This is a genomic window from Pusillimonas sp. ANT_WB101, from assembly GCF_008369125.1.
GTDB lineage: Bacteria > Pseudomonadota > Gammaproteobacteria > Burkholderiales > Burkholderiaceae_B > Allopusillimonas.
Genome location: NZ_VOAY01000004.1, coordinates 1 through 230,686, shown reverse-complemented (window position 1 = coordinate 230,686; position 230,686 = coordinate 1). Strand labels below are relative to the sequence as shown.

201 protein-coding genes, 4 tRNA genes and 5 pseudogenes (1 of these 210 cut by a window edge) are annotated in these 230,686 nt (G+C 55.2%); 116 read left to right on the top strand and 94 right to left on the bottom strand.

Features of this window, described 5'->3' with window-relative positions; genetic code table 11:
• On the bottom strand, positions 1-460 hold the 5' portion of the coding sequence (locus FQ179_RS17235) for a hypothetical protein (protein WP_149398557.1). The gene continues 71 nt to the left of window position 1, outside the view; the window shows 460 of its 531 coding nt (coding positions 1-460); its start codon is at positions 458-460; the stop codon falls past the left edge of the window.
• Between the two features lie 135 nt (positions 461-595).
• Here FQ179_RS17235 and ettA point away from each other — a divergent pair, with 135 nt between their 5' ends.
• The 3 genes from ettA to FQ179_RS17220 all read left to right on the top strand — a co-directional run bounded on the left by ettA (position 596) and on the right by FQ179_RS17220 (position 3,352).
• Positions 596-2,269 carry an energy-dependent translational throttle protein EttA gene (ettA, locus tag FQ179_RS17230; protein ID WP_149398556.1) on the top strand — a complete coding sequence of 558 codons (1,674 nt, stop codon included), beginning with the start codon at positions 596-598 and terminating at the stop codon, positions 2,267-2,269.
• A gap of 198 nt (positions 2,270-2,467) precedes the next feature.
• Positions 2,468-3,010, top strand: coding sequence for an isochorismatase family protein (locus FQ179_RS17225; protein WP_149398555.1), 543 nt, complete (start codon positions 2,468-2,470; stop codon positions 3,008-3,010).
• Between the two features lie 114 nt (positions 3,011-3,124).
• Positions 3,125-3,352 (top strand): glycine zipper 2TM domain-containing protein, encoded by a 228-nt coding sequence (locus tag FQ179_RS17220; RefSeq protein ID WP_149398554.1) that lies wholly within the window; start codon positions 3,125-3,127, stop codon positions 3,350-3,352.
• A 136-nt stretch (positions 3,353-3,488) separates the two neighbouring features.
• Here FQ179_RS17220 and FQ179_RS17215 read toward each other — a convergent pair whose 3' ends face one another.
• Positions 3,489-4,391 carry a LysR family transcriptional regulator gene (locus FQ179_RS17215; protein ID WP_149398553.1) on the bottom strand — a complete coding sequence of 301 codons (903 nt, stop codon included), beginning with the start codon at positions 4,389-4,391 and terminating at the stop codon, positions 3,489-3,491.
• Between the two features lie 106 nt (positions 4,392-4,497).
• Here FQ179_RS17215 and FQ179_RS17210 point away from each other — a divergent pair, with 106 nt between their 5' ends.
• From FQ179_RS17210 to FQ179_RS22790, 4 genes and pseudogenes are all read left to right on the top strand, one after another.
• Entirely contained in the window at positions 4,498-5,469 is a 972-nt protein-coding gene (locus tag FQ179_RS17210; RefSeq protein WP_149398552.1) for a tripartite tricarboxylate transporter substrate binding protein, read from the top strand.
• Positions 5,470-5,574: 105 nt separating this feature from the next.
• Positions 5,575-6,291 carry a PIG-L deacetylase family protein gene (locus FQ179_RS17205; protein ID WP_149398551.1) on the top strand — a complete coding sequence of 239 codons (717 nt, stop codon included), beginning with the start codon at positions 5,575-5,577 and terminating at the stop codon, positions 6,289-6,291.
• Between the two features lie 52 nt (positions 6,292-6,343).
• The gene (locus FQ179_RS17200; protein WP_149398550.1) at positions 6,344-7,063 is read left to right on the top strand and encodes an RraA family protein; all 720 of its coding nucleotides are present in this window, start codon (positions 6,344-6,346) and stop codon (positions 7,061-7,063) included.
• Positions 7,064-7,258: 195 nt separating this feature from the next.
• A pseudogene (locus FQ179_RS22790) lies at positions 7,259-7,387 on the top strand (type II toxin-antitoxin system RelE/ParE family toxin); the annotation flags it as partial.
• 152 nt (positions 7,388-7,539) lie between these two features.
• Here FQ179_RS22790 and minE read toward each other — a convergent pair.
• The 4 genes from minE to FQ179_RS17180 form a co-directional block, all read right to left on the bottom strand.
• Entirely contained in the window at positions 7,540-7,797 is a 258-nt protein-coding gene (gene minE / locus FQ179_RS17195; protein ID WP_149398549.1) for a cell division topological specificity factor MinE, read from the bottom strand.
• A gap of 2 nt (positions 7,798-7,799) precedes the next feature.
• Positions 7,800-8,615: a septum site-determining protein MinD gene (minD, locus tag FQ179_RS17190; RefSeq protein ID WP_149398548.1), complete on the bottom strand. Its 816-nt coding sequence runs from the start codon at positions 8,613-8,615 to the stop codon at positions 7,800-7,802.
• A gap of 114 nt (positions 8,616-8,729) precedes the next feature.
• On the bottom strand, positions 8,730-9,599 hold the full coding sequence (gene minC / locus FQ179_RS17185; protein ID WP_149398547.1) for a septum site-determining protein MinC: 870 nt from the start codon (positions 9,597-9,599) through the stop codon (positions 8,730-8,732).
• A gap of 40 nt (positions 9,600-9,639) precedes the next feature.
• The gene (locus FQ179_RS17180) at positions 9,640-11,406 is read right to left on the bottom strand and encodes a glutamine--tRNA ligase/YqeY domain fusion protein (RefSeq protein WP_149398546.1); all 1,767 of its coding nucleotides are present in this window, start codon (positions 11,404-11,406) and stop codon (positions 9,640-9,642) included.
• Between the two features lie 128 nt (positions 11,407-11,534).
• On the opposite strand from FQ179_RS17180, the gene FQ179_RS17175 reads away from it, so the two are divergent.
• Both FQ179_RS17175 and FQ179_RS17170 read left to right on the top strand, forming a co-directional pair.
• Positions 11,535-12,875 carry a cytochrome ubiquinol oxidase subunit I gene (locus FQ179_RS17175; RefSeq protein WP_149398545.1) on the top strand — a complete coding sequence of 447 codons (1,341 nt, stop codon included), beginning with the start codon at positions 11,535-11,537 and terminating at the stop codon, positions 12,873-12,875.
• A complete protein-coding gene (locus tag FQ179_RS17170) occupies positions 12,872-13,951 on the top strand; it encodes a cytochrome d ubiquinol oxidase subunit II (protein ID WP_149398544.1) in 1,080 nt (359 codons plus the stop codon). The genes FQ179_RS17175 and FQ179_RS17170 overlap by 4 nt, the downstream gene beginning before the upstream one ends.
• On the opposite strand, the gene FQ179_RS17165 is transcribed toward FQ179_RS17170, so the two are convergent.
• Positions 13,926-15,317, bottom strand: coding sequence for a HAMP domain-containing sensor histidine kinase (locus tag FQ179_RS17165; RefSeq protein WP_188074641.1), 1,392 nt, complete (start codon positions 15,315-15,317; stop codon positions 13,926-13,928). The genes FQ179_RS17170 and FQ179_RS17165 overlap by 26 nt on opposite strands.
• Positions 15,317-16,018 (bottom strand): response regulator, encoded by a 702-nt coding sequence (locus tag FQ179_RS17160; RefSeq protein ID WP_149398543.1) that lies wholly within the window; start codon positions 16,016-16,018, stop codon positions 15,317-15,319. Before FQ179_RS17160 ends, FQ179_RS17165 begins: the two co-directional genes overlap by 1 nt.
• A gap of 108 nt (positions 16,019-16,126) precedes the next feature.
• Here FQ179_RS17160 and FQ179_RS17155 point away from each other — a divergent pair, with 108 nt between their 5' ends.
• From FQ179_RS17155 to recQ, 3 genes are all read left to right on the top strand, one after another.
• A complete protein-coding gene (locus tag FQ179_RS17155) occupies positions 16,127-17,929 on the top strand; it encodes a ClcB-like voltage-gated chloride channel protein (RefSeq protein ID WP_149398542.1) in 1,803 nt (600 codons plus the stop codon).
• A gap of 171 nt (positions 17,930-18,100) precedes the next feature.
• The gene (locus FQ179_RS17150; RefSeq protein ID WP_149398541.1) at positions 18,101-19,213 is read left to right on the top strand and encodes a hypothetical protein; all 1,113 of its coding nucleotides are present in this window, start codon (positions 18,101-18,103) and stop codon (positions 19,211-19,213) included.
• Positions 19,214-19,228: 15 nt separating this feature from the next.
• A complete protein-coding gene (gene recQ, locus FQ179_RS17145; protein ID WP_149398540.1) occupies positions 19,229-21,058 on the top strand; it encodes a DNA helicase RecQ in 1,830 nt (609 codons plus the stop codon).
• 14 nt (positions 21,059-21,072) lie between these two features.
• On the opposite strand, the gene ruvB is transcribed toward recQ, so the two are convergent.
• Positions 21,073-22,140 carry a Holliday junction branch migration DNA helicase RuvB gene (ruvB, locus tag FQ179_RS17140; RefSeq protein WP_149398539.1) on the bottom strand — a complete coding sequence of 356 codons (1,068 nt, stop codon included), beginning with the start codon at positions 22,138-22,140 and terminating at the stop codon, positions 21,073-21,075.
• 555 nt (positions 22,141-22,695) lie between these two features.
• Here ruvB and FQ179_RS17130 point away from each other — a divergent pair.
• Entirely contained in the window at positions 22,696-23,682 is a 987-nt protein-coding gene (locus FQ179_RS17130) for a threo-3-hydroxy-L-aspartate ammonia-lyase (protein WP_149398537.1), read from the top strand.
• A gap of 263 nt (positions 23,683-23,945) precedes the next feature.
• Here FQ179_RS17130 and ruvA read toward each other — a convergent pair whose 3' ends face one another.
• From ruvA to FQ179_RS17100, 6 genes are all read right to left on the bottom strand, one after another.
• On the bottom strand, positions 23,946-24,521 hold the full coding sequence (gene ruvA / locus FQ179_RS17125) for a Holliday junction branch migration protein RuvA (protein WP_149398536.1): 576 nt from the start codon (positions 24,519-24,521) through the stop codon (positions 23,946-23,948).
• 173 nt (positions 24,522-24,694) lie between these two features.
• The gene (gene ruvC, locus FQ179_RS17120; RefSeq protein WP_149398535.1) at positions 24,695-25,240 is read right to left on the bottom strand and encodes a crossover junction endodeoxyribonuclease RuvC; all 546 of its coding nucleotides are present in this window, start codon (positions 25,238-25,240) and stop codon (positions 24,695-24,697) included.
• Positions 25,240-26,832 carry a bifunctional phosphoribosylaminoimidazolecarboxamide formyltransferase/IMP cyclohydrolase gene (gene purH / locus FQ179_RS17115; RefSeq protein WP_149398534.1) on the bottom strand — a complete coding sequence of 531 codons (1,593 nt, stop codon included), beginning with the start codon at positions 26,830-26,832 and terminating at the stop codon, positions 25,240-25,242. Before purH ends, ruvC begins: the two co-directional genes overlap by 1 nt.
• A 27-nt stretch (positions 26,833-26,859) precedes the next feature.
• Positions 26,860-27,099: a helix-turn-helix domain-containing protein gene (locus tag FQ179_RS17110; RefSeq protein WP_149398533.1), complete on the bottom strand. Its 240-nt coding sequence runs from the start codon at positions 27,097-27,099 to the stop codon at positions 26,860-26,862.
• 44 nt (positions 27,100-27,143) lie between these two features.
• The gene (gene dusB / locus FQ179_RS17105; RefSeq protein ID WP_149398532.1) at positions 27,144-28,157 is read right to left on the bottom strand and encodes a tRNA dihydrouridine synthase DusB; all 1,014 of its coding nucleotides are present in this window, start codon (positions 28,155-28,157) and stop codon (positions 27,144-27,146) included.
• Between the two features lie 54 nt (positions 28,158-28,211).
• Positions 28,212-29,369: an FAD-dependent monooxygenase gene (locus tag FQ179_RS17100; RefSeq protein WP_149398531.1), complete on the bottom strand. Its 1,158-nt coding sequence runs from the start codon at positions 29,367-29,369 to the stop codon at positions 28,212-28,214.
• Between the two features lie 90 nt (positions 29,370-29,459).
• On the opposite strand from FQ179_RS17100, the gene FQ179_RS17095 reads away from it, so the two are divergent.
• From FQ179_RS17095 to FQ179_RS17080, 4 genes are all read left to right on the top strand, one after another.
• Complete coding sequence (locus FQ179_RS17095; protein ID WP_149398530.1) at positions 29,460-29,897, top strand: hypothetical protein; 438 nt, start codon at positions 29,460-29,462, stop codon at positions 29,895-29,897.
• Between the two features lie 455 nt (positions 29,898-30,352).
• Positions 30,353-30,691: a hypothetical protein gene (locus FQ179_RS17090; RefSeq protein ID WP_149398529.1), complete on the top strand. Its 339-nt coding sequence runs from the start codon at positions 30,353-30,355 to the stop codon at positions 30,689-30,691.
• A 31-nt stretch (positions 30,692-30,722) separates the two neighbouring features.
• On the top strand, positions 30,723-31,586 hold the full coding sequence (locus tag FQ179_RS17085; RefSeq protein ID WP_149398528.1) for a cytochrome c oxidase assembly protein: 864 nt from the start codon (positions 30,723-30,725) through the stop codon (positions 31,584-31,586).
• Between the two features lie 15 nt (positions 31,587-31,601).
• Entirely contained in the window at positions 31,602-33,107 is a 1,506-nt protein-coding gene (locus FQ179_RS17080) for a M48 family metalloprotease (protein WP_255475043.1), read from the top strand.
• Between the two features lie 120 nt (positions 33,108-33,227).
• On the opposite strand, the gene FQ179_RS17075 is transcribed toward FQ179_RS17080, so the two are convergent.
• From FQ179_RS17075 to FQ179_RS17060, 4 genes are read right to left on the bottom strand one after another with little or no spacing between them, the layout of a single operon-like run.
• A complete protein-coding gene (locus FQ179_RS17075) occupies positions 33,228-34,319 on the bottom strand; it encodes a YheT family hydrolase (RefSeq protein WP_149398527.1) in 1,092 nt (363 codons plus the stop codon).
• 8 nt (positions 34,320-34,327) lie between these two features.
• Complete coding sequence (locus tag FQ179_RS17070; protein WP_149398526.1) at positions 34,328-34,750, bottom strand: nuclear transport factor 2 family protein; 423 nt, start codon at positions 34,748-34,750, stop codon at positions 34,328-34,330.
• A gap of 57 nt (positions 34,751-34,807) precedes the next feature.
• Positions 34,808-35,020 (bottom strand): zinc-finger domain-containing protein, encoded by a 213-nt coding sequence (locus tag FQ179_RS17065; RefSeq protein WP_149398525.1) that lies wholly within the window; start codon positions 35,018-35,020, stop codon positions 34,808-34,810.
• Between the two features lie 47 nt (positions 35,021-35,067).
• Positions 35,068-35,988: a branched-chain amino acid transaminase gene (locus tag FQ179_RS17060; protein ID WP_149398524.1), complete on the bottom strand. Its 921-nt coding sequence runs from the start codon at positions 35,986-35,988 to the stop codon at positions 35,068-35,070.
• 83 nt (positions 35,989-36,071) lie between these two features.
• On the opposite strand from FQ179_RS17060, the gene FQ179_RS17055 reads away from it, so the two are divergent.
• From FQ179_RS17055 to FQ179_RS17045, 3 genes are all read left to right on the top strand, one after another.
• Positions 36,072-36,815, top strand: coding sequence for an AzlC family ABC transporter permease (locus tag FQ179_RS17055; RefSeq protein WP_149398523.1), 744 nt, complete (start codon positions 36,072-36,074; stop codon positions 36,813-36,815).
• Positions 36,812-37,156, top strand: coding sequence for an AzlD domain-containing protein (locus FQ179_RS17050; protein WP_149398522.1), 345 nt, complete (start codon positions 36,812-36,814; stop codon positions 37,154-37,156). Before FQ179_RS17055 ends, FQ179_RS17050 begins: the two co-directional genes overlap by 4 nt.
• A 170-nt stretch (positions 37,157-37,326) precedes the next feature.
• Entirely contained in the window at positions 37,327-38,703 is a 1,377-nt protein-coding gene (locus FQ179_RS17045) for a DEAD/DEAH box helicase (protein WP_149398521.1), read from the top strand.
• Here FQ179_RS17045 and FQ179_RS17040 read toward each other — a convergent pair.
• Entirely contained in the window at positions 38,686-39,072 is a 387-nt protein-coding gene (locus FQ179_RS17040) for a thioredoxin family protein (RefSeq protein ID WP_149398520.1), read from the bottom strand. The two genes, FQ179_RS17045 and FQ179_RS17040, sit on opposite strands and share 18 nt — an antisense overlap.
• Positions 39,073-39,130: 58 nt before the next feature.
• Here FQ179_RS17040 and FQ179_RS17035 point away from each other — a divergent pair, with 58 nt between their 5' ends.
• From FQ179_RS17035 to phaP, 4 genes are all read left to right on the top strand, one after another.
• Positions 39,131-39,925, top strand: a complete 795-nt coding sequence (locus tag FQ179_RS17035) for an EI24 domain-containing protein (RefSeq protein WP_149398519.1) — start codon at positions 39,131-39,133, stop codon at positions 39,923-39,925.
• 24 nt (positions 39,926-39,949) lie between these two features.
• A complete protein-coding gene (locus FQ179_RS17030) occupies positions 39,950-40,756 on the top strand; it encodes a molybdopterin-binding protein (RefSeq protein WP_149398518.1) in 807 nt (268 codons plus the stop codon).
• Positions 40,757-40,825: 69 nt separating this feature from the next.
• Positions 40,826-41,638 carry an IclR family transcriptional regulator gene (locus FQ179_RS17025; protein WP_149398517.1) on the top strand — a complete coding sequence of 271 codons (813 nt, stop codon included), beginning with the start codon at positions 40,826-40,828 and terminating at the stop codon, positions 41,636-41,638.
• A gap of 573 nt (positions 41,639-42,211) precedes the next feature.
• Positions 42,212-42,793 carry a TIGR01841 family phasin gene (gene phaP / locus FQ179_RS17020; RefSeq protein ID WP_149398516.1) on the top strand — a complete coding sequence of 194 codons (582 nt, stop codon included), beginning with the start codon at positions 42,212-42,214 and terminating at the stop codon, positions 42,791-42,793.
• Positions 42,794-43,093: 300 nt separating this feature from the next.
• Here the strand turns inward: phaP and FQ179_RS17015 are convergent, their stop codons facing one another.
• The 5 genes from FQ179_RS17015 to FQ179_RS16995 form a co-directional block, all read right to left on the bottom strand.
• On the bottom strand, positions 43,094-44,131 hold the full coding sequence (locus FQ179_RS17015) for a quinone-dependent dihydroorotate dehydrogenase (protein WP_149398515.1): 1,038 nt from the start codon (positions 44,129-44,131) through the stop codon (positions 43,094-43,096).
• Positions 44,132-44,150: 19 nt separating this feature from the next.
• Entirely contained in the window at positions 44,151-44,879 is a 729-nt protein-coding gene (locus FQ179_RS17010) for an arginyltransferase (protein WP_149398514.1), read from the bottom strand.
• 36 nt (positions 44,880-44,915) lie between these two features.
• Positions 44,916-45,638 (bottom strand): leucyl/phenylalanyl-tRNA--protein transferase, encoded by a 723-nt coding sequence (aat, locus tag FQ179_RS17005; protein ID WP_223146293.1) that lies wholly within the window; start codon positions 45,636-45,638, stop codon positions 44,916-44,918.
• A 42-nt stretch (positions 45,639-45,680) separates the two neighbouring features.
• A complete protein-coding gene (locus tag FQ179_RS17000) occupies positions 45,681-46,268 on the bottom strand; it encodes an NUDIX hydrolase (RefSeq protein WP_149398512.1) in 588 nt (195 codons plus the stop codon).
• A 79-nt stretch (positions 46,269-46,347) separates the two neighbouring features.
• Positions 46,348-46,986: a DUF2946 family protein gene (locus FQ179_RS16995; RefSeq protein WP_149398511.1), complete on the bottom strand. Its 639-nt coding sequence runs from the start codon at positions 46,984-46,986 to the stop codon at positions 46,348-46,350.
• A gap of 401 nt (positions 46,987-47,387) precedes the next feature.
• On the opposite strand from FQ179_RS16995, the gene FQ179_RS16990 reads away from it, so the two are divergent.
• Positions 47,388-49,082: an L-lactate permease gene (locus tag FQ179_RS16990; RefSeq protein WP_149398510.1), complete on the top strand. Its 1,695-nt coding sequence runs from the start codon at positions 47,388-47,390 to the stop codon at positions 49,080-49,082.
• A 480-nt stretch (positions 49,083-49,562) separates the two neighbouring features.
• Here FQ179_RS16990 and FQ179_RS16985 read toward each other — a convergent pair whose 3' ends face one another.
• The 3 genes from FQ179_RS16985 to FQ179_RS16975 form a co-directional block, all read right to left on the bottom strand.
• Positions 49,563-50,303: a FadR/GntR family transcriptional regulator gene (locus FQ179_RS16985; protein ID WP_149398509.1), complete on the bottom strand. Its 741-nt coding sequence runs from the start codon at positions 50,301-50,303 to the stop codon at positions 49,563-49,565.
• A gap of 41 nt (positions 50,304-50,344) precedes the next feature.
• Positions 50,345-50,418 (bottom strand) — tRNA-Cys (locus FQ179_RS16980).
• Between the two features lie 352 nt (positions 50,419-50,770).
• Positions 50,771-51,409 (bottom strand): pseudouridine synthase, encoded by a 639-nt coding sequence (locus tag FQ179_RS16975; protein ID WP_149398508.1) that lies wholly within the window; start codon positions 51,407-51,409, stop codon positions 50,771-50,773.
• Positions 51,410-51,556: 147 nt separating this feature from the next.
• Here FQ179_RS16975 and FQ179_RS16970 point away from each other — a divergent pair, with 147 nt between their 5' ends.
• From FQ179_RS16970 to FQ179_RS16960, 3 genes are all read left to right on the top strand, one after another.
• A complete protein-coding gene (locus FQ179_RS16970; protein WP_149398507.1) occupies positions 51,557-51,874 on the top strand; it encodes a helix-turn-helix transcriptional regulator in 318 nt (105 codons plus the stop codon).
• 61 nt (positions 51,875-51,935) lie between these two features.
• A complete protein-coding gene (locus FQ179_RS16965; RefSeq protein WP_149398506.1) occupies positions 51,936-52,301 on the top strand; it encodes a carboxymuconolactone decarboxylase family protein in 366 nt (121 codons plus the stop codon).
• A 1-nt stretch (position 52,302) separates the two neighbouring features.
• On the top strand, positions 52,303-52,674 hold the full coding sequence (locus FQ179_RS16960) for a DsrE family protein (protein WP_149398505.1): 372 nt from the start codon (positions 52,303-52,305) through the stop codon (positions 52,672-52,674).
• Here FQ179_RS16960 and FQ179_RS16955 read toward each other — a convergent pair.
• Positions 52,660-54,075, bottom strand: coding sequence for an ATP-binding protein (locus FQ179_RS16955; RefSeq protein ID WP_149398504.1), 1,416 nt, complete (start codon positions 54,073-54,075; stop codon positions 52,660-52,662). The two genes, FQ179_RS16960 and FQ179_RS16955, sit on opposite strands and share 15 nt — an antisense overlap.
• On the bottom strand, positions 54,072-54,788 hold the full coding sequence (locus FQ179_RS16950; protein ID WP_149398503.1) for a response regulator transcription factor: 717 nt from the start codon (positions 54,786-54,788) through the stop codon (positions 54,072-54,074). The genes FQ179_RS16955 and FQ179_RS16950 overlap by 4 nt, the downstream gene beginning before the upstream one ends.
• 504 nt (positions 54,789-55,292) lie before the next feature.
• Here FQ179_RS16950 and FQ179_RS16945 point away from each other — a divergent pair.
• The 3 genes from FQ179_RS16945 to FQ179_RS16935 all read left to right on the top strand — a co-directional run bounded on the left by FQ179_RS16945 (position 55,293) and on the right by FQ179_RS16935 (position 61,019).
• A complete protein-coding gene (locus FQ179_RS16945; RefSeq protein WP_149398502.1) occupies positions 55,293-56,102 on the top strand; it encodes a TlpA disulfide reductase family protein in 810 nt (269 codons plus the stop codon).
• 215 nt (positions 56,103-56,317) lie between these two features.
• Entirely contained in the window at positions 56,318-57,478 is a 1,161-nt protein-coding gene (locus FQ179_RS16940; protein WP_149398501.1) for a magnesium transporter CorA family protein, read from the top strand.
• A 106-nt stretch (positions 57,479-57,584) separates the two neighbouring features.
• Entirely contained in the window at positions 57,585-61,019 is a 3,435-nt protein-coding gene (locus tag FQ179_RS16935) for a PAS domain-containing hybrid sensor histidine kinase/response regulator (protein WP_149398500.1), read from the top strand.
• A gap of 51 nt (positions 61,020-61,070) precedes the next feature.
• Here the strand turns inward: FQ179_RS16935 and FQ179_RS16930 are convergent, their stop codons facing one another.
• The 7 genes and pseudogenes from FQ179_RS16930 to bioF all read right to left on the bottom strand — a co-directional run bounded on the left by FQ179_RS16930 (position 61,071) and on the right by bioF (position 69,568).
• Entirely contained in the window at positions 61,071-61,724 is a 654-nt protein-coding gene (locus FQ179_RS16930; RefSeq protein WP_149398499.1) for a response regulator transcription factor, read from the bottom strand.
• Between the two features lie 6 nt (positions 61,725-61,730).
• Entirely contained in the window at positions 61,731-63,686 is a 1,956-nt protein-coding gene (gene acs / locus FQ179_RS16925) for an acetate--CoA ligase (protein WP_149398498.1), read from the bottom strand.
• Positions 63,687-63,827: 141 nt separating this feature from the next.
• A complete protein-coding gene (locus FQ179_RS16920; protein ID WP_149398497.1) occupies positions 63,828-65,489 on the bottom strand; it encodes a cation acetate symporter in 1,662 nt (553 codons plus the stop codon).
• Complete coding sequence (locus tag FQ179_RS16915) at positions 65,486-65,806, bottom strand: DUF485 domain-containing protein (protein ID WP_149398496.1); 321 nt, start codon at positions 65,804-65,806, stop codon at positions 65,486-65,488. The genes FQ179_RS16920 and FQ179_RS16915 overlap by 4 nt, the downstream gene beginning before the upstream one ends.
• A gap of 426 nt (positions 65,807-66,232) precedes the next feature.
• Positions 66,233-67,665: pseudogene (gene bioD, locus FQ179_RS22960) on the bottom strand (dethiobiotin synthase).
• An 18-nt stretch (positions 67,666-67,683) separates the two neighbouring features.
• Positions 67,684-68,373 carry an alpha/beta fold hydrolase gene (locus FQ179_RS16905; protein WP_149398495.1) on the bottom strand — a complete coding sequence of 230 codons (690 nt, stop codon included), beginning with the start codon at positions 68,371-68,373 and terminating at the stop codon, positions 67,684-67,686.
• On the bottom strand, positions 68,366-69,568 hold the full coding sequence (gene bioF / locus FQ179_RS16900) for an 8-amino-7-oxononanoate synthase (RefSeq protein WP_149398494.1): 1,203 nt from the start codon (positions 69,566-69,568) through the stop codon (positions 68,366-68,368). The genes FQ179_RS16905 and bioF overlap by 8 nt, the downstream gene beginning before the upstream one ends.
• Positions 69,569-69,724: 156 nt before the next feature.
• Here bioF and FQ179_RS16895 point away from each other — a divergent pair, with 156 nt between their 5' ends.
• The 5 genes from FQ179_RS16895 (at position 69,725) to FQ179_RS16875 (ending at position 81,579) form a co-directional block, all read left to right on the top strand.
• Entirely contained in the window at positions 69,725-71,002 is a 1,278-nt protein-coding gene (locus tag FQ179_RS16895) for an adenosylmethionine--8-amino-7-oxononanoate transaminase (protein ID WP_149398493.1), read from the top strand.
• 124 nt (positions 71,003-71,126) lie between these two features.
• On the top strand, positions 71,127-71,339 hold the full coding sequence (locus FQ179_RS16890) for a hypothetical protein (protein WP_149398492.1): 213 nt from the start codon (positions 71,127-71,129) through the stop codon (positions 71,337-71,339).
• 41 nt (positions 71,340-71,380) lie between these two features.
• Positions 71,381-72,115, top strand: a complete 735-nt coding sequence (locus FQ179_RS16885; RefSeq protein ID WP_223146287.1) for a VUT family protein — start codon at positions 71,381-71,383, stop codon at positions 72,113-72,115.
• A gap of 53 nt (positions 72,116-72,168) precedes the next feature.
• The gene (locus FQ179_RS16880; RefSeq protein WP_149398491.1) at positions 72,169-72,606 is read left to right on the top strand and encodes a hypothetical protein; all 438 of its coding nucleotides are present in this window, start codon (positions 72,169-72,171) and stop codon (positions 72,604-72,606) included.
• 378 nt (positions 72,607-72,984) lie between these two features.
• Positions 72,985-81,579 (top strand): GH36-type glycosyl hydrolase domain-containing protein, encoded by an 8,595-nt coding sequence (locus FQ179_RS16875; protein WP_149398490.1) that lies wholly within the window; start codon positions 72,985-72,987, stop codon positions 81,577-81,579.
• Positions 81,580-81,582: 3 nt separating this feature from the next.
• On the opposite strand, the gene dhbA is transcribed toward FQ179_RS16875, so the two are convergent.
• The 12 genes from dhbA to FQ179_RS16815 all read right to left on the bottom strand — a co-directional run bounded on the left by dhbA (position 81,583) and on the right by FQ179_RS16815 (position 96,335).
• Positions 81,583-82,368: a 2,3-dihydro-2,3-dihydroxybenzoate dehydrogenase gene (dhbA, locus tag FQ179_RS16870; protein WP_255475040.1), complete on the bottom strand. Its 786-nt coding sequence runs from the start codon at positions 82,366-82,368 to the stop codon at positions 81,583-81,585.
• Positions 82,365-83,033 (bottom strand): isochorismatase family protein, encoded by a 669-nt coding sequence (locus tag FQ179_RS16865; RefSeq protein ID WP_149398488.1) that lies wholly within the window; start codon positions 83,031-83,033, stop codon positions 82,365-82,367. The genes dhbA and FQ179_RS16865 overlap by 4 nt, the downstream gene beginning before the upstream one ends.
• A 69-nt stretch (positions 83,034-83,102) precedes the next feature.
• Positions 83,103-84,503: a YncE family protein gene (locus FQ179_RS16860; RefSeq protein WP_149398487.1), complete on the bottom strand. Its 1,401-nt coding sequence runs from the start codon at positions 84,501-84,503 to the stop codon at positions 83,103-83,105.
• A gap of 111 nt (positions 84,504-84,614) precedes the next feature.
• On the bottom strand, positions 84,615-85,862 hold the full coding sequence (gene entS, locus FQ179_RS16855) for an enterobactin transporter EntS (RefSeq protein WP_149398486.1): 1,248 nt from the start codon (positions 85,860-85,862) through the stop codon (positions 84,615-84,617).
• Positions 85,853-89,845 carry a non-ribosomal peptide synthetase gene (locus FQ179_RS16850; RefSeq protein WP_188074640.1) on the bottom strand — a complete coding sequence of 1,331 codons (3,993 nt, stop codon included), beginning with the start codon at positions 89,843-89,845 and terminating at the stop codon, positions 85,853-85,855. Before FQ179_RS16850 ends, entS begins: the two co-directional genes overlap by 10 nt.
• A gap of 54 nt (positions 89,846-89,899) precedes the next feature.
• Positions 89,900-90,139, bottom strand: coding sequence for a phosphopantetheine-binding protein (locus tag FQ179_RS16845; protein ID WP_149398485.1), 240 nt, complete (start codon positions 90,137-90,139; stop codon positions 89,900-89,902).
• The gene (locus FQ179_RS16840; RefSeq protein WP_149398484.1) at positions 90,136-91,782 is read right to left on the bottom strand and encodes a (2,3-dihydroxybenzoyl)adenylate synthase; all 1,647 of its coding nucleotides are present in this window, start codon (positions 91,780-91,782) and stop codon (positions 90,136-90,138) included. Before FQ179_RS16840 ends, FQ179_RS16845 begins: the two co-directional genes overlap by 4 nt.
• Before the next feature lie 38 nt (positions 91,783-91,820).
• Positions 91,821-92,513 carry a 4'-phosphopantetheinyl transferase superfamily protein gene (locus tag FQ179_RS16835; RefSeq protein ID WP_149398483.1) on the bottom strand — a complete coding sequence of 231 codons (693 nt, stop codon included), beginning with the start codon at positions 92,511-92,513 and terminating at the stop codon, positions 91,821-91,823.
• Positions 92,510-93,340 (bottom strand): alpha/beta hydrolase, encoded by an 831-nt coding sequence (locus FQ179_RS16830; protein ID WP_149398482.1) that lies wholly within the window; start codon positions 93,338-93,340, stop codon positions 92,510-92,512. Before FQ179_RS16830 ends, FQ179_RS16835 begins: the two co-directional genes overlap by 4 nt.
• A gap of 17 nt (positions 93,341-93,357) precedes the next feature.
• Positions 93,358-94,482: an ABC transporter substrate-binding protein gene (locus FQ179_RS16825; protein ID WP_255475039.1), complete on the bottom strand. Its 1,125-nt coding sequence runs from the start codon at positions 94,480-94,482 to the stop codon at positions 93,358-93,360.
• Between the two features lie 9 nt (positions 94,483-94,491).
• The gene (locus FQ179_RS16820; protein ID WP_149398480.1) at positions 94,492-95,277 is read right to left on the bottom strand and encodes an ABC transporter ATP-binding protein; all 786 of its coding nucleotides are present in this window, start codon (positions 95,275-95,277) and stop codon (positions 94,492-94,494) included.
• A 5-nt stretch (positions 95,278-95,282) separates the two neighbouring features.
• Positions 95,283-96,335, bottom strand: a complete 1,053-nt coding sequence (locus FQ179_RS16815) for an iron ABC transporter permease (protein ID WP_149398479.1) — start codon at positions 96,333-96,335, stop codon at positions 95,283-95,285.
• 324 nt (positions 96,336-96,659) lie between these two features.
• Here FQ179_RS16815 and FQ179_RS16810 point away from each other — a divergent pair, with 324 nt between their 5' ends.
• Positions 96,660-97,634, top strand: coding sequence for a tripartite tricarboxylate transporter substrate binding protein (locus FQ179_RS16810; RefSeq protein WP_149398478.1), 975 nt, complete (start codon positions 96,660-96,662; stop codon positions 97,632-97,634).
• 141 nt (positions 97,635-97,775) lie between these two features.
• On the opposite strand, the gene FQ179_RS16805 is transcribed toward FQ179_RS16810, so the two are convergent.
• The 4 genes from FQ179_RS16805 to FQ179_RS16790 all read right to left on the bottom strand — a co-directional run bounded on the left by FQ179_RS16805 (position 97,776) and on the right by FQ179_RS16790 (position 101,624).
• Positions 97,776-98,270: a hypothetical protein gene (locus tag FQ179_RS16805; RefSeq protein ID WP_149398477.1), complete on the bottom strand. Its 495-nt coding sequence runs from the start codon at positions 98,268-98,270 to the stop codon at positions 97,776-97,778.
• Between the two features lie 116 nt (positions 98,271-98,386).
• A complete protein-coding gene (locus FQ179_RS16800; protein ID WP_149398476.1) occupies positions 98,387-99,709 on the bottom strand; it encodes an ATP-binding protein in 1,323 nt (440 codons plus the stop codon).
• Positions 99,706-100,371 carry a response regulator gene (locus tag FQ179_RS16795; protein ID WP_149398475.1) on the bottom strand — a complete coding sequence of 222 codons (666 nt, stop codon included), beginning with the start codon at positions 100,369-100,371 and terminating at the stop codon, positions 99,706-99,708. The genes FQ179_RS16800 and FQ179_RS16795 overlap by 4 nt, the downstream gene beginning before the upstream one ends.
• Positions 100,372-100,400: 29 nt before the next feature.
• Positions 100,401-101,624, bottom strand: coding sequence for an isochorismate synthase (locus tag FQ179_RS16790; RefSeq protein ID WP_149398474.1), 1,224 nt, complete (start codon positions 101,622-101,624; stop codon positions 100,401-100,403).
• A 256-nt stretch (positions 101,625-101,880) separates the two neighbouring features.
• On the opposite strand from FQ179_RS16790, the gene FQ179_RS16785 reads away from it, so the two are divergent.
• Positions 101,881-102,915: a nitronate monooxygenase family protein gene (locus tag FQ179_RS16785; RefSeq protein WP_149398473.1), complete on the top strand. Its 1,035-nt coding sequence runs from the start codon at positions 101,881-101,883 to the stop codon at positions 102,913-102,915.
• 186 nt (positions 102,916-103,101) lie between these two features.
• On the opposite strand, the gene FQ179_RS16780 is transcribed toward FQ179_RS16785, so the two are convergent.
• On the bottom strand, positions 103,102-103,635 hold the full coding sequence (locus FQ179_RS16780) for a PadR family transcriptional regulator (protein WP_149398472.1): 534 nt from the start codon (positions 103,633-103,635) through the stop codon (positions 103,102-103,104).
• A 445-nt stretch (positions 103,636-104,080) separates the two neighbouring features.
• Between FQ179_RS16780 and FQ179_RS16775 the strand changes: the two genes are divergently transcribed.
• From FQ179_RS16775 to FQ179_RS16765, 3 genes are all read left to right on the top strand, one after another.
• On the top strand, positions 104,081-105,205 hold the full coding sequence (locus tag FQ179_RS16775; RefSeq protein ID WP_149398471.1) for an NAD(P)/FAD-dependent oxidoreductase: 1,125 nt from the start codon (positions 104,081-104,083) through the stop codon (positions 105,203-105,205).
• 110 nt (positions 105,206-105,315) lie between these two features.
• The gene (locus FQ179_RS16770; protein ID WP_149398470.1) at positions 105,316-105,657 is read left to right on the top strand and encodes a zinc ribbon domain-containing protein YjdM; all 342 of its coding nucleotides are present in this window, start codon (positions 105,316-105,318) and stop codon (positions 105,655-105,657) included.
• Positions 105,658-105,859: 202 nt separating this feature from the next.
• Positions 105,860-107,188, top strand: coding sequence for an MFS transporter (locus FQ179_RS16765; protein WP_149398469.1), 1,329 nt, complete (start codon positions 105,860-105,862; stop codon positions 107,186-107,188).
• Positions 107,189-107,703: 515 nt separating this feature from the next.
• Here the strand turns inward: FQ179_RS16765 and FQ179_RS16760 are convergent.
• The 3 genes from FQ179_RS16760 to FQ179_RS16750 are packed head-to-tail and all read right to left on the bottom strand — an operon-like array spanning position 107,704 to position 113,241.
• Entirely contained in the window at positions 107,704-108,681 is a 978-nt protein-coding gene (locus FQ179_RS16760) for a tripartite tricarboxylate transporter substrate binding protein (RefSeq protein WP_149398468.1), read from the bottom strand.
• Positions 108,678-110,171 carry an amidase gene (locus tag FQ179_RS16755; protein WP_149398467.1) on the bottom strand — a complete coding sequence of 498 codons (1,494 nt, stop codon included), beginning with the start codon at positions 110,169-110,171 and terminating at the stop codon, positions 108,678-108,680. The genes FQ179_RS16760 and FQ179_RS16755 overlap by 4 nt, the downstream gene beginning before the upstream one ends.
• Before the next feature lie 25 nt (positions 110,172-110,196).
• Positions 110,197-113,241 (bottom strand): FAD-binding and (Fe-S)-binding domain-containing protein, encoded by a 3,045-nt coding sequence (locus FQ179_RS16750; RefSeq protein ID WP_149398784.1) that lies wholly within the window; start codon positions 113,239-113,241, stop codon positions 110,197-110,199.
• A gap of 186 nt (positions 113,242-113,427) precedes the next feature.
• Between FQ179_RS16750 and FQ179_RS16745 the strand changes: the two genes are divergently transcribed.
• The 3 genes from FQ179_RS16745 (at position 113,428) to FQ179_RS16735 (ending at position 117,342) form a co-directional block, all read left to right on the top strand.
• On the top strand, positions 113,428-114,660 hold the full coding sequence (locus FQ179_RS16745) for an alanine--glyoxylate aminotransferase family protein (RefSeq protein WP_149398783.1): 1,233 nt from the start codon (positions 113,428-113,430) through the stop codon (positions 114,658-114,660).
• A gap of 40 nt (positions 114,661-114,700) precedes the next feature.
• Positions 114,701-115,705 (top strand): tripartite tricarboxylate transporter substrate binding protein, encoded by a 1,005-nt coding sequence (locus FQ179_RS16740; RefSeq protein WP_149398466.1) that lies wholly within the window; start codon positions 114,701-114,703, stop codon positions 115,703-115,705.
• 113 nt (positions 115,706-115,818) lie between these two features.
• A complete protein-coding gene (locus FQ179_RS16735; RefSeq protein ID WP_149398465.1) occupies positions 115,819-117,342 on the top strand; it encodes a UxaA family hydrolase in 1,524 nt (507 codons plus the stop codon).
• Positions 117,343-117,371: 29 nt separating this feature from the next.
• On the opposite strand, the gene FQ179_RS16730 is transcribed toward FQ179_RS16735, so the two are convergent.
• Positions 117,372-118,121 (bottom strand): GntR family transcriptional regulator, encoded by a 750-nt coding sequence (locus tag FQ179_RS16730; protein WP_149398464.1) that lies wholly within the window; start codon positions 118,119-118,121, stop codon positions 117,372-117,374.
• A 230-nt stretch (positions 118,122-118,351) separates the two neighbouring features.
• Between FQ179_RS16730 and FQ179_RS16725 the strand changes: the two genes are divergently transcribed.
• Both FQ179_RS16725 and FQ179_RS16720 read left to right on the top strand, forming a co-directional pair.
• Entirely contained in the window at positions 118,352-119,863 is a 1,512-nt protein-coding gene (locus FQ179_RS16725) for a YgcG family protein (RefSeq protein WP_149398463.1), read from the top strand.
• 438 nt (positions 119,864-120,301) lie between these two features.
• Positions 120,302-120,688: a transposase gene (locus tag FQ179_RS16720; RefSeq protein ID WP_149398462.1), complete on the top strand. Its 387-nt coding sequence runs from the start codon at positions 120,302-120,304 to the stop codon at positions 120,686-120,688.
• Between the two features lie 80 nt (positions 120,689-120,768).
• Here the strand turns inward: FQ179_RS16720 and FQ179_RS16715 are convergent, their stop codons facing one another.
• Both FQ179_RS16715 and FQ179_RS16710 read right to left on the bottom strand, forming a co-directional pair.
• Positions 120,769-121,386 carry a hypothetical protein gene (locus FQ179_RS16715; RefSeq protein ID WP_149398461.1) on the bottom strand — a complete coding sequence of 206 codons (618 nt, stop codon included), beginning with the start codon at positions 121,384-121,386 and terminating at the stop codon, positions 120,769-120,771.
• An 81-nt stretch (positions 121,387-121,467) separates the two neighbouring features.
• Positions 121,468-121,543, bottom strand: a tRNA-Gly gene (locus FQ179_RS16710).
• 579 nt (positions 121,544-122,122) lie between these two features.
• Here FQ179_RS16710 and FQ179_RS16705 point away from each other — a divergent pair.
• Together FQ179_RS16705 and FQ179_RS16700 are read left to right on the top strand one after the other, a co-directional pair.
• Positions 122,123-122,482: an HPF/RaiA family ribosome-associated protein gene (locus tag FQ179_RS16705; protein WP_149398460.1), complete on the top strand. Its 360-nt coding sequence runs from the start codon at positions 122,123-122,125 to the stop codon at positions 122,480-122,482.
• Positions 122,483-122,526: 44 nt separating this feature from the next.
• Complete coding sequence (locus FQ179_RS16700) at positions 122,527-123,684, top strand: hypothetical protein (RefSeq protein ID WP_149398459.1); 1,158 nt, start codon at positions 122,527-122,529, stop codon at positions 123,682-123,684.
• Between the two features lie 401 nt (positions 123,685-124,085).
• Here the strand turns inward: FQ179_RS16700 and FQ179_RS16695 are convergent, their stop codons facing one another.
• The 5 genes from FQ179_RS16695 to FQ179_RS16670 form a co-directional block, all read right to left on the bottom strand.
• Complete coding sequence (locus FQ179_RS16695) at positions 124,086-124,688, bottom strand: hypothetical protein (RefSeq protein ID WP_149398458.1); 603 nt, start codon at positions 124,686-124,688, stop codon at positions 124,086-124,088.
• A complete protein-coding gene (locus FQ179_RS16690; RefSeq protein ID WP_149398457.1) occupies positions 124,654-125,211 on the bottom strand; it encodes a hypothetical protein in 558 nt (185 codons plus the stop codon). Before FQ179_RS16690 ends, FQ179_RS16695 begins: the two co-directional genes overlap by 35 nt.
• Before the next feature lie 84 nt (positions 125,212-125,295).
• Entirely contained in the window at positions 125,296-125,868 is a 573-nt protein-coding gene (locus FQ179_RS16685; protein ID WP_149398456.1) for a hypothetical protein, read from the bottom strand.
• A 123-nt stretch (positions 125,869-125,991) separates the two neighbouring features.
• Positions 125,992-126,549 (bottom strand): hypothetical protein, encoded by a 558-nt coding sequence (locus FQ179_RS16680; RefSeq protein WP_149398455.1) that lies wholly within the window; start codon positions 126,547-126,549, stop codon positions 125,992-125,994.
• A 720-nt stretch (positions 126,550-127,269) separates the two neighbouring features.
• Positions 127,270-127,345 (bottom strand) — tRNA-Gly (locus FQ179_RS16670).
• Between the two features lie 312 nt (positions 127,346-127,657).
• Between FQ179_RS16670 and murB the strand changes: the two genes are divergently transcribed.
• Entirely contained in the window at positions 127,658-128,680 is a 1,023-nt protein-coding gene (gene murB, locus FQ179_RS16665; protein WP_149398454.1) for a UDP-N-acetylmuramate dehydrogenase, read from the top strand.
• A 334-nt stretch (positions 128,681-129,014) separates the two neighbouring features.
• Here murB and dapB read toward each other — a convergent pair whose 3' ends face one another.
• The gene (gene dapB, locus FQ179_RS16660; protein ID WP_149398453.1) at positions 129,015-129,806 is read right to left on the bottom strand and encodes a 4-hydroxy-tetrahydrodipicolinate reductase; all 792 of its coding nucleotides are present in this window, start codon (positions 129,804-129,806) and stop codon (positions 129,015-129,017) included.
• Positions 129,807-130,165: 359 nt separating this feature from the next.
• Positions 130,166-130,559, bottom strand: a pseudogene (locus tag FQ179_RS22775) (outer membrane protein assembly factor BamE); the annotation flags it as partial.
• 124 nt (positions 130,560-130,683) lie between these two features.
• Between FQ179_RS22775 and fur the strand changes: the two are divergent.
• Complete coding sequence (gene fur, locus FQ179_RS16650) at positions 130,684-131,133, top strand: ferric iron uptake transcriptional regulator (protein WP_149398451.1); 450 nt, start codon at positions 130,684-130,686, stop codon at positions 131,131-131,133.
• A 20-nt stretch (positions 131,134-131,153) separates the two neighbouring features.
• Here fur and recN read toward each other — a convergent pair whose 3' ends face one another.
• On the bottom strand, positions 131,154-132,806 hold the full coding sequence (gene recN / locus FQ179_RS16645) for a DNA repair protein RecN (protein ID WP_149398450.1): 1,653 nt from the start codon (positions 132,804-132,806) through the stop codon (positions 131,154-131,156).
• Between the two features lie 3 nt (positions 132,807-132,809).
• Positions 132,810-133,709 carry an NAD kinase gene (locus tag FQ179_RS16640; RefSeq protein WP_149398449.1) on the bottom strand — a complete coding sequence of 300 codons (900 nt, stop codon included), beginning with the start codon at positions 133,707-133,709 and terminating at the stop codon, positions 132,810-132,812.
• Positions 133,710-133,829: 120 nt separating this feature from the next.
• Here FQ179_RS16640 and hrcA point away from each other — a divergent pair, with 120 nt between their 5' ends.
• From hrcA to dnaJ, 5 genes are all read left to right on the top strand, one after another.
• Positions 133,830-134,837, top strand: a complete 1,008-nt coding sequence (gene hrcA / locus FQ179_RS16635; protein WP_149398448.1) for a heat-inducible transcriptional repressor HrcA — start codon at positions 133,830-133,832, stop codon at positions 134,835-134,837.
• Entirely contained in the window at positions 134,830-135,882 is a 1,053-nt protein-coding gene (gene hemH, locus FQ179_RS16630) for a ferrochelatase (protein WP_149398447.1), read from the top strand. The genes hrcA and hemH overlap by 8 nt, the downstream gene beginning before the upstream one ends.
• A 167-nt stretch (positions 135,883-136,049) precedes the next feature.
• Positions 136,050-136,655 (top strand): nucleotide exchange factor GrpE, encoded by a 606-nt coding sequence (gene grpE / locus FQ179_RS16625; protein ID WP_149398446.1) that lies wholly within the window; start codon positions 136,050-136,052, stop codon positions 136,653-136,655.
• 107 nt (positions 136,656-136,762) lie between these two features.
• Entirely contained in the window at positions 136,763-138,685 is a 1,923-nt protein-coding gene (gene dnaK / locus FQ179_RS16620; protein WP_149398445.1) for a molecular chaperone DnaK, read from the top strand.
• A 109-nt stretch (positions 138,686-138,794) separates the two neighbouring features.
• Complete coding sequence (dnaJ, locus tag FQ179_RS16615; RefSeq protein ID WP_149398444.1) at positions 138,795-139,931, top strand: molecular chaperone DnaJ; 1,137 nt, start codon at positions 138,795-138,797, stop codon at positions 139,929-139,931.
• Between the two features lie 294 nt (positions 139,932-140,225).
• Here the strand turns inward: dnaJ and FQ179_RS16610 are convergent, their stop codons facing one another.
• From FQ179_RS16610 to FQ179_RS16595, 4 genes are all read right to left on the bottom strand, one after another.
• Positions 140,226-143,303, bottom strand: coding sequence for an insulinase family protein (locus tag FQ179_RS16610; protein ID WP_149398443.1), 3,078 nt, complete (start codon positions 143,301-143,303; stop codon positions 140,226-140,228).
• 212 nt (positions 143,304-143,515) lie between these two features.
• Positions 143,516-144,688, bottom strand: coding sequence for a VWA domain-containing protein (locus FQ179_RS16605; protein ID WP_149398442.1), 1,173 nt, complete (start codon positions 144,686-144,688; stop codon positions 143,516-143,518).
• The gene (locus FQ179_RS16600; RefSeq protein ID WP_149398441.1) at positions 144,678-145,295 is read right to left on the bottom strand and encodes a GNAT family N-acetyltransferase; all 618 of its coding nucleotides are present in this window, start codon (positions 145,293-145,295) and stop codon (positions 144,678-144,680) included. Before FQ179_RS16600 ends, FQ179_RS16605 begins: the two co-directional genes overlap by 11 nt.
• A 70-nt stretch (positions 145,296-145,365) precedes the next feature.
• On the bottom strand, positions 145,366-146,229 hold the full coding sequence (locus FQ179_RS16595; RefSeq protein WP_149398440.1) for a MoxR family ATPase: 864 nt from the start codon (positions 146,227-146,229) through the stop codon (positions 145,366-145,368).
• A gap of 148 nt (positions 146,230-146,377) precedes the next feature.
• Between FQ179_RS16595 and FQ179_RS16590 the strand changes: the two genes are divergently transcribed.
• The gene (locus FQ179_RS16590; protein ID WP_180118732.1) at positions 146,378-146,731 is read left to right on the top strand and encodes a c-type cytochrome; all 354 of its coding nucleotides are present in this window, start codon (positions 146,378-146,380) and stop codon (positions 146,729-146,731) included.
• A 12-nt stretch (positions 146,732-146,743) separates the two neighbouring features.
• Positions 146,744-147,106, top strand: coding sequence for a c-type cytochrome (locus FQ179_RS16585; RefSeq protein ID WP_149398439.1), 363 nt, complete (start codon positions 146,744-146,746; stop codon positions 147,104-147,106).
• A 100-nt stretch (positions 147,107-147,206) separates the two neighbouring features.
• Here the strand turns inward: FQ179_RS16585 and FQ179_RS16580 are convergent, their stop codons facing one another.
• Positions 147,207-147,635, bottom strand: a complete 429-nt coding sequence (locus tag FQ179_RS16580; protein WP_149398438.1) for a DUF1841 family protein — start codon at positions 147,633-147,635, stop codon at positions 147,207-147,209.
• A gap of 235 nt (positions 147,636-147,870) precedes the next feature.
• On the opposite strand from FQ179_RS16580, the gene icd reads away from it, so the two are divergent.
• From icd to FQ179_RS16510, 15 genes are all read left to right on the top strand, one after another.
• Entirely contained in the window at positions 147,871-149,127 is a 1,257-nt protein-coding gene (gene icd, locus FQ179_RS16575) for an NADP-dependent isocitrate dehydrogenase (protein WP_149398437.1), read from the top strand.
• A gap of 441 nt (positions 149,128-149,568) precedes the next feature.
• Positions 149,569-150,678, top strand: coding sequence for a tRNA epoxyqueuosine(34) reductase QueG (gene queG, locus FQ179_RS16570; RefSeq protein WP_149398436.1), 1,110 nt, complete (start codon positions 149,569-149,571; stop codon positions 150,676-150,678).
• A 400-nt stretch (positions 150,679-151,078) separates the two neighbouring features.
• Complete coding sequence (locus tag FQ179_RS16565; RefSeq protein ID WP_149398435.1) at positions 151,079-152,497, top strand: patatin-like phospholipase family protein; 1,419 nt, start codon at positions 151,079-151,081, stop codon at positions 152,495-152,497.
• A gap of 278 nt (positions 152,498-152,775) precedes the next feature.
• Positions 152,776-153,270, top strand: a complete 495-nt coding sequence (locus FQ179_RS16560; RefSeq protein WP_188074638.1) for a histidine kinase dimerization/phospho-acceptor domain-containing protein — start codon at positions 152,776-152,778, stop codon at positions 153,268-153,270.
• 21 nt (positions 153,271-153,291) lie between these two features.
• Positions 153,292-153,798: a sensor histidine kinase gene (locus FQ179_RS16555; RefSeq protein ID WP_149398433.1), complete on the top strand. Its 507-nt coding sequence runs from the start codon at positions 153,292-153,294 to the stop codon at positions 153,796-153,798.
• A complete protein-coding gene (locus tag FQ179_RS16550) occupies positions 153,791-154,411 on the top strand; it encodes a response regulator transcription factor (protein ID WP_149398432.1) in 621 nt (206 codons plus the stop codon). The genes FQ179_RS16555 and FQ179_RS16550 overlap by 8 nt, the downstream gene beginning before the upstream one ends.
• Positions 154,412-154,559: 148 nt before the next feature.
• Complete coding sequence (locus tag FQ179_RS16545; RefSeq protein WP_149398431.1) at positions 154,560-154,937, top strand: response regulator transcription factor; 378 nt, start codon at positions 154,560-154,562, stop codon at positions 154,935-154,937.
• 392 nt (positions 154,938-155,329) lie between these two features.
• Positions 155,330-156,838, top strand: coding sequence for a DUF1254 domain-containing protein (locus tag FQ179_RS16540; protein ID WP_149398430.1), 1,509 nt, complete (start codon positions 155,330-155,332; stop codon positions 156,836-156,838).
• A gap of 135 nt (positions 156,839-156,973) precedes the next feature.
• The gene (locus FQ179_RS16535; RefSeq protein ID WP_223146286.1) at positions 156,974-158,470 is read left to right on the top strand and encodes a DUF1254 domain-containing protein; all 1,497 of its coding nucleotides are present in this window, start codon (positions 156,974-156,976) and stop codon (positions 158,468-158,470) included.
• A 104-nt stretch (positions 158,471-158,574) separates the two neighbouring features.
• Entirely contained in the window at positions 158,575-160,083 is a 1,509-nt protein-coding gene (locus FQ179_RS22490) for a DUF1254 domain-containing protein (protein WP_223146285.1), read from the top strand.
• Between the two features lie 138 nt (positions 160,084-160,221).
• A complete protein-coding gene (locus FQ179_RS22485) occupies positions 160,222-161,694 on the top strand; it encodes a DUF1254 domain-containing protein (RefSeq protein WP_255475038.1) in 1,473 nt (490 codons plus the stop codon).
• Between the two features lie 62 nt (positions 161,695-161,756).
• Positions 161,757-162,833, top strand: a complete 1,077-nt coding sequence (locus tag FQ179_RS16525) for a DUF1254 domain-containing protein (protein WP_255475037.1) — start codon at positions 161,757-161,759, stop codon at positions 162,831-162,833.
• Between the two features lie 118 nt (positions 162,834-162,951).
• Positions 162,952-163,305, top strand: coding sequence for a hypothetical protein (locus FQ179_RS16520; RefSeq protein ID WP_149398429.1), 354 nt, complete (start codon positions 162,952-162,954; stop codon positions 163,303-163,305).
• 544 nt (positions 163,306-163,849) lie between these two features.
• A complete protein-coding gene (locus FQ179_RS16515; protein ID WP_149398428.1) occupies positions 163,850-164,635 on the top strand; it encodes a hypothetical protein in 786 nt (261 codons plus the stop codon).
• Between the two features lie 185 nt (positions 164,636-164,820).
• Positions 164,821-165,714 carry a transporter gene (locus tag FQ179_RS16510; RefSeq protein WP_255475036.1) on the top strand — a complete coding sequence of 298 codons (894 nt, stop codon included), beginning with the start codon at positions 164,821-164,823 and terminating at the stop codon, positions 165,712-165,714.
• 174 nt (positions 165,715-165,888) lie between these two features.
• Here FQ179_RS16510 and FQ179_RS22480 read toward each other — a convergent pair whose 3' ends face one another.
• Both FQ179_RS22480 and FQ179_RS16500 read right to left on the bottom strand, forming a co-directional pair.
• Positions 165,889-166,293: a hypothetical protein gene (locus FQ179_RS22480; protein WP_149398427.1), complete on the bottom strand. Its 405-nt coding sequence runs from the start codon at positions 166,291-166,293 to the stop codon at positions 165,889-165,891.
• The gene (locus FQ179_RS16500; RefSeq protein WP_188074637.1) at positions 166,290-167,000 is read right to left on the bottom strand and encodes a DUF2092 domain-containing protein; all 711 of its coding nucleotides are present in this window, start codon (positions 166,998-167,000) and stop codon (positions 166,290-166,292) included. The genes FQ179_RS22480 and FQ179_RS16500 overlap by 4 nt, the downstream gene beginning before the upstream one ends.
• A gap of 543 nt (positions 167,001-167,543) precedes the next feature.
• On the opposite strand from FQ179_RS16500, the gene FQ179_RS16495 reads away from it, so the two are divergent.
• Positions 167,544-168,107 (top strand): YSC84-related protein, encoded by a 564-nt coding sequence (locus tag FQ179_RS16495; protein WP_149398425.1) that lies wholly within the window; start codon positions 167,544-167,546, stop codon positions 168,105-168,107.
• A 166-nt stretch (positions 168,108-168,273) separates the two neighbouring features.
• Here the strand turns inward: FQ179_RS16495 and FQ179_RS16490 are convergent, their stop codons facing one another.
• Together FQ179_RS16490 and FQ179_RS16485 are read right to left on the bottom strand one after the other, a co-directional pair.
• Positions 168,274-169,854: a DUF1254 domain-containing protein gene (locus tag FQ179_RS16490; protein WP_149398424.1), complete on the bottom strand. Its 1,581-nt coding sequence runs from the start codon at positions 169,852-169,854 to the stop codon at positions 168,274-168,276.
• Positions 169,855-169,928: 74 nt separating this feature from the next.
• Positions 169,929-171,389 (bottom strand): DUF1254 domain-containing protein, encoded by a 1,461-nt coding sequence (locus FQ179_RS16485; protein ID WP_149398423.1) that lies wholly within the window; start codon positions 171,387-171,389, stop codon positions 169,929-169,931.
• Between the two features lie 201 nt (positions 171,390-171,590).
• Between FQ179_RS16485 and FQ179_RS22350 the strand changes: the two genes are divergently transcribed.
• From FQ179_RS22350 to FQ179_RS16475, 3 genes are all read left to right on the top strand, one after another.
• On the top strand, positions 171,591-171,761 hold the full coding sequence (locus FQ179_RS22350; protein WP_188074636.1) for a hypothetical protein: 171 nt from the start codon (positions 171,591-171,593) through the stop codon (positions 171,759-171,761).
• A gap of 281 nt (positions 171,762-172,042) precedes the next feature.
• Positions 172,043-173,665, top strand: coding sequence for an alkaline phosphatase family protein (locus tag FQ179_RS16480; RefSeq protein ID WP_223146284.1), 1,623 nt, complete (start codon positions 172,043-172,045; stop codon positions 173,663-173,665).
• Positions 173,666-173,980: 315 nt separating this feature from the next.
• Positions 173,981-174,316 (top strand): hypothetical protein, encoded by a 336-nt coding sequence (locus tag FQ179_RS16475; protein WP_149398421.1) that lies wholly within the window; start codon positions 173,981-173,983, stop codon positions 174,314-174,316.
• A 573-nt stretch (positions 174,317-174,889) separates the two neighbouring features.
• Here FQ179_RS16475 and FQ179_RS16470 read toward each other — a convergent pair.
• From FQ179_RS16470 to FQ179_RS16460, 3 genes are all read right to left on the bottom strand, one after another.
• Positions 174,890-175,276 (bottom strand): DUF1090 domain-containing protein, encoded by a 387-nt coding sequence (locus FQ179_RS16470; protein ID WP_149398420.1) that lies wholly within the window; start codon positions 175,274-175,276, stop codon positions 174,890-174,892.
• Between the two features lie 197 nt (positions 175,277-175,473).
• Positions 175,474-176,118 (bottom strand): phosphoribosyltransferase, encoded by a 645-nt coding sequence (locus FQ179_RS16465; protein ID WP_255475035.1) that lies wholly within the window; start codon positions 176,116-176,118, stop codon positions 175,474-175,476.
• Between the two features lie 202 nt (positions 176,119-176,320).
• On the bottom strand, positions 176,321-177,571 hold the full coding sequence (locus FQ179_RS16460) for an FAD-dependent oxidoreductase (protein ID WP_149398418.1): 1,251 nt from the start codon (positions 177,569-177,571) through the stop codon (positions 176,321-176,323).
• Positions 177,572-177,736: 165 nt separating this feature from the next.
• Between FQ179_RS16460 and FQ179_RS16455 the strand changes: the two genes are divergently transcribed.
• Positions 177,737-178,351 (top strand): superoxide dismutase, encoded by a 615-nt coding sequence (locus tag FQ179_RS16455; protein ID WP_149398417.1) that lies wholly within the window; start codon positions 177,737-177,739, stop codon positions 178,349-178,351.
• A 257-nt stretch (positions 178,352-178,608) separates the two neighbouring features.
• Here FQ179_RS16455 and FQ179_RS16450 read toward each other — a convergent pair whose 3' ends face one another.
• The 3 genes from FQ179_RS16450 to trxB are packed head-to-tail and all read right to left on the bottom strand — an operon-like array spanning position 178,609 to position 180,752.
• Entirely contained in the window at positions 178,609-178,938 is a 330-nt protein-coding gene (locus tag FQ179_RS16450) for a multidrug efflux SMR transporter (RefSeq protein WP_149398416.1), read from the bottom strand.
• 43 nt (positions 178,939-178,981) lie between these two features.
• Positions 178,982-179,806 (bottom strand): Smr/MutS family protein, encoded by an 825-nt coding sequence (locus FQ179_RS16445; RefSeq protein WP_255475034.1) that lies wholly within the window; start codon positions 179,804-179,806, stop codon positions 178,982-178,984.
• Positions 179,793-180,752 (bottom strand): thioredoxin-disulfide reductase, encoded by a 960-nt coding sequence (gene trxB / locus FQ179_RS16440; RefSeq protein ID WP_149398415.1) that lies wholly within the window; start codon positions 180,750-180,752, stop codon positions 179,793-179,795. Before trxB ends, FQ179_RS16445 begins: the two co-directional genes overlap by 14 nt.
• 44 nt (positions 180,753-180,796) lie before the next feature.
• On the opposite strand from trxB, the gene FQ179_RS16435 reads away from it, so the two are divergent.
• From FQ179_RS16435 to FQ179_RS16410, 5 genes are all read left to right on the top strand, one after another.
• Entirely contained in the window at positions 180,797-183,151 is a 2,355-nt protein-coding gene (locus FQ179_RS16435) for a DNA translocase FtsK (RefSeq protein ID WP_149398414.1), read from the top strand.
• Complete coding sequence (lolA, locus tag FQ179_RS16430) at positions 183,141-183,761, top strand: outer membrane lipoprotein chaperone LolA (RefSeq protein ID WP_149398413.1); 621 nt, start codon at positions 183,141-183,143, stop codon at positions 183,759-183,761. The genes FQ179_RS16435 and lolA overlap by 11 nt, the downstream gene beginning before the upstream one ends.
• A gap of 6 nt (positions 183,762-183,767) precedes the next feature.
• The gene (locus FQ179_RS22770) at positions 183,768-185,453 is read left to right on the top strand and encodes a replication-associated recombination protein A (RefSeq protein WP_255475033.1); all 1,686 of its coding nucleotides are present in this window, start codon (positions 183,768-183,770) and stop codon (positions 185,451-185,453) included.
• A 69-nt stretch (positions 185,454-185,522) separates the two neighbouring features.
• Positions 185,523-186,878 (top strand): serine--tRNA ligase, encoded by a 1,356-nt coding sequence (gene serS / locus FQ179_RS16415; protein WP_149398412.1) that lies wholly within the window; start codon positions 185,523-185,525, stop codon positions 186,876-186,878.
• 195 nt (positions 186,879-187,073) lie between these two features.
• Positions 187,074-187,862, top strand: a complete 789-nt coding sequence (locus tag FQ179_RS16410) for an SDR family oxidoreductase (protein WP_149398411.1) — start codon at positions 187,074-187,076, stop codon at positions 187,860-187,862.
• Positions 187,863-187,993: 131 nt separating this feature from the next.
• Here FQ179_RS16410 and FQ179_RS16405 read toward each other — a convergent pair whose 3' ends face one another.
• Positions 187,994-188,545: a hypothetical protein gene (locus FQ179_RS16405; protein ID WP_149398410.1), complete on the bottom strand. Its 552-nt coding sequence runs from the start codon at positions 188,543-188,545 to the stop codon at positions 187,994-187,996.
• A gap of 152 nt (positions 188,546-188,697) precedes the next feature.
• Positions 188,698-189,339 (bottom strand): carbonic anhydrase, encoded by a 642-nt coding sequence (locus FQ179_RS16400; RefSeq protein ID WP_149398409.1) that lies wholly within the window; start codon positions 189,337-189,339, stop codon positions 188,698-188,700.
• Between the two features lie 341 nt (positions 189,340-189,680).
• Between FQ179_RS16400 and FQ179_RS16395 the strand changes: the two genes are divergently transcribed.
• The 8 genes from FQ179_RS16395 to FQ179_RS16360 all read left to right on the top strand — a co-directional run bounded on the left by FQ179_RS16395 (position 189,681) and on the right by FQ179_RS16360 (position 197,221).
• Positions 189,681-190,907, top strand: coding sequence for an integrase arm-type DNA-binding domain-containing protein (locus tag FQ179_RS16395; RefSeq protein ID WP_149398408.1), 1,227 nt, complete (start codon positions 189,681-189,683; stop codon positions 190,905-190,907).
• A 369-nt stretch (positions 190,908-191,276) separates the two neighbouring features.
• Positions 191,277-191,492: an AlpA family transcriptional regulator gene (locus FQ179_RS16390; RefSeq protein WP_149398407.1), complete on the top strand. Its 216-nt coding sequence runs from the start codon at positions 191,277-191,279 to the stop codon at positions 191,490-191,492.
• A complete protein-coding gene (locus FQ179_RS16385) occupies positions 191,492-191,743 on the top strand; it encodes a hypothetical protein (protein ID WP_149398406.1) in 252 nt (83 codons plus the stop codon). Before FQ179_RS16390 ends, FQ179_RS16385 begins: the two co-directional genes overlap by 1 nt.
• On the top strand, positions 191,740-192,198 hold the full coding sequence (locus tag FQ179_RS16380) for a hypothetical protein (protein ID WP_149398405.1): 459 nt from the start codon (positions 191,740-191,742) through the stop codon (positions 192,196-192,198). Before FQ179_RS16385 ends, FQ179_RS16380 begins: the two co-directional genes overlap by 4 nt.
• On the top strand, positions 192,195-194,711 hold the full coding sequence (locus FQ179_RS16375; protein ID WP_149398404.1) for a DUF5906 domain-containing protein: 2,517 nt from the start codon (positions 192,195-192,197) through the stop codon (positions 194,709-194,711). Before FQ179_RS16380 ends, FQ179_RS16375 begins: the two co-directional genes overlap by 4 nt.
• A 272-nt stretch (positions 194,712-194,983) precedes the next feature.
• On the top strand, positions 194,984-195,373 hold the full coding sequence (locus FQ179_RS16370) for a hypothetical protein (protein WP_149398403.1): 390 nt from the start codon (positions 194,984-194,986) through the stop codon (positions 195,371-195,373).
• 44 nt (positions 195,374-195,417) lie between these two features.
• Positions 195,418-196,410, top strand: coding sequence for a hypothetical protein (locus FQ179_RS16365; protein ID WP_149398402.1), 993 nt, complete (start codon positions 195,418-195,420; stop codon positions 196,408-196,410).
• Positions 196,403-197,221 carry a hypothetical protein gene (locus tag FQ179_RS16360; RefSeq protein WP_149398401.1) on the top strand — a complete coding sequence of 273 codons (819 nt, stop codon included), beginning with the start codon at positions 196,403-196,405 and terminating at the stop codon, positions 197,219-197,221. The genes FQ179_RS16365 and FQ179_RS16360 overlap by 8 nt, the downstream gene beginning before the upstream one ends.
• 93 nt (positions 197,222-197,314) lie before the next feature.
• Here the strand turns inward: FQ179_RS16360 and FQ179_RS16355 are convergent, their stop codons facing one another.
• A complete protein-coding gene (locus tag FQ179_RS16355) occupies positions 197,315-197,689 on the bottom strand; it encodes a hypothetical protein (RefSeq protein WP_149398400.1) in 375 nt (124 codons plus the stop codon).
• A gap of 660 nt (positions 197,690-198,349) precedes the next feature.
• Between FQ179_RS16355 and FQ179_RS16350 the strand changes: the two genes are divergently transcribed.
• The gene (locus tag FQ179_RS16350) at positions 198,350-199,558 is read left to right on the top strand and encodes a hypothetical protein (RefSeq protein ID WP_149398399.1); all 1,209 of its coding nucleotides are present in this window, start codon (positions 198,350-198,352) and stop codon (positions 199,556-199,558) included.
• Positions 199,559-199,807: 249 nt separating this feature from the next.
• On the opposite strand, the gene FQ179_RS16345 is transcribed toward FQ179_RS16350, so the two are convergent.
• A tRNA-Ser gene (locus FQ179_RS16345) sits at positions 199,808-199,897 on the bottom strand.
• Positions 199,898-200,174: 277 nt separating this feature from the next.
• Here FQ179_RS16345 and FQ179_RS16340 point away from each other — a divergent pair.
• Together FQ179_RS16340 and yaaA are read left to right on the top strand one after the other, a co-directional pair.
• Positions 200,175-200,957 carry a 3-hydroxybutyrate dehydrogenase gene (locus FQ179_RS16340; protein ID WP_149398398.1) on the top strand — a complete coding sequence of 261 codons (783 nt, stop codon included), beginning with the start codon at positions 200,175-200,177 and terminating at the stop codon, positions 200,955-200,957.
• A 120-nt stretch (positions 200,958-201,077) separates the two neighbouring features.
• Positions 201,078-201,866 carry a peroxide stress protein YaaA gene (gene yaaA / locus FQ179_RS16335; RefSeq protein ID WP_149398397.1) on the top strand — a complete coding sequence of 263 codons (789 nt, stop codon included), beginning with the start codon at positions 201,078-201,080 and terminating at the stop codon, positions 201,864-201,866.
• Here yaaA and FQ179_RS16330 read toward each other — a convergent pair.
• A complete protein-coding gene (locus FQ179_RS16330; RefSeq protein ID WP_149398396.1) occupies positions 201,857-204,079 on the bottom strand; it encodes an FUSC family membrane protein in 2,223 nt (740 codons plus the stop codon). The genes yaaA and FQ179_RS16330 overlap by 10 nt on opposite strands.
• Positions 204,080-204,194: 115 nt before the next feature.
• Between FQ179_RS16330 and FQ179_RS16325 the strand changes: the two genes are divergently transcribed.
• From FQ179_RS16325 to pssA, 20 genes are all read left to right on the top strand, one after another.
• Positions 204,195-204,962: an SDR family NAD(P)-dependent oxidoreductase gene (locus FQ179_RS16325; RefSeq protein ID WP_149398395.1), complete on the top strand. Its 768-nt coding sequence runs from the start codon at positions 204,195-204,197 to the stop codon at positions 204,960-204,962.
• Between the two features lie 26 nt (positions 204,963-204,988).
• Positions 204,989-206,185 carry an acyl-CoA dehydrogenase family protein gene (locus tag FQ179_RS16320; RefSeq protein WP_149398394.1) on the top strand — a complete coding sequence of 399 codons (1,197 nt, stop codon included), beginning with the start codon at positions 204,989-204,991 and terminating at the stop codon, positions 206,183-206,185.
• 118 nt (positions 206,186-206,303) lie between these two features.
• Positions 206,304-207,344, top strand: coding sequence for a phosphotransferase family protein (locus tag FQ179_RS16315; RefSeq protein WP_149398393.1), 1,041 nt, complete (start codon positions 206,304-206,306; stop codon positions 207,342-207,344).
• A gap of 131 nt (positions 207,345-207,475) precedes the next feature.
• Positions 207,476-207,844: a DUF6285 domain-containing protein gene (locus FQ179_RS16310; RefSeq protein ID WP_149398392.1), complete on the top strand. Its 369-nt coding sequence runs from the start codon at positions 207,476-207,478 to the stop codon at positions 207,842-207,844.
• Between the two features lie 2 nt (positions 207,845-207,846).
• A complete protein-coding gene (locus FQ179_RS16305; RefSeq protein ID WP_149398391.1) occupies positions 207,847-209,472 on the top strand; it encodes an AMP-binding protein in 1,626 nt (541 codons plus the stop codon).
• Between the two features lie 92 nt (positions 209,473-209,564).
• Positions 209,565-210,797 (top strand): ABC transporter substrate-binding protein, encoded by a 1,233-nt coding sequence (locus FQ179_RS16300; protein ID WP_149398390.1) that lies wholly within the window; start codon positions 209,565-209,567, stop codon positions 210,795-210,797.
• A gap of 86 nt (positions 210,798-210,883) precedes the next feature.
• Positions 210,884-211,756 carry a branched-chain amino acid ABC transporter permease gene (locus FQ179_RS16295; RefSeq protein ID WP_149398389.1) on the top strand — a complete coding sequence of 291 codons (873 nt, stop codon included), beginning with the start codon at positions 210,884-210,886 and terminating at the stop codon, positions 211,754-211,756.
• Positions 211,753-212,697, top strand: a complete 945-nt coding sequence (locus FQ179_RS16290; RefSeq protein WP_149398388.1) for a branched-chain amino acid ABC transporter permease — start codon at positions 211,753-211,755, stop codon at positions 212,695-212,697. The genes FQ179_RS16295 and FQ179_RS16290 overlap by 4 nt, the downstream gene beginning before the upstream one ends.
• The gene (locus tag FQ179_RS16285) at positions 212,694-213,464 is read left to right on the top strand and encodes an ABC transporter ATP-binding protein (protein WP_149398387.1); all 771 of its coding nucleotides are present in this window, start codon (positions 212,694-212,696) and stop codon (positions 213,462-213,464) included. Before FQ179_RS16290 ends, FQ179_RS16285 begins: the two co-directional genes overlap by 4 nt.
• The gene (locus FQ179_RS16280; protein WP_149398386.1) at positions 213,461-214,162 is read left to right on the top strand and encodes an ABC transporter ATP-binding protein; all 702 of its coding nucleotides are present in this window, start codon (positions 213,461-213,463) and stop codon (positions 214,160-214,162) included. Before FQ179_RS16285 ends, FQ179_RS16280 begins: the two co-directional genes overlap by 4 nt.
• A gap of 44 nt (positions 214,163-214,206) precedes the next feature.
• Positions 214,207-214,893, top strand: coding sequence for a TetR/AcrR family transcriptional regulator (locus FQ179_RS16275; protein ID WP_149398385.1), 687 nt, complete (start codon positions 214,207-214,209; stop codon positions 214,891-214,893).
• Positions 214,894-215,274: 381 nt separating this feature from the next.
• Entirely contained in the window at positions 215,275-216,999 is a 1,725-nt protein-coding gene (locus FQ179_RS16270) for an acetolactate synthase 3 catalytic subunit (protein ID WP_149398384.1), read from the top strand.
• 10 nt (positions 217,000-217,009) lie between these two features.
• The gene (gene ilvN, locus FQ179_RS16265; RefSeq protein ID WP_137239520.1) at positions 217,010-217,501 is read left to right on the top strand and encodes an acetolactate synthase small subunit; all 492 of its coding nucleotides are present in this window, start codon (positions 217,010-217,012) and stop codon (positions 217,499-217,501) included.
• Positions 217,502-217,602: 101 nt separating this feature from the next.
• The gene (gene ilvC / locus FQ179_RS16260; protein ID WP_149398383.1) at positions 217,603-218,619 is read left to right on the top strand and encodes a ketol-acid reductoisomerase; all 1,017 of its coding nucleotides are present in this window, start codon (positions 217,603-217,605) and stop codon (positions 218,617-218,619) included.
• A 335-nt stretch (positions 218,620-218,954) separates the two neighbouring features.
• Positions 218,955-220,010, top strand: a complete 1,056-nt coding sequence (locus FQ179_RS16255) for a hemin-degrading factor (RefSeq protein WP_149398382.1) — start codon at positions 218,955-218,957, stop codon at positions 220,008-220,010.
• Positions 220,010-220,828 (top strand): hemin ABC transporter substrate-binding protein, encoded by an 819-nt coding sequence (locus tag FQ179_RS16250; RefSeq protein ID WP_149398777.1) that lies wholly within the window; start codon positions 220,010-220,012, stop codon positions 220,826-220,828. The genes FQ179_RS16255 and FQ179_RS16250 overlap by 1 nt, the downstream gene beginning before the upstream one ends.
• Before the next feature lie 18 nt (positions 220,829-220,846).
• Positions 220,847-221,863, top strand: a complete 1,017-nt coding sequence (locus FQ179_RS16245; protein ID WP_149398381.1) for an iron ABC transporter permease — start codon at positions 220,847-220,849, stop codon at positions 221,861-221,863.
• A gap of 4 nt (positions 221,864-221,867) precedes the next feature.
• A complete protein-coding gene (locus FQ179_RS16240; protein ID WP_149398380.1) occupies positions 221,868-222,707 on the top strand; it encodes a heme ABC transporter ATP-binding protein in 840 nt (279 codons plus the stop codon).
• 189 nt (positions 222,708-222,896) lie between these two features.
• Entirely contained in the window at positions 222,897-223,583 is a 687-nt protein-coding gene (locus tag FQ179_RS16235) for a phosphatidylserine decarboxylase (protein ID WP_149398379.1), read from the top strand.
• Positions 223,573-224,493, top strand: a complete 921-nt coding sequence (gene pssA / locus FQ179_RS16230) for a CDP-diacylglycerol--serine O-phosphatidyltransferase (RefSeq protein WP_149398378.1) — start codon at positions 223,573-223,575, stop codon at positions 224,491-224,493. Before FQ179_RS16235 ends, pssA begins: the two co-directional genes overlap by 11 nt.
• On the opposite strand, the gene FQ179_RS16225 is transcribed toward pssA, so the two are convergent.
• The gene (locus FQ179_RS16225) at positions 224,432-224,959 is read right to left on the bottom strand and encodes a hypothetical protein (RefSeq protein ID WP_149398377.1); all 528 of its coding nucleotides are present in this window, start codon (positions 224,957-224,959) and stop codon (positions 224,432-224,434) included. The two genes, pssA and FQ179_RS16225, sit on opposite strands and share 62 nt — an antisense overlap.
• A 673-nt stretch (positions 224,960-225,632) precedes the next feature.
• Between FQ179_RS16225 and rpsO the strand changes: the two genes are divergently transcribed.
• Both rpsO and pnp read left to right on the top strand, forming a co-directional pair.
• The gene (gene rpsO / locus FQ179_RS16220) at positions 225,633-225,902 is read left to right on the top strand and encodes a 30S ribosomal protein S15 (RefSeq protein WP_137239502.1); all 270 of its coding nucleotides are present in this window, start codon (positions 225,633-225,635) and stop codon (positions 225,900-225,902) included.
• Between the two features lie 88 nt (positions 225,903-225,990).
• A complete protein-coding gene (gene pnp, locus FQ179_RS16215; RefSeq protein WP_149398376.1) occupies positions 225,991-228,135 on the top strand; it encodes a polyribonucleotide nucleotidyltransferase in 2,145 nt (714 codons plus the stop codon).
• Between the two features lie 146 nt (positions 228,136-228,281).
• Here the strand turns inward: pnp and FQ179_RS16210 are convergent, their stop codons facing one another.
• The 3 genes and pseudogenes from FQ179_RS16210 to FQ179_RS16200 all read right to left on the bottom strand — a co-directional run bounded on the left by FQ179_RS16210 (position 228,282) and on the right by FQ179_RS16200 (position 229,760).
• Positions 228,282-228,860, bottom strand: a complete 579-nt coding sequence (locus tag FQ179_RS16210; RefSeq protein WP_149398375.1) for a YkgJ family cysteine cluster protein — start codon at positions 228,858-228,860, stop codon at positions 228,282-228,284.
• Between the two features lie 296 nt (positions 228,861-229,156).
• Positions 229,157-229,459: an addiction module antidote protein gene (locus FQ179_RS16205; RefSeq protein ID WP_149398374.1), complete on the bottom strand. Its 303-nt coding sequence runs from the start codon at positions 229,457-229,459 to the stop codon at positions 229,157-229,159.
• Positions 229,460-229,470: 11 nt separating this feature from the next.
• Positions 229,471-229,760 (bottom strand): annotated as a pseudogene (locus FQ179_RS16200) (type II toxin-antitoxin system RelE/ParE family toxin).
• A gap of 420 nt (positions 229,761-230,180) precedes the next feature.
• Here FQ179_RS16200 and FQ179_RS16195 point away from each other — a divergent pair.
• Positions 230,181-230,294, top strand: a pseudogene (locus FQ179_RS16195) (transposase); the annotation flags it as partial.
• An 83-nt stretch (positions 230,295-230,377) separates the two neighbouring features.
• Here the strand turns inward: FQ179_RS16195 and FQ179_RS16190 are convergent.
• Positions 230,378-230,686, bottom strand: a 309-nt coding sequence (locus FQ179_RS16190; protein WP_149398373.1) for an IS3 family transposase, incomplete at its 5' end; no start/stop codon positions are given.

Here is a 230,686-nt window from a genome sequence, read left to right as displayed (position 1 = left end):
CGTCGTCGGCATCATCTTGTTCGTCATCATCATCGTCATCGGGCAGCAGGCCTTCGTCCTGAACGACAAAGGGCAAAATCTCGGCCAGCGTGTCTGTCCAGGCGACTTCCTCGCCCGACTGGTCGACTTTGATGAAGCGGACCGGGTCAAGATCTGAAAGCTGTATGGCCCACAGACACTCGCAATCGTAGACATCACCGTCTTCGATATCCATGCCGCCCTTGTTGCCAAGCAAACGGGCGCCTTTGCCCCCAATTTGCACTACGGTAATGTCTTCTGGGTCTTCTTCGATGTCTAGCGGCACGGCGAAGATTACCCATTCGAAGCCGGTTTCTTCTGCGTCCATAAGTTCGGCCAGCACGGGTTTGCCCATGTAGGCGGAGAGCGCGTCGGCAGTGTTGCCGAGCAGGTCGAGTTCGTCAGAGGTAAATACAAGCGGAGGAAGCTGGCTGTCGGTCATGATTGCGTGCCCGGATGGCCCGAAGGTTAACAATCGGCTATTTTAGTGCATGGTCGCCTGCTCTAGCGCGGTGACCACTGATAACGCCTACAATCAAGCCTTTCATTTCAACGCTTTACTTCTTTTCCGGTGGTCATGGCTCAATACGTATATACGATGAATCGCGTCGGCAAAATTGTGCCCCCAAAGCGGCATATTCTGCGCGACATTTCACTGTCGTTTTTCCCGGGCGCCAAAATCGGCGTGCTCGGCCTTAACGGCTCGGGTAAATCGACGCTGCTCAAGATTATGGCGGGTGTAGACACAGAGATCGAGGGCGAGGCTATTCCTATGGCGGGCCTCAAGATCGGCTATCTGCCCCAGGAGCCGCAGCTCAATCCCGAGCACACGGTGCGTCAGTCGGTCGAAGAAGGTCTGGGCGAGCTGTTCAGCGCCCGCAAGCGCCTTGATGAGGTGTATGCCGCCTATGCCGATCCCGATGCTGATTTTGACAAGCTTGCTGCCGAGCAGGCTGATCTTGAGGCAGTTATTGCGGCGGCGGCCTCCAGTGGCGCTGACGATATCGAGCATCAGATGGAAATTGCTGCCGACGCATTGCGACTTGCGCCTTGGGACGCCATTGTAGGCAAGCTGTCAGGAGGCGAAAAACGGCGCGTGGCGCTTTGCCGCCTGCTGCTCTCCAAGCCTGACATGCTTCTGCTCGACGAACCCACCAACCACCTTGATGCCGAAAGCGTAGAGTGGCTTGAAGTGTTCTTGCGCAAGTTTCCTGGCACTGTGGTTGCGGTTACTCACGATCGGTATTTTCTCGATAACGCCGCTGAATGGATACTCGAACTTGACCGCGGCCACGGCATTCCCTGGAAGGGCAATTACACGTCCTGGCTCGAACAGAAAGATGACCGCCTCAAGCAAGAAGAAGCGTCTGAATCCGCACGCCAGCGCACGATCCAGAAAGAACTTGAGTGGGTGCGACAAAACCCCAAGGGTCGTCAGGCCAAGGCCAAGGCGCGCCTGTCGCGGTTCGAAGAGCTTTCATCACACGAATACCAGAAACGCAACGAAACCCAGGAAATTTTCATTCCGGTGGCCGAGCGGTTGGGTAATGAGGTGGTCGAGTTTGAGAACGTCAGCAAGGGCTATGGCGACCGTCTGCTTATAGACAACCTTAGCTTCAAGGTGCCACCGGGCGCCATTGTCGGCATTATCGGCCCTAACGGCGCCGGTAAATCAACGCTGTTTCGCATGATTGCCGGCCAAGAGCAGCCTGACTCCGGCACGGTAAAAATCGGCCAGACGGTTAAGGTTGCGTTTGTCGATCAGTCGCGCGACTCGTTGCCTGACGACAAAACCGTGTTTGAAACCATTGCCGATGGTGCTGATCTGCTGACGGTTGGCCGTTTCGAAATGCCATCGCGTGCCTACCTGGGTCGCTTCAACTTCAAAGGCGGCGACCAGAACAAAGTTGTGGGCAAGCTGTCGGGGGGTGAGCGTGGGCGTCTGCATCTGGCCAAAACATTGATTACCGGCGGCAATCTGCTGTTGCTTGACGAACCTTCCAACGATCTTGACGTTGAAACGTTAAGGGCACTTGAAGATGCTCTGCTTGAGTTTGCCGGTTGTGTCATGGTTATCAGCCACGACAGATGGTTTCTGGATCGCATTGCCACGCATATACTGGCCTTTGAAGGTGATTCTGAGGTCGTTTTCTTCGATGGTAACTACCAAGAGTACGAAGAAGACAAAAAGCGTCGCCTTGGCGAAGAGGGGGCCAAACCCCGTCGCCTGCGCTACAAGGCGCTTAAGTAACGCAGCAAGACAGCAAAGCTGTAAAGCTATGAAGCAGTAATGCAGTAATGCAGTAATGCAGTAGAGGCAAGCGGCACACGCCGCCGCTTGCCTCATAAGTTCGCTAGCAGACCAGACAGCCATTAAGGTGCGCCCGCCCCCTGCGGTGTATTACACGGGCAGCGCGCTCAGCCCTGAGCGACTGCAAGGAGTCGACACATGCCTATTCTCAGTACCCATAACTCTGTGTTGCTAATTGTTGATATGCAGACGGGCCTGCTCCCGGCAATTCCTGATCATCAGCCTTTGGTAGAGCGTGCCGAGCGTCTTGCGCAGGCGGCAAAATTGCTAAATGTGCCGGTTATTGCCACCGAGCATTACGCCCAGAAAATCGGGCCCACCAGCCCCCTGTTGCAGGCGCACGTGGATCATGTCATTCATAAGACTCATTTTGATGGCACGCGCGAGAAGCATTTTCTTGCCGAGTTTCCACGACGCCGTCCGCGCGTGTTGTTAATTGGCACTGAGGCCCATGTGTGCGTGTTACAAACCGGCCTGGGCCTGGCCCGGCAGGGTTTCTCGCCTGTGCTGGTGGCTGACTGCGCGGGTTCGCGGCGTAACGCTGACCATGCCATGGCTTGCACCCGCTGGAATCAGCATGGTCTTGAACAAGTTACGGCCGAAATGGCCATGTTTGAATGGGTGGATACCCCTGAACACCCCCGTTTTCGTGAGGTACTTGCATTGATCAAAGCCGGGTGAGTGGTGTCTGAAACAACTGTTGCGTACGCTCACAAGCGTATCAACCTTTAGTTTGCGAGATGCGAGAAACATCGAGTAATGTAAAAGCATCATCGTAGCAATTGGAGGTATTAGATGACATTCACCACTCTTGCCAAGCTGAGCGCAACAGGCATACTCGCCGTCGCTATGGCTGGCTGCTCTTCATGGGATTCCATGAGCCATCGTCAGAAAAGCACTGTCACGGGTGCAGGTTTGGGCGGTGTTGCCGGAGCGGTTATAACGGGCGGTGGCGTACTGGGTACAGTAGGTGGTGCTGCTATTGGTGGCGTCATCGGTGATCAGGTAGGCAAACACCGCTGATCACAGCAGCCGTCTGTACGACTGTTCAGGTTGTAAAGTCGGCAATGCGTTAATAGTTGAACACCCCGACGGGAGCTTTCCCGGGCGGGGTGTTTTTGTTTATCGTTAGCCCCACTGTGGTGTGTTGCTAAATTGCCTACCGTTGCGATTGAAACTGTTGGACGTGGCTGAGGAATCGCTCGAGCGCGGGGGTTGAGACGTTTCTGGCTGTTGCCAGCACGATGCCAGACTCTGTTTTGGCATTATGAATTTTTCGGAAAATAACACCTGGCGGCCTGGACGCAGTGTATGTGCTGGGCACGATCGAAATGCCCAGGCCTGCAGCCACCAGCGCGAGCGTCGTGCTGTTTTCACGCACCTGCTGCACAATGCGCGGTGAATATCCCGCCAGTGTCGTAAGCGTTGTGATGTGGTCGAATAGACCGCAGCCTAGCGCTTGCGGGAACAGAATGAAGTCTTCATGGGCAAGGTCGACCATGCGAATTTCCAGCGTGGGATCCGAAAAATTATGGTCGCTGGCCATCGCCAGCATCAACTCATCATTCCAGAGCGGTTCTACCAAAATTGCTGGAGGTGCGCGAAAGTTTAGTGAAGGCCTGAGAAACCCGATATCGATCTGCGCTGCGTCAAGCGCCTGTAATTGTTCCCCAGTGGACAGATGCAGCAGGTCCATTTCCACGGCGGGGTAGGCCTTACGAAAACATTGAATCAAACGTGGGAACTGTTCGAAAATTGGTACAGACGCGGTGAACGCGATACGCAATTTTCCTGCCCGCCCATCCAGTGTTAGTGTGCACTGCTCACGAGCCTCAGCAAACTGCTCCAGGATTGCTGTTGACCTCTCCAGAAATAATTCTCCCGCGACGGTAAGTTTGACTGAACGTCTTGTACGGTCGAATAACTGGACGCCCAGGTCTTCCTCGAGCAGTTTGATTTGCTGGCTCAGAGGGGGCTGACTGATATGCAGCCGCTCGGCAGCTCTGCTGAAGCTGAGCTCTTGGGCGACGGCGACAAAGTAATTGAGCTGCCTGAAATCCATCTCTTAGTCGATTTTCGTATTAATGTGAGAGCCAATTAGTATTGGACCATATAACTGCGGTCGGCCAGAATGTTCTCGTCATAAGTCAATTACTGGAGACAACATAATGAAAACCTTACTATCGCGTACAGCGATTCTGTTGATGGGCAGTGTTCTGGCTATGGGTTCTGCTCTGGCTGCTGATTTTCCTGATCAGCCTATTAATATCGTGGTTCCGTATTCGCCGGGTGGTGGTGTCGATATCGTGACGCGGCTGGTCACCAAGAAAATGGCGCAAGAGCTGGGCCAACCGATAATTGTTGATAATCGTCCGGGTGCAGCGACCAATATCGGCATGGCCTACGTTGCCCGTGCGAAACCGGATGGCTATACACTTTATACCGCATCCAATACCTTTACCACCAACAAGGCACTGTATTCGGATCTCACATTTGACCCTGCCGCTGACTTTACGCCGGTAGGCAAAATAGGTGAGGCTCCTTTAGTTGTCGTGGTAAAAGCCGATTCCAAACTCAAGACATTGAAAGACCTTGTGACTTATGGCCAGCAACATAAGGGCGCACTGACATTTGGTACGGCCGGGGTGGGTAGTTCAGGCCATATGGCGAGCGAACTCCTGTTGCGTGCCGGGCATTTTCAGGCATTGCATGTGCCCTATAAGGGCGGTGCGCCAGCCATCACAGATCTTTTGGGCGGTCGGCTTGATTTCATGTCCATTAACCCGCTTGAGGTAGTTTCGCACATACAGGCAGGTACGTTGCGCGCGTTGGCTGTGCTCAATGAAAAAGGGACGCCTTTGTTGCCCGATCTTAAAACCGCGCAGGCGTTAGGTTTTCCTGATCTCAATGCCACCGTATGGTGGGGCATTGTGACGCCAGCGGGGACGCCAGAGGCCGTGGTGACCCGGCTGAATCAGGCGCTAAATGCGGCGCTGGACGATAAAGAGGTTAAGGACAGTCTGGCTAGGCTCGGCGCCAGCCCATTGCCCGGTACGCCCGTTGATTTCAAAGATTTTCTCGGCAAAGAAACCGCTGAACTCGCTTCAGTGATCAAGGCGGCCAATATAAAGGCCAACTGAATATAGGCCAACTTAGCGTATGACGGGTTCGACTTCCCGGGCGCGTTCCCGGGAGGTTGTGCCGCGCCGAATACCTTCTTTCTCTCGAAGTTGCAGGTCACGAAAATGAGTAAAAAAAATGCGTTGATTATCAGTGCCCACTCTGCCGATTTTGTCTGGCGCGCCGGTGGGACGATTGCTCTGTATGCAGAGCGTGGCTGGAATGTGCATGTTTTGTGTCTGTCTTATGGCGAACGCGGCGAGTCGGCCAAGCTATGGAAACAGCAGGGCATGACCCTGAAACACGCAAAGCACTTGCGCCAGAAAGAGTCACAGCAGGCGGCAGACATACTGGGTGCGACGATTTCATTTATGGATTGCGGTGACTATCCTTTGCGCGTCTCAGACGACATGTTGTTCAAGATTGTTGATGTTTATCGCAGCTTGCAGCCAGAATTTGTCCTGACACATTCATTCAAGGATCCCTATAATTTTGATCATCCTTTGGCCAATCATCTTGCGCTGGAAGCCAGAATTATTGCGCAGGCGCACGGTCACAACCCTGGGGAAACGATTCTTGGCGCCCCTCCCGTGTTTTTATTTGAACCTCATCAACCCGAGCAGTGCGAATGGAAGCCTGAAACCCTTCTTGATATTTCTTCAGTTTGGGAAAGAAAGTACGCTGCCTTCCAGATCATGGGTGCGCAGGAGCATCTGTGGGAGTATTACACGCGCGTTGCCTTGCAGCGTGGTGTACAGGCAGCTCGTAATTCTGGCAGAAAAATAAAATATGCGGAGGCGTATCAGTGTGTCTACCCGCGCGTGACGGACGACCTGCTGTGAAGGCATGCTTGTACATTAACGTGGTGTCTGCACCCCGCTCAAGGAGCAAAGCGTGATTAATCATAATTACCAAAGAGTGACCTCGGCGCAGGTAGCTGTTGCAGCAGGCATACCTGCCTCAATTATTTCAGACGTGTCCGGGCGTCGAGGCGCGCTGGATGGTCGAATCAGAACGATGGTGCCTGGCTCCCGACTCTGCGGCCCGGCTTTAACCGTCGAGGTCAGGCCGGGTGATAACCTGATGATTCATGCTGCGCTCGTGCTTGCGCAAGCCGGTGACGTGCTCGTCATAGACGGCAAGGGTTGCATGACTAGTGCATTGATGGGCGAGCTTATGTGTGCTCACGCTCAAGCCGCTGGAATCGCCGGGGTGGTGATCGATGGTGCGGTGCGCGATGTGGCCGAGCTCAGGGTGGGTGACTTGCCGGTTTTTGCGTGTGGAAGCAGCCCCAATGGGCCTACTCGCGGGTTAGCGGGCCGTATCGGCTATCCAGTCTCTCTCGGAGGCGTGTCGATCACGCCGGGCGATCTGATTCTGGGCGATGATGATGGCGTAGTGGCTTCACCAAGGGAAGGTCTCGATCAGATATTGTCATTGGCATCCCTGAAAATTGCAGCTGAAGCGCAGCGACGTCAAGATATTGATGAAGGCCGCCTGGTGTATGGCTGGCTTGAGGGTGCGCTGAAAGACGTTGGTGCATTGTCGCAACAGGGTAGCCTTAAGGCTTTGGTTTCTGAGTTTTCCGGCTCGCGTGACAGTGCGAGGCACTGAGGTCAGGATGGCACCGTACTGGGTGTGCACGAACGCTGCAATCTCCATTTGGCTCTGTTTGGCGAGCTGATCGTTAAGCGGACTGGTTCTCGGCTATGGCTGATAGCCTATCGTTGCAAGGCGAACACAAGGGCACACTCCTGACATAACTAATAGACTCGCAAAGCGTATCCGTTTCGGGTATCTTTTAAAGAAATGCGAGATATAAATGCCCTGATGCGTCAGAGCTCTGCACGGTGGCAGGCGGGCGAGAAACCGCCCGATGCCGCTTTGTGCAAGGCAGTTTATGAACTGGAAGAGGGTCTGCTTGTTGTGGGCCTAGGCGTTTTATTGGAGGTATGTTGTGGCTACGCGCTGTGATGAGCGTTAGCGCAGACAGGTTCAATTCGGTGCCAAAGTCACCATAAAAACAAAATGCCCGCTTGCGCGGGCATTTTGATTGAGGGTAGAGCAGGCTGGCCCCACCATTGGCACGGCTATCGTTCGAGCTGGGGCATCTCTATCTTTACCTCGAGAATCTCGAGGGAATCTTGCCGGTCGAGGTTGACCTTGATATCGTCCGGGTTGATCTTTACATAGCGCGAGATGACTTCGACCAGTTCTTTCTGAAGCCTTGGAAGATAGTCAGGCGTGATGCCATCACCCCGCTCATTGATCAAGATGAGTTGAAGACGGTCACGGGCGACGCTGGCGGAGGTCTTCTTTTGGCCGCGAAAAAAATCTAGCAAAGACATACTTATTTCCCCCCGAACAGGCGCTTGAACAGCCCGGGTTTTGCGTACTCAATGTAGCGCATGGGCTTTTCTTCGCCCAGATAGCGCGAAATGGCATCCTGGTAGGCCAAGGCCACTTCGCTCTCGCGCAGATGGATGGCGGGAATGCCCTGATTGGACGCCTGCAGCACAGATTCAGACTCGGGAATGACGCCGAGCAGTTTGATGCGCAGGATGTCTTCAATGTCTTTCAGTGACAGCATTTCACCCTCGGCAACGCGTTTGGCGTTATAGCGCGTAAGCAGAAGGAATTCTTTGATGGGTTCGTCGCCCTTTTCGGCGCGACGTGACTTGGCGGCCAGTATTCCCAGAATACGGTCAGAGTCGCGCACCGATGATACTTCGGGGTTGGTTACGACCAGTGCATCATCAGCAAAATAAGAAGCCATGAGTGCACCGGTTTCGATACCGGCGGGCGAGTCGCAGACAATGAACTCGAAGCCCATTTCGCCAAGCTCTTTGAGGGCTTTTTCAACGCCCTCCTTGGTGAGTGCATCTTTGTCTCGCGTTTGTGACGCAGGCAGGATAAACAGATTTTCAAGCTGTTTGTCGCGGATCAGTGCCTGGTTAAGCGTTGCCTCACCCTGAATAACGTTGACGAAGTCGTACACGACACGCCGCTCGCAACCCATGATGAGGTCGAGATTGCGCAGGCCGACGTCAAAGTCAATGACCACGGTTTTGTGGCCACGCATAGCCAACCCTGCAGAAAAACTTGCGCTGGTGGTTGTTTTGCCCACCCCGCCTTTTCCGGAAGTCACCACAACAATTCGCGCCATGACGGTAGAGTTCCTTATTGGTTTAGATAAATCACGTAATCGTAATGCATAACCTAGACGATACCGCCAAGGTTTGCATTAATTTAAAGAATTCTGGCAACAAGATAGATTCTGTTACTTGCCCAGAGCCTTGATATGCATTGCATCATCCTCGTCAAGCTGAATGATGGCCGGCTGGTTTTTCAGTGTATCGTCCAGCCTGGTTTCGATCACCCTGTACACGCCGGCAATGGCCAGAAGTTCAGGGTCAAGCTGGGTGGTGAAGATGCGTGCACGAGTATCACCGCGTGCACCGGCCATCGCCTTGCCGCGCAGAGGCCCGTACACATGGATATTGCCATCGGCAATAACTTCGGCCCCCTGGCTGACAACCCCGATAACGATGAGGTCAGTGTTGCGGGCGTAAATGCGCTGGCCTGAGCGCAGCGGACGATTGATCACCATAGCTGCCGGAGCAATTTCAGGCAGTGACATGTGCTGGAGTGGTTCTGTCGGGCTGTCTCCGGGTGCGTCATCTGGGGCGGGCGAGACGCTAGCCTCTGGGCCTGACACGGGTTTTTTGGGAGCTGCCTGTTTGGGCTTGCTTTGCCCTGCAGGCGGCGGCGCGACTACCGGAACCTCGGAGTCAGGCGCTGGCGTACTTGCAGGCCGTGGCACTGGGTTGGCCAGATCTACAACGGTCAGCCCCGCTTGCTGCGCGGCCTCGAGATTGTCGCCGGTGGCCACCACACCAACAGCATGCAGGTTGTGCGATTGTAAAGCCTGCAGCAGGGCGCTCCAGTTTAAGCGTTGTTCAACCGCAGTGGAATCAATTACAACCGGCTCATGTTCGAAGAAAGTACCTGCGTCACGCATGCGTCGATCAAGTGCTTCGACGAGCGCGTCAGTGTCGTGACTGTTTAGCACGACACGTACGGCATATAGGGTGGCACTTTTAAAATCTAGCGCCGGCTGGCCTTTACGTTTTCTGGTAGATTCGCTCACTGCCTTCTCGTGAATAGATTGTCAGAATATTCCTGCACGCTCATTTTTTTTGTGCCCAGGAGTCTTTAAGCGTTACCGCCCGGTTAAGAACGGGTTTTTGTGCGGTTGAGTCATTGCGATCAGCTACAAAATAGCCAAGACGCTCAAACTGCAACGGCATTTCGTCAGTTGTGGACGTGCCCGGTTCGATCCATGCCTGAATGACCTGACAGGAGTCAGGGTTGAGCGCCAGCAGAAAATCTTTGTCGCCAGTATCGGGGTGGGGCTCGGAAAACAGACGGTCATAAAGCCGGATTTCAGCCTGTACCGCATGGGCCGCACTGACCCAGGTAATGTTGCCTTTGACCTTGACCGAATCTGAACCGGGGGTACCGCTTTTGGTATCGGGCAGGTATTCGGCATGCACCTCGGTGATTTCGCCGTTTTCGTTCTTGACGCAACCTGTGCATCGCACAATGTACCCGTATTTGAGCCTGACCATGTTACCGGGAAAGAGTCTGAAGTATTTTTTGGGCGGCTCTTCTTGGAAATCTTCACGCTCGATCCAGAGTTCGCGCGAAAGTGGGAACTCACGTCGGCCAGCAGCCGGGTCGTGCGGATTGCGCGGCGCATTGCAGAGCTCGGTCTGGCCTTCGGGGTAATTGGTGATAATCAGTTTCAATGGATCTAGAACGGCTACTGAGCGCAGCGCGATCGGATCGAGGTCGTCACGCAGAGCCTGCTCGAGAATGCTGTAGTCAATGCGCGAGTCTGCCTTGGAGACCCCCAGCCGCTCGCAGAACAGTCGAATGGAGGCGGGCGTGTAGCCGCGTCGTCGCAGGCCGGCCAGCGTTGGCATGCGGGGATCGTCCCAACCCTGGACGTGACCTTCGCGCACCAGTTGCAGTAATTTACGCTTGCTGGTCACAACATAGCTGAGATGCAGACGCGCAAACTCGTACTGCCGCGGCAGCGGCTCGGCCAGCTGGCCGAGTTCGACCAGACGGTCGAGTATCCAGTCGTAGAAGGGGCGCTGGTCTTCGAACTCGAGTGTGCAAATACTGTGCGTGATGCGTTCAAGCGCGTCTTCTACGGGGTGTGCCCAGGAATACATGGGGTAAATGCACCAGGCGTCGCCCGTGCGGTGATGCGGTACATGCCGTATGCGGTACATAACCGGATCACGCATATTCATATTGGGCGAACCCATATCGATGCGTGCACGCAGGCACATGCTGCCATCAGGATGTTTGCCGTCGCGCATTTCGCTTAGCAGTCGCAGAGACTCTTGGGCGGGACGATCACGCCAGGGCGAATTGCTGCCTTTTTGGGTGAGCGTGCCCCGATTTGCCCGGATTTCATCGGCGCTTTGCTCGTCGACGTAGGCATAGCCTGCTTGCACCAGGGCCTGGGCGAACGTGAACATGTACTGGAAGTAATCGCTGGCGAAGTAACAATTGTCTTCGTCGCGAAATTTCCAGTCAAAGCCCAGCCACTCGACCATCTCGATGATGGCTTTGACGTACTCGTCTTCTTCTTTTTCAGGGTTGGTGTCATCAAACCGCAGATGGCAGGCACCCTGGTAGTCAGTAGCCAGGCCAAAGTTTAGGCAGATGCTTTTGGCATGGCCTATATGCAGATAACCGTTGGGCTCAGGCGGAAAGCGTGTGCGTATGCGCGCCGTGTCGAGCGGGGCCTGCTCATGGACGGCTGCTGGCCCTGGCTTGCCAGCCCAGCGTTTGTCTTGGTAGCGACCTTGCGCCAGATCGTTGTCGATAATGGTGCGCAGGAAATTGGAGGTTGGAGCTGGAATGGACGAGGTTGTCATAAAAAAACACTAAACAGGAAACACCGGCACAGGAAACACTGGCGAAGTAAGCATTTTGCCATGTTCCCGAAATTTTGCTGCTTGAGCGGGTTTACAAATGGCCAACTCGCTCTAAACTAGCGGACATTATGACGTACTCGACCCTTTGGTTGTCACAAATCCAGTTTTTTTCCAGTCTGGGTTTCATGCTGATGTTTCTTGCGCTGGAGCTCGGGCTTGCCTGGATGCTGGCTTATTTTCGCGTTCGCAGCCTGCTGGCCTCTCCTGCGCCATATATCGGTGCGTATCGATTCTGGGTACGTATTTTCGCCCTGGCCTTCATTCTCAGCTTCGCCGCCAGCCTGCCGGTGCTCATTCAGCTTGGCAGTCTATGGCCTGGTCTAATGGGAAAAATCGGCGATGTAGCTGGGCCACTTCTGGCAGCCGGCATTCTGTCGGTTTTTGTCTTTAAATCATGTTTTCTCGGGGCCATGCTGTTTGGTGAGCGTCGGCTTGTTCCAAAAATGCATGCCCTGGTGGTCTGTATGGTGGCGCTTGGGGCAACAATTATGGCATTTTGGCTGCTGGTGCTGGTGTCGTGGGCCCACGTTCCGGTTGGGGCCGAACTGGTTAATGATTCTTACCGTGTCACTGACTGGCTTAGCGTGGTCTTCAACCCGGCGTTGCCTTGGTACGCGGCGCTTTTTCTGCTGGCCAGTGCGTTGATATCTGCCTTTCTGGTCATGGGGGTAATCGCCGCCCAAGCACTGCGTCGCCCCTGCGACGAAAGCAGCCAGGTCACGTTTCGCTTCGCGGCCAAGGTTGCAGCTGTGTGTGTTGTGCTCCAGGTCTTGGCCGTAGCGGGAGCAGTTCAGGTAACCGCCCACTACCAGCCCGCCAAGGCGGCTGCCACAGCTGCCTACTGGCATAGCGGCGCTGATGCCGACATTGTGCTGTTTGCCTGGCCAGACACTGAACATGCTGTCAATCGCTCGGCCTGGGTATGGCCAGGTACTGGCGATTTCTGGCTAGGTCGCGATGCGCAAGGGCGGTTGCGAGGTCTCGATCAGTTTGGCGGCATGTCGCCGCCGGTGGCAGCCACATTTTGGTCGTTTCGTCTGGCCGGGCTGGTTGGCTTGCTGATGGCGTTGGTGGCCTGGGTAACGCTATGGCGCGCCCGCCGGGTCGGCTACGACGCCAGTGCGCTGTCGCGCGTGTGGCGCCGGGTTTTGGTGGGCATGGGCTGTTCTGGCTGGGCCATGCTGATCGCGGGTCTTGTGTATGTGCTGCTGGGGGCCTACCCTTATGCGGTCAATGGCACCATCACCATTAGCGAGATCGCAGGCGATACCTCATTTGCCGTTCTGGCCCTTTCTTATGCCGCGTATATGTTGTTTTACGGGCTGTTTATTGTTGGGTTTTTCGCCATGCTGCGCCATGTGTCGCGCTATGGGGTAGTGCCAGTGGCCCGACGCAGGGGGCGGGCATGATCGATGCGCTGGCCATGTCTATGGGCTTTGGGGTCGAAGAACCTGATTTCTGGATGCCGCTGGTATTTTTTGCACTGTTTTACGCCATTATTGTTGCGGCAGCGGTGCTCGATGGCTTTGATATCGGAGTGGGGTGTCTGGTTCTTTTTGCGCCGACCAGCTTGCGGCCTCGCATGCTGGGTTTGCTCAGTCCCTGGCGCGATGCCAATGAGTTCTGGCTTTTTCTTGGGCTTGGTCTCTTTTTGGCGGCGTTTCCTGGTGCCTGGGGGCCCGTCATGGGGCAGCTCTACGCGCCGCTCTGCGCGCTGGCACTGGGCACGCTGTTGCGCTCTGTCTGCTTTGAAATGCGCATGCGAGCATCTCAGCCTTTGCAATCACGCTGGCTTATTGGTTTTGCATTGGGCTCGTTGCTGACAGCCTTGTCCCATGGCTTTTTGCTTGGAAAAATCGTGGTGTCGTACCGCGCAGGCGATACTTACGTGGGGTTTTCCACCTTTGTAAGCCTTTGCGCGTTGTCCGCTTACTGCCTGCTCGGTGCGAGCTGGCTCATGATGCGGGTGGGTGGCGAGCTGCGCGCCCGGGCGGCGTCGTGGGGGCGCAGGGCAGTGCGCTGGACGGCTGCTGGCGCCGTAGGTGTGACGGTGGTGCTGGCGTTCGCGAACCCGGGTGTCTTTCTCAAATGGAGCGACGGCCTCGATGGCATGATCGTGATGGCGTTGTGGGCCATACTGCTGGCCAGTTTTGTGACAATCGAGATGTGCCTGCAGCGAGCCATGCACAGCAGTTACCGCAACACGGCACTTCCGTTTACATTGACGGTGCTGGTTTTCATGGTGCTGCTAGGGGGCCTGGGCTACAGCTTTTTCCCCTATCTGGTGCTTGATAACATCACCATCTGGGACGCAGCGGCATCCGTCGAGTCATTGCGACTGGTACTGGCGGCAAGTGTCATCGCACTGCCTGTGGCGTTTATTTTCAATTTATGGGTGTACTGGCACATGTTTGGCCTGTCGATCGCCCCTGAGCCCCCAGCGTTTCATCCGCAGGCACTTACGTCGGCTTCAAAGGAAGCCTGATAACGATCTGCAGTCCTCCAGAAGAGGCCTGCCCCAACGTTAACGTGCCTTGGTGCGCGCGCGCGATGGTGTCTGCCAGCGCGAGGCCCAAGCCGACCGAGCCGGTGCGGGTGCGTGCTTCATCCAGCCTCGAAAAAGGGCGTAGCGCTTCGGCACGACGCTCGGGGCTAATGCCCGGCCCGTGATCAGTCACCGTAATCACAGCAAACCCGTCGCTTTCATCCAGCGTAAGCTCTACAGGCGGGGCTCCGTGGTTTAGTGCATTTGAGATCAGGTTATCGAGCAGTCTTCCCAGAGATAGCGCGTCAGCGTTTACGTGCAGCGCTTGCGCTGGCTGACTGGTGAGGCTGACCGGGCTACCGGCACTTTCCCAGGCCATGACCTGTTCTTCCAGCCAGGCATTAAGAAGCATTGGCGAAAAATGATACGACCCTGGGTCTGAGCCGCGCACAAAGCCGATGAACTGATCCACCATGCGTTGCATGTCCTGCACATCTTTACGCATGCCCTCCTGAAAGGTGGGGTCATTAACCATTTCAATACGCAACCACATGCGTGAGAGCGGGCCTTTCAGGTCGTGCGGCAGCCCCGCGAGCAGTGTGCGCTGCACGGCGCTGTTCTCGGCCAGTGTGTCTTGCATGGCGTTGAAACGCTCAGCCAGTACACGGGTTTCGCGCGGGCCTGACGGGATAACGCGCTGGGGTTGACCTGCGGCGAACTTATCGGCCGCACTGGCCAAACGCGTAAGTGGTCGGGTAATGTGCCATGAAAAGGCGGCGGCCATCAGAAGCAGCAGGCCCATGCCCGTGAGCCATATGACGATTACAGGCGTTCCCACCGGAGGCGCAACGCGGTCAAGCGGAATGACCAGCCATTCACGTTCTGAATTGCTGATGTCGGCATTGGCACCATTATCGGAGAGCAGCGAAATGTATAAACGGGGCTCTGGGCCGCGCGACAATGCAACCCGGGTGTTGCCCTCAAGCCGTTCGTTCAGTTCCTGTACAAACAGACGCAGGCTTTCGCGAATGTCTTTGGTAACCGGAGGTGGGGGCGGTCGGGTGTGATGATGTGGTCGCAGCCCTGAAACGCTTGCGTTTGACGGCAGGCTGCGCGACCAAAGCCGCCACTCATTGCGTGAAGCGTGTTTTACGAAGTCGGCACGCTGCTCGGCTGGGATGGCGGCCAATGAGGCCTGAAGCGTGCGTATGGTCGTTGCTGTCAGCTCGGCGGCTACGTCGGCCGTAAACTTTTTTCGATAGTATGAAACGGTCGTAAAAGTAGCGGCCTGTACCAGCAAAATGGTGCCCAGCGTCAACAGCACCATGCGTGCCGATAGCGAACGAGGCAAAGGTAATCGGCGCATTAAGGTGAAAACCGGTAGCCAACACCCCAAACGGTCTGGATCCAGCGCGGTTGCTTGGGGTCTTCTTCGATGGCGCGGCGCAGACGAAGCACGGCAATGTCGATTGCGCGATCATTGCGTATGCCTTCGTCATCGTCACGGGCCAGTGCCAGCAGCCTTTCGCGAGAAAGCGGTTTGCCCGGGTTGCTGACCAGCGCTTCCAGCAGGTTTACTTCGCCCCCAGTCAGTTTGATGACTTCTGTGTCTTTCATAAGCTGGCGGGTGACCGGGTCGAATACAAAAGGCCCGAACGAAACTGGCTTGTCTTTATTGAGGGCAGAAGCCCCTTTTTTGCGCCTGAGCACGGCCTCAATACGGGCCAGCAGTTCGCGCGGATCAAAAGGTTTGCCCAGGTAATCGTCTGCGCCCGCCTCAAGCCCGATGACGCGGTCTACGGTTTCATCTCGCGCAGTCAGTAAAATAACGGGAATGTCTTCACCTTGCTGACGCAGGCGGCGGCAGGCTTCGGCGCCGTCACCACCGGGCATCATGCGATCCAGCACGATAAGATCGGGCGAATAACGCTGAATGCGCTCGACCAGATCGCCCGCGTCGGCCGCTAGCAAGGTATCGTAATGGTGCCGGTTCAGATAATCTGCCAGCAACTGGCGCAAGGCCGGGTCGTCATCGACGACAAGCACTTTGACAAGAGGTGTTTCCATAGTATGCAGTGTGCCGTGTGTAGCATGGACGCGCAAGCTACTGGAAATGAATTGAAATACATAAATACAGTGCACGATGATGATTTGTTTTTCTGAGCCAGTTTCACCATGATCCAGCGCAGCGTACAGTCTGTAAGAACTCAGCTTGCGGGCTACTCGTGGCTGACCGACATGCCTGCCATGCTTTGCTGGGCAGCGGTGGTAGGCGTGTTTGGCGCGTTTGCCACCATTGCCTTTCACCAGGGTATGGACTTGGTTCAGCACATGGCAACTGGCAAGAGAGGTTCTATTGTCGGCATGATCACCAGCTTGCCCTGGTATGGGCGGCTTCTGCTTCCAGTCGCAGGCGGGGTGATGGCGGGTTTGTTGCTCTGGGCCGCCTCAAAACTGAAAGGCGGCGCCAACGCTGACTACATGGAGGCCGTTGCAATTGGCGATGGCCGCCTGTCAACGCGGCAGGGCTTGCTGCGTTCACTGTCATCCCTTTTTTCAGTGTCATCAGGAGGTTCGTTGGGTCGGGAGGGCGCCATGGTGCACCTGGCGTCGCTGTGTGCGTCGGTGCTTGGCCGTCTTATTTATTTCAGTACAGCGCGATTGCGATTGCTGGTGGCCTGCGGTGCGGCAGCCGGTGTGGCATCGGCCTATGGTGCGCCTTTGGCGGGTGCGCTGTTTGTAGCCGAAATCGTGCTCGGGTCGATGTCAATGCGTTCATCTGGGCCGTTGCTGGTGGCCGCTGCGTCCGCCAACATCGTTATGCGCATGACCGGGCATTACCAGACTACGTACGCCATGACGGATATCCCGCAAATTCCGGGCCTTGAGGTATTGCCTTTTGTTGCCCTGGGCGTGCTGGCCGGTTTTGGTGCGCCTTTGTTCCTGAAATTTATCGACCTTACCCGCCAACTGTTCCGGCGAACCAAGCTGCCGCTGCCCTTACGGTTGGGGTTGGGAGGGGCTCTGGTTGGCGTATTGCTGATGTTCTTGCCCCCGGTTGCCGGCAATGGCTACAGCGTGGTGTACTCGTTCCTGCATACCTCATGGGCCTGGCAGGCTGTTGTTGTCATACTGGTGTGCAAGGTGCTCGCCACGGCCATTACGGTGGGCTCAGGGGCCGTTGGGGGTGTGTTTACGCCCGCCCTGTTTGTGGGTGGGGCTCTGGGCACGCTGTTCGGGCTAATCATGGCGGCGCTGTGGCCAGGTATGCAAGCGCCCGTATACATGTATGCGCTCGTCGGCATGGGCAGCTTTCTGGGCGCGGCCACCAGTGCGCCGTTGATGGCCATATTAATGATTTTTGAAATGACCCTCAGCTACCAGATCGTGTTGCCTTTGATGCTGGCGGCCGTGGTGGCGTATTTTGTATCACGTGCAATGGCCGAGGTGGCAATGTATGACGTTACGGTCGTGCGTGAGCGTGATGCTTTACTGCGTCATCGCCTGCGTTACACCATGATCAGCGATCTGGTACGGCCTGCCGACACGGTTGTGGCCGCCAGTGCCCCGATCAAAGATGCGCTGCAAATGTTTCTTGATTACCCTGTAAGGTATTTGTATGTGGTTGATGACGACAATATTTTCCAGGGTGTCATTGCGCAGCAAGACCTGACCAGTTTATTGTTAAGCCAGAGTGACTTGGGTCAAAAGCGGGCTGGCGATGTGCTGCGTCGTGATGTTGTCAAAACTCTACACGCCAGTATGTCGCTGGATCAGGCCCAAGAGTACTTTGTGCAGTTTCGTGGTGAGCGCTTGCCGGTGGTTACAAACGAAGAGCGTCCGGCGCTTTTGGGTGTGGTATACAAGTCTGCGGTGCTTGAGAAATACAGCGCCCTAAAGCGATCACTCGATGCAAGCGCAGAAGCCATGCTTGATCATCCGCCTGAGCGCAGGTCTCGTTCCTCAGATCAAGAGTAATCAAGGCAACCGCATCATAAGGGCGCAAGGCTCCTTGGCCCACGGTACTGTAGTACCTGGCTACAGGCCGCAGCGCCTCTTGCTTTCCCTCTTTCCAAGCGCGGGCCGCGACTGTAGCGAGCTTCAATTACATTGTTTTTTGTTATGCATTTTTTTCGTCAAGGTTTGTCTATGGTTTTGTTGCTTGCGTTGGCGCTCGCCGCGCCAGTGCGGGCGCAGGCAAACGGTGCAACGCCGCCGCCATGGCGGGCGTTGGGCGGAGTGAGAGCGTACTCGGTACCCGAACGGGCTCCTATAAAAGCCATGCCGCTGGACGGGGCAGAAGACATGTCCGGCAGCAATGCTTCGCCCGATGACGGCGAATTCGACTTGGGGCCGGGCTATGTTCCCAATCGTTATGCATGGCAGGCCAGCAGTCATCCAGAGCCCCGGCGCGCACGTGTTTCCGATACATCCCCAGGCTTGCGCGGGGCTCCGGCCTGGAGGTCGGGCAAAGTCCATAGGCGAGCGCTTGCCGCTGACCGGCCCTGGGCGATGGGCACCAGTTCATGGCAGTACAAGGGAGAGCAGGGCCTGCGAGTTTCTCTGGGAAACCGTGCCATTGCGGCACCCGCATGGGCTCGCGGGGCGAGTCTGGGTGGCATCACCGTGGCCAGGAAAGCAGGGCAAGTCAGCTCCGACGACGTGTGGGCATATTCGGTTTCGCTGGGAGCCATAGACCAAGCGCCCAATATTAAAGAGGGCGATCTCGATTATGGTGAACGTGCGGCCCATGTGCTGTTCAGTTATGGGCTATTACCCGACCTGACCATGGAGTCCCAGCTCGAAGTCGCGCCTCACATGGTCACAACAGGTCTTGGTGGTGAGTATAAAACGCAGTGGGGTGCGTGGACGGCTGGCGTGGCACAAGCCAGCCACAGCCTGTACAAAGGTTGGCGTTATCAGGCCGGTTATGCGGTAGACGTGGCTGAAGATCTTTCCCTGTCGTGGATGAACGAACAGTACTCTGCCGGGTTTGTAGATCTTAGTACCTATTCGGGTGGCCCGGCAGCCGTCGGAGCAAATCGCCACAGATGGTCGGCGACCGTGCCAACCCGGCGCTGGGGCGACATCAGCGGCACGTTTGAGCGGCTCAGCCCCACTTCGGGTGATTCCAGCAGCCTTTTTGGCTTGACCCAGCAGTTCTGGTACAGCCCCAATCTGCGCGTCGGCATCAGCACCCGGCGCGAATTGCGTACCGGAGACTATGATGTAGGGGTCCGGCTTTCTGTGTCGATTTTTTAATTGTTATTTTTGCGCATGCCTTTATCTTCCCTCGAAACCCTGCAGCAAGTATTCGGCTACGAAGCGTTTCGTGGTGAGCAGCAGGCCATTATCGACCATGTTGTCGATGGCGGTGACGCACTGGTACTGATGCCTACCGGGGGCGGCAAGTCACTGTGTTATCAGATACCGGCACTGGTCAGGCCTGGCACTGGCATTGTTATTTCGCCATTGATCGCACTTATGCAGGATCAGGTCGATGCCCTGACCGAGCTGGGCGTACGGGCGGCTTATCTTAATTCGTCGCAAGACTGGCGCGAGGCGCGTGAGGTTGAGCGCGCCTTTGTCGCTGGTGAACTTGATTTGCTGTATGTCGCACCCGAGCGCCTGTTGACTGACCGGTGCATGGACATGCTGTCACAGGGGCGTATCGCGCTGTTTGCCATTGACGAGGCGCATTGTGTGTCGCAATGGGGGCACGATTTCAGGCCCGAGTACCTTGGCCTGTCTGTGTTGCACGAAAAGTGGCCAGGTATTCCGCGGCTGGCGCTTACCGCCACCGCAACGTCCGCCACCCGAAGCGAGATTGCCGAGCGACTCGACCTGAACGGCGCTCCGCACTTTGTAGCCAGCTTTGATCGCCCCAATATCCGTTATCGCATCATTGAAAAAAATGAGGTCCGTCGGCAATTACTGGCATTCATTCAGGCAGAGCACGAGGGCGATTGCGGCATTGTTTATTGTTTGTCGAGGGCACGCGTCGAAGAAACGGCCAACTACCTGTGCGAGCACGGCATCCCGGCATTGCCTTACCATGCTGGTCTCAGCCAGGCAGTGCGCGCTGACAACCAGTCGCGGTTTCTGCGTGAAGAGGGGCGGGTTATGGTGGCCACCATTGCGTTTGGTATGGGGGTTAACAAGCCCGATGTGCGCTTCGTGGCACATATTGACTTGCCCAAGTCTGTCGAAGGGTATTACCAGGAAACGGGTCGTGCTGGGCGTGATAGCCTGCCGGCAACGGCCTGGCTGGCGTATGGTCTGCAAGATGTGGTGCAGCAACGGCGCATGATCAGTGAGTCTGCCGGTGATGAGTCTTTCAAGCGCCGTCTGGGGGCGCAGCTCGATGCCATGTTGGGTTTGTGCGAAACCGTGTCATGCCGGCGGCAGCGGCTGCTGGCTTATTTTGATCAGGCCATACAGCCTTGTGGCAATTGTGATACCTGCCTGGAGCCACCAGAAGCCTGGGACGGAACCGTTGCTGCGCAGAAGATACTTTCGGCAGTCTACCGTCTGTGGCGCGAGCGGGGGCAGCGCTTTGGCGCTGGCCATCTCATTGATATATTGCGCGGCAAGCCCACTGACCGCATCAAAGAATATGGGCATGACACCTTGTCTGTTTTCGGCGTAGGCGCTGACCTGTCTGAAAATGCCTGGCGTGGCGTGTTGCGCCAGTTGCTGGCCAACAGCTTTCTGGCTGTCGACCATGAGGGATACGGAACACTCACGCTTACAGAAAGCAGTCGGGCTGTGCTGAAAGGCGAGCATACGCTCATGCTGCGACGCGAATCAGAAAAAAAATCACGCAGCTCTCGGTCTACAGGCGGGCGTAGCAAAGAATCGGCCGTGCTGCTGCCGCCCGAGGCACAGCAGCGATTTGAGCTTCTGCGTACGTGGCGCGCCGAGGTTGCACGCAACCACGGCGTTCCGGCCTACGTGATCTTTCATGATGCCACGCTGCGTGAAGTGGCCCTTGAAAGCCCCCAAACCCTGGACGATCTTGACGGTATAACTGGAATCGGCGTGCGCAAGCGCGAAGCTTACGGTGAAGAGCTGCTGCGTTGCGTAGCGGGGCTTCCCGTGCTGTAGTGGCGGTGGGTAATTTAAGTGAATAACTCGGGCGTGCCGCCAGGGCCTGCAGGTGGCGTAAGGCCCAGATGGCGCCAGGTGGTCATGGTCGCTACACGGCCCCGCGGGGTGCGCTGCAGATAGCCGTGCTGAATCAGGTAAGGCTCGATCACATCTTCGATAGTGTCGCGCTCTTCGCCAATGGCAGCTGCAAGGCTGTCAACACCTACCGGGCCACCGTCAAATTTGTGAATAATGGCTTCAAGCAGCTTGCGATCCATCAGGTCTAACCCTTGTGGGTCGACCTCAAGCATGGCAAGGGCGGCGTTGGCCACTTGGGCATCTATGTGGCCTTCGGCCCTGACCTCGGCGTAATCACGCACGCGTCTGAGCAGGCGGTTGGCAATGCGAGGCGTACCGCGCGCACGGCGTGCGATTTCAACCGCACCTTCTGGCGAAGTATGTGCATTGAGCAACTTGGCGCTGCGCGTGACGATATGGGTGAGGTCTTCAGCATTGTAGAACTCGAGCCGCGAGACAATGCCAAAACGGTCGCGCAGCGGGTTGGTAAGCATGCCGGCGCGTGTGGTGGCACCCACAAGGGTAAACGGCTGCAGATCGATTTTTACACTGCGAGCTGCCGGCCCTTCACCAATAAGAATATCTATTTGAAAGTCTTCGAGTGCCGGGTAAAGTATTTCTTCGACGACCGGCGACAGGCGGTGGATTTCGTCAATAAACAGCACATCGTTTTTTTCGAGGTTGGTGAGCAGGGCGGCAAGATCGCCCGGACGCTCAAGCACCGGGCCTGAAGTTTGCCGCATCTGCACACCCATTTCGTGCGCCACAATATGGGCAAGCGTGGTTTTACCCAGACCAGGGGGGCCAAAAAGCAGAACATGATCAAGAGACTCCCCACGATTGCGGGCAGCCTGAATGAAAATTTCGAGTTGCTCGCGTACGCGATGCTGGCCGATGTATTCGCTGAGCGATCGCGGACGCAGGGCGCGCTCGATCGACTCTTCATTGGGAGAAGCGCTGTGCGGGGTGACAATGCGCTCTGGGGCCGGAGCGCTGGAGAGCGAGTCAGAATGTATGGCCATGGGGTATGTGCTGAGTATATTTACAGTGCAATGGTAACCGATGCGTAGACGCTGTGCGGACAATCATATGGTGACGCATAATTGCACGGCAAGCAGCAAGCAGCAAGCAGCAAGCAGCAAGCAGCAATTCGCAAGCAACAGGCGACAGCCGACAGCCGACAGGCGACGAGGCGACAGCAGCAATTCGCAAGCAACAGGCGACAGCCGACAGGCGACGAGGCGACAGCAGCACGCGGAAGGCTGCCTGCAAGTAGATAGCAGGCAGTGGGTAGGATTAGATAGCGTCAAATAACGGACAGTGCGCGGCGGGCGGAAAGCAGTAAGTGGTCAACATGCGACGGGTGGCGGGCGATAAGCGGCAAACTGAAAACAAAACACGCAACAAGTTGCGCCCGGCAGGTAACATGTAGCAAGCAATAAGCAATAAGCAATAAGCAATAAGCAATAAGCAATAAGCAACAAGCAATAAGCAACAAGCAACAAGCCGTGATCTACGCCCTGCATGCTCGACGTGTCTTTCCCGTTTATTTCAGAAATCCTCTTTTAAGAATACCCATGACTGCCACTCTCCCTTCTTATGAAGATGTCCTTAAAGCCGCCGCCCGTCTTGAAGGGGTTGCCCATCGCACGCCTGTATTGCGCTCAAGCACGCTGGATACTCGGCTGGGTGCCCAGGTTTTTTTCAAATGTGAAAATTTTCAGCGCATCGGCGCATTTAAGTTTCGCGGTGGTTACAACGCTATTGCTGCATTAAGTGAAGCACAGCGCCGTCGGGGCGTGGTGGCGTTTTCGTCTGGCAATCATGCCCAGGCGGTCGCGCTAGCCGCAAAGCTGCTGGGTGCGCCAGCTACTATTGTTATGCCCGCCGATGCACCGCGCGCCAAGAAAAATGCGACACAAGAATACGGCGCTCGTGTGATCGAGTACGACCGTGCCACGCAAGACCGTGAACAGGTAGCCCGTCAGTTTGTCGAACGTGATGGCCTCAGCCTGATTCCGCCTTTTGACTACGCGGATGTCATTGCCGGGCAGGGCACGGCCGTCAAAGAATTGCTGGAAGAAGCAGGCGGCCTTGATGCACTGTTTGTGCCAGTGGGGGGCGGTGGCCTGATTTCTGGATCGGCCCTGTCGGCCCATGCGATCAGCCCCGATTGCCAGATATTTGGTGTCGAGCCCCAGGCGGGTAATGATGCGCAGCAGTCATTTCGCAGCGGCGCCATCGTGCGTATTGCACAGCCCAGCTCCATTGCCGACGGTGCGCTTACGCAGGCTCTCGGTCAGCTTACCTTTCCGCTCATCCAACGCCATGTCAAAGACATACTCACGGTGACCGATGCCCAGCTTGTACAGGCCATGCAGTTTTTTGCGGAACGCATGAAAATCGTGGTCGAACCCACCGGCTGCCTGGGTGCGGCGGCCGTCATGAATGAAGCCGTGCCGCTGAAAGGCATGAGAGTGGGTGTATTGCTAAGCGGTGGCAATGTTGACCTTGCCAGCTATGGCGCTCAACTCGCGGCAAGTGATCGCCTGCCGCCCACCTGAAAGAGCCTTGTCAGCCTGTGTTGTGGCGCGTAAAGCACGGCGATATCCATGGCGTCAATCTCTCGCGGTAACCAACAACCAGTTGTCGGCCCGATCGGGTTCTGTGGTCTCACAACGTAGCCGTAGCGTGTTGCGGCGTTGTGCTAGCACGGCCCCGTCGCCTAAGAAGCGGGACCCCGCACCTTACAGGCGCGAGAATGAACAGAAGCGAAGTTCCGCACTTTATGCGCACGTCAGTGGCCAGCAACGGGATTTCGCCTCTTTTATGCGCGCGATAGTGACTTGAGCGCCAGCCTGATACCTTCGGCCACCTCGACGTTTTCGGGCAACTTCTTGAGTGCCGCCTGCGACTCGCTGGACGAATACCCTAATGACAAGAGCGCATTCATAATATCGTCGCGTCCGTTGCTCAGCGTGCCAGGCACATGCGGCAGGTCGGCACCCAATTTGCCTCGCAGCTCGAGCAACAAGCGCTCGGCTGTTTTCTTGCCGATGCCGGGAACCCGCGTCAAACGGCCCGTTTCCTGCTGTGTAATGGCAGCGCCCAATTCGTCGACCGTCATGCCCGACAGCACAGAAAGTGCCGTGCGCGCGCCGATGCCGGTAACCTTGATCAGCGCCCGAAAGGCACTACGCTCTTTGGCGGACAGAAACCCGTACAGCGTGTGAGCGTCTTCGCGCACGGCCAGGTGGGTATACAACGTTATGGTTGATCCAGTTTCAGGCAGGTCATACAGCGTGCTCATGGGAACATCAATCTCGTAGCCCACGCCGCCCACGTCTATGCAAACAATAGGCGGTAGTTTTTCAATCAGTTTTCCGGTAATGCGTCCGATCATTTAGATGCTCCACAACTCACCGCCCAATCAGGCCCGGTGATAAAACGCACGCTGCCCTGGGGCTGCTCTGCAAAATTGACGATGCGCCTGACCACACGGTACGTGTTTATAGACGTAACCCTGCGAGGCCGTGTTTTACTGGAGGCCAAGGCTCTCCCGAACTAGGGTGAAGTCTAGCCGATCAAGCGCCCGCCACGCATTCGGCTGTGCGAGCCGGTCGAGAGCTGCCCGGTTTGCTGCAGCCTGGTGGACAGCGGGTGGAAATGCGCGTGACAAATAGCGCAGGCCAGTGCATCGGCCGAGTCGGATGCGGGTACGCCGTTCAGCCCGAGCAAGTGCTGCACCATTTTCTGCACCTGCTCTTTTGCCGCGTGTCCGTTGCCGACTACTGATTTTTTAACCTGTAACGCCGTGTATTCATGTACTTCAAGCAAGCTGTCAGCCAGCGCACATATGGCTGCTCCCCGAGCCTGACCCAGCAAAAGGGTTGAGGATGGGTTTGCGTTGACGAACACCTTCTCAATTACCGACACGTCAGGGCGGGTGGATTGCACGATTTCGCGGATATTGTCGAGAATAACCTTGAGCCGGCCCGCCAGTGGCTGATCAGCAGGCACCACTATGGTGCCGCTGGTGACATACTGCAGCCGTTGGCCCTGGGCATCGATGACCCCAAAGCCGGTGCGGCGCAGGCCCGGATCGATGCCCAGTATCCGCATTAGTGGCGGAAGTGGCGTATGCCGGTGAATACCATGGCAATACCCCGCTCGTTGGCCGCGGCAATTACTTCGTCGTCGCGAATGCTGCCACCCGGTTGCACGACGCAACTTGCGCCCGCATCGACCACCACATCAAGGCCGTCGCGAAACGGGAAGAAAGCGTCAGACGCCACGGCGGAACCTGCCAGCGACAGGCCAGCGTTTTCAGCCTTGATCGAGGCAATACGGGCCGAGTCGATACGGCTCATTTGCCCGGCGCCCACGCCCAGCGTCATGCCGTTGCCGACAAACACGATGGCATTAGACTTAACGTACTTAGCCACGCGCCAGGCAAACCGCAGGTCGAGCATTTGCTGTTCTGTGGGTGCTAACTCGGTTACCACCTTGAAGTCTTCGCTGCCCATCTGATGGATATCGGGATCTTGCACCAGCCAGCCACCACCTACGCGTTTGATGTCGAAGGCATTCTGGGCATTGCCCTGAGGTATTTCGAGTACACGTACGTTCTTCTTGGCGGCAAACACAGCCAACGCCTCGGATGAGTAGCCGGGAGCAAGCAGTACCTCGACAAACTGGTTACTGATGGCCTGAGCTGTGGCTTCGTCGACAGGGCGGTTGAAAGCGATAATGCCACCGAAGGCAGAGGTAGGGTCTGTCTTGAATGCCTGTTGATAGGCGAGCAGGGGTGTATCGCCGATGGCGACGCCGCAGGGGTTGGCATGCTTGACAATTACGCAGGCGCTGCCCTGAAAGCTGCGGGCGCATTCCCATGCCGCATCGGCATCAGCAATGTTGTTATAAGAAAGCTCTTTGCCCTGCAGCTGGCGATAGCTGCCAAGCAAGCCAGGCTTGACTGGCTGGTCTACGTAAAAGGCGGCAGCCTGGTGTGGGTTTTCACCATAACGCAGTTCTTGCTGCTGCTTGACCTGTACCGTAAGCGTGCGCGGCCAGGTTGAGCGGGCAGGCGCTTCGGCTTGAGCAGGCTCGGCGGTGGCCAGGCTGCTGAGATACGCCGCGATGGCACCGTCATAGGCGGCGGTGTGGGCATAGACCTTGGTTGCGAGTTCAAGACGCAGGGCATAGGAAGGCTGACCTGTCGGGCCGTCAATGTCGGCCAGTACGCGTGAGTAATCAGCAGGGTCGATGACGACGGTAACGCCACCAGCAGGGGTTCCATGATTTTTGGCCGCCGCACGCAGCATGGCTGGGCCCCCGATATCGATATTTTCGACGGCGTCGCCAAACGTGCAATCAGGTTTGGCAATGGTTTCGCGAAATGGATACAGGTTGACAACCAGTAGGTCAATAGGAGCAATGCCTTGCTCGTCAAGGGTTGTCATGTGGGTCGGATCATCACGACGGGCCAGCAGGCCACCATGAATTTTTGGGTGCAGCGTTTTGACGCGGCCATCAAGAATTTCTGGTGAACCCGTATGGGTGGCCACTTCTGTGACATCAAGGCCGGCCTCGGCCAGTTGGCGGGCGGTGCCACCTGTTGACAGTAGCCGGACGCCGCGTTGCGCTAGGGCTTGGGCGAACTCGACGATACCGGTTTTATCGGAAACCGAAAGCAGGGCAGTCTGGATTTTCATGGGATAGTGAGTGTTGTGAGGAACAGGTCAGGGCTGGATATTGTGTGTCAGCAGTTTCTTGCGTAAGGTACCGCGCGTAATGCCCAGTATCTCGGCGGCTTTTGATTGATTGCCGTGCGCTTGTTCAAGGGCTATCTGCAGTACCGGTCGTTCGACACAGTTAACGACCATGGCGAGCATGTCGTGAGGCTGAGAGTCGCCCAGATCAGCGAGATATCGCTTTAGCTGGTCGCGTACACATTGTTCCAGGGGGTTGATTTGGCTCATTGGTTTTAAGGCTGTAACGTTCTTGCGTTGGAAGGCTGGGGCTTTCAGGCCGCCCCCGTTCTCATCGGTATGACAGGCATGGTGGGTGGGTGACGGTCAAACCATTGTTCTAGGGCGCGGGTTTGTTCGCGTGTACTGTTTATTTGGTTGATCAGCGGCAAGAAATCTTGCGCGTCCGGCATGCCGGACAAATACCAGCCTATATGCTTGCGGGCAGACCGCACGCCGGTAAATTCGCCGTAAAACCGGTAATGCTCTTCTAGGTGGTCCAACAGAAAAATGCGCAGCTCGCCAAAAGACGGTGAAGGCAAATACGCGCCAGTGGCGAGATAATGACTGATCTCGCGGAATATCCAGGGTCTCCCCTGAGCGGCGCGACCGACCATGACGGCGTCGGCGCCAGTGTAGTCTAGTACATATTTGGCTTTTTCGGGGCTGTCGATATCGCCATTTGCAATAACTGGAATATCAACGGCCTGTTTTACAGCTTTAATGGTGTCGTACTCTGCGTGGCCTTGGTACAGGTCGCAGCGGGTGCGGCCATGCAGCGTAATGGCTGCAATGCCTGTGTCTTGTGCCAGGCGCGCAATGCGCAACGCGTTGCGCGAGGTGTGATCCCACCCTGTACGGGTTTTAAGGGTTACCGGCACATCGCGTGTTGCGCAGGCATCAACGACGCTGCGCAGTATTTCAGCCACGCGCTGCTCATCGCGCAGCAAGGCTGAACCCGACGCTACATTGCATACCTTTTTTACGGGGCAGCCCATATTTATATCGATAATGCAGGCCCCTTTGTCGATATTGAACAGCGCCGCCTCTGCCATCATGGCAGGGTCAGATCCGGCGATTTGTACCGCAATGGGGTCGATCTCGCCGTCGTGGTTTAGCCTGCGTGATGTCTTGACGCTGTCCCAGAGCCTGGGGTTGCTTGCCGCCATTTCAGACACGGCATAACCCGCCCCCAGCGCCTTGCAGAGCTTGCGGTAGGGACGATCGGTAACACCCGCCATGGGTGCGACGAAAACAGGGTTGGGAAGAGACCAGGGGCCGATGCGCATGGGGGGATTTTACCCCCCTCGAACTGAAGACGCAGATCGAGCCGAGCTTGAGCGCTAAATACGCAGGCCTTGCAGCAGTTGCCGCGCTAGTGGTGCGCGTAGCGGCGGCAGTAGATCAAGAGCCAATAAGGCCAGGCCACAGGCATGTTCGATCAAGGGGTTTCCGGTGGCAAAGATTCGCGGAAGAACGTCGGTAACGCCAGCCGTTAACCAGCGGTCGGGGCGCCGGGATTTGGCAAATTGGGCCAGACTGGGCTGCGGGTCAGAACCAGGAAAGGCCAGCCAGGGCGTGAGGGCCTGGCTCAGTTGCGCGGCGTCACGCAGCCCAAGATTGAGTCCTTGTCCTGCGACGGGGTGCAAGGTCTGTGCGGCATTGCCAATGGCCACTGTGCGCGGGTTTATCAGCGATGGGCCTGCGTGCATGCTCAATGGAAATATATGGCGTTCGCCGATACAGCGCAGCGTGCCCAGACGGTTGCCAAACATGGACTGCAGCGCCTGTTCGAATTCGGCTTGCTGCAGTTGCAGCAGACGATTGGCCTCAGCCGGGGGGCTGCACCACACGACACCGTAGATGTCGTCGCCCTGTGGGTGTGGCAGAAACGCCAAGGGACCATGGGCCGTAAAACGCTCGAAAGCCCAGCCTGATCGGGGGCGAGAGGCACGAACCATGGCCAGCAGCGCGTTTTGCCCGTACTGCCGTTCTATGCCTTGCGGACGGGCACCGTCTGATTGCACGGCAAGCGCACTGCGTACCGGCTGGCCATCCAGGATGAACTCAGCGCAACCGATCCCGTGGGAGGGCGAAGGCGAGCCTTCAAGCCGGGTAATGCCGCTGCGTTCCAGTGCCTGGTGCAGGCTGGCCAGTACGGCGTCATACCCCACCACACTTCCCAGCTGCGCAACGCCGAGTTCTTCGTGGCGGATTAGTGTACGACCCAGGCGACCCCGCTGGGATACATGCACGGTCGTAATGTCGGCGGCCGCATCTGGCCACGCTCCCAGGTGTTCCAGCAGGACACGGCTTCCGTGGTTTAGTGCCAGCGTGCGCGGGTCAGCCTCCTGGCAATGGTCTTTGCCGACAGGCGTGAAACGGCGCCCCATTAGCGCAATGCGCTCGGGTCTTTCGGTGCGTAGGGCAAGAAGCAGGGCCAGCGTGCTGCCTACAGGCCCCGCGCCGCTGATGGCGATGTCATAGGGTGGCGTGTTCATGATTGCTTGGGGTTAGGTCAGAGTGACTACAATGCAGGCTTTCCGGTAGTGGGCATGGCTTTGTCGTCATGCTCCAACACGAGGTTCTGCATGACGCAATTTACCACTCCCGCGCGGCCACGACGAAAAGTGACGGCGGCATGGCTGGCCGCCTTGTTTGGCGTGCTGGGTATTCACTGGTGGTATATGGGTCGGCGCCACGCATGGGCAGTCACCCTATTTGGTGTGCTTATGCTGGCGCTCTCACGTTTTTATCCGTTGTGGTGGGACAGCCCGCCATTTCTGATTCTCATCATTCCCATTACCGCAGGGTTCATTGAATCGCTGATCTTTGCCTTGAAACCCGACGCATGGTTCGACGCCCGTTACAACCCCGGTTTGGGTGAAGTGAACCACACGGGTTGGAGTGCGGTGTTTGTAGCCATCTTTTCAACCTTTGTCGGCAGCATGGCGCTTATGTTTGGCATCGCGCTAATTGTCTTGCACGTATATACGGCAATGGGCTGGCTTGAAGGCTTGAATCTTTAGGCGTCAAGTCTGCAGCACGTGTTTGGAAAATTCGTGTTTCAGAAAAGCAAGTGAAGTGTTTGTAAATGATGGCGACACATACATGCGTGGCAATGCCGCAACGCAGGCACTGTCTTTTTTTGAGCGTCATCTCTGATCTTTATCTCCTAGGGTTGTCCCCAGGGGCGTTTAGCCACTACAATGCAGTGTGTTCAATTATAGGAGCTGTGCGGTGAATTCAGACCCCGGCGATAGTTGTCGATCTTGCATCGTCACCACTTTCACCAGGCGCGTGTAAACGTAAGGCTACTCACCCTGTAACAGCCCCTCGTTCCACGCCTGGTTTTTCAAGGGCGTGGAAGTTATCCGAATACGGTCGTATTCAAACTCCCCGTCATTTTCAAAATGAAGTCTGCTCATAAGGCAGATCCGTGCCTCGCCTTTAGCGTCGCGCACCCAAGACAATGGGGGGTTCCATGCGTCTCTTCAATCTTTATCTTCGCCGTGCCGGCGTTCAATCGGCGCCGGCTCTTGTGCCCAGTGCAGTATCGCGCTTTACCGTAGTTTGCCCCCGGCACGCCCTGCCCACTATCAGGCGTCAGATTTACCATGATTTCCAGGCCGCTGGCTTGCGGGTATCGGGTTTACAGGTCGATCACGCCCACCAGCACGACATGGCCCGCGCCTGTGTAACCGTGGCATGTCCTCCAGAAATGCGCGCCGTGCTTATGTCGCGGGCTCGCGAACTCAGTTCGTTTCCGGGCGTACAACAAATTCACTGGGGCGACAAGCGCAAGCAGCATGCATTAAACTAGTTTGGTCTACGGTTTACCGGATCTTGCCCGCATGTTTCTTCTTGATTGGCTAACGCCCTGGGAATTCTCCCCGACACTGGTTGTGGCCTTTATTGTCGGTGGCTGGCTGTTTGTGCGCGGCACGCGTGTGCATCGCGTGGGCAAGGTTCGTCAGGCCATGTTCTGGATCGGCCTGATTTTCCTCTATTTGTCTCTGCACACCCGTGCTGACTATTACGCTGAACGCATGTTTTTCATACATCGCGTTCAGCACTTGGTGCTGCACCATCTTGGCCCGCTGCTGGTCATGGGGGCCTACCCCGGTCAGGTATTGCGTGCCGGCCTCGGCATGCGATGGCGCCAGTATCTGCTGCAGTTCCGGGCTACCGTACCGGGGCGGGCTCTCGAAGCCACACTCACCAATAAATATTTTGTGCCGCTGCTTTTTGTAGTGCTGGTGCTGGGCTTTCTGATTCCCACGGTGCAGTTCTACTCCATGCTCGACTGGCGACTTTATCGTTTAATGAACTGGTCTGTGGTCATCAGCGGGTTTATGTACTGGAACCTCATTCTCGACCGCCGTCCCAGCCCGCCAGCAGCGCTCTCCCCGGGTGGGCGGGTCATATCGCCCGTAATTACCATGGTGCCTCAAATGGTGACGGGCGCCATTATTACCTTTACCGAGCACGATCTGTATCCGGTGTTCGACCTGTGCGGGCGAGCCATTCCGGGTATGACGGCGGTAACCGATCAGGCCATAGGTGGCCTGACCATGTGGGTGTTGGCTGGCTTTGTCGAGGTTTTCGGGCTGCTGTTCGCACTGTCAACGCTTATGCGTCTGTCCGGAAAAGGGCGCCTCCCCGAACGAAAACGCACGCGCCGCGACGGTCGAGCCAAGGTGGCGCCGGTATCTTGAGGTAGCCACGTATCCATGTGCGAGCAAACAGTATTTACGACCCATGTTGCCACCCGGCTTGTCAGCGCCAGCCTGGCCCTGCTCATGTGTTGTGCCGGGCCGGTTCGGGCACAGCCCATGGGCATTCCCAGCATGGGCGTTGCCTCGGCTGCAGAGCTTTCGCCTGAGGTCGAGCGCACGCTGGGCGACGCCATTATGGAGCAGGGTCGGCGTGACCCAACCTATATCACTGACCCAGACGTAAACCAGTATCTCACCAAGCTGGGGCGCAAACTGGCGGCAAATGCGCCGTCGGGCATAGGTCAAACCATTACCGTGTTTGCCGTACGCGATCCGCAGGTCAACGCGTTTGCTTTGCCCGGTGGTTATATCGGTATCAATACCGGGCTTATGGTGACGGCTAAAAACGAATCCGAACTGGCATCTGTTATTGCACATGAAATCGGCCATGTTGGGCAGCGACACATTGCACGTGGCATGACGCAAAGTGCACAGAGCAATCACCTGATGCTGGCGGCGCTCGCGGGTGCTTTGCTGGCGGCATTGTCGGGCAGTGGAGATCTGGCCATGGGGGTTGCTGCCTTCGGGCAGGCGGCAGCCGTTGATCGGCAGCTCGGGTTTTCACGTCAGGCCGAACAAGAGGCAGATCGAGTTGGCTTCGACATGCTCCGCAAAGCGGGGTTTGACCCACAAGGCATGGTGGAAATGTTCAATCAGCTGAGCAACGCATCACGGCTAAACGAAGGCAGGGGCGGTAACGTATACACCAGTACCCACCCGCTAACCCTACAGCGCATGTCTGACATACAAAACCGTTTGCGCGAAATGCCGCCGGTGGCTCACAAAGACTCCAATACATTTTGGTATGTCAGGGCAAAGATGCTGGTGCTTCAGGCTCGGGGTGGGCAAGCGCAGCGCAGTGCCCGCGAATCACTTGAGCGCAGCGCTCAAAGCGCGAAGGGTGTCGAGCAGTCAGCTGCCTGGTACGGCCTGGCCCTTGAGGCCTGGCAAAAAAAAGACGCGACAAGGGCGGGGCAGTTGCTGCAGAAAGCACGCGAAGGCGGGCATGAAGGTCCAGAGATTGCGAGTCTTGGTGTGGCCCTCGCACTCAGTGCGGGCGATGCCGCGCAGGCTTTGCTAGAAGCAGAGGCTGCCTGGCGCAAATGGCCTTCCAGTCAGGGGCTGGCGCTGGCACGGGTTGAAGCCATGCAGAAAGCAGGGCACGATCGTGATGCCGTGGCTTTATTGCAGATACTTGAAAAAAAATGGCCCGATCTGTCTTTGTTGTACAAGTTGCAGGCGCAGTCTTATGAGCGCATAGGCCAGCAGGTAGAGGCTCGGCGCAGTATGTCGGTTTTTTACGAGCTGACGGGTGCGCTGCCAGCAGCCGTCGAGCAGTTGCGCCAGGCTCGAGCCATGACCAAAGACTTCTATACGCAGTCAGAACTGGACGCCCGCATACGTATGCTTAAAGATAGGCTCGAGGCCGACCGGCAATTGCTCGAACGATTCAAGTCTTAATTGGCAAGACCGCCAAGTTAACGCGTCACTGTTGTCCTGTGCGCCAGCGCGCTAGCCATGCCTGCCAGAAGCAACCAACATTAATGCCAATAGCGAACCTGAATCATACATACGCACCCTTCAGGAGCGTGTCTCAAAAAAACGTGCAAGCCTGATTGGTAGCCAGTTGATGTTTGCCGGAAACCGCCCTGTTACAAAACCCACATGGCCGCCTTCTGAAGGTTGGTGCAGCAGCACCGAAGACGAACAGATTTTTGACCCTGGCAATGATGCCTCAGGTACAAACGGGTCGTTGCGTGCATTTAGCAGCAACGTGGGCGTGGCAATGCTATGCAGCAAGGGTTTGCTGGAGGCGCGTGTCCAGTAGTCAAGCGCATTTTTGTAGCCATGCATGGGGGCCGTGTACAGATCGTCGAACTCGTGCAGCGTGCGGGCCTGGTTGATACGGAATATGTCGACATTGCCCGGAAAGCGCTTGGCTTTTTCGCGCACCTTCACCTTCATGGTTTGCAGGAAATGGCGGCAGTAAACCCATTTACCCAACTGCGATTCTGAAAGTTGTCGGCCGCTGGCGACCAGGTCTAGCGGTACCGACACTGCCGCAGCAGCTTCCAGAGCCGGCGAGGCTTCTGCCTGTTCGCCCAGGTATTTGACCAGGGCGTTGCCACCTAATGATACGCCGACGGCATGCCAGTGGGCGTGTGGTACGCGCTGACGCACGGCATCAAGCATAAACCCGATTTCGGCCGAGTCGCCCGAGTGATAGGCGCGGGCCATTCGGTTGGGAAAGCCTGAACAACCCCGAAAATGCGCAATGGCAACCACCCAGCCGCGTGCCCGGAAATGCTGTGCGATGGCCTGGGCATAATGGCTGCGGCTGCTGCCTTCAAGCCCGTGAAACAGGATAAGGGCCGATGCATCTTGTGCTGCTGAAAGTGCCGGCCGGTCTTCGGGTTGCAGCCAGCGGTGGGCGGCAGTATGGCCTAATTGCGGATCAGGTACGCTGGCCTGCCCCCCTGCAAGCTTGTCAGGAAAAAGCCCGGGAGCCGTCCAGTCAATATCGACGAAGTCGCCGTCAGGCGTGTCGATGCGTTCGCGCACAAATGAAATACGATGATAGCGCGCTGTCAGGGCGCCATATATCGTCTGCAGATGGCCTCCGGGAAGCCAGGCAGGGGTGGGACAAGAAGAGGTATCAATCTGCGCAGTCACGAACCGCCCTAATGCAATGTGTCGGGGTGGTCTTGGAGGTCAAACAGGCCAGCCTCCCCCGGTGCGTGCGACGCATGGTGCAATACCATCTTCCAGCCTTTGCGGCCTTTCTGGAATATGTTGGTGACGTAGCAATGCGCTGAGCGCTGGCCTTGCGCGGTGCTGATCTGAATATGCTCAATCAAAACATGCACTGAGGTCATGACGCTAGTAATGATCATGGGCCTCAAGGGTTTGATGTGTACCGGACCGGTGGCAAAAATTTGCTGCCAGGCCGTATGCATGGCGCCGTGGCCCACGGTGCGCATGCCTCCCGGGTGTATACAGACGACGTCTTCATCATCGGCCCATACGCTCATCATCAGCGTAAGATCGGCTTGGCTGAGTGCATCGTAAAAGGCTTGTTCGGCTTCTTGAGGTGTGGTGAACATAGGCGAAGAGTTAGGGCAAGGGGTGCGGGTAACCCGCGTCAGGCCGGTTGCGGCAGGTTAATGCCCGAGTACTTTTTCGCCGTCTTTCAGTTGATACTTGGCGCCGCAATACGGGCACAGTGTCTGGCCTGTTTTGACAACCTCAATGTAGACACGCGGGTGCATGCTCCAGAGCGGGGCGTGCGGACCGGGACAGTACAGCGGCAGATCTTTGGCTTCGACGTAGATGATTTCGTCTTTGGGAACTGAGGGTGATGAAGCACTGCTCATGGGGGATCCTGGAGAAAACGGGATAGGGAAACGGGGTGGGGCAAAGCCTAAACCTTGGTAAGCCAATGATGATACTTGGCGTTTTTGCCATTAACGACATCAAAGAAGGCTTTTTGAATTTTTTCGGTGACTGGCCCACGACTGCCATTGCCAATAATGCGCCCATCGATATCGCGGATGGGCGTAACCTCGGCGGCGGTGCCGGTGAAGAAGGCTTCATCGGCAATATAGAGGTCGTCGCGGGTGAGACGGCGGCTTTGTACGCTGAGGCCCAGGTCGGCCGCCAGCGCGTGTATGGACGCACGCGTGATGCCAGTGAGTGCGCAGGAAATTTCGGGCTCGAACACCACGCCGTCGCGCACAATGAACAGGTTTTCGCCTGAGCCTTCAGCGACGAACCCGCTGGTGTCAAGCAGTATGGCTTCGTCGTAGCCGTGGTCCAGGGCTTCGGCGTTGGCGAGTATGGAGGTGGCGTATGTGCTGGCGACCTTGGCACGCGGCATGGTGGCATTGACGTGCTGTTTGGCAAACGACGAAATTTTGACGCGTATGCCCTGAGCCAAAGCCTCTTCACCCAGATAGGCGCCCCAGGGCCAGGCGGCGATAGCCACGTGCACTTTGGCACCTTTGGGCGATACGCCCATTTTTTCAGAGCCGTAGAACACCAGCGGACGGATGTAGCACGACTCAAGCTTGTTTTGACGTACGACCTCAAGTTGCGCCTGGTTGATCGCGTCTTGGTCGTATGGGATATCGATTTGATAGATATGGCAGGAGCTGAACAAGCGCCGCGTATGATCTTGCAGGCGGAAGATGGCCGTGCCGATGTCTGTGTTATACGCCCGCACACCCTCGAAGACGGAAAGGCCATAATGCAGGGAGTGGGTAAGGACGTGGGTGGTGGCTTCGCGCCACGGCACGAGTTTGCCGTCATACCAGATGATACCGTCGCGGTCAGACATGGACATAGAGCTCTCCCGAAGATGAGGCTTGATTGTACCAAGCGCAGGGACCTTACAATAGCCGCTTTTCTTGAGTGGGTTGTGTAGCGATGCAACTGTCGCGTTTTGTTTCGTGGTGGCCTGATTCTCCCCGGCGTCACAGCTTCGGCCATGGCTTGTCAGATGTACTGACTGCCTTGGTGGCCGTCGGTACCTGGGGCTTTGTCACGGGCATTGCCATGGTGAAGTCCGGGCTGACAGAAAGCATGGCCACCCTAATGACTGTCCTGGTGTACGCCGGCTCTGCGCAACTGACCTCGTTGCCGCTGATCGCCTCGTCTGAGCCATTGTGGCTTATCTTTCTTGCCGCCACAGTCGTCAATGTCCGTTTCATTATTTTCGGAGCGGCATTGCAGCCTTATTTCCGACATATGTCCTGGGGCAAGCGGTTGGGCCTGGGGTATATTTCCAGCGATATTTCGTTTGTGGTGTTTATGGCGCGCTATGGTGATAGCATCGCGCGTGGCACCCGAGAGCAATTGTGGTACTACCTGGGCATTGTTATTCCGGGCTGGTTGACCTGGAATCTGTCGTCAATGCTGGGTATTTACCTGGGCGGTTTCGTGCCCGAGGCCTGGTCACTTGACTTTGCAGCCGTGCTGGCTCTGCTGGCCATCATCATTCCGCTCGTCAAGACGCGACCCATGGTGATGTGTCTGTTGGTAGCGGGTTTTATCGCCTGGGTGGGGCAACCGTTACCGCTGCGGTTGGGGCTGGCGGGCGCAGTCGTTGGTGGGGTTGTTGCAGGCGTGTTTTCTGATTATCTAGTTCATCGTAAACAGAGGTCGGCATGATGGGTGCTTCTGACTACGATCTATATGTACTTGGGGCTATCGGCGTACTTACGCTGTGCAGCGTCATTACACGCACGGTGTACTTTCTGTTTGGCGACCGCGTGACGCTGTCGGATGGCGTACGCAGGGCTTTGCGCTATGCCCCAACGGCGGCGCTTATTGGTATTGTTGTGCCCGAAATCATGCCATGGCAGGCGGGTGTCGGGCCCGAATTCGACATTAGGCTACTTGCCGCTGTGGTGGCGGTGCTTGTGTTTTTGCGTACCCGCAGCACCGTGCTGGTTATTGTGAGTGGCATGGTCGCGCTTTGGGTTTTGCAGATGGTGGTGGGCTTGTTTTAAAATTTAGCAGCCCATTATGTTGCATTTACACAACATAATGGCATAATAAGTGCTGCTACCATCTTGCGAATACGTCATAAATATGTCAGGAAGTGCCTGCGGAGGGTAAAATAACCCGGTTACCCGCGCCACGCGCTGGATACTCCCGCGTTGGCCATAATCCATTTTCAATGACAAATACCATACAAACTCCTACCGATACACCAACTACTACGTTTGCCGACTTTGGCTTGCACCCCAGTATCTTGCAGGCTGTTTCCGAAACCGGCTATACCATTCCTACACCCATTCAGGCCCAGGCCATTCCAAAAGTCATCGACGGGCTCGATGTTATGGGTGCGGCGCAAACCGGAACGGGTAAAACGGCAGCCTTTACGCTTCCCATTTTGCACAGGTTAATGCATTTTGCCAGTGCCAGTGCGTCGCCTGCGCGGCACCCGGTTCGGGCGTTAATACTCACGCCTACCCGCGAACTGGCAGACCAGGTTGCCGAAAGCGTGGCCACCTACAGCAAACACACGCCATTGCGCTCTACGGTTGTGTTTGGTGGTGTTGATATCGGGCCGCAGCGCGATGCATTGCGTCGGGGGTGTGAGGTGTTAATCGCTACGCCAGGTCGTCTTCTTGATCACGTTGAGCAAAAAAACGTCAATTTGAGCCAGGTGGGTATTCTGGTTCTTGACGAAGCAGACCGCATGCTCGACATGGGCTTTATGCCGGATCTTGACCGCATTGTGCGTTTGTTGCCAACAAAGCGCCAGGGCCTGCTGTTCTCGGCCACATTCAGCAACGAGATCCGCAAACTGGGTCGTACGTTGCTCAATAATCCCGTCGAGATCGAAGTCGCCGCACGCAATGCAACCGCCGATACTGTCACGCAAATTGCTTATCCTCTGGCTGGCAGCCAGAAGCGTGCCGCTGTGGTACACCTTGTAAAGTCGCGTGGCTTCAACCAGGTAATTGTGTTTTCAAATACCAAGATCGGTACGGGCCGCCTCGCCCGCGAACTTGTGCGCGATGGCGTAAAAGCCGAGTCCATACACGGCGACAAAAGCCAGCGTGACCGTATGAAAGCGCTTGAGGCCTTCAAGGCCGGTGAGCTCGAAGTGCTGGTTGCCACAGATGTTGCCGCCCGCGGGCTGGACGTGGCGGGTGTGCCATGCGTCATCAATTACGATTTGCCCTACAACGCTGAAGATTACGTGCACCGTATAGGCCGTACGGGCCGTGCCGGAAACTCGGGTGAGGCCATTGCCTTTTTTGCGCCTGAAGAAGAGCGCTACTTGCTCGACATCGAAAAGCTGATCAAAACCACCATACCGCGTGGCAATTTGGTGCTTCCCAGCGTTGCACGCACGCCGCGACCAATTGGCCGCGAGCGTCACCATCAGAGTTCTGGCGCATCAACACAGCCGGCAGATGACTTTTTCTCCCGGCCTTATGTACCATCGGTGCCAGCAGCGGCTGCCGCCGAAACAGCAAGATCCCGGTCTTCCAATGGTAATGGCAAGAAATCAGTGGGCCTTTTACTAGGTGGTGGCCGATAGCAACGCCCTTAGTGGTCCAGGCCCCTGTTCTAAGGCAGGGGCTTTTTCATCAAAACGCTCGATCAGGCGCTCAAGGTGGCTGATGTGTGGCAACATCGCACCAAAAAATACATTGCCTCTCGAGCTCTGCATCAGTATCGTAGGAAAGTTTTCGACGTCCTCGTCATCGAGGAGTTCAGGGCTTTCTTCAATGTCTATCCAGGCAAAGGTGTGTTGTGGCCAGCGCGTGGCCAATGCGTCAAAGGATGGCCGATACTCGGTGCACGACCTGCACCATTGTGCGCAATAGCAAGCCACGATCAGACCACTGCTGGTCTCGAGTCGCGCGAGCAGCGCGTCGGCATTAAATTGCGGATCAAATACTGACATAAAGACAAATACCACCCGGTTTGATTATGATTGCTGTGTTGCATACGAAGGCTAATTGATGAGTGAATCTGAAATCGTCTCTCGAGACCCACGCCATGCCCCCACAGGGGTAGAGGCCGTCATTGTTGCGTTCAAGCGGGCTTTTTTAACCCAGTGCCATCCCAAGATGCTGGGCGCACTGCTGTTGCCCTTCGTCGTCGCCCTGCTTGGGGCCATTATATTGCTTTGGGCATTCTGGTCGCCGCTTACAAACTGGCTTGTTGCTGAAACGGCCAATTGGGACATGGTTAATTACGTTGACCAGTGGTTGGTCGGCATTGGTCTGTTCTCGATAAAAGTTTATATGGTCTCCATCATGGCGGCAGGCATTTTGCTACCCATGTCGGGCATACTTGGCCTCATCATCGCGGCTGTCGTGGTTATGCCGCTGGTACTCAAGCACATAGAAAAACGCGAGTACATCGGGCTCAAGCGCCAGGGGCAAATGCCTACTGCGGTCAGTGGATGGAATGCCATCTGGGTTGGGCTGTTGTTTGTTGTAGGCTGGTTGTTGACCATGCCGCTGTGGCTGGTGCCGCCGCTGGCGGTGCTGCTGCCAATCTTCTGGTGGGCGTTTGCCTTTACCCGCATGCTTAGTGTCGACGCCATCGTTGAGCACGCCAGCAGCGAAGAGCGACGTCTTATCTGGAAGCGCCACAAACGGCAGTTATGGCTTATTGGTGGCGTGCTTGCGCTTATTAATCTTTTCCCGCCAGCGTGGTTGGTGTTGCCGGTATTTTCCGCCCTGGTCTTCGCACATTTCAGCCTCGAAGCTTTGCGCCAGTTGCGCGCGCAACGAGTTATTGATGTCTGATCCCTTCATAGCAGGTTCTGCGATATGAGCTCTACTGATCTCCGCAAAGTGCGGCTAATTATCATCGGCGACGAAATTCTCTCCGGTCGGCGCCAGGACAAGCATTTTTCTACACTGGTGCAGTTGTTGTCCCAGCGCGGCATGCATCTGGGTGGTGCCGAGTTTATCTCCGATGAGCGAGCCACTATCGTGACCACGCTGAAGCGCAGCTTCGCCAGTGGCGATATTGTATTTTCGTGTGGTGGCATAGGTGCCACGCCTGACGATCAAACGCGTCAAGCGGCCGCCGAAGCGCTCGGGCTGCCTCTCGCGCTGCACCCTGATGCAGAGCGCCTCATCGCCGAGCGGTGTGCTGACAGCGCCCGTAAGGGGCAGGGCAGTGCCGACATGTTGTTGCCCGAAAACCAGCAACGCCTGCAAATGGGGGTGTTTCCTGTCGGTGCCGAGATTGTGCCCAACCCTTATAACAAGATTCCCGGCTTTTTTATCAAAGACCATACCTTTATGCCCGGTTTTCCGGTCATGGCCTGGCCCATGATGGAATGGACTCTCGACACCCGCTATGCCAACCAGCACCATCAGGTATCACGTGTAGAGCATTCGTTTCTGGCCTTCAGGCTACCTGAATCCCGCATTACACCAGCACTCGAAGAGCTTGAGCGTCGCTGGCCGGGTGTCAAGGCATTCAGCCTGCCCAGCATGGGCGATGGCGGGCATCCTCACATTGATCTGGGTGTAAAGGGTGAACCCGTTGCTGCCGCCGAGGCCTTGGCGTATTTACGGGAAGAGGTTTTACGGGTTGGTGGGCAGCTAAATCCTCCCGAAAAATAATGCTTGCTAATCCTGTTGAAAATTTCATAATATGGAATTGTTGCGCCGCATCACAATAAGCACAAAACCATGCCACGAACTACTTTACTAAGCGCTACCGCCAACGGGCTCGCGCCCGTTACTGATCTTCACATCACCATTCAGGTGCTTGAGCGCGCTATGCTGCTGCTCGATGTACTAGCCACGCGCCCTGACCCCATGGCTCTGAAAGATCTGGCGGCGGCCACGGGGCTGCACACGTCCACGACACACCGCATACTTAACGATCTGGTTGTGGGCCGTTATGTGGAGCGGGTAGATAGTGGTATGTATCAGCTGGGCATGCGACTGCTCGAACTGGGTTCTTTGGTAAAGGGCCGGCTTAATGTTCGTGAAGTGGCCATTGAGCACATGCGCGAATTGCACAAACTTACCGGCCAAACCGTCAACCTGTCGCTGCAGCAAGGCGACGAAATCGTTTATATCGAGCGCTCCTGGAGCGAGCGGTCGGGCATGCAAGTGGTGCGCGCCATCGGAGGCAGGGCACCTCTGCACCTTACGTCTACCGGTAAGCTTTTTCTGTCGGTGGTAGATCCCCGTCTGGTACGTGCCTACGCTACGCGTACAGGCCTGGCGGGCACGACGCGCAACAGCATCACACAGCTTGATCAACTCGAGCGCGACCTGGCGCTGGTAAGGCGTCACGGCTATTCACGCGATAACGAAGAGCTTGAACTAGGCGTGCGGTGTATTGCAGCGGGGGTCTATGACGACTCCGGCAAGTTGCAGGCCGGTTTGTCGCTTTCTGCTCCTGCCGAGCGTATGCGCGATGAATGGATACCCATATTGCTGCGTACAGCAGCCGCCATTTCCGAATCGCTGGGCTATGAGGCTGAGCAATAGCTATAAGCTAGGGGCAAGTGACTGCTGCATTGCCGCGCTGCCTGAGGGCCATGGGCGATCAATGAGGGCAACTCATTGCTTTAGCTTTTCATCAGATCTACTCGCTGCGTTGCTGCGATATTATTTTTTCATATAGTCCCTGCTGGTGTGTCGCAGCTCCCGGCTCGGGCAGGCATGCGTTTCTAAAATGCGACCTTGATCAGAGTGATCGGCAAGGCCATCGTCTTTTTTGGGCGACTAGCAAAGGCCTGCTATCAGGTAACCCGGTGCAGTGTTAAATACTCATTACAAAATCTTCAAGGCCGGATCACATCAAGCTTATCTGCAGGGTTTCGCCTCAAGCGGGGGGGGGGTTACGCTTGTTGGGTGGTACCAACAGGTATTTATTGCAATGCAGCATTTTTTCTTGACTTCGTTGTTTATTAAGGTAAACTTCTAATTGTGCATTGCAGCATCGAAGGTTTCTCAACACAGTTGTTAGGTGATTTGCTGGGCCTTCTTTATTTTTAAGCTTGAACTCTGTTCAACCATTTTGAATCCGCTTAGATAGCGGTTCCACCATAAGGAAATACCATGAGCGCGATCCCCCAACACGTAGCAGCCAGCCAGAAAGCAGTTCTTGATAACATGCTTGCAGTCCAAGGCACGCTTTTCGCTGGTTTCGAAAAACTTATCGATCTTAACCTCAAGGTCGTGAAAGCCACGCTTGACGAAGTTGCCGAAAAATCGCAGCAAGTCGTTCAGATCAAAGACGCACAAGACGCTGTTGCGTTTACGTCGGGCCTGGTTCAGCCTAACGCTGAAAAATCCTTGGCTTACAGCAAGCACGTTTACGACATTCTGTCGGGTGTGCAGGTTGATCTGTCCAAGCTGACCGAAGGTCAAATCGCCCAGGGCCAGCAGCAGGTTACCGAAGCCATTGATCAAATCGCCAAGAATGCCCCTACCGGCTCCGAAGGTGCTGTTGCACTGATGAAGTCGTCGGTGGCTACTGCCAACAACGCCTATGAGTCAGTCAGCAAGGCTGTACGCCAGGCTTCTGATGCAGCTGAGTCCAACATCAACGCAGCTACTGACGCTACGTTCAAAGCTGCTGCTGACGCCGCTGAAGCTGCTGCCAAAGCTGCTCCACGCGCTGCTGCTCGCAAGGCCTAATTAGGTTTTGTAGTCAGGCCAGTCTTTTTAGGGCTGGTTTGGGTTACAGCTAAAAGCCCACGGTTTATAAAACCGTGGGCTTTTTTGCATGCGCCCAGTATGAACTGACCCTGCAGAGGTGACGAGAAACTAGACACAACGCTACGAGAGAATGTTTAACGTCGTGTCCAGATTAAACCTTCTTCACCCGAGAGGTTGGGTCAGTGTCTAGTTTCTGGGGGTAGTTCGGCATGGGCGCACTTTTGGAGGTGAAAACCCTCCCGTAAGTTGATCGCAGCGAACGAAGTGAAGTGCAAGGCTCTACCTAAGTGCATTAACGCATTGTTGTACCAGTGCCGGGCCTTGATAGATAAGCCCGGTGTAAAGCTGCACGGCATTAGCACCTGCCGCGATTTTCTCCTGAGCCTGGCGGCCCGTGGCTATGCCGCCTACACCGATAATTGGGTAGCCGGCACCAAGTTGTTCGCGCAATCGGCTGATGACGGCCAACGATAGTGCATGAACGGGTGGCCCTGATAGCCCCCCTGCCTCGTTGGCGTAGGGCAGGCCTTGCACCGCGTCGCGAGCCAGCGTGGTATTAGTGGCGATGACGCCATCTATGCCATGCTGGGGCAGCAGGTTGGCGATGACATCAATTTCTTCGGTTGTTAGGTCGGGTGCGATCTTTATGGCCAGGGGTACGCGCCGCCCGTATTGATCTTCGAGCATTTTGCGTTTTTCTTGCAGGGGGGACAGCAATGCTGAAAGTGCGTCTCGTCCCTGGAGATTGCGCAAGTTGGCGGTGTTGGGTGATGAAATATTAACGGTGATGTAATCGGCGTGTGCATATACGCCTTCTAGCCCCAGCAGGTAGTCATCGACAGCATTATCGATCGGGGTGGCAGCATTTTTGCCAATATTGAGGCCGAGAATGCCGCCCTGGCTGCGCCATTGGCTTTTGCGTACATTGGCAATAAAGGCGTCAAGCCCGTGGTTGTTGAAGCCCATGCGGTTGATCAGGCACTGTGCCCGCGGTAGCCTGAACATGCGGGGGCGCGGGTTGCCAGGTTGTGCTTTTGGAGTAACTGTACCGACCTCGACAAAGCCAAAGCCCAGATTACCCAGTGCATCAATGTGCGCGCCGTTTTTATCAAGCCCGGCAGCCAGGCCTACGGGATTACGCAACGATAACCCCATTAGTGTGCAGGGCAGTTGGGGATGGGCGGCCAGCAAGCCGCGGGTCAGGCTGCAGTCGTAGGCTTTTTGCAGAGCTGATAGCGTAAGGTCGTGCGCCTTTTCTGCGTCCATGGAGAACAGCGCGGCGCGGGCCAGCGGATAACTATTAAATAAAAATGACATGCCTGAGGATACGGTAGGTTTAGTTTTTGTCGGCATCTTGCCAGCGGCCGTCATACAGCAATTGATAGGGCTGGAAGCGGGACTTGTACATCATTTTACGGCTTTGCTGTATCCAGTACCCCAGATAGAGCCATGGCAGACCCATGGCACGGCAACGGTCTATCTGCCAGAGTATGCCGTAGGTGCCTAGGCTGCCGGCAGCCTCAGGATCAAAAAAAGTGTACACCGACGACAGACCGGTATCGAGAATATCGACAATGGACACCATTTTTAGCTCGCCGGTGGGCTGACGAAACTCGATCAGGCGTGAGCTGACGCGACTGGTGAGTAAAAACTGCGTGTATTGGGCTCGACTGTCTTCATCCATGCCAGCGCCAGCATGACGTGCATGCTGGTAGTGTTCATAAAGTGCAAAATGTTCGTCATTCCAGTGCAGGGGCAAGTCGCGTGGCACCAGGTCGCTATGGTGGTTCCAGGACTTGCGTTGATTGCGTTTGGGATGAAAACGGGCAACATCAATGCGGACGGGTACGCACGCGTTGCAATGGTCGCAGTGCGGCCGATACGTGAACAGCCCGCTACGCCTGAACCCTTGTTCGACAAGTTTTGAGTACAGCTCGGCGTTAATAAGGTGTGTAGGCGCGGCCACCTGGGAGCGCGCTTCACGGCCCGGAATATAGCTGCAAGGGTAAACAGCCGTGGCATAAAACTGCAAGGTTTGCAGGCCCGGTTCGTTTAGTGTGGTCATGGCAGGCGCTCGGTTGTGCGTGGCTGATACAGCTGATTATGAGGTAGTTTGGCTCAGTGGCGCAAGCTCGCCAGAGTACAACAGCTGACCAGGCTTCCAGTCGGGAGACGGCTGGCTAAGTGCATGGGTAAGTAGCGCAAGAAATTGTCGTCGTGGTATGGGCCCTGCCCCAAGGCTTGCCAAATGCCGGGTCTGTTGCTGGCAGTCGATGTGCCTGATGCCCTGGGCCAACAGAAAACGCGTTAAATAGGCAAGTGCCAGCTTACTGGCATCGCTGACGTGGCTAAACATAGACTCGCCAAAAAAGAAGCGCCCCAGGCAAACGCCATAAAGGCCGCCGGCTAGTTTGCCGTCGATCCAGGTTTCAACACTATGTACGGCTCCCGCCTGATGCCAGGCGTAATAGGCCTGCTGAACATCGAGCGAGATCCAGGTGGCGCGTTGTGTGCCACGCGGGCCTGCGCAGGCCGCAATAACGCCCGGAAACGCCACATCTGTTGTAATGCGTACCCGAGCGTTTAAGGTGAGCTCCGTCTGGGCCATACTTTTTAGTTTTTTTGATAATGACCGCGAGACCTTGAAATGGTCACAGGCCAGCACCATGCGCGGGTCAGGGCTCCACCACAATATTGGGTCACCTTCGTTGTACCAGGGGAAAATGCCCTTGCTATAGGCTTCAGTAAGCCGGGGTACAGACAGGTCTGCGCCCGCCGCCAGAAGCCCTTCGGGCATCGCCAGGCCCGGATCAGGGAAAGGCATATGGTCATCAAGCCAGGTAAGACCAGTCACAACTGCTCCAGACTACTTTGGATACGGATCGGGAATCTCATAATAGCGTATAGGGAATGTGCCCGATTTGCGATCAGCCACGTAATGCTCGAGCGTTGATTTTATGGTGCGAAACGCCAGCTCGTCCCAGGGTATTTCATCTTCTCGAAAAAAACGTGCCTCAAGGCTTTCGGGCCCAGGGTAAAGGTCTTCACTGAGTACGTTGGCAAAGTAAAAAAAGTGCACCTGCTCGGCATGCGGTACATCAATAATCGTATATAAAGGCCCGAGCTCTATTTGTGCGCCTGCTTCTTCCTGGGTTTCGCGCATGGCGCCTTGTGCCGTGGTTTCGCCCAGCTCCATGAAGCCGGCCGGCAGCGTCCATTTGTTGTAGCGCGGCTCGATGGCGCGCCGGCACAGCAGGATTTTGTCGCCCCACACGGGCAGCACCCCCACCACATTGCGGGGGTTTTGGTAATGAACGGCCCCGCAATGCTCGCAGACATCGCGTTCGCGGTTGTCGTCGGGAGGAATAAGCCGGGTAAGCCGTTCTCCGCACTGGCTGCAAAATTGTTGTGCGCGTGGCGCTGGAAAATAAAGTGTTGGGGCGTGCGGTGTCATGTCTGCAGATTTTACTCAAGGCGCCGAGATCATGGTTGTGGGGCAAGACGCAAACAATACGGCATGTCTTGGGCTATGGTTAAGGTTGTGGGTTGCGCTGAAAACCCAGTGTGGCGGCAATGTCTGCGTTTGGGCAGCGTTGCAGCAGGGTTTCGCCAGATTGCGCGTCGCCATGAAAGCTGTTGGTAACGACAAAGGGGCCTGTGGCGTCGGGTGTGCGCTCCAGGCGATCAAGCAGCGAGATATTGTCTTCTGTGATCAGCAAGGTTAATACCGCTTCCAGATCGCGTCCGCTGATCACGCCTGGGCCGTGTTCGGTTTGAGCAAACAGGCTGCCCTCATCGGCAAGCAACCATTGGCGCACATGAGTGACCTGAAGGCCGTTATGGGTAGTTAGCTGCAGCGTGCCTTGCGTGTCGGTGGTGGTATGCAAAATATAGGGGGCCGTGTCGAGCCGCACAAAGACCCTCTGTGGACCATTTTGGAAATACCAGCGGCCTTGCGCGTCACCTTCGTAGTTTTTGTTGATGAAATTGAGAATGGTGTGACTGGAAATGGGCTCACCAGGGCTCGGTAAGAGGCTGCGGTCGGCAAGATGCGCCAGCGCGTCGGCATTGGGGTGCAGACGCCATTTTCCCTGATGGGTTAGCGACAGCCAGCCAAACACATGAGGCACATCGGGCCATCGTGCCATGGCGGCCAGAACTTGTTCATCCACAGATAACCTCTCTTTAGCTCAGTGTATCAAGTATAGAAGAGTTGCCCGGCCGCAAGAAAAAATTGTAGGAAATGGGCTGAAACGGGGTGTGTGAGCAGCATATAAACGGCTTTCAGCTTATGGTAAACCCTAGATTGTTCCCCAAAAGCGGTGTTCTCGTTGACATGAGTTATAGTGCAAATTAATATTTGGTCCGGTTGGTCAGACCATAAAAATCGGGTTGCGCCGTGTTTATCGCGATCAGGTATTTTGCAGGCCAAAGGGTTGTTTTAGATACCCACCGCTATTAAATTCCAGGCATTTCAGTCTGACGTCAATCCCAAGGAGACTTTTTTGAACTGCTCCATATCCAGCAACGGAACCTTCCGTTCCTGCGCGTCCACCTTCATATCGGAGGTGACATGTCTTTAAGTATTCTTGCGCTGCTCGCGTTTTCTCCAATACTGCTGGCCGCTGTTTTGCTGGTTGCACTGCGCTGGCCAGCCTCGCGTGCCATGCCGTTGGTATACCTGCTTTCGGTGCTGGTAGCGCTTTATGCCTGGGACATGAGCCTGAACCGGGTTATTGCCTCCACGCTTCAAGGTCTGATCGTCACTGCGGGTGTGCTGTGGATTATCTACGGTGCCATTCTGGTGCTGAACACGCTCAAGTACTCAGGCGGCATGACGGCCATACGCTCTGGCTTCATCGCGCTTAGCCCTGATCGCCGCATTCAGGCCATCATTATTGCCTGGCTTTTTGGTTGCTTTATTGAAGGCGCCTCGGGCTTTGGTACACCTGCTGCCATTGTTGCGCCGTTATTGGTAGGCCTGGGCTTTCCGGCCATGGCGGCCGTCATGCTGGGCATGATGGTGCAAAGTACGCCGGTATCGTTTGGTGCTGTGGGTACACCGATGATCATCGGTATCAACAGTGGGCTTGATACCGCAAGTATTACCGAGCGTCTGGTTGCGGTGGGTAGCAACTGGCCCGAGTACTTCCGCCTGATCGTATCTGAAGTGGCTATTATTCATGCCATTACAGGCACGATCATGCCCGTGTTAATGGTGCTTATGCTTACCCGGTTCTTTGGTAAAGAAAAGCGCTGGCGCGATGCCTTCCCCGCTATTCCATTCGCTATTTTTGCGGGCTTCTGCTTTACCATTCCTTATATGCTTACGGGTATCATTTTGGGCCCGGAGTTTCCGTCTATGCTGGGCGGTCTGGTCGGCCTGTCGATAGTTACCATCGCGGCAAAAAAAGGTTTTCTTGTACCCAAAACTACTTGGGACTTTGCCGACGCCAAAGACTGGCCTTCCGAGTGGCTGGGTACGGTTGAAATCAAGATTGAAGACATGACTAACCGGGCCATGAGCGGTGTTAGGGCCTGGATGCCTTATGTGCTCGTGGCGTTGCTTCTGATCATCAGCCGCACCGTGCCGGTTGTTGGCAGTGCCATGAAGTCTGTGGTGATCGCATTCAAAAACATCATGGGCGAGGCTGGAGTCAGTGGTGACTTTATGCCGTTGTATCTGCCGGGTGGCATTCTGGTTATTGCCGTGCTGGCTACGTACTTTATCCATCACATGAAGCCACGTGAGCTTGGTGCTGCGTTTTCAGAGTCAACCAAGGTGTTGCTGGGGGCCGGCTTTGTGCTGATCTTTACCATTCCCATGGTGCGTATTCTGATCAACTCGGGTGTTAACGCCAGTGGTCTGGCCAGCATGCCTATTGTCATGGCGCAGTGGATGGCTGATACCGTGGGCCAGGTTTACCCGGCTTTTGCTCCTACCGTAGGTGCGTTGGGTGCGTTCATTGCAGGGTCGAATACTGTCAGCAATATGATGCTCAGTCAGTTCCAGTTTGGTGTGGCCGAACATCTTGCCGTTTCCAGTGCATTGATTGTTGCCGTACAGGCCGTTGGTGCAGCAGCGGGTAATATGGTTGCCATTCATAATGTCGTCGCGGCATCGGCCACGGTAGGCTTTCTGGGTCGCGAAGGTGCAGTGCTGCGCAAAACCATCTGGCCAACGTTGTATTACTTAGTCATTGTGGGTTTGATCGCCATGATTGGGGTGCATGTCTTGGGTATTACTGATCCGCTCATGGCAAAGTAAGTACTATCGGCTTACACAAGAAAAAGACGATCCTGGCGCCATGTGGCTGCCATGGTCTGCTTAAAAAGGCTGGGTTCTTAACACAGAACCCAGCCTTTTTCTCGTTGCGCCCGGTGTTCGCTGCTCCTAAGAGGTTGGGCGCAGCGAACGTATTGAAGCACAATTAAATGAGGGTGACCGAGTGTGGGAAGGAAGCGTCGAGTACAAGCTGCGAGCCGCTGGGCAAGAGTCGGATAGAAAGTGCTGCCAAGCAGGGCGATCAGGCCGATAACCGCGAAGCTCTTGTGATCAAGGCGGCGTGGCTTACACCCGGCCAGTCTGCAAGGTGAGCGGTGTGGTAATCAGGTTTGCAGCCGCATTCCATTCGTGTTGGTAAAGCGAAATCTAAAAAAGAACTCAAAGATAGGCTTGGCAACAGATCAAGAGGGGCTCAGTGCCGCAGGAGGTTGCGGCGCTGATGACGTGAGGCCAATGCGCTGGTTAAATTTGCCCCTGCTGGGCCGCGTTGTGGCGTTGGTACAGGGTGCGCACATAGCCCAGATGAAGCTCCGCAGCCTGGCGAGCGCCTTCGGTATCTCGGTGCATGATGCTGTCGAAAATGGCCTGATGCTGGTCAAGCAACTGTAGCTCGACATTGTGATCGTAGTTGACCAGTCTGTGAGCGCTGCGCATGGATTCTTGCAGCAAGCCGTGCAGGCCATTCATGACATGAATGATGGCAAAGTTGTGTGTAGCCTGGGCGATCGACATATGAAAGCGTGCGTCGAGGCTTGCAATGGTGCCGTGCTCAGGGCGCAGGGTGTGGTCGCGCAGTGCCTCGAATGCCTGACGTATATTGTCAAGATCGCTTTCGGTGGCGCGTTGGGTTGCAAGTTCGGTGGCGCGTGACTCAAGCGCAAGGCGCAGCTCAAGCACGTCAATACAGGCGCTTGGGCGCTGCAACACCAACTCGGTAAGTGGGTTGGACACCATCTGGGTGGTGAGGTTTGCAACAACAAACCCACCGCGACCTTCAGAGGCAATATAGTGGTCGGCTTCTAGTCGCACCAGCGCTTCGCGCAGAGATGCCCGCGAAACACTGAGGCGCGCGGCAAGTTCGCGCTCTGCTGGCAATCGATCACCTGGGCTTAACTCGCCTTTCGCGATAAGCGCCTTGATCTGGTCTGAAACCACGTCGGATAGCCGGACGCGAGTATAGGACTGCACAGGTTCAAACGCCATATGACACGCCTGCCTTGGCTCTGGGGGTACCGCTATAAGTATGGAGGCGCGACTCGGAATCGAACCGGGGTACACGGATTTGCAATCCGCTGCATAACCACTCTGCCATCGCGCCGCAGACAAGAAATATTGGAAAGGGAAGCGCAGCGGCTTCCCTTATTTGGGCTTTGGCCCGAGCAAACTGCCCATCGAGCCAAGAGCATGATTCTACACTATTCCAGCATCGTCTGCTTGCAGATGGATACCTGTGGGTTACGCCAGCGAGGTTCTCTGCAGACAAGGGTTTGTTAAATGCGCTATGCGGATGTCGGCATGAACGGTACAAGACCGAGTTTAGCTGTGGTTGACGGTAAGGCGCGTGCTGCCATGCGGGGAGGCAGCCGGGCGCTTCACGAGGTTGACCGTGCGCATTGCATTGTATGTGTGATGCGCAGGAGCGCGAGCGTGCCGCGCGCAGCAGACGGGGCTTAATCGATTGTTGGAAGTGTTGGCGCCACGTCGCGCCATTGGCCCGGCAATAAACCTGCCAAAGCCCAAGTCCCCACTTGTGCCCGCACAAGCCTTAGGGTTGGCAGACCGACAGCGGCGGTCATGCGTCGCACCTGGCGGTTGCGCCCTTCATGGATCACCAGAGTTATCCATGTGGTGGGAATGCTTTTGCGAAAACGCACGGGTGGGGTACGCGGCCAGAGGTCGGGCGGTGGGATGATCTGGGCCTCACTGGCTGTGGCAAGGCCGTCTTTAAGTATGACGCCGTCGCGCAATTGTTGCAATTGCGTGTTGGATGGCTCGCCTTCTATCTGCACCCAGTAGGTTTTGGCGATTTTGTACTTGGGGTCAGCAATGCGTGCCTGGAGTCGGCCATCATTGGTAAGCAGCAGCAGGCCTTCGCTGTCACGATCCAGCCTTCCGGCAGGGTAGACGTCGGGCACATTGACAAAGTCTTTCAGTGTGGCGCGGCCCTGTTCATCGGAAAATTGCGGCAATACATCGTACGGTTTGTTCAGCACGATGAGTCGTGGCTGCTCAGGTGGGGGCTTGACCGTGCGAGCTGCATGCGGGGTGCCCGGTCGAAGTCGGCGTAGTGGGTAAGCAGGAGCAGGCATGGGGCCGTCCGATAAGGTGGCTAGCGAAACACGCTTGAGCGAAATTGTGGCAGTAATGATGGGAGTTTACAGGTATCAATCTCATTGGCTATCAATATATAAAAATATATACTATAATAATATAAATTGAATGTCGAGTTACCTACTATGAGTCAGGGCCCAACAACACTTTCTCCCGATCAACTGCGCGCACACGCCAGCGAGGCGTGTGCGCTGCTAAAAACACTGGCTAATGAGGATCGTCTTCTGTTGCTGTGCCAGTTAAGCGTGGCACCGCAGAACGTCAGCGAACTTGAGTCTGCGCTGGGTATCCGCCAACCAACACTGTCGCAGCAATTGGCTGTCTTGCGGCAAGAAGGCGTGGTCGCCACCGAAAAGCGCGGCAAGTACGTTTATTACCACTTGGCCAGCGACGAAGTTGTCCAGATCATGCGCACGCTTTGGGGCATTTATTGCGCCCCGTGACTGTCGCCCGTATTTGTTCGTCGCTAACTTTGCTGTTCCCGTCGATGATAAAGGAGTCTCCATGACGACACACTACAAGGATCTAACGCAGGAAGTAAAAGGCAATCTGGCTGCATTGCATAAAACGGTGCCACAAGTTATGAAAGGCTTTGGCGAACTGGGCAAGGCGGCCCTGGCCCCTGGTGCGCTAGACGCTAAAACCAAAGAGCTGATTGCACTTGCGATCGGCGTGGCAGCACGCTGCGACGGTTGTATTGGATTCCACACGCAGGCGTTGGTGCGCCTGGAGGCAACGCGTGAAGAAGTATTTGAAGCGTTAGGCGTTGCTGTTTACATGGGTGGCGGTCCAGCCACGATGTATGCCTCGAACGCCGCTGCGGCATTTGAAGAGTTTTCTGAAGAAACAGCCCTCATTGGAGATCGTTGATATGACACCAACTGATTACGTAACCACCGTATTCGATGGCAAGAGCAACCCAGAGAAAGTTACCGTAACCTTTACCATGGCGCTTAATGCGGTGCTCAAGGGGTATAGCAGCACTGTTATTCTTATGGTCGAGGCCGTTGAACTCGGCAAGCCCGGTGCGATGAAGGGCATGAATATAGGCGCGCCGTTTGAGCCAGTTCAAGACTTGCTCGAAAAGTATCTGGAAAAGGGCGGGCAGGTTGCCATTTGTGGCGCGTGCATGATTCACAATGGCATGAACGCCGAGCAGATGGACCCCAGGTATCCCGTGATCACAGCGCCTGATGTGATTGACCTGTTGATGGGAGCCAAGGGGTCATTACAGGTTACCTGAGCGCCCTTGCGTGAGGTTGCCTGAGACCCCGATAGCGGGCAGGCACATGCTTGCCCGCAGCCCCGGTCTGGCGTCGGAAAACTCTAACCAGCCTTGGTGCAAGGCCATGATGGCCCGTACACTTGCTAAACCTAGGCCGTGGCCAGAAACACTGGCGTCAAGGCGATAAAAGCGGGTGCCCACGCGATCAAATTCAGTGGCGGGTATGCCGGGGCCGTCATCGCTGATGGCAACCCGGGCGCAACCCATATTGTCAACAAACACCCCAATGGTGACGCCAGTGCGGGCATGCTTAAGCCCGTTCTCAATCAGGTTTGCGCAGGCGCTGGCCAGCAGGTCGGCATCGCCAGGCACCCAGATCGGTGCGCATGGCTTGAGCTCCAGGGTTTTTCCCTCTTCTTCTGCCACGGCCGAATACATCTCAAACACATCTTCCACAATGACATCCAGTCGTCGTGAGCGAAACGTCTGACGCCGCACGCCTGCTTCGATTTCGGCAAGCTGCAGCATTTTTCCAAACAGCACGTTCAGTGACTCGATTTCTTCCATTGCGGCGGCAGCTGCCTGGCGCATTTCATCGGGGCTAGTGCCAGGTTGCAATGCCAGGCGAAGGCGACCCGTGACGCGTGTAAGCGGCGTACGCAGGTTATGTGCAATAGTGTCTGAAACATGCCGAACGCCATTCATCAATGCTTCGATTCTGTCGAGCATGGTGTTGATGTCTTGATTAAGCAACGTAAATTCGTCTTCAGCATGTGAAATAGGAATGCGTTGTGACAACTGGCCCGCACTGACCTTTTTCGTAATCTGCCGTATGGTTCCTACCCGGTACTCCAGTTCGCGCCTGAATATATAGGCCCCGAGCATGACGAGTACCATGGCCAGCACAATGGCCGCCGCAATGCCTTGCAGAATGAGGGTAGTAACGTTGTCGATTTCGCTTAGATCTTGCCCCACAAACAATATGGATCCATCAGCCAGGTGATAGGCAATAAAGTGGCCTGGCTGTCGCCGACCGTTTCTGAAGATATCGCCTTGGAAAAGGCCAAGATAAGTAGGCTGTGAAGTAGGGAGCGCGTCGATATTACCGGCCAGCTTGTGGTACTGCGCGTCAACCAGCAAATAAGCTTGGCGTTCTGAGTCGATGCGATCTGAGACGATTAGGTTGATGGCCTTGATCAGGCCTTCGCGCCCCTGATCTTCGTAAACGATTGCCATACGTTGTGCCGTAGCGGTTATCTGCTGATATCGCTGTGTGTGCAATGCGCCCATCACCTGAAAATAAATAAAGGCGAGCAGAATAAGGGTGGTCAGTATCGCCAGCAGGCCGTAGTTAAAGGTTAGCCGAAACGAAATAGAATTCCACAGGCGTGCGTAAATGCGTTTGAGCGGCCTGATCATTGTTGCTGGGTGGGTGTGGGCTGTTCGTCTGGGAGCCGGTCTGAAAGCATATAGCCCGCACCGCGCACTGTGTGGATCATGGGCGTGTCAAAATCACCATCGATTTTGCGACGCAGTCGGCTTACCTGGACGTCAATAACATTAGACTGAGGGTCAAATCGATAATCCCATACGGCTTCCAGCAGCATGGTGCGGGTTACCACGCTGTGTGCATTGAGCATTAGGTGTGTCAAAAGCCTGAATTCGCGTGGCTGCAGCGCAATAACGCGGCCTGCGCGACTGGTCTCTCGGGTAGCCAGATTGGCGGTCAATTCGCCCACACGCAATTCGCGAACATTGTCGTCTGCCTGCGATCGTCTTATGAGCGCCTTCAGGCGGGCTACAAGTTCGGAAAATGAAAATGGCTTGACGAGGTAGTCATCGCCGCCGGCTTCCAGCCCGCTGATGCGATCATCAATGGCTGAGAGTGCACTGAGCACCAGTACAGGGGTTTTTTTGCCCAGAGCGCGCAGGGTTGAAAGAATGGCCAGCCCGTCAATGTCGCCCGGTAGCATGCGGTCAAGAATAATGGCGTCCCAGTTAGACCGCGTGGCGGCATCGAGGCCTGACCTGCCATCATGACAGGCCACGGCGACATGGCCCAGCTCGCGCAGGCCGTTGACGATGTAACGCGCGTTTTCGCGGTCATCTTCGATGATGAGACAGTGCCACATGGTTATGTTCCGGTTTCGCCTGCGTAAGGGCGAGATATAAGCTTGCAGGGCAGTGTGGGCAGCATCGGCAAAGCCGTGAAGCGCCGTCTGCACAGGCGCACGATAACACTCTGGCCCGGCTCTATTTTAAGCTGGCATGCAGGCAATGTACGCTAGTTGCACTAAGGCCGGGTAAATAGCATGCCTGTGGCGGTTGCAGCAAGCGGAGTTGCTCGTAGCTTATCAAGGGAAAATGCCACAGTTCAAAGGTAAACGCCATAGTATCAAAAACGAAAATTTACTCAGATGAAGCGCCTGCACCAAAAGCAGGCATGCGATGACCCACCCTATGGCAATTGTTGGGGGAAGAGCAGGCAGCACCGTAATGGTCAAGTATATTGTCGCGGCACGGCTGGCCCGCGAAGCCCATTCACGGTGGCGTGTTAATGCTATCTTAGTGCCCATTGTTAACTGATTTACCGCTTGGTCCTCCTTAGTGAGTACGTGGTATGCGAGGAGTGGCTGATGAGCCAGGGTGTGTCGTTGGGGCCGTTGTCCCTACCTTTCGGTGTGCTGCTGCTGGTCGTGTCAGCGATTTTGGCCCTGTTGCTCGCTCGCCGCATTGCGGGTAATGCGCGTGCCCAGGTAGAAGGGCTGCTTTACCGTGGCCTGCTGCTGGGGCTGTTTGCGTCCAGGCTGGCGTTTGTGGTGCAGTACTTTGACGCTTATAGCCGCCATCCATTAACCATGCTGGACATTCGCGATGGTGGGTGGCAGCCGTGGGCAGGGCTGGTCGCGGTCTGGGTGTACGTAATGTGGCTGGCCTGGCGAGCCAAACCTCTGCGCAAGGCCATGCTGGCTGGTGTAATGACGTTTACCGTGGTGTGGCTGGCTGGCACCTTGCTGGTCGGTGTTGAGCGGCAACAAGTAAGAACGTTGCCTGCATTTTCGGCGTCCTTAATGGGTGGCGGGCAGGTTGCGCTGCAAAGCTATGCCGGCAAGCCCACGGTCATTAACTTATGGGCCAGCTGGTGCCCGCCGTGCCGACGTGAAATGCCTGTTTTTGAGCAGGTTCAGAAAGAGCGGCCAGAGATCAATATTGTTATGCTCAATCAGGGTGAGTCGGCAGAGCAGGTGCAGCAGTTTCTACAAGCCAATAAACTGGATTTGCGTGAAGTGCTGCTAGACGCAGGAGGTGATGTTGCCAAAAGGTTTGAGCAGCGCGGCCTGCCCGCCACCTTGTTTTTTGACGCCAATGGGCGGCTGATGGATATGCGTCTGGGTGAATTATCGTACGCAACCTTAACGCATCGCATAAACGCCCTTACACCATAAGCTTGCCTTGTTCCCGAGATCAAAATAAAAAACCGCAGGGTTCGGCACCTTGCCGCGATTAATGTCCGAGCTGAAACTGATGTTCGCCGCCAGTCTGTAGGCTGGTCACCAGCCAGGCGTGCAGATTCGGTATTATTATGCAGGCGGCTTTGCCGAACAGTACTATCGTCGTATTGCCCTCAGGCGTGTGCTTTGAGGTTACACGGAGCACCCCGATGAGCGCGTTGCGCGTTTTCCTTATACGTACCAACCAGCCCATGCTTGAGCTGGAAAGCCCGCCTCACGTACCGCCAGAAGATGGTTTTATCTGGCTGGCCGTGGAGCGCGAGCAGGTTCGCCAGCATATGGAAGATCTGCAGGTCACATTGCACCAGTTGACGGGCCTGCGCTTGCTTGATCTGCATGTTTCTGATTTGCTCAATACGCATTTGCCGTCGCGGTTTGATTACACGTCCGGCTATAACCAACTGGTATTCCGGCGTCTTGCCGATGCTGTGCCTGTGTCGGCGCCTACAGGTCAAACGGACGCCAAGGTGCCCAAAGCTAAAATACATGCTGTTGCGCCGCTTGTTACCGGAAAGGCTCAGACCGAGCCGGTGGGCTTTGTAGCATTTGATAGGGTGCTGCTGAGCATACATCCAGATCATTGCACGGTCGTAGATACGTTTGTGCAGCGTCTGAGCCTGCTGGCTCCTGTCAATGACGGGCGCTCCGCAGCGGCGCAGCCAGGTAGTATGTCGCGCCTGCCTCTATCACCCGCCGATCTCATGCTGCGGATAATCAGTCTAATGGTCGATGCCTATCTCGATTTGCGCAAAACCATGAGCCAGCAACTTGATCATTGGCAATACCGCCTGCTGCAGGCAGATACACGATTTGATGACTGGGACAGCCTGCTCAAGGCCAGACAGGCGTTGCACCATCTGGATGATCTTTGTGATGACCAGCATGTAGCGCTCAGCGACTGGATGGACATGCTCGAACAATGGCCAGAGGCTAGTACTGAGCAGGAAAGGCGTGAGCGCGAGTTACTCATGGTGCGTACACGTGATGTGTTGGAGCATATTGAGCGGGTGGTGCATCATATCCGCCAGCTTGAGCGTAATGCCGAGACAGCCGTGCAAATCCATTTCAATATCCAGAGTAACCGAGCCAACGACGTGATGCGTACACTAACTGCCATCACGGCGGTGTTCTTGCCACTTAATCTCATCGCGGGTGTCTTTGGCATGAATTTCGTTGCCATACCCTGGTTGCAATCCCCGTTGGGGTTCTGGGGCACGATGACGGTCATGCTGATGATAGCGGTCGGTCTGCTGCTCTATTTTTCGCGCAAGCAGTATTTTTCAGATGACAAACAAGAGCGTAAACGTTAACAGCAGTCAGATGCCGGGCATGTGTGCAAAAGCCACGGTCTAAAAAGCCGAGGAGTGCGTCCACACATACAGTGATACAGACGATAACAACATAGGGAGACAAGAAATGTTGCCCGGCTGGCTTGTGCTGGTGTCCTTGGTGTATGCCGCATTGCTCTTTGCGGTTGCCTGGGTAGGCGACAGGTATCCTCTATACCCTCAACGACCCTGGCTGCGGCCTGCGGTCTATAGCCTGGCGCTGGCGGTGTATTGTTCGTCATGGACGTTTTACGGCGCCGTGGGTTCGGCCGTGCACTTTGGCATCGGTTATCTGCCTATTTATCTTGGCCCTCTGCTTTTACTGCTGTTTGGCTGGCGCATTATTGAGCGGCTTGCACTGATAGCCCAGTCGCAGAACACAGTATCCATTGCTGACTTTATCGCCTCGCGCTATGGACGTTCACAGCGCCTGGCGGCACTGGTGTCAGTGATCGCCATTGTGGCTGCCATTCCGTATCTGGCTCTTCAGTACAAAGCGGTGGCGATCAGCCTGGGCGTGCTGGGCGGCTCAGGCATGATCTACACCACGTTTGGCGACCCCGCGCTCTATGTGGCGGCACTGATGGCCATATTTTCCATACTGTTCGGAACGCGGCAGGTTGACGCGACCGAACACCGCCCTGGCCTGATGCTGGCCGTGGCGTTTGAGTCGCTGGTCAAGCTTATCGCGCTGGTCGTGGTTGGGCTGTCTGCGGTGCGCTGGTTCTCGGTGTCAGGGTTGAACGTCGTCGGGGCAGCCCAATCGTTAATTGAAAATACGCCACCGGTTGGCTTCGTCAGCCAGACCTTGCTGGCTTTTGCTGCCGTGATCTGCCTGCCGCGGCAATTCCATGTGGCGATTGTTGAGTGCGGCAACGTGGCTGACATACGGCGGGCACGTTGGATGTTTGGTGGTTATCTCATCATCGTGAGTCTGATGGTGCTGCCGATTGCCAGCGCGGGTGTGGCCTTGTTTGGCCGTGGTGGTGATGTCGCAGCTGACAGCTTTGTACTGGCGGTGCCGCTGGTGCAGAATCAGACTACGCTGGCCGTCATGGCCTACATTGGGGGCTTCTCGGCAGCCACAGGCATGGCCATTGTGGTCAGTGTGGCACTGGCTACCATGGTTAGCAATGACTTGGTCATGCCCTTGCTGTTGCGGCGTGGCTGGGGCGGGGCACAGCGTCGTAACGTGGCCTCTCTGGTGCTGTGGATACGACGGGCTGCCATTGTAGGTATAGCGGCCATGGCCTACGGCTATTATCGTGCCAGCGGCTCCGATACGGCGTTGGCTTCGTTTGGCCTTATGGCCTTTGCCGCCGTGGCACAGTTTGGGCCAGGTCTGATCGGGGGCTTGTACTGGCGCGGTGCGAGTCGTAAAGGGGTTGAAGCCGGTATGCTCATCGGCTTTGCCGTGTGGGTTTATACCCTGCTTTTGCCCACCCTCACCGACGCAGGCTGGATGGGCAGCGACTGGCTCACCCAGGGGCTGTTCGGCCTGCAGTGGTTGCGCCCTCACCAGCTGTTTGGCGTCGATGGTTGGGACCCACTCACTCACGGTACCTTCTGGTCATTATTGTTCAATGTGGCGACCATGATGTTGGTGTCGGCACATTGGCGCCCAAGTTTGGGTGAGCGACTGCGCGCGCAGCCTTTTCTCGAACCTTATGCTGCCCGGCGCAGTCTTGACTCTGGCCACTGGCGTGGCAGCTTGCTGGTGAGCGATCTACTGGCCCTGGCGGCGCGTATCGTGGGCGAAAAAACGGCCCGACGGGCATTTGAAGATCGCGCCGCTCAGGCAAATGAGGCGCTGTCAGCAGACTTGCGTGCCGATATGGAATGGGTGCATTTTACCGAACTGCTGCTGGCGGCTGCGATAGGGGCTGCGTCGGCGCGCCTTGTTCTGACCAGCGCCCTCGAAGGGTCGGGTGTCGAGGTGGCAGCTGTCGTGGCCATACTCGATGAGGCCGGACATGAGCTGCGGTTCAATCGCGATATTTTATTGACGACACTCGAGAACATTGATCAGGGCGTCAGTGTGGTGGATGCCGATATGCGACTGGTGGCATGGAACAGTCGTTATCGGCAATTGTTTCAGTATCCCGTCGACATGCTGTATGTGGGCCGCCCTGTTGCGGATTTGATCCGCTTCAATGCTGAGCGGGGCGAGCTCGGTCACATTGAGAGCCTGGATGTTGATAATGAAATCGACAAGCGCATTTCGTATATGCGGGCGGGATCACGCTATGTATATGAACGCCGACTGGGCGCCGATCAGGTTATTGAGCTGCGCGGGCGTCCCCTGCCAGGCGGTGGTTATGTCACCAGTTATACCGATGTCACCGAGTACAAGCGGGTAGAGGGCGAACTGCGCCTTATCAACGAAACACTGGAGCAGCGCGTAACAGCACGTACCCACGAAGCCGAAGTGGCGCAGGAGTCGCGTTCACGCTTTCTTACGGCCATCAGCCATGATGTGCTTCAGCCTATTAATGCAGCGCGCCTGTTCGCCTCGGCCATGAGGGAGACGGTGCAGGCTGATGAACAGCATCATCTGGCCGAGCGCGTGGATACCTCGTTGCGCGCCGCTGAAGAGCTGCTTGACGGGCTGCTGGATGTTTCACGGCTTGATGCCGGAGCATTGCGGCCTGACGTGACCGTGTTTGACGCGTCTGTATTGCTGCAGCAACTGGCTGATCAGTACGCCCCCATGGCTCTTGGCCGTGGACTGGACCTACGCTTGCATGCTCGCCCGGTCTTTGTACGCAGCGACCGCCGTCTGCTCAGGCGGGTTCTGCAGAATTTTCTGGCTAATGCGCTGCGCTATACACGGTCGGGGCGCATTATTCTGTCGGCCCGCAAACGCGGGGATCAGGTCGTTTTGCAGGTTTGGGACACGGGGCCCGGCATTCCGCCCAATCATTTGCAACAGATTTATGAAGAGTTTCACCGTTTTGAGCAGCCCTTTGACTGGGATGGCCGCGGGTTGGGGTTGGGCTTGTCCATATGCCAGAGAATATCCACACTGCTCGGACATACGCTGGGCGCGCGCTCTCAGGTAGGACGGGGCAGTATGTTTTCCATTGCCGTTCCCCGCGCAGAAGCCCCTGCCGTGCTAATGCCTCCGCTTGAGCGGAGCAAGCGGCGAGACGTCTCACTAGACGGGCTGCGTGTTCTGTGTGTTGACAACGATTCAGACATTCTGGCGGGCATGCAGGCTTTGCTGCAACGCTGGCGGGCAGAGGTAATATGCGCGACCACGATAGACGAGGCGCTGGCGCTTATGGCCGAGAACCCGCAGGTTCTATTGGTTGACTACCACCTTCATGACCGTCTGGACGGGCTGGATGGCCTGGACGCTTTGCGGGAACTGGCACCCGGCGTGCCAGGCGCGTTGCTCACCGCCGATGGCAGTGATAGTCTGAAGCAGGCTGCACGTGCTCGAGGGTATCGGGTTTTAACCAAACCAGTTCGGCCGGCTTCCTTACGTGCGTTTCTTGCTGCACACGGCAAACGTTCTTGATGTCAGCGGCCTGCCCGCAGGGCGGGGCGGGATATCAATATGGTTTGCCGCTTAATCCTGGATAGCGGTGTCGTCAGGAATGCCGAGGCGCGAGGCAATAAGCACAGCCTGTGTGCGGTTGGAGGCGCCCAGCTTGCGCATGACGTGTGTCATGTGCGCCTTGATGGTGGCCTCGGAGACATTTAGGTCGTAGGCAATTTGTTTGTTGAGTTGCCCCGAACTGACCATTTGGAGCACCTTGAACTGCTGCGGCGTAAGATCGCGCAGACGGTCGGCGATGGCCATTTCGTCGTCATCGGCGCCGGGGCCGTTTTCAATGCCAACGGGTGCCCACGGAAAACCTTCCAAAATTTGTTGCAAGGCCGCGCCAAGCTGACGGGCATCGGACGATTTTGGAATAAAACCCATGGCGCCATGATCAAGTGCACGGCGCATGATAATGGGTTCTTCATGTGCCGAAATAATGACAATGGGCAGTTGCGGATGCAAAGCCCTCAAGTGGATGAGCGCGCTAAAGCCCCGGGCGCCGGGCATGTCCAGATCCAGCAAGAGCAGGTCGGCGTCGGGATAGCGCTCGACCAGTTGGTACAAACTATCAAACTGGTCGGCTTCATGGATAATTGTCTGCGGAAATGTGCGCGACACCACGCCCCGCAACGCTTCGCGAAACAAGGGGTGGTCATCGGCAATCAGCAGTTCTGTCATGGACGGTTATGAAAAAACATGGCGTTCGGCAAGCAACTGATCAACCACAGATGGGTCGGCCAGCGTGCTGGTGTCACCCAATTGCTCAGGGGCATTCTCTGCAATTTTACGCAAAATACGGCGCATGATTTTGCCCGACCTGGTTTTGGGTAAAGAGGGCGCCCATTGCAGGTGATCGGGTGTAGCAATGGGGCCGATCTCCTTGCGTATGAACGCGACCAGTTCCTTGCGTAATTCTTCGCTGGGCTCTTCGCCGGTTACCAGGGTGACGTACATGTAAATGCCCTGGCCTTTGATCTCGTGCCCAAACCCCACTGCGGCGGCTTCGGCAACCTTGGGGTGCGCCACCAGCGCGCTTTCCAACTCTGCAGTACCAATGCGGTGGCCGCTGACGTTGATGACATCATCGACCCGCCCGGTGATCCAGTAGTACCCGTCGTCATCACGACGGCAACCGTCGCCTGTAAAGTAAGAGCCTGGATACGTGCTGAAGTAGGTTTCGATAAACCGGGCATGATCGCCGTAAAGCGTGCGGGCCTGGCCAGGCCATGAGTCGGTGATGATCAGGTTGCCCTGGCCCGGGCCTTCGATGATCTCGCCATTGCTGTCGACCAGCGCAGGACGAACACCAAAGAAGGGTACGGTCGCTGCACCGGGCTTGGTGTCGATGGCGCCGGGTAGTGGTGCAATAAGAATGCCGCCATTTTCCGTTTGCCACCAGGTGTCTACGATAGGCAGGCGACTATCGCCCACGACGTCGTGATACCAGCGCCATGCTTCGGGGTTAATGGGCTCGCCCACTGTGCCCAGCAGGCGTAATGACTTGCGGGAAGTGGCCTTCACGGGCTCGGCGCCCTCCCGCATGAGTGAGCGAATGGCGGTGGGTGCGGTATAAAAAATGGTGACCTGGTGCCTGTCGACTACGCGCCAGAAGCGCGATACATCAGGGTAGGTTGGCACACCTTCGAAGATGAGGCTTGTGGCGCCATTGAGCAGCGGGCCGTACACAATATAGCTGTGGCCGGTAATCCAGCCTATGTCGGCCGTGCACCAGAACACGTCTTCTTCGCGCAGATCAAACACCGCCTCATGCGTGTAGCCTGCATAAACCAGATAGCCTCCCGTTGTGTGCACCACGCCCTTGGGTTTGCCGGTACTGCCTGAGGTGTACAAAATAAACAGAGGGTCTTCGGCATTCATGCGCTCAGGTTCGCATACGTCAGGCTGGCCTTCCGTAGCTTTATCCAGCCACAGATCACGGCCTTCTTGCATGGGAACTTCCGCGCCGGTGTGACGCAGCACAAAAACGGTTTCTACACAGTCGGTGCCGGGCAATTCAAGCGCCGCATCTACATTGGTCTTCAGCGAAACGGCCCGCCCGCCGCGCATGCCTTCGTCGGCGGTAATGACGACTTTGGCACCGCAGTCGCGGATACGATCGGCCAGCGAAGTTGGCGAAAAACCGCCAAACACCACATTGTGGACGGCTCCAATGCGTGCGCAGGCCAGCAATGCCACGGCAGCGTCCACGACCATGGGCAGATAGACGTTGACGCGGTCGCCCTTGCCTACGCCAGCTGTACGCAGGGCATTGCCAAGGCGGCATACGCGCTGGTGCAGTTCGCGGTATGTGACGCGCTGTGCGGGGGCGTCAGGATTGTCTGATTCCCAGATAATCGCGGCTTTGTCGCCGCGTGCTTCCAGGTGGCGGTCCAGACAATTTACCGAAGCGTTAAGTTCGCCATCTTCATACCAGCGAATGCGGAAATCGTCAGCGGCAAAACTTACGTCACGAATTTGCGTGGGTTCGCGATACCACTCAAGGCGGCTGGCTGCCTTTTTCCAGAAACCTTCGGGGTCTTGCAGAGACTCCTGGTATTGCTGATGGTATTGCTCGGCAGTGATGGTGTTCGGGCCGGCAAAGCCAGTGGGTACTGGGTACAGTTCGCGTGCTTCAGTCATGATGGTTTACCTCGTTTCTGATGTTGCGCCGGCGATGCGTAGGGCGTATCGCTGGCTGGCAGTTGTGTGGATGCTACCCGCTTGCGCGGGGTGCGCTACAGACGGCAGGCGGAGCGAGTTTCGCCTGCACGTCCTGCGCTATCAGTGAGCGACGGCCGTTGTCGCGCCCAGGCCTGTTTCGCTACGCACTCTCAGCGCATCGAAAGCCTGGCGTTCTTTTACCGCTTGCTTGCTATTGTCCAACACTGAGAACAGCCAGATGGCAATAAATGCTAGGGGTATGGAGAAAATGCCTGGGTTGGGGAAGGGTACGATAGATTCTGCAAAACCGAAGACGTCTACCCATACCGTTTTGCTCAGTACAACCCAGATTGTTGCCGAGGCCAGCCCCAGGAAGCCGCCAATGGTAGCACCGCGTGTGGTGCAGCCGCGCCATGCGATCGACAGTACCAACACCGGGAAGTTGGCGCTGGCGGCGATGGCAAAGGCTAGGCCCACCATAAAGGCGACGTTCTGGTTTTCAAAGATAATACCCAGCAAAATGGCCAGCACACCCAGTACGACTGTGGACAAACGTGAAATACGCATTTGCTGTGCTTCGGTGGCCCGGCCTCGTGCAAACACGTTGGCGTACAGGTCATGTGAGATGGCTGCAGCGCCCGCCAGTGCCAGCCCCGATACCACGGCCACAATGGTGGCAAAGGTAACGGCTGCCAGAAAGCCCAGCAGCAGGCTGCCACCCACGGCATTCGACAGGTGTACGGCAACCATGTTGGTGCCGCCGATCAGGCCGTTGATAATGTCTATCGTGCCATCAGGACCCGCCGTGAAATACTCGGGGTGACGCACCAGCAGTGCGACGGCGCCAAAGCCGATGATAAAAGTCAGCAGGTAAAAATAACCAATGAACGAGCTGGCATAAATGACCGACTTGCGGGCTTCCTGTGCATTGGGCACGGTAAAAAAGCGCATCAAAATATGCGGCAGACCTGCTGTGCCGAATGCCAGGCCAATACCCAGTGACAGCGCGTTCAGAGGGTTGCTGCTGACTTGCGAGCCCGGCGCCATAATGCTCAGGCCAGACGGGTGGACCCGTACCGCTTCTGCCAGCATGGCGTCGGGGCTGAACTTGAACAGCGCCAGCACCAAAAATGCCATCAGTGTCGCGCCAAACAGCATGAGCACGGCCTTGATGATCTGCACCCATGTGGTCGCTGTCATGCCGCCAAACGTTACATAAATCATCATCAGCGAACCGACAATAATTACCGCCACGTTGTAATTCAGGCCGAACAGCAGCACGATAAGCTTGCCTGCGCCCACCATTTGAGCGATCAGATACAAAGCAATAATGAGCAGCGAGGCGCTGGCCGCCAGCACGCGCATGGGCGTCTGCGACAGACGATACGACGTTACGTCGGCGAAATTGAAACGGCCCAGGTTGCGCAGGCGTTCAGCGATCAAAAACATAACAACCGGCCAGCCAAACAGGAAGCCGACGGCGTAGATCATGCCGTCAAATCCGCTGACGTACACCATGCCGGCAATGCCTAAAAACGAGGCCGCCGACAGGTAATCGCCGGCGATGGCCAGGCCATTCTGAAAGCCCGTGATGCCGCCGCCAGCCGTGTAAAAGTCAGAAGTAGTGTGCGTGCGGCGCGCAGCCCAGAACGTCAGCACCATGGTGCCCGCGATAAACGTAAGAAACATGGCGATGGCGGGGATGTTTGCCCCGCCAGTCGCTGCCATGGCCGGAGACATGGTCATGGCCATGAGCAGCAGGCTCTTGAGTAGTGTGTTCATGACACTTTCCTCACAATGGTTTTCAGAAGCGGGTCAAACCTTTTGTTGGAAAAGTGCACATACAGGGCCACGAGAATAATGGCGCTGATGGTGATAAAGGTTCCTGTAAGAATGCCAACACTGATGGTTGCGCCAGCCCCGATGGGGCGGGCGAATAACTCGGGGTTAAACGCTAGGGTGAGGATGAAACCTGAGTAAATGACGAGTGTCGTCACGAAAAACGCCAAGCTCACGCGTCCGCGTGTCCTGATCAGTTCTTGGTATTCGGGCAATTGCATAACCGCCTGCACCATGCGGTCATTTTCGCTGGATGGCATGTTTGTCTCCGGTGTTTTTGTTTAACGTATTCCCTTTCAACGTGTGCCAATAACCAACAAGCTGAAGTGTGGTCATTACGGGCTGCGAAGCCTGATTTTTGGACGTTGACGGGGTGTAGACAAATATAGACATGAAGCGTCGCGGCGAACAGACGACTTTGGTCGTAGGCGGCAACCCTCAGGCGGCGGCAGTAATGACTGCTCGTACGTCGATAGTGCGGGCGAAGAGGCCAGAATTAAAAGCGGGCGCGACCATAAAATCGGGGAAATTAACGCCGCTTATGAACCGGCTCGCCTGTGTGCTGACTCAGCTGTGAACTTCAGGTGGCGCTTTGTAACGTCCCTGGGTTGCCCGGTAATGTCACCGAGGAACGGGGCGCAAAGCTGGATACGGAATCAAGATAACTGCAGAAGTGAGCTGGCTGTTCAGGCTGGTTGCTGCATGCATGACGCAAAACTGGGCATCTGTGTAGCCAGATCGTCGACGATTGCGGCGTCGATATGGGGTAGGGCGTCAATTTCGGCCAGTACGGTGGTCTGGCCGAAACGCTCGATGGCTTGGCGATTGCTGGCAGAGCGTGCCCCGCACATGATCACGCCCAGTACGGGTGTCTGGCGCTGACGCAGCGCGTGCAGGCTGAGCAGCGTGTGGTTAATGGTGCCCAGCCCGCTGCGTGCGACCAGCAATACCGGCAGGTTCAGCAAAGCCGGAAGATCGATCATCATAAGGGTTTCATTTATCGGCACGTACAACCCGCCCGCGCCTTCAACCACCAGGGGGGCGCGGGTTAGAGGTAGACGCAGGCCGGATGTGTCGGGCATTGTGTTTTCAAGTAGTCCAGCTGCCCAGGGCGACAGCGCTGCCTGCAGTATGCATGCCGGAGGGTGTAGCTGGTCGGGACGACGTCGGGCCAGCATGGCGACGGTCTCGGTGTCGCCAGGTTCTTGCGCAACCCCTGTTTGCAGCGGTTTCCAGTAGTCGGCATCCCATGCTCGCGCAAGTATTGCCGAGACCAGTGTTTTGCCAATGCCTGTGTCCGTGCCTGCAATGAAAACGCCTTTTGTCATGGTTTTTTCCATATTCCGTAAGCGACCTGGTAAGTGGATGTTGCACCTGATCGGTCAAATTGCTTCAGTACCTGGCGAAGCTGCCGAGTGCTCAGTGGTATGTGCCCCGGTGCTGGCGTCGTTGCGCCTATGTGCTTTAGGTCGCGCAGAAAAGCGAGCCCGTTTTCATGTTGGTATACATACGGCTCGCTGTGTACACCCCCGCACATGTCCGTCAGGTTCGCGCCAATGACGTGGCTGGTGGGGTAAGAAGGTGTGGCGGGTGTTAAGCCCAGGGCTTTGTGCGCAGTGCGCCATTCATGAAAGGTTTCTTGTGCCAGTGTGGCCACGACCAAGTATCCGCCGGGTTTCAACAGCCCGCTGAGCCTAGCTAGGCCGGTATTCAGGTCGGTAAACCATTGCACGGCCAGACTGGAGCACACGAGGTTATAGCCCCCTTCCAGGTTATCGGGGTGCTCGCCGTCGACCACTTGAAAGCGCGCCGTGCCCGGTAGCGCAGGGCCAGACTGTGCAACAGCCAGCATTTGCGGTGAAATATCGGTAATGGTCCAGTCAGCCGTGCGCAGTCGTTGCGCCAGAGCCTGTGTAAGCAGACCTGTGCCGCAGCCGATTTCCAGCACCTTCGGCCGGGTAGGCCGGGGTAGATCTGTAATCATCTGGGCCAGCTGCACGGCGACTTCTCGCTGCACGTGAGCATGCGCGTCATAGTGCTGTGCGGCTGCGCCGAATCGTGTGGCGATCGTGGCAACAGGCGGGCGGCCAGGCGTATGAGTAGGGCGCGGGTTGTTCATGGTCTGTCTTCCATGAAGTCAGTAGAGTCGGTGATGTGGGCCGATCACAGCGGTAACAAACTCATCGATATGACGTGCGCACCATTCAGGATGAGATGCGGGCAGCATGTGGCCGGCTTCGTCGTGCCAGAACACGCGCGCATGGCGTGAACCGGCAAAGCTGGCGCGTGTCATGGCGGGCGAAACAACGGTGTCGCATCGGCCTGCAAGAACCAGTAAGGGCAGAGCGCTTGCTGCTATGGCCTGACGGCCATCAGCATGGCGCAGCAGCTTAAGGTCGTGCAGCAACGGCTCTGGGTGTGGTGACGCGGGTGGCATGTCAAGATCGCAACGTGTCCTGAACGCCTGCACCACGTCGTGGGTATGCGTAGGAAGTCGCGACAGCATGCGGTCTACAAGTCGGTTGGGAACGCCGTCTTCATAGTCGGGCGCAGCGCAGAAACGTGTGAACCCATTGATGGCGACCAGGCCCACGCAATCAGGGGGCAGGTAGCTTAGCGCTTGCAGAAAGCCCAACGAATGGCCTACTACGATGACGGGCCCCTGGTGTTCCGCGTGCCTGGCGTCACCAAAATACCCGGCATCGGACGCAGTCTGGGGCCAGGCAGGCAGGGCCACGCGCAGCGCCGACCACATCGAGCGGTCAAGCGCCCACCCATGGGCGAACAGCAGGGTGGGCCTGGGCGCATCGCTTGGCGGCTTAGTCATGAGAAGCGGTTCTGTTGCCAAGGCCAAGGTGGGAAGACAGCGCGTTAATCAGCCGGTCAAGATCGTCGCGGACATGAAGGGCGCTGAGAGCAATACGTAGCCGACTGGTATTGGGGGGTACGGTGGGCGGCCGGATGGCGCTTGCCAGCATGCCTTCGCGCTCAAGCGCCGATGCCAGGGCCATAGCCTGGCCTGAATCTCCAATGATGGCGGGCACGATATGCGTGGACGAGGCACCGGTGTTCAGGCCCAGCCGTGCCAACCCGGCTCGCAGGTAGCACGCAGAGTCGGCAAGCTGTGCCCGTTCGGCCTGCATGGTGGGAACCAGATCAAGCGCGGCATCGATAGCCCCCAGCACGGTGGGAGGCAGGGCCGTGGTGTAGATAAACCCTGAGCAGGTGTTTAGCAGGTAATCACACAATGCGCGTGACCCGGCCACGTAAGCACCAAAGCTACCCAGCGCCTTGCTGAAAGTGCCCATAGCCAGATCAACGCCGCCCGGCGCCAGCCCCGAAAGTCCCATGCCGTGGGGCCCGAGTACGCCAGTGGCGTGTGCTTCATCGAGGTAGACAAACGCACCATGGCGTTGCGCCAGATGCGCCAGACTGACGACGTCGGTTTGGTCGCCGTCCATGCTAAAGACACTTTCGGTAATGATGAAAGCCGTTTCAGACCGGTTTGCATGCTTGCTCAGCAGGTGTTCAAGATGATCGAGATCGTTGTGGCGAAAGCGGATCTGCCTGGCACCGGCCGCCATGCAGCCATGGTGCAAACTGGCGTGATTGAGCCTGTCGGTGAAAACGCGTGGCTGGCCGTGCTTGCCTGCGGCAGCCAGAATGGCGGGCAAGACGGAAGCATTGGCCTGCCATCCCGATGCAAACAGCAAAGCGGCCTCAGTACCTTTTAAATGTGCCAGCTTGGCCTCTACGCGTTCGTGCAGGGTAAGGTTGCCGCAGACCAGACGGGATGCCTGTGCACCAGCACCGTAGTGGCTGGCCCACTGTTGAGCCCGCTCAATAAGCGCAGGGTGCTGAGACAAGCCCAGGTAATCATTGCTGGAAAAGTTGACCATGCTGCGATCGCCGACCATGATGCGGCCACGGGCTGCCGGCGTGATACTGCGCAGATGGCGGCGAACGTGTAGCTGTTGTGCGCGTTGAAGTTCAGACAGGAAGACGGTATCGAGCTTGGACATGCTTGCTCTATGGTGGCGATGAAAGTGCTGGCGCGAGGTGCTGTGCATTGCCCCGTCAGCAAAAAGGAGGGGTAATTATAATGACACCCATTATGTTTTCTATATGCTCCGCCACTTCAATGCCCTGCAGGGTGGCAGCATTTTTTTCTACTCATCATGAACTCTTCTTCAACACCCGCCTGGTTTACGCAAGGTCTTGGCCATATCTGGCTTCCCTATGCACAAATGAAAACAATGGCAGCGCCGCTGCCGGTCGTTCGCACGTATGGCAGCCGGCTCGTACTTGCCGATGGGCGAGAGCTTGTAGATGGTGTGGCCTCATGGTGGACCGCCTGCCACGGTTACAACCACCCGCGCATTGCCCAGGCATTGAGACAGCAGCTTGATACCCTGCCACACGTCATGTTTGGCGGTCTGGCCCATGAGCCGGCATTTGAGCTGGCCCGTCGGCTGACGGAGTTGTTGGGGCCAGGCCTGGACCGGGTTTTTTACAGTGATTCTGGCTCGGTGGCTGTAGAAGTGGCCATGAAAATGGCGGTGCAATACTGGCTTAATCAGGGCGAACGTGGTCGCAGTCACTTTCTTGTGTTCAAGGGCGGCTATCATGGCGATACGTTTGGCACCATGGCGGTGTGTGATCCAGAGGAAGGCATGCATACCTTGTTTCAAGGTTTGCTGGCGCAGCATCACTGCGCTGACCTGCCGCGTGACGACGACTCTTTTGCCGGGCTTGACGCGTTTCTTGCGCAAAACAGCCACCAGTTTGCAGGCATACTGGTCGAACCTCTGGTGCAGGGGGCCGGTGGCATGCTGTTGCATGAACCCCAGGTGTTGCGTCGTTTGCGCACTCTGGCTGATCGGTATCAGTTGCCTCTGATTTTTGATGAGATCTTTACCGGCTTCGGGCGCACCGGCTCCATGTTTGCCTTTGAACAGGCGGGTGTGCGGCCTGACATCATCACGCTTTCCAAGGCGTTGACGGGCGGAACACTGCCATTGGCCGCCACGGTGGCCAGCAGTCATATTTTTAATGCCTTCTGGTCTGACGACACTGCTCATGCCTTGATGCATGGGCCTACGTTTATGGCAAACGCGATGGCGTGTACGACGGCACTGGCATCGCTCGACTTGTTCGAAGCCGAGCCCCGCCTTGAACAGGCCGCTGCCGTGTCGCGCGCTCTGGTGGCAGGGCTGGCGCCCTGCAAAGATCTCGATTGGGTGCGAGACGTAAGGGTGCTGGGCGCCATTGGGGTGGTAGAACTGAAGCAGCTTGCAGACAAAGAACGGTTGCGGCAGCGATTTGTTCAGGCCGGCGTGTGGGTTCGCCCCTTTGGTACAACGGTTTATCTGACGCCCGCGCTCAATATCAGCATTGAAGATCTGCACACCCTGACTGAGGCAGTGGTGGGTGTTTTGCGTGCAGAGCGCCCGTAATTTTGTTGTTCAAATCAGACAATTCTGCCGGTTAAATTAAGCCCTAGGGTAAACCCTAGCCTTTATCTAGGGTTTACCCTATAATGGATACATTGATAACGAATTCAGCAAAAAGGGTTCTGAGATGGCAAACATTGCATACGACAAATTAGCTGCGGTTGGTGGCGCTTCCGTCGGCATGGTAACGCCTGGGGCCGTTGTAAATCCAGTTGGTAGCCGCCTTGCACACATGGCGAAGGCCTTTGTGGTGGCGGTTAACAAAACTGACCGCGCTGCGGCACGCTATATGGGCGAGCTGGCGCTGGCTCGCAACGGCTCGCGTTACTCGCACGCGTAATTAATCGCAACACCGCGCTGCCCACATGGGCGGCGTAGCGTTTGAAGGCTCCCTTTCTGGGGGCCTTTTCTTTTTCAACCTCATGTCTTAAAGTTTTTGCTTTGCGCGACCTGGGCCAAGCCCATCAGTCGCGTGTTCCTTTATTCATTGCTACGCCAGACTATTTTTCTGGTGGTGGCACAAAGGGGTTATCGGTGTTTCGCCTATGCTGGCTGGCTGCCTATGTGGGGTCGGTGCTGCTCGCCAATATATTTCTCGACCATTTTCTGCCATTGCCGGGTTTCGGTCTTCTCAGTTTGGGGTCGGTGTTTTTTGCTGCCGTATTCACCCTGCGAGACCGTCTGCACGGCTATGGTCTATCAACCGTGTTGCTGGGCATAGGCTTGGCCGTTGCCGTCAACACCGCAAGCGGTATCGTTCTGGGGCTTAATCCCCGACTGCTCATGGCCTCGTTTGCCTCGATTATGCTGAGCGAACTGGCTGATACCGCTATATTTCAGCGCTTGCGTACACACGGTTGGCATACGCGTGTGCTGGCCAGCAACGCCGTAAGTGTTCCACTTGATAGCCTCGCGTTCACGCTGCTGGCATTTGCCGGCGCGATGACTACGTTTGCCATGGCACAAATTGTTTTTGCAGACGTTCTGGGCAAGTATGTCATTGCCGCCGCCATTGCCTGGTTGCCGTTTTTGTCTATGCGCGAGCGTGCAAGTGCAAGCGTCGCAGCCGCTGGCGGGCCGGTACCGGCGGTAAAAACCGCCTGCGGCACGTATTGAGCACGACCGTACAGCGGCTATTCGTATCTGTAACCTTCGTTGAACACGCCCCCATGCACACCCCTGACCACACTGACGTTCCGGTTGCGGGCGCAAGCTACCGCTGCCCCGAAACCGGCGCCATACTTAAAACCATTACCAACCCCAATCCGGGCATGCACACTCTGCAGGAGCATGTAATCCAATTGCCTGAGCTGTGCCCGGCCTCAGGTAACCCAGGTCCTGGTTCATTTCTGCGCATACGCTATCGCAGCCGTAGTCATTTTCTTGAAGTGTTTTCGCTTGACGTCTATGTGCGCGCGTTCATCGGCCACCCTGTGGTGAGAGATGTCGAAATGCTGACTCAGGTGGTTGCCCGCGACGGCATGCGAGCCCTGGGGCACAAAGTTAAAGTACAGGGCTGTTTTGTGCTGCCGACCCTTAACCAAACAGTACGCACAGCTGTTATTGCACGGCCTGATGTGCCGATCGTACGGCCCAAGCGCGAGTAGTGTGTTGATACCAGTTTGTCATGAAACAGCCGCAGCTGGTCGAGCAATAAGGTCACATGACGCAAGGCTACCCTAATAGGTTCTTGCTGAACGTAGAGCATTTTGTGCCAAATGGTGTCAGGCATGCTTGAGAGCTAACCGCCCGCCATATGTTTAGACGCGTTTTTAACGCCGCTTCCAAATGCGAGTATGCTGGGGTGTACGGTTTTAGCACAAAATAGTCATTTTTGGAGACCCAATATGGCCTGCATATCAGCAAGCAGTCAACAGTGTTTTCCCGTTTTTGGCCGCGGCCATCACTAGCCAGTGTGTGGGGGCTGCATGCAGTCGGCGTTGTCGCAGTAATGATGGTCGTCGCAGGCCGACGTTTGGTTGCTTATGAAAATCGCGCCATTTGTTTTGCTTACACGTCGCTCAGCTTCTTCACCCTGGAATGACAAAACACCCGTCAGAAATGAACTCTTTGGTGCAGAACGGCTTCAGCAGCACGCGCAGGGGCTTGCCACAGCGCAGAAGATAACGCTGCGTCCGCTTCGTGTGCTTTCTCTACCTAAACGGTTGGACGAGAATGCCGCTGTTCTGCTCACCGCCTATCGTGCGAGTGCGGCGGAGCTTGAGAGCGGAAATAGTGTTGAACCTGCGGCAGAGTGGCTGCTCGACAATTATCACGTGGTCGAAGAGCAAGTTCGCCAGATCCGCAGAGATTTGCCTCCCGGTTTTTATCGCCAATTGCCCAAACTGGCTAGCGGGCCGTTTGAAGGGTATCCGCGAGTACTGGGTATTGCCTGGGCGTTTGTCGCGCACACCGACAGCAATTTTGATCCGAATGTCATGGCCAGCTTCATTGCCGCCTACCAGACAGTGCAGCCGCTCACCATTGGCGAATTATGGGCAATTGCCATTACGCTTCGTATCGTGCTTGTCGAGAATCTGCGTCGTCTGGCCGATGAACTGGGGACAGCGCGCAAAGCCAGGATAGAGGCCGACGAACTGGCCAACCGTCTGCTTAAGTCTGTGGAGGAGAGCCCTGCGCCCGACATCAAGGCGCTTACGCGTGACTATGGCGTGTTGTCCGAGATGTTTGCCGCGCAACTCGCCAAGCGACTGCGTAATTTAGATCCAGATAAAACGCCTGCGCTCGATTGGCTCGAACAGCATCTGGCGCTGCAGGGCAGTTCTGTTGATACTGTGGTGCAGAAAGCGCTGCAGCGGCAGGGGGCCTCCAATGTCAGTGTGCGCAACGTCATCACCAGCATGCGTCTGATCTCTGACATAGACTGGGCCGATTGGTTTGAAAGTGTGAGTCTGGTTGACGAAAAACTTCGCAAGGGCAGTGCCTTTGCGGACATGGATTTCGCTACGCGCGATCGGTATCGGAAATCAATAGAACAGCTTGCTCACGGCTCGGGCGTCAGCGAGATTGACGTTGCGCAGGCTGTGCTGGACGCGGCAGGCGCAGACGCGACTATAGATACCCCTGCTAAAGAACGAGAACGTCGCGCCGACCCGGGCTATTACCTTATTGCCGGAGGCCGTGCCGCGCTGGAGGCCACGCTTGCTTATGCACCAGACTGGCGTCTGCGCGTTAGTCGATTCACAATTCGCTGTGGAATAACGGGATATTTAGGCGCGATTCTTGGGGCTAGTGCACTGTTCACCGGCCTCGTCGTATGGATGTGGAGCGAGTCTGACATTTCTCAGGGCGAGCTGTGGTTTTTTCTTGCGTTAGGGTTTATTCCGCTTACAGAGTTTGTTACGGCAGTGGTGAATCGTTTGGTGACCTTGAGCGTCGGAGCGGCAGTGTTGCCAGGACTTGATTTGACGCGGGGCGTGCCCGAACAGTTTCGTACCCTGGTCGCTGTGCCGACAATGCTTAGCAGTAAGGCAGATCTGCTGGCAGATATCGAAAATCTTGAGGTGCATTACCTGTCAGGTAGCGGTGGTGACTTGACGTTCGCCTTGTTGACGGACGGCGTAGACGCCGACACGTCAACGATACCGATCGACGCCAAGATTCTTGCAGCGGGCGTAGCAGCCATAACGACGTTGAATCAGAAATATGGTCCAGGTCCCGCAGGAAGCCGATTTCTTCTGCTGCATCGCACGCGTCGCTATAATCCTGGCGAAGGGAAATGGATGGGGTGGGAGCGTAAGCGCGGCAAGCTGCATGAGCTGAACCGGCTGTTACGCGGTGCAGTCGACACGACCTATGAGCCTGTTGCCGGGTTGTCACAGCAGATGCCCGCTGGCGTGCGGTATGTGTTAACGCTTGATTCCGACACGCGCTTGCCGCGTGATGCTGCCCAAAGGCTGGTCGGGAAAATGGCGCACCCTCTGAACTGGCCTATCGTTGAGGCAGCCGCACACGATCCGGCACTCAAGCGTGTGGTTCACGGCCATGCCATTCTTCAGCCTCGTGTGACGCCTTCTCTTCCCATGCGCAGGGAGGGCTCTGCATATCAACGTCTGTACTCCAGCCCGGCGGGCCTAGACCCCTACGCAGCCGCCGTATCTGATGTGTACCAAGATCTTTTCGGTGAAGGATCGTACACCGGCAAGGGTATTTACGATATTGACGCGTTTGAGTTGGCGTTGGCCGGGCGTGTACCTGACAACACCATGCTCAGTCATGATCTGTTCGAGGGTGTTTTTGCGCGCGCGGGTCTGGCCTCAGATATAGAAGTGGTTGAAGCGTTTCCGAGCCGTTACGACGTGGCGTCCAAACGCCTGCATCGCTGGACGCGCGGCGACTGGCAATTGCTGCCATGGCTGTTTGTGCGACATGATGGCGGCTATGCTGTACCAGCAGTAGGCCGCGGAAAAATGTTCGATAATCTGCGGCGCTCCACACGGGCGGCAATGACGTTTCTCGCACTGGGCGCGGCATGGTTGCTGCCACTGTCGAGCGCATTCCTGGCTACGCTTCTGATCCTCTTGTACATGCTCATCCCAGCCTTGATGCCCACGTTTTTCTCGGTGTTTTCGCGCCGCGGCGGTATTCTGTTGCGCAATCGCCTGCTGGTTTTTGGCAATGATCTTGCGCTGGCCTGTGAACAGGTCTTGCTGTCGCTGATCTTGCTGCCTGACACGGCTTGGAAGATGAGCGACGCCATTACTCGCACTTTGTGGCGTACGTTTGTTACGCACCGCCATATGCTTGAATGGACGACGGCGGCCCAGTCCGCCGGAAGCGTGCGACTGGATCTGGCCGGTTTCTATCGTTGGATGGGGCCCAGCCTTGTCATTGTTCTGGTTATGAGCCTTGGAGTGCTGGTGCTTGAGCCTATGTCGTGGCCGCTGGTACTGACGTTTACGCTGTTGTGGCTGGCTGCACCAGCGTGCGCATGGTGGGTGAGTCGTCCCCGTTCCCTGGCGCCGCAACTGGTCTTGCAAGCAACAACCACTGCTTCATTGCGTCGTACAGCACGACGCACATGGCGTTATTTTGAGGTGTTCGTCACGGCGGAAGACTGTTGGCTACCGCCCGATAACTTCCAGGAAACTCCCAAGCCCGAGCTCGCGCGCCGTACGTCACCCACCAATATGGGCATGTATTTGCTTTCTGCTGTAGCGGCCCGCGATCTTGGCTGGACAGGCACCGCACGCACGGTTGGGCGGCTGGAGGCCACGCTGGGTACCATGCTGAAACTCCAGCGCTATAACGGGCATTTTTTCAACTGGTACGCCACGGATGATATGCATGTATTGGACCCGGCTTATGTGTCGTCGGTCGACAGCGGCAACCTGGCGGGCCATCTGATTACACTGGCCAATGCATGCGAGGAGTGGGTCGGTAACGTGACTGCACCGTATGCCCGCGTCGGGCTGGTCGATAATCTTGGGCTGGCGCGTGATGCCTTGTCAAAGCTTCCCGGTGCCGGTGGCGCCAGGCTGCAGCAGCTCGAAGCGGCACTGGAAGAGTTAGACCTACAGCTGAGTGGCTCGCTTCCCTTGCCATCATTGCTGCCTATGCTTGGTCGCCTGTGTGATAAAGCCGTCCGCACGGCGCAAGCGTTTGTGCCTGCCGTTGCAGACGACGATTCCGTCGATCTGCTGTACTGGATTATGGCATTGCAACTAGCAGTGCGAGAACACGAGAGTGACATGGAAGCGGCGAGTGATACAGCGGCGCTGGACTCTCGATTGAAAGCCATAGCGAAAACTGCGCGTGCAATGGCTGTTGAGATGGATTTCTCATTTTTGCTCGAACCGGACCGTAAGCTACTGTCTATTGGCTATTCGCTGGCAGACAATAGCCTGGACGCCAGCTGCTACGATTTGCTGGCCTCAGAGTGTAGGCTTGCCAGCTTTTTTGCTATTGCCAAAGGCGATGTGCCCTCTAAACATTGGCTGCGTTTGGGTCGCACTGCGACGCCGGTAGGCCGTGGGTCGGCGCTTATATCCTGGTCGGGGTCTATGTTTGAGTACCTCATGCCATCACTCATCATGCGTGCTCCCATTGGCAGCCTGCTTGAGCAGACTAGCCGGCTTGTCGTGCAGCGCCAGCAAGACTATGGTGTGTTGCTGGGCATACCTTGGGGAATTTCAGAGTCTGCGTTCAATGCGCGCGATATTGAATTCACTTATCAGTACTTCAATTTTGGGGTGCCGGGGCTTGGTCTGAAACGCGGCTTGTCTCAGGATAAAGTTGTCGCCCCTTACGCCACAGGGCTGGCCGCCATGGTTGACCCGGAAAACGCCCGCAAAAACTACAAGCGGCTCGCCAACGAGGGCGCGTTGGGACGTTATGGTTTTCATGAGGCGCTTGACTATACCCGGTCGCGCCTGAGTGAGGATCAGACCGTGGCGATTGTGCGCAGCTTCATGGCGCACCATCAAGGCATGACGGTTGTGGCCCTCGCAAATGCCTTGCTTGATGGTCAGATGCGCAAGCGATTTCATCGCGAGCCTATGGTTCGGGCTTGCGAGCTGCTGCTGCAAGAGCGCGTGCCGCGCGATGTCGCGGTTGCGCACCCCAGAGCCGAAGAAGTAAAAGCTTCTGTTGCACCGACTGATGTTGGCGCTGTGATTACGCGACGCTTTGATCGCCTGCCTGCGGGGCCGCCACCTGTTCATATGCTCTCCAACGGACGCTACACAGTTATGCTGACCACCGCAGGTGGTGGATTCAGCCGCTGGGGAGATGTTGCCATTACGCGCTGGCGTCCGGACCCAACCCGGGATCACTGGGGCTCATTTATTTTCATGCGCGACATGCAACGTGGCACGGTCTGGTCGTCTGCGCCTAACCCCGACATGATCGGCACGGTGCGCATGCAGATCGACTTTACGGAAGACAAAGCCGACTTCATGCATCGTGACGGCTCACTCGCCACATCGACTCAAATTGTGGTGTCAGGCGAAAATGACGGAGAAGTGAGGCGCGTGTCGCTGGTCAACAGCGGGCGCAGGCCGCGCGACGTGGAGCTCACCTCATACTCAGAGTTGGCGCTGGCGCCGCCTGCAGCCGACAACGCTCATCCAGCCTTTTCAAAAATGTTCGTGGTGACCGAGTACCTGACTGAGTTTGGCGCGTTGGTCGCGACCCGCCGTCCACGCACACCTGATGAGCCTAGCGTGTGGGCCGCCCATTTTGCGGTGGTGGAAGGCGACATCATCGCGCCCATACAGTACGAGACAGACCGGGCGCGCTTTCTCGACCGGTGTGACTACGGCGTCGCACCGAACAAAATTATCAGCGGTCAAGCCTTGTCGGATACAGTTGGTACCGTGCTAGATCCCGTGTTTTCGCTGCGCTATTGCGTACGTGTCAAGCCAGGGCGGGCGGTGAGAGTCGCATTCTGGACCTTAGTCGCACCGACGCGTGAGGCACTGCTCAACCTGATTGATACCCATCATGACCGCAGCGCTTTCGATCGGGCCAAGACGCTTGCGTGGACCCAGGCCCAAGTGCAGCTGCGGCACTTGGGTATTCAGGCAGAAGAGGCTGCGTCCTTCCAGCAGTTGGCTGCGCCCTTGCTGTACCCTGACTCTCGTTTCAGGGTCGCCTCAGATCTGATTGTGCACGGTGCAGGCAGCCAGTCGGGGCTGTGGCCTCATGGCATCTCTGGCGACCTGCCGATTGTGCTGGTCCGCATTGATGACGCTGAAGATATAGCGCTGATCAGGCAGCTGCTGCGCGCACATGAATACTGGCACATGAAGGGCCTGTCAGTGGATCTGGTCATTATTAACGAGCGTGCATCATCGTACGTGCAAGATTTGCAGAATGGCATAGAGACAGCCGTGCGCAGCAGCCAGGCGCGGCCGCGTATTGGCGACGCACCCGCAAAAGGCGTGGTCTATGCTCTGCGCGCTGATCTGATAACCATGTCAGCACGCGAGTTAATCCAATCTATCGCCCGTATTGTCTTGGTCGCGCGCCATGGTTTGGTGGCGGAGCAGCTTGGCCGGATTGCCGAGTCTTCGTCTCGCACCGGCGCTGAGGCGAAGGCGATGGCGGCGCGTCTGGCGGCGGCTATGTCTGACACACGTTTGGCCAGGCAACACTTTGCTGCATCTTCCTCACCGGATACGGTTGGCTCGGCTAAGGTTGCACGACGGCCTACGCTTGAATATGACAACGGCCTGGGTGGTTTTGGCCTGGATGGTAAAGAGTATGTGATTACGCTTGATGCTGCGCGTACAACGCCGGTTCCCTGGATTAACGTTATCGCCAACCGGAGTTTTGGTTTCCAGGTGTCCGCAGAGGGCAGTGGCTATACCTGGGCGAACAATAGTCAAAATAACCAGCTGACCCCCTGGTCCAATGATCCGGTGCAAGATCCGCCCGGTGAAGTGCTTTACCTGTGTGATAAAAACAATGGTGATCTCTGGAGTCCGACGGCTGCGCCAATCCGCCATGACACGCCTTATATCGTGCGTCACGGTCATGGATACAGCGTATTTGAGCATGAGCATGAGCAAATCGCGTCTACGTTGTTGCAGTATGTGCCCTGGAATGATCCCGTCAAAATATCCAGGTTGACGCTAACCAATAAATCGGAGCAGCGTCGCCAGCTGTCTGTCACAGCGTATGTGGAGTGGGTACTGGGCACCTCACGCGCTGATACTGCGCCATTTCTTATTACGCATATGGATGCCGAGACGGGAGCGATGTTTGCCCAGAACCCCTGGAGTCTTAACAACTCTGGTCGTATTGCGTTCGTCGATTTATTGGGCCTTCAGAGTGCGTGGACGGCTGATCGTCGTGAGTTTCTCGGCGACAACGGCAGCACGGCTGCGCCGCTGGCGTTGATCAGTGCTGACAAGCTTTCGGGCCGCTGTGGGGCGGCTCTTGATCCGTGCGCTGCGTTGCAGTGTGAAGTGTGGCTAGATGGTGGCGAAACCGTCGAACTCGTCGTATTGCTGGGGCAGGCTGATTCGGAAGACGAGGCACGCAAATGGGTGACCCGTTACCGTGGGGCTGATCTGGATGCTGTGCTGGATGACGTCAAAGCCAACTGGGAGAAAATCCTGGGCACCATCCAGGTGAAGACACCCGATCGCGCCATGGACCTGATGTTAAATGGCTGGTTGCAATATCAAACCATCGCCTGTCGCATGTGGGCGCGCTCAGCTTTTTATCAGGCCAGTGGTGCCTATGGGTTTCGTGATCAGTTGCAAGACAGCATGGCACTCATGTTCAGCATGCCTGACGCGGCGCGCGCACAGCTTCTGCGGGCCGCATCCCGCCAGTTTCCAGAAGGTGATGTGCAGCACTGGTGGTTGCCGAAAACGGGGCAGGGGGTGCGCACGCGCATTTCTGATGACAAGGTCTGGCTGGCTTACGCGGCAGCCAATTATGTTTTGCGTAGCGGCGATGAGACCGTGCTGGAAGAGCCTCTGGCTTTTTTGGAGGGACCTGCATTGCTGGATGGTGAACACGATGCCTTTTATCAGCCCACGCTTTCTACCGAGACGGCTTCGTTGTTTGAACACTGCGCCCGTGGGCTGGATCTGTGCCTGGACTTGACGGGTGAACACGGCCTTCCGCTGATGGGTACGGGTGACTGGAATGATGGTATGAGTCGTGTGGGTGAGCTTGGTCGTGGTGAAAGTGTGTGGCTGGGGTGGCTGCTGTTGCGTACACTTGCGCTGTTCGAGCCTATGGCCCGCGAGCGTGACCCGGTTCGCGCTGAACGGTGGCGCCAGCATGCCGGTGACTTGGCCAAGGCCATCGAAGCCCATGCATGGGAGGGGCAATGGTATCGCCGCGCAACCTTTGACGATGGCACCTGGCTAGGCACAACTGACAGTGAAGCGTGTCAGATTGATTCGATTGCCCAATCGTGGGCCGTTTTATCGGAGGCGGCGGTGCCTGACCGGGCAGCCAAGGCCATGGCAAGTTTTGACCGCATGCTGGTACGACACAACGACAGGCTCGCGCTGCTGTTTACGCCGCCTTTTGATGCGCCCAGTCGTGATCCAGGCTACATCAAAGGTTATCCGCCCGGCCTGCGTGAAAACGGAGGGCAGTATACCCATGCCGCGATGTGGGCGGTACTGGCCTACGCACGGCAGGGTGATGGCGACAAGGCGGCTGATCTGTTCGCATTGCTTAACCCGATCAATCACGCACGCACCCCTGAAGCGCTTGAACGTTATCAGGTTGAACCCTATGTAGTTGCGGCAGACGTGTATTCGGTTGCCCCGCATGTAGGACGGGGAGGCTGGACATGGTATACGGGCTCAGCGGCCTGGATGTACCGTGCGGGTATTGAAGGCATACTGGGCCTGCAGCGTGAAGGGCGCGCTGTCGCACTTTCACCGTGTATACCACTTGCCTGGCCGGGGTTCGAGGCCCGCCTGCACCTGGACGACACTCATTACCACATTGTTGTGGAGCACCGCAGTGGTTTGGGCCAAGGCGTAACACATGCGCATAGCGATGATCTTGTTCTTGAGTGCTCGCAGGGGCGGGTGTTGCTACCGCTGGATGGCGGCCGTCACACCGTTATTGTCAGTATTTGAAAGCTACTGATCCAGGGTGGCGCCGCCATCGACGCGCAGATCGTGCAGTGTGATATGGCTGGCACGATCTGAAAGCAGAAACAGCACAGCGTCGGCGATTTCGTCGGGCATGGCAATTTTTTTCAGTGGTATGCCTAGGCGGTAGTGCTCGCCTGACCCGTCAATAACTGTCTGGGCCGAGCTGCCCGCTGCCCACATGGCTTGTTGCATGGGCGTATCGGTAGAACCTGGCGACACCACGTTAACGCGTATGCCAGCGTGTGCCAGCTCAAGCCCCAGGCAACGGCTAAGCTGAGTGACGGCCGCCTTGGAGGCGGCATAGGCACCCATGGCCATACGCGGCGCAGTTGCGGCGTTCGAACTGATGTTGACAATGGCACCTTTGCGGCGGGTTAGCATCTGTTTGGCAACGATGTGGCACAGGTTGAAAACACCGTTTGTATTACAGGCGAAGGTACGCGCCCACTGGTCGGGGCTCAAGTCCGTGATTGCACCCATTTGCAGAACGCCTGCCGCACATACGAGTTTGTCGATCGGCCCCAGTTGGCGCGTACCGTTGTCGACGGCCTGTGCGACGGCATTGAAATCGGCGACATCTACCGTTTCCAGGTAAAGCGCGTCTGGATAGCTGGACTGCCACGATTGCAGTGGTGTGATATCGAGATCAAGCGCTACAACGCGTGCCCCCTGATCCAGCAATTGTCGGGCGACGGCAGCGCCAATGCCACGGCCAGCGCCACTGACGACGACACACTGTTGGGAGAATTCTTGGGTGTTGACGGCGTTCACGCGTGTTCCTGGTGAGGCGATACGGGCAGCCCTGATAGCTGGCCTTGCAGGCTGTCGGTGGTAACACATACCCCGCAGCGCTGCGATACATATTTGATTCCCATGGCGTGCTCTTCGGCTGAAAAGTCTGCCGTGGCATCGGTGACGAAAAACGGCTGAATGTCATTCATGAATGCATCCAGCGCTGTGGTGAGGCAGCCAATGTGAGCATAAATGCCGGTAATGAGCAGCTGATCGCGGCCTTGCTCTTGCATGAGCTGCTTGAGGTCAGACCGGAAGAACGCGCTATAGCGCCATTTGGTCTGAACGGCATCGTGTGCTGCGGGAGCTAGTTCGGCGATGATTTTTTCTTGGCCCGCATTGCGTGGATCGCTTAGGCCCGGGCCCCAGAAGTCAGTTAATAATGCTCTGTCTTGGGGCGGCTGAGTTGTAGGCTGCGCCGTGTAGATGACCGGTATGCCTTGAGCGTGACACAACTTGCGCAACTGCTGAATATGCCTGATCAAGGTAGGCACGGGCTCGGCCTGCATATCGTATTTTTTAAGAAAATAGTATTGCATGTCATGGATTAGCAATACGGCCCGGTTGGGCTCGGCAGTCCAGTCAGCCCTGTTTTCAAAGGCAACCTGGGGCATTGAGTACGCAGCGATGGCGGGGATGCTCACGGCTAAACTCCTTGTTTCATGGCAAAAAATGCAAGCCCGGCTGCCAGGATGGCGGCCGGGCGGGGTGGATTACTTCAGGCTGATTTTGCTAAGACGATCACCGGTTTTGTCATCTTTTCCACGCGCTTTATTCAGGGCGAAGATAGCGCCTTTGCCGTCGGTGGAGATATGGTTGGGGAGACTGCCACCGTCCAGGTTGGCGACAAGCTTGCCGTCAAGGTTGATTACGGCAATGGAGTTGCCGCCGCGACTCACGGCGTAGGCCAGTTTGTTCTTGGCATCCCATGTAATGTTAAGTGGGCCCGCGCCTACTTTGACATCATGCAGAATTTTTCCGTCTTTCAGGTCGACCAGCAGTACGTTGTCGGTAGCCTGTGATGCCACAAACAGTGTATTGGCTTCAGGGGCCACCGCTACGCCGCTGGCAGCCTTGGCACCCGGCAATGGATAAACGTGTTCGACTTCTTGTTTGCCCAGATCAATGACCACAGCCTCGTTGCTTGTGCGGCTGACCGTGTACAGTTTGCCGTTGCTGGCATCAAGTGCCATGCTCATGGGGCTGATGCCCTCACGTGACTTGGACTTCATGACGATCGTGCCGATATGCTCGAGTTTTTGCGTGTCAAATACGGCAATCTCGTTGCTGCCGGTGACCGAAGCATACGCACGGTGGTGTTTGCTATCGACGACTATGTCTCGTGCGTGCGGTACCAATTCGTTCGGAAACTGCTTGACCAGTGCCAGGTCGGCCTGTTTATAGACAGCCACGGTGCTGGCACGTGTGTTGCTAACCCACACTGTTCCCGCGTCGTCATCGACGGCAACGCCGTATACCGCCATGACCTGGCCTTTCTCGTTCGAGGGGTCAGCGGCAGGTGTAATGCTTGCTTCAACCTTAAGGGTATCGGCATTAAGCTTTGTAAGCGTGGATGCTTTGACGGGAGGGCGGCCCACGGAAGAGGTCACGAACAGGGCGTTGGTCGCGGCGCTGTAGGCGCTCTGGTATACGCTGGGCGAGAGCGAAGCCGAAGTGATCGTGAATTTTTCTGCGCCGGTATAGTTGATGTCAGGCGATATCTTGAATTCAAAAACTTTGGCGGCCGACGGCTTGGCAACCTGCACGACAACAGGGTGCAGCCCCGTCGCTGCGGTTTCTGGTACGGAAATCGTGGTGCTGAATTTACCGTCTTGGTCAGCAGTAAGTATTTTGTCTTTGGCGATATTGTGGCCGTTGCGCAGTAGCTGAACCTCTTGCCCTGGCTTAAAACCGCCGCCTTTTACTATGGCTTCTCCGCCCGGGTGCACAACGCCCGTACTAAACACTGAACCATTAAAGTTTGTGTCAGGCTGATCAAACACGGTGTCCGCCTGCACGCTGCCAGTCGAGATCGCCAAAGCGGCCAGTACCAGGGCTGTTGTTTTTAGCACTGTTTTTCTGTAATTACCAATGCAAAAGAGAGTGGTTTGCATTTAACTTCCTTGAAATGATCTGAATAAACAGTCTGAAGACTGAGAGGGGGTATGTATCAGGCAGAGGCGTTTAACCGCCCCTGTTACAGAAAATGCACAGTAAGGCGGCCATTATTTGCGCCCGCTTTCTATTTGTTTGAGTGCGTTGCTGCTCAGCGTAAATACACCGCCGGCAATCAGGCATGCCGACCCCCCGATCAAGAGTGCCATCGATGGGCTAAACCAACGTGAAACCAGCCCCATCTGCATGTTGCCCGCAGCTGTACCCAGCGTTGACTGGGTCATCCAAAGGCTGGACATGCGGCCCAGCAAGTGGTCGGGTGTGTGTTTTTGCACCAATGCCATACGCATCATTTTTGAAATGGTGTCTGCTGCGCCCATAAAGGCCAGTGCACACACCGAGGCGTAAAGCGTTGTAGACGCGGACAGCAGCATGACAGACATGCCCCAGACCAGCACAGCCCCGATAACGATGCGGCCAGGACGTGAGTGGGAGCGAGTCCAGCCACTGCTGATCGCTGCCAACACGGCGCCCGTTGCAGGGGCGGCATACAGGGCACCTGTGGCTTCGGCTCCCATGCCCAGTACGGCATTACCCCACTCGGGCAGCAGTGCCATCGGGGTGGCAAACACCACAGCAGCCAGGTCTATAAGTAGCAGGCCACGCAGCAACGGAGTGGCCAGCATGTAGCGAAAGCCTTCGATAAACGAATGGAACATGCCCAGGCGGGCAGCGGCTGACCCTGCAGGCACCTGGGGCGGTAGCGGTGGTAGCGCCCGCAACAGCATGGGTGTGGTAACTACACCGATCAATACGATGACATAGCAGAAAACCAGACCGGCTCCGGCAATTAGTGCGCCTGCCAGCAAGGGACCAATGACGCCGCCAAGCTGCATGGACAGACCTGACAGCGCTGCGGCGGCGGCAAGATGCTGCCTTCCCACCAGCGCAGGCGTGGCTGACATCATGGCAGGTACGCTGATACCTCCGGCAGCGCCGCCGATGACGGCAGCAATATAAATGGGCCAGGCCATGGGCTGGGGCAGCAGGGCATTGATCAGAAATATCAGTACGCTGATCACGTAAACACTGCGTGACCAGAGCATGAGCTTGCGCCGATCAAGACGGTCTGAAAGTACGCCGCCGATAATAAGCGCCAGCCCCATCGGAACCGCCATGAATACATTGAGCGCTGCGACGGCAACACTGGAAGCGGTGAGTTGATACAACTGTATGCTTGCGGCGACCAGCAGCATACCGGTAACCAGTACGGTGGCCGTTCGCGCCGCGTAGGCGAAGCGAAAGGCACGGCTCTCGCGCAAAGGCGTAATGTCAATAATGAGATTTACTAGCTGCATACGTCTTCCGTGCTGCATGCCGTTGTATCTGCTTCGATCAGTGACGCGTCAAGCGTTGGCAGTAATTGTGAAACCGCGCGATCACCGGTCAGATGGGCATGCAGCGATTGGATGTCATGCACAACCATGCTGTCAGACCATGGGAGCCACATGTCGGGATGAAGATCTTCACCCTGATGGTCGAGTGCGGCACGGTAGTACAGCAGTGTGCCGTTGTAGACGCGATGTTCGTGCTCGCGCACGAGGGCATTATTGTGTTCGACCGAAGCAAGAATGCCATCAAGCTGCGTATCGGTAAGCTTGCCCAGAGCATGTTCGCTGCGACGCAGAAACCCCACGACCCCTTCACGGTTGAGCGAACCAGCTTCCAGTGTGTCAGGGTCGTAGCCTGCTATATGCATAATGGCTTTATAGGCGGCATCGTGGGCAGGCTCGGGGCGTTGGCGCCAGACCTCTGCGGGGTAGGCGTCCAGCATGCACACCACACCTACTTGTGCCTGGCGCTCGGCAAGTACGCAGGCCACTTCATGCGCGAGAATGCCACCCACTGACCACCCAAGCAAATGGTAAGGCCCATGGCTCTGTAGTGCCTGGATTTGATCCGCATAGCGTTTGGCTAATGTATTGAGCGACGCAATACCGTTTATGCCATGGCCTATCCAGGGCGACTGAATGCCATAAACAGGCCGTGCCGTGGGCAGCTTTCGCGCCAGCAGCCCGTAACACCAACTGAGGCCGCCAGCAGGGTGGATGCAAAATAGCGCGGGTCGGTTTTGCCCTGCCTCGGGCTTTAACGTAAAAATAGCTCCAAACCCGTCGCCCAGCGCTGACCCTTTTGGATCAGCGGCCGCATCAAGGTAAGCGGCCAGCCTCGCTACTGTAGGGTGTTCAAACACAGCGCCCAGGGACAGTCCTGTAGCGAGTTCGCGGCGCAGTAAAGAGGCTAGCCTGGCCGCAAGCAATGAGTGTCCGCCCAGGGTGAAAAAGTCATCATCGGCACCGGGTTCAGTGTTCAGCCCCAGCACTGTCTTGAACTGTGCGGCAACCACGTGTTCGGTAGCTGTTTGCGCCTGGCGGCCGGACCCAGCCAAAAACGTAGGCGCGGGTAAGGCCTTGCGGTCGAGCTTGCCATTGGTGTTAACCGGCAAGGTGTCGAGCCAGATGAAAGCAGAAGGCACCATGGCTTCGGGCAGGTGCTCACGCGCATACTTAAGCATGGCGGCAGGCTCGGGGGCGGCATCTTGTTGTGCCACCATATAGGCCACCAGAAGTGTCTGCCCGGGCTGGTCTTCGCGTGCGATGACGGCAATGTCGCGACACGCAGGGTGGCGGCCAAGCATGGCTTCAATCTCTCCCAGTTCGATACGCTGGCCACGCAGTTTGACCTGATGATCAAGGCGGCCCAGATAAACGACGGAACCATCGTTGCGCCAGCGGGCCAGATCACCGGTGTCATACATACGGGCGCCAGGGGTCGGGTCAAAAGGGTTGGGCTTGAAGCGCTCGGCTGTCAGGTCGGGGCGGCCGAGATAGCCATCAGCCAATTGGCGGCCACCTAGATACAAGGTACCTGCAACACCAGGCGGTACGGGGCGTAAAGAAGAATCAAGAATATAAAGCTGTGTGTTCCATACTGGGAAACCAATAGGAATAGGGTCGGCCACATCGTTTCGGCTTGCGTGCCAATAGCTGACATCGACGGCCGCCTCGGTGGGGCCATACAGGTTGTGCAGCTCGGCCTGTACCTGGGTGTGAAAACGGTCGCGCAGGCTGGCGCTGAGCGCTTCGCCGCTGCAGTACACGTGATCCAGCGTTAGCCCGTGGCTGCCGGGTTCATTGAGAAAGGCCGTCAGCATTGATGGCACGAAGTGCACCACGTTAATTTTTTGCTTGCGTATCAGTTGCGCGAGCGCATGTGGATCGCGGTGCAGGTCTGGCTCGGCAACGACCAGCGTTGCCCCGCACAGCATGGGCAAAAAGAGTTCCCAGACTGAAACATCAAAGGTGTATGGGGTTTTTTGCAGAAACCGTTGCTCGGCATTAAGCCCATAATGGGCTTTCATCCACAGCAGGCGATTAACGATGGCCTTATGGCTGACCACCACACCTTTGGGCTCGCCGGTAGAACCCGAGGTATACAGCACATATGCAGGGTCATCGGCCGTGGGGGCAGGCCACGAGCGAGCCGCTGCAGGGGTTTCGAATAAGGCCTCGACGTCAATAACTCGTGACTGGCTGCCCAGGCGAGGCAATGTGCCTGCATCGCCGACAACAGCCACTGGCCTGGCAGAAGCCAGAATGCGCGCAAGCCGTTCGTCAGGCTGATCTATATCGAGGGGCAGGTAGGCGGCCCCGGCTTTAAGAATGGCGTGCAAACTCATGACCATGTGTTCGTTGCGGGGCAGGGCGACGGCAACAATATCGCCTGTTCGTACCCCGGCCTGCCGTAGCCCCGTGGCGGCGCGCCCCACCTGTTCATCAAACTCACGATAAGACAGCGACTGTTGGCAAAACTGCAGGGCCTCGCGCTCAGCATGAGTGGCGCAGCTTGCTGCAGTCAGCGCACTGAGTGTGGTTTCGGGCACCGAGTGCGCCGTCTTGTTGACGGTGTGAACCCAATGCTGCCATTCGGGGGAGCATAGCGTTTGCACGGCTTGCAGTGTTTCAGCATGCAGGGCCGCGTTCATGAAGCTGATGACGCGATCAAGGTGGGCGTTTAGCTGCGCCTGGCTGTAAAGATTGGGGTTGGCCTCGAGTTCCAGGCGCAGGCCGCTGCCATCTGGCTGAGCCCTGAAGTTGAAGTTGAGGTCTTCAACGGGCCCGGCGCACAGCACCTCTTGGTGGGCGTTGAGGTTGGACTGCTGATAGGCGGCATCAAAGGGCAGAATATTGACCAGAGGCCCATGCAGGCGGCGCATGCCACCCAGCAGGCCGAGGTCGCGTCGTAGTTGCTCACTGCGATAGCGCCCATGACGGCGGGCCGAGCGTAACTGGCGCGCGCAGTTTTGAAACAGCGTATTCAAAGGCTGCTGCTGATCAATATGCAGGCATAGCGGCGCGACATTCATAATGGTTGCCACACTGCGTGCGCTTGCATTACCCATGCGGCCCATCCATGGCACACCAATAATGCTGGTATCTTGCCCCGTATGGCGCTGCACATAGGCAGCAATTAGCGCGGTAAGCATGTCAGGCCAGCTGCACTGTGCATCTTCTTGCCTTTGCTGCAGGCGGGTGATCAGCGCGGCATCAAGAGGGCGGCGTGCCTGCAGAATACTGTGGGCGGTGAGGGCAGGGCCATCGCTCAGGCTTGCCACGTCATCAAGGTGTTTTAGTGTGGCATGCCAGTAGGCCGCATCGTCGACGCGGCGCGTGCCTGCCCTATAGGCCTGGTCTTCTTTGACGACTTCTTCGAAGGGCGTTAAAGGCGTACCGTCTGTGCGCTGCTCAAGCAATGCCTGATAGCGTTGCATGGCTCTTTTCTCGATCAGCGCCATGCCATACCCATCTGCAGCCAGATGATGCACGCGTTGATACCAGTAAACGTGCTGCTTACCCACGACGAACAGGCGGTGGCGCGCGAGCGGGCTGACAACCGGGTCTACGGGCAAACGCAGATCGCGCTGCATGGCGGCTTTCGCCTGCTCTATCGCATTAGGCGCGCTGGCCAGATCGACAATATCGACGACTGGGATGCTGGCTTCCTCAAAGTATTGCAAGGGGCCAGCTTCTTGGTCGATGAAGCGCAACGATAAAGCGTTGGCTTCGCGCAGCGTGTGGTTTATGGCCTTGACGAACAGCGGCAGGTCAAGTGTGTCGCGGATTTCGGTACAGTGGCCCGTATTGAATATAGGGTTTTGGGGATCCAGGCGCTGCGCATACCAAAGGCCTTCTTGTGCCTCGGTAAGCGGAACGGCCTGATCTGGCCCTTGCATAAAGCCTTGGGTGCTGGATGTTTCGGTAATGACGGAATCGACTTTCATAAAAACGGCAGCTGCACGAAAACACCCGGGCGGGGGTGATAAAACAGAGGGGAGTTAGCGTGGAAGCGATAGCCGCACAAGCGACCACCAGTGCTGCAGCGTGGCGTTTAACGCCATTTCTGAGAACTCGATGCCGGCGCCGGCATCGCGCCAGCGCGATGCCAGCGTCATGGTGCGCATGGAATCAAGGCCGAGATCCATCAGGTTATCGTCATCGGCGATGTCGGCCGGGTCTTCATGCAGCATGTGGGCGATGTCGGCTCGCATGGATTCTAGTGTTATGGCAGTGCTCATACAGATTGCTGGGTGCTCTCGAATTGTGCGCGCAACTGGGCGCGTAACGCCTTGCGACTGATTTTGCCGACTGCGGTTTCGCTGAAGGTGTCCACAAAAATGAATTGATCAGGCACCTTGAAGTCAGCCAGGCCGCGCTCGCGTATCCATTTTTTTAGCTCGATGGCACGGGGCTTTTCATTTTTGGGAATGATGAACGCGCAACTACGCTCACCCAGATACGTGTCAGGCACGGAAACCACAGCTGCGTCAAAGACGGCAGGGTGTGCAAGCAAGTGGTTTTCGATTTCTTCGGCAGAAATCTTTTCACCGGCCCGGTTTATGTGATCACCCGCGCGGCCTTGCACCACCAGATACCCGGTGGGCGTCAGTTTGACGATATCGCCGGTGCGGTAGTAACCATCACGGGTGAATGAACGCGCGTTGGCGGCGGGGTTGTTGTAGTAGCCCCTTATGGTGTACGGACCACGCGTTAGCAAATGGCCAGGCTGGCCGAGGGCTACTGGTACGTCATTGTCGTCGACAATAAGGATTTCATCATCGGGGCTGATGGGCCGCCCCTGCGTATGGATGATGATATCGGCGTCATCGTTAAGGCGCGTGTAGTTGACCAGGCCCTCGGCCATCCCAAATACCTGCTGCAGCGTGACGCCCAGTACAGGCTTTACGCGCTGCGCAACCTCGGGAATAAGCTTGGCCCCGCCCACCTGCACAACGCGTAACGTTGACAGATTGGGCTTGCTGCACGCTGCCGCGTCGAGCCAGAGCATGAGCAGTGGTGGCACCAGACTGCATTGCGTGACGTGCTCGCGCTCAATAAGCCCAAAGCAGGCTTCTGGGCTTGGCGAAAGGCTGAGCACCACACGACCGCCCACATAAAGGGTGCCGAGAAAACCAGGCGAACTCATGGGGAAATTATGCGCCATCGGAAGCGCGCACAAAAATACGCTGTCGCTGTCCAGGCCGCAGATGCGAGCGCTTTCGCGCAGGGTGTAAATGTAGTCGTCGTGCGTGCGCGGTATTAGTTTGGACAAACCTGTACTGCCCCCGGAAATCTGCAGAAAAGCGATATCCTGCGGGGAGGACACTGTGGCGGGTATAGGTACGCCTGCGCCACTTGCCAGGATGCTTTGCAGTGTCGTAAAGGACCTGGTGTTGTCGCCCACGACAATGACATGTTCTACGCTTGTGCAGCGTTGCTGCAAGGTGCTGGCCAGGTTGCAGTAGTTAAAGCCGGCGTGCTCGGCCGCGCAAATATAGCCACGTGCGCCGCCCGTACTGGCAAAGTGCTCGATCTCGGCAATGCGGTGAGCGGGCAGGGCGTAAAGAGGGATGATGCCAGCCCTGAACAACCCAAAAATAACACTGACAAACTCAGGAATATTAGGCAGATGCACAATAACGCGGTCGCCGGCCACCAGGCCACGCGCCAGTAGCCCCGCCGCAATGGCCGAGGCTTGCTGGTCAAGCTGCGCATAGGTAACTTGCTGCGTATCGCTGGCGACCGCCACGCGATCTGGGTGCTGTAACGCACGACTGCGCAGCAGTGCGCCAAAGGTTTCGCCCTGCCAATGGCCTGCTTGCCGATAGCGCTGGACAAACTCGTCAGGCCAGCCATGTTCAGGGTAAATAGATGTGTTCATGAGAATGATTGCGATTTATCCAAGCCGCTATGTTATCACTATGCCAGGCTCTTAAGGGCAGCGTAGTCCAGATATTTCATACTAACCTGAGGGCTGGCGTGTAACGCAGCGATACCCGCAACATAGCCTTCCGGCATGGGTAGGCTCGCTACTCGGATCTCGCCAAATCCGTAGCCCTTGGGCCAATTGCTCAAGGACTGAAAATCGCAGCCTGGAGCATGCATAACGAGCAGATCGGGGGCTATGTGAAGACCTGTTCCGACAGCCTTCAGACACGCCTCTTTGTGTGTCCACAAGGTAAGCAGTGACAGCGACGAGTCAGTGCTGTCGAGCGTGTCGCGAGGGAAATAATCGCGTTGTAGCATACTGACATCAAGTGGACGAATCTGCTCAACGTCGACGCCAATCGGGCAGGGGCCGAGCGCGAGCACGACACAATGTCCCGAATGTGACAGGCTGATGTGAATAGGCTCTACGTTCGCCGGAAGACGCAGAAACGGTTTGCCCTGTGCGCTACGCACAATGTTGATCTGCTCTGGTGGCACGCCGGTCATCTCATGTACCAACCTGCACAACGCGGCATAAGCCACCTTGCGATTGATCTGGTCTTCTGGTCGCTTCAAGGTGTTAATGCGTTGCCATTCTGCGGCCGGGACGAAGCAAAAAAACTTTTCGGAAAGCGTTGCGGCATCCCGTGTGTCAATGCCATAGACATGCAGGTGGGCACTCATGGGCTTAGTTGGCCGGCTGCTGTAACCCGAGCGAAGTGTTCGATGGCAAAACAGGCAGCGCTGTGCAGCATGGGGCCGTGAGCCTGCCCAGCAAAAAGCCGGAGCGTGGTTTCTTCGTGGCCGGAAGCCTGTAACGCAGCCTGAAAACGCTGCGCAAACGGCACGGTTGAAACACCCATTTCGCGTGGTTCGCCCGGTACGCCAGGCTGCGGTCGCCAACGCTCTTCAGTGCCTACCAGCATATGTACAGGGATGCGATTGGCGACATCAACCTCATGCCCCGGGTGCCGGGCCTGAAGTTGGGCCAGCATATGGGGCCAATACCACCAGAGCGAGGGGCTGGCCGTATACACGCGGCTAAATAGCCCTGGTGCCTGCAACCAGCTGTAAAGGCTGAACAGACCGGCATAAGAATGGCCAAACAATGCCACGCACTCATCGCTGGACGAGCCTGCAGGTGACAGTCTGGGTAAAACCTCGCTTTGCAAAAAACCGAGCAGTGCGTCGGCGCCGCCGCACGGCCACTCTGCCTTGCGTGCATCGCAAAGAACACCACCAGGGCCAGCGGGGGTGTAGTCGTGGGTTCGCCAGGGTGCAATGATGCTGCGGTCGGCGGTGTGATACCCCAGGCTCGCAACGCGTATGTTGTCGTGCGGCACGGCGGCGAAGGCCGCATCAAGTGTGTCGTCCAGCCACTGGCCATCAAGAAGCAGCAAGGTGTGCATGCGGGCCGAAGTGGCGGGACGTGTGGGCGTCCAGACCCGCAGACGATATGCGCGACCTGAGGTATTCGAAAGCGGGTGTTCTACGGTAGAAAAGTCAGGCATATGTCGTGTCGGGCCATTTATTTGTTTAGGTTCACCATATACGTGCCCTGCAAGGGCACAGTAAGAAAATGCTTGTTGATTTCAGCCAGTGTGTCTTGGGCTGATATGTCGGTGAACCGGTCAGGGTGTAACCAGCCAGCCAGCGCCTCGATGAAAATAACGTGCAGCGGTGAATCATTAAAGGCATGCCAGATGCCATGCGCATTGCCATTGCGGATGGCAGGCAGGGCGCCAAGTCGATTGCTTTCAATAATGCGCTGCAGGCTGGCGCGGGCCTGTTTCTCAGTGGCGCCTGTGCCTATGTCCAGGCCGCTGCTGGCGCGTTTGCCTGAACCGGTGCCGGTGGCTACATAGACGACTGGATTACGTGCGTTGATATATTCAAAATTTAGCCGGCCTGTTACGGTTTTGAGTACGTCACTGCCTATGTTGTGGCCGCCTGCGTACTCGACCATGTTGTTAAAGGTGCCCGTGCCCGGCGAATTGCAGCAATCGGTGCTGCCCGCGTGTGCATGGATGAAAACTGGGGGCCTATCGTCAGCCGGTACGTCGGTCAAACGCTGCGCCACGGCAGCCATATGCGATTCGTACAGCTTGATAAAGGCTTCGGTGCGAGCCTCCTGATCGATGGCCTGGCCCAGTGCGCGCAGGCTGGGTACGGTGTTTTGCAGTGGTTGTACAAAAAAATCAATAATAATGACCGGTATGCCTGCGGCGGCAAACTGCTTCATCATGAGGGAGTCTTCAGGGTTCTGGCCCTTGCCCACACCGGCAAAACTGGCTGTCAGTACGATAAGGTCAGGTTGCAGTGACAATGCCTGTTCAACTGAAAAGCTGTCTGCCGTGTGACGGCCCACAATCGGTATGCGGGCAATGTTCGGAAACCGCTCAAGATAGGTTTGATACTCGTTGGAAAATGAGGTGCGAAATTCATCTGACCAACCAGCCAGCAGGCTGACCGGGTCGGGGTGTAACAGCGCCAGTACAGGCATGTGCCTGGCCTGGGTCAAAATTATGCGCTTGGCGGGTGCCTTGAGCGTGACACTTCTGCCCATGGCATCAGTAATAGTTATGGGCTGGGCGCTGGCCAGGGTGCACAAAAGGGCAAGCCAGATCAGGGCGCACGCACGTGTAAATCGCATTATCATTTTTTACCTTACCGGGGCCCGAAGCCCGTCTATCAAAACCTGCAACATACCCCGCGAGCATGGCTCTATACGGGTTTCCACACCATAGGCCTGGGCCAGCACGGTTGGCGTGATTACGTCGGCGGGCAAGCCTTCACCTAATAATTCGCCTTGCCGGATGAGTACTGCGTAGTCACTGTGGCGCAGGGCCACATTGAGGTCGTGCAGCACGATAAGCGTGATCAGCCCGTGTTCGTGCGTTTCTTGCCGGAGCAGATCCATAACATGAAACTGAAAGTTCAGATCAAGTGCCGAAAGCGGCTCGTCGAGCAGCAGTAGACGGGGGCGGCGAATTAGCGCCTGGGCCAGGCCTACAAGCTGCTTTTGCCCGCCCGAAAGTTGATCGAGATAATGCATGGACAAATGCGCAATGCCCAAGCGTTGTAGCAGTGCCATGACCTGCTCGAGGCCGACATGGCCTGCATCGACAGACAGGGCGGAAGCACGAGCCGCCACCAGAACAGACTCCAGCACGCGCAAATGCACCGAGGCTGGCAACGATTGCGGCAAGTACACCACATGCTGCGCACGTTGCTCGAAGCTGATCTTATCGAGATTCTGACCGTGGAGCGTGATGCTGCCCTGCTGCAATGGCAACAGCCCGGCTAGCGCCTTGAGCAGTGTTGACTTGCCGCTGCCATTGGGCCCCAGCACGGCGACCAGCTGGCCTGTATGCAGGGGTTTGAGCGTGAGCGCAGGAATAATTGCCTGCTTGCGATAGGCGACGCGCAGATTGCTGACTTCTAGCATGACGATTAATTGCTTTGGCGGCGTAACACCACCGATAAGAAGAACGGCACGCCCACCAGAGAGGTTACGATGCCAACAGGCACGATGATGCCGGACGAAATATTCTTTGACGCGATCGAGGCCAGTGATAGCACCATGGCCCCTACGAGGGCGCTGCCTGGCAGGTAAAACCTGTGGTCTTCGCCAAACAGACGTCGTGCAATATGCGGGGCAATCAGACCAATAAAGCTGATGGTGCCCACAAACGATACCGCCAGTGCCGCGAGCAGGCTAATGCGCAAAAGTGAAGTAAGGCGCAGCCGCTGTACGTTGATGCCGAAACTGAAGGCGCGATCTTCACCCAGGCGCAGCGCCGTCAGCTTCCACGCGTCACGCATGGCCAGCGGCCAGATCAGGGCCACGGCCAGCGCCATGGCACCCACCTTGGGCCAGGTCGCGCGCGACAGGCTGCCCATGGTCCAGAACACCAGGCTTTGCAGGTCTTCGGCGCTGGCTACAAATTGCATGAGCGAAACCAGTGCATTAAACGAAAACACCATGGCGATGCCGAAAAGCACTAGGCCAGAACTGCTGATGTTGCCCCAGCGTGCGGCGGCGTCAAGCATTAAGGCGGAAAACAAGGCAAATACGAAGGCGTTTGCTGCGACCATCCAGCCCGGTGGCAGCCCAGGTAGCGAGAGATCGAGCACGATGGCCAGTGACGCACCAAAGGCTGCCGCAGAGGAAATGCCCAGTGTGAACGGGCTTGCCAGTGGGTTGTTCAGAATTGTCTGCATTTCGGCACCTGCCAGGCCGAGCCCCAGGCCGATTACGACGGCCATCATGGAATAGGGCAGGCGGAATTCCCAGACAATGACACGCATTGTGGGTTCAGCGCTGGAAGGTTGAAGCAAGGTGTGGAAGAGGTCAGACCAAGTCAGCGCCGAGGGCCCCAGCGTGAAATCGGCCAGCATGGAAAACACAATAATCAATACCAGTGCCGCCACCAGCAGCCAGCGCCTCTTGATTAGGTGCTGGTATTGCGCTTGAGCCAGGCCCGTCGTGTGAGCAGAAAGCATTAAATGTCTGAATGAGAATAAGTTACCAACACGAAAGTATAGAGGAAAGCGGAATATAGCTAACAATAACGATAACGATTCTGTTTTATATATTTGTTTTGTGGTGTAGGGGCGCCTACATTCAATCAGCCAGGTCGCGCGCTGTTTCTTGGTATGACGGCGTCGTTCTGCCCTCCCCCTTTCACACATAGCGTAAGCGTCGGGCCGGCTTCCAACGCGCAATCGAGTCTGCGCCGATTATCCCCAGGCACGCAGAACGTATGATCTGCCCCTGGGGTAAACTGCTTTTCTTACTAAAATCTATGCAAAACGTGGGGACTCATCATGCGCAAAATCATTCAGGCCGGCATCGCTGGCATACTCGCGCTGGGCCTGTCGGCCTCAGCCCTGGCCGCAGACACGTGGCCATCTAAGGCATTGACACTGATAGTGCCTTTTGGTCCCGGCTCAAGCCCTGACGTAATGTCCAGGGTAATTGCCGAACAGGCCAGCAAAACGTTAGGCCAGCCCATTGTGGTGCAGAACCGTCCCGGTGCCAGCGGCAATCTGGGCACGGGCGTCATTGCAAAATCTGCACCCGATGGTTATACGTTTGGGGTGTCAATTACCGGGCCCATGGTTAACAACACCATTCTTTACGCAAACCTGCCCTACGATCCTAAAAAAGACATCTCCCCGCTCACCCTGGGCGTGCACCAGCCTAATATTCTGGTTGTGCCTGCGCAGTCTGACATCAAAACGCTTGACGATTTGATCCAAGCCATGAAGGTGCCGAACAGCGCCTACAACTTCCCGTCAACAGGGGCTGGTACGGTTTCTCAGCTGTCGGTAGAACTGCTGCTTGAACGCGCGGGCGGTAAAGCGGTGCACGTTCCATACCCATCTTCGCCAGCGGCCGTTACTTCGCTGCTGTCGGGTGATACGCACTTTGCAGCCTTGCCACCCATCGCCGTCATGCCCATGATTAAAGATGGCCGGCTGCGCGCTCTGGCGACCGTGTCCAGCAAACGTGCCAGCTTTCTTCCAGACACCCCCACGGTAGAAGAGCTCGGTTACCCTGGTATTGAAGGGTCTGGGTGGATCGGCTTTGTCGCGCCTGCAGGCATACCTGACAACATTAAAAAGCAACTGGGCGACGCGCTGATAAGCGCCATTGCTAACCCTGAGGTGCAAGCGCGTTTGAAGGCACAGTTCATGGAGCCGGTAGGCAACCAGCCTGAAGAGTTCGCACAGTATATGGATGACGAGCTTGCGCGCTGGGCACCGCTGATCAAGCGACTTAACCTTAGCGTTAATTGAACTGCCCCCAGAAGTGGGACGCAGCTAACTAAGAAAAGCGCAACTGCATGAGGGTGACCGAGTGCGGGTTGACAATGTGGCCCCGGGGGCCACATTGTCAACATTGCAGGAACAAAGTGCCAACAACAGAGTGCAGGCTAATTACGATGCGGTAGGGTAGTTAAGCGGTTTGAAATCAGGGTCATCAAAATAACTGGCGTATTTGTCAATCGCCCCCATCACTTTCTCCGCACCTTGCTGCGCACTGGTTTTGTTTTTCATCGCCGTTGTGCCTTCGGCCAGATCAGCGATGATCAAATGCAGTTGGGCGTCCGCCTCAGGTTCAAGCTTGCAGTTCTGAACCATATAAGTGATGTCATTGTTGATGCCATCGGCCAATGCCAGGTACTTTTCCTCTGCCAGTTCATTGGCATGGATGGCATGGGTTTCTTTGGCCATGGCGTTTCGGATGTTGTTCATGGCACGACTTAGTGGGGCATCGACTGCCCATTTTGTGCCGTTATTCAGTTTGAGTTCCGCTGTGTGGCCGTGGTCATGATCGCTAGCAGCTTGCGCCGCCAGAGCAGGGGCCGTCATCATACTGAGCACTATGCCCGTGACGGCTGCAAACGTGGTTAGTGTGGACTTGATGTTCATGAGATTCTCCCGAGTAGTGCCGCGTATTCGGCATGGAAGGATCATCTCGAACTCAGCTTAACCCACGCTTAAGAAGACGGAATATATTGAATATAAAGTGTGGGCCGTTTTTCTATCTACACGGCCCTGAATTGCACGGCTGCGATCAGGCCTTTTCCGACGGCACCGTCGTTAAACGTCAACGAGGCACCATGCAACTCTGCTATACGGTCTACGATCGATAGCCCCAGCCCACTACCGTCCTCGCCGCTGCCAAGCACGCGATAAAAACGCGAGGCGACCTGTTTTCGTTCTTGCTCCGGAATGCCTGGCCCGGTATCGATTACGTGCAGTAATACCTCATCGCCAACTCGATTAAGTTGAACATCGACTGCCCCGCCGGCGGGTGTGTAACGAACGGCATTGTCGACGAGGTTACGCACAAGAATCGCAAGCAGCGTTGCATCGCCGTTTACCCATCCGTCAACGTTTGCCTCAAACCCCAACTCTACGCCCTTGCTTACAGCGATCGGTGCCTGCAGGGCGACACATTCATTGACTACAGCAGAAAGCTTGACCGGTTGCTGATTAATGGCGGCGTTCTGTGGGTCCAGGCGAGAGAGCACAAGCAATTGTTCAAGTAGATGAGCTGCGCGGTCTGCACCGTTAATAACATTACTTAACGCCTGCTTCAGTTGAGTTGAATCGTACGCAGCATTTGCTACTTGCGCCTGAGTTTTAATGGCGGCAAGCGGTGTGCGCAGTTCATGGGCAGCATCAGCCGTAAAGCGTCGCTCGAACTCAAGAGAGCTTCTTAATCGGGCAAAAAGAGCGTTGAGGGCGTCCTGCAGAGGCAGCACTTCGCGCGGCGTATCAGTGAGGTCGAGCGGTTCAAGCTTGTCTGGGTCACGCTGCTTTACCTCGCGGGCAAAGCGGGACAGGGGCGCAAGCCCAGCACCCACAGACAGCCAGATCAATAAGCCAAGTGCGGGAACGGCAAAATACAAGGGATGCAACAGGTGGCTCGCTACACTTTCGGCCAGTGCATTGCGCAACTTATAGCGTTCTCCGACGCGCACATTTATACCATTGGCCTCATCCCAATGACTATAAATGCGGTAGTGGACGTCATTGATGGTCGCGTTTTCAAAACCGTCGTGCTGTGTGCCCAGGCGTTCTTCAGGGGCAGTACTAGAATTTAGAAGTAAAGTACCGTCACGCTGCCAGATCTGCAGTGTTGTATCGGTATGATCGCGAATTTGTTGTGCACTGCTGCCGAGGTTTTTCAGATTTACGTATTGCGTTTCTGCCAGTTCAGCTGCTTTTACCAGGCGGGCATCAAGCATGGTGCCAATTTCACGGCGTACGTCACGGTACGTGAAGAACGCTGTCGCAATCCACGCAAAAAGTACTGATACTGCGATAATCGCAAAAAGACGCCAGCGTAGTGAGGACCTCATGATGCGACCTTTTCAATCATGTAGCCAACACCACGAATAGTTCGGATCAGTTCCGGATAAAGCTTTCGACGCAGATGATGTATGAAGACCTCAACCGCATTGCTCTCGATCTCATCTCCCCATCCGTACAACTGCTCTTCGATTTGGGCCTTTGACATGACTCGTCCGGCATTGAGCAATAAGGTGTGCAAAATTGCAAATTCACGTGCAGAGAGAGCAACAGACTTGTTGGATAAAGACACCGAATGACCGGCTGGATCAACACGAAGTTCTCCGTGGCTGATGACGGGGTCTGCGCTTCCTTTGGATCGTCGCAGCAATGCCCGAAGCCTGGCCTGCAATTCGGTAAGATCGAAAGGCTTTACGAGATAATCGTCGGCGCCAGCATCCAAGCCTGCCACTCGGTCTGCTACTGCATCGCGAGCGGTCAGGATCAGAATCGGTAAGGTTTCTCCTCTTGCTCGAGCTCGCCTCAGGAGCTCCATGCCTGACAGCTGCGGAAGGCCGAGATCAAGTACAACGGCATCGTAGCTGCCTAGGGCGAGAGCAGTTTCGGCCTGCTGCCCATCCTGTACCCAATCAACGGCCAAACCTGCCTGGCCAATGCCGACAGCTATGCCGTCACCGAGTAGTTTGTCGTCTTCGACCAAGAGGATTTTCATAGGCAGCAACCGGCAAGGCCGAAAATGCGCTAGCCAAGGGCTCGGATAAAGGTTTCCATCTTGGTGGCAGTTTCTGCAATTTCACTGTCAGGGTCAGACCCGGCGACAGTACCGGCACCGGCATACACCCGCAGCCGGGTAGGCTCAGTATGCATGGCGCATCGCAAGGTCAGTGCCCACTCGCCGTCGCCATTGGCGCGTTGCCAGCCGACCAGGCCAGCAAAATATTCACGATCGAACGGCTCCAGCTGGCGGATATGCTCAAATGCCTTGCCCGTTGGCTGGCCGCAGATTGCCGGCGTGGGGTGTAGCGCGCACGAAAGCTGCAACGCGGTTACCGCCGGGTCGCGCAACTGGCCCGTAATAAAGGTAGACAAATGCCATAGCGTATCGGTGCCAATGACGGAGGGGCCGGGCGGCACATCGAGCTCGTCGCAGTACTCGTGCAAAATGCGCACAATGTCATTAACAACATAGGCATGCTCGCGCAGATCTTTTTCAGAGCGCGCCAGGCCTGCCTTGAGGGCGGCGTCTGTATCAGGATTACTATTGCGGCCTATGGACCCGGCCAGCGGGTTGATGAAAATACGATCACCCTCGCGTCGCACCAGAAGTTCGGGGCTGGCCCCCACCATGACGCCACTGGCAAGAGATGTTCCGCCGTCGCCCCAAATTGGGAGCGCAAAGGTATAACCATGGGCATTGCGACGCAGTAAGTCTTGCAATAGCTGGGGGTAGTTTGGTGGCTGGTCCAGATCAATATCCATGGCGCGCGAGAGCACCACTTTTTTTAGATCGCCCTCTGCGAATAGCGTGAGTGCCTTTCGCACCATGTCGCCGTATATTTCTGGGGGTGGTACAGGCGTGCGCCCGACAATTTGCGGCTTCGCTGTGTGATCTGAATCGAGACTGCGCATGACAGTGTCGTTGTCAGGCACCCCTGCGCACTCATAGGAAAGCGGTATGGTCAGACTGGCCGGTTTGCTTGTGTCGAAAGGCACCAGGCCGAACATGACGGGGTCAGTCAGGCCACGCTGCCGGGCCTCGTCAAACAGAGACTGAATCACGGAGACGCTTACCGGCTCAATCGCCGACAATGCGCCCAGGCTGGCCTTGCTGCGCCATTGGGTTGCCGGCGAGGCAAAAAAAACGTCACCCCGGGCAAAGTCATCAAGCATCCAGCCTCTGGCCGGTAGGCTAGGTTCAGTAGTGGCCGTATTGTGCGGCTCAGACGCCCCCGATTCGGTTGGCATAATGTTTGTATCCTTGAAGTGTCTTTTAATTCGGGCAAGTTAGCAGAATACCCTATGGTTTTCAAACCCATTTTATGGTGTGCCGTGCACGATGATGAGGTAGTAGGCGCCATGTACTTTGTCGCGCCATGCAATGCGGAAAAAGTGGGGTCGTGTTTTGCTGTACGGGTTTTCCATGATTGCATCCCGTTGCATCGCTTGTTGCGCCAAAGTATAGTTATGCAACCAGTTGCATAACTATTTTTTGAGACTTCTCATGAGCCTGCCGCCCATTCTTACTCAACGCTTGCGCCTGCCTGTCGTTGCATCACCCATGTTCATTGTTTCCGGCCCTGAATTAGTCATTGCCCAGTGCAAGGCGGGTGTAGTGGGTTCGTTCCCGGCCTTAAATGCACGCCCGGCATCAGCGCTTGAAGAGTGGCTGGAGCGTATTACCACTGAGCTGCGCATCTATGATGAGCAAAACCCTGACCGGCCATCGGCGCCCTTTGCCGTGAACCAGATCGTGCATCGATCCAATGATCGACTGGAGCACGACATGGAGGTATGCGTTCGATATAAGGTGCCTATTGTGATCACCTCGCTCGGTGCAAGGGTCGAGATCAACGACGCCGTCCACAGCTATGGCGGTATCGTGCTGCACGATGTGATTGACAACTGGTTCGCTCGCAAAGCAATAGAAAAGGGCGCAGACGGGCTTATCGCCGTGGCGGCCGGTGCGGGCGGACATGCGGGCGTGCAATCGCCTTTTGCATTGGTGCAGGAAATCAGAGAGTGGTTTGACGGTCCGTTGCTGTTGTCCGGTTCGATTGCCAATGGCAAGTCGGTGCTGGCGGCTCAGGCAATGGGGGCCGATCTGGCCTATGTAGGGTCGGCATTCATAGCCACACAAGAAGCCAATGCCGTCGAAGGCTACAAGCAGATGATTACTGAATGCTCCGCAAAAGACGTCATCCACACCAACCTGATCACGGGCGTACACGGCAACTATCTCAAACCCTCTTTGGTTAATGCTGGTCTAGACCCAGACCAGCTTCCCAGCGGAGATGTGTCGCAAATGAACTTTGGGTCTAACCGCGAAAAACCGAAGGCGTGGAAAGAAATCTGGGGCTGCGGGCAGGGCATTGGCGCGATAAAAGATGTGCCATCGGCCCAAGCCTTGGTTGACCGGCTTGTTGCTGAATACCAAGCTGCCCTGCACGGGCTGGAAAGCGTTACCCAGGCACCCATCCACCCCGCTTACGCACCACAGGGCCTGCTTGCCGAGGTAGACTTAGTCGCGTCTGCTTGATCAGGTTATTGCCTCTATTTAAAGCTGGAATGGTTGCGCCGCACTGAAATTAGTCAGGTATCAACCTCCTGCAATGAGGCAAGATTAGCGAAAAACCGGGCACGACGTTAAACAAATATGTATAACGTCGTGCCCGGTTTCTTTACGCCCCTTTCACCGTGTCGTACAGGCTGCGAGGGGGCATTTTCAGGTGTCGCTGTCCAGTTCGGCAAGCGCCTGCTTCGACCATGCTATCCATGATGTTTCAGACATGATTCCGGCCTTGAGCACCAGGTGTTTTAGTCGGGTCGCGCGCGATGGGTCAGGCGCACTGAAGTCGCGCTGTTCAATTTCAAGATAGTGGGCCAGCTTTTCTTCGTGCATGTTGAGCGCGCGCGTAAGCTCTTGCGCCAAGCCCGCCGGGCCAACCACCGCCTCAGCGCGCAGCTTTACCATAAGCTCGTTGCGCACAGGCACAAATTCGGTTTTCTGGCCGACCCAGCGTGTGAGTTCTTGGCGCCCCGCCTCAAGGATGCGATAGCTGCGTTTGCGGCCTGCGCCTGTTTCTGGCGGTAGCGATTCTATCAACGTGGCGTCTTCAAGGCGGGCAAGCTCACGGTAGATTTGCTGATGCGTGGCGCTCCAGAAATAACCCAGCGAACGATCAAACCGACGGGCGAGCTCTGACCCAGAGCAGGGGCGTTCAACGAGCGCCGTAAGCAGCGCATGTGGCAGCGACATAGTTTTGGACCAATATTTTTAAATTCAAATGATGTGCCTTGTCGCAGCGACAGGTAATGTTCAATGTAACGGATACCATCTGTTTCGACAACGTGTTGAAATGATATAGTGCTATGTTATAACGTAGCATAATCGTGTTGATTTACCACCATCTGGCCTTGCTGCGTTACAGGCAACGCATGGCCTGGCTCGATAACCCAGTGCGCCACAGCCTCTTCAGGCCGGGCAGGTGTCTAGTCTGTCTTTTGTTTATTCTGTGTGCCCCATGTACTACCTCCTTCACCCTCCCTGTTAATGCCCAGTTAAATTGCAAACAGGGGGTCATCTTGTCAGCAGGTGTTTTCTCGTATTTCAGTTCCGCTCAGGGTGAGCAGGGCTTTTTCCCGAGCGGCAGGCTTGTCTTGTGCATTGTTTGCGCTCCGTGCGCAATGCGTGGGTGCACGGCATGATTAAGAAAACAGACGTCGTCATCGTTGGGGCGGGGCCTGCTGGCATAGGCGTAGCATTGGCGCTCGAAAAGCTGCCAAGCATAAAGTACGCCATACTCGAGAGCCACCAGGTGGGCGAGTCATTCCGCCGTTGGCCTGCGCAAACACGGCTTATTACGCCGTCTTTCCACAGCAACCCGTTTGGTCTGGCTGATCTCAACGCGGTCAGCGAATCCAGCTCACCTGCCATTTTTGCCGGCGCAGAGCATCTCAGTGGCCAGCAGTATGCCAATTACCTGACCTTTATAGCGCGTCAGCATGGCTTGCCGGTTGTCTCCGCGTGCCGGGTGCATCAGGTTACGCCGATCAAAGACGGGGGGTTTGCGCTCGACAGCGAGCGAGGGTCGCTGCAAGCCCGGTTTCTGGTGTGGGCTACCGGCGAATATCAGTTTCCTGAGCTTTCTCCCTTTCCTGGTGCACAGTGGTGCACTCACTACGCGCAGGTGCAGAATTGGCAGCGCTTTGAAGCGCCCGACTATACCGTGATAGGTGGCTACGAAAGTGGTGTTGATGCTGCCGTCAACCTGATCAAGCTTGGGCGCAGTGTGCGCCTGCTTACACGAAAATACACCTGGGATCCGCTCGGGCCTTACGACCCCAGCTTGTCGCTGTCACCTTATAGTCGCGAACGGTTGTACGCGGCGGTTGACACGGGCCGTCTTGATATTTTATTTAGCGCCGACATTGTTCAGGTTGAAACGCGCAGGGCAGGTGGCTATCGTATTCATGCGGCTGACGGTCGTAATTGGGATGACGCCCAGGTGCCAATTTTAGGCACCGGCTTTCGCAAGGGTGGCGGCGCACAGCAAATTGCCGAGCTATGGCAATGGACAGCAAATGGGCACATTGCGCTTACTGAAAACGACGAATCCACCTTGGTTCCAGGGTTGTTTTTGGCAGGGCCTCAGGTGCGCCATGATGACCGCATTTACTGCTTTATTTACAAGTTTCGCCAGCGCTTCGGTGTAATTGCCCAGTGCATAGGGCAGCGGCTCGGTCTCGATACCGGTGCCCTGCAAACGGGTTCTGGCGCGTGGGGCCCGTTTGGTAATGAAGATTGTTGCGAAGGCTGCCAGTGCTAAAACGACATATATAGCGCCACTTCTTAAGCTAGGTTGCGCAAGACGATCCCAACATATGCAAAGGCTATACTCTATGGCGTTACATTTTTGAGCATGTGAAGGATTCCGTCATGAGTACCTTGCCCCCCTGTCCGGAATGCAATTCCGAGTTCACTTACGAAGATAGAGCGCATTACATCTGCCCTGAGTGCGCGCACGAATGGTCGCCCTCGGCCACCGAGGCGGCAGAACCCACCGAAAGAATCTATCGTGACTCGGCCGGAAACGTCCTGCAAGATGGCGACACGGTAACCGTCATCAAAGACCTGAAACCCAAGGGGTCGGGTGGTGTCATCAAAATGGGTACAAAAGTGAAAGGCATTCGACTTGTCGACAGTGACCATGACATTGATTGCAAAATTGATGGCCATGGGGCAATGAGCTTGAAGTCAGAGTTTGTGAAGAAAGTGTAAGCGGCTTCGCTAAAGCCCCTTAAACTATCGGCTACACAAAGAACAAGCCCACCTGAATTGGTGGGCTTGTTGTTCACTGGGTCAAAATGGGTCAAGACCACTTTGGCTACACCCTCATCACAGGCTGGCGTTATATGAAGCACGCTTCAACCATCTTACTGGTTGACCCTTTGGGTCGAAGCAGGGCACACCAGAGACCTGTATGGTGAACGGCAGCGGCAATAGCGTGGCTGCCGAGCCAAGTGTCAGAGTCGTTACAACATTGGGGCTTGCGCAGACCCTGGCCTGGGGGTCTACGTATTACCTCCCGGCAATTCTGGCGGTCCCTATGGCCCGAGATCTTGGTGTTTCAACCGCCACGGTCTTTGGGGCATTTAGTGTTGCGCTTATACTTTCTGCCTTGCTCGGCCCTTATGCTGGACGCCTCATCGATGGTTACGGTGGGCGCCCATTGCTGGCGGGTACCAGTGTCATCTTTGCCCTGGGGCTTGCGGGGTTGGCGGCAGCGCAGGGCTCGATAGGGTTGTTTGCAGCATGGCTGATCCTGGGTATCGGGATGGGAAGCGGCCTGTACGAGGCCGCGTTTTCAACCTTGGTGGCTCTCTACGGCGACCGTTCGCGTGGTGCCATTACGGGCATCACCCTTATTGCAGGGTTTGCCAGTACCATCGCCTGGCCACTTTCCACCTTTCTGGACGTACATTTTGGCTGGCGTGCAGCGTGCCTTACGTGGGCAGTCCTGCATCTAACGCTTGGGCTAGTGCTGAACCTAAGTTTGCCCAAGCTCAAGGCGTCTAATGTCCTTGAGGCAGAGGCAGAGGCAGCGGGCAGCAGAAACAACTTAACTAGCTCAACGAAGCCAAATAGCCCAAGCAGCCCAAGCAGCCGCAGCCCGCTTGAGATTCCTGATAGTCTCGATAGCCCAGTTACTTCGAATAGTCCCCAAAGCCCTGACACCCCACCCAATACTGTCGCAGCACCTCGTCGTTGGACCTTGTATGCGCTTGCCTTCGTGTTCGCCGCCACCTGGTTCACCAGTACCGCCATGGCCGCCCACTTGCCACGGCTGTTGCAGGCGGGTGGTGCAACCTTGGCTACCGCAGTTTTCGTGGGGGCGCTTATTGGCCCTGCTCAGGTCGCCGCGCGCTTGATGGAATTTGCCTTGCAACGCAGGGCCCATCCGTTACTTTCCGCACGCGTCGCTGCGTCACTGCATCCGATTGGTGCGCTCATATTTGGTCTGTTTGGTGCTCCAGCCGCTGCGTTGTTTGGCATTCTGCACGGTGCGGGTAATGGCATTATGACGATTGCGAAAGGAACCCTGCCTCTGGTGATATTCGGGCCCAGCGGCTACGGACAGCGCCAAGGCGTACTCATGGTCCCGGCACGTATCGCTCAGGCCTTGGCGCCGTGGTTATTCGGCATCTGTCTTGACGCGTTCGGCGTCAAAGCGCTTTGGATGACCTCCGGCTTAGGGATAGCAGCCATGCTGGCGCTGTTTTTCATTCCTCTTTCCGCGCGCGGAAAGTGAGAAGATGCTGATTTTTAAGCGCAGGACGCGCAGGCTTATCGTCGGTGGAATGTGTATGTCAGCTCAGCGCATGAATACACAGTGATTTTGGCAAGAGGCTCCATCTGCGGAGCCATTCGCTCGACTTATACAGCGCGGCCATGATGTCGCAAGCTATTGTTGCATCATCATTGATGGTTTATTTGATAATTGGGTCCCACTCTGAAATTGGTTGATATCCTTTTCTTGGGGCAAGCAGAGTCAATTGGACACAACGCGCATAAGTAAGCAGCGGGATAACCGCGTAGCTTTGAAACTATCGTTTATTTATTAGTATTGCTAGTCTCAGGCTGTCAAAGTCGCACGGATGGTGGCGGATCTGTGCTTACGATAGACGCTCACGGGTACACGCCCATCGCACCTCGGTGTGAGCCCCACGGAGTAAGTAGAGTGAAAACTAATCACTTTAAGATATGGCTTTGGGCGGCGCATGTGTTTTGATAAAGCCGATTGCACATGCGCTGCTTACTCCAAGCTTAATCGATTTTAATATTGGCTTGCTTCGCGACAATTTGATACGAGGCAATCTCTTTCTCAATACGCGCTTGCGCTGAAGCGCCGTCGCTGTAGGCGGGTATGAAGTTTAGGTCAATTAATTTGCGCTTGAATTCGGGAGTGTTAACTACCGCTTTAAGTGTCTCTTCGAGTTTCAGCTTTATTGGTTCGGGCAAATTAGCCGGTGCCTGCACGGCTTGGAAGGTCGAGAACTCAAATCCGGGTATGGTTTCCGCCACTGTTGGAACATTCGGTAATTGCTCCAGGCGCTTTGCCGACATCACTGCTATTGGTTTAATCTTGCCCGACAATATTAGAGGCATAACTGCAACGGTGAGATCTGAAGCGATCTGTATGTCTCCGCCCATCAAAGCAGAGAGGTTTGGTGCACTCCCGTTAAATGGGACGTGGTCCATATTTATACCGGTTTCGAATTTAAGTTTTTCGGCCGCGACGTTCATAGCACTGCCTGCACCGGAAGTGCCATAGAAGAATTTTTTAGGATTCGCTTTGCTTTGCGTAATCAAGTCAGAGAGGGACTGTATTTCTACCGAATTGTTTGCAACTAAAACTAAAACCATATCAGCAATCATGCCAAGCTGGGTAAAGTCTTGAGTAGGGTTGTACCCCAAGTTTGTTCGCAGTACGGGGTTCATGACCATTGGTGTGCTTGGTCCCCATAAGAGTGTATAGCCATCTGGCGGTGCGTTTGCGACGGCACCGGCAGCAATACTGGAAGCCGCTCCGGGACGGTTCTCGACAATGACGGGTTGGCCTAGCTTCGCGGACATGCCTTGTGCCACCAGTCGAGCAAGAATATCTGCAGGACCGCCAGGCGCATAGCCAACCATCAATTTTAGTGGGCGATCTGGGAAAATGGTCTTTGCATGACTAGTTAGTGGTGCGAGACTGAATGAGGAAATACTTAGCGTAAGCAAGAAGGTGAGAAGTCTTTTCATTGGGTGCCTTTTGAATCGTGAGGGGAGGGTGACGAAGCTGGAATCAACGAGTTAAACAGTGGGCTTCTGGTCTTGGAGAACTGACTAGCGAGGTCATATGCATGACCAAGTTGAAGAACTTGAAAGTCGGCTTGAGGCGAGCTAATAAGCTGAAGTCCGACTGGCAACCCGGCGTTGTTAAATCCCGCCGGAACGGACAGGGAAGGAAGACCACCCATAGTTGCCAAGACAACGGCTTCCATCCATCGGTGATATGTGTCCATGGCGATACCACCTATCGTGTCAGGCCAGGGCACTTCAGTTGGGAAAGGGAATACCTGCGTAGTTGGCAGGAGTAGGTATTCATACTGCTCGAACAACGAGAGCAGGACCCGATAAAAGCGGGTTCGTGTCCTGGAGGCATCGAAAATCCGTTCGGCGCTCAGTTTCAGTCCGCGTTCTATTTCCCAAATGGCTTCGGGTTTAAGCTGCCCACGTGTGGTAGCGCTTCTATAGAGTTCAACGCTGTTGTTCGCGATGGTGAAACTGCGCAAATCAATCCATGCGTTCCAAAGTTCCTCCACGTCAAAATCCAGTCTGGCTGCTTCAACATTGCAACCCACAGCGCTGAAGTAGGGGAGTGCGTTTTGATACACTTCCATTAAGCCTGAGTCCATGGGAAGCCGGCCTTCAAGATCTCCAAGCCACGCTACTTTTATGTTGGTAAAATCATGATCTAGGCATGAGGAAAACAGGCGAGGGTTATCTTGCTTGCGTGTGAGAGGAAGGCGCGAGTCATAGCCTGCTTGTACTGAAAGTAGCAGGGCAAGATCGGGAACATTTCGCGCTATCGGGCCAGAAACACTGAACTGCTGGAAGAACACCTCATCAGAAGGTCCATGCGGAACACATCCTACAGAAGTACGCATGCCAAAAATATTGTTGAAGGCTGCTGGCGTGCGGAGAGAACCCATCATGTCTGTGCCATCTGCGACCGGCAGCATATTTAAGGCCACTGCGACACCAGCGCCACCGCTACTCCCTCCTGCGGATTTCGAGATGTCGAACGGATTACGCGTAACACCATAGAGGCTGTTGAACGTATGTCCGCCAAGACCGTACTCGGGAGAGTTTGTCCGCCCGACAAATATGCTACCGCCTTCGCGCATCCGCTGAAATGCCGCCGAGTCACTTGTGCTGACTTGCTTTTGGAATATGGGTGACCCTTTGGATGTGATCATCCCCTTAGCAGGCAAAATATCCTTCGGAGCCTGAGGAAAACCGTGCATTGGTCCCAGTGCAACACCTCGTTGCAGCATTTTGTCTAGCTTCACGGCAGAGCTGTAGAGTTCGTTTTGTGGTTGCCTATTGACAATTGCATTGACAATTGGATTTAGCCTGTCAATTTGCTGGGTGAAAGCGCCAAGCACCTCAACACACGATACGTCCTTACTTAGGATACGCTTCGAAAGTGTCACTGCATCCCAGTCTACGATTTCATTTTTTTGCATAGCTTTATTGCCTGAAGGCTTGTTATTAGCTAAGTAGGCTGTCGAGGAGCCGCGCGATATGTATGGCTTCGCGAGCTGTGCCGTCGGCGATTTGATGCCGGCAGCTTGTGCCGTCGGCGACTACTATTGCTTCTGGGTGACTTCTAATCGTCGGCAACAAACTTACCTCAGCCATTTGCATGGATACGTCGTAATGGGAGGCTTCATAGCCAAAGCTTCCCGCCATGCCGCAACAGGAGCTTTGGATTAACTCTGGGTTGGCCCCGGGTATTTGGCGAAGTACCTCCAGGATTGGCTGGACTGCGTCGAATGCCTTCTGATGGCAGTGGCCATGAAGCAGGATGGGCTTCGTTGCCGCTTTGAGTGCTAATTGCCAGCGTCCTGCTTTTATTTCGCGGCTGATGAACTCTTCGAATAACATTGCCTGCTGCGCAACAATTTTTGCTTGATCGCCCAATCCCATCACCAAGGCTTCGTCACGAAGAGTTAGTAGGCAAGACGGCTCAAGCCCGACAATTGCGCATCCAGCCTTTGCGAGAGGATACAACGCCTCGATCAATGCTCCGGCCTTAGCTTTCGCCTGCTTGACCATCCCGGTCGCTAAATACGTTCGACCACAGCAATAATGCCCGCCATCCTTTTCGACGGTGTGCAAAATGTAGCCTGCGTGCCTCAACACACGGGCGGCGGCAAATGCGTTTTCGCTTTCGAAAGTACCATTGAATGTATCAACAAATAGAACGGCAGTTTTCTGACCGGCTCTGGCGGCCACGATAGTTTCGGCTGCCGATAAAAACATGGAGTTGTCTTTAGTACGCCAGAATGTATCGCTGCGCCATTTGGGTAATGAACGTTTTGCTGAGAATCCAAGGGTTTTTTCACTTAACCATTTTGCCCCCGGAACTGTGTTGCGGAGATTAAAAAGCCATGGGAAAAGACTTGCAGTTTTTGCGTAGTCGGGAAGTGATGCGACCAGGTGATCCTTTAGCGTATGACCGTTTTTGCGCTTGTAATGGTCGAGGAATTCAATTTTCATTTTCGCCATATCAACGCCGGTCGGGCAGTCGCGTTTGCACCCTTTGCAGCTTACGCATAGGTCCATCGCCTGATACACGGCATCACTGGTGAATGCATCAGAGCCGAGTTGACCAGATATGGCTAGACGTAACGTATTGGCGCGTCCCCGAGTCAAGTGCTGCTCATCTCGCGTGACACGATAGCTTGGGCACATAGTGCCAGCGTCGAATTTGCGACAATGGCCATTGTTATTACACATTTCGATTGCCTTGGCGAACCCACCCGTTTCGTCGCCGCCAGTGCCTGGGGCCGTAGTAACCTCTGTGAGTGGGTCAGCCTGAACGTTCCATTCCGACCAATCGAGCGATGTCGCAATAGGAATGCGACCGTAGGGCTTTGGTGCGGAGGGTGGGGCAAAGCGGAACAGGGATCCGTCGTCCATCCGGGGCGGATCGATAATTTTTCCCGGGTTGAAGAGGTTGATAGGGTCAAGTTTGTTTTTTATAGATCTGAAGGCGTCATTAATTGCAGGGCCGAACTGCCATTCAATCCACTCGCCTCGGCATAGCCCGTCGCCGTGCTCCCCACTGAAGGCACCTTTATACTTACGAACGAGTGCAGCTGTCTCCTCGGCGATTAATCGCATCTTAGCGGCGCCATCTGTGCGCATGTCCAAAATTGGGCGCACGTGAAGCGTGCCGACCGAAGCGTGGGCATACCAAGTGCCTCGGCTCCCATGCTTAGCAAATACCTCGGTTAAGGCGTCCGTATACTCTGCTAAGTGCTCGAGGGGGACGGCACAGTCCTCAATGAAGCTGATGGGTTTTCCATCTCCTTTAAGGCTCATCATAATGTTTAAGCCAGCCTTGCGCACTGCCCATAGATTTTTCTGAGCAGTCTCTTCTGCCATCTCCACCATCATTCTTGGCAAGCCCAAATCACCCATAAGTTCATCTAGTTGATTTAGTTTTAGTAGGAGGTCTTCCTTGCTGTTTCCAGAAAATTCCACCAAGAGGATGGCAGCGGGTTTTCCTATAACTGCGGTTTCGACGGTTGCTCGGAAAGATGGGTTGGCAAGTGCCAGTTCAATCATAGTGCGGTCGACCAGCTCCACCGCAGTCGGCCCTAATTTGACAATGTGTTGGGCCGAATTCATTGCTGAGTGGAACGTCGGAAAGTTCACTATGCCTAGAACCGTGGCTTTCGGTCGCTCGCTTAACTTGAGCGTAAGGCTTCGCGTGTACGCAAGCGTGCCTTCGGAGCCAATTAACAGATGTGCAAGATTAACGCTACCGTCTGCGGTATAAGGCCTTTCGCTTTGGCAGTCGAAGATATCCAAGTTATAACCAGCAACCCGCCGCGTAACTTTAGGCCAATTGGAATTGATATCGGTGCGGAGTCTCTTTGCGAGTCCATGTACATGCTCAGCAATATCACGACCTCTCAGGCCCAGAGTGGAAACCGGGCCGAAATCGACTAGCTCGCCATCTGACAACCAGGCGCTCATGCCATGGACATTGTGCACCATGTTTCCGTAGGCTATTGAGCGCGAGCCGCACGAGTTATTGCCTGCCATGCCACCAAGCGTGGCTTGGGCGCTTGTGGACACATCCACGGGATACCACAGATCGTGCTTCTTGAGCTCGGCATTCAGGTGGTCAAGGACGATACCTGGCTCGACTGTGATAATGCGGTCTGCTGTGTTGCAATCCAGAATACGGTTGAAGTATTTGGTATTGTCGATTATTAGCGCGGCACCCACTGTCTGCCCGCATTGGCTTGTTCCACCACCTCTCGCTAGTATTGGAACGTTTAGATCTCGGGCGATAGCAATCGCCGTTGCGATGTCTAGTTCCGATCGGGGCACAAATACGCCGACCGGCGTAATTTGATAAATGGATGCGTCGGTTGAGTAGCGTCCGCGAGAGGCATCATCGAAAAGTATCTCCCCCTGAGTGTCAGATTGAAGCCGGCGCGCCAGCGTAACGCAGATCTCGTTAGGCAGGTTTTTGGTTCGTGGAAAGTCGGGCGGAGTTTCAGGTGTGCTTTGCATTGTACTCATTGGGATTTTGCAACTCTTTTTTAGTCATGCTCTGACAGTGTTCAGGGCAAAACGTATTTTGCATTCAAAAAAATGATAATTCAATCTAGAAAATCTTAGTGATTACCCTAGTGAATTCATCCTTGCATTGGTGTATATTTGTATTTTGAATGCAAAATAACATCATCAAAGGTTAATATGCTTAATCTAGACCATCATCCCACTGGGCGTCATTTTCTACAGATTCCGGGTCCTAGCCCTGTGCCAGATCGCATCTTGCGCGCAATGAGTTTGCCTACCATTGATCATCGCGGACCGGAGTTTGGCGAGCTGGGCCTGCGGGTGCTCGACGGCATTGGACAGATATTTAAAACAAAGCACCCCGTTGTTATTTATCCTGCTTCCGGGACCGGGGCGTGGGAAGCTGCTTTGTCGAACACATTGAGCCAAGGCGATCATGTGCTCATGTTCGAGACGGGCCACTTTGCATCGCTTTGGAAGAAGATGGCTGCTCGCTTAGGGCTTAAATGCGAGTTTCTTTCTGTGGATGGAACTGATGAGTATTTGCCTAACGCGAAAGGCTGGCGATACGGTGTGCAGGCCGATTTGATTGAAGCCCGATTGCGTAAAGACACCGAGAAAAGAATCAAAGCTGTCTGCGTTGTTCACAATGAAACATCAACAGGTGTGACATCGGATATCGCGGCAGTACGCACAGCTATTGACGCAGCAGGCCATCCTGCGCTTCTCATGGTGGACAGTATTTCGGGGCTGGCTAGCGTCGATCTGCGCCATGATGAATGGGGTGTTGATGTCACGATTAGCGGATCGCAGAAGGGCCTTATGATGCCTCCAGGAATTAGCTTCAACGCGTTGTCGCCGCGCGCTTTGGACGCCATGAAGAGCGCTACGCTTCCACGGTCTTTTTGGGCGTGGGACGAAATTGTGGAGATGAATAAGGATGGATATTGGCCATACACACCGAATACAAACCTGCTCTATGGGCTTGCTGAATCGCTGGACATGCTGCTGCAGGAAGGCTTGGAGAATGTCTTTACACGGCATCATCGCTGGGGGGCCGGCGTGCGTGCAGCGGTGAACGCTTGGGGGTTACCAATTCAGTGTGCTGATCCGCAACGGTATTCGCCTGTATTAACGGGCGTAATTACGCCCGTAGGGGTTGATGCCGATGCGTTGAGACGATTAATTCATAAGCGTTTTGATCTGTCTTTGGGTGCAGGGTTGGGAAAGCTTAAAGCACGTATGTTCCGTATGGGGCATCTTGGCTTCAGCAATGATTTGACATTGATCGCGATGGTCGCGGGTGTGGAAATGGGGTTGAAGCTGAGCAATGTGCAAGTGGCTGGCAGCGGCGTGCATGCGATTATGGATTACTTTGCCGATCACCATCAAAAAATGCCGGCTGCATAGGCATAATTTACCTTTGAGAAAAACATAAACTGGAGACAATATGCTTAAGTGCCCTCATTTTCTGAAAAGCAGCAAAAGCGCAAGATTTGCATTAATGGTTGGGTTAATGTCCACGGCTGCAGCACCTATCGTTAATGCCGAAGATTCCTACCCAGACCATCCGATTAGCATAGTCGTGCCATATTCGCCCGGTGGTACAACGGATTTAATCAGTCGTATTCTCGCAGAGGGCCTGAGTAAAGATCTTGGGCAAGCCGTAATCATAGAGAACCGCGCAGGTGCATCGGGCATGATTGGCACAGGAATAGTTGTCAAGGCTAAGCCTGATGGTTACACACTCGGTATGGGCGGATCCACAAGCCTGACGGTCGCGCCTTATTTACGCAGCCTTCCCCCCTATGACTCTCGAACCGATCTCACTCCAATTGGTATGGTCGCTGGCGGCCCGTTTATTCTCGTGGTCTCCCCTAAAAGTGAAGCACAGACATTAAAGGAGTTTGTGAAGCTTGCCAGGTCCAAACCTGGTGAATTGAATTTTGGTAGCTCGGGGATTGGAAGCATGCATCACATATTGGCCGTTAAGTTTAACCAGATGATGGATATTGATGCCACCCACGTGCCGTTCAAAGGGGGCGTCGAGAGCGCAACGAACCTGGTAGCGGGCAATATTGACTATTTGTTCGAGTCCGTCTCGTCAATCCTGCCGATGATTCAGGATGGGCGAGTAAAAGCCTTGGCAGTAACAGGGTCAGAACGTTTAGAGGCATTGCTCGACGTACCAACAGCAGCTGAGGCAACTGATACTGACTTTACAGGCGTTTCGTTTATTGGGCTTGTGGGGCCAAAAGGCCTTCCGCCCAGCATCGTTAATCGCTTGAATGATGCATTGGCGACCACACTTAGTCGGCCGGATGTTCGCACCAAAATACAGAAGCTCGGATCTAAGCCGGAATTCATTCCTGCTTCCAAGTTCAACGAAATCATAATTAATGACGTGGAGGCTTGGAGCGACGTTATGCGAGAGGCAAAACTCCCCAAGATGTGAGGCAGACAGGGAGCGACTGAGCGTCTTTAGTAGCTCCTTATCATTAAGTTTTTGGCTGCGGTGGCTGTCTAATCAGCTAGAAAGCCCGGCCTGGGAATATTAGGAAATAATCAATGCCTGAGTTAACTAGTGCTCTAAAATTGCACCCCTCCGACAACGTCGCTATAGCTCGTGTAGCGATTACCGCAGATACCGTTCTTGATGCTCATGGCTTGAAAGCGTTGCAAGATATTCCAGCAGCACACAAAGTGGCGCTCACAGCCATTGCTCTAGATGAAGCGGTATACCGGTACGGTCAAATAATAGGATTTGCTACGAAACCAATCTCTGCCGGTGAGCATGTGCATGTTCACAACCTGGCCATAGGCAGTTTTTCTAAAGATTATGCTTTTGGTGAAGATGTCGTCACATCTGATGTGGCGACGGCGACACGCACTTTTATGGGAATCAAGCGACCTGACGGACGGGTGGCAACTCGAAATTACATTGCAGTAATTAGCACCGTAAACTGCTCCGCAAGTGTGACCAAGAAAGTCGCTCAGTATTTTAACGTTTCCGAGGATCTGCACTCTCATCCCAACGTGGATGGCATTGTTCCTTTGACCCACAGTTTCGGTTGCTGTATTGACCATAACGGCGAGGGATTGCTGCAGCTGCGGCGAACCATTGCTGGATACATGAGTCACGCCAACTTTGCCGGCGTAGTTTTGATTGGTCTGGGTTGTGAGGCTAACCAATTAAAGCCTTTGTTCGACTCGCAAGATGCAGAGCCGAATGCACGTTTGGTGCCGCTGGTGATGCAAGAGTTGGGAGGCACGCAGAAAACGATTGATGCAGCCATTGAGGCTGTAAAAAAAATGCTGCCGGAAGCAAATGCGATCAAACGTGAGCCATTCCCGATATCACACTTAACTGTTGCGCTTCAGTGTGGTGGTTCTGATGGATACTCAGGCATTACCGCTAATCCTGCACTTGGCGTAGCGGTGGACCTCCTAGTAGCTCATGGTGGGACAGCCATTTTGTCTGAAACACCTGAGATATATGGTGCTGAACATTTGTTGACGCGAAGAGCGACGAGCCGTGAGGTAGGTGAGAAAATTCTGGAACGTATCCATTGGTGGGAATCGTATGCAGAGCGTGAACGTGGCAGCATTGACAATAATCCGACTCCCGGTAACAAGGCTGGTGGCTTAACGACAATTTTAGAAAAGTCTTTAGGCGCTGTCGCGAAAAGTGGCTCGACTCCACTAATGGGCGTTTATCGCTACGCTGAACCTGTAAACGAAAAAGGGGTCGTGTTTATGGACGCGCCAGGTTACGACCCTATGGGAGCAACCGGACAGATTGCAAGCGGGGCCAACCTGGTGGCTTTTACAACGGGAAGAGGCTCGTGCTTCGGAGCGAAGCCTGCGCCGTCCATTAAGATTGCCACAAATTCACCCATGTTCGAACGGATGAAGGACGATATGGACATTGACTGTGGGCAGATAATGACCGGTCAGGCGACAGTGGAAGAGAAAGGAAGGGAAATCTTTGAGGCTTTTATTAGTATTGCGTCAGGCGAGCAGAGCAAAAGCGAGGCGCTTGGAATTGGGGACGAAGAATTTGTGCCGTGGATGATCGGGGCTCAGATGTAACTTTCTCCATAGTGAAAACCGGACCGTGCTTAAGGGGTGCTCTGCGTGTCGGGGTAGAGCTTGCCGGTCCGGAGCAGGTCAATTACGGTATCTCGTTTGTGTTGAAGGTGCACGGTAAGTATCTTGCGCAACCTGATGGAATCTCGAGCGGTTAGTGCCTCAATCATGTTTTCATGTTCTTTTACAGCTAGTTTCCACTTCTCAGCATCATGATTTGTGTGATACCGCAGAGATTGAACTCGTGCGTTGGTATTGTTGTATGTTTTGATGAGCAAAGGGTTCTTCGATGCCCGTATTAACGCGCTGTGGATCAGGGCATTGAGGTGATAATAACTGGGGAGGTCTTCGCGCGCGTAACTGGCCATCATCTCAAAGTGTAAAGCGCGCAACTCAGCGAGCTCCGCATCGGTAATACGCTGTGCGGCAAGGTCACCGGCCATACCTTCGAGCTCCGCCAACAATTCAAAACTGTGAATCACGTCGGTTTCTGTGAGCTTGACTGCAACGGCACCGCGATTCGGCAGTAAGTCGACCAAGCCTTCTGAGGCGAGAAGTTTGATGGCTTCACGCAGAGGTGTACGTGACACCTTCAAAAGTGTGCAGAGTTCACGCTCATTCAGTTTTGCTCCTGGTGGAATGGCGCCTTCGACCAGTAGAGTCCGGAGTCTGAGTGCGACTTGATCGTGCAAAGAGAGGCGCGATATTTCAGTTATCTCTGTTGCATGAATCTTATCTTCAAAGCGCCCTATATGCCGTATATGCGCGAATTTATCGTCCATTTTTATGTCTTGAAATATAACCAAACTTAGGAAGGTGGGTCAGACTTATTTCCATTATGAAATCAATCAGAAGAAAAACAAGTGATGTTAACATTTCGTGATTTCAGGCTTGGCCTTTAAGCGAATACTCGAAGACAGTTGCATTCAAATTGTGCGGCTGTTCCAACGTGATATTAGGGATATGTTCAGCTTTCGCCAGAAAGCGGACTTCTCACGGCGACCCATCCCCCATGAATACCTTCCAGGATCTGATGACTAAGAGCCGGATTTTTCTTATAACCACCCTGATCAGCCTGTTCTGGTGTCTGAATGTGTATGCGCAGTATTCGGTCCAATCGATTCCCAATCCGCAAACAATGGGAGCTGACCATTACGTCAGCGACCCAGACGGCAATTTAAGCAGCAGTACCCGTGCGCAACTTGATGCCATCAGTGCAGGTATTGAACACGCCAACGGCAGCGAGTTCGCCGTGGTGGTCGTGAATGACTACCAGGGCGGCAGCGATTTCAAGTTTGCTCTGGATTTATTTACCCATTGGGGCATTGGCAAGCAAGGAAGTGACAACGGTTTGTTGCTTTTCCTGAGCATGGACCGTCGCGAATATCGCTTCATCAGCGGCTATGGAGTAGGAGGTATTTTTCCAGATGCCTTGTTAAATCAGATCGGGGAGAACTATTTAGTTCCTTATCTGAAAGCCGGCAATACAGACATGGCGGTATTAGCCACCGCAAAAGCCATTGAAAGCGTGTTTTTGTCGCCTGATCACGAAGTGGAACTGGCGGGTATGAAGGCCTACCAGCCTAGCTTCTGGAACCTGCATGCGGCTACGCTGGAACAGACGCTGTCTGTGCTCGTGATGTTTTCCATTGCGTTTGGCTGGATAAGCCTGGCACGCCGTTGGGTACTGAAAAAACATAATATCAAGCCAAAGCCCTACAAGGGCAATGCATTTTGGTTTGCCCTGTTTACGTTTTTGTTTGCACTTTTTCTTAGCCTGTTCGCGTTCGGGTTTCTTAACGTGATTGAGCGGGTCTATCAGTTTAAGCACTTGCCCGGATTTATCGCCGTGTTTGGCGCATTTTTGCTGCTTTTCCATTACCGCGGATGCCGTCAATTTATCAAAAAGAGCACCAAGGACAGCAAAACCGCTCTGGATATGCGGGTTTCGTTCACACGTCTAAACCTTGTGCCGCTGCTGTTGTCACCCTTCGCCTACAAGGCGTATTTTGATTTGGGAAAGATAAGCAAAAAGTCTCGCTTGCGCGCGGTACCCCCTGCGGCGGCTGGCCAATGGGTGCGAGTGCATCGTGATGAAATCAAGCGCGGGAAGCTGCAAGATTACTTAACTGAGCGGCAGAGAAAAGAAGAAAAGCTCGGCGCTAAATCGTACGAAATATGGCGCGGTAAAGAAACCGGCAACATCCATCTTATGGACTTTGCCGGTGAGAATATCGCACGATACGAAGTCTGCCCGAAATGCCAGGGGCAAACCCTGAAGCAGCCAGACGTTAAGGTACGCCAACGTGCGACCCGTACCAAGACCGGTACGGGAGAACGCATGCAGACATGTGCATTCTGCGACTACACGATATCGCTGGGAATGGTAACGCTGGCCAAGCTGCAGAGCAGTTCCGGTTCCGGAGGTTCGGGCAGCTCGGGGGGAGGCGGAGGCAGCAGCAGCTCCGGAGGTAGTTTTGGTGGCGGCTCCAGCGGTGGGGGCGGTGCAGGCGGTAAATGGTAGGTGTGACACGGTAAACGCTGCAAAAATGAAAACCGGCCGCAAGACATGATCTTTCGGCTCTTTTTTTCAGGAAACCATGAAATTGAACGGAGCTTGACGGTACGCCGCGCTTAAAAGCCACATCTTTCAGCCTCGCCCAACCGACATGCTTGTTTCTGCCATTTAAATGATATGATTGCGAATCATTATCATTAACATCGTCTGAGGCGAGCCGGCATGCAGCACGCGAGAGCATGCAATCGACGTACATGCCATGCTGCCAGCAGTCAGGCGGTTTGTCGTGGGGCTGACAGCGGCGGCCGTCACAATGTTGGCTGTTCCGGCAGCTGCACGGTCAGATGGGTGAGGGTAAGGCCGCCATCGTGACGGTACTGGCCGGCTACATGAAGTTGGCCATGGGCGACCAGTATCATTTTCATTGAGCGTACAGAACACACTATGCAAATACTCCTTTTTCCCGAAGCGGAGGCCGTCGGGCTTCAAAAATTAGCGTGCTGTTGCAAGCTTTTTGCTCGCGTTCCATGGCCCGCATGGGTAGAGCTCGTAACGCCTTATTTTGAATCTGCTGCGGGTCAAAATGCGGTTTGCTGTTCTGTGGAGGTGATGCTGCGGGTTCATGTTGTCCAGCAGTACCTGGGGCTCAGTGATTCAGCCATGGCGTGTACGTTGAAAAACCAGGGCCTGGTGCGCCATCTGGTTGGTTTACCCGAAAACGAGCATGCTGTGCCAGATGAGTCTGCGATTACGGCGCTACGAAATGTGCTTGAATGCCATCGCTTAACGGAAGATGACCTGGATTGCGTCGGCATGCTGTCACGGGCGTGATTCTGCATCAACATAAGGCGCGCTGATCAGCGTGCCTATTTTGCGCTCGACACGCAATGCTATGCCATGTGTTGTCAGGTCTATTGCTTAGCGGTGTCTTGTAGCCATTGCTGATATGACGATCGCGTTACCGAAGAGACCGACTCCAGTACTTTCTGATGATTAACTTTATGCCGCATCAGCAACCGTGCATTGGCTACAGTGCGTGATTTACAAAACCAGTGGCAGCTGTGCTGCAGCAGATACAGTTCTGCAGAAAGGCGGTAGGCACGGCTTTTAGCATCTTTGCCGTCTTCATTATCTACAGCATGGCGCAAACCGGCTGCATGGATGTGCAACAGTTTACGAAAATCTCGCACCGCAGCAGGAAGAAAACGTTCGGCGTAAGGTATGCAGAATGGAAGTATGCCCATGCCGGTGGCCTGTGCGCTTTCCTTTTGCATGGCGTTGGCCAGTGACTGCACTTGTGCCGCCACCGCGCGTTCGGTTTGACCGAAGGTTTCCAGCACCTGGATTTGGCGTGACTCGTTCTGCTCTTGGATGGCGCGGGTGTAGCCCTGCGTTAGCGATTCCATGTGGCGCTCAAGCTGAAAACTGGCTAAATGTCGCCCTAACAAAGCAATATGCGTTCGCTGGTATCGCACGCGCAACACCTGCCATGCTGCAGCGACCATTAACAGGATTAATACAGTTTCCATGGTTTATACCCTACGTCGTTCGACCGAAAAGCAGGCACACACAAAAAAGCCCAAACCGAAGTCTGGGCCTTTTTAGAATTTTGGAGCGGGAAACGAGTCTCGAACTCGCGACCTCAACCTTGGCAAGGTTGCGCTCTACCAACTGAGCTATTCCCGCATTAACTGGCACTGCGACTGCATGAACCAGCGAAGTCCAAGAGTATAGCAGTATTTTTGCGTTTGTGTAGATGCCTGCCTGCTTTTTTTATGTTTTTGTCTCAGTTTGTTCTGGCTCGTTAGCCTTTGGCCAACCAGTGAGCCATGTTCAAGCAACCATGGTTGCCGTAACGGACCCCGGGTGTTTGCCAATGTTATTTGATGGTTGATCTGAGTCGCCATACCTGAGTTTTTGGCGTCGGCTTGGGTTGGTGGGTGATGTATGCTGGTGTTGACCGTGTTATTGAACCCTAACTGCGCTATTTTATTTCAATGAAATGAATTTGCCATGCTTTCAACAACGTTAAAGGCTTTTACGCTGATTGATGAGCGCAAAAACTATTAAGTGTGATGGGCGTATTTATTATCACAATACTGCGGTTAGAAAATACAAATTCACATTTTTATCTATTGATGCAAATCGGTTTTCTTTGTTTTAAATCATCACTTCATCTATATATTCAGGCGAAAAGGCAAGCTGCTCAGTTTGGCACCTGCAACTATGTTAAAAGTGAAGAGAACCCTCAACTAAAGGAGCGTCATGCAAATTCAAGTAAATACTGACAGCCACATAACTGGCTCAGAAGCGTTCACTGCCAAAGTTGAACAAAAAATAAACAATACGTTTAAACGATTTTCAGAACATATTACGCGAATTGAAGTCCATTTTAGTGATTTGAACAGCGGCAAAGCGGGCCCAGATGACAAGCGCTGCGTGTTGGAAGCGCGTGTCGCAGGCTTAAACCCGATATCCGTCAGTCACCAGGCTTCAACCCTGGTGCTCGCAGCTGACGGGGCCATGGGGAAAATGACGCAGGCGCTTGATACCGCATTTGGTAAACGCAATGCCGCCCGCCACGATCAAGTTGTAGCATCCGATGAGGCCGATTCCACCGAGTAAGAAAATATCCGTTATCGTTTTTATTTATAGGAAGAAGAAGATTTATGCAGACACTTCAAAACCTGAATGACCTTTTAGACCTTAAAGAGGCCGGTCCGTATATTTCTCTTTATCAGCCCACGCACCGGCAGCATCCCGAAAATAAGCAAGACCCCATTCTTTTTCGTAATCTGGTCAAACAGATTGAAGAATCATTAAGTGCTAGATATTCAAAAGACAGTGTTATAAAAGCGCTGGCTCCATTTGAAGAACTGGCTGCCGATACTGATTTCTGGAATCACACTTCAGACGGTATTGGTGTATTTGGGGCAGAAGGTTTTTTCCGGGTAATGCCTATACACAGGCCTACTACCCAGCTTGCAATCGTCGCAGACAGTTTCCACATTAAGCCGTTGCTACGTATTTTCCAGTCGGCTGACCGTTTTCAGGTGCTGTGCCTCAGCCGTCAGACGGCCCGCTTGTTTGAAGGCAATCGAGACGGGCTGAATGAAGTCCCTCTGGCTGCAGATGTCCCCTCTACAGCAAGTGAGATCATCGGTGACGATCTGCCTGAGCCCGTAAGCCGCATGCGAACTACGGGCAGTACCGCTAGCCTGTCTGGTCGCACGGACGACATGCGTTACAGCCATGGCTCAAAAGCTGATGTCATTGACAAGCAAACTGAACGATTTTTCCGAGAGGTTGATCGCGCGTTCATCGCAAACCACTCCAAGCAATCAGGACTACCGCTTATTTTGGCCGCCTTACCAGAACATCACGCATTGTTCCGCGAGGTCAGCCATAATTCGCAACTGCTTGACGAGGGCGTTGACATCAACCCCGACGCGCTCAAGCAGGACGAACTACGCACGCTCTCCTGGAAGATCATGGAGCCCTTGTATATTCGTCGTCTTGCCGGGTTGGTTGATGAGTTCAATGCGGCGCGCAACGCGCAACAGGCGAGCGCTGACCTGTCGGACGTAGCTGTTGCTGCTGTAGCCGGACGTGTCCGGGTTCTGCTGCTCGAAGCCGGCCGGCAGATCCCCGGGCGTATCGATCTGAACACAGGCGCCGTGCAGTTCGACAAGCAAGAAGACCCTCAGGTTGATGACATGCTCGATGACCTTGGCGAGCAGGTACTGCGTACAGGCGGCGAAGTGATTATGGTGCCAACTGAGCGCATGCCTGATGCTTCTGGCTTGGCAGCTATTTTCCGCTACTAAGGTGGCTGGCTTGCCCAACACGTGTCAGGTTGGGCAGGCCACATTTGATCACGGCCCAAGTCCAGTAAATCGTTAGTGCTCGCTGTGTATAGTTGCTGCAATTGTTCCACGATGCAGTCATGAAGCAGTAGCGTCCATCCCTGTCGGTGCGTCAGAGTGTTTCGTCGCCTTCGATTTCTTTATCCAACCGTACCCTTGGGCTGCTGAAGCTGTTGCCCAGCCAGTTGTGTTTGCACGCACAGTCTTGTACTTGTATTTTAAGTATATTCAATACATGTTTTAGGCAAGAGGGATTAGGCTATGTCACGAACAACCACCATGACTGTTCAACAAGGCCTGATCGTATGGCTGAAGTTCGCATACAAGAGGCTGCCTACTATCGTCGCGAGCCATGACGAACCCTATTCATGGCGCAATCCCAGCACCCCCGCCCAGAATCTCTCATACTGCGCACCGCCTGCGAAAACAGTGCACAGCTGCGCAACAGGTTCTAGTTTTAGCCGCGTTGTGGGCTGGTCGGCGAACCCTGCGGCAAAGTGCTTTCGGAACAGGGCGCCGCAGAACAACGCATCCAGATATGCATCCATGCTTACTGCCAGCGTGCCGGTAAATTGGTGGTCACCTTCAGTAGTCTCAAGAGAACGGTCGTTAAAGGCTTCAATGCGCCCGCAAGGGACCCGTACAACCCGGTTTAGGAGCATGTTCGCAAAATGCCAGCCCTCTGGCACCTTGGTGGGTTCGGGTAAAAAGGTGGTCCAGAGCATGTTGAGGAACGACAGGTCGTAGTCTTGGAACAGCGCTTGAATATCTTCTGGGGCATCATCCAGCACCAAAGGGGTTGTTCTGCGGAAGATGTCAGTTCGGGTAAGTTGCTGTCCATGAAACTCATTACCCAGCCCTTTTTGCGAGACGACTTCCTTGGGCAGGCACAGCAAGTGCAGATAGGAAAAGAATCTTTTTGCGTTCATTTTATAGTCCCAACGTGCCAGCCCAGTGATGCTCATAGGCCTTGCCGCCGGCAAGGAGAATGCAAAGCTGAACGACTGGTTCGAGTTTTTTACGCACGCCAGGTTGGCTGCCGTAGCCTGGCGCAAAGTGAGTACCGAGCATGGCGCCGCAGAGCATGGCGTGCAGGTAGGTATCCAGGCTTTCCGCCAGCACACCGAGAAATTGGCTATCGCCGTGCCTGGCCCTGATCGGGGGTTCTAGGTAGGCCTCAATGCGTCCGGCAGGAACCCGCACAATCCTCGTTTCGGCCATGCTTGCAAAATGCCAGCCCTCTGGAACCTGCCTGGGTTCGGGCAGAAAACGTGTCCATAGCATCTGGATGGATGACAGGTCGTAGCTGCGATAAAGCGCCTGAATTTCTATGGGTGCATCCTGCAGCATTAAAGGGCGCTCTCTCTTTATGGGCGTGGTGTCAATAATTTGTTGCTTAGCGAAGTGTGTGCCTAATCCCTTTTGCAAAACGACTTCTTCGGGTAGGCGAAGTAAAGAAAGGTATGAGAGGAACTCTTTCCCGTTCATGCGGCCTCTTTATCTTTGACGTTAGCGAACTCAGGTTTGTTGAATTCAGCAGTGTGGTCACACAGCAATGGCTGCGTACACCCGTTACCACTCTTGCGCGCCAACGCCTATTACGTCGAACCAGAATTCTTTGTATTCATCCCCGCCAGCCAGAACGGTGCAAAGTTGAGCGACGGGTTCGAGTTTTTCCTGGATATCAGGCTTTTCACTGAAGCCCTGGACAACGTGTCTTCGCGCCATGGCGCCGCAGATCAAGGCCTCCAGGTAGGCATCCATATTTTTTGCTATCGCATCGAGAAACTTTGCTTCGGCGTTGAGGGCTTTGTCAGGATGATAAAAATAGCTCTCAATACGCCCGGAAGGCACCCGCACGATCCGAGCTCGGGGCATATTCGCGAAATGCCAGCCTTCCGGAATCTTTGTGGGCTCGGATAAGAAGGTGGTCCATAGCATGTTGATGGTTGACAGATCGTAGCTTCGGAAAAGCGCGCTGATATCGTCTGGGGCATTATCCAGAAATAATAGCTCTGATCTGTTGATAGGGGTGGTGCTGATAATTTGCTGGTGATCAAACTCTTCGTCTAGCTCTTTTTGGGAGATGACCTCTTTCGGCAGGCGCAGCCAGGGAAGGTAGGACAAGAATTTTTCTGCGTTCATGTGGCCTCGTTTTTGATAGCGATAAGAAACGTGGTTTGCTTGATAACTTTGTATTCGCCGGGCAATGGACAGCTGGGCGCGCCCGGCGTAACGTGACAAGAAGTGCGCTCTTTTGCGTTCATCTCATAGCCCCAGCACTCCGGCCCAGAAATCTTCGTATTCTGGCCCGCCGGCGAGCACGGTGCACAGCTGCACAACGGGTTCGAGTTTTTCTTTTACGCCGGGGTCGTCGGCGAAGCCCGGAGCAAAGTGTTTTCCGATCATGGCTCCGCAGATCATGGCATCCAGGTAGGCATCCATGCTCTCCGCTAACGCCCCAAGATATTCGCTATCGCCATGGATAGCCTTGATCGGATGATCGTTATACGCCTCAATGCGCCCTGAAGGAACCAGCACAAGCCGGGCTTCGGACATGGTTGCGAACTGCCAGCCTTCCAGGACCTTCTTGGGTTCGGGCAGAAAGATGGTCCACAGCATGTTGATGCGCGACAGATCATAGTTTTGAAACAGTTCTAGAATCTCCCCTGGGGCACCATCTAAAGGTAAAGGTTGAGGTCTTTTGAAGGGGCTAGTTTCAACGATTTGCTCTTCGTCATAATCCTCTTCTAATCCCCTCTGGAGGATTACTTCTTTCGGCAGGCGCAGCCAGGGAAGATACGAGAAGAATAGTTTTGCGTTCATTTAGACGGCTCTTCATCTGTACGGGTGGAGAATTCTGTTCCATTGACGGTGTATTGATTCAGGCAAAGTCGTTGTCATGTCGCCGTGCTGCCGCCTCAAACAGGTCTCCATGTACCATCTTCATCCAATCAGATAGGGAATGGCATGGGGTAGAAGTAATCCCATAAAATTCTTTTTTTTCAGCCATGGCCAGATCGCTGTGGGAATAACACAGTAAATCCCAGCAGTGCACCAGCACCCCTCTGAATCTCGTTTCACATATTATTTTAATTTGTAAACGAAATCAATTCTCATTTACGCTAAGCGTTAGGCGCAGCCCTGAAGGATTGATGAGGTAATTCAACCTTTCTAAAGATTGTGTTGGCGACAAGATTTCAAACCCCCAGTCAGCAGGTGGAAGCTACAGCAAATCCTTGTCGCCACTGATTAGCCATTCGGCCTTGCCATGCATGCCAGTGTAGATAAACACATCGTCATCGGGATCGCGGCTGTACGCTGGTCTGGGCAGTGCAGGTAGGTCAATCCGCCTAGCGTAAAAGTGGGGGTGTCTATGGTAACTATCACCCCTTCGTTGAAAAGCGAGCCATAAATAGCTTCGAATTTCATAGCGGTAGACGGCAGGCAATGGGTTCTGTTAGACGAAAAAAAAGCCAAAACGTAAAGTTTTGGCCTTTTTTCAATTGTTTATGGACGTTGAAGAGTGCCCATAAACAAGAATTTTGGAGCGGGAAACGAGGCTCGAACTCGCGACCTCAACCTTGGCAAGGTTGCGCTCTACCAGCTGAGCTATTCCCGCGTTGATGTTGCTCTTTCGAATTAGCAAGTTAACTATGTTTCGAAAGGAGGATCGCATTTTAGGGTATTTTTTCAGCTTGTGCAAATCAAGGTGAAAAGTGTGTGGGATACCGACCCCAGACTGGCTGGAATACGGGGCGAGAATATCACCTTAGGGCTGCATCACAGGTGTTAAGACTAGGAATTAAGCGGCGTTAGCGCAGCGGGTGCCCGCTTTCTAAGCGAAGGGCCTTTGTGGCTGCAGGCGAAGGAGCGGGCAGGGTATGCTTATGTTTTTTCCGGCCATGGCCGGTTAACCTTTATCTGTCTGGCAATGCTGCAAACTTCAGAGCAAGACCTTACCGCTTTCAACACACTGGGGCTGAGCGCGCGTGCGCATGCCTTGGTGCGCTTTCAATCACAGGAGCAACTTCCATCGATCTCCACGCTGGCTGGTGATTATTCCAGCATATTTGTGCTTGGCGGTGGCAGCAATGTGGTGTTGGCTTCCCAGCTTGATTGTCTCGTCATCAAGGTAGAAACGCGGGGTATCCAGTTGCTCGAAGAAAGGCCTGACGCCTTTATTGTAGAAGCGCAGGCGGGTGAAAACTGGCATGAGTTTGTCCAACACTGCGTCGAAAAGGGCTGGTGGGGGCTTGAGAATCTGGCCTTGATTCCGGGTACGGTCGGGGCGGCACCGGTGCAAAATATCGGTGCCTATGGTGTCGAGCTTGATCAGCGTTTTGACAGCCTTACCGCGTGGGATATGCAAACGCAGCAACTAATGCACATGCGCGCACAAGATTGCGGGTTTTCATATCGCAACAGTGTTTTCAAGCAGTCGAAGCCCGGTCGATGGTTGATCGTGGCGGTGCGTTTTCGTTTGCCCAAGCCCTGGCGTCCGGTGCTGGGGTACCCCGATCTGCAACGCTATCCGGGGCTTGTCGTTGGTGCCGCGCCGCGCAGCGCAAAACAGGTGTTTGATGCGGTCTGCGACATAAGGCGTCAAAAGCTGCCTGACCCGGCCGTGCTGGGCAATGCAGGCAGCTTCTTCAAGAACCCGATTGTGTCGCTGGAAATGCGCGAAGGGCTTCTTGCCGCCTACCCCGACATGGTGTCTTACCCCATGGAAGACGGCCTACACTGCAAACTAGCCGCTGGCTGGTTGATAGATCGGGCTGGCTGGAAGGGTCGAAACAGGGGGCCTATGGCAGTGCATGACCGCCAGGCGCTGGTGCTTGTAAACAAAGGGGGGGCTACTGCCGCCGATGTCGCTGCACTGGCTGATGCCATCAAAATTGACATCCAAAATAAATTTGGCGTGACGCTTGAGCAGGAGCCTGTGACGGTAAGCTAAATGGCCGTGGCAAAGTTGGCACACAGCCTTGGTGTCGCCTGCTGCTTGCCGTGTGCCGCGCAAAGAGCGCGTGCTGGGCTGTGCCAACAAGTAGTTGGCAGGCGAGCTCCTAGGTAGACGACTGCGTGGCGTATCAGGTTCAATGCTGGCGTTAGAAAACTGCTGGCCTGAAACGCCCGAGTCGACTCCGCCGCATGGCGAGCCCGTAGTTAGCGCATGGTGTATGAAGAACAGCTGAGGCTCCTGGCGTGTTGTTCAGTGTGGCACGCCGTTGCCCCGCTGGAGGCCGAACCGGCAGATTTGCATCATCTGCCGGCCTTGGCCCCAAAGTTGCTCAGGTCGCCAACACGTCGTGCATATCAAACAGCCCGAACTCTTTGCGTGCCAGATAACGTGCGGCGCGCAGGCTGCCTTGGGCATAAGTGGCCCGACTGCTGGAGCGGTGGGTGATTTCTATGCGTTCGCCCATGCCGCAGAAATACACCGTGTGATCACCGACGATGTCGCCTCCGCGCATTACAGAAAACCCGATGTGGCCGTCTTCGCGGGCGCCGGTTTCACCGTGTCGGGCCCAGTCAGCGATGTCGTCGAGTTTTTTGCCCCAGGCTGATGCAACCGCATCGCCCATGGCCAGCGCTGTGCCCGATGGTGCATCAACCTTGTTGCGATGATGAGCCTCGAAAACCTCGACGTCGTAACCGTGGTTCAGCAGGCGGGCAGCCATGTCGAGTAGCTTTAACGTGGCATTGACGCCAACACTCATGTTGGGCGCGAAGACGATGGCGATTTTTTGGCTAGCAGCGTGTATGGCTTGTTTGCCCTGTTCGTCAAAGCCTGTGGTGCCGATAACGCATTTGGTGCCATGCTTGATGCAGGCCTGCAGGTGGGCAAGCGTGCCTTCAGGGCGAGTAAAATCAATAAGGCAGTCAGCGTTGGCCAACTGATTCAGGTCGTCAGAGATGGCAACGCCGGTATCTTGCCCCAGAAAGGCACCGGCATCTTGTCCCAAAGCGGATGAGCCCGCATGATCAAGTGCGGCGACCAGGTCAAGGTCGGGGCTTTGAAGCACGGCTTCGATCAGCATGTGGCCCATTCGGCCGCTGGCTCCTGCAATGGCTATGCGCATGGCGTCCTCTTAGCGTAAAGGTTCAGGTTCGTTGCGACCTGCGGAGGGGGCGCCTGGCACGGCAGGTTGCGTGTTCTCAAAAATATTGAGACGGCGTCTGGGCTGTTGGGCTTGCTCGTCTGTAGTCGTAGCATCTTGTTTGCTTTCGCCTGATTCGTCTTTGGCCCCTTGAGCCGACAACGATGGCAAGCCAGACGTGCCGAGATCTTGGCCTGTGATGCCCGATGGGGTGTACTGCTTTCCTGAGTCTATGGGCAAGGCCTGGGTGTCGGCGGACGACGCACCTGCTGGTTGAGCCGTCGTGGTGTTTTCTTTGGCAGGCGAGGCACCCTCACGGGCCGTCATGCCAGTATCGGCTTTTTCAAATGGCTGGCGATCAGGTTGCTCGTCGCCAGCCCAGCGCACCAGGCTATCGCCCTCAAACCAGACGGTGAAGCGACGCTGCTCTGCTTTACCGTAGCCAGGCTTGTTGTAGAAAGGGTAATCCCAGCGGTCGGTGCGAAAGATGTCTTGCAGTGTGGGTGTGCCCAGAACGTAGCGCACCTGTTCGCGGCTCATGCCGGACTGCAGTTGTGCAACCTGCTCGGAAGTGATCCAGTTGCCCTGTTGCACGTTAGGACGGTATGGGAAACCCCAGTTGGAGGAACCGCAGGCCACGAGGGCCGTTGCCAGTACGCCAGCCGCAAGGCCTGTGCGTAGTACAGCGAAATAAGGTTTAGCAGATGTCAGCACAAAGCGCCCCTGTTTATCCATATCGAATAAAACCGTTATCATAAAGCTTTAAGAATAGACGCATAATAACGTCAGTCGGCCTCGGCTGCTCGGCATTCTGCCCGCATCCGCAGTTGATTCATTACTGCCAGAGACATTTTTAGCCATGAGCGATCAAACTGAATTGAAAAATATGGGCTTGAAGGCGACTTTTCCCCGCCTCAAGATTCTTGACATTTTCCGCAGGGCTGATGAGCGGCATCAAAGCGCCGAAGACATCTATCGCACCCTTATCGCCGAAGAGGTCGATATCGGGCTTGCAACGGTATACCGCGTACTCACGCAATTTGAGCAGGCCGGCATACTGGTGCGCAGCCAGTTTGATGGAGGCAAGGCCGTTTTCGAACTAAACGACGGCGATCATCATGATCACCTCATCTGCACCATCTGTGGCACAGTTGAAGAGTTTACCGACACCGAAATCGAAAAACGCCAACACAAAGTGGCTGATGAACACGGGTATACGCTTGATACCCACACCATGCTGTTGTACGGCGTGTGCCCCAAATGTCAGGCCAAGCCCAAAGGGCAGCAGCAGGTTAAGAGCCACGCCTGATCTGCTGTCATAAAGGCTGGTTAGTTAGCCTGGCTTTCTAGCATTTCGCGTGCATGCGTGCGGGTGGTGTCGGTAATTTTCAAGCCCCCAAGCATGCGTGCCACTTCGGTTACACGGCCCGCGTCATCCAGCATTTCGATGGTTGACACGGTGCCGTTGTTGCCGGTGTTTTTGCGTACTTCATAGTGGTGCATGCCTCGGGCAGCCACTTGCGGCAGGTGGGTTACGCACAGCACTTGGTGTCGTTCACCCAGGGTACGCAGAAGCCGCCCGACCACTTCGGCCACAGCGCCTCCTATGCCGGTGTCCACTTCGTCAAAAATAAGCGTTGGCACCCGGGCTGCCTGGCTTGCTATGACTGACAGTGCCAGCGAAATACGAGCAAGTTCGCCACCCGACGCCACTTTGGCGAGCGGGCGCAGGCTGGTGCCTGCATGGCCTGCAACTAGAAATTCGACATTTTCGGTGCCATGCGGACCGGCTGTACATGGTGAAAGCGTTACATCGAAACGCCCGCCCTGCATGGATAGGGTTTGCATGGCTTCGCTCACGCGTTTTGCCAGCGTTTTGCCGATTTTTTGTCTGGCCTTGCTCAGGCGCGCCGCCAGCTCGTTGTACTGAGCCGCAGCCGCCTGCTCATTTGCCTCGAGCGTTTTGGTGTCGGCCGCTGACTGACTGGCATCGAGTTGTTGCTGCAGGTCGTCACGCAAGCTGGGCAGTTCGCCAGGCTCAACGCTGAATTTGCGCGCCATTTCAAAAATGGCGGCAAGTCGTTGCTCTGCCTGCGCAAGTCGGTCGGGGTCGAGTTCGACGCGGTCAAGATAGCTGTTGAGGTCGGATACCGCCTCATCGATGCCGATACGCGCTGAGTCAATGGCGTCGTAAACGCTTTGCAAGTGCGTGTCATGGCGCAATAGAGGCTGTATGTGGTGTGCGGCTGCGGTCAGTGCCTGGCGGGCTGCGCCTTGCTCGTCGTCGAGTGCTGACAGCGCGTGGGCCGCGCCATCAAGAAGGGCCTGGGCGTGCGCCAGACGGCTGTGTTCGATACCCAGTGCTTCCCACTCGTCTGGCTGCAGAGCTAGGCGATCGAGTTCTGCGAGCCTCCACTCGATCCGCTCGCGTTCTTCTTGCAGCGCTGCTGCATTCTGCCTTGCATCATCGAGTTTCTTGCGTGCGTCGTGCCATGTTTGCCAGGCCTGCTGCACCTCGCGGGCCAGGTCTGAATGACCGCCCTGAGCGTCAAGCAGTGCACGCTGGCTGGACGCCTTAAGCAGGCTTTGATGGGCATGTTGCCCATGAATGTCAACGAGATACTCGCCGACTTCGCGCAGTTGGCCCAGTGCTACCGGGATGCCATTGATAAACGCCCGGCTGCGGCCTTGCGCGTCGATGACGCGTCGCAGCAGTAAGCCATCGTCTGACAGAAGCTCGCGTTCTTGCAGCCAACTTTGCACCGAGGCGGGGGGATCAAAAATGGCGGTAATGTCAGCCCGTGCTGAGCCTTCACGCAGCACGCCTACATCACCGCGGGCGCCAAGGGCCAGTGACAACGCATCGACAAGTATGGACTTGCCCGCACCTGTTTCGCCTGAGAACACAGTAAACCCGGCGTCAAAATGTAGCTCCGCCTCATCGACAATGACAAAATCACGTATATGCAGGGTGCGCAGCATGGTTTACTCGGCCTCGTCCGAAGGTTGGGGCATGTGATTCCAGTGCAGTTTGCGACGCAGCGTCGAAAAGAAACTGTAACCGGTGGGGTGGATGAAGCGCACAGTGTGTTCTGCCCGGCGCACATCAAGTTGATCGCCGGCCTGGCAATCAGACCATGTTTGCATGTCAAAATGCACGCTAGCGCCCGATTCTACGCGGCCGAGGGCGGTAATGGTGAGCGTGAGTGTGCCGGTATCGGGCAACACGATAGGGCGGTTTGAAAGCGTTTGAGGCGCCACCGGCACCAGCAAAATGGCGTTGAGGTCAGGGTAGACCACCGGGCCGTTCGCCGACAGTGAATATGCCGTAGACCCAGTTGGTGTGGCCACGATCAGGCCGTCGGCACGCTGGCTATACATGAAGACGCCGTTGAACTCGATGCGAACCTCTATCATGCCGCCCCGACCTGCGCGGTTGAGCACCACGTCATTAAGGGCAAGACCAGAAAACAGGGTTTCGCCCTCTCGGGTTACCCGCCCTTCAAGCAGCACCCGGTCTTCAGATTCAAACTGACCGTTGATAACGCTGGCCAGGGCGTCGTTGGCATTGTGCAGCGGGATGTCTGTAATAAACCCCAGGCGGCCATGGTTGATGCCGATTAGCGCCACGTTACTATGGGCGAGCTTGCGGGCGGCACCCAACATGGTGCCGTCGCCGCCCATTACCACGGCGAGGTCAGCGCGTTGGCCTATGTCTTCATAAGAAGCCAGGGTAAGCTCTGTGATGCCTGTGTTGCGGGCTGTTTCGGCCTCGAGCAGTACTGTGCAGCCTGCATGCTGCAGCATTGCCGCCAGCTGACGCAGAGGGGCGTCCAGGCCTGTATCCTGGTGTCGGCCGATGAGCGCAACAGTTTTAAAGTGCATGAAAGAAACACCCCGGTGTTTTGATGGAATAATAGGACTTAAACAATTATAGAATCCCCCGAGGCTATCAGGGTTTTGGGGTAACAGGCCTTAGTCGGCAATATTGCATAAAATAGAATTATGGATGATAGAGCCAACGCACTGCTGAAGGCGCTCATAGAGCGTTACATCGCTGATGGTCAGCCGGTGGGTTCGCGCACGCTGTCAAAAATGTTTGACCTCTCGCCAGCCACTATCCGCAATGTCATGGCTGATCTCGAAGACCTTGGTCTGATCCACAGCCCGCACACCTCTGCAGGTCGTGTGCCCACACCCAGGGGCTATCGCGTATTCGTTGATCGCCTGCTGGCAGTGCAGCGTTTCGAAGTCATGCCCCCTCGGCAAATACGTGAGATGCTTCCAGCCTCCGAGCCAGGCAGAGCCGTAGCGGCGGCCGCCACGCTGCTATCCAATCTGTCACAGTTTGCGGGTGTTGTGCTGGCGCCCAAGCGTGCCCAGGTATTCAGACAAATCGAATTTATACGGCTATCTGACAAGCGCGTGCTGCTTATTATTGTTACGCCCGACGGCGATGTGCAAAACCGCATTCTGTTTGTGCCGCGCAATTACACCGAACAAGAGCTGCTCGATGCGGGTGCTTTCTTCAATCAGCATTTTGCCGGGATGGCCTTTGATCTGGTGCGCGAGGCCATTACCCAAGATCTGTCCTCACTGCAGGCCGATATTTCGCGCCTGATGCAGGCGGCCGTCGATGCCGGTACAGCCGATGACGACCAAGACGAAACGCTGGTTATTTCGGGCGAAAGCAAGCTGCTCGATATCACTGACATCGCATCAGACCTTGACCGCCTGCGCCGCATGTTCTCCATGTTCGAGAAAAAAACTGAACTACTGCAGCTGCTTGATGTGTCCAGCCGAGGGACCGGGGTGCAAATTTACATCGGCGGTGATTCACGCCTGGTGCCACTAGACGACGTATCCATCATCACCGCGCCTTATGGGGTAGATGGCAAGGTGGTTGGTACACTTGGGGTTATCGGTCCCTCGCGCATGGCCTATGAGCGAGTCATCCCCATTGTCGACATCACCGCAAGGTTGCTGTCCAACGCGTTGAGTCATAATGTTTAAATCGCGCTTTCTTCCCGAGCCCTCCGACCCCGAGGCGCTCGTCAGTGTGCCGTCGCCACGACGGGCAGGCCCCGTTGGCGTACTGCTCGTTAATCTGGGTACACCCGACGCGCCAACCGCAGGCGCAATACGGCGCTATTTGCTGGAGTTTTTGTCCGACCCGCGCGTTGTGGAAATTCCCCAATGGATCTGGCAGATTATTCTGCGTGGCGCGGTGCTGGTGCGCAGGCCTTCAAAGCTGGCGCCGCGTTATAAAGATATTTGGCTGGAGCAGGGCTCGCCCTTGCTGGTCTACAGCCATCATCTGGCCGACGGCGTGGCCCAGCACCTCGAGGCGCAAGGCGAATCGGCTCGGGTCGCGTTGGCTATGCGCTATGGCAACCCGTCGGTTGCCAATGCCATTGACGATTTGCGCCAGCAGGGCTGTGAACGCATTATCGTCGTGCCTCTCTACCCGCAGTACGCCGCAAGCACCACTGCTACCGCCTTTGATAAGGTGGCTTCATACGCCGGCTGTCTGCGTGATCAGCCTGAGTTCCGCTTTATCAAACGCTTTAACACATTACCGGCTTACATCGATGCGCTTGAACAGCAGGTGCGCCAGTACTGGGCTAAAAACGGCAAGCCTCAGTATCTTTTACTCAGTTTTCATGGTCTGCCTCGTGTAACCGTTGAACAAGGCGATCCATACCATCGCGACTGCATGGAAACCGCACAGTTACTGCGCCAGCGTTTGGGTGCCGATGGCGAACGGGTGCATGTAACATTTCAGAGCCGTTTCGGAGCCCAAGAATGGTTAAAGCCTTATACCGAACCGACATTGCGTGAATGGGCCCGAAAGGGTGTAAAAAGCGTTGATGTAATGTGCCCGGGCTTTCTGGCCGACTGCCTCGAAACTCTGGAAGAAATTCAGATTGAGTGTCGTGACGCCTTTCTTGAGGAAGGCGGGTCGCAGTATCGTTATATTCCGTGCCTAAATGGTGACCCTTCGTGGGCTGCCGGGCTGGCCGGCTTCATTCGGGCGCAACTTGGCGGTTGGGTTTAATTACACAATTACCTCCTGCAAGCCCCTTGTTTTTACACATATCCTACGCAATGTCGGCCAGGTCGGCTGTTGCCTGAACCCACTGGTCGCTACGGTCAGTACTTGAAATAAGGGCGCTTGCCCCCAATTTCATCAAATCGCATCCTTATATGAAGTGGAGATTCTCTATGTCGGCATCCAAAGAACCTGTAGATCAACGCCAGGAAGGGCATGAGCCCGACACCACCGAAAAGCTTGAAACCAACGAGTCAAAGCCGGCTTCGTACGACGCTGACGAGTCAGACGTCGATGGTATTGGCGAGGCCTCTGACGAAAATCTGGCTTCTTTGCTGGTCGAGGCGCAGGAAAAGGTCGGGCAATATCATGAAGAGTTGCTTCGTGCCAAGGCTGAGGTCGAAAATATTCGCCGTCGTGCGCAAGATGACGTTGCCAAGGCTCGCAAGTTTGGTACTGAGTCCTTTGCAGAAAGCCTTATTCCGGTCAAAGATAGCCTGGAGGCCGCTTTGGGGCTTAAAGACCAAACCGCTCAGGCATGGCAAGAAGGTGTCGAGGCGACGCTGCGTCAGATCAATTCAGCCTTTGAGCGTAACCTCATGAAAGAGATCGCACCGGCTCAAGGCGACAAATTTGACCCCCACCTGCACCAGGCCATTTCGTCATTGCCGTCGGCACAGCCTGAGGGTGAAGTCATCCAGTTGCTGCAAAAAGGTTACACCATTGCCGATCGTGTGTTGCGCCCCGCATTGGTCACGGTTTCGGCCGGTCAGTCCTAAAAAAATACAATTTTTTTACGGGCCAGTCTTGAAATTTAACGCCTGAACCCCACCTAGCATCCATCAGGTAGTTTTATACATTCGCATTTTTCCAGGGTTAAAAGATTATGGGCAAAATTATTGGCATTGACTTGGGCACAACAAACAGTTGCGTCGCCATCATGGATGGCACCAAGGTCAAAATTATTGAAAACGCCGAAGGCACACGTACAACGCCTTCCATCGTCGCCTACATGCCAGACGGCGAAATCCTCGTTGGCGCACCGGCCAAACGCCAGGCCGTCACCAACCCACACAATACGCTCTATGCCGTAAAGCGGCTTATTGGTCGTAAGTTCGACGAAAAAGCGGTACAAAAAGATATCAACCTCATGCCCTATGGCATCGTCAAGGCTGATAACGGCGACGCATGGGTAGAGGCTCAGGGCAAAAAGCTCGCACCTCCTCAGGTTTCTGCCGACGTGCTGCGCAAAATGAAAAAAACCGCCGAAGATTACCTCGGTGAAGAAGTTACCGAAGCCGTCATTACGGTACCGGCCTACTTTAACGACAGCCAGCGTCAGGCCACCAAAGATGCAGGCCGTATTGCTGGTCTAGACGTCAAGCGCATTATTAACGAGCCTACGGCTGCTGCGCTTGCTTTCGGCATGGACAAAAGCGAAAAGGGCGACCGCAAAATTGTGGTCTATGACCTGGGAGGCGGTACTTTTGACGTTTCCATTATTGAAATCGCTGACGTTGACGGTGAAAAGCAATTTGAAGTGTTGTCCACCAACGGTGACACCTTCCTGGGCGGCGAAGATTTCGACCAGCGCATCATCGACTACATCATTGCTGAGTTCAAGAAAGAAAGCGGTGTAGACCTGTCGTCCGACGTTCTGGCCCTGCAGCGTCTTAAAGAGTCTGCTGAAAAAGCCAAAATCGAACTGTCGTCCGCGCAGCAAACCGAGATTAACCTGCCCTACATCACTGCAGATGCGTCCGGTCCTAAGCACCTTAACCTTAAAATTACCCGCGCCAAGCTAGAGGCGCTGGTTGAAGAACTCATCGATCGCACCATAGAGCCTTGCCGCATTGCCATCAAAGATGCAGGCATCAAGGTTTCCGAGATCGACGACGTTATCCTGGTCGGCGGCATGACACGCATGCCCAAGGTTCAGGAAAAAGTCAAAGAGTTCTTTGGCCGTGATCCGCGCAAAGACATCAACCCCGATGAGGCAGTTGCTGCTGGCGCAGCCATTCAGGGTTCAGTTCTTTCGGGCGATCGCAAAGACGTACTGCTGCTCGACGTAACCCCGCTGTCGCTGGGTATCGAGACGCTGGGCGGTGTAATGACCAAGATGATCCAGAAAAACACCACGATACCTACACGGTTTTCGCAAGTGTTTTCTACGGCTGATGACAACCAGCCGGCGGTTACCATCAAGGTGTTCCAGGGCGAGCGCGAAATTGCTGCTGGCAACAAGTCGCTTGGCGAATTTAACCTTGAGGGTATTCCACCAGCAAGTCGCGGTACGCCGCAAATCGAGGTTACCTTCGACATCGACGCCAACGGTATTTTGCATGTGTCAGCCAAAGACAAAGGCACAGGCAAAGAGAACAAGATCACCATTAAGGCCAACTCTGGCCTGACTGATGATGAAGTCGAACGCATGGTCAAAGACGCTGAGGCCAATGCCGAAGACGATCACCGTGTCGCCGAGCTGGCACTGGCCCGTAATCAGGCCGATGCACTCATGCACTCGACACGAAAATCGCTTGAAGAGCATGGCGACAAGCTTGAGGCGTCTGAAAAAGAGGCAATCGAAGCTGCAATCAAAGAGCTCGATGAAACCCTCAAAGATGGCGACAAGCCAGCCATTGACGCCAAGGTTGAAGCACTGACCGTGGCAGCGCAGAAGTTGGGCGAGAAAATGTATGCCGACATGCAGGCACAGGCGGCGGCCGAGCAGGGCGCAAGCGATGCTGGCAAAACGGCAGACGACGATGTGGTCGACGCTGACTTCAAAGAAGTCAAACGCGATCAGTAAGGCCTAGTTTCTTAGGTCTTCAAGCCCGGTTTCTGGCGTTTTGCCGGAAATCGGGCCTTCTTATTCAGACACGCAGAACAGTAAGACGTCACAGACGCAAGCACTACTCATGGCAAAACGCGATTATTACGAAACTTTGGGCGTTCAAAAGAATGCTTCAGATGACGAACTGAAAAAAGCCTACCGTAAGTTGGCAATGAAGTACCATCCGGACCGCAACCCGGGTAACAAAGACGCCGAAGAAAAGTTCAAGGAAGCCAAAGAGGCTTACGAGATGTTGTCCGACGAGCAGAAGCGAGGTGCTTATGACCGCTTCGGCCATGCTGGCGTTGATCCCAATTCGGGTATGGGCGGCATGGGTGGGGCAGGTGGTGCGGGCTTCGCCGATGCGTTTGGCGACATCTTTGGCGAGATCTTCGGTGGCGCCGGTGGTGCGGGAGGACGGCGCGGAGGCCCGCAGGTTTATCGTGGGGCCGATCTTAAATACTCGCTCGATATTACGCTCGAGCAGGCAGCAAATGGTTTCGATACTGAAATCCGCGTGCCCAGTTGGGAGTCCTGCGATACCTGCCACGGCTCGGGTGCCAAGCCCGGTACACAGCCCAAAACATGCAGTACGTGCAACGGAAACGGTACTGTGCGCATGCAGCAGGGTTTTTTCAGTGTGCAGCAAACCTGCCCCACCTGCCATGGTAGCGGCAAAGAGATCACTGACCCCTGCAATGCCTGCGATGGTGTAGGTCGCATTCGCAAGAACAAAACCTTGCAGGTCAAGATTCCTGCCGGTATTGATGATGGTATGCGTATCCGCTCATCGGGCAACGGCGAGCCGGGTGTCAATGGTGGCCCTCCAGGCGACTTGTATGTTGAAATCCACCTTTTGCCGCACAATATTTTCCAGCGTGATGGCGACGACTTACATTGTGAGTTAACCATACCCTTTACATCGGCAGCCTTGGGAGGCGAACTTGAGGTGCCTACGCTGTCGGGCAAGGGGGCCATCAACGTGCCCGAAGGTACGCAGTCGGGTAAAACCTTCCGTTTGCGCGGCAAGGGGATACGCGGGTTGCGGGGCAGCTACCCTGGCGATCTGTATTGCCATATTTCGGTCGAAACGCCTGTGCGTCTGACCGATGATCAAAAGAAAATACTGCGTCAGTTTGAAACTTCGCTGGAGCAGGGGGGGGATAAACACTCGCCCAACAGCAAGTCGTGGACAGACCGGGTCAAGAACTTCTTCTCCTGATCTCGTCGCTTAGCTGGTTTTGTATATGCGCCAACGTGGCCTTGCGCCACGCTGGCGCATTTTCATGCCAGCTAAGGTCATGCCCATCGCAGTTACAGCTACAGTGCGGCTGCAGCGCTATTTCGACGACGTAAGGCGAGCAGGCAGTGTATGCACCTTTATCCACGTTGCAAGGTGAACAGGCGTTTTAGGCGCTTATACCTACGATGTAATGTAGATGGCTGAGGGGTTTATACACACAGCGGCAACGTTAAGGGTTGCCGCTGTGGTCTTCAGTATTCGCCGTAAACCGACTTAGTTGACCTCGGCGGGTACCTTTGCTTTTGCGGGTGCTTTAGCCTCAGCCGGCGCTTTGACTTCGGCCGGTACTTTAGCTTCTGCTGACGCGTTGGCGTCAGCTGGTGCTTTGGCTTCGGTCGGCAATTTAGCCTCCACAGGTGATTTAGCCTCAGCAGGTACTTTATTTTCAGCTGGTGTTTTGGTCTCTTCGCGCTTTACAGGCTGGGCCGCCGGTGCTGTGTCAACAGGCTTGTCGGCTTTGCTTGACTCAGTAATGGGTAGCGGTTTGTCCTTCTTTTGGTCTTTTGTGCCGGTCACAGAATCGGCTGTTGTTTCTTCGCCTGCTTTCTGTTTGCTCTGGTCTGCCGCAATGGCCAGGCTGAGCTGCGCGGGATTCAACCATTGACGTACGATGGTATTAACGCGCTCGGCGGTAAGGCCTTTGAGGGCTTCGTCAATTTCAGCTGACCATGCAAAGCTTCGGCCCCGTTCCATGTAGTTGACCCAGGTGGAGGCCAGTACGCCGTCACGGGTGCGTGCCAGCTTGCGGTAGTTAAGTAATGACTTGATGCCTTCCTGGACCTCTTCTTCAGTAAAGCCCTTGGTGAGGACGTTGTGAATGACGTCATTGACTGCAGTGAGCAGCTTTTGCGTATTTTGTGGCGCGTGGATGGCGTAGAACGTCCAGGTGCCGGACTCTTCGAACGATGAGGCGTTCAGGCTGCTGCGCACGTCATAAGACAGGCCATCTTGCACACGCACACGAGTCCAGAGTCGCGAAGTTTCAGATGAACCCAACAGGTAGTTGGCCAGATACAGCGCAGGGAAGTCAGGGTCTGTATCGCTCAGCTTTAAGGGCGCTCGGGCCAAGTAAAACGCGTTGGCTTTGTCTGGCGTGTTGATTTTGAACTGCTGCGGTGGTACGGGGTTGTAAGGGTTGGTCAGGCGTTTGTACGCGGGTGCGACCTGCCAGCCTTTGAGCCCATTAGTGAGGGCGGTTTTGACTTGGTCGGCGTCAAATGCACCCACGGCCGAGAACAAAACAGTACCGGCCCCATAGAACTTGGCATGGAAGTCTTCAAGCTGCTGACGGGTAAGTGCCGCAATTTCGTTTTTTTCTTCGTCAAAGGTGGGGGTGTAGCGAATGTCATTTCTGGGCCACGGGTTATCGTGGCGCGCCAGTGCTCGTGATGCCAGGGCGCTGGGCTCGTTCATGGCATCGCTGATGGAAGTGCTGGCCTGACGCTGGTATTCGACCAGCTCGCGTGTTGGGTAGTTGGCTTCACGCACAATATGCAGAACAAGGTCGACGAGCGCTGGCAAGTGTTCACGTTTGGTGGACATGTCGACCGACAATATGCCGCCTGAGCCGCCAATGCTGACGTCTGCCTGCAGGGCATTGTATTTATCCTGGATCTGCTGCCGAGACATATCGGCAGTGCCATGGTCCAGCAGGGCAGCTGCGGCACTGGAGATTTCGCGGAACCCAAGCAGGTTGTCTGCGTTACCGAACTCGATGCGCAGGTTGGCCTGTACACGGTCACCCCGTGTGGGCTTGGGCAACAGGGCTAATTGCACCTCGCCATTGGGCAGATCTAGTGGCGTGCGCAGCGTCGATGCGTCGATATGCGCAGGAGACGGGTCAAAGGCGGCCACATCAGGGGCAGAGCCTTTGCCGACATAATCTTTAAATAACGTCTTGAAATCAGGTTTTTCTGGCAGGGGTGCACGCACAGGGGTTTCAGTTGGAATGTACTTGCCCAGCGTGCTGTTGCTGGCGACCAGATACTCGGTGGTAACGCGCTGTACGTCGTCAAGCTTGATGTTTTCAACTTGATCGCGATGCAAAAAGAAGAGACGCCAGTCGCCGCTTGCTATAGCCTCTGACAGCGCGCTGGCCAACGCAGGCGGGCTTGCGAAGACCTGCGACCAGTCAGTTAGCCACTTGTTGCGAACACGCTGCAGATCGTTTTCAGTAAATTTCTTTTGGCCCACCGACTGCACGGTTTCACGCAGTGCGGCGAGTGCTTTGTCTTGATCCATGCCGTTTTCAAGCTGAGCGCCAAAGAAAACATAGCCAGGCTGGAACATGTCGGCTGAAAAACCGAACACGCTTGCGGCAAGGTTTTCGCCTACAAGGTTTTGGTACAGCGGGCCTGAGGGCGTGTCTGCGAGAATGGAGACGCCCAGATCGAGTGCGGTGAAGTCTGTGTTGCCCCCGGCGGGCGCATGGTACAGCGCGGCAATAAGTGGCGTGCCGCCATGGCGGCGCAGGTTGACCACGCGTTCGCCGTCTTGCACGGGCTCAATGGTGTACTCGGGCGGTAGCGTGCGCTCGGGGCGGGGTATTTTGCCAAAAACCTTGACCAAGGTGTTAAGCGTGGCGTCAACGTCAAACTTGCCGGTGATGATGAGCACGGCATTGTCGGGCTGGTAATACTCTTTGTAAAAAGCCTTGAGCTGGGCGATGTCGACGTTTTCTACGTCAGATCGTGCACCGATTGTGCTCTTGCCGTAGTTATGCCATTGATAGGCTGCGGCCTGCATTTTTTGCAGCAGAACCTGGAAGGGGTTGTTTTCACCGCGTTCCATTTCGTTGCGTACAACTGTCATTTCGGAGTCAAGGTCTTTGCGAGAGATCAGCGAATTGACCATGGCATCTGCCTGCCAGCCCAGGTACCAGTCGAGGGTTTTGGGGTCAGCCGAGAAACTGGCATAGTAATTGGTACGGTCGCTACTGGTGGAGCCGTTGGCTTCGAGCCCGCGCTTGGAAAACTCGGCCAGCGCGTTATGCATGGTGGGCGTACCACGAAACATCATGTGCTCAAGCAGGTGCGCCATACCTGTTTCGCCGTAGTTTTCGTTACGCGCCCCCACCAGATAGGTCATGTTGACCGTGGTAGTGGGTTTAGAGGCGTCTGGAGCGAGCAGCACGCGCAGCCCGTTGTCGAGTGAGTATTCGGTTACCTCTTCTATCGATGCGCCCTGGGTGATGCCCTGAGGCAGCCCGGTGGCATGTACGGCGAAAGAGACTGTCGCCATGAAGAACAGGGCACCTGAGCGGGCGAAGAGCTTCTGCAGAAACGAGTGCATGCTGAACTATCCGTATAAAAAGGGAGTAGATGCGGATTGACCTTTCTTTTACCATAAGGTTCCGACCCGGGCGATCGGTATCGAAAGCGGCATGGCCGCCAATAGGTAGAAATTGCTGGCGGATTTGCTGACACGGCCGGAAAAAAAGCCCGCGCCTGATCATTTATGTGGTTGTTGGTCTTGGTCTTGGTCTTGGTCTTGGTTGAGGGGGGTTATTTGGAAAGATAGCGCATGGCTTCCTCGAGCCCGTTTACCGTCACGCTGTGCATACGCTGCCCCATGATGTCCTGGATGATGGCAATGGATTGCCGGTACTGCCAATAGGCGGCGGGCTCAGGGTTAAGCCATACCGAACGAGGCCAGTTTTCGAGCAAGCGCTGCAGCCAGGCGGCACCGGTTTCTTTATTGTAGTGTTCGACGGAACCGCCCGGTTGCAGGATTTCGTACGGGCTCATTGTGGCGTCACCCACAATGATAAGGCGCCAGTCTTCGTTGTACTTGCGAAGAATGTCCCACGTGTCAAAGCGTTCAGAGTAGCGGCGCTGGTTGTTCTGCCAAAGCGACTCATACGGGCAGTTGTGAAAGTAATACACCTCGAGATGGCGAAACTCGCTTCGAGCCGCGGCAAACAGTTCTTCGACCCGCGCGATATGGTCGTCCATGCTGCCGCCGACATCGAGCAGCATTAGCACTTTGACGGTGTTATGGCGTTCGGGCACCATTTGCAGGTCAAGAAACCCCGCATTGCGTGCCGTGCTGCGAATTGTGTCATCCAGATCGAGCTCAAGCTCGGCGCCCTGGCGAGCAAAACGGCGCAGCCGGCGCAAGGCCATCTTGAAGTTGCGCGTGCCCAGTTCTTGCTGGTCGTCGTAGTCACGGAATTCGCGCTTTTCCCACACCTTGACTGCAGTGCGGTTGCCGGCCGAGGGGCCGCCGACGCGGATGCCTTCTGGATGAAAGCCCCCGTGGCCAAACGCCGAAGAACCGCCTGTTCCTATCCACTTATTGCCGCCCGCATGGCGTTCTTTCTGCTCTTCGAGGCGCTCTTTGAAAAGCTCCATGAGCTTGTCCCAGCCGTGCTTCTCGATGGCAGCCTTTTCTTCGGCTGTGAGGTTTTTCTGGAACTCCTTCATTAACCAGTCGAGGGGTATTTCTTTGCCAGCCGGCAACGCCGCTTCGAGTGTCTGGTAAAACTCGCCAAAGGCCTGATCAAAGCGGTCGAATAAGGTTTCGTCCTTGACCAGTGTCATGCGCGCAAGATGGTAGAAGTCATCAATAGTGGGCGGCATGACATTGGCCTGCAGTGCTTCAAGCAATGTCAGGTATTCCTGGACGGAAACAGGCAGTTTGCGTGCCCGCATATGGTAGAAAAAATTAATCAGCATGGTGTCGTGTTAGTTGGTACTCGAGATGCTTTTGCACCTCGGGCCACTCCCCCGCAAGCAGGCTGTATGCAACGGTGTCGCGCACGGAGCCGTCCCGGCGCAGGGCATGGTGTCGTAAAACCCCGTCTTTATGCGCACCCAGTCTTTCAATGGCCTTTTGCGATGCAAAATTGAAATTGTCAGTACGCCAGCCAACTACCACCGCGCCCAGCGTGTCAAATGCATGGCGCAGCAAAAGCAGTTTGCAGGTGGTGTTGATATGGCTGCGCTGGCAGCGTTTTGCGTACCAGGTGTATCCGATCTCGAGGCGGGCCACGGCGGGCACGATGTCGTGATAACGCGTTGAACCTACGACATCGCCGCTATTTTCGTCAATGACGGCAAATGGCAACATGTGGCCAGCTTCCTGGCCGGCAAGGGCCGTGTCGATGTAGGCGGCCATCTCTCCGGGAGCGGGTACAGAGGTGACCCGCAGTTGCCACAGCTTACCGTCGGCGGCTGCGTTGTCGAGTGCCTGGCCGTGCTCAGGCAATAAGGGCACAAGCGACACGCCGTTGCCGCTCAAGGTGACGGGGGAGGGCAGTTGGCGAAACGAGGTGGAGGACATGGGCGCTTCCTGATCGGTGGCTACGAAGGCTGGGTCGGTTACCCGGGGGGGGCGTTAATAGCGCTATAAATCAGCGATGGGCCCGGGTCATCGCCGCAAGGCGCTGCAGCAGGGTAAGGTCTTGCTCGTTTTTAAGCAGTGCGCCGGCCAAGATAGGCAGGTCACGGCTGTCGCGCACCTTATCGGCCGAGATACCCTCGCTGGCCATGAGGCGCAGCCAGTCAAGAAACTCGGAGGTCGAGGGCTTTTTCTTGAGCCCGGGTGCATCACGCAAACCAAAGAAAGTATCCAGAGCCGCGCGCAGCAACTCTTCTTTGATGTTGGGGTAGTGCACCGCGACGATGTCCTTGAGGGTATCGCGGTCAGGAAAGTTGATGTAATGAAAAAAGCACCGGCGCAAAAATGCATCGGGCAGGTCTTTTTCATTGTTAGACGTAATAATGATGAGTGGACGATGCCTGGCCTGGATGGTCTGGCGAGTTTCGTACACATGGAATTCCATACGGTCGAGTTCGCGCAGCAAGTCGTTGGGGAACTCAATGTCGGCCTTGTCGATTTCGTCGATCAGCACAACAGTAGGTTCGTCAGCTTCGAACGCCTGCCACAACACCCCTTTGACGATGTAGTTGCCAATGTCGCGTACTTTTTCGTCACCTAACTGCGAATCGCGTAGGCGCGAAACCGCGTCATATTCATACAACCCCTGATTGGCCTTGGTTGTAGACTTGATATGCCATTGCAGCAAGGGTCGGCCCAGTGCGGCGGCAACTTCTTCAGCCAGCATGGTTTTTCCTGTACCGGGCTCGCCTTTGATCAGCAGAGGGCGTTGTAGTGCAAGTGCGGCATTTACAGCCATTTTCAGGTCGTCGGTGGCCACATAGCGCTCGGTGCCGGTAAAGCGCTCTGAGGAAGGCGTGGGTACAGCAGAATTCATGATGTCGTCTCTTGGTGTTTTAAAACAGATTGCGATGCCACAGGCCAGAATGTATCTGGTACGCTGCAATTATCGTACAATCCCAATTTTTCACGGGCAGTTTGATTTTTATCAAACCATTCTAATCTAACGCCAAAGAAGGGCTACCATGAAGTCGCGAACCTCTTTGAAGCGCACTCTGTCTGCGCTGGCCATGTTGGCCACCTGTGCAATGGCGGGGTCAGCCCTCGCTGCTGACGCTGCGCCTGTAGGCAACGCCCAGGCTGCGCTTTCCAAAACGTCTATGTGCATTGGTTGCCATGGTATCAAAGGGTATAAAGCCAGCTTTCCAGAGGTATACCACGTGCCCATGATTGCTGGCCAGAATGCTGCGTACATCGTAGAGGCACTTAAAGAATATGCCAGCGGTGCACGTACGTTTCCTACCATGGAAGCTATAGCACAAAGCCTTTCTGAGCAAGACATGGCCGACCTCGCCGCGTATTACTCCAGCTTAAAATAACCGGGGAGACACATGAATAAAACGATAATAGCCCTGGCGGGCGCCGCACTGATTGCAGTGGCAGGGGGAGCGCAGGCAGCCGATCTCGACGCAGGCAAGGCCGCATTTGATAAGTTTACCTGTGCAACGTGCCATGGCGCGGATGCCAAGTCACCGATCATGCCAGCCTACCCCATACTTGCAGGGCAGCATCAAGACTATTTAATGCATGCGCTCAGAGCCTATAAGCGCGGCACCGATGGTGCGCCTTCCACAGCCAATCTTCGCAAGAACGCGGTTATGGGCGCAATGGTGGCCCAGCTTACTAATGCCGATATGGAAAATATCGCGGCATGGCTGGCCAGCCTTGATGGCCCATTGGCCGTGCGCAAGTAATTGCTCGGCATACTGTCGACCTTGAGTTGGCAGGTAGCGGTTAATACGACACCGGGGGTGGTGTTATGCCAGCCCCCGTATTCAGGCATAAGCCTGCTGCCTAATGGCGGCTGGCGTAGCGACGAATAAGGTCGATATATTTTTCTGAGTCAAGCGGCTGTCCTAGCCGTTGCGCCTCCCACACCACTTCACCCAGTGCTTCCATAATGATGTGCGCGGCGTCGTGCGCATTGTGTGTGGCCAGAAGTTCGCTGAAAGCGGCCTTGATGCCGGGTGGCTGGTCTATCGACAATTGCTCGTTAATGGCCAGGTGCATGGACAGATGCAAAAACGGGTTGGTCTGCCCCTGTTCGACGGCAAAGTCGGCACTGGATTGTTCTGGGTTTTCGAGAGCGGCCTGGTATTCAGGGTGTAGTTCGATAAGGTCAGCTGCCATGGTTTCGAGCGGGGTCAGCACACCGCCGGATCTGCGCTTGGTCCAGGCTTCGGTAAAAAATTGCCGCACCTGTTCGCGCGAGGGGTTGAACATACATCATCCTGTTTAAAGCGGGTATTTAAATACGGTATTTTGTTATTTTAACGGCCTCGCGCCTCAGGCATGGCAATCGCGTAATTTGGCGCGCGACAGCAGGCGGAGTCTGCCGCTAAAATTACAAAGCCAAAATAAGCTAAACTACTCTTATATAAGACTGAACGCCATTCCGTGCGCTTTGGTCTTTTGTTCTGTCGACTTTTGCTTCCCGCGAAGCACAACTGGAGCGTCCATGTCCTTTCAACATATCAAGGTCCCTGCCGAGGGCCAGAAAATCACAGTTAATGCCGATTTTGCGCTTACTGTACCTGATCAGCCCATCATTCCTTACATCGAAGGCGATGGCACTGGCGTGGATATCTCCCCAGTTATGATCAAGGTCGTTGACGCCGCCGTTGCCAAAGCATATGGCGGCAAGCGCAAAATTCACTGGATGGAAATCTACGCCGGTGAAAAGTCGACCAAAATTTATGGTCCAGATGTATGGCTGCCACAAGAAACGCTCGACGCGGTCAAAGACTACGTTGTCTCCATCAAGGGCCCGCTAACGACCCCGGTTGGTGGTGGCATCCGCTCGCTTAACGTGGCGCTGCGCCAGCAGCTTGACCTGTATGTCTGCCTGCGTCCTATCCAGTATTTCAAGGGCGTGCCATCGCCTGTGCGTGAGCCCGAAAAAACCAACATGGTTATCTTCCGTGAAAACTCGGAAGACATCTATGCAGGCATCGAGTTCGAGGCCGAAAGCGCCAACGCCAAAAAATTGATCGAGTTCTTGCAGAAAGAACTTGGCGTAGACAAGATCCGCTTCCCCGAAACCTCTGGTATCGGTGTTAAGCCTGTTTCGCGTGAAGGCACACAACGTCTTGTGCGCAAAGCCATTCAGTACGCCATCGATAATGACCGTGCGTCGGTTACGCTGGTGCACAAGGGCAACATCATGAAGTTCACCGAAGGTGGCTTCCGTGATTGGGGCTATGAACTGGCACAAAAAGAATTCGGTGCTCAGCTGATCGACGGCGGCCCATGGTGCAAATTCAAAAACCCCAAAACGGGTCGTGACATTATCGTCAAAGATTCGATCGCTGACGCCTTCCTGCAGCAAATTCTGTTGCGTCCGGCAGAGTATGACGTAATCGCCACGCTTAACCTGAACGGCGACTATGTGTCTGACGCGCTGGCTGCGCAAGTTGGCGGTATTGGTATTGCTCCAGGTGCCAACCTGTCAGACTCCGTTGCCATGTTTGAAGCCACCCACGGCACTGCACCCAAGTACGCAGGCAAAGACTACGTGAACCCCGGTTCCTTGATTTTGTCGGCAGAAATGATGCTGCGCCACATGGGCTGGACTGAAGCCGCTGACCTTATCATCTCCAGCATGGAAAAATCCATTCTGTCCAAGAAAGTTACCTACGACTTCGCCCGTCTGCTCGAAGGCGCAACGCAGGTATCGTGCTCGGGCTTTGGCACGGTCATGATCGAAAACATGTAAGTGTTTTCGGCTTGATCTGATCAGGTCTGGAAAAGCCCCGATTTCCTAGGAGAACGGGGCTTTTTTATGTCCGGTAGGGTATGTCTGGAGATCTCGCCAGTGTGGCATTCAGCAGCACATGCCCGATGATATCGTGGCTGATTGAGCAGACCTTGCCATTCACGGCCCTGTGATGCAGTGTTTCTTTCAAGGCCTTGCGATGCAGGCCGGTGCATTCGGCAGCGTGCTACCGCCAACTCTCCGATTACCAGGCTGTCGTTCAGGTGCAGCGCCAGCAAGGGTCCGCCACTGCTCCAACTGGAGCCCAGTTTGTGTGGCCCAAGGCCTGCAGCGGGGCATGATACGTCTGTCCACCGTAAGAACACCGGCGGCCAACAGGCCAATACGGTTTCGTCCAGAAGGGATGCGTTAATATCCACTGAACGAGGTTAGGTTCATAGCATGACTCACACTACATCTTCATTGATCACTCCCGACAGTGGTCAGTGGATTCAGCAGATACAAGCCTGGGCGAGTGAGTTGGGGTTTTCTAAAATTGGTGTTGCTGGGGTAGATTTATCCTCGGCCGAGCCAAACTTACTGCATTGGCTTTCCTTGGGCTACCACGGTGACATGCACTATATGGAGCTGCATGGTCTGAAGCGTGCGCGGCCGGCCGAGCTAGTTCCTGGCACGATCAGTGTAATCACTGCGCGTATGCCCTATTTGCCGCGCAGTACTGCCCCTGACTGGCAAGACCGCGAGCGAGCACGACTTGACCAACCCGCCGAGGGCGTGGTGTCGCTTTATGCTCGGGGGCGTGACTATCATAAGGTGGTGCGTTCGCGCTTGCGGAAATTGTGCGATCGTATCGAGACCCTGGTAGGCCCATTTGGCCACCGCGTCTTTTCTGACTCGGCCCCGGTGTTGGAAAAGGAACTGGCCAGTCGCAGCGGGCAAGGCTGGCGCGGCAAGCATTCTATGGTGCTTTCGCGCGAAGCCGGCTCCATGTTTTTCCTGGGCGAAATCTTTGTTGACTTTGCGCTTGAGCCGACCGATCCGGTTAGTGCACATTGCGGTACATGTACCGCTTGCATCGACGTTTGCCCCACGGGTGCCATCGTTGCACCTGGGGTGGTCGATGCGCGCCGCTGTATTTCGTATCTGACCATAGAAAATCATGGCCCTATCCCCGAGGAATTGCGGCCACTGATGGGCAACCATATCTTTGGCTGTGATGACTGCCAGACGTTTTGTCCTTGGAACAAGTACGCACAGACCACAGAACTGCCTGATTTTGACGAGCGTTCGCCTTTAGTCGGCCGTCAGCTTGTCGATCTATTCGCCTGGGACGAAGAGACTTTTCTTAAACGTGCCGAGGGTGGGCCGATCCGCCGCATCAACCACGAACGTTGGTTGCGTAACATTGCAGTGGCGCTGGGCAATGCGCTGCTTCAGGCTGATGAGGCGCAGGCTCACGAGCTGCGTACGGCGCTGCTTGGCCGTGCCAACCATGAAAGCCCCTTGGTGCGCGAGCATGTTGCCTGGGCTCTGGCGCAGCGCTTGCCATAGATCGGGCAAAGCGGGATGATTCCGGCGCGTAGCTGATTGGCCAGTGCTGCTTCAGAGTGACAGCCTGGACTGCATCTGGATGCGCCATCCAGCGGCAAGATGGGTCATACCAGTGGCGTCTTCGGAGCGAGTGAGGCTGATGATTGCTTTGCCTAACATCCCTTAGCTCTAAAGTTTTAGATCCGCTTCTGGGAAGCCTTGCTGAATATAACGATCGGTATCTTTCGTCGTGTATCGTTAATATTCACGCACTATAAGCGTAAAATAACATTCAATATCAATAGATTGCGTTAGAGGCAAGACTCAAGCTCCGACGTAGCTCTGCGAAAAGTGGGGCGCCCTACGCCACCGCAAAAATAGCTTTATAGCAACGTCAATACTCTTTATAAGAGCGATAGCCATGCGAAGCTTGTTGTTTTTGACTATAGTCGTTTCGGCGCTAGTTGGCTGCGCCAGTCGGCCCATAAACCCGCCCATCACTCAGGTAGATCCTAGCAGCGGATATCGCCCCTATTTACTGGTACCCAAGCGTCAAAATAACGATCTATCTACGCTGATGATTTTGTCGTTTTCGGGTGGCGGCACGCGAGCAGCTGCATTTTCGTACGGTGTTCTTGAAGAGCTTCGTCGAACCCATGTTGTTGTGCAGGGTGAACAGCGTCGACTGCTTGACGAGGTAGACATCATTACTGGTGTTTCGGGCGGAAGCTTCACTGCACTGGCCTACGCTTTGTATGGCGAGCGATTGTTTTCAGAGTATGAAGCACGTTTTCTTAAGCGAAATGTAGAAGGCGCACTCATTAGGCGCATCCTCAACCCGTTTAATTGGTGGAAGTTTGTTGGCGGCAGCGCCGGACGCTCAGAGCTGGCTGCTGAGTACTATGACGAAATCCTGTTTGAGGGTGCAACATTTGGCGACCTGCTTGATAAGCACGGCCCTGTCGCCTTGACAACAGGAACTGACCTGTCCACTGGGTCACGCCTGATTTTCTTTCAAAATGATTTCGATTTGCTCTGTTCTGACCTTAATAAGGTTCATCTGTCTCGTGCTGCAGCAACCTCGTCTGCCGTCCCAGTGGCGCTGTCTCCGGTAACGTTTAACAATTATGGGGGAACTTGCCATTTTCAATATCCCTTGTGGGTTGAGGATGTTGCCAATCCCGAAACTCAGGCTCGGCCTTCAGGACGCGCCCTGGAACGTTATCGCGAGATGGAAAGCTTTCAGAACAGTAAAGATCGCCCCTACATCCATTTGGTAGATGGCGGCGTCTCTGACAATATTGGCGTGCGTCCTGCGCTGGAGTTTATTGAAGAGCTGGAAGCAAGTTCAGCGTACTCGCAGCAGGTGGGTTTTGGTGATATTAGTCGTATTGTTTTGATCGTGGTGGACGCGCATTCGTCGCCTCGCACCTATTGGGACAAGACAGAAACGCCACCCGGTTTTATTATCCAGCTGTTGCAGTCAACGAATGTACCGATAGAAAAATACTCTTTTGAAACGGTCGAAATTATGAAAGATAGGGCTGAAATTATGGAAAGAAAGCGAGATCTAAAGGTCGCTTACGCCCAGCTCGCAGGCGCAAGCAAAGCACAGGCTGAGGCTAGTGTGCCAAAACTCACCCTCGACGTCATCTCCGTAAGCTTCGACGCAATCCCCACTGCTGCAGAACGCGCTCATTTCATGGAACTTCCTACTAGCTTTTCCCTTCCACCCAAAGACATTGATGGGTTGCGAGCAGTTGCTGGCCAACTTCTTAGAGAATCAAAGGGCTATGAGGCGCTGGTGCGTTCTTTTAATCTGAGCGGTGGCAAACGTTGACACGACGGGGTAAAGCGCGGCCGTAACAATACATTTAAGGACTTAGTTCACGTTGTGAAAATCACTGCAGTTGGTCGGGCTTGCGGCCTGCGGCTGATTGTGCCTTTTTACTTTCTCTGTTAATTTAAAAAAAAGCATGCTAGATGCTGGCAACAGATCCATACTGGATTTGGCGTAAGTTGCTAATAACAAGTCGCTACGGGCACTAAGAAGAGCCACCAGCGGCACGGGAGATAAGCGTGCTGAATCGAATGACGGCCTGTATTCGATCACGTGGCATGACAACGTGGCCTGGGGCCGGCGCGCTAACCCGTCTACAGCCGACGGCGACCGTCGCCATTGTTGTTGCGTTGTTTGGGGCGTCGCTTGCACTGGGTATGTCGATCGTCAACGCTGGTGAAACGGGGTTGAGTGGGTCTGTATTGTGGGCAGACACCCGATGGGTCATAGCGGCGGTGACCGTTTTGGTGGTACTGCAGAGCCTTTTGATTGCGGCGTTATTGCTAGAGTGGCACAGGCATCTAAAAATTGAGTCCGGAAAGATAGAGCTTCGCACCGAGCTGATGCATACATCGCGTCTGGCGGTTATCGGTCAGCTTTCCGCCTCGATTGCGCATGAGATTAATCAGCCACTGGGCGCCATTTTGAGCAATGCTGATGCCGCTGACCTCATGTTGGCAAAAGCCGAACCAGATTTAAATGAAATACGTGTGATTTTGTCCGACATCCGCAAAGATTGTCTACGGGCCAGCCAAGTCGTCCGTCATGTATAGACACTCGCACGCAAGCGCCCCTTGGATATCAGAGAGATCGACTTGCAGGATGTGTGTAGGGATGTGCTGCATTTGATTGTTCCGACCGCGCGGCATTATGGGGTGGCGGTCGTAACCAACTTTGATTCACGGGAGCTGTTGGTATGCGCTGACCCGACTTTACTGCAGCAAGCAATGCTCAATCTTCTGCTGAATGCGCTAGATGCACTGGTTGGTGTCCCCGAGGCGCGGGCTGTAATTGAGCTGCGGGTAACCTCATTGCAGTCGGGTGAAGTCGAAATTTTGGTGCGCGATCACGGCAATGGTGTACCGAAACGATATCTGGATCAGCTCTTCGATACATACTTCACCACCAAGATGCATGGCCTGGGCCTGGGGCTTCCTATCGTGCGCTCGATTGTTGAATCTCACGGGGGCCGGATAAAGGCAGAAAATCATCCAGAGGGCGGTGCGGTGTTCCGTTTCACCATTCCGGTGGCACATGTGGCGGGCCCGACCAACCATCAAGCAGGGAACCACAATGACTAGAGATATTCAGGCTGTCGTTCATGTCGTTGATGATGACGAGTCGCTTCGCACATCGCTTGCACGGTTGCTTGGTTCGGCCGGACACAGTGTCCGCACCTATACGGGAGCCGGCGACTTTCTGCTGAACTGGCAAGCTGATGGTCCCGGTTGCATTCTGCTGGATGTTTCCATGCCGGGTGGGCCCAGCGGGCCCGAATTGCAGCAGGCGCTGGCACAGCGTGTCGATGCGTTGCCTGTGGTTTTTCTCACAGGGCAGGGCGATATCGATATGGGTGTGGACGCCATGAAGGCCGGTGCTGTGGATTTTCTGACCAAACCCGTTGATCGGGATGTGTTGCTTGGCGCCATTGATGCAGCGCTTGTGCGCGACCAGGCATGCCGCGATGCGCGTGCCAGGGATCTCGCTCTGCACGCAAGCTATGAGTCGCTGTCGCCACGCGAGCGTGAGGTTTTTGCTCAGGTCATCATTGGGCGGCTTAACAAGCAGATCGCCTACGATCTGGGCACCAGTGAGCGCACGATCAAGGCACATCGCGCGCATGTGATGGACAAGTTTCATGTCCAGCGATTCATAGACCTGATCAAGATCGCGGGCAGGTTAGGCAACGAGTAGATTGCTACGAGACGGCATCAGCGTCCCATTTTGCACCAAAGGGCAGGCTGCTTGGCCCAAGGGCCACTATTGCCGTCGAGCTATTCGGGTAATGCTGTTCTTTAATGTACGCGGAACGCCCGCATGCACTAAATAAGGAACGGACAGCATGTCGGATCGCAGCATGGACATCATTCTGGTTGAGGACGACGCCAGCCTGCGCCAGGCGATGCAGCGCATGCTACAGGCGGCGGGATATGTAGTCACGACCTGTGAATCGGCCGAAGCGCTGCTGCAGATAGGGATTGATCAGGCAAGTCAATGTGACTGTCTGTTGCTCGACATCTGTCTGCCGGGAATCTCCGGCCTTGATTTGTGTCGCACCTTGTTGGCAAGTGGGCCTTGCCCGCCTTGTATCCTCATCACTGGTCACGACGCGCTGGGGTTGCGTGATGTTGTCATTCGTACTGGCGCCCGCGGTTTTCTTCTTAAGCCGTTTACCGGCACCGCGTTACTTGATGCCATAAAGCGGGTTGTGGCGGCCTGAGCCGAAGCGGTGATCGCAACTAGCACCTTATCCCGGAAGCTGCTCTGTTTTGCTCACCTCGTGCTGGCATTGGCTGATGTCCGCAGCCGCACCTCGATCGCAATATCCCGAAATGTGTTCTGTTTCGAGTTTGCCATGGCCATATTCCTGCGCCCGTACCCAGCCTTTTTGCCCCAAAGGACAATTCCCGGCGGCGATTGTCTGTGGTGAGATGAATGCTTGAGCCAGTTGTGCTCTGACGAGGCAGATGGATTATGGACTCATGGCTGCGGATCTGAGATGTCGCAGCATGTAATAGACCCTAAGTTAGCAAGTCGCTGTCACTTCACCAAGCGTATTAACGGCCAGCCAAATTGGGCGTTTATATGCCTCTTAATCAGGAGTTTCACGTCATGAATTTGCGTCTCTTGTATTTAACGGTTATTGGGGCTCTGGCTTTCGCGCCACTGTCACCCAATGCCTTCGCCGAGGTCAGCAAAGCTGAGCTGCAATCAATTTCTATGCCGGATCACGTCGATACGTCGATTGGCGAACTGAAGTTCTTCGACGGTGTACCCACCGATGCCACCATCGACAAGGTTTATGACAACCTCGACCGCATGCGCGGGGTAAACGTGTATCTCGACAATATGGGCGGGGTGTCCATTCAGAGCGTTCTTGACGGGCTGGCAAAGGCGGGGGCCAACGCACCTAACAAAATTGCCTTATTCGGGGCCTTGATGGATTCCAAGACCCTCGTCGTCACCGCCAATACCTCGACGCTGTACGCTTATGCCGGTACAGACTTGGCCAATGACGGGCCCACGGTCATTGAGATTCCGCCGGGTATGCTCGGCTTTCTCGACGATGCATGGCAGCGCTTTGTTGGCGATATGGGCGTGACCGGTCCGGACAAAGGTAAGGGCGGCAAGTATCTGGTGGTGCCACCGGGCTACACCGGCGAGATCCCGGATGGATACTTCTTGCTCAAGCCACCGACCAACCGCAATTTTCTGTTTTTACGCGGCTCGATCGCCAAGGGCCTGGAGCCGGCGGTCAAGAACATTAGCGACGGCCTCAAGATTTATCCGTTGAAAGATGCGGGCAAGCCTGCACCGACCGAATTCGTCAACATGTCCGGTAAGGCATTCAATACGGTCTTCCCGAATAACCTCGAGTATTTCGAAATTCTCGATGCGATGATCCAACGCGAACCCATCGGAGCCATCGGGCCAGAAGTACGTGGCGCCATCGCCTCTATCGGCATCGTCAAGGGCAAGCCGTTCGCACCCGACGCACGCATGAAGAAGCTGCTGACTGAGGCGGGCACAATCGGTGAAGCCACTGCGCGTGCTATCACCTACGAGCCACGTATCGATGGCGTGTTCATCTACCCCGATACCAAAAGCGCCTGGAGCACGGCCTTTGCCAACCACAACACCTCCTTTGAGACTGATGGCACGATGGGCCTGGATGCCCGTGTGCTGTTCTATTTCAATGCAGGCGGTGTGACACCGGCAATGGCAACCAGCCATGTGGGGGCAGGGTCGGATTATGGGCTGGCCATGCTCGATGCCAAGAAGAAGCCATTCGACGGGTCCAAAACCTACAAGGTACATCTGCCGCCCAACGTACCCGTGAACGATTTCTGGGCAGTTACGATCTATGACACCCAGACCCGCTCTATGCTGGAGACTAGCCAGCCGTTTCCGACCGTCGGAAGCCAGACTAAGGGTATTGAGAAGAACGCAGATGGCTCGTTTGACGTTTATTTCGGACCTAAGGCGCCGGCAGGAAAAGAAGGCAACTGGCTGGCGACTGTTCCTGACAAGAGCTGGTTCATCATTTTGCGCATGTATGGCCCGCTCGAGCCCTGGATTGACAAGAGCTGGCGGCCTGGTGAGGTCGAGTTGGTCAAGTAATTTGCATTTGCAGTTCGCCTTGTGGGCAGACCTTGCGTGTCTGCACACAAGGAAAACCAACCCGACAACCCGGGCTGTTTCGTACGGACAATCGCCCGCGACAGCAGGCTACGACATGAATCAGGAGCAATCATTATGAAAAAGTTTCCTCATACCGCCATGAGTGTCGCACTGGCAAGCGTGTTTTCACTTGCGTTGATGTCGGCCAGCAGCCAGGCTATAGCCCAGACATCCACGCCGGCACCAGCGGGCTCTTCAGCGGCAGCCGCTGCACCTGCCAGTGCGCTTAGTACTGAACAGTTCAAATCCATCGTCGAGGAGGGTTTTATCTATGGCCTGCCGTTGGTAATGAACTACGCCATCATGAACGAATACGCGGTCGACCCGAAATCAAGTCAGTTCAAGGCGCCGTTTAATCACATCAAGAGTCTTGCTCGCGTATTCACGTATGAGGATACTGCCGTTGTTACGGCAAACAGCGACACACCGTATTCGTTTCTGTGGCTAGATCTGCGGACCGAACCCGTCGTGATTTCGGTGCCGGCGGTTCCTAAAGACCGTTACTATTCGGTGATGCTGGCGGATAGTCATACTTACAACTACGGCTATATCGGCAGCCGCGCCACTGGTGTTGATGCAGGCAGCTACATGGTCGTCGGGCCCGACTGGAAGGGCGAGAAGCCAGCAGGTATCAACAAGGTGTTCACGTCGCTCACGCCGTTCAGTCTTGCGGCATTCCGCACCCAGCTTATTGATCCGACGGATATTCCCAATGTAGAGAAGGTCCAGGCCCAGTTTAAGGCCGAGCCCTTATCGGCATTCCTGGGCCAGCCAGCTCCGTCAGTCGCACCGAAGATCGACTTCCTGCCGGCCACTACGGCTGGTATCAAGGCCAACTTCTGGAACTACCTCGGCGCCGCACTTCAATATATTCCGCAGGCTGACGAGGACAAAGGCGTCCGCGCCAAGCTGGCCCAGATTGGTGTCGGCCCGGGCAAGACCTTTGACATGAAAGCGCTTTCGCCCGAGCGTCAACAAGCCATGGCCGAGGCAATGAAGGCCGGTGACGAGAAGGTGGATACCTACCTGGCTTCTGGCATGACCAACGTAAATGGCTGGCAACTCGGCTCATTGCCTGGTGACCGAGCCCATTACAACGGAGATTGGGTCATGCGCGCAGCCACCGCTAAGGCGGGTATTTATGGCAACGATGCGGACGAGGCTGTGTACCCACTGGGCCGTGTGGATACAAAAGGACAAACCATCGATACCAGCAAGCACAACTACACGCTTACCTTCGCTGATGGCCAGATGCCGCCGGTGAACGCGTTCTGGTCGGTGACCATGTACGACGGCAAGTCGCAGTTGCTGATCAAAAACCCCATTAATCGCTATCTGGTCAATACGGCGATGGCGTCCGATATGACCAAGAATGCCGACGGGTCCGTGACTATTTACATCCAGAAGGATTCACCCGGCAAGGCTAAGGAAGCCAACTGGCTGCCGGCACCCGATGACACCGCCTATCTGGTTATGCGCCTGTACTGGCCGAAGCCGGCCACCGAGGCGTTGTCAGTTCTACCGGTTGGCAAGGGTACCTGGCAGCCACCGGGTGTTGTGGTCGCCGGGTAATTTGGTAATGACCATACAGTAATAACAAAGCTAATAGCCATCGCGACATGTGTGGGGTAGCCAGGCGCAGCCCCACATCGTCGAATAAACAGGAATATGCCGTTATGCATCTACACCCCTTAAGTTTAGCCATCGTGGCAGCTCTCACATTTTTGCCACTGTCGCAGCCCGTCTCGGCCGAGGTTAGCAAGGCCGAGCTGCAATCAATTTCTATGCCAGATCAGGTTGATACACCGATTGGTGAACTGAAGTTTTTCGACGGCGTACCTACTGACGCCACTATCGACAAGGTGTATGACAACCTCGATCGCATGCGTGGCGTTCAGGCCTATCTTAATAACCAGGGTGCTGCATCTATCTATGCCATGCGCATGGGCAATGCAGGTATTGGCGCAAACGCATCGAACGTTGTCACGATTACCGAGCAACTGCTCAAGTCAGAATCGCTGTATTTGACCGGTAATACGTCGACCTTGTATGCGCTGAGCTATCTTGACCTGGCAGCCGATGGCGCACTGGTGGTCGAGCTGCCACCGGGCATACTCGGGTTTCTCGACGACGCATGGTTCCGCTATATTGAAAACATGGGCTTGCCTGGTCCTGACAAAGGGCAGGGCGGCAAGTACCTGCTGCTGCCTCCCGGTTACGCGGGTGAGGTTCCTGATGGTTATTTTGTGGTCAAAATGCCTACCAATCACAACCTGATGTTTCTGCGTGGCTCCATCGCCAAGGGTCTCGCACCAGCGGTGGCGAACATTAAGTCCGGACTGAAAGTCTACCCGCTGTCCAAGGCCAGTAACCCTCCAGCAACTGAGTTCGTCGATATGTCGGGCAAAAGCTACAACACAGTCGTAACCCGAGGCTTGAGCTTTTACGAGGGCCTGAACCAGGTTGTTCAAGAAGAGCCAATCGATGCGATCGGGCCCGAGATGCGCGGCACCCTGGCTGCCATTGGCATCGTCAAGGGCCAGCCTTTCAAGCCCGACGCACGCATGCAGAAGCTGCTGACCGAAGCCGCAACCATAGGTGCTGCCACTGCACGCGCCATCACATATCAGCCACGCATAGATGGTGTGGAGATCTACCCTGATACCCACAGTGCCTGGAGCGTGGGTTACGCCAACAAGAACACATCGTTTGAAGCCGATGGTGCGATGAACCTGGATGCGCGCGTACTGTTCTTATACAACGCCACCGGGGTCACCCCCGCAATGGCGACGACGCGGGCAGGGGCGGGCTCTGACTATGGCATTGCCTATCTGGACGCCAATAAGAAAGCATTCGACGGTTCCAAAACTTACAAATTGCACCTGCCACCCAACGTGCCGGTGAACGACTTCTGGGCGGTTACGGTTTACGACACCCAGACACGTTCGCTGCTGCAGACTGATCAACCCTTTCCGACAGTGGGCAGCCAGGACAAGGGTTTTGAAAAGAATGAGGATGGTTCTTACGACGTTTATTTTGCACCGAAGGCGCCACAAGGCAAAGAGGGCAACTGGCTGCAGACCGTGCCGGGCAAGAGCTGGTTCACGATATTGCGCATGTATGGCCCGTTGGAGCCCTGGATCAACAAGACGTGGCGGCCGAGTGAGATTGAGTTGGTTAAGTAACACGTGGCTGTAGAGCTTTCTGGAACTGAATCTTATGTGTTTGAAGACAGAAAAGGGCCCGATCAGCAACTGACACCGTCCCGGATCAAGTGCTATCCGGGAAAGTGCAGACCAAGCCATGACTCAGGAGTAATTATTGTGAATGGGTTTTCTCGTTCGACCATCAGACTGACGCTGGCAAGTATGTTTACGCTTGCTATATTGGCAGCCTATGGCAATCAACCCGCGCACGCGGCAACTACGGCCGAGCAAGACGAGGCCGCTACCGCGAAACCCGTCGCTGCATCTGCTATCACGCCTGCCGAGGCACGCACCATCGCCAAGCAAGCCTACATCTATGGCTACCCGCTGGTGGACAGCTATCGCATCCAGTACGCTTACTTCGTGGATAAGAGCGACCCTTCATACAAGGCACCGTGGAACCATATCAAGAATATTCCCAACGTTTACACTCCCGCTGATACGGCGGTGCAAACGCCCAATTCGGACACACCGTACTCCTGGGCTGGCCTGGACTTGCGGGCCGAACCCATGGTTCTCTCTGTGCCTAAGATCGAGAAAGATCGCTACTACAGCATCCAGTTCACGGATGCGTATACGTTCAACTTTGATTACGCTGGCACCGCCACCACGGGCAACGATGTGGGCAACTTTATCGTTGCCGGGCCGGGCTGGAAAGGCGAAACACCCAAAGGAATTAAGAAGGTGTTCCATTCGGAAACGGATTTTATCCTCGCCATCTACCGCACGCAGCTTTTTAACCCCGCAGACATCGATATCGTCAAGAAGATTCAGGCGCAGTACAAAGTGCAGCCACTGTCGCAGTTTCTGGGTACAGCTCCACCATCTGCCGCACCCACGGTTGACTTTATCAAGCCACTTGCCAAGGACGAAGAAAAGACCTCATTGGAGTTCTTCAACATCATGAATTTCGTGTTGTCCTACTGCCCGACAGACCCGAGCGAGGTCGAACTCATGAAGCGCTTCGCCGAGATCGGCGTTGGTGGCGATATGGCTTTCGATGCCGACAAGCTCTCACCTGAAATGAAGACGGCCATAGAGCAGGGGCGGGAGGATGCGCTGCAAGCGTACGCTGAAGGCGTCATGAAGTTTAGCGAGGGCCGAGTGTCCGCGGCTGACCTGTTTGGTACGCGCCAGTCTATGAAGAACAACTACTTGAACCGTTGGCTCGGAACCATCGGCATCTACGGCAACTCCGAGCGAGAGGCAATGTATCCAGTTCTTCGCCAGGACAGTGAAGGCAGGGCACTCAGTGGCGCGAATCGCTACACGTTGCACTTTGCAGCCGACCAGTATCCGCCAGTGAACGCATTCTGGTCACTGACTATGTACGACCTGCCGCAGAGCTTGCTGGTGAGCAACCCGATTAACCGCTACCTTATCAACTCACCGATGCTGCCTAACATGAAGAAGGACGCCGATGGTGGGATTACGCTTTACATCCAGAACGAGTCGCCCGGCAAGGATAAGGAGTCAAACTGGCTGCCCGCGCCAAAAGGCGCATTTACCACATACATGCGCCTGTACTGGCCGAAACAAGCCGCACTGGATGGTTCGTGGACTGCGCCTAAGCTGATCAGGACAAATTGAGCCGGACAAACCTGTGATTGAATTTATACCATCAATGAAGAACCGGCAGCATTCGTGAAAGCATGTGGTTCTGGATTAAGGAGACAACTTTAATGAAAATATTTCTTCCCTACACAGCAATCGCTCTGGCGTGTGCGCTCGCCTTCGCCTCGCTGGCGACAGCCAAAGATGCAACGGCTGCTGCTGACGGCGCTGTTGTGATCAACGTTGATAATTTTAACAAGGCGCAAACCGATCACGAGTTCGCAGGCATTTTGAAAATGTCAGGCGGCATCAATAAACTGCATCACAACCGCACGACAACACCAATCGACAAGCAGAACGTGATCCGGATGAATCGCGATACGCTCTACAGTCTGGCCGTCGTTAACATTTCCGAGGGCGTCACCATCACCCTGCCGGATACCGGCAAACGCTACATGTCATTAATGGTCATCAACAATGATGGCTACGTCAACAAGGTCTATTACGGTGGCGGTACATACAAGCTCACGACAGCCGAGTTCGATACACCCTTTGTCTCCGTAGTCATTCGTACACTTGCGAACCCTGAAGATGCACGAGATATGACTGAGGCCCACAAGCTCCAGGACCAAGTCAAAATCGATGCCGGCTCCCAGCAACCGTTCGTCATGCCCAATTACGACGAGGCCAGCTACAAGGCAACGCTTGAACCCGTTCTTGATCTGGCCAAAGGTTTGAAAAGGTATATTCACACCTTCGGTTCTAAAGCCGACGTAGATCCGGTCCACTTTTTGATCGGCAGCGCTTCGGCCTGGGGCGGTCTGCCAGACAGCGACGCCGTATATATCAACGTCCAACCCAATCTGCCGGTTGGCAAGTACGAACTGGCCGTCAAGGATGTTCCCGTTAAAGGCTTCTGGTCGATCAGTCTGTATAACGCAAAAGGCTATTTTCAGCAGAATGACGAGCACGCATACAGCCTGAATAATCTGACCGCAAAACCGAATGGCGATGGGTCTTATACGTTGCGTTTTGGTGGGTGCACTGATAGCGTCCAGAATTGCCTTCCCATTATGGAAGGCTGGAATTACAGCGTTCGTATGTATGAGCCCAGCAAGGAAATCGTTGATGGCACTTGGGTATTTCCGGGTCCACCGACGCCACGTAGTGATTGATCAATCCTTCGACCGCATCGGTTTGATGACGATAGGGCGCTCTGTCGTGTAGCAAACTGATGATTCACACGGCAGGTTGTTTCGTAGTGCATGGGGTTTTTGACGCAGGAGGACACACGTGAAATGGCCATTGATCTTGCTGATTTTTCTGGCTGGCGCTGCCACGCCAGTACACGCGCAATCTGGGCTTCATTTTGCACGGGACGCGCCTATCACGAGGTTTAAGCAGGCCGATATTGAACTGATGACCAAGACCTTGAATCGGGCGCTCGATAATGGCCCGGACGGCGTGGCACAGACATGGGAAAACCCCAGCGCGGGCAACAGCGGCAGTATTACGCCCGGAAAAGACCCGCAAGGTCGAAATGATTGCCGAAAAGCGCGTGTCGAGAACCGTCATAAACTGACTCAAAACGTGACTGATGCTGTTTTCTGCAAGGTAGACGGTAAATGGAAGGCCCTTAGCAAGTGAATGATGTCTGCAAAATAGGTTGACGTTACTGACGTTGATCAAGTTTGGCTACCTGCTGCATCAAAGGGCAATAAACAGGCTCGTTGAGGCCCATTGGCGGTCGCAGTCGCCATGTCCTGGGCCGCGCTTTGGGTTAGCAGGAGCGAACAGGTAATCTAGCCGCAAGAAAGAAGCACCAGACAGCTGCCACACACCGTAGTGGTGAGATGAGGCAGTACAACCAGACAAACGAGCAAGCCAAAATGTGCTGGTTTGTTGGGGCGTGGTGCCTGCACCACGCTTTCATCTTGTTTGCCCCCAGGGACAATTCCATTGAGGCACTGTCCGTGATCAGATTGATACATGAACCAATCTGATCATACTGCGCGGATGGTCGTGAATTCGCTTGCAAGGGTCGAGCTTGCATGTTCAGCCGCAGCGATGGGTTCAGTCCCGGCCAATGGGGCTTATGCGACCGGTATTGGTCTGAAGCGACCGGGGCGGTCTGCACAACATTACAAGCTTCCATCACGCGGGGCGACGCATGACAACACGGAGTAAGCCCATGTACTTTAAAAAACTACTTGCTATCTCGCTGGCGCTGTTGGGCTGCGGCGCAAGCCAGGCGGCTTTTTCGGCAGAGAGCGAGAGCTGGAAATTTGAAGTCACGCCTTATTTTTTTGCAGCGGGCATGAATGGAAAGGTTGGTATTCGTGGCGTCACGAGTGATGTGGATGCCTCTTTCAGTGACATCTTGAAAAATCTGGATCAAGGATTTATGGGGCTTGTTACGGCCAGTAAGGGGCGCTGGACATATGGCCTGGAGGCGCTGTACGTGAAGCTGGATGATAACGCCTCGAAAAGCGTGACAGGCCCCTTTGGTCATGTGGGCGTTAAGGGCGCGCTGGGTATCACAAGCAAGCTGTACGTCTATCAGGGTTCAGTCGCATACCGGGTGTTCGACAATGCGGTTAGCGTCGATCTGCTGGGCGCGTTGCGTTACACCAAAGTTTATACAAAAGCCAGCGTAAATCTCTCGACAACCCCCGGTATTGTTTTCCCTGGCGGTAGCAGAAGCGCGAGCGGCTCCGCCAGTTGGACCGATGCCGTGGTCGGCACACGTGTGTTTTATCCGGTTTCGGATAAATTCTCGTTGTTTGGCTACGCAGATATCGGCGGCGGTGGGTCAGATCTTACCTATCAGTTCATGCTGGGTGCCGATTGGCATTTTGCTAAGAACTTTACCGCCAAGCTGGGTTATCGCCAACTCTATTGGGATTACAGCAAAGGCGGAGACGTCTGGAAGATGAGGGTGAGCGGTCCCTATTTAGGGCTGGGCATCAGTTTCTAAGCCGCTGGTGCTGTATTGGGCCAATGCAAAATCACGACGAAGCCGCTTGGCCGCTGATGGCAGACCGAAACGACAGAAAGCTTGTGGATATGGGGAAAGACAAGTTCACGTCGCCAGTACGCGCAAGCAAGCTGTAGAAGCGAAACTTTAACAATGCTGTTATTACTTAACGCGAGGCTAGTGCCATGAACTATAAAACCTCTGATAATACTGAGCGACAGCCACGTACGGTGCAAAGGGGTAGTGAACCACTGACGGGCCGTGGCAAGAAGACCAAGCTGCCGCAGATAGCTCTACTGGCTGCGCTCGCAGCAGGAACACTTCCACTTACCGCATATGGCATCGATGACGCCGAACTCGCAAAGAATGCCCTGAACCCCATAGCCGCCATGATTAGCGTGCCGTTCCAGTTCAACTACGACAGGGGTATGGGGGCGGACGGCGATGGCAGCAAATCGGTGCTCAACATCCAACCGGTGATCCCTTTCTCACTTAACGGTGACTGGAATTTAATCTCGCGCACCATAGTGCCGCTGATCGACCAGAGGAATATGCTGCCAAATGGTGGTGGGGATGCCTCGGGTCTGGGTGATGTGACGCAAAGCCTGTTCTTTTCGCCGAAGAAGCCGACTGCTAGTGGTTGGATCTGGGGTGCGGGGCCGGTTTTGCTGCTGCCAACAGCCAGCAAAAGCCAGCTAGGTGCCGGGAAATGGGGCCTGGGGCCAACGGCGGTGGTGCTAAAGCAGGCTGACGGCTGGACCTATGGGGTGTTGGGTAATCACATTTGGTCGGTGGCGGGCAGTAGTAATCGCAATGATGTTAATGCTACTTTTATTCAACCATTTGTCAGTTATACGACCAAGACATTAACCAGCTTTGGCGTTAATACTGAATCATCTTATGACTGGAAGGGCAAGCAATGGTCTGTACCCATTAACTTGACTGTTACACAGATACTCAAAGTTGGAAAACAGCCGTTGAGCATACAGGCGGGCGCACGTTATTGGGCTGACAGCCCTGAAAATGGTCCTAAAGGCTGGGGTTTTCGGCTTAATTTTACGTTTCTGTTCCCCGCATAACGACGTACCAGGGTGGCTTTCAGTTTGATCACTCAAAAGCGGCACATTCACGGAGATGCCCAAGAGCACGAATACAGCGCAGTGCAGAAACGCATAACGAAGAAATCGCACGGGCACCATGGCTAGTGCGATTTTTTTTAACGTGGTCGCAGTCGGGTCTGCTGCTTGCGCCAATTAATTTGCGGGGCGTACCGAGTAGACTACCGTCGAACCCTGCATGACTGGGTGATAGCTATAGCCACCACAAACAAACACGGCCCCTTCTGCAGGGCAGTTGTAAGGCGGTGATGCAACCATTGATGATGATGCTGGGGCATACTCATTTGCCACCACCGAGCCTGCGACGGCTGTTGTTGCCATCGCCGCACCCCCGTATGCCACAGCACGGCGCGTTGTACGCCGCGCAACACCGGCGTAACTTACCGGCGTTAGAGGGCGGCCAACTCGAGCTTGCGCGCTGGAAATTACCTGTATTGTGCTGCCCGGCATCAGTTCGGCGACCTGTATTCCTGCAGCCAGCGTCAGTATCAGTCCAAATCCGCCGAATGCGAATAGCCTTAGTTTATTTGCACGCTTCATGGTTGCACTCCCTGGCTAGTAAGAAACTCGATTTGGGTTGCACCGGCAGGCGCTTTGAATTCGAATGTCTTCGCGTCGAGTTGTGGGTTGACCACCCAGTTACTCATTTCTACGCCGTATTGTGGCGCACCAGCCACCCATTTTGATGTGATCAGATAGCGCATGGGCAAAGGCTGGTCACCGTCTTGAATCCATATCTGAAAATCGACATCTGCGGTACGGAACGCCAGGTGATCGACAGGTTTTCCATCGATATCTTCTTTGCCAATATAGCTCGAACTGCTCTGGTTCCAGGTCATGCCGTCATAGATGTCGCTGTACAGCAGGTCGGCACCCGGCAGATCGATCTGGATGCGGTCACGCATGAAGTCAAGCGCCTCGTCCATGTCAGGCGGTGTAGACGTCGTTGCATAAAGGTTTTCTTGCTTGGCATACACGGTAACGTTCTTGCCATCGAAGTAGATGGAGGCATCCTGATTTGCATCGACCCGGTGTGCCACAAGCATATTTGGCCGCATGGCACTGACTTCACCCTGGGCGGTGAAATTCAATTTCTGGCCGTTGGTGTCGATGACTTCAGTCGTGTTGGTCGTGTCGACCGAAAACGATTTCAATCTCGCCATATAGTTGCTCATGTTCTTCAACATGCTATCCACTTCCGCGCTAGTCACTGGCTCAGCCTCGGGCTTTGCGGATGCTGGAGACATAAATGCAAATCCAGTGAGCGTAATAAGCATTGTTGGAAGTAGTTGGCGTCCTCGAAACGCCCAGGGGGTCGTTCTAATCATGGTCTGCTCCTGATTTTTAATGTCACGCGGCCAAGACGATTGTTCTTCGTTAGGGTTCCGGTACGGCCTGGCGGTAGATGCATGCCCTGGCCGCGCTGCACTGCACTACCTCACACCTCTGCCCAGTTGCGTTCGCACGCTATTCATCCGCATTAAATTTTGTTGCTTGGTCACACCCTATGCTAGCCACGGCGAGACTGCGATGTAAATTGTCTTCAGGGGCAGAGTCGGATGGACCTAGGGTGCAATGGCGGCACAGTATCCATGTGCTTTGCCCCTGAGGACAATTCCTTCTGGCGACTGGTCGTGGTCAGATGCAGGCATAAGCCAATTGTGGGCGGGGTGCTGGCATGATCATGTCCTTATTCGGCATGGTTAAGCCCACATTGCCGACTCTAGCTGTTTACTCACTATTGATCAGAAAGCATTACCTCATCGTTCTTCCCACAGGAGCCAAATAACATGGTCAAGACAATAAAAATCGTATTCATGCGTCTGCTGTTACTCAGTCTTCCACTTATGTTGTTTAGCCCCATCCCTGCTGCGGCCGCAGATAGTCAAAGCGAAATCAACGGTAAGGTCGCGACTGCACTGGACGCTTTTCACAAAGAGGTTCCCGGTGCCAAAGAATATTTAAAGCAGGCCAAAGGCGTATTGATAATTCCGGACGTGAAGAAGGTGGGCTTTGTGATCGCCGCGCAGTGGGGCACAGGCGCGTTGCAGGAGGCTGGTCGCACCGTAGGTTATTACAAAATGGAAGCGGGATCGGCCGGCTTCCAGGCTGGTTATCAGAAGGCAGATTTTGTCTTTATCTTTTTCACCCAGGAAGCTCTGAATAAGTTTCGCAGTGGCGATGGTTTTACGGTAGGCGCAGAAGCCGGTTTAACCTTGGTGACGGTGGGTACGGGCGTTGCGGCGGATACACTGAAAAACCAGACTGCTGTGGCCGCCTTCGCCTTCGGCAAGGAAGGCCTGATGGCGGGATGGTCGGCAAAAGGCACTAAATTTACGCGGGTGGAACCCTGACCAATGATCAAGATTGCATAAATGACTGGGCGCGTTCAGAGTGGCATGCTGCGAATGCTGCTCCAAACGGACGAAACCGGGCCACTCGACCCAGTCTGGACTTGCACTAACAGCCACTGAACCGCCCGGCGATTTCCGGCCATGGTTCATGTTTTTTTGGCTACGACTAATTTGCCAACTCTAGGTCACCGGGTCGCCATGTCTTTTTAAACCAGGGTTCCAATGGGCCATAGAGACGCAAAATTGGATACCACCCTTTGCCAGAAACAGTCTGGATCCAATTGGCTTCCTTACCTTGAGGTGCTTTCGGGCTGAAATACAAGTCCACAGAGCCGTCAGCGTTCTCCTTCAAAGCATCCCGCTTGTTGTTCTTGCTTGGGAACGGTTGACTGGTTTGCAGTTCGGAGCGAGTCTGCGGGTCATAGACCACCACCGACCAGAAGTTTGCGGCAGGAACATTGGCCGGAAGTTTTAACCGATAGGTCTTGTCGCCATGAAGGTAATCGCCATTCTTGTCCACTGTGGTAACGGCGTATTGCGATCCTTTGCCCACCATTTCCTCGACCATTGCAGGCGTGTTAGCCGTGGCCTGGTAAAAGAAAAGTGTTCGTGCGTCCAGGTTACGTCCACCCTTGCCACCATCTTTCAGCCATTGGTAGGAGCCGCCAACAAAACCTGTTCCCCATCCGCTGTCGGGATAATAGGAAAATCCCTCAAGTCGAGGACGAAACGTGATGGCCCGAGCGGTCGCGTTGCCAATGGCAACGGCATGCGTGAGGATCTTCTTCATTCGTGCGTCGGGGTTGAACGGCTTGCCTTTTTCAATGCCGATGGATGAAAAAATCCCGAGTAGCTGCGGTTCCAGCATTGATACTGGTTCGCGCTCGATTACGGTGTGCAGTTCTTCGTAGAAATCGTAGGTGTTCGCATGAATGGTGTTGAAGCTTTTCCCCGAACCACTAATGAACTCCATCTTGGGAGGGTTGGCCGCGTTCTTCAGTGAGTAGATCTTTAGGCCGTTTTCAAACATAGCAGTTGCAACATCAGGCTTTCCGTCCACCAGAAATCCACGTAGGAACAGGAGATTGATATAGCTTCTGGATTTGGAAACGAAGTAGGTTTCTCCATCAACCTCGGCCTTCATACCGCCGATAGGCGGGTCGAGGTCGCCGTCGTAGTCAGGTGGCAGGATCAGATACTTGCCACCCTTACCCGCGTCGGGCCCAGGAATCCCCATGTCTGTCACGAAACGAAAATAGGCGTCGTCTACGGTCCCTGGCCCCGATTTGGGAGGAATCTCCACGACGGTTGCGCCGTCCTTCTTGAGGTCGAGAAATGCAAGACAGTAAACCGTATCAGTGTTGCCAGTAAGGAACAAAGGGCTGGAGTCGAGTAGCTTATCCATAATGATGGCTTTGTTCGGCGCATCGGCGCCCATGTCTATGAAGCCCAGACGCATACCTTCGATCGAGGTGGCGGGAATGCCACTTAGAAAGGCTTCCGTTCCGCGCATAAGATCAAGGTTGTCGTAGACCTTCTCGACAGTCGCGTGATCAGGCATGCCATCAAAGAAGTTCAATGTGCCGATGGGTGTTTCCACCTTGTCCGGGGTCATGATTTTTGCAGGAATCTTATGGTTATACCCAGGGGTCACCTGCTCTGCATAGGCGGGGTTCATACACACCGAGAACACTGCGCAAGCCATTGGGTAAATGACCCAGCCTGTCCTATTTCTTTGTTTATTCATCGCCGTTATCTCCAAAGTTGCAAATAGGTGTCATTGATTAATATCGATTGCAGCTCGGCGTTGCCTATGCTGGATCAGTTGGCAACCACAATTCCCGGTGGCTGCCAAGTGCCTTTGCCGGGAGGCAAGACCGAAGAATCCTCGGTAGCTGGCTTGGGCCAGTACATGCGCAAGGCCAAGTAGATCGGGCCGTCGGGCGCCGGCAGCCAGTTCGACTCCTTGTCCTTGCCAGGTGACTTGTGCTGCATGTAGATGGTCAACGAACCGTCGGCATTCTTTTTCATGTCCGGCAGCATGGGGGAATTGACCAGGTAACGGTTGATCGGGTTTTCGACCAGCAGTTGGCTGTCACTGTAATACATGGTCACCGACCAGAATGCGTTGACCGGCGGCAACGAACCGGCGGGGAAGGTGAGGGTGTAGTTGTGCTTGCTGCCATCCAGGGTCTGGCCCTTGGCATCGGTCCGGCCCAACAGATACATAGCTTCAGCGGCGTCGTTGCCGTAGATCCCGGCCTTGCCGCCGCCAGCACGCTTGAGCCAGTCGCCATTGTAGAAATCGCTATCGCCCCACAAGGATCCGACCTGCCAGCCATTGACATCGGTGGCACCACGGGCTACGAATTCGTCGACCTTGGCGTCACCGGCTTTCATCCCCTCGGCCATCGCCTGCTGTTGCTCTTGCGAGAGACTGTTCATGTTGAAGGCCTTCCCTGGACCGACACCGATCTTGGCCAGTTTGGCGCGGATGTCCTTGTCTTTGTCGGACTCCGGAATGTAATTAAGTGCAGCGCTGAGATAGCTCCAGAAGTGCGTTTTGACCCCGGCCGATGTCGCAGGCAAGAAGTCGATCACTGGCGCCGCAGCTGGTGCGGGCTTGTTCTGGAATGCCGACAGTGGCTGAATATTGAATCCGGCCTGGATCTTTTCCACACTGGGCATGTCCTTGGGGTTGAACAGCTGAGTGCGGAAGATGACGAGCATGAAGGGCGTTGTCGAATGGAAGACCTTGCCGACGCCCTCGGGCGAGCCGCCTTGCCAGTCGGGCCCGGCAACCGCATAGGAGCCGGCTTTGTTGGAGGTTGCACGGCTGCCGATGTAGCCATCGTTGTAGAGGTTGCCATCAACCAGTTGCACGGAGTAGTAACGGCCGCTGTCGACCTCGGGCACCGTGATCACGACGGGCTCGGCACGCAGGTCCAGCCATGCAAGCGAGTACGGCGTATCGCTATTCGGGCTGAGGACCGCAGTGTCTTTGTAGGTATAGACGCGCGGCTCGTTCTTGATGTGGTTGAACGGTGCCTTGAACTGGTCCGTGTTTTTGTTGACCGCGTATTCGTTCATGATGGCGTAGTTCATCACTAGCGGCAGGCCGTAAACGAAGCCTTCCTCGGCAATGGCCTTGAGCTGCGCGGTACTGAGTGTGACCGGCGGCGTCTCGGCAGCGGCAGCGGGCTTGCCGCCGGCCACCAGCAGGCCAAGCGTCAACACACCAGCCAGGGCGAACCTAAAGCCCGAGTTGGAAAGTTTGTTCATCGTGATTTCTCCTCACTTGTAACTTGTTTGTATTATCTCTGGCGGTTGTTGAACTGGTCTTAAGTGCTTTCAGATACACAAGGCCAAACTCTAAAAGCTGTCGCCGCCGCAGTTTATTTGATCCGATTTACACCGCCCGGACTCCAGCTTCAGCATGCGTGCATCGGGAGGGTGATGTCGGAGGAGAAGCCATCGAAAATCATGCAGCCACCAACCGGCGAATTGACGCGATCCGAAATCGAAATGGATTGCAACTCGGCATTATTGCGTTTCGATTTCATCACATCCACCCATCAAGACTCAATTGCCCTTTGGGGCAAAATAAAGTGGCCTAAAGGGCAAGAAGTGAGCGGCTACGGCCAGCCGTCATGAATCAACTTGGGCTTGAACCGACCCATAGTTCTAAAAGGCCTTCTTCTTTTTGCCTCAACGGGCAATTCACAGCAACGGTGAGTTGGAGGTATAACGGGATCTAAAACAATCGGCCCCTATTTGTAGCACCCTGACCGAACCGGGCGCACTGTATTTATGGCTTATTAAAAAGACAATTTATGACTGAAAAAAAATCGTTATCACTTAGCTTGATACTCATCGGTGCGGCATTGTTGATGCTACCGCCTTACGCTGCGGGGCAGATGGAAAATGTTAAGCCTATGGTAAAGCTGGTTTTACAGATTACCGTCGATCAGTTGCGTGGCGACTTGCCAGAGCGCTACCTCAAAAACATGGGCGAGGGCGGTTTTCGCTACCTGCTCAAGGACGGCATCTGGTACGCCAACGCCAACTACACCCATGCCAACACCGAAACCATCGTTGGCCACACCTCGCTGTCCACCGGTGCTTATCCCTCCGAGCACGGCATGGTGGCTAACGTTTGGCTGGATCGAGACAGTGGCAAACTCAAATACAACATTGAGGATGCGGACTACCCCATCCTCAGCCAGGGCGCCGGGGTGGTTAAGGCTACAGAGATTGACCCAACCCAGAAGGTCGCGACCAGCGATGGTCGTTCCCCTTTGGCTATTGAAACCTCCACCTTCGCCGATGAGCTGGCCATCGCCACGGCGGGCAAGGCCAAACTGTTTGGTGTATCGGTTAAAGATCGCGGTGCGGTGGCCATGGCCGGTCATGCAGGTAAGGCCTTCTGGTTTTCCAAGCAGTCCGGCGAGTTTGTCACTAGCCAGTATTACTATCAGGCTTACCCGCAATGGGTGAACGATTGGAATGCGCAAAAACTGGCAAAAAAATATTCTGGCCAATCCTGGACTTTACTCAATGACCCGGCGAGCTATCAATTTGGCGCGGCCGATGATCAGCCTTGGGAAACCGTCTTTCCCGGTTTCGGTCGGGTATTTCCCCACGCATACGGCCCGGCAGACAACGGCTACTTCAACACTTTTTTGACCCTGAGTCCTGCTGGTGATGATTTGACCCTGAGCTTTGCCAAGGCACTGATCGCTGCGGAAGACATAGGCAAGGATGAGGTGACGGACTATCTGTCGATCAGTTTCTCATCCACTGATTACGTAGGCCATGTGTTTGGTCCTTCGAGCCTGGAGGCGGAAGACAATATGTTACGTTTGGATCTCACCTTGGCGGACTTGTTTGCCTATGTGGACAAACATATCGGTTTGGAAAATACCGTCATCGTACTGTCGGCCGATCACGGTGCGTCCGAAGCGCCGGGCTATCTTCATACTTTGGGTATTCCTGCGGCCTACGTGTCGCCAGAAAAATGGGATGAGGTGCCCGAGATTGTCGAACTGAAGCAGCGCTTAGGTTTTCAGCAGCCGCTAATTCAGGAGTACTTTCCTCCGTATGTGTATTTGAATCGTAAGGCCATTCTGGAAAAGGGTTTGGATCAAGAGAAAATAGAGCAAGCGGCTGCACAGGTATTGATGGCTCGACCTGACGTTGTGCTAGCCGTATCAAGTACGGCCTTGCAGCAAGGTGCAGTGGACGACAGCGCTCTGACCCGTGCGGTTCTCCGTAATTACAACCCGCAACGCTCGGGCGATATCTATCTGGCATTCAAGTCTGGTCACTTCATCAATGAATTCGACGGCGAAAGTGTGACCGTAGAACATGGCTCGTTGTGGCGCTACGACACGTTTGTGCCCGTGGTGTTTGTCGGTGGCCAGTTCAAGGGAAATCGAGTGTATAGACCGATTGAACCGATCGAAATCGCCCCAACATTGGCGGCTTTATTGGGCATCAAGCCACCGTCCGGTGCGCGTGGCTCGCCTTTGATGGAAGTGATGCAGGGCAACAAATAACGGCTGTGAAAATGAGCCCGGCGAAAGATAGTGAGCGCGAGTTGACCAGAAAATCAGGCGCGCTCACTAGCAGGGATGTTGTGGCGTGGATCCGCGATGCTCTCAAACAAGGAATCTCGTACTATGAGGTTTCTATTGTGGGAGGTTAGACCATTAAGCAATATTCGCCAGGCTGAAGCTCGCCGGATCGAGGCATTGTGTACCTTATTTGCGCTCTATGAACTGCCTTTAGCGGGAAACACGTTGTGGCTTCGTTGATTCGCCATCTTTCTCCGGCACATCTACAGGTGTCTCAACTTATCATGATCGCGAGCAATGTTGAAACTACTAGAAAAGTTTGTTGTGCATGACAAAATAAAGCTGATCTTTGATCATTTACGAAACCTATTGATGTGCACGCTGCTGCTAGCCGCCGGCCACTTTCAGCTGGAAAATCCCGTTGGGGTGTTTGCCGATTCGACGCTGCAACGCTTTCTCGGTTATGGCGTAGTAGGCATCGCCTTGGCATTGATTGTCTTGAATCTGCTGGATGGCATGAGTCAACTAAACAAACTGCGACATCCCTTTATCTTTAAATTGGGCCTGATCATTGTGTACGTCGTTGTTGCCATTCGCGTCGTGGTCGTCACGTCAACATTTCGGGCGAGTTAGTGCAGATTTTGATCGAAAATATGTAATCAGTTTTAAACTAATTCAGTAGGCGCCTCAAAGGCTCTGTTTACATCGATAAGCAGGGCCTTTTTGCTGCGCGCCCGGTATGGGTGCGCTTGAGTCGGTGCGCGTCTCACCTCATGTTGAACGCAGCGAACTCTCGGCGCCAGGCATTTGCCGAATGCCTGGCCGTCGCCAATCCACGAACACCTGAATCTGCCCCCTAGAAAGGCATCATCATCTTCACCATGCCAGCGTTGCTGCTGAGGTATTTCGAAAACTGCCCTGTGTAATGCCAGGTGTCTGTTTCTTGCTTGAGGACGACGCCAAGATAGCCTAGGTCGCCCGTTCCGCTAACTCGCTTATCACATCGCCCGTCCAGACGCACAGAGTGGTACGCCAGCGATCCACCCAGGAACCAGTGTGGCCGGATTTCTTTCTGCCCGCCGGCTTGGAGAAGATATGAATCAAGGCTGAAATCCGAGAGACCATGCGAATCGTTTAGATGGAAGAAAACACGAGTGGCAGGTGTTTATTAAAGACTTGGCGTAGGCTGGTTTGTTTAAAAGCCTTTCAGGCTTCAAGTTCTTTAAGTTCATGCTGAAGCGATTGCAGCTCTTCACGCTCGCGCCCTAATTTTCGTTCTAGCTTCTGTACTTTGTCATACTGACCTTCAGATTGTTTTTGCTGGATCTCTTCAAGCAGCTCGTCGATGTCTTCTTGTTGCTCAGCAATATCTTCTTTTTTGTCTTTAATTAAGGCAGCATCTGTACAGTGAGCCTGTACTTGCGAGAGGGCTTTTTCTAGCCCCCGCACTCGGTGCATATTATTATTTTCCTTCGCATGCTGAATTTGGTTTTTTATCTCAACTTCCTTGCGCTCGCAGGCAGGGCTCGCGGCAAGCGCAGGACCGACAAGACCAAATAGCAGAATTGGTATCGCAAGCTTGATTGTGTTCATGGATTTATCCTGGAATAACAGCGCATTGGCCAGACTCTTACAGACTTCTCGTAGCGTCAGAAAAACAGTGTAATGCGTAGTGTACCGGGGCCTGGGTGCTAGGAAGCCAGCTTAAGGCTTATGCGCGTTTGCACTCAAGATGCTGCAGCCTTGAGCGCGATATCCAGGATAGCGTGGCGTAGCTCAATACCAACAGCTTAATTAGTCAGACTAACCAACGCCTGAACTTCTTCATCGGTGGTTTGCGGAAAGTACTCGTACCATACGCCTACCGCACGAAAGGGAAAGGGGGTTGCCAAACTAATTATTTCGTCGACTTCTCGCCGTATTTCTTCAATGGTTTCGGCAGCAGCCACAGGTACAGCCACAATAATACGGGCAGGTTTCATGGCTTTTGCTGCGGCGATGGCGGCACGCATGGTGGCGCCGGTGGCCAAGCCATCATCAACCAATATGACATTTTGCTTCTTGATGTCTAGTGGTTTGCGTCCATTTCGGTAAGCGCGCTCGCGTCTGCTCAGCTCTATGGATTCGGCCTCGATCACGGCCTCGAGCGATTGTCGGCTGACTTGCATGGCCTTGATGACTGTTTCGTCCAGATACGTGATGCCGCCACTTGCTATCGCACCCATTGCGTATTCTTTCTGGGCAGGCAAGCCCAGCTTGCGGACCACCAGTACATCCAGGGGGGCATGCAACGCTTGTGCCACTTCGTTCGCAACGGGCACGCCGCCACGTGGCAGGCCGAGCACGCGAGTTCCGGGTTTTTTGCCATGGCGTTCAAGCAAGGCTTGTCCTAATCGTTGTCCCGCCTCAATGCGGTCTCGAAATAGCGCATTCACATTTGCCTCTCTTTTTTTGCGTGGCGTAACGCTTATGCAAGCATGTTGCTGAATGACGCCAACTAGACAATTTAAGTCTGTTGTGTCACCGACTAGCTTGAGTGATTTTTTGAATGTGGAGAGCATTGGCGGTATCTTGATGCTCTTGCCCAGGTAAACCCATCTATGCGTGTTTTCTTATTACTTCTAATTTAACAGGATACTACGGCATTTTGCATTCGGGTGAACGCACGTGCTCGCGTCTGAACCCCAGGCCGAAGATGCGGGCGGGTATGGAGCGCACGGTGTCCGAGCGCAAGAGCAGTTTTAACAGAGCGGGTATTTCAATCGGCCCGTCTGATTCATTCATTTGCAATGCTGGCGCGATCAGTCGGCGCTGTAGTGTGGTCTGAATATGCTGGGTAAGTCGGGTTGGCAGCATACGTCGGCGTTGCACGCGTGCAAGCGTTAATTCATTGGGCTGCAGCCCAGCAAGCAGCGGCGCGGCAATAATATTGGCGGCAGCGACGGCATCTTGTATGGCCAGATTTATGCCCACCCCGCCAATGGGTGACATGGCGTGCGCTGCATCGCCGATAAATAGCAGGCCGGGTTGGTGCCAATGCTGTAGTCGATCTACCCGCACCTCCAGCAGTTTGACGTCATCCCAAGATGTCAACGAATTAAGTTCATTACTCAGAAAGGGTGCACGACGGGTGATGCTGTCTCTGAAGAGTTGAAGAGGCTGCGCCTGCCATCGCTCTGCCGCTCCTTTGGGTATGACGACCGCGGTCTGCCAGTAGTTACCACGGTTCAGCAATACGAGAAAGCTGCCTCTGCCCGGTACGCCATAGGTGCCTTTGGGGTGCCACGTTGCCCTTGGCACCTTGAACCACAATACATCCATGGGGGCACCCAGATTTTGAGGGTGCATTCCGGCAGCGTGGCGCAACATAGACTGTCGTCCATCGCAACCAACGATCAGGTCGGCCCTTATGTGCAGCGTGCCGTTGGGTGTTTGGGCGTGCACGCCACAGACACGCCCGCTGGTCTCATCGTGAACCAAACGTATCGCTTCGGACTGCATGTGCAGCGAGTACCACGGGTAGCGCGCTGATTCCTGGGCCAGAAGTGCGAGCAAGTCCCACTGAGGTACCAGGGCAAGATATGGAAATGGTTTGAGCTTGCGAAAGTCTGCGACGGCGCAGGGCCCATGTGCCAGCATGACCTCAAGTTGGCTGACACGCTGCTGCGGTAATTGATCGAAGCGTGATTTAAGACCCAGTTCGTCCAGTATCTGCAAGGTCGAAGGGTGGACGGTATCGCCCCGAAAGTCACGCAGAAAGTCACCGTGTTTTTCAATGACGGCGGTTTTTATGCCAGCACGTGCGAGCAGCAAGCCCAGCATCATTCCTGCCGGGCCTCCCCCGACGACACAGCATTGGCATGACAGCAATTTTTCGGGAAGCTCCATGCACCAAGTGTGAGCGCTTCAGACGTGCCGGAGAGTATATATGTGAAAAACATTGAAAGTATTTGCGAAATGATTAATGCGATCAAACAGTTGGCTACAAGCATGGTCGGCCCGAATGTTATTATCAATAATGATTATCATTAACATTTATACGGGAGTGTTTCTATGGCCTATAGCTTGTTGCCGTTGCCCTATGCATATGATGCGCTTGAGCCTCATATTGACACCAAAACCATGCAAATTCACCACTCACGTCACCACCAGGCCTACGTTGATAACCTTAATGCGGCGCTTGAGCGCGCAGGGGTGGCTGCCGATGAGCCCGTCGAATCATTGGTGATGCGGCTTGACTCCCTGCCACAACCTGTTCGTACGGCGGTTCGCAATCATGGTGGTGGGCATGCCAACCACAGCATGTTCTGGTCGGTAATGGCGCCAAACGGGGAGCGTGCGCCGCGTGGCCGTCTGGCACAGGCGATACAAAACGCATTAGGGGGTGAAGATCGCTTTCGCGAGGCCTTTACGCAGGCGGCATTGAGCCGCTTCGGCAGTGGATGGGCCTGGCTAAGTGTAACTTCAGGGGGCACACTTATTGTGGAAGACACCGCAAATCAAGATAGCCCGCTGATGCATGGCAATACGCCTATTTTGGGCCTTGATGTATGGGAGCACGCTTATTACCTTAAATATCAAAACCGTCGGCACGAGTATGTATCGGCGTTTTATAAGGTTATTAACTGGCTTGAAGTTGAAAACAGATTTGAGGTTGCCATCGCGTAAAACCGGGGTTTTATTGTTTTGGCATACATTTTCACGATTTATTTTAGCCCTAAGGCATAAAACTAGTGCATACCCTAAGTGTCCAAATGCAAGTTATGGTGCACAATCTTGCCATGCAGGTGAGGAGACATAGCCCTGCATGGGCAGCCGGGTAATCGGTAATAAAAAAAGTTGCGGGTCCAATAAAAAATAAAAAAAGCAGGGGCTGGCATGTGTTTAACACATGCCAGCCTTTTGTCATTTCGTGCCCGGCAGCGTCAGTGGACGGTTGTTTTTGAAAATACGTTCAGTACGATAACGCCAGCCAGAATTAGACCAATGCCAATAAAACCGGCAGTATCAAGTGTTTGCCTGAAGACAAGATAGCCAATAATGGAAATGGCAACAATGCCCGCGCCTGACCAAATGGCATAGGCAATACCAACAGGGATGGTGCGCAGGGCGAGAGAAAGGCAAAAGAAAGACAGGCAGTACCCCAAAACGGTAATGGCTGAGGGGTAAAGCCGGGTAAAGCTGTGGGATGCTTTTAGCGCCGTTGTGGCGATAATTTCAGCACCTATAGCAATGCTCAGGAAAAGCCAGTTCATTTGCGTGCTTCTTTGCTAATAATGAGCGGTGGTCAGACCGCGATTAAGCGGAGCGTTGCCGCAGACGCAACAACACCAACACGGCGCCTGCGCCGCCAGTGTTCTCGGAGCATTCGGTGTAGGCGATGATATCGTCCAGTTGCATGAGCCACCGTCGGACGGACTGCTTGAGTACGGGTTCACCATCACGAGAACCATACCCTTTACCGTGAATAATGCGCACACAGCGGATCTGGTGATCAAGGCATGACGACAGAAAGCGATCCAGGCGTTCACCCGCCTGCTCTATCGTATTGCCGTGCAGGTCAAGGCTCGCGCCCGGAACCCACTTGCCCCGTTTCAGGCCTTTGAGCAAGTCGGTGCCATGGCCTCGTCGCAGATAGGGTGCATCGTCATCGCCTTGCGTAACAGGGTGGAATTGATCTGACAGCAAGGGCAGGGGAAGTGCTTCAACACCGAGAGCACGCTGGCGTCGCTGAGCAAGCATATCTGCAGCACCTGTAGGGGTGGCGTGCAGGATGGCTCGACGGCTATTTTTTAGCGGGGTTACCAGCAAAGTCGCGCGCTTGAAGAGCGCAATGTCTTCGGGGCTGAGCAGTGACTCTTTGCTTGAAGGCCGTTGGCCAGCGCTATCAGGATGAGGTGAAAGGCCGGTGTGCTGCTGCTTGCCGGGCATAACCGAACCCCTCTTTTGGGGACGGGAGGCGGTGACGTCAGTGTGCGCTGGCGCGCGGCTACCAGGTGTCTGGCTGGCATTGCTGCCAGCCTTGTGCGCGTCAGCCTGGACGGCGGGCTTAGTGTGCAGGCGCTTGAGGTCAGCCAGACCGTGGGCCAGCCTGACCTGCCGCCTGCCTTTACTGCTCGGCATTCTCCAGCCAGCGCTGGGCGTCTAGCGCTGCCATGCAGCCTGTGCCGGCACTGGTGATGGCCTGACGGTAAACATGATCCTGAACGTCGCCAGCGGCAAAAACGCCCGGTACGGAGGTCATGGTGGCTAAACCCTGCAAACCGCTGCGGGTGATGATGTAGCCATTTTCCATGTCGAGTTTGCCAGCAAAAATCGACGTATTGGGCTTGTGGCCGATGGCGATGAATACGCCTGTTACATCCATATCTTCAGTGGTGTCAGTTTGATTGTTGCGTAGACGGGCACCTGTTACCCCAGACTTATCGCCGAGCACCTCTTCAAGTTCGCAAAACAGCTTGAGCCGCATATTGCCGTTATTGACCTTATCCATCATTTTGTCGACCAAAATGGGTTCGGCGCGGAATTTGTCGCGTCTGTGCACCAGGGTGACCGTGCGACATATGTTGGACAGGTAAAGAGCCTCTTCGACCGCAGTGTTACCGCCGCCGACAACAATGACGTCTTGGTTTTTATAGAAAAAACCGTCGCAGGTGGCACAGGCCGACACCCCACGTCCCATGAACTCGTGCTCGGACGGCAAGCCCAGGTATTGGGCGGACGCGCCTGTGGAAATAATGAGCGCATCGCAGGTATATTGGGCCCCGGTGTCACCTGTGAGCGAAAAAGGCCGCTTGGACAAGTCGACTTCAGCGATATGGTCAAACACCATTTCGGTATTGAAGCGTTCTGCGTGTGCCTGGAAGCGCTGCATCAGGTCAGGGCCTTGCACGCCCTCGGCGTCTGCCGGCCAATTGTCGACATCGGTGGTGGTCATTAGTTGACCACCCTGTTCAAGACCCGTAACCAGCACGGGCTCGAGGTTGGCGCGCGCCGCATAAACGGCCGCGCTGTAACCGGCCGGGCCGGAGCCCAGGATCAATACTTTGGCATGTTTAGGTGCTGACATTACAGAAAATCCGAAAAAAATGAACAGCCAATTATAATGAGTACATGGCTAGATTACCTGCGACATCTCCAAGGTCCTCCCGCAACGTGCGAAATGGGCCCTCTCCTCTCCAGTCTCGGCTCTCCAGTTTGCTGCGTGAAGCTCGCTGGATCGTCTTTGCTGCGCTTGCCGCTTGGCTGGGTCTTGTGCTTGCCACCTGGCATGCTACCGACCCGGCGTGGTCGCATTCGATCACCTCGGGCAGCACGCTTAATCGAGGGGGCACCCTGGGAGCATATATATCCGATTTCATGCTTTTTCTGTTCGGCTATTCTGCCTGGTTATGGGTTGTGCTACTTGCCCAGCGTGTCATCCAGGGGTTTTATCGACTGACCAGCGTTCTCATACCCAGTAAAGAACCACCGCTACCGCGTGTCAAATGGGAGGTCGGCATTGGTTTTTTCCTGATGTTTGTGGGCGTAATGGGCATTGAAGCATTACAGCTTAATGAGAAAATTGCGCATTTGCCAGCCGGCGCAGGTGGCCAATTGGGGCAGCTACTGGCTCAGGGCATGTCCATGGCCATGGGGCTTACTGGTTGCACCTTTTTGTTGCTGGTGTTTGCCGCCGTTGGGGCCAGCCTGTTTTTCGGGTTTTCATGGCTGCATGTGGCTGAGCGCGTCGGAACCTTCATTGAGCGCAGTTTCAAGCGTGTGCTTGAACTCAAAGACGCCCGCGAAGACCGCAAGCTTGGTGCCGCCAAGAAAGCCGAGCGCAATGAAAGCGTGGTGGTCAAACAAGAAAAATTTGTCCATCAACCCGTACGTATAGAACCGGCTGTTACGTCGGTGCCCAAATCACCGCGCGTCGAAAAAGAGAAACAGAAGGCCCTGTTCACCGTGCCGCGCGACCCCGAGGGCGTAGGTGCTGATCTGCCTACGGTTGACTTGCTCGACATGCCGGTCGAAACCGGTGAAACCGTTTCACCCGACACGATCGAGTACACCTCACGTCTCATAGAGAAAAAGCTGTCTGATTTTGGTGTCAGTGTGGTCGTTGTGGCCGCTCAGGCTGGCCCCGTCATTACCCGCTATGAAATCGAGCCCGCCACCGGCGTCAAGGGCAGCCAGATCGTCAATCTGGCCAAAGACCTGGCGCGAGCGCTCAGTCTGGTCAGCATCCGTGTGGTCGAAACCATACCAGGCAAAAACCTGATGGGTCTTGAGTTGCCTAACCCCAAGCGGCAAATGGTCAAGCTGTCTGAGATCATAGGCTCGCAAACCTATCATGCCAGTGCTTCCATGCTAACTATGGCGTTGGGCAAAGATATTGCCGGCAACCCCATGGTGGCTGATTTAAGCAAAATGCCTCACCTTCTGGTGGCGGGCACAACAGGGTCGGGTAAGTCGGTGGGTATCAACGCCATGATTCTGTCGTTGCTCTACAAGGCTGATGCCAGCCAGGTTCGCCTTATTCTTATCGACCCAAAAATGCTCGAAATGAGCGTTTACGAAGGCATTCCTCATTTGCTCGCACCCGTGGTCACTGACATGCGGCATGCCGCCAACGCCCTGAACTGGTGCGTAGGCGAAATGGAAAAGCGCTACCGTCTCATGAGCAAAATGGGTGTGCGCAATCTGGCAGGCTACAACAATAAAATTCGTGATGCGGCCAAGCGCGAGGAGCCGATCCCCAACCCGTTTTCACTCACGCCTGACGCCCCTGAACCACTCAGTACGCTGCCCATGATTGTGGTGGTTATCGATGAGTTGGCCGACCTTATGATGGTTGTGGGCAAAAAGATCGAAGAACTAATCGCGCGTTTGGCTCAGAAGGCGCGCGCAGCAGGTATACACCTTATCCTGGCCACGCAGCGGCCAAGCGTTGATGTCATCACCGGTCTTATCAAGGCTAATATCCCCACGCGAATCGCGTTCCAGGTGTCGTCCAAGATCGACTCACGCACAATTCTCGATCAAATGGGCGCCGAAACCCTGCTGGGGCAGGGCGATATGTTGTATATGCCACCGGGCAGCGGCCTGCCTGTTCGTGTTCATGGCGCCTTTGTGAACGACGACGAGGTGCACCGTGTGGTCGAGTCTTTGAAGGCGCAGGGTGAGCCCAACTATATTGATGGGCTGCTCGAGGGCTCGCTTGAGGGCGAAACAGGCGACGGGGTAGGTGGTGTAACCGGCTTCGCCGACGCCGAATCCGATCCCCTGTATGATCAGGCTGTCGAGGTTATTCTTAAAAACCGTCGGGCATCCATTTCTTCTGTACAGCGCCATCTGCGTATAGGTTATAACCGTGCAGCAAGGTTGCTGGAGCAAATGGAGCAATCTGGCGTGGTATCGGCCATGCAGTCCAACGGTAATCGTGAAATTCTGGTGCCTGCAGGAAACGCGTCCAATGAAGATTAAATCTATTCTGGCGGCCACCGTGCTGGCTGCCATGCCGTTTACGGTCTGGTCGGCGGATGCCATCCAGCAGTTGCGCACATTCATCGCAGATGTGCCGGCTGCATCCGGCCAGTTCACTCAACAGGTGCTTGCTCAAAACCAAAGCAAGTCGCCTCAGTCGGGCGAGTTTTCGTTTCGTCGCCCAGGGCAGTTCAAATGGTCAGTGCTCAAGCCTTATGAGCAGCTTATCGTGTCCGACGGCAAAGTCATTTATCAATACGACCCTGACCTGCTTCAAGTCACGGTGCGTAACGTAGATCAGTCAATCGGCGCTTCGCCGGCAGCCATTCTGTTTGGCTCAGGCTCTCTTGAAGACGCCTTTACGCTTGAGCCGCAAAAGGCGCGCGATGGGCTTGAGTGGCTGCGTGCCATTCCACGTTCAGCCGACGCCGGGTTTACGCATGTGGATATCGGCTTTGCCAAGGGGCTTCCGGCCAGGCTCGAGCTGCTAGATTCCTTTGGCCAAACTACGCGAATTGAGTTTCAAAAACTCGTTGTCAATCCCAAGCTTCCCGCCGGTGAGTTCAAGTTTGATCCTCCTCCTGGCGTAGATGTGGTCAACATGAAATAGGCCGGCATGGCAACCACGGCAGACCTGTTTACTCCTTCTTACCCAGGCGCATACGTTCATGCACCTCTGGCTGAGCGCATGCGTCCGCGCACATTAAATGATGTAGTCGGCCAGACGCACCTGCTTGGCCCTGGCAAACCGCTTAGGGTGGCGTTTCAGTCGGGCCGACCACACTCCATGATTTTCTGGGGCCCGCCAGGGGTCGGCAAAACCACTCTTGCCCGGCTAATGGCTGACGGTTTTGACGCGCAGTTTATTGCCATGTCGGCAGTGCTGGGCGGGGTAAAAGACATTCGTGAAGCCGTGACCACTGCGCAGATTGCACAGGGGCAGGGGCGTCGCACCATATTGTTTGTCGACGAGGTGCATCGCTTCAACAAGGCACAGCAAGATGCGTTTCTGCCCTATGTTGAAAGTGGCTTGTTCACGTTTATCGGCGCAACCACTGAGAATCCATCGTTTGAAGTCAATTCGGCATTGCTTTCAAGGGCTCGGGTGTATGTGCTCAATTCACTGTCCATAGACGAATTGAAGCAACTGATCGATCGGGCAGTGGCTATTCTCAATGTCGACGTAAAGTCTGAACAAGACACTGCAGGTGGTTCTGGTGCACGGTCATCCAGCTTCGCCTCAACTGCCCAGTCAGCTCCGAAGCTCGGGGGAGAGCACGGGGGGCAAGTGGAGTTAAAAGAACAATCGGTGCGACCGGGGGAAGCGGGGGAAGCGGGACGCGCTGCGACGGCAGAACAGACGGAACAAGCAGAAAAAGCAGAAAAAGCAGAAAAAGCCGGAAGAACAGGAAAAGCAGAAGAAGCAGAAGAAGCAGAAGAAGCAGTCACAGCGAGCCAAGCAGGCACGGTCAGCCCGGCGGGCACAGCGGAACAGACTGAGGCCGCTGGAGAAAATACGATTCAAGACGACGGCGACGCTTCCACGCTACGTTTCGATGAGGCAGCCAGAGATCAACTCGCGCGCTGGGCCGACGGCGATGCGCGGCGGGTTATCAACGCCATGGAAGTCGTGGTCGAATCGGCGCTGGCTGCCGGGCATACCTTAATTGACAGTGCCTGGCTCGAAACCTCCTTGTCACAGAACCTGCGTCGTTTCGACAAAGGGGGCGATGCGTTTTACGACCAGATCAGCGCCATGCACAAGGCCGTGCGCGGTTCTGATCCCGATGCCTCGCTGTATTGGTTTTCCCGTATGCTCGATGGGGGTGCCGATCCGCGCTATCTGTCGCGACGTATCGTGCGTATGGCTATTGAAGATGTCGGGCTGGCTGACCCGCGCGCCACGCAGCTTGCACTTCAGGGGGCTGATATCTACGAGCGGTTGGGCTCACCCGAAGGTGAGCTGGCACTGGCTCAGGCTGTTGTGTATATGGCCTGTGCGGCCAAATCGAACGCCGTCTACATGGCCTACAAACAAGCGCGGCGCTATGCCGAAGAGCATGGCAGTGCGCCCGTGCCCATGCATTTGCGTAATGCGCCCACCAAGCTTATGAAAGAACTTGGTCATGGGCAGGCCTACCGCTATGCGCACGATGAGCCTCATGGCTATGCCGCTGGAGAAAACTATTTCCCGGACGGCTTGCGTCCTCGCTTCTATCAGCCGACGGATCGCGGGCTTGAAGGTAAAATCTCCGAGAAACTTGCTTTTCTGCGTTCACTCGACAAGCAAAGTCGCTCTTAGCCAGCCTGTACCCAGGGGCTGCAAGCCCTGCCAGCATAGGTCTGTTACTTACTTTTTTATTGGTTATTTATGTTAGACCCCAATCAGTTGCGCAAAGATCTGCCTGCCGTCGTCAAGGCGCTGGCATCGCGTGGCGTTCAGTTTGACGCCGATCGCTTTAATCAGCTTGAGGCGCGCCGCAAGTCTGTTCAGGTCGAAACCGAAACCTTGCAGGCACGCCGTAATACGGTTTCCAAACTGATTGGGCAACTTAAGTCCAAAGGCGAAGATGCCAGCCAGGAAATGGCTGAGTCGCAGCAGATACCGACTCGTCTCAAAGAACTTGAACTCGCACTTTCAGATGTGCAGCATGAGCTGAGCGACTGGCTCATGACCATACCCAATTTGCCACACGAAAGTGTGCCAGCGGGTAAAGATGAAAATGACAATGTCGAGCAACGCCGCTGGTTGCCGCCCGGCATGCAAACGGATAACAGTGGCAACCCGCTGCCGTTCTCGTTTGTACCGCGTGACCACGTTGATGTCGGCGAACCGCTGGGGCTTGATTTTGAAACTGCACGAAAGCTGTCAGGCTCGCGCTTCATGATGTTGCGCGGCCAGATGGCACGCCTGCATCGCGCACTTGCGCAGTTTATGCTTGATCTGCAGACGGACGAACACGGCTACACCGAGTGCTACACGCCGTACATTGTCAACAGTGCCACCCTTTTTGGTACAGGCCAGTTGCCCAAGTTCAAAGACGACATGTTCTGGGTAACCAAAGGTGGTGCCCACGAAGAAGAGGGCGCTGTTGAGGGCGAGCAGCAAGACGACGCACAAGACCTCTTTCTTATCTCAACGTCTGAAATTACGCTTACGGGTTCGGTGCGCGATACCATTGTCCCGTATAGCGAGCTGCCTCTCAAACTTACCGCCCATACGCCGTGCTTCCGCTCTGAAGCGGGCAGCGGCGGGCGCGATGTGCGCGGCGTAATACGTCAACATCAGTTCGACAAAGTTGAGTTGGTACAAATCGTGCACCCCGATACCTCGTATCATGCGCTCGAAGAAATTGTGTCCCATGCTGAGGCCGTGTTGCAACGCCTTGGCGTCGCATACCGCGTTGTGTTGCTGTGTACCGGCGATACGGGCTTCTCGTCTGCCAAAACCTATGACATCGAGGTATGGCTGCCGGCTCAAAATACCTGGCGCGAAATTTCATCGATTTCCAACTGCGAAGCCTTCCAGGCGCGCCGCCTGCAGGCGCGGTATCGCCCTGAAAAAGGCAAGCCCGAATATCTTCATACGCTTAACGGCTCAGGCCTTGCTGTGGGCAGGGCACTGGTGGCTGTGCTTGAAAATTATCAACAGGAAGACGGCAGTGTTGTCGTACCTGAAGTATTGCGACCCTATATGGGCGGGCTTAAGGTGCTCAAGACCGCCTAAGTTGCCGCGTTGGTATACCCGTGACGCACGATCTATGATCAGGTGTAGTATTAAAGAGCCTTCGACCTTGTGGCCGAGGGCTCTTGGTTTTTAATCGCAGAGGCCTGGGGCTTCAGATGACAGCTTCCACGCTCGACCTCGTCCCGCAGGATGAGGTGTGCATGTAGGCAGATTTCCACATTACAAGGGATAAGCATGGATCTCGAACTGGCAGGTAAGGTAGTGGTGGTGACGGGCGGCAGCAAGGGCATCGGCCTTGCATGTGCACATGCGTTTGCGCGCGAAGGTGCGCGTGTTGCCATTGTGTCGCGTAGTACTGAAAACCTCCATGCGGCGCAGCAAGAACTGGCGCAGGCCGGCTTTAATGTCCATGTTCAGGCGGCAGACCTCAGCAATGCAGTTGCTGCTGAGAGTATGGTGCTGGGGATTAAAGAAGCTTTGGGGCCCATCGATGTGCTGGTTAACTGCGCGGGTGCTGCTCGGCGCTATCCGCCTGAGGCGCTTGTGCCCGAATCATGGCGCGATGCCATGGATGCCAAGTTTTTCCCTTATATCAACGCCATGGACGCAGTGCTCAAAGGCATGATCGAAATGGGCGCTGGTGCCATTGTCAACGTTATTGGTAATGGCGGTCGCGTTGCCAGTCCGGTTCACTTGCCGGGTGGTTCAGCCAACGCGGCGCTGATGTTGGCGTCTGCAGGGCTAGCCAATGCCTGGGGGTCTAAGGGCATACGTATCAATGCGATAAACCCCGGTCCAACGCTGACAGGCAGGGTACAGGGTCGGCTGGACGCCGAAGCATCCCGTACAGGCGAGTCTGTCGAAGTTCTGCGCCAGGCCATGGAGCAACGCATACCGCTGGGCCGTTTGGCGCGGCCTGAAGAAGTAGCCGATACCGCGTTGTTTCTGGCGTCTGCGCGTGCAAGTTATGTGACCGGTGCGCTGGTGACCATGGATGGCGGTTTGGTTCCATTGGGCGCTTAAACGTGGCTTCTTGCTACTCGTTGTAGCGCTGCCACGGGGTAGTCTGCCTTAGCGGGTTGAGTGCTGCAGCAGTATAAATTGCATAACGGGCCCCTGTTCGGAGGGGCCCGTTATGCATTGAGGCGAACCATTTATTTGGCGTGACGGGCCAAGTAGCCTGTGAGGTGCCGGAAGTGCTGTTTACTTGCTGCGACTTTGCGCGTTTTGACTGATGGTCGGCTTGCCGGTGTGCGGGTGTGAGCCTTTAGCGCTTGCCGCGTGTTGGCTGGGGTGGGCAGCGGCACGCCATAAAACGAGTGGCCCGTGTCAGATGGCGTTTTGTAGGCCGTAAATGTTTTGGCGTCTTGGGGCAGTTTGGTGCTTTGGCCCTGGGCAAGCGTGGCAGGGTGGTTTTCAGGTTGCTCAACGTCGGGTGAGCTGAGCGTTAACGCTGCATACACCACGGCTACCCAGAAAATGAGTGACAGCGATATCGAAAGCAAACCATCGAAGCTGCCATAGCCTGTGGCCTTGGAGGCTTCAATGCCCAGAAACGAAGAGAGATAAGGGATGTGGCCCAGCCCTTCGACCATAACGTTACCGGGCAAGCGGTAGAGCGTGCGCAGGAATTCGGAGATTTCGAGCAGGCTGTAAGAGCCGTCGCCGTTCAGGTCGATGACCAAATTTAATGAATGGATACTCATGCCGGCCTCCTAGACTCAGTCGGCCTGCAGGCATGTAGCCGCATGCGAGGCCGAGAAGCAGTTGCATACGTGCAACCCCATTACCAACACATGACATCTTTGCTCTACTATAAACCTCCCCGGCAGGACCCACAATGGCAGTGGTGGCGGGTTTACTCAATCTCGCTATAGGGCTCGAATTTGCCGGTTTTTGAGTTTCTGATAAACAGCACGCCTGTCGCCACACCAAAGTAGGCACCGTGCAAGGTTAGCGCACCGGCTTCAACAGCCTCGCGAACGGCAGGAAAGGTCATGAGGTTTTGCAGGCTGTAGTCAACCACTGCCCATTCCAGCTGCTGGATCCAGCCTGCTCTGTCATATTTTGATCGGTCTACTTTCTCGGCCACCTGGGTAATCTGTGACATCCATTTGCCGATGAAATCACGTTTTGACAGCGGGGCGGCTTGGTTGGCGAAAGCACTTACCCCGCCGCAAGCTGCATGCCCCAGTACAACTATATGCTTGACGCGCAAAGCATTTACGCCGAACTCAATGGCGGCGCTGGTGCCGTGGAATGATCTTTCGGCATCTGTCTCGCACGGTGGCACCAGGTTGGCGATATTACGGATGACGAACATTTCACCGGGGCCAGCGTTAAATATGGTCTCTGGTGCAACCCGGGAGTCGCCACAGCCAATTACCATGATCTCCGGATGCTGACCGTGCTTGGCAAGGTCTTCATAACGTTCGCGCTCTTGCGATAGGCGTCCGTGAAGAAACGATTGATAGCCTTCGGTAAGCCGTTCGGGAAACATCAGGAAACTCCTTGGTATTGTTGGAACCGTGATTTTACGCTTGTTAGGGATAGGCGTTTTGTGTCACTTGTTCGCATGCAAGGCTGCTCGTTTTGGTTGCCGCGCGAAGTAAAGGGGCTGACACAACAAAAAACCCGCCTAGCCATGAGCAGTGCGGGTTTGTTTGAATTTTCTGGCGGACAGGGTGTCCGCCATTATATTATCCGAATCCATCCGGACATGTCATACAAATATGCCTAAAGCCTACTAATTACAGGGTTTGTGCTATTTTTATGTCTAACCTAGTCAAGTTTCATCTGATACAATCAGGCCATTAAGTGGTGGGTAAGGTGGTGGGTAGGATGCTAACGGAACTAAAGATCAAACATGCTGGGCCTGGGATGCACCTGGACGCCTCTGGCTTGTACCTGCAGGTGACAGCCGCCGGTGCTAAGTCCTGGATATTTCGCTACCAGTTGAACAAGCGCCGTCGGGAAATGGGGATCGGCCCCCTGGCGACCGTACCAGCCAAAGAGGCGCGTCGCCGTGCCGCTGAAATGCGTGTGCTAGTTGCGGCTGGGATAGACCCTATTGACGAGCGCCAGCGCCTGGCCGCGCAAGAGGCCGAGCGTCAAGCGCAACAGGCCGCCCATGCTGTGACATTCAAAGAAGCCGCCGAGGAGTACATCGAGGCTAACCGCGCAGGCTGGCGCAATGCCAAGCATGTGCAGCAGTGGGAAAACACCCTGGCCACGTACGTATACCCGGTGTGTGGTGTCTTGCCGGTGGCCGAGGTGTCAGACACCCACGTGCTGGAAGTGCTCACGCCTATATGGACTACCAAGACCGAAACCGCACGACGCATTCAGGGCCGTATTGAGAATATCCTGGACGCGGCCAAGGCCCGCAAGTTGCGAAGCGGGGAGAATCCAGCCCGGTGGCGCGGCCACTTGGACAAACTCTTGCCCAAGCCTTCCAAGGTGGCTCAGGTTGAGCACCACCCGGCGTTGCCCTACGCGCAAATGCGCGAGTTCTTGCCCAAGCTGCGAGACGTAGACGTGGTAAGTGCCCTTGCGCTTGAATTCCTGATACTGACTGCAGCACGTAGTGGCGAAGTACTCAAGGCGACATGGCAGGAAATCGACGAACAGGCCGGCACCTGGACCATACCCGCCGCGCGTATGAAAGCAGGCAAGGCGCATCGTGTGCCGTTATCCGATGCCGCCCTGGCGGTGCTGGAGAAGGCCAAGGCCATTCGGCACACTGACTATTTGTTCCCCAGTGTGCGTACCAGGTCCGCAATGTCGGACATGTCACTCACCATGCTGCTGCGACGTATCCACCCAGGCATTACCGCGCACGGCTTTCGGTCGTCATTTCGAGACTGGGCGGCAGAGCAGACAACATACCCCGGCGAGATGGCCGAGATGGCGCTAGCGCACGCCGTGGGAAATAAAGTAGAGGCCGCATACAGGCGGGGCGATATGTTCGAACGCCGCCGTCAGATGATGCAAGACTGGGTCACCTGGTGCGAGCCACAGCAAGGCAACGTCATACCGATTAGAAACAAACCCGCTGCTGGATATTGACGCCACGCTGCAGGCGCTAGTGGGGTGCTTGAGCGCCAGTTTGCGCGAGTATCAATAGCGTTTAAGGAGGCGCGATACGCGCCCTCAAAACAACTCTACAGTTGTTTGACACGTTCGGACACGTCCCTGATAATCACTCTCAGTATCTCGAACTAAATATTTGCGATGCCTGACCGCGACGACAGGCGAAGTACGAAGGGGGGCGTGAACCCCTCGGGTAATCGGGCTTTTGGGGTCCTCCACACGCCACCCAAACCTGATCCCGCCCAATGGTATTGGGCCGAGCTTTTAGAGATACAGGCCGGAGCGTAATGCGCTGTCGGCCTTTTTTATCGCGTGTCGGCAGCAGCCCCCTTTTCGGAGTTGCTCATGCAAACCAACAAACTACCCGCTACTGGCCTGCTGCGCCTGAAGCAAATCATCGGCGACAAGAAAGCCGGTATTCACCCTCTCATTCCCGTTTCGCGCGAGACCTGGTACACCGGCATGAGGTCTGGTCGTTACCCTCAGTCCGTCAAGATCGGTGCCCAAGCCGTGGCTTGGCGCGTCGAGGATATCCGCAAGATCATGACGGAGGGCGTGTAATGCCTAACCCTAATAATTCCGGTCTATTCGCATGGGAAGCCGCTGCTGCCTTAAGCCTGACGCAGGCCGAGTTCGCTGTTGCAGTGGCTGCTGGCAAGATTGCCCGCCCACATTATGACGATGAAGGCCGCCCCCGTTGGGAAGGTGCAGATATCGGTCGTGTAACGCGTGAGCAATTCGGCTCTGTAAGCCTGCACCGCCCAATTACCACGGTTGAGCGCATGAACAAAATCGATGGGAGACTACCATGAAGAAACTCGCAAACGTTGTAGCATTTTCCCCGAACGTGACGCGCCTTGAAAACGATCTGCGCAGCCAGATAGCTAACGTCATGGCCCAGTATCCTGACCTGTCCGCGTATGGCTTTCACTTTAGCGCAGGGGGCGAGTGGGATGATTTGGAGCTATACAAATGCTACCGCGACATGATGTTAACCAGTCGCTTTGCTGACGAGGTGCTTACGTGCATTGAGGCTATCTATGCGCCTAGGGCACGATGGGAGGCGCGCGCTTGGAGGCTAGACTTGGGTGGTAGCTACGGGCTAAAGCATGCCGTCGAACGGTGGGTGCGGGAGGGAAACCGCGACGACCTGGCCTCTTATATTTCTAACGGGGCTTTCATCGTGGCAGCGGTAATTGAAGGCTGGGTGCCTGTTCGCTCCCAGCGCAGCCCGAACTGCAGATTTGCACGGGAGGGGAAGCGATGACAGCACAAAAAGCTACGCCCACCGGGCAAGTGGGCGCAACAGGGACTTCAACAGCACATGAGGCTTCTATTGTAAAGCTATCGGACACAACAAGCACACCGCCGCCGGTGCTGGTACCTATTCTGAGTAAGATTCCTGAAACGCTGAAGCGGCATCCCCGACGTTGGTGCGTCTGGCTTGCCGTCTGGAAGAGGGACAGAAACAAATACGATAAGCTACCCAAAAGCGTGTTCAGCCCGTTGACAAGCAGGACGCTGTCCGTTAGTTCCGAGGCCGGTTGGGGAACCTTCGACCAAGCGGTGGCGGGTCATGACATCTTTAGTCTGGTTGAAAGCGGTGGGTTAGGCTTCAAGATGACGGGCGTACAGGGTTTGGTAGGCATAGATCTGGACCACTGCGTCGATGCAGACGGCGAAATAAGGCCATGGGCGCAAGAGGTTATCGACAGGGCGCAGTCTTACACCGAATTGTCGCCATCGGGAAAAGGCCTCCATATATTCGTCAAGGCGACCACTGAGGCTGACTGGGTGAACAATGCTCAAGGCATTGAAGTGTACGGGGGCAGTGGGGCCCGGTTTCTCACGGTAACGGGCCATCGTATATCCGGTACAGCAGACGATATAAACCGAGCGCCCGTTGGCTTTCTTGATTGGCTTAAGCAAACCTATCGACACACCGGTAAGGCCGCCCCTACGATTGACGCAGACATGCCCGATCTGTTGTCGGTAGAGTCGTTGCCAAGTATTCAAGATTTGCGCCGTGCGCCTGGAGTATCCGACGATGTACTTGTATTTTTGGATGAAGGTACCACGCCAGATCAATGGGATGGCGACCGGTCGAACTGGTTACAGCGAATCGCGCGCGAACTCACAACAGCGGTAGGTGGTGACCGACAAAAAGTGTGCTCAATTATCCATCACAACCCTTACGCTTGGGACATGGCGTTGGACAAGCGAGGGGGGGATGAGCAGAGGGCGTTAGACTTTGTGTGGCGGCATAATTGTCTGAAGGTGCGGCTCGACACGATCATGACGGGGGATGAATTCGAGGACGTCACGCCTAATGCGGAAGAGGTAGCACAGCGGGCCGAGCAGGAACGCTCAGCGCTGGACGCCAAGCGCCGTGCACACCAAAAACGCGAGAATGAAATAATCGGTGAGGGGCATTACCGTTTCCCCATAGCCGAGGAAATCACGCTTGAATCTGCAAAAGAGCGCTTTGTGTTTATATCCGAGGGTTCGATGGTTGTTGATATTTTCAGTCCACAGTTTGTGTTGAAGCTGCCGGACTGGAAAAATACATACGCGGCATCCACCGAGGAGCTACCAGGCGAACCAGGCAAGCCGCCCAAGGTTGTGCCAGTCACGCAACGATGGTACACGTCAAAGCTACGCAAGCGTGCGGTAACCCGCACCTTCAAGGCGGGGGACGGGTTGATACTACTCGATCCTGATGGCAAGCTGGCCGTTAATTCGTGGCGCCCGTTTGACCGAACTGTGCAAGTGGCTGACGTCCAGGTTGCTGGCGTGGGCTTGTTCCTAGAACATGTGCACTTCTTATTCGGCGGGGACACGCCCCGCTTCCTTGATTGGCTCGCACATATTGAGCAGTGCCCAGGCGTGCTGCCGCACACGTCCTGGCTGCACATAGCTACAAATTTTGGCATGGGGCGCAACTGGCTGGCGTCGGTGCTGGCCCGCGTATGGGCAGGGTCGGTTGCGACGAACCTGGATTTGGTGGATATGTTTGTCAAAGGCTTCAACGAGCGTCTGTCTAGAAAAGTGCTGGCGGTGGTTGATGAAATTCGCGAGGGTGGCCGGGATTCTCAGTGGGAGCATAGCGAGAAGCTTAAAAGCACCATCACTGAGGAAGTGCGCCGTATCAACCCGAAGTACGGCCACGTGTCCATGGAGTTCAACGCATGCCGCTGGTTGCTGTTCAGTAATCACCTGTCGGCTATACCGCTGGAGAATGGCGACCGCCGGGTCGAGGTCGTGACGACCGATGCACTGCCCAAGGACCCGGCGTATTACACCAGGCTATACCGTGCCTTGGAGTCGCCGCAGTTCATAGCAGCTATCGCGGCATTCTTAGGTAAACGCGATATCTCGGGCTTTAACCCTGGTGCTCACGCACGCAACACCGAAGCGAAAAAGGCCGCTACGAAGGCCAGCCAGACGCCTATGGCCGAAGCGTGCCAACTGCTTGTTGACCACTGGCCAGCGGACTTCATCACGGCGGCGCACCTTTACGATGTGCTAACAGGCGGTCGTGGGGACGGATCGCTGACAGCCGCACACCGTCGGTCACTGGAACAGGCGGGAATCCATCCATGGGGTAAGCCGGTGAAAATTGACGGTAGAGCAACGCGCGTGTCGGTTGTGCGCAATCGGGCGCAGTGGTTAGCGAACGGAACCCCCGATGATCTACGAAAAGAGCTTGAGAAGGTAAAAATTGACGTGTTGGGGGCGACCACTTACGAGTATCTGCTCGGTTTGATAGCGGACACGTAAAAAAATGCGGTTACGCGGTTACGCTGGTTACGCAGCCCTATATAAGATCAAAATCATTTCTATTTATTTATTTGGGTTTAATAGGAACCGCGTAACCAGCGTAACCAGCGTAACCGGCCCGGTGGTGCGTTCGTATGCGGCAGGTGGAAGGTTTCCAGGCCAGTACGCGCGTGAGGAATTATCAGACAGCATCGCGCTACGCACGCGCGCGAGGGGTTTCGTGACATCTACGTGCGCGCGAGAGAAAAGTTGACACCTGAAAAGGAAAACGAATGTCGAATATTGTTTTGTTTGAGAAGCGCCAGGGCTACTACCTGGTCGGCGACCCTAAAGCGCCGGTGCCCTGGGTGGGCGACAACCCGGAGGCACTGCACGCGCTGCACGAAATGGCCTCGTATCAGGCCTGGCACGCCCTGGCCGGAATGTCTGGTGGTGTTGACAGCGCCAGCGCCTCGTATCAGCGCCTACGCAACGCTGCCAGGGGCCTGGAACGAGTAGCACCGCTGTTGGCTGCCGAGTTGGAGCGCGGGGTGAAACGCAAGACCAGCGGCCGCCACACGCTTTGGCGGTACGACAGCAAGGGCGCTCTGGCATTTGTCGAGACGCGGCCAAGCCTGACGAGTTTGGACAGCCCCCTAACTGGAGTAGCGCCTCCGCAATAACGCGGCCACCATGGCGGCATTACAAACACAACACACGCAAAGCCATGGTAGAAAAACAAACCTTTGAAAATCTGGTGAGCCACCAGCGCGAAGCAGTGGCCGCCCTGGCCACGTTTGGTGAAGAACTGCAAGCAGGCCTTAAAGCCAAGACCGCCGAGCTTGAGGCTATCGCCAACGATCCGACCGCCCACGGCACACACGGCAGCCACCAGATGGACGCCGCAAGAATCGAGCTACGGTCTATCCAAGGGCAGACTGAAACCAACCAGGAAGAACTACAGGCCGCGCAGCGCAAGCTGTTCGTGCTTGAGCAAACACTGACCCGCACCGAGGGTGCAACGGGGCCGAGCAAGAGCGAAAGGATCGACAGCCTGGTACGCGAGCGTCAGGCCGAACTGGCACGGCTGACCGCACGCCGTGGTGAGTTGAGCTTGGCGCTATTGGACGATCCAGCCGACGTAGGGTTGCTTGAAGACCTAGACATTAACGACGAGCACATTGCAACCATCACCAAGCAACTGGCACGCTACGAGGAGGCCCGCACCGGCGCAGCCCGCAGTGATGCTGCCGCTGCTGCGGCTGCACGGGCACGCACGGCAATCGAGAGCCGCAACAAGGCCGTAAGCATTGCGCAGGCCCGCGTGGCTGTGGCCGATAAGCTGGACGAGTACCTTGCAGGCTTGGCCCCCTTGCTGCGCGAGTGGGGCCAGATCGACGCAGAGGTACGCGCCGAGGTGCACGCTGCGATCATGGCCACGGCACCCGCCGATGCCAGCCTAGCTACACGCACCACACTGCAGGACCGCGTCGCACATGCGTCGCCTGCCAACTGCATCAGCTTTGCCGTGGCGCAAGCCGTATGCCGGGCGCAGCTGCAGGACGTGACAAAAGGACATTTGAAGTTTGAGGCATCCAGCGTTGCAGACCGCAACACCGCAGGGGTCACGGCAAAGTCTTTGGCAGAGAAAGCCATCGCGCGCTTAGCGGGCGGCATTGACGAGGCGCTGCAGCACATGGAGGTTACCGCACTTGGTTGACCCTAACGTATTCTTTCCGAGCATGGCACAGGCTGAGCCGCAGGCCGAACCAACAACAAAGCTGACCGCAGAGCCTGAACCGGCCAACGGCAGCGAGAGTTTCTACCCAACGATGGAACCCGAGCAGCAGCAGGAACCCCAGTACGAAGATTTTTATCCGACGATGCCAGCCGACTCGCAGGAACAGGCTAAGGCTAAACCTGAGCAAGACCAGGCCAAAGCGAAACCTGCGCAGGCCGTGGCGGGGGCCAAGCCCGAGCAAGAACAGGGCAAAGCCAAACCCGTGCAGAGTAAGGGTAAGGATAGCGGCGGGACTCTGACGGTGGAAGCGATCCAGGCCAACATTCCCGAGAATATTCGTGCGCTGCGCAACGAGGACCAGGCGCGTAAACTCTTTGGTGCTAACTCCACGCATAGCGACGCCATCAAAGACGATATTTTCAATCCGCAGACCCTGGCCGAGGCTGGCATACCCGCCGAGGTGGCGCAAGGGGCAGTACGCGAACTACGCGAGATTGCCGCCGACCTTTCAATGTCGGGTACCGAGGTGTCAGTAATCCAAAGCCGTGCCGCCGTACTGCAAGCCGAACCGGTACCGGACGAAACACAACAGGCTGACGCATTGCGCCGCCTGACTGATGTATTCGGCCCGGACCAGGTGCGTGCCGTCCTAGCAGACGCTAACCAGTTGCTGGAGCGCGACCCGCGCACCAAGGCCCTAATCACGCGCCTAGGCCTGGGCAACGACGCCGAGACCATCGTAACGGTGGCACAGGTGGCGCAACGGGAACGCTCACGCGGACGGCTGTAAGCGGCTAGGTTGATGGCTGAACGACTGATCGCGTTAAACCCCCGAAGCTAACGTTACGCCCCGCTTACAAACTGATGAAGCGGGTGGTCGGCGCTACCGGCAGGGGAAGTCTGTTCGCCAAGCTAACAACAGACTCAACGAAACGGGATCGCTTAGAAATTTTGGTTTTTTTTCGGGCGCCATTTTGTTCAGAGTCCTTTTAAGCGATAAGGAAACCATTAGCAATAACTCTTCTGTTTGAAGACCCTGGTCTTTGGGGAAGCAAAATATGGGGCCACCTGCTTCCTTTCCAGCTATCCCTGCTATAAGATATGCCTCAGCCATGCCGGTCATATACATCTGCGTCATTTGGCCTTCCACCCCACCCTTATCGAGTAAATCGAGAACACGTTCCGTTGAAAGGAAGGCGTGAGCCTGTGTAGTAATGGCTAGAGAAAAAGCTGCAGCGAATAGTAATTTCCTAAGCATCGTTCTTCTTTCATTTAGGCATTAAGCATGGATTTGATCCGTAATGATACAGTTCGGTAGGCCGCCAGGCTTGCCGGTACTTGAAAAATGATTGTCCGAACGAATTCAAATTGAAATAGATCAGCGCATTAGCAAGGTATCGTTCTGCCCTCGTTACGGGTTGATCCGCCGTCACATTCTCTTTGGAGAGCTGTATCGAGTAATCTGCTTTGCACACCGTTTTCTAAATAGAATAGTGGTCGCTCAGACTCAGTCTTCTCGCTAGCGCTCAATGCTTTTAATGACTAAATATGAGCGGAAAGCAGTGGCTACCAATGACCAGCGACAATTCCACATGGCTGCAGCAAAGCAGAGTCTTCTTTAATGTTGCTGCCAATATGTGCGGGTGCCTCATGGGATGATTTTGTGGCGGAAGCCAAGGTTATCCCGATTGCAGAACTGACTTGCCCTATGCGATTTTCAATATTAATTTGTTGTGGTCACAGTTAGGCGGATGTTCAAGTCTCATACGCACTTTCATGCATGTCGCTATCCTTCAAATAATTGATCTGCTCTTCCGCTGCAGACCGAAAACGGATCGCGAGAAGCTCTGTGGTGCGAAGAAACCCATCTGCAGCACATCGTCTAGCGAGTTTTGTCCACCCACTCCCCACAAACTGTATGAGCCAACAATACGACCTGAGTAACGACCCTTTCTTTCGACTCATCAACGACTCCGAATGGAACGCCTGCATAGGGCCTCAAGGCCATGAGGAGAATTACGTGGACGGATACATGGAGGCTGCAATGTATCTCTCACGGGCCGTTCTGGAACAGAATCTGCTCGCTTCGCGAGACACATTGGTTCTGCCGATTCTATACAATGCTCGCCATGCCATCGAGCTTTCGCTCAAGCTTGTGCAGAAGCAACTGTATAGTGAAGGACTGCTTAATGATGGACCAAAGTCGAATCACAGGATTCAAGTGCATTTTGAGAAGCTTGAGAGCGCGAATCTCGGCGACTATGAGATGCGGGAGCTCATCAAGCGTCTCTCGCCCTTTGTCGAGAGCCTAGCGGAGATAGACGACGATGGGCAGCAGCTGCGGTATGCCATTGACCAAGAGGGGAACGCTAGTCTGGAGAATCGCCCGCTGGCGAACCTTAAAGTGATTCACCGCTCATTGCTTGAGCTCAGCGATATCCTAAAGCATCTGAACAGGCGCACTCATGCGTTCTGTGAGGAGCACCGGACCGGCACCTTCACCAACCGTTGCTCGCGTAGCGACTTAAAGGCTATAGCTGAGGTCCTGGTTGATTTTCCAGGGCGACGCGGGACCGAGTACGAACAATTTCGCGATGACGTAAAAGCCCGATACGGACTGGGAAACAAGACATTGCTAGATGCGATTAAGGTCATCGAGGCCAACCGAGAGATGGGGGCTTTGCTTGGCATGGAGTTTTCGTTGAAGCGACTGTCAGACGAGAAGATCCGATTCGCCGTTGCATGCTGGACTAAGCTTCACCCCCCGCGAGACCCCGAGATTCCGCGCGTCTGCATTCTGAAGCCTTCGGATGTTATGTGGGAGATGCGCGATATCCCAAGCAGTTTTACAGTAAGCAAGGAGCTGCTTGCCCGCATAACGACTGATGAGCTCATTGACCTCGATACCATCTTCCATCTTTCAAGGGAGCGCTACTTCCCCGAGTCCTATGACCTACTCTATGAGCGAACGCAGCGGGGTTACGCGGCAGAGACGGACCATACTGGCAAGGCCAGCCATCTAATGAGCAAGACAAATTTTTTGAAGGAGGTGTCCCGAGCGTTAACCCTGCTAGGCCGCCGAAACCTATCTGCGGAAGTTTGGGCTACTCGGCCGGACTTGCTCTGAGCTTCCGGCGGCGTGAGGACCGTCAGGTGTGAGCCTGCCGGTTCAAAGGCTCACAAGTAGCTACACTTTACCAGCGCTTGCTTAACGCGATATTTTTTTTGGTAATGAGTGCCCATCCCCCTTTATGGACTGAGCCGAGCCAAGAGCCGGAAGAGCCAGAGCCAAGAGCCCAATGTAGTAAGTTGTGGTGGGTATGGTGGTGGGTAGAAATGACAAAGCGCCCTGAGAGGCGCTTGTTTGTTGATTTCTTGGCGGACAGGGTGAGATTCGAACTCACGTTACGCCTAGACGTAAACCGGATTTCGAGTCCGGCGCATTCGACCACTCTGCCACCTGTCCTGTGTTGGCGCACCAGTTGCGCGCCATGCCATATTGCCGACAATACTACTAACAAGGTCGGTCGAAGACACCTGTACTAGCCGGGCAAGTCCGCTATTCTAACAAGAAAATTAAAATTTTTCACGAAGCGCCCAGAACGCAGGTATAGGGCGCGCGGGCGTTTGTCTGAGCGTTACACTATCAGTGAATGTCGGGCTTTCTGCTGCATCGTAAATCGCGGTTTTTTGCGATGGCGGGCGTGCCATGAAGCTTTCATGAACCACTCGAAAGGAAAACTATGCTTACAGGTAAACACGCGGTTGTGACTGGCTCTACAAGCGGGATAGGCCTAGCCATCGCACGTGAGTTGGCGGCCAATGGCGCCAACGTAGTGCTAAATGGCTTTGGCGATGCCGCCGCCATTGAAAAAGAGCGCGTAAACATAGAGCTTGAATTCAACGTTAAGGCGCATTACATCAATGCAGATCTGTCAGATCCAGCCGCTACGCGTGAATTTATCGACACTGCAGCCAAGGCCCTGGGTGGCGTGGATATCCTTGTAAATAACGCAGGTATCCAGTACACAGCACCCATAGAAGAATTTCCGGTAGAGCGCTGGGATGCCATCATTGCCCTTAACCTTTCAGCCGTGTTTCATGGCACGGCTGCGGCCTTGCCACATATGCAGAAGCAGGGCTGGGGTCGTATTATCAATATTGCATCGGCCCATGGCCTGGTAGCGTCGGTTCATAAGTCAGCGTATGTGGCGGCTAAACATGGTGTTGTCGGCCTGACCAAGGTGACCGCGCTTGAAAACGCAGAAACCGGCGTTACCTGCAACGCCATCTGCCCGGGCTGGGTACGCACGCCTCTGGTCGAAAAACAGATCGAGGCGCTTGCGGCAAAGCAGGGCGTTGATGTTGAAGCGGCTGCCAAAGAGCTGCTGTCCGAAAAACAACCCTCGCTGCAATTTGTCACGCCGGGTCAACTGGCTGGCGCGGCGGTATTTTTGTGCTCAGACTCTGCCGACCAGATGACCGGCACCACGCTTTCCCTTGACGGTGGCTGGACAGCTCGTTAATCATAACGTGCAGAACAATGCGTGGACGAGCGTCCAAGCGTCTCGTCCGCGTGCCCGTCTTTACACGCTGGGCCTGTGCCCGCGCCTATTGCACTCATTTCCCTGTACGAGAGAAAAGCAATGCTGGTTTTACTTTCTCCGGCCAAAAAGCTGGATTACGACTCGTCTGTACGCACCACACTTTATACAGAGCCCCTGTTTGTAAAACAGGCGTCCGAGTTGATCAAGGTATTAAAGAAAAAATCTGCTGAAGATATTGCCGGGTTGATGAAGCTGAGCGATGCCTTGGCACAGTTAAATGTCGAGCGCTATGCTGAATGGAAGCCGCGCTTTACCCAGGCCGATTCCCGACAGGCCTTGTTGGCCTTTAACGGGGACGTGTATGAGGGGCTGGATGCGCCCAGCCTGTCTGATGCGAAACTGAAATGGGCACAGGAGCACGTGGCTATGCTCAGCGGGCTTTATGGCGTGTTGCGCCCTCTTGACCTTATGCGCCCGTATCGTCTCGAAATGGGTACCCGGCTCGAAACGGGCTCGGGTACGAATCTTTACCAGTTTTGGGGCAGCAAAATTGCTGACTACCTTAATGAAAGGCTGGCCGAAACACCCGATGGCAAGAAAGGCAAGGGTGTGGTGGTAAATCTGGCCTCAGAAGAGTATTTCAAGGCGGTTGACCTTAAGACACTTAATGCACGGGTCGTGCAGTGTGTATTTCAGGACTATAAAAACGACGCATGGAAGATTATTAGCTTTCATGCCAAACGCGCCCGCGGCCTGATGGCCCGATTTATTATCGAGCACAAACTTACCAAGCCTGAGAAACTGGCCGATTTCAACGTCGAGGGCTATGCCTTCGCGCAAGAGGTATCGACGCCGGACAGGCTGGTTTTCAGGCGTCGTCAGGCGTGACTCAAGCCTTGCATGTCTTTGCGTATGAGGCTGGCGGCTTTTACCATCTGGCGTAACGGGTAAGCTAGGGTAGCCAGGTCGCCCGCCGTTTCTATCGAGGCGGGTGGGTCGGCTTCCTGGTCGTCCAGATAACGCGTAACGGCGACCATTGAGTTTTCAATGCCAGGCGGTACGGCGTCCAGGCTTGCCAACACCGGGATGGCAGCCGTAATCTGCGACGCCAGTATGTGGTTCTGGATTAGCAGGTTGTTTAGTTGCGGCACGTGTTTCTGGCGTTTTACGGGTTCGTCCATCATGCGGTAAAAGGCCGACGCGTAATTGCTGAAGGCAATGTGCATGTTTTTGCGGGCGAGGCGCCAGCGCAGTTCAGCTTCGTGCTGCTCAGCATCCAGTGTGGGGTCAGTGCTGCCGTCAGCGTTTGATGAGGCACCTGCACGGGCAAGCTGTTGCGCACGGGTTAGCGTGGCGTAGTGCAGGCCCGTACTCAGGTATTCTTGATTAGCTCGTTTCAGCGCGTTTGCCAGTGAGCCCATGAAGCTGTGCTCCCACCAGGGCAGCACATAGCTGCAAAGCAGCGCAATAATGCAGCCCAGCACGGTGTCTATGAGGCGTTCGCCAATAACAAAACTGCCACCAGGCGCCAAAAAGTGAAAGACCAGCAACACAAACAAGGTGTTAAAGATAGCTGCCAGCATGTAATTAACCTGTACCAGGCTGTAGCCCATGATGGATGCCATGATCAGTACGATCAGATAAACATCATTGCTGCTGGTCAGGTTAAATACCACCAGTGCGACACCGCAGCCTATCAGCGTACCAAATAAACGCCAGCCATTACGCTGGCGTGTGAGAGCGAAGCCGGGCTTCATGATCACTATAATTGTCAGAATAATCCAGTAGCTGTGTCCGCTGTAGTCTGAGCCCAGCCCTTCCTCCGGAATGACGACAACAATAAAGCGCGCGACCACCATGGCCAGGGCGATGGCCAGTGCGATGCGCATGGCATACCGGCAGTGTGAGGAGTCAAGCCGCAGATTGCTGGTGATCATGCCCAAGCGCCATTTGCTGCGGGTAAGAAACCGGTTCAAAGATTGTTCAAGTCGTCTGTCGACCAGCTCGACGCTGTTGTCTTCGCGCAAATGCCCGCCCATACGATCAACCAGGCGTGTGGCGTTGCGCAGGCGACGCAGTATCTGCACCAGTAAGGCATAAACCTCGGGGTTGTCTTGCGTCATACCGTTTTTTCGGTAGGTTTCGATTTCGTATTCAATGGCGCGTAACTCAGCCTTGACGCTGTGACGTTCTTTGGCATGGCGGCCGCGGGCAATGTTAAAGGCCACGTCGGAGACATTGCGCGACAGTTTGAGCAGTGCATCGCGGCCGAATACCAGTACATCGCTTTCGGGCAGTGTGCGTCGCAGCGTAGCGTAATCGGTATGGGTGGCTACCAGCGTATCGAGCAGGGCAACCATGTCGATGAATATATTAAGCGCCTTGGCACGCAGGCGGTCTGCTTTGCCGCTTCCGTGTGGTAGCTCGCGCAAGACGGTATCGCGCGCCGCCTGTTGCTTTTCCGTCATGAGGGCTTGCGCGTGGATAAGCCGGCGGTAGCTGGTTTCGAGGTCTATATTTACATCATAAAACTGCGCCCGGGCCGCCATGTAATCGGCGGTGGCGAACATGGCCACTGATAGCGCTTGTTGTTCTTCGCGGTGCCACATTAGCCTGTGAATGATGAAGCTGTACACAAAGTAGAAAACGCCACCAAAAAACGAATACGCCGTGTGCTGCAATACATCGTGCGAAGTAAGTGGCTGACGCAGGGTAAGTGTCATGATCAGCAGGCAGGCAAAGCCCAGCAGGCCGCCCTGTTTGCCGAACACGGTTAGCATTGAAAAGATAAAGACCATGGCTGGCACGGCGACCCAGACCAGCAGGCTATGGCCGACAACAAGCCCGGTAACCAGTGCAGTCAGCGAGCCCATCAATATGGCGGCAAGCATGCCGTTTGTGCCGTAACGCCGTGGCCCGCCAGGTTGGTCGATGACCGCCACACACGCCGCGCCTATCGAGGCAATAAAGCCGATGGCGTACATGTGAAAGATGCCCGCCAGCACCAGTGCGGGCAACAGCACGCCAACAGACTGGCGCATGCCCCCGAAAAAATAATGGCTGTAGAAAAAGCGTTGTAGTGCTTGAAGGCGAGAGTACATGCAGAAACCGCATCAGGGCGAAGATTGAAAGTATAGAGCGTAGCCCGTGTTGCCGTTTAGCGTATTATTTGAAAAAACCGAACGAGTGTTCTATGATTGGTCAGGGAGGAGAGAAATGGACGAAATGTTCAGCCTGAGCGGGAAGGTGGCGCTGGTCACGGGGGCCGCTGGTGGCCTGGGAGCACACATCTCAAAAACCTTGGGGGGTGCGGGGGCGCGGCTGGTACTCGCCGGAAGGCGTATCCAGCCACTCGAGCATCTGGTCGCAGAGCTTGCTGCGCTAGGCATAGAGGCGTGCGCAGTGTCCGTGGATGTTACCGATGATGCTTCCATCGCTGCAGGTCTTGATAAAGCCGAAAGCAGGTTTGGCCGGGTCGACCTTGCGGTCTGCAATGCAGGCAATGCCATTACCAAGAAGTCTTTGTCGCTAAGTGCGCAAGAGTGGGACCAGGTCATTGACGTAAATCTTAAAGGCTGCTGGCTGGTCGCCAACAAGGTTGCGCAACGACTGGTTGCTGCCGACCGGCCAGGTGTCGTGCTAATGGTTTCTTCCATACTGGGCCATAGAGTGGCTGGCGGGGTGTTGCCTTATGCCGTGTCCAAAGCAGGTCTGGAGCAGATGACTAAAGCGCTTGCGCTTGAATGGGCCCGGCACGGTATTCGTGTGAACGCACTGGCGCCTGGCTATATCGAAACTGATCTCAATCGAGAGTTTTTTGCATCGGATGCAGGGCAGGCCATGATCGGACGCATACCCCAGCGCCGGCTGGGCCAACCTGCCGATCTCGACGGTGCCTTGCTGTTGCTGGCTTCCGATGCTTCGCGTTACATGACGGGCACATCGATAGTGGTCGATGGCGGTCATCTGCACTCATCACTTTAATAAAAGGTTTATACATGGGTTTACACATGGATTTCAGCTTGTCGCCGCGCGTTGAAGAAAAGCGCGCGCGTATTCGCAGCTTTGTTGATGAGCGACTTATTCCGCTGGAAAGTGATGCAGCCTCTTATGATGAGCATGAAAACATCTCATTGCCCTTGTTGCACCGTATGCGGGGTGAAGCCAAAGAACAAGGGCTCTGGTCGCTGCAGATGCCGGTTGAACGAGGTGGCCAGGGCTTGAGCATGGCCGAGATGGCGGCTTGTTACGAGGAGATGAACCGCTCTATTTTTGGTCCCGTCGTGTTCAACTCATGTGCGCCCGATGACGGCAATATGATGGTCTTGAACAAAGTGGCGACCGAAGCCCAGAAAGAACGCTGGCTGCAGCCTATTATTGACGGCGATGTACGCTCGTCGTTTGTGATGACAGAGCCCGCTCCCGGTTCTGGTTCAGACCCCTCCATGATGCTGACAACTGCCAAGCGCCAGGGTGACCATTGGGTGGTCAACGGGTTCAAGCACTTTATTACCGGTGCGGCCGAGGCCTCGCACTTTATTCTGATCGCCAAAACTTCTGATGACCCGCGCAAAGGTCTGACAGCATTTCTGTTTCACAAAGATGATCCGGGCTGGGAAATCGTGCGACGCATTCCCATCATGGGGCCCGAAGAGCACGGTGGCCACTGCGAACTGCGCTTTACCAATATGCGCATTCCTGATGAGAACCGTCTGATGGAAGTGGGCGATGGCCTGAAGCTGACGCAGATTCGGCTGGGGCCAGCAAGGTTGACGCATTGCATGCGCTGGCTGGGGCTGTCGAAGCGCTCGCTCGAAATCGCGACCGAGTATGTAACGCATCGCGAGTCATTCGGACAAAAGCTGGCCCAGCGAGAAGGGGTGCAATGGATGCTTGGTGAGGCAGCCATGGCCATACAAGTTGGGCGCCTGCTGACCATGCATGCCGCATGGATGCTGGACACTGGTGACTTTGCCCGCAAAGAAGTGTCTATGGCCAAAGTGGCGGTGGCTGACACCTTACACAAGTCTGTAGATACAGCGATTCAGCTTTGTGGAGCCAAGGGTTACTCGCGCGACACCGTGCTCGAATGGATTTATCGCTATGCGCGGCAGGCCAGGCTTGTAGACGGGGCGTCCGAGGTCCACAAGATGGTGCTTTCGCGCAATTTGCTGAAAGAGGGTATTGATTTCTGGCGTTGGGGCTGACGCTGGCGCTGCGCGTAAGTAAGGGGTAAATCAGAACATTACCAGGCCGTGGCAGATGGCTGGCGCAGCAGCATGTGTCAGCTGTCAAAGAAAGCGCTTGCGGCAGCAAGGAGACAGTATGTCCGATGAAAGCGTTTGTGAAGCGCTCAGACACTACATACAACGACAGACTGGTGCTAGCCAGGTTTCTGTAAACGCGTTTTCAACGCTTTCGGGGGGCGCCATCCAGAACAATTACGCATTCGCTGTCGACTGTGTTGGTGGCGAGTATCCGGGCTTTCTGGATCTGGTGGTGCGCAGCGATGCCGAGTCGCAGGTTGATGTCAGTTTAAGCCGTGAACAAGAGTTTTGCGTGCTTCAGTGTGCGTGGCAGGCGGGCGTAACCGTACCAGAGCCGCTTTGGTTGTGTGTCGACTCTTCCGTTATTGGAGCCCCTTTCTGTGTCATGAGAAGGGTGGGGGGTACTGCCTCAGGCCGACAGTTGGTGCGTGGCATGTTGTCAGAATCTCAGGCGACAGCGCTGACGCAGCAATTGGCACATGAGTTGGCGCGGCTGCATGCAGTGCAGCCTCCTGACGAACGCCTGGGGTTTCTGCCCATTCCAAAAAAAGCCCCCGCGCTGCAACGGGTGGAGGATTACCGGGCGGCCCTTGATCACATCGATGAACCCCATCCTGTTCTTGAGTGGGCGCTCAACTGGCTGGAAGACAACGCGCCTCCTGGTGGCGAGCTGGTGCTGTGCCACGGTGACTTTCGCACCGGTAACTACATGGTGGACGAGGGCCGACTTTCTGGGGTGCTCGACTGGGAGTTCGCATCCTGGAGTGATCCGCTGGAAGACCTTGGCTGGTTGTGTGCAAAGAGCTGGCGCTTTGGCCAGAATGGCCGCGAAGTGGGCGGCATAGGCCATAAGAGCGATCTGTTCTCGGCATACACCCAAGCCAGTGGTCGCGGGGTTGATGCTCGACAGGTGTTGTATTGGGAGGCCATGGGCCTTACGCGCTGGGCAGTTATTGCCTTGCAGCAGACGCAGCGTCATATTTCGGGCGAAGAGTCTTCGCTTGAGCTTGCCCTGACGGGTCGCATGGTGCCTGAAATGGAGTATGACTTGCTATCCCATATTGAGCGTATGGAGGGCTTTGAAGATGTCCAGAGTTAATTGTTTTGATGTGAGCAGGGTTGGTGGCACGCACTATTTTATGTGCGACATAGCTTGTTCTAACCACGCCGTACGCCTTGTGAAAACCCGGTGTGGAGCAACGCCCGGCTTACGGCAAACAGGAGGCTTGCGTGAATAGACCCGCTGGAGATGAGTTGCTGTCTGTGGCGCGTCGCGCGTTACTGGATGAGTTGCTTCCCTTATTGCCCGAAGACAAAACCTATGATGTACTGATGATAGCGAATGCCATGGCGATTGCCGCGCGTGAGCTGGCTGCAAGCCAGGTTGCGGGCGGCCAGGGTGGTGGCCGGATAGCGGGTTTTCTGCACACTGAAAAGGTGCAGGGCACGCAGCCTACAGAGGCCGGGTTGGCCGCCTTGATTCGCCGACGTGGCATTGACACGTCGCGCCATTCGTCGCTGCGCGCGCTATTGCTTTCGCTCACACAAGAAAAGCTGGCGTTAAGTAATCCAAAATATCTTCGCCAAGAGGCTGACTGAACATGGTCAACAAGTATCAGCAGGGCCTGGACAAAAACCCGGCAAATTACTCCAGCCTGACCCCGCTTTCGTTTTTGCAGCGGTCGGCGCATGTGTTCCCAGAAAAAACCGCCATTATCGATGACGATATGTCGTTGACCTACCAGCAGGTCTATGATCGCTGCCGTGCCATGGCCTCGGTGCTCGACAGCATGGGCATCAAGACGGGCGATACGGTTTCCGTCTTGTGCTTTAACACCCACGAACTGCTTGAAAGCCATTACTTTGTTGCCATGACGGGCGCTGTGCTCAATGCCCTAAATACTCGACTCGATGTGGCAACGTTAAGGTTTATTCTGGATCATGGCGAATCACGAGTGCTGTTCTACGACACTGAATTCGAGTTGCTGGTGCAACAGGCTCTTGTCGATATGGTTGCACCGCCGCTGTTGGTGGCTGTGGCCCGAGAAGCCGGTGCATCGAAAGGGCTGGCGCGCTTTAGCTATGAGCAAATGATCAAAATGGGCGAACCTGATTTTGATTGGCAAAAGCCGGCCGACGAGTGGGATGCTATTTCGCTCAATTACACGTCGGGTACCACGGGCAACCCCAAGGGGGTGGTTTACCATCACCGCGGCGCTTATTTGGCGGCCATGAGCAATGCCATGGCCCTCAATATGACGGCAGATTCTGTGTATCTGTGGACCTTGCCCATGTTTCACTGCAATGGCTGGGCTTACACATGGGCGGTCACAGCCATAGGTGGAACCCATGTCTGTCTGCCCAAAGTACAGACTGATGAGGTGCTGGGGCGCATACAACGCAACCTGGTTACCCATATGTGCGGCGCGCCCATTGTGCTTAATATGCTGGTTAATGACTTTTACAAAGCCGGCATCAAGCTGGATCGCCCCGTGCAGTTTGCCGTTGGCGGGGCTGCCCCACCCAGTTCAGTTATTGGCAAAGGCCAGCAGGTTGGGTTTGATATCACACACCTTTATGGGCTGACCGAGTCGTACGGCCCATCTACAGTGTGTGTCGTGCAAGACCAATGGAAAGCCCTGGATGTCGATGCGCTGGCTCGAAAAATGGCCAGGCAGGGCGTGGGGCTTTATGCCATTGACGAGGTGGCCGTTGAAGGCACCGAGCCGGGCACGCTGGCGCCTGCAGACGGTAAGACCATGGGCGAGATGCTGATGCGTGGCAACACGCTGATGAAGGGGTATCTTAAAAACGAGAAGGCTACCCAAGAAGCCTTTGCACATGGCTGGTTTCGTACCGGAGATCTCGCCGTCATGCACCCCGACGGCTATGCCGAGGTTAAAGACCGAGCCAAGGACATTATTATTTCAGGGGGCGAAAACATTTCCAGCCAGGAAGTCGAAGATGTTTTGTATCGACACCCGCTCGTGCTCGAGGCGGCCGTTGTCGCCATGGCTGATGAAAAATGGGGCGAAACCCCCTGTGCCTTCATTGCGCTGAAAGACCCGTTAAACATACCTGACGAACAAGAGTTCATCGTCTTTTGCAAAGCCAATATGGCTTCGTACAAGGCGCCACGCAAATTTGTATTCGGCGAATTGCCGAAAACGTCTACCGGCAAGATCCGCAAAAACATTCTGCGTGATCAGTTGACCGGAGGAGGTTAACGCACATAAATACTGATGAGGTTTGAAGGAGACAGCAGCAACATAATTATGACGCGTCAAAAGTCGCGCCACAAAACCAAGGGAGACAGCATATGTGCAAGTTTCTTACTAATCGGGTTATCACAACCCTCGCATTGGCCGGCGTTCTGTCGGTGCCTGGAGCATTGCCTGCCGCGCATGCCGCAGAGCAACCCGTGCGTATCGGTGCTATTTACATTATGTCGGGCAGTGCCGCTTCGTATGGCAAGTTTGCGGAGCAGGGCATACAGCTCGCCATGGATGAAATCAATGGCGCTGGCGGTGTAATGGGGCGTCAGCTGGCGCTTACGCTCGAAGACGGGCAAGGTAAGGCAGCCGTGGCCATACAAGCTGCACGCAAACTGGTGTATCAGGATAAGGTCGATGTCTTGATGGGGCTGGACAGCTCGGGCGTCGCGCAGGGTCTGGTGCCTGTGCTGCCAGAGCTTGGCAAGCCTTTTATCATCACGCACGCCGCAACGCCTGATGTTACGGGCAAACTGTGCAATGCGTTTACGTATCGTGTCAGCGTCAATGTAAACCAGAACATGGGTGGGGCTGCTGCGATTGCGGCAAAATCAGGCGCCAAAAAATGGACGACGATTGGCCCTGATTACGCGTTTGGTCATCAGTCCTGGGAGTTTTTCGGTAAATATCTTAAAGAGAAAAAACCTGACGTTGAGCTGTCGACATCGCCTTCATTTCCACGGTTTGGTGCTGAAGACTTCACGCCTTTTATCAATAGCGTCATGGAAAGCAAGCCGGACGGCGTTCTGATTTCACTATGGGGCGGTGATCTGGTCAACTTTGTGCGCCAGGCCAATGACCGTGGTTTTTTCAAGCAGGGCATGACTGTGCTGATGTCGGTGGGGGCGGCAACAGAGGTACTGACCGCGCTGGGCGAGCAAATGCCTGAAGGTGTGTGGCTGGGTACACGGTACTGGTACGACTCACATGACACAGAGGCCAACAAGAAATTTGTTTCGGCATACAAGCAGAAGTACAACAGCCCACCTAGCTACAACGCCGAAGGTGCCTATGTGGCCATCTATGCGATCAAGCAGGCCATCGAAAAAGCAGGGTCTACAGATGGCAAGGCCGTGGCCAAGGCGCTCTCAGGGATGGTTCTCGATACTCCTGCCGGTAAGGTCACGCTGCGCGTTGGTGACAATCAGGCCTTGATCGGGCCAACGTGGGGTTTGACAGCGGCCATGAATACCGCAGATAAAGTTCGCTCCCTGACCGATGTGGAAAATTTTGATGGCGAGAAGGTAACGCCGCCGGTGGATCCGGCCTGCAAGTTGTAGGCATACGCTTCATTGTGAATGCCAACGCCTGTGCGTAAGCCTATGTGCTGCGCGCAGGCGTGAGCCAACTTCTTTTCGGAGGCACCATGGGTAGTCTCGGCACCGCTTTGCTGAATAGTCTTGATATTGGTCTTTTGCTTTTTGTCATTGCCGTTGGTCTGAGCATCGTCTTCGGCGTACTGAACGTCATCAATTTTGCGCATGGTGCGCTCTATATGCTGGGTGCTTATCTGGCGTATACCTGTATTGCAGGCCTGGGCATGCCCTTCTGGCTCACCTTGCTGGTAGCACCGCTGTGTGTGGCTGCGCTTGCCGTGGTTATTGACCGTTTGATGCTGCGCTTCATCTATCAGCGAGAGGTAACCGACAGCCTGCTGCTTACGTTTGCGTTGATGTTGATACTTAACGAATCTGTACGACTTATCTGGGGCACAGGTATTCACATTATTGACCCGCCTGATTTGCTCAAGGGTACGCTGGCACTGCCAGGCGGGGTCACATATCCCATCTATAGTCTGTTTGTTATCAGTGTTGGGCTAGTTTCTGTGTGTGGCCTCTGGCTGCTGTTCAACAAAACCCGAATCGGCAAAATCATGCGGGCAGCAGCCCTTGACCGCGAGATGGCACAAGTGTTGTGCATCAACACCCGTCTGGTCATTACCGGTGTGTTTGCGTTCGGAGCCTGGCTGGCGGCAGTCGGCGGCGTGGTGGCGGCACCCATGCGTGCCATTGACCCCGGCATGGGCGACAAAATCATTATCGAGAGTTTTATCGTGGTGGTTATTGGTGGGCTGGGCAGCTTCCCGGGTGCTTTACTTGGCGCCGTAGTGCTCGGGCTTATTCATGGACTGGGCGGGCGCTTCTTTCCGGAGGTGAACCTGGTGCTGCCATTTTTGGGCATGGCGGTTGTGTTGCTGCTAAAGCCCCAGGGCTTGATGGGCAAGGGAGCATCGTCATGAGGCAGCCACTGACCATAGCGATATCAATCATTATTTTGGCGATGTTGGTGGCAGTCCCGTGGGTTGCTCCGTATTTCTATATTTTCATTGCCACTGAAATTCTCATTCTTGGCCTGTTTGCGGCCAGTTTTAATCTGGTTTTTGGCTATACCGGCATGCTCAGCTTTGGCCATGCTGCGTTTTTTGGCGTAGGTGCTTATGCCACGGCGATGCTGCTGCAATCGCTGCAGTGGCCTCTGCTGGCGTGTCTGGCTGTGTCAGTCGGTGCGGGTGGGCTGTTGGCACTGGTGATCGGGTTTCTGAGTGTGCGCCTTGATCAGGTGTATTTCGCCATGCTAACGCTTGCCTTTGGCATGATGGTGTTTGCCGTGGTGCATCAGTGGCGCTCTGTTACCAACGGCAGCGACGGCATTGCGGGCTTTGCGGTGACGTCGTTTGGCCTTGGCCTGAACCTCACGCTGGGAGATCCAGCGGTGTATTACCTGGTGGTGCTATGTATTGTGGTGCTGGCGTCCGCACTGCTGTATTTGATATGTCGTTCTTCGTTTGGCCTGATTTTGCGCGCCATACGCCAAAACCCCGAGCGTGTGGCTTTTTGCGGTCTCAATGTTCGCTCGTATCGTCTTGCCGCTTTCACCGTGGCAGGCGCCTTTGCCGGCCTGGCGGGCGGGCTGATGGCACCGTTTCTGCGTATCGCCAGCCCTGAGCTTGTGCATTGGTCAATGTCGGCCGAGCCTGTGCTTATGACAATTTTGGGCGGTAGCGGTTATTTTCTGGGGCCATTTTTTGGAGCGGGTATGTTTGTGCTGCTTGAAACCTGGATCACCAGCATGACGCATGCATGGATGCTGGTACTGGGTATTGTGCTTGCATTGATGGTGATGTTCTTCAGGCGCGGTGTGCTTGGAACCATGCTGGACTGGTGGACGGAGCGCAAATGACAGAGCCAATACTGAAAATAGAAGGGCTGGGCAAGCGATTTGGGGGTGTGGCGGCGGTGTCGGACATTTCGCTCGAGGTGTTTCCGCGCGAAACGCTGGCCATTATTGGCCCAAATGGTGCTGGCAAGACGACGTTTTACAACCTGCTCTCCGGCCGCATGGTGCCGACGGCGGGGCGTATCTGGTTTGAGGGTAAAGACATAACTGGGCTTGCACCTCACCGCATCAGCCGTCTGGGCGTATCGCGGTCGTTTCAGATCAACAATATTTTTGAAGAAATGACGGTTCGCGAAAACATCGAAGTGGCATTGACTGCCTACCATGGTGACAGCCGTCGATGGGCCAGGCTAGCCTCGCGCAACACGCCCATACAGAAAGAAGCTGACGGCCTGCTTGCGCGTCTGTCGCTGGCCGACCTGGCAGGCCAGCGTGCGGGCATTATTAGTTACGGTGACAAGCGGTTGGTTGAAATCGCCATGGTGCTGGCAACGCGGCCCCATCTCGTGCTGCTGGACGAGCCTACTGCAGGCATGACGCCTGAGGAAACGCTGCGTGTTACGGCGCTGGTGCGGTCGCTGGCGCAGACGGGCGACTATACGTTTCTGATTACCGAGCACGACATGCGCGTGGTATTTGATCTTGCCGACCGTATTCTCGTTATGCATCGTGGCAAAAAACTGGTGCTGGGCACTCCTGCCGAAGTGCGCGCCCACCCTGAAGTGCGCAAGGCATACTTGGGCGATACCGAAGAGGAGCTTGTGACATGATGCTCGAGGTCGACAACATCCATACGTATTATGGTGAGAGCCACGCATTGCAGGGCGTGTCGTTACGCCTCGAAGAGGGTGAAACAGTATGCCTTCTGGGTCGCAACGGGGCAGGCAAGAGCACAACACTGCGCAGCATTATTGGGCTGACGCCGCCACGTTCAGGGCGCGTGGTTTTTGCTGGTAAAGAGGTGGCTGGCCAACCGGCCTACCGTATCGCCCGACTGGGCATGGGGCTGGTGCCTGAAGACCGGCGTATTTTTCCGGGGCTGACTGTGCGTGAAAACCTCGAGGTTGCACAGTACAGCCGCCCTGGGGCACCGCGACACTGGACTGTAGAGCGAATTTTCGACCAATACTCCATGCTGGCTGAGCTGGCCAACCAGGATGGCGCAACGCTGTCAGGCGGGCAGCAGCAAATGCTTGCCGTGGCGCGTTCGTTAATGAGTGAACCTCGGCTGTTGTTGCTGGATGAGCCTAATGAAGGTCTGGCGCCGGTGATTGTGCAGCAGATTGGCGAACTGATCGACGAACTGGCGAAAACAACCACGATATTGTTTACCGAGCAAAGTGTGCGGTTTGCCTTACGCCATGCACGTCGGGCCTATATTCTGGAAAAGGGCAAAGTGGTGCATGAGGCTGACAGCCAGACGCTGGCTGAAGACAAGGAGACGCAGCATCGTTATTTGTCGGTGTAGAACGTCGTACACTTTCGCGATCCACACTAACGGGAAGCGTATTGATGGTTGGTGATTTCGAGTCGTTCAAGGCTGATCTTAGCCTTTCCAAAGCCGAAATTTGTCGCGAGCTTTATCGCGAAAATAGAGAGCTTGTACGCATAAAAAAAGAACATGTTGCCGTACGAAACCTGGTGCGCATTATCGACTCGACGCTCACACTCACCAACTTGAAAGGCTTTCATGCCATGTCGCTGCGTGATTTAAGCGCCGATTCCGGGCTGAGCATAGGCGGGCTGTATGCGTACATTCGCAATAAAGAAGATCTCATCTACCTCATTCAGCATCATGGCTTTATGCTCACCCGCCGCACATTGCACTCGTGCACGCAGGGCATTGATGACCCGCGTGAGAAACTGCTCGCGGCGGTCAGGGCGCATGTCTACCTTAGCGAGCTGCTGCAGCCCTGGTTTTATTTTTCCTTCATGGAAACCAAAAGCCTGCCGGAAAAGCAGAAGAAGGAAGCGATTGCCATTGAGCTGGAGGTCGAAGATTTTCTGCGCACCATTATTGATGAGGGTGTGACGGGCAAGGTGTTTCGTGAGGTCAATGCCCAGCTGCTGGCCTCAGTGTGCAAGGCCATGATGCAAGACTGGTATCTAAAGCGGCGCAAATACCGCAATCAGCAGGTAGACGCGACGGGTTATGCCGACTTTATTGGGTCTGTGCTGGCGCGTTATTTGTGGGCGTGATCACTACCCGCGTCCACTCTCGTCCACATACGATTTGCATGGCCTGTTGCAACGCGGTAAAGTGTGGGCTTAGTCCGTTCGCTCATCCTGAACGGGCAACCAAAGGCACTGTTGCCCGGGCTACCCGCCCGGTTTTTTGCGCCTCTAATAACTTGCTGCCGGCCGCGCCACAAGCGTGTGATGCCACAGCTTCCGTTTCTACCTCCCGCGTTCAAATGAACGCTCGTGCTGTGTTTCGATGGGCAAGGGTCGGTCGGCAAGGTGTTTGGGTGGCGTGGCTCCGTGAGTCACAAAGCGCCAGATCATGTTGTCGAAGCTGATTCAATCCCGGGCCTTCAGGGCCGGTCGGGGCATAAGTACTGGTTACGAAAGGAATACAACATGGAACTCAATGGCGCCGATATCGTCGTGCGCTGCCTTGCCGAAGAAGGCGTAGACCACGTGTTTGGCTACCCAGGCGGGGCAGTACTGTATATTTACGACGCAATCTACAAGCAAGACAATTTCAAGCATATTCTCGTTCGACACGAGCAGGCTGCCGTGCATGCGGCCGATGCCTATTCGCGCTCGTCCGACAAGGTAGGTGTGGCCCTGGTCACCAGCGGCCCCGGTTTGACCAATGCGGTTACCGGTATCGCCACCGCGTACATGGACTCCATTCCCATGGTCATCCTCAGTGGGCAGGTGCCTACGGCGGCCATTGGCGAAGACGCGTTCCAAGAGTGCGATACCGTGGGCATTACTCGCCCCTGCGTCAAGCACAATTTCCTGGTGCGCGACATCAAAGACCTTGCCGAAACCATGCGGCGCGCCTTTTATATTGCGAAAACTGGCCGTCCCGGGCCGGTTCTGGTCGATATCCCCAAAGATATTACCGTTGCTACGTACAAGTTCACGCCCAAGCGTGGAGAAGTAAGCATGCGGTCATATGCTCCCGTGGTCAAAGGGCACCAGGGCCAGATCAAAAAGGCCGTGCAGATGCTGTTGGCCGCAGAACGCCCCATGATTTATGCGGGTGGCGGGGTAATACTGGGCCACGCGCACGAAGAGCTGCGCCAATTCGTTGAGCTCACCGGCGCGCCTTGCACCACCACGCTCATGGGGTTGGGGGCTTTTCCGGGTAATGATGACCAATGGGTAGGCATGCCCGGCATGCATGGCACGTACGAGGCCAACATGTCCATGCAAAACTGTGACGTGTTGCTGGCCGTGGGCGCGCGTTTTGACGATCGCGTTATCGGCAACCCGCGCCATTTCGCGCAATCGCCGCGCAAAATCATACACATAGACATTGATCCGTCTTCCATTTCGAAGCGGGTTCGGGTTGACGTACCCATAGTCGGCAACGTCAAAGACGTGCTGCAAGAAATGATTGGTCTGTATACACAGTCTGCAGGTGCCGAAGCGTTGGCTGACAAGGCCCGTCTGGCCAGCTGGTGGCAACAGGTTAATACCTGGCGTGGCAAAAACTGCCTGCACTACGAAGGGTCCGATACTGTGATCAAGCCGCAGTTTGTCATCGAAAAGCTGTGGGAAGTTACTGGCGGCAATGCCTTCGTCACCTCTGACGTAGGGCAGCATCAAATGTGGGCGGCGCAGTATTACCGTTTCAATCAGCCACGCCGCTGGATAAACTCGGGTGGCCTAGGAACCATGGGTGTGGGCTTGCCTTATGCCATGGGTGTGCAAATGGCTAACCCAGGCGCCGACGTAGCGGTGGTAACAGGCGAAGGTTCTATTCAGATGAATATTCAAGAGCTTTCCACCTGCAGCCAGTATCGGTTTACGCCAAAAATACTGTGTCTTAACAACCGTTATTTGGGCATGGTGCGTCAGTGGCAAGAAATCGAATACGGCTCGCGTTATTCAGAGTCTTATGTTGATGCTTTGCCTGACTTCGTCAAGCTGGTTGAAAGCTACGGCCATGTTGGCCTACGTATCGACAAGCCGGCCGATGTCGAACCCGCCATTCGCGAAGCGTTTGTCAAACATAAAGACAGGCTGGTATTTCTCGACTTTATTACCGACCAAACTGAAAATGTCTGGCCCATGGTCAAATCTGGCCGCGGCCTGACCGAAATGCTGCTCGGTTCTGAAGACCTGTAAGGAGAGAAACATGAAACACGTCATTTCTATCCTTCTCGAGAACGAACCCGGCGCACTGTCGCGGGTGGTTGGTCTGTTCTCGGCGCGAGGTTACAACATTGAAACGCTGACCGTGGCACCTACCGAGGACTCCACGCTGTCACGCATGACTATCGTTACCCAGGGCTCGGATGAAATTATCGAGCAGATCACCAAGCACCTTAACCGTCTTATTGACGTGGTTAAGGTGGTTGACCTGACTGAAGGGCCGCACATTGAGCGCGAGCTCATGCTGATCAAGGTCAGGGCGGTGGGCAAGGAGCGTGACGAAATAAAGCGTATGGCTGATATTTTCCGCGGACGCATTATTGATGTGACTGACAAGGCCTACACCATCGAGCTTACGGGTGATCAAGGTAAAATCGAAGCCTTTATCGGCGCGCTGGATCGTAGCGCCATTCTTGAGACAGTACGCACAGGTGTATCCGGCATAGGCCGGGGCGAGCGCGTTCTGAAGCTGTAGCCCGCGTCGGGCAGGGCGCCCAAGCGCCCGCCCGGGCACCCTGGCCACGCCTGTCGGCACCCAGGAACAAAATAACTTAATTACGTATCGGAGCACTTTAAATGAAAGTTTTTTACGACAAAGATTGCGATCTCTCCCTCATCAAGGGCAAGACGGTCGCCATTATCGGTTACGGCTCACAGGGCCACGCACATGCGCTTAACCTGCACGAGTCGGGCGTTAATGTTGTCGTTGGTCTGCGCAAAGGCGGCGCATCCTGGAAGAAAGCCGAAAACGCAGGCTTGCAGGTTAAAGAAGTGGCTGAAGCCGTAAAGGGCGCCGATCTGGTCATGATTCTCTTGCCTGATGAGAACATCGCCGAGGTATATCGCAACCAGGTTGCAGGCAATATCAAGGCTGGCGCAGCACTTGCGTTTGCTCACGGTTTCAACGTGCATTACGGCCAGGTTCAGCCTCGCGAAGACATTGACGTCATCATGATCGCGCCTAAGGCTCCAGGCCACACAGTTCGCGGTACATACAGCCAGGGCGGCGGCGTGCCTTCGCTGGTCGCTGTGCACCAAGACAACTCGGGCGCAGCACGTGATATCGCGCTGTCTTATGCATGCGCCATCGGTAGCGGTCGTGCCGGTATCATCGAAACCAATTTCCGTGAAGAAACCGAAACTGACCTGTTCGGCGAACAGGCTGTTCTGTGCGGCGGCGCTGTCGAGCTGATCAAGGCTGGCTTCGAAACACTGGTCGAAGCGGGTTACGCGCCCGAAATGGCCTACTTTGAATGCCTGCACGAGCTCAAGCTTATTGTCGACCTTATCTACGAAGGCGGCATTGCCAACATGAACTACTCCATCTCCAATAACGCAGAGTATGGTGAGTACGTAACTGGCCCTAAAATCGTTACCGAAGAAACCAAACAAGCCATGCGCCAGTGCCTGCATGACATCCAGACAGGTGAGTACGCCAAGAGCTTCATTCTTGAAAACGCGGCAGGCGCACCTACGCTGGTGTCACGTCGTCGTATCAACGCCGAATCAGAAATCGAAGAAGTCGGTGGCAAGCTGCGCGCCATGATGCCATGGATCGCTGCCAACAAGCTGGTCGATCAAAGCAAAAACTAATGCAAGCCTACCCGGGCGGCGTGCCTGGGCAGGTGCATTAACGGCCTGATGGGCTGTTCATTGCATGTGGTACGAAAAGCACTCCTCCGGGGTGCTTTTTGTCGTGTGTGCTTGGCATGAACTGATCGCCAGAAGTTGGGACAGTGCCCAACTTCTCGTGCGGACGGCTCAGCATGGGCGTACTCTTTATGGAGCAAGCCTTTCCGTAAGTTGGTCACAGCAAGCGAAGTGAAGCGCAACCGCATGAAGATAATTGTTGATGACATCTTGTCCTAATCGCGAATGAAAACTATTATCTATGTCTTGTTTCAAAATTCATCTTGAGGTTCTTCACTATGAACGGCAATGCAGATAAATCCGCAGAAAAGGCGCTTGCGCTCAGGCAACAGTATGATCAGGCCAAGGTTGCCATACCCAATGCTCGTATTCGTGCTGTCGCAGACGCATTGGGTGTTAGCGAAGCTGAGCTCGTCGCGGCAAACTGCGGCAACATTCAGGCCACAGCACTTAAAGCCCCACCTCAAGATATTTTCAAAGAGCTAGGCAGCCTGGGCCGCGTTATGGCGCTTACCCGTAATAACTGGTGCGTTCATGAGCGGCACGGTCGGTATGAAGACATTCGCGCTGGCAAGACCATGGGGCTGGTGCTGGGCCCAGATATCGATCTGCGTGTGTTTTTTGGTCCGTGGCAGTATTCGTGGGCCGTCAACGACGGTGGTCGGTTCAGCGTGCAGTTTTTTGATAAAGAAGGGCAGGCCGTTCACAAGGTATATATTACCGATGAGTCCGACGTGGCTGCCTATCATGCACTCGTAGAAAAATACAAAAATCCCGATCCAGCATGGCCTGTGTTTGAGGCCATTCCCGATCCTGATATAGAAAAGCAGGGGCAGGCCACACCAGCGCTGCGTACAGAATGGCTTGCCATGACTGACACCCATGAGTTTTTCAGTCTTTTGCAACGACACAAGCTTACACGTCTGGCTGCTCTTGGCGCCGTGGGGGCCGACCTGGCGCAACAGGTTTCAAACGACATGGCCGAGCGTGTAATCACCGATGTCGCACAGCGCGATATACCCTTTATGTGTTTTGTGGGTAATCGCGGCATGGTTCAAATTCATTCAGGTCCCATCAAGGCTTATCGGCGTACCGGCCCATGGTTTAACGTGCTCGATCCTCATTTCAATCTTCATCTTGATACGACTGCCATTGCTTCGGCATGGGTGGTCAACAAGCCTACCAGCGATGGCTGGGTCACGTCGCTCGAAGTCTACTCCACCACAGGGCAGCTAATCGTTCAGTTTTTTGGTGCACGCAAGCCTGGTGTACCTGAGTTGTCGGCATGGCGCGAGCTGCTGGTCAGCTACTGCCCGGTTCCATTGGCGGCATAATGTTTGCGCGTATTCTGTTGTTGCTGTGCCTCGTCACCACGGCAACAGTAAGCGTGGCTGACGTGCGTCGCGTAGTAACGCTGGGCGGCAGTGTCACTGAGATCGTGTATGCGCTCGGTGAAGGCGAGCGCTTGGTTGCCGATGACGAGTCCAGCCTATACCCCGAGGCGGCAACCCGTTTGCCGCGTGTTGGCTATTATCGCAGCGTGCCTCTAGAGGGCGTAGCAGCCATGAACCCTGACCTGGTTCTGGCCTCCGAAAATGCCGGCCCCCCTGCAACGCTGCAACGCCTGGGTCAGCTTGGCATTACGACCGTCATGGTCTCGGATCAACCTTCTGTTGAGTCTCTGTACAGGCGTATCGACCAGATTGCAGGTCAGCTTGGTGTAGTACCCAAGGGTCAGAGCCTGGTCCGGCGTATTCGCAATGAGGTCGCTACGGCCATTGCTCAGCCATCACAGCCCCGACGTGCACTGGTTTTGGTCAATCGTACAGGTTCGTTTATGGCGGCAGGTGCTGATACGGCGGCAGATGCGGTGCTCAAACTGGCTGGGCTTGAAAACGTAATGTCCGAACAGCACGGCTACAAGCCGGTTTCCGCAGAAGCTCTGGCTGTATTGGCGCCAGATCTCATTATCGTTACCGCTGCCTCGGTGCAGGCCAGTGGCGGTCTCGAGTCCCTTAGGCAGCGTGCCGGCATTGCCTCCACGCCGGCGGCAGCCAAACATCGCATCCAGGTCATGGACGACTTGCTTATTCTCGGAATCGGCCCCCGTGTGGCCCAGGCCCTGCAGCAATTGAAGCAAGCCTCACAGTAGGCGCTACACTTCATCCTCATGCGCATTGTTACCCCTTCCCGCAAACTGGCGCCGCAACCTCTGCTGGGCGCGCTGGCAATATGTCTTGTGCTGGTGGCTCTGGGCGCCAGCGCCAGTGGTGCCGTGTTCATTCCATGGTCCAGCCTTCCACATCTGTTGTGGGGTGAGCTTGGCCCTAGCGATAAGCTGCTGCATGACATACTTGTTGAAATCCGCCTGCCCCGGGTCGTGTTCAGTGCGGTCGTCGGCGGGGCGCTCGCGGCCACCGGGGTAGCTATGCAGGCATTATTCCGCAACCCATTGGCCGAGCCCGGCTTAGTTGGCATTTCAGCGGGTGCGGCCCTTGGTGCAGTAACTGCCATTGTGATGACGGCAGGAGGTTTTTTTGTCATTGCCGTCGCCGCATTTGCAGGCAGTCTGTGCGCCACGTTTCTGGCCTACGTGGTGGGTAGCCGTTATCCCGGGGTAGCGGGCCTTTTGCTGGCCGGTATTGCCATCAACGCCATCGCGGGTGCAGCGATTGGCGTTTTTACCTACATGGCCAACGATGCCCAATTACGTGATCTCACGTTCTGGAATATGGGCAGCCTGGCTGGGGGCGACTGGCGTACGCTGGGCTGGCTTGGGCCATGGACGCTACTGCTGCTTGGCTATCTGGGCAGTCAGTGGCGTGTGTTAAATGCCTTACTGTTGGGCGAGCGCGAGGCAGGGCATCTCGGGTTTAAGTTGGCTACAGTGCGACGTCGTTTAATTGTTGTTACAGCATTAATTATCGGGCCACTCGTGGCTGTAACAGGGGGCATTGCGTTTGTAGGTTTGGTCGTGCCACATCTTGTGCGCATGATGCTGGGTGCGCACCATCGCTACCTGCTGCCCGGTTCTGTGCTCGCCGGAGCCTTGGTTCTGACGCTTGCCGATTGGTTGGCCCGGCTGGTTATTACTCCTGCCGAACTGCCCATAGGGCTGGTTACCAGCCTGGTGGGTGGGCCATTTTTCTTTTGGATGCTGACGCGCGGACGCGCCGCGCCGAAGTAGGTGTATGAGCCTGAATTTAAAACCTTCCTCCGTCGATGCCTTCTCGGCAGAAAGCATCAAGGTTTTGCGCGGCGGCCGCGTAGTGCTCGACGGCGTTTCTCTGGTGATCAGGCCAGGCGAGCTGGTTACGCTACTGGGTGCCAATGGTGCAGGAAAGTCTACCTTTATGTCGGTGCTGGCAGCAGACATCGGGTTGGACCTTACTCTCAATGCGCCGGATGCGGTTACGCTCAACGGTAGCTCATTGTCATTCATGGGCGCGGCGAGTCAGGCCCGCTCGCGCGCCGTGCTGCCTCAAAAACCCGGCCTGGGTTTCGATCTTGACGTTTCTGAAGTCGTGTCCATGGGGGCCTATCCATTTTCGGAGCTGGACGATCACGAGGTAAAGCGTCTGTGTGTCAGGGCGCTTGATACGGCTGGTCTGTCGGATTTGGCTGACCGACGCTACCCTGAGCTTTCAGGGGGGGAGCAGCAGCGGGTGCACTTTGCCCGTGTGCTGCTACAAGTATTGGCTTCGCGCGAGTCAGACCCGCACGGTCGGTACCTGTTGCTTGATGAGCCAACATCCAGCCTTGACCCATTGCATCAGCAAATGCTGCTCAAAACAATTAGTGACCTCGCGCGTAACGAGCGTGTGGGCGTTTTATGTATTGTGCATGACGTTAATCTGGCTGCGTGCTGGAGTAATCGCATAGCTCTGCTCCAGGGCGGCATGCTTTTTGCTTGCGATACGCCAGCCCAAGTGCTCACACCTGCAAATCTTAAAAGGGTGTACGGCGTTAATGTGCACGTTATGCCTCATCCGTTGAAGCCTGGCACGCCATTAGTGGTATTTGGGGTGTAAGTACAAGGCGGAGTCTGGGCGTGGCACGGTGCTGAAGCGGTTGTGTAACCATGACTTTCTTGATTGCTGGCGGATTGCTCGCGTCGGCAAACATACTTCCGGCAGGTAGGACAGGCCGGGCTCGCCATTACAATAAAGCCTTACAGGAGTGTAAATGCGTTACTTATTTCGGTTATCCTTCGCCCTACAATGAATAAACCACCTTACCCCCATCCTATTATTGCGCGCGAAGGCTGGCCCTTTTTGGCCGGTATCGTTGTCGTGTCCATTATCGTCAGCTTCTGGTCGGGGCTTGCCTCCATCCCATTCTGGATTCTGTCAGTTTTTGTACTGCAGTTTTTCCGTGATCCACCGCGTAGCGCGCCGGACGGCGAGCTGAATGTGCTGTCGCCCGCCGATGGTCGTGTGGTCGCGGTTGAAGAAGTACGCGACACCTATGCCGGGCGTGATGCGCTAAAAATCAGTGTGTTCATGAACGTCTTTAATGTGCACTCCAACCGCGCGCCAGTCAGTGGCACGGTACGCTCCATCAACTACTTTGCAGGGCAGTTTTTCAACGCTTCCCTGGACAAAGCTTCGCTTGAAAATGAGCGTAATGCCATTGTGTTGCTGACTAAGCAGGGGCATGTTGTTACATCTGTGCAGGTGGCGGGCCTCGTTGCCAAGCGTATTCTCTGCTACGCTAAGTCAGGTGATAATTTGTATGCGGGCCAGCGATATGGGTTTATCCGCTTTGGCTCTCGCGTAGACGTCTACTTGCCACTTGGTTCGCGTCCTCGTGTGGCCATTGGCGACAAAGTTCAAGCCACCAGCACTGTGCTGGCTGAACTTCAGCAAACCGATGACGCTCCCGCCATCCCTACTTATGCCAAATAATTTATCAGAAGAAACTCGACGCCGACGCAGCATTTACCTGTTGCCCAACGCGTTTACCACGGCCAATCTGTTCGCAGGCTTTTACGCCGTCGTACAGGCCATGAACGGCCGTTTCGATATCGCTGCCATAGCGATCTTCCTGGCCATGGTCTTTGACGGCATGGACGGGCGCGTGGCGCGCCTGACCAATACCCAGTCTGCCTTCGGTGAGCAGTACGATTCGCTGGCTGACATGATCTCCTTCGGCATGGCGCCTGCACTGGTCATGTACGTATGGGCGCTGCAAGACATTGGGCGCTGGGGCTGGCTGGCGGCTTTTATCTATGTTGTCGGAGCCGCGCTGAGGCTGGCTCGTTTCAACACCAATATTGCCGTTGTCGACAAGCGCTTTTTCCAGGGTTTGCCCAGTCCGGCTGCGGCCGCGTTGGTGGCCGGTTTTGTTTGGCTGTCGGTTGACAATAAACTGCCCATTGATTCCATGGTCGTATCGTGGCTTGCTTTCGCCTTTACGGTGTATGCAGGCGTCTGCATGGTGTCTAACGCGCCTTTCTACAGCGGCAAAAGTTTTGCGCTGGGTCGCAGTGTGCCGTTTTGGGTCATTTTGGTGTTGGTCGCGGTATTTGTGTTTGTTTCCAGCGATCCCCCCATCGTCTTGTTTGGTCTGTTTTGCGTGTACGGGGTTTCGGGCTGGGTCACCATGCTGTGGCGCTGGCGCCGCGCTCGAGAGCTTACGCGCAGGCGTCAGGGCCACGCTGAAGGTGTGTCCGATCAACCGGCAGAGCCCTCAATCGGTTCACAGCCTGCTTATCGACCACCTGGCGCCGATGGTGTTGGCGGCCTGGGTGGGGTTAAAACCACGGAAAGCTATCCACATCAAACATCGGGTCGGGGCCCGGATGAAAGCGTGTAACTTTTTGTCCGTCTTGGCCAAAGTACACGTACATTAATGAATTCCACGCGCCTGCCTGGCGATATCGGTAGCTCCACACGATTTGCGTTACCGAAGGCAGGCCAACCGTAGCGATTTCAGCTGGGGGGCCAAACTCGCAGCGCACCTGCTGGGGTGTCCAGGTACCCTTGGCCAGTAGCTCAAAGTGTTGATCGGTAAGCAGTTGCGTTATGTGGTTAGTATTGCCGGCACGATCAGCAACCGTTCCCCAGGCATACTGCCCCATGGGTTGTTGGCTCCAAACAACGCGTAAGGCATCATTGGGGGCGGGGCAGGTGAGCGTGGGGCGGCCAAACTTGGCCTCCACGTCTGCCAAAGAGGTGCCAGGAAGTGTGTTGGCCATGTTGGCACAGGCCGACAGCGCACCCAGCAGTACCACTGCCCCGGCATATCGCCCATGGGCAGGAAGGCGAGCGGTAGTGTTCATCTAAAACTCCCGAAAGCATCACCCCGCAGGGCGAAAATAAACGCATCGCAACCGTCGGGCAGTGCCAGAGTGTTTGCGGATCGTGCGCAGGCTTATTTTGATTCTACCTGTATCTATAAACTTTTAACGCAGAGCGCATCTACTTGATTTTCGAGTGTGGTAAACATAGCAGAAAAATGCATAAAGCCACCGAAATACGATTCAGGCGCTACTAGTTACCGAGACACAAGCCAAACGCTGCTATAAAGCTAGCCAAATACAAACTAAGCACTATTTATAGTAGCTACCGAAACACGGCCCAAGCACAACTCTATATAGCCACCGAAGCGCAACCCAAGGGCTACTAAATAGTGTGATGCGGGTTGCCCCTGAAGGCGTGCGTCTGCCGTGGCAGAAACAAACCCACTGATGCTTTGTCGAGCTGCAAGGCTAGTGCATCTTTAGCGGGTGAGGCAGTCATGGTCGTAGCGTCTAAGGTTACGCCGACGCTGTGCCCGCCTCACGTGCACGAACAAGGATCGGTTTTTTTTTCCGGTATAATGCTTGCTTCCTTGCGTTATGTTAGGCGTATATTTACATAAGCCTTGCCAGGAAGACACTATTTTTATTGTAGATTTTTAATCCGACCACGTCAGGGCACCTCGGCTCTGTCGCCAGTTAAAGAGGCTAAATAATGTCTGTTTCCGACATCAACAAATCCGACATCGTCGCGCAATACCAGCGCGCACAGGGTGATACCGGTTCCCCTGAAGTACAGGTTGCGCTGCTTACCGCGCGCATCAACGAGCTTACTGGTCACTTCAAGGCACACATGAAAGACCACCACTCGCGTCGTGGCCTGCTGCGCATGGTTAGCCGCCGCCGCAAGTTGCTCGACTACCTGAAGGGTCGCAATCCAGATTCGTACCGTTCGCTTATCGAAAAGCTCGGCCTGCGTAAGTGATACCCGGGGCTAGCTCCCCGCGATGCAACCGTGGACACCGCGCTTTGTCGTGGTGTGCACGGTTTTTTTATTGTAAGGATACTTTGTAATGTTTAATAAAGTGAGCAAGTCGTTTCAGTACGGCCAGCACACAGTTGTTCTGGAGACTGGCGAGATTGCTCGCCAGGCATCGGGCGCCGTGTTGGTTTCTGTTGATGATACCGTTATTCTTGCGACGGTAGTGGCAGCCAAAACGGCCAAGCCAGGGCAGGATTTTTTCCCGCTTACTGTAGATTATGTAGAGAAAACCTATGCGGCCGGCCGCATTCCGGGTGGCTTCTTCAAGCGCGAAGGCAGGCCTTCAGAGAAAGAAATTCTCACTTGCCGTCTGATCGACCGTCCGCTGCGCCCGTTGTTTCCCGAAGGTTTCTATAACGATGTCCAGGTTATCGTCCATGTTGTTTCGGTAAACCCAGAAGTGAACCCTGATATTCCCGCCATGATCGGTGCTTCTGCCGCGCTGGCCATTTCGGGTATCCCATTCAACGGCCCTATAGGCGCTGCGCGCGTAGGTTATGTTGATGGGCAGTATGTGCTTAACCCCACATCCACCCAGCTCGAAAGCTCGCAGATGGATCTCATCGTAGCTGGCACTGAAGCTGCTGTGCTTATGGTTGAGTCTGAAGCTCAGCAACTGTCTGAAGAAATCATGCTGGGCGGCGTAGTGTTTGGTCACGAGCAGTCTCAGGCGGCGATCAATGCCATTCACGAGCTCGTTGCCGAAGCTGGCAAGCCCGAATGGGACTGGCAGCCACCCGCCAAAAACGAATCACTCGCCCGTGCTGTGTCAGCTGCGGCCCAAGAGGGTTTGCAGGCTGCTTACCAAGTACGCGAAAAACAAGCCCGTACTACGCAGTTGCGCCAAGTGTACGCTGACGTCAAGGCCCGTTTGGCCGAGCACGCAGCCGCCAAGGGCGAAGCGACGCCTGACAGCGTCGAAGTCGAGAACATGCTGTTTGATCTCGAAGCCAACATTGTGCGTGGGCAAATTCTTAACGGTGAGCCGCGTATTGACGGTCGCGACACGCGTACCGTGCGCCCCATCAGCATTCGCCTGGGAGTACTGCCGCGTGCCCATGGCAGCGCGCTGTTTACCCGTGGTGAGACACAGGCTTTGGTAGTGGCCACGCTGGGCACCCGCCAAGACGAACAAATCATTGATTCCATCATGGGCGAGCACCGTGATCGTTTCATGCTGCATTACAACTTCCCTCCGTTTGCCACCGGCGAAACCGGTCGTTTCGGGGCCCCCAAGCGTCGTGAAATCGGCCACGGTCGTCTTGCCAAGCGTGCCCTGATCTCCATGCTGCCCAAGCCCGAAGACTTCCAATACACCATTCGCGTGGTGTCCGAGGTTACCGAGTCCAATGGCTCGTCTTCCATGGCGTCGGTTTGTGGTGGCTCGCTGGCTATGATGGATGCGGGTGTTCCGGTTGGTGAGCACGTGGCTGGTGTAGCCATGGGTCTTATCAAAGACGGTGGCAAGTTTGCCGTGCTTACTGATATCCTGGGCGATGAAGATCACCTTGGCGACATGGATTTCAAGGTTGCTGGTACGGCAGGTGGCATCACTGCGCTGCAAATGGACATAAAAATCCAGGGCATCACCAAAGAAATCATGGAGATCGCGCTGGCACAGGCCAAAGAAGGCCGTCTGCATATTCTTGGCGAAATGAAATCAGCCATCGAAGGTTCGCGTACCGAGCTTTCTGATTTCGCGCCACGCATGCTCAGCATCAAGATCAATCCCGAGAAAATCCGTGATGTCATCGGCAAGGGCGGCGCTACCATTCGTGCGCTTACCGAAGAAACCGGCACACAGATTGATATCGGCGACGATGGCACCATTACCATCTCCAGTGCTGATATGGAAAAAGCCCGTGAGGCCGAGCGCCGTATCAAAGAGCTGACCGCTGACGTCGAAGTGGGTCAAGAATATGAAGGCCCGGTCCTGCGTTTGCTCGACTTTGGCGCCATTGTTCAGGTTCTTCCTGGGCGTGATGGCTTGCTGCATATTTCTGAAATCGCCAACTACCGTATCGCCAACATCAATGACGTGCTTAAGGTAGGTCAGAGCGTGCGCATTAAGGTTATCGAAGCTGATGACAAAGGCCGCCTGCGTCTTTCCATGAAAGCCATTGGTGGTATCGAAGCCCAGGGTGGCCCACAAGCCCCCGTAGCTCCGGCGCAGTAATAAGTAAATGCCGTTGCGGCCTGCGGGCCGTATACGTGCAGCAGTAAACACACCGCCTCGACAGTCGCCTGCATTAAATGCGGCTGTCGAGGCGGTGTTTTTTTTGTGTATATAGCCCGACTGACACGCCGGGCTGCTGCCAAGTGCTAGGCGGCGATATCGCCGCGACGTGGAGGTGTATGAGACGGGCAGCCGCCATCATCATCGTCGTGAGGGCGTATGGGCAGCGGCGGCAGGCCAATGTTAAGGCGCACGCGCTGACAATCGGGGTTGGGGCTGCCATCAGTCATCCAGGGGTCGAACTCACGGCAGGGCGATGGCCTTGATTCGTAAATGCCGCAGTGAACGCCTGGCTGCCCGAGCTCGCCACGCAGGGCGATGCAGCGTTGCCCGCCGTACTCGGTGCCTTTCATGCAGGCGCGCAGTGGGCCCACCTGGCTGACCAGGTCGGCTGGTACGGTGCCACCAATTTCGCCGGCGATCTCACCACAGTAGAACGATACCCTGAAGTGTGCGCAACAGGCGCCACAGCTAAGGCAGGGGTTGTTGGCGGCAGGGTCATTGCCGGCCTTGTGCCGAGGGGTGGCTGGCCGCACGAGCGGCCGAGCATTGATACCCGGGGTAATGGTGGTTGGGCCGCCTGGCGGCCCTGCAGTAGCTTCTTTCTGCGGGGCGAGGCTGCTAAGAAAAACGATATTGTGCGAGTATTTGGGTAGTTGCGGCATGGTGATGCCCAGTGATGGCGGGTGCGAATATTGCCCGGCGTATCCGGCTTTTTAATTATATCTGAGCTGGTGCGCGATAAGCCTGCGAGTTCTGGCGAGATCTAGGTGCAGAGTTTGATGTCACGTTGGAGTGGGGCCGGCGAAGCGTTATTAAGGATAATGACGGCCAGGATGCGTTGCGTTCGCAAATGCGGGAAAATCGTCCCGTGCTTGATGGGTTCCTGCTTTCGGATTGGGGCCTGGGTTTGTTTTTCAACGAAAAAAAGCGCTCTAGGTAGCCCCCTGGGCTGTTGATTTTACGCATGTGTGGCAGGCTGAGGTTCAAGCTTAAGGCCCAGCGCGTGCATTACCTTAAGGATTGTGCTGAAGCTTGGGTTGCCCTCGCCGGAAAGGGCCTTATAAAGGCTTTCTCTACCCAGGCCTGTATCCTTGGCGAGCTGTGTCATGCCTTTAGCGTGGGCGATATCGCCTAGGGCTGCAGCAATGAGTGATGCATCATCGCCAGCTTCGTCCATGCAAGCTTGCAGGTACAGAACCATGTCCTCTTCGGTTTTTAGGTATTCAGCGGCATCCCATTTACGTAGTTTAATTTTTGCCATGACGGCCTCTTTTACAGTTCTCGCGCTATTTCTAGCGCGATTTTGATGTCTTTCTTTTGTGTGGATTTATCGCCGCCTGCGAGCAAGATCACGATTTCTACGCCTTGTTGTGCAAAACACACGCGGTAGCCTGGCCCATGGTGGATTCGCATTTCTGAGACGCCTTCACCAACTGGTTCGCAATCTCCGAAGTTGCCGACCTAGCCCGGCGAATCCTTGCCTGAATTTGTCTCTTGGCTATTTTGTCACGCAGCTCCGCGAACCAAGTGTCAAAAATCTCGGTGGTGAAGACTGACTTCATGAATTCAATTGTATAAAACAGGATACGATTACACAGCTATTTAATTTGCCGCTCGCTGCCGGGTCTTTGATTCTGGAGTGGTGGGGTTGCCGCCTCGCGACCTGGTTGATGCTTTTGTCGGCGCGGTGAGGCCGTTAAGTAAAACGATATTTTGTAAGGGTTTGAGTGATTTTTATATGATGATGCTCATTGAGAGCAAGTAGTGGTTTTTCCCACACGTAATACAGCTTGTGATGGTATCGAATCTAACAACGGTACCTTGCATCAAACTGTGGTGTGAGATTGTGGGCTGGTGTCATCAGTTGTCGGCTGGACGATGGCCAGCGTCAGCATTCTTTTGAGGGCGGGGTTGGTATTGTCGGTCCGCCACGCCAGCCCGTGTTGCAACCGAGATGCGCCGGCTGATAATGGATGATAGACAATACCGGCGATGCTCAGGGTTTCCACACAAAAATGGAAATGATCTTGCGGCGTGCGTTTGGGTTTAGGGATTTTGAAAACTACCGCATGCGGGTCTTGGCCCTGTGCGGTTGAAACGGTGTGATTAACCGCGTGTGATGAGTGCCCATCCCCCGATTTGAACTGACCCCAATTAGTTGGACAGTTGAAGCGGGTGGTTAACCCACTGAGCACTGAGTCCTGTATTGAACTGGACTCAGTCCTTTTAATCTGGTCTTGATCCGCTCGTGATTGTAGTAGTGAATATACTTCCGCAGGCCAGCGTCAAGTAGTTCAACGCTATCGAATTTGTTTAGGTAGAAAAACTCCGACTTGAGTGTGCCAAAGAAACTTTCCATGGAGGCGTTATCTAGGCAGTTTCCCTTGCGTGACATGCTTTGGGTCAACCCATGTTCTGCCAACTGCCGTCGATACGCGGGCATGTGATACTGCCAGCCCTGATCCGAATGAAGTAACGGGGTTTGGCG

What these genes read in the sequence shown, in the direction of transcription:
- ettA (WP_149398556.1), top strand. Translation starts at nt 596, where the DNA reads ATGGCTCAATACGTATATACGATGAATCGCGTCGGCAAAATTGTGCCC.
- FQ179_RS17225 (WP_149398555.1), top strand. Translation starts at nt 2,468, where the DNA reads ATGCCTATTCTCAGTACCCATAACTCTGTGTTGCTAATTGTTGATATG.
- FQ179_RS17220 (WP_149398554.1), top strand. Translation starts at nt 3,125, where the DNA reads ATGACATTCACCACTCTTGCCAAGCTGAGCGCAACAGGCATACTCGCC.
- FQ179_RS17215 (WP_149398553.1), bottom strand. Translation starts at nt 4,391, where the DNA reads ATGGATTTCAGGCAGCTCAATTACTTTGTCGCCGTCGCCCAAGAGCTC.
- FQ179_RS17210 (WP_149398552.1), top strand. Translation starts at nt 4,498, where the DNA reads ATGAAAACCTTACTATCGCGTACAGCGATTCTGTTGATGGGCAGTGTT.
- FQ179_RS17205 (WP_149398551.1), top strand. Translation starts at nt 5,575, where the DNA reads ATGAGTAAAAAAAATGCGTTGATTATCAGTGCCCACTCTGCCGATTTT.
- minE (WP_149398549.1), bottom strand. Translation starts at nt 7,797, where the DNA reads ATGTCTTTGCTAGATTTTTTTCGCGGCCAAAAGAAGACCTCCGCCAGC.
- minD (WP_149398548.1), bottom strand. Translation starts at nt 8,615, where the DNA reads ATGGCGCGAATTGTTGTGGTGACTTCCGGAAAAGGCGGGGTGGGCAAA.
- FQ179_RS17180 (WP_149398546.1), bottom strand. Translation starts at nt 11,406, where the DNA reads ATGACAACCTCGTCCATTCCAGCTCCAACCTCCAATTTCCTGCGCACC.
- FQ179_RS17175 (WP_149398545.1), top strand. Translation starts at nt 11,535, where the DNA reads ATGACGTACTCGACCCTTTGGTTGTCACAAATCCAGTTTTTTTCCAGT.
- FQ179_RS17170 (WP_149398544.1), top strand. Translation starts at nt 12,872, where the DNA reads ATGATCGATGCGCTGGCCATGTCTATGGGCTTTGGGGTCGAAGAACCT.
- FQ179_RS17165 (WP_188074641.1), bottom strand. Translation starts at nt 15,317, where the DNA reads ATGCGCCGATTACCTTTGCCTCGTTCGCTATCGGCACGCATGGTGCTG.
- FQ179_RS17160 (WP_149398543.1), bottom strand. Translation starts at nt 16,018, where the DNA reads ATGGAAACACCTCTTGTCAAAGTGCTTGTCGTCGATGACGACCCGGCC.
- FQ179_RS17155 (WP_149398542.1), top strand. Translation starts at nt 16,127, where the DNA reads ATGATCCAGCGCAGCGTACAGTCTGTAAGAACTCAGCTTGCGGGCTAC.
- FQ179_RS17150 (WP_149398541.1), top strand. Translation starts at nt 18,101, where the DNA reads ATGGTTTTGTTGCTTGCGTTGGCGCTCGCCGCGCCAGTGCGGGCGCAG.
- recQ (WP_149398540.1), top strand. Translation starts at nt 19,229, where the DNA reads ATGCCTTTATCTTCCCTCGAAACCCTGCAGCAAGTATTCGGCTACGAA.
- ruvB (WP_149398539.1), bottom strand. Translation starts at nt 22,140, where the DNA reads ATGGCCATACATTCTGACTCGCTCTCCAGCGCTCCGGCCCCAGAGCGC.
- FQ179_RS17130 (WP_149398537.1), top strand. Translation starts at nt 22,696, where the DNA reads ATGACTGCCACTCTCCCTTCTTATGAAGATGTCCTTAAAGCCGCCGCC.
- ruvA (WP_149398536.1), bottom strand. Translation starts at nt 24,521, where the DNA reads ATGATCGGACGCATTACCGGAAAACTGATTGAAAAACTACCGCCTATT.
- ruvC (WP_149398535.1), bottom strand. Translation starts at nt 25,240, where the DNA reads ATGCGGATACTGGGCATCGATCCGGGCCTGCGCCGCACCGGCTTTGGG.
- purH (WP_149398534.1), bottom strand. Translation starts at nt 26,832, where the DNA reads ATGAAAATCCAGACTGCCCTGCTTTCGGTTTCCGATAAAACCGGTATC.
- FQ179_RS17110 (WP_149398533.1), bottom strand. Translation starts at nt 27,099, where the DNA reads ATGAGCCAAATCAACCCCCTGGAACAATGTGTACGCGACCAGCTAAAG.
- dusB (WP_149398532.1), bottom strand. Translation starts at nt 28,157, where the DNA reads ATGCGCATCGGCCCCTGGTCTCTTCCCAACCCTGTTTTCGTCGCACCC.
- FQ179_RS17100 (WP_149398531.1), bottom strand. Translation starts at nt 29,369, where the DNA reads ATGAACACGCCACCCTATGACATCGCCATCAGCGGCGCGGGGCCTGTA.
- FQ179_RS17095 (WP_149398530.1), top strand. Translation starts at nt 29,460, where the DNA reads ATGACGCAATTTACCACTCCCGCGCGGCCACGACGAAAAGTGACGGCG.
- FQ179_RS17090 (WP_149398529.1), top strand. Translation starts at nt 30,353, where the DNA reads ATGCGTCTCTTCAATCTTTATCTTCGCCGTGCCGGCGTTCAATCGGCG.
- FQ179_RS17085 (WP_149398528.1), top strand. Translation starts at nt 30,723, where the DNA reads ATGTTTCTTCTTGATTGGCTAACGCCCTGGGAATTCTCCCCGACACTG.
- FQ179_RS17080 (WP_255475043.1), top strand. Translation starts at nt 31,602, where the DNA reads ATGTGCGAGCAAACAGTATTTACGACCCATGTTGCCACCCGGCTTGTC.
- FQ179_RS17070 (WP_149398526.1), bottom strand. Translation starts at nt 34,750, where the DNA reads ATGTTCACCACACCTCAAGAAGCCGAACAAGCCTTTTACGATGCACTC.
- FQ179_RS17065 (WP_149398525.1), bottom strand. Translation starts at nt 35,020, where the DNA reads ATGAGCAGTGCTTCATCACCCTCAGTTCCCAAAGACGAAATCATCTAC.
- FQ179_RS17060 (WP_149398524.1), bottom strand. Translation starts at nt 35,988, where the DNA reads ATGTCCATGTCTGACCGCGACGGTATCATCTGGTATGACGGCAAACTC.
- FQ179_RS17055 (WP_149398523.1), top strand. Translation starts at nt 36,072, where the DNA reads ATGCAACTGTCGCGTTTTGTTTCGTGGTGGCCTGATTCTCCCCGGCGT.
- FQ179_RS17050 (WP_149398522.1), top strand. Translation starts at nt 36,812, where the DNA reads ATGATGGGTGCTTCTGACTACGATCTATATGTACTTGGGGCTATCGGC.
- FQ179_RS17045 (WP_149398521.1), top strand. Translation starts at nt 37,327, where the DNA reads ATGACAAATACCATACAAACTCCTACCGATACACCAACTACTACGTTT.
- FQ179_RS17040 (WP_149398520.1), bottom strand. Translation starts at nt 39,072, where the DNA reads ATGTCAGTATTTGATCCGCAATTTAATGCCGACGCGCTGCTCGCGCGA.
- FQ179_RS17035 (WP_149398519.1), top strand. Translation starts at nt 39,131, where the DNA reads ATGAGTGAATCTGAAATCGTCTCTCGAGACCCACGCCATGCCCCCACA.
- FQ179_RS17030 (WP_149398518.1), top strand. Translation starts at nt 39,950, where the DNA reads ATGAGCTCTACTGATCTCCGCAAAGTGCGGCTAATTATCATCGGCGAC.
- FQ179_RS17025 (WP_149398517.1), top strand. Translation starts at nt 40,826, where the DNA reads ATGCCACGAACTACTTTACTAAGCGCTACCGCCAACGGGCTCGCGCCC.
- phaP (WP_149398516.1), top strand. Translation starts at nt 42,212, where the DNA reads ATGAGCGCGATCCCCCAACACGTAGCAGCCAGCCAGAAAGCAGTTCTT.
- FQ179_RS17015 (WP_149398515.1), bottom strand. Translation starts at nt 44,131, where the DNA reads ATGTCATTTTTATTTAATAGTTATCCGCTGGCCCGCGCCGCGCTGTTC.
- FQ179_RS17010 (WP_149398514.1), bottom strand. Translation starts at nt 44,879, where the DNA reads ATGACCACACTAAACGAACCGGGCCTGCAAACCTTGCAGTTTTATGCC.
- aat (WP_223146293.1), bottom strand. Translation starts at nt 45,638, where the DNA reads ATGCCTTTCCCTGATCCGGGCCTGGCGATGCCCGAAGGGCTTCTGGCG.
- FQ179_RS17000 (WP_149398512.1), bottom strand. Translation starts at nt 46,268, where the DNA reads ATGACACCGCACGCCCCAACACTTTATTTTCCAGCGCCACGCGCACAA.
- FQ179_RS16990 (WP_149398510.1), top strand. Translation starts at nt 47,388, where the DNA reads ATGTCTTTAAGTATTCTTGCGCTGCTCGCGTTTTCTCCAATACTGCTG.
- FQ179_RS16985 (WP_149398509.1), bottom strand. Translation starts at nt 50,303, where the DNA reads ATGGCGTTTGAACCTGTGCAGTCCTATACTCGCGTCCGGCTATCCGAC.
- FQ179_RS16975 (WP_149398508.1), bottom strand. Translation starts at nt 51,409, where the DNA reads ATGCCTGCTCCTGCTTACCCACTACGCCGACTTCGACCGGGCACCCCG.
- FQ179_RS16970 (WP_149398507.1), top strand. Translation starts at nt 51,557, where the DNA reads ATGAGTCAGGGCCCAACAACACTTTCTCCCGATCAACTGCGCGCACAC.
- FQ179_RS16965 (WP_149398506.1), top strand. Translation starts at nt 51,936, where the DNA reads ATGACGACACACTACAAGGATCTAACGCAGGAAGTAAAAGGCAATCTG.
- FQ179_RS16960 (WP_149398505.1), top strand. Translation starts at nt 52,303, where the DNA reads ATGACACCAACTGATTACGTAACCACCGTATTCGATGGCAAGAGCAAC.
- FQ179_RS16955 (WP_149398504.1), bottom strand. Translation starts at nt 54,075, where the DNA reads ATGATCAGGCCGCTCAAACGCATTTACGCACGCCTGTGGAATTCTATT.
- FQ179_RS16950 (WP_149398503.1), bottom strand. Translation starts at nt 54,788, where the DNA reads ATGTGGCACTGTCTCATCATCGAAGATGACCGCGAAAACGCGCGTTAC.
- FQ179_RS16945 (WP_149398502.1), top strand. Translation starts at nt 55,293, where the DNA reads ATGAGCCAGGGTGTGTCGTTGGGGCCGTTGTCCCTACCTTTCGGTGTG.
- FQ179_RS16940 (WP_149398501.1), top strand. Translation starts at nt 56,318, where the DNA reads ATGAGCGCGTTGCGCGTTTTCCTTATACGTACCAACCAGCCCATGCTT.
- FQ179_RS16935 (WP_149398500.1), top strand. Translation starts at nt 57,585, where the DNA reads ATGTTGCCCGGCTGGCTTGTGCTGGTGTCCTTGGTGTATGCCGCATTG.
- FQ179_RS16930 (WP_149398499.1), bottom strand. Translation starts at nt 61,724, where the DNA reads ATGACAGAACTGCTGATTGCCGATGACCACCCCTTGTTTCGCGAAGCG.
- acs (WP_149398498.1), bottom strand. Translation starts at nt 63,686, where the DNA reads ATGACTGAAGCACGCGAACTGTACCCAGTACCCACTGGCTTTGCCGGC.
- FQ179_RS16920 (WP_149398497.1), bottom strand. Translation starts at nt 65,489, where the DNA reads ATGAACACACTACTCAAGAGCCTGCTGCTCATGGCCATGACCATGTCT.
- FQ179_RS16915 (WP_149398496.1), bottom strand. Translation starts at nt 65,806, where the DNA reads ATGCCATCCAGCGAAAATGACCGCATGGTGCAGGCGGTTATGCAATTG.
- FQ179_RS16905 (WP_149398495.1), bottom strand. Translation starts at nt 68,373, where the DNA reads ATGACTAAGCCGCCAAGCGATGCGCCCAGGCCCACCCTGCTGTTCGCC.
- bioF (WP_149398494.1), bottom strand. Translation starts at nt 69,568, where the DNA reads ATGTCCAAGCTCGATACCGTCTTCCTGTCTGAACTTCAACGCGCACAA.
- FQ179_RS16895 (WP_149398493.1), top strand. Translation starts at nt 69,725, where the DNA reads ATGAACTCTTCTTCAACACCCGCCTGGTTTACGCAAGGTCTTGGCCAT.
- FQ179_RS16890 (WP_149398492.1), top strand. Translation starts at nt 71,127, where the DNA reads ATGGCAAACATTGCATACGACAAATTAGCTGCGGTTGGTGGCGCTTCC.
- FQ179_RS16880 (WP_149398491.1), top strand. Translation starts at nt 72,169, where the DNA reads ATGCACACCCCTGACCACACTGACGTTCCGGTTGCGGGCGCAAGCTAC.
- FQ179_RS16875 (WP_149398490.1), top strand. Translation starts at nt 72,985, where the DNA reads ATGAAAATCGCGCCATTTGTTTTGCTTACACGTCGCTCAGCTTCTTCA.
- FQ179_RS16860 (WP_149398487.1), bottom strand. Translation starts at nt 84,503, where the DNA reads ATGCAAACCACTCTCTTTTGCATTGGTAATTACAGAAAAACAGTGCTA.
- entS (WP_149398486.1), bottom strand. Translation starts at nt 85,862, where the DNA reads ATGCAGCTAGTAAATCTCATTATTGACATTACGCCTTTGCGCGAGAGC.
- FQ179_RS16850 (WP_188074640.1), bottom strand. Translation starts at nt 89,845, where the DNA reads ATGAAAGTCGATTCCGTCATTACCGAAACATCCAGCACCCAAGGCTTT.
- FQ179_RS16845 (WP_149398485.1), bottom strand. Translation starts at nt 90,139, where the DNA reads ATGAGCACTGCCATAACACTAGAATCCATGCGAGCCGACATCGCCCAC.
- FQ179_RS16840 (WP_149398484.1), bottom strand. Translation starts at nt 91,782, where the DNA reads ATGAACACATCTATTTACCCTGAACATGGCTGGCCTGACGAGTTTGTC.
- FQ179_RS16835 (WP_149398483.1), bottom strand. Translation starts at nt 92,513, where the DNA reads ATGAGTGCCCACCTGCATGTCTATGGCATTGACACACGGGATGCCGCA.
- FQ179_RS16830 (WP_149398482.1), bottom strand. Translation starts at nt 93,340, where the DNA reads ATGCCTGACTTTTCTACCGTAGAACACCCGCTTTCGAATACCTCAGGT.
- FQ179_RS16825 (WP_255475039.1), bottom strand. Translation starts at nt 94,482, where the DNA reads ATGCGATTTACACGTGCGTGCGCCCTGATCTGGCTTGCCCTTTTGTGC.
- FQ179_RS16820 (WP_149398480.1), bottom strand. Translation starts at nt 95,277, where the DNA reads ATGCTAGAAGTCAGCAATCTGCGCGTCGCCTATCGCAAGCAGGCAATT.
- FQ179_RS16815 (WP_149398479.1), bottom strand. Translation starts at nt 96,335, where the DNA reads ATGCTTTCTGCTCACACGACGGGCCTGGCTCAAGCGCAATACCAGCAC.
- FQ179_RS16810 (WP_149398478.1), top strand. Translation starts at nt 96,660, where the DNA reads ATGCGCAAAATCATTCAGGCCGGCATCGCTGGCATACTCGCGCTGGGC.
- FQ179_RS16805 (WP_149398477.1), bottom strand. Translation starts at nt 98,270, where the DNA reads ATGAACATCAAGTCCACACTAACCACGTTTGCAGCCGTCACGGGCATA.
- FQ179_RS16800 (WP_149398476.1), bottom strand. Translation starts at nt 99,709, where the DNA reads ATGAGGTCCTCACTACGCTGGCGTCTTTTTGCGATTATCGCAGTATCA.
- FQ179_RS16795 (WP_149398475.1), bottom strand. Translation starts at nt 100,371, where the DNA reads ATGAAAATCCTCTTGGTCGAAGACGACAAACTACTCGGTGACGGCATA.
- FQ179_RS16790 (WP_149398474.1), bottom strand. Translation starts at nt 101,624, where the DNA reads ATGCCAACCGAATCGGGGGCGTCTGAGCCGCACAATACGGCCACTACT.
- FQ179_RS16785 (WP_149398473.1), top strand. Translation starts at nt 101,881, where the DNA reads ATGAGCCTGCCGCCCATTCTTACTCAACGCTTGCGCCTGCCTGTCGTT.
- FQ179_RS16780 (WP_149398472.1), bottom strand. Translation starts at nt 103,635, where the DNA reads ATGTCGCTGCCACATGCGCTGCTTACGGCGCTCGTTGAACGCCCCTGC.
- FQ179_RS16775 (WP_149398471.1), top strand. Translation starts at nt 104,081, where the DNA reads ATGATTAAGAAAACAGACGTCGTCATCGTTGGGGCGGGGCCTGCTGGC.
- FQ179_RS16770 (WP_149398470.1), top strand. Translation starts at nt 105,316, where the DNA reads ATGAGTACCTTGCCCCCCTGTCCGGAATGCAATTCCGAGTTCACTTAC.
- FQ179_RS16765 (WP_149398469.1), top strand. Translation starts at nt 105,860, where the DNA reads ATGGTGAACGGCAGCGGCAATAGCGTGGCTGCCGAGCCAAGTGTCAGA.
- FQ179_RS16760 (WP_149398468.1), bottom strand. Translation starts at nt 108,681, where the DNA reads ATGAAAAGACTTCTCACCTTCTTGCTTACGCTAAGTATTTCCTCATTC.
- FQ179_RS16755 (WP_149398467.1), bottom strand. Translation starts at nt 110,171, where the DNA reads ATGCAAAAAAATGAAATCGTAGACTGGGATGCAGTGACACTTTCGAAG.
- FQ179_RS16750 (WP_149398784.1), bottom strand. Translation starts at nt 113,241, where the DNA reads ATGCAAAGCACACCTGAAACTCCGCCCGACTTTCCACGAACCAAAAAC.
- FQ179_RS16745 (WP_149398783.1), top strand. Translation starts at nt 113,428, where the DNA reads ATGCTTAATCTAGACCATCATCCCACTGGGCGTCATTTTCTACAGATT.
- FQ179_RS16740 (WP_149398466.1), top strand. Translation starts at nt 114,701, where the DNA reads ATGCTTAAGTGCCCTCATTTTCTGAAAAGCAGCAAAAGCGCAAGATTT.
- FQ179_RS16735 (WP_149398465.1), top strand. Translation starts at nt 115,819, where the DNA reads ATGCCTGAGTTAACTAGTGCTCTAAAATTGCACCCCTCCGACAACGTC.
- FQ179_RS16730 (WP_149398464.1), bottom strand. Translation starts at nt 118,121, where the DNA reads ATGGACGATAAATTCGCGCATATACGGCATATAGGGCGCTTTGAAGAT.
- FQ179_RS16725 (WP_149398463.1), top strand. Translation starts at nt 118,352, where the DNA reads ATGAATACCTTCCAGGATCTGATGACTAAGAGCCGGATTTTTCTTATA.
- FQ179_RS16720 (WP_149398462.1), top strand. Translation starts at nt 120,302, where the DNA reads ATGCAAATACTCCTTTTTCCCGAAGCGGAGGCCGTCGGGCTTCAAAAA.
- FQ179_RS16715 (WP_149398461.1), bottom strand. Translation starts at nt 121,386, where the DNA reads ATGGAAACTGTATTAATCCTGTTAATGGTCGCTGCAGCATGGCAGGTG.
- FQ179_RS16705 (WP_149398460.1), top strand. Translation starts at nt 122,123, where the DNA reads ATGCAAATTCAAGTAAATACTGACAGCCACATAACTGGCTCAGAAGCG.
- FQ179_RS16700 (WP_149398459.1), top strand. Translation starts at nt 122,527, where the DNA reads ATGCAGACACTTCAAAACCTGAATGACCTTTTAGACCTTAAAGAGGCC.
- FQ179_RS16695 (WP_149398458.1), bottom strand. Translation starts at nt 124,688, where the DNA reads ATGAGCATCACTGGGCTGGCACGTTGGGACTATAAAATGAACGCAAAA.
- FQ179_RS16690 (WP_149398457.1), bottom strand. Translation starts at nt 125,211, where the DNA reads ATGAACGGGAAAGAGTTCCTCTCATACCTTTCTTTACTTCGCCTACCC.
- FQ179_RS16685 (WP_149398456.1), bottom strand. Translation starts at nt 125,868, where the DNA reads ATGAACGCAGAAAAATTCTTGTCCTACCTTCCCTGGCTGCGCCTGCCG.
- FQ179_RS16680 (WP_149398455.1), bottom strand. Translation starts at nt 126,549, where the DNA reads ATGAACGCAAAACTATTCTTCTCGTATCTTCCCTGGCTGCGCCTGCCG.
- murB (WP_149398454.1), top strand. Translation starts at nt 127,658, where the DNA reads ATGCTGCAAACTTCAGAGCAAGACCTTACCGCTTTCAACACACTGGGG.
- dapB (WP_149398453.1), bottom strand. Translation starts at nt 129,806, where the DNA reads ATGCGCATAGCCATTGCAGGAGCCAGCGGCCGAATGGGCCACATGCTG.
- fur (WP_149398451.1), top strand. Translation starts at nt 130,684, where the DNA reads ATGAGCGATCAAACTGAATTGAAAAATATGGGCTTGAAGGCGACTTTT.
- recN (WP_149398450.1), bottom strand. Translation starts at nt 132,806, where the DNA reads ATGCTGCGCACCCTGCATATACGTGATTTTGTCATTGTCGATGAGGCG.
- FQ179_RS16640 (WP_149398449.1), bottom strand. Translation starts at nt 133,709, where the DNA reads ATGCACTTTAAAACTGTTGCGCTCATCGGCCGACACCAGGATACAGGC.
- hrcA (WP_149398448.1), top strand. Translation starts at nt 133,830, where the DNA reads ATGGATGATAGAGCCAACGCACTGCTGAAGGCGCTCATAGAGCGTTAC.
- hemH (WP_149398447.1), top strand. Translation starts at nt 134,830, where the DNA reads ATGTTTAAATCGCGCTTTCTTCCCGAGCCCTCCGACCCCGAGGCGCTC.
- grpE (WP_149398446.1), top strand. Translation starts at nt 136,050, where the DNA reads ATGTCGGCATCCAAAGAACCTGTAGATCAACGCCAGGAAGGGCATGAG.
- dnaK (WP_149398445.1), top strand. Translation starts at nt 136,763, where the DNA reads ATGGGCAAAATTATTGGCATTGACTTGGGCACAACAAACAGTTGCGTC.
- dnaJ (WP_149398444.1), top strand. Translation starts at nt 138,795, where the DNA reads ATGGCAAAACGCGATTATTACGAAACTTTGGGCGTTCAAAAGAATGCT.
- FQ179_RS16610 (WP_149398443.1), bottom strand. Translation starts at nt 143,303, where the DNA reads ATGCACTCGTTTCTGCAGAAGCTCTTCGCCCGCTCAGGTGCCCTGTTC.
- FQ179_RS16605 (WP_149398442.1), bottom strand. Translation starts at nt 144,688, where the DNA reads ATGCTGATTAATTTTTTCTACCATATGCGGGCACGCAAACTGCCTGTT.
- FQ179_RS16600 (WP_149398441.1), bottom strand. Translation starts at nt 145,295, where the DNA reads ATGTCCTCCACCTCGTTTCGCCAACTGCCCTCCCCCGTCACCTTGAGC.
- FQ179_RS16595 (WP_149398440.1), bottom strand. Translation starts at nt 146,229, where the DNA reads ATGAATTCTGCTGTACCCACGCCTTCCTCAGAGCGCTTTACCGGCACC.
- FQ179_RS16590 (WP_180118732.1), top strand. Translation starts at nt 146,378, where the DNA reads ATGAAGTCGCGAACCTCTTTGAAGCGCACTCTGTCTGCGCTGGCCATG.
- FQ179_RS16585 (WP_149398439.1), top strand. Translation starts at nt 146,744, where the DNA reads ATGAATAAAACGATAATAGCCCTGGCGGGCGCCGCACTGATTGCAGTG.
- FQ179_RS16580 (WP_149398438.1), bottom strand. Translation starts at nt 147,635, where the DNA reads ATGTTCAACCCCTCGCGCGAACAGGTGCGGCAATTTTTTACCGAAGCC.
- icd (WP_149398437.1), top strand. Translation starts at nt 147,871, where the DNA reads ATGTCCTTTCAACATATCAAGGTCCCTGCCGAGGGCCAGAAAATCACA.
- queG (WP_149398436.1), top strand. Translation starts at nt 149,569, where the DNA reads ATGACTCACACTACATCTTCATTGATCACTCCCGACAGTGGTCAGTGG.
- FQ179_RS16565 (WP_149398435.1), top strand. Translation starts at nt 151,079, where the DNA reads ATGCGAAGCTTGTTGTTTTTGACTATAGTCGTTTCGGCGCTAGTTGGC.
- FQ179_RS16560 (WP_188074638.1), top strand. Translation starts at nt 152,776, where the DNA reads ATGACAACGTGGCCTGGGGCCGGCGCGCTAACCCGTCTACAGCCGACG.
- FQ179_RS16550 (WP_149398432.1), top strand. Translation starts at nt 153,791, where the DNA reads ATGACTAGAGATATTCAGGCTGTCGTTCATGTCGTTGATGATGACGAG.
- FQ179_RS16545 (WP_149398431.1), top strand. Translation starts at nt 154,560, where the DNA reads ATGTCGGATCGCAGCATGGACATCATTCTGGTTGAGGACGACGCCAGC.
- FQ179_RS16540 (WP_149398430.1), top strand. Translation starts at nt 155,330, where the DNA reads ATGAATTTGCGTCTCTTGTATTTAACGGTTATTGGGGCTCTGGCTTTC.
- FQ179_RS16535 (WP_223146286.1), top strand. Translation starts at nt 156,974, where the DNA reads ATGAAAAAGTTTCCTCATACCGCCATGAGTGTCGCACTGGCAAGCGTG.
- FQ179_RS22490 (WP_223146285.1), top strand. Translation starts at nt 158,575, where the DNA reads ATGCATCTACACCCCTTAAGTTTAGCCATCGTGGCAGCTCTCACATTT.
- FQ179_RS16525 (WP_255475037.1), top strand. Translation starts at nt 161,757, where the DNA reads ATGTGGTTCTGGATTAAGGAGACAACTTTAATGAAAATATTTCTTCCC.
- FQ179_RS16515 (WP_149398428.1), top strand. Translation starts at nt 163,850, where the DNA reads ATGTACTTTAAAAAACTACTTGCTATCTCGCTGGCGCTGTTGGGCTGC.
- FQ179_RS16510 (WP_255475036.1), top strand. Translation starts at nt 164,821, where the DNA reads ATGAACTATAAAACCTCTGATAATACTGAGCGACAGCCACGTACGGTG.
- FQ179_RS22480 (WP_149398427.1), bottom strand. Translation starts at nt 166,293, where the DNA reads ATGAAGCGTGCAAATAAACTAAGGCTATTCGCATTCGGCGGATTTGGA.
- FQ179_RS16500 (WP_188074637.1), bottom strand. Translation starts at nt 167,000, where the DNA reads ATGTCTCCAGCATCCGCAAAGCCCGAGGCTGAGCCAGTGACTAGCGCG.
- FQ179_RS16495 (WP_149398425.1), top strand. Translation starts at nt 167,544, where the DNA reads ATGGTCAAGACAATAAAAATCGTATTCATGCGTCTGCTGTTACTCAGT.
- FQ179_RS16490 (WP_149398424.1), bottom strand. Translation starts at nt 169,854, where the DNA reads ATGAATAAACAAAGAAATAGGACAGGCTGGGTCATTTACCCAATGGCT.
- FQ179_RS16485 (WP_149398423.1), bottom strand. Translation starts at nt 171,389, where the DNA reads ATGAACAAACTTTCCAACTCGGGCTTTAGGTTCGCCCTGGCTGGTGTG.
- FQ179_RS22350 (WP_188074636.1), top strand. Translation starts at nt 171,591, where the DNA reads ATGCAGCCACCAACCGGCGAATTGACGCGATCCGAAATCGAAATGGAT.
- FQ179_RS16480 (WP_223146284.1), top strand. Translation starts at nt 172,043, where the DNA reads ATGGTAAAGCTGGTTTTACAGATTACCGTCGATCAGTTGCGTGGCGAC.
- FQ179_RS16475 (WP_149398421.1), top strand. Translation starts at nt 173,981, where the DNA reads ATGTTGAAACTACTAGAAAAGTTTGTTGTGCATGACAAAATAAAGCTG.
- FQ179_RS16470 (WP_149398420.1), bottom strand. Translation starts at nt 175,276, where the DNA reads ATGAACACAATCAAGCTTGCGATACCAATTCTGCTATTTGGTCTTGTC.
- FQ179_RS16460 (WP_149398418.1), bottom strand. Translation starts at nt 177,571, where the DNA reads ATGGAGCTTCCCGAAAAATTGCTGTCATGCCAATGCTGTGTCGTCGGG.
- FQ179_RS16455 (WP_149398417.1), top strand. Translation starts at nt 177,737, where the DNA reads ATGGCCTATAGCTTGTTGCCGTTGCCCTATGCATATGATGCGCTTGAG.
- FQ179_RS16450 (WP_149398416.1), bottom strand. Translation starts at nt 178,938, where the DNA reads ATGAACTGGCTTTTCCTGAGCATTGCTATAGGTGCTGAAATTATCGCC.
- FQ179_RS16445 (WP_255475034.1), bottom strand. Translation starts at nt 179,806, where the DNA reads ATGCCGAGCAGTAAAGGCAGGCGGCAGGTCAGGCTGGCCCACGGTCTG.
- trxB (WP_149398415.1), bottom strand. Translation starts at nt 180,752, where the DNA reads ATGTCAGCACCTAAACATGCCAAAGTATTGATCCTGGGCTCCGGCCCG.
- FQ179_RS16435 (WP_149398414.1), top strand. Translation starts at nt 180,797, where the DNA reads ATGGCTAGATTACCTGCGACATCTCCAAGGTCCTCCCGCAACGTGCGA.
- lolA (WP_149398413.1), top strand. Translation starts at nt 183,141, where the DNA reads ATGAAGATTAAATCTATTCTGGCGGCCACCGTGCTGGCTGCCATGCCG.
- FQ179_RS22770 (WP_255475033.1), top strand. Translation starts at nt 183,768, where the DNA reads ATGGCAACCACGGCAGACCTGTTTACTCCTTCTTACCCAGGCGCATAC.
- serS (WP_149398412.1), top strand. Translation starts at nt 185,523, where the DNA reads ATGTTAGACCCCAATCAGTTGCGCAAAGATCTGCCTGCCGTCGTCAAG.
- FQ179_RS16410 (WP_149398411.1), top strand. Translation starts at nt 187,074, where the DNA reads ATGGATCTCGAACTGGCAGGTAAGGTAGTGGTGGTGACGGGCGGCAGC.
- FQ179_RS16405 (WP_149398410.1), bottom strand. Translation starts at nt 188,545, where the DNA reads ATGAGTATCCATTCATTAAATTTGGTCATCGACCTGAACGGCGACGGC.
- FQ179_RS16400 (WP_149398409.1), bottom strand. Translation starts at nt 189,339, where the DNA reads ATGTTTCCCGAACGGCTTACCGAAGGCTATCAATCGTTTCTTCACGGA.
- FQ179_RS16395 (WP_149398408.1), top strand. Translation starts at nt 189,681, where the DNA reads ATGCTAACGGAACTAAAGATCAAACATGCTGGGCCTGGGATGCACCTG.
- FQ179_RS16390 (WP_149398407.1), top strand. Translation starts at nt 191,277, where the DNA reads ATGCAAACCAACAAACTACCCGCTACTGGCCTGCTGCGCCTGAAGCAA.
- FQ179_RS16385 (WP_149398406.1), top strand. Translation starts at nt 191,492, where the DNA reads ATGCCTAACCCTAATAATTCCGGTCTATTCGCATGGGAAGCCGCTGCT.
- FQ179_RS16380 (WP_149398405.1), top strand. Translation starts at nt 191,740, where the DNA reads ATGAAGAAACTCGCAAACGTTGTAGCATTTTCCCCGAACGTGACGCGC.
- FQ179_RS16375 (WP_149398404.1), top strand. Translation starts at nt 192,195, where the DNA reads ATGACAGCACAAAAAGCTACGCCCACCGGGCAAGTGGGCGCAACAGGG.
- FQ179_RS16370 (WP_149398403.1), top strand. Translation starts at nt 194,984, where the DNA reads ATGTCGAATATTGTTTTGTTTGAGAAGCGCCAGGGCTACTACCTGGTC.
- FQ179_RS16365 (WP_149398402.1), top strand. Translation starts at nt 195,418, where the DNA reads ATGGTAGAAAAACAAACCTTTGAAAATCTGGTGAGCCACCAGCGCGAA.
- FQ179_RS16355 (WP_149398400.1), bottom strand. Translation starts at nt 197,689, where the DNA reads ATGCTTAGGAAATTACTATTCGCTGCAGCTTTTTCTCTAGCCATTACT.
- FQ179_RS16350 (WP_149398399.1), top strand. Translation starts at nt 198,350, where the DNA reads ATGAGCCAACAATACGACCTGAGTAACGACCCTTTCTTTCGACTCATC.
- FQ179_RS16340 (WP_149398398.1), top strand. Translation starts at nt 200,175, where the DNA reads ATGCTTACAGGTAAACACGCGGTTGTGACTGGCTCTACAAGCGGGATA.
- yaaA (WP_149398397.1), top strand. Translation starts at nt 201,078, where the DNA reads ATGCTGGTTTTACTTTCTCCGGCCAAAAAGCTGGATTACGACTCGTCT.
- FQ179_RS16330 (WP_149398396.1), bottom strand. Translation starts at nt 204,079, where the DNA reads ATGTACTCTCGCCTTCAAGCACTACAACGCTTTTTCTACAGCCATTAT.
- FQ179_RS16325 (WP_149398395.1), top strand. Translation starts at nt 204,195, where the DNA reads ATGGACGAAATGTTCAGCCTGAGCGGGAAGGTGGCGCTGGTCACGGGG.
- FQ179_RS16320 (WP_149398394.1), top strand. Translation starts at nt 204,989, where the DNA reads ATGGATTTCAGCTTGTCGCCGCGCGTTGAAGAAAAGCGCGCGCGTATT.
- FQ179_RS16315 (WP_149398393.1), top strand. Translation starts at nt 206,304, where the DNA reads ATGTCCGATGAAAGCGTTTGTGAAGCGCTCAGACACTACATACAACGA.
- FQ179_RS16305 (WP_149398391.1), top strand. Translation starts at nt 207,847, where the DNA reads ATGGTCAACAAGTATCAGCAGGGCCTGGACAAAAACCCGGCAAATTAC.
- FQ179_RS16300 (WP_149398390.1), top strand. Translation starts at nt 209,565, where the DNA reads ATGTGCAAGTTTCTTACTAATCGGGTTATCACAACCCTCGCATTGGCC.
- FQ179_RS16295 (WP_149398389.1), top strand. Translation starts at nt 210,884, where the DNA reads ATGGGTAGTCTCGGCACCGCTTTGCTGAATAGTCTTGATATTGGTCTT.
- FQ179_RS16290 (WP_149398388.1), top strand. Translation starts at nt 211,753, where the DNA reads ATGAGGCAGCCACTGACCATAGCGATATCAATCATTATTTTGGCGATG.
- FQ179_RS16285 (WP_149398387.1), top strand. Translation starts at nt 212,694, where the DNA reads ATGACAGAGCCAATACTGAAAATAGAAGGGCTGGGCAAGCGATTTGGG.
- FQ179_RS16280 (WP_149398386.1), top strand. Translation starts at nt 213,461, where the DNA reads ATGATGCTCGAGGTCGACAACATCCATACGTATTATGGTGAGAGCCAC.
- FQ179_RS16275 (WP_149398385.1), top strand. Translation starts at nt 214,207, where the DNA reads ATGGTTGGTGATTTCGAGTCGTTCAAGGCTGATCTTAGCCTTTCCAAA.
- FQ179_RS16270 (WP_149398384.1), top strand. Translation starts at nt 215,275, where the DNA reads ATGGAACTCAATGGCGCCGATATCGTCGTGCGCTGCCTTGCCGAAGAA.
- ilvN (WP_137239520.1), top strand. Translation starts at nt 217,010, where the DNA reads ATGAAACACGTCATTTCTATCCTTCTCGAGAACGAACCCGGCGCACTG.
- ilvC (WP_149398383.1), top strand. Translation starts at nt 217,603, where the DNA reads ATGAAAGTTTTTTACGACAAAGATTGCGATCTCTCCCTCATCAAGGGC.
- FQ179_RS16255 (WP_149398382.1), top strand. Translation starts at nt 218,955, where the DNA reads ATGAACGGCAATGCAGATAAATCCGCAGAAAAGGCGCTTGCGCTCAGG.
- FQ179_RS16250 (WP_149398777.1), top strand. Translation starts at nt 220,010, where the DNA reads ATGTTTGCGCGTATTCTGTTGTTGCTGTGCCTCGTCACCACGGCAACA.
- FQ179_RS16245 (WP_149398381.1), top strand. Translation starts at nt 220,847, where the DNA reads ATGCGCATTGTTACCCCTTCCCGCAAACTGGCGCCGCAACCTCTGCTG.
- FQ179_RS16240 (WP_149398380.1), top strand. Translation starts at nt 221,868, where the DNA reads ATGAGCCTGAATTTAAAACCTTCCTCCGTCGATGCCTTCTCGGCAGAA.
- FQ179_RS16235 (WP_149398379.1), top strand. Translation starts at nt 222,897, where the DNA reads ATGAATAAACCACCTTACCCCCATCCTATTATTGCGCGCGAAGGCTGG.
- pssA (WP_149398378.1), top strand. Translation starts at nt 223,573, where the DNA reads ATGCCAAATAATTTATCAGAAGAAACTCGACGCCGACGCAGCATTTAC.
- FQ179_RS16225 (WP_149398377.1), bottom strand. Translation starts at nt 224,959, where the DNA reads ATGAACACTACCGCTCGCCTTCCTGCCCATGGGCGATATGCCGGGGCA.
- rpsO (WP_137239502.1), top strand. Translation starts at nt 225,633, where the DNA reads ATGTCTGTTTCCGACATCAACAAATCCGACATCGTCGCGCAATACCAG.
- pnp (WP_149398376.1), top strand. Translation starts at nt 225,991, where the DNA reads ATGTTTAATAAAGTGAGCAAGTCGTTTCAGTACGGCCAGCACACAGTT.
- FQ179_RS16210 (WP_149398375.1), bottom strand. Translation starts at nt 228,860, where the DNA reads ATGCCGCAACTACCCAAATACTCGCACAATATCGTTTTTCTTAGCAGC.
- FQ179_RS16205 (WP_149398374.1), bottom strand. Translation starts at nt 229,459, where the DNA reads ATGGCAAAAATTAAACTACGTAAATGGGATGCCGCTGAATACCTAAAA.